Origin of the sequence: Streptomyces sp. NPDC051636, from assembly GCF_044453765.1 — a bacterium.
Classification (GTDB): domain Bacteria; phylum Actinomycetota; class Actinomycetes; order Streptomycetales; family Streptomycetaceae; genus Streptomyces.
Genome location: NZ_JBITDA010000004.1, coordinates 187,844 through 405,764, shown reverse-complemented (window position 1 = coordinate 405,764; position 217,921 = coordinate 187,844). Strand labels below are relative to the sequence as shown.

Annotated in this window: 202 protein-coding genes, 1 tRNA gene and 14 pseudogenes (1 of these 217 only partly in view); 126 read left to right on the top strand and 91 right to left on the bottom strand. The window is 71.9% G+C overall.

Going from position 1 to position 217,921, the window contains the following annotated elements:
* Window positions 1-91: 91 nt before the first annotated feature.
* Window positions 92-928: a response regulator transcription factor gene (locus tag ACIBBH_RS11545; protein WP_399404023.1), complete on the bottom strand. Its 837-nt coding sequence runs from the start codon at window positions 926-928 to the stop codon at window positions 92-94.
* 137 nt (window positions 929-1,065) lie between these two features.
* On the opposite strand from ACIBBH_RS11545, the gene ACIBBH_RS11540 reads away from it, so the two are divergent.
* Together ACIBBH_RS11540 and ACIBBH_RS11535 are read left to right on the top strand one after the other, a co-directional pair.
* Window positions 1,066-2,739: an AMP-binding protein gene (locus ACIBBH_RS11540; protein ID WP_399404022.1), complete on the top strand. Its 1,674-nt coding sequence runs from the start codon at window positions 1,066-1,068 to the stop codon at window positions 2,737-2,739.
* 5 nt (window positions 2,740-2,744) lie between these two features.
* On the top strand, window positions 2,745-4,343 hold the full coding sequence (locus ACIBBH_RS11535; protein WP_399404043.1) for an AMP-binding protein: 1,599 nt from the start codon (window positions 2,745-2,747) through the stop codon (window positions 4,341-4,343).
* A gap of 201 nt (window positions 4,344-4,544) precedes the next feature.
* Here the strand turns inward: ACIBBH_RS11535 and ACIBBH_RS11530 are convergent, their stop codons facing one another.
* Complete coding sequence (locus ACIBBH_RS11530) at window positions 4,545-5,228, bottom strand: hypothetical protein (protein ID WP_399404021.1); 684 nt, start codon at window positions 5,226-5,228, stop codon at window positions 4,545-4,547.
* A 180-nt stretch (window positions 5,229-5,408) separates the two neighbouring features.
* Between ACIBBH_RS11530 and ACIBBH_RS11525 the strand changes: the two are divergent.
* A pseudogene (locus ACIBBH_RS11525) lies at window positions 5,409-5,616 on the top strand (glyoxylate carboligase); the annotation flags it as partial.
* 106 nt (window positions 5,617-5,722) lie between these two features.
* On the top strand, window positions 5,723-6,553 hold the full coding sequence (locus ACIBBH_RS11520) for an alpha/beta fold hydrolase (RefSeq protein WP_399404020.1): 831 nt from the start codon (window positions 5,723-5,725) through the stop codon (window positions 6,551-6,553).
* Between the two features lie 457 nt (window positions 6,554-7,010).
* On the opposite strand, the gene ACIBBH_RS11515 is transcribed toward ACIBBH_RS11520, so the two are convergent.
* The 4 genes from ACIBBH_RS11515 to ACIBBH_RS11500 form a co-directional block, all read right to left on the bottom strand.
* Window positions 7,011-7,250: a hypothetical protein gene (locus tag ACIBBH_RS11515; protein WP_399404019.1), complete on the bottom strand. Its 240-nt coding sequence runs from the start codon at window positions 7,248-7,250 to the stop codon at window positions 7,011-7,013.
* A gap of 25 nt (window positions 7,251-7,275) precedes the next feature.
* On the bottom strand, window positions 7,276-7,674 hold the full coding sequence (locus ACIBBH_RS11510) for a hypothetical protein (protein ID WP_399404018.1): 399 nt from the start codon (window positions 7,672-7,674) through the stop codon (window positions 7,276-7,278).
* Window positions 7,671-7,934: a hypothetical protein gene (locus tag ACIBBH_RS11505; RefSeq protein WP_399404017.1), complete on the bottom strand. Its 264-nt coding sequence runs from the start codon at window positions 7,932-7,934 to the stop codon at window positions 7,671-7,673. The genes ACIBBH_RS11510 and ACIBBH_RS11505 overlap by 4 nt, the downstream gene beginning before the upstream one ends.
* 127 nt (window positions 7,935-8,061) lie before the next feature.
* A complete protein-coding gene (locus tag ACIBBH_RS11500; protein ID WP_399404016.1) occupies window positions 8,062-8,808 on the bottom strand; it encodes a FadR/GntR family transcriptional regulator in 747 nt (248 codons plus the stop codon).
* A 236-nt stretch (window positions 8,809-9,044) separates the two neighbouring features.
* On the opposite strand from ACIBBH_RS11500, the gene ACIBBH_RS11495 reads away from it, so the two are divergent.
* The 5 genes from ACIBBH_RS11495 to ACIBBH_RS11475 are packed head-to-tail and all read left to right on the top strand — an operon-like array spanning window position 9,045 to window position 14,295.
* On the top strand, window positions 9,045-10,775 hold the full coding sequence (locus ACIBBH_RS11495; RefSeq protein WP_399404015.1) for an L-lactate permease: 1,731 nt from the start codon (window positions 9,045-9,047) through the stop codon (window positions 10,773-10,775).
* A 32-nt stretch (window positions 10,776-10,807) separates the two neighbouring features.
* Window positions 10,808-11,632 (top strand): (Fe-S)-binding protein, encoded by an 825-nt coding sequence (locus ACIBBH_RS11490; protein WP_399404014.1) that lies wholly within the window; start codon window positions 10,808-10,810, stop codon window positions 11,630-11,632.
* Window positions 11,629-13,074, top strand: a complete 1,446-nt coding sequence (locus ACIBBH_RS11485; RefSeq protein WP_399404013.1) for a LutB/LldF family L-lactate oxidation iron-sulfur protein — start codon at window positions 11,629-11,631, stop codon at window positions 13,072-13,074. Before ACIBBH_RS11490 ends, ACIBBH_RS11485 begins: the two co-directional genes overlap by 4 nt.
* A complete protein-coding gene (locus ACIBBH_RS11480; protein WP_399404012.1) occupies window positions 13,071-13,715 on the top strand; it encodes a lactate utilization protein C in 645 nt (214 codons plus the stop codon). The genes ACIBBH_RS11485 and ACIBBH_RS11480 overlap by 4 nt, the downstream gene beginning before the upstream one ends.
* A gap of 28 nt (window positions 13,716-13,743) precedes the next feature.
* Entirely contained in the window at window positions 13,744-14,295 is a 552-nt protein-coding gene (locus ACIBBH_RS11475) for an ATP-binding protein (protein WP_399404011.1), read from the top strand.
* Window positions 14,296-14,431: 136 nt separating this feature from the next.
* Here ACIBBH_RS11475 and ACIBBH_RS11470 read toward each other — a convergent pair whose 3' ends face one another.
* From ACIBBH_RS11470 to ACIBBH_RS11410, 13 genes are all read right to left on the bottom strand, one after another.
* Entirely contained in the window at window positions 14,432-15,205 is a 774-nt protein-coding gene (locus ACIBBH_RS11470; protein ID WP_399404010.1) for a hypothetical protein, read from the bottom strand.
* A gap of 29 nt (window positions 15,206-15,234) precedes the next feature.
* A complete protein-coding gene (locus ACIBBH_RS11465) occupies window positions 15,235-15,738 on the bottom strand; it encodes a hypothetical protein (RefSeq protein WP_399404009.1) in 504 nt (167 codons plus the stop codon).
* Window positions 15,711-16,985 carry an MCE family protein gene (locus ACIBBH_RS11460; protein WP_399404008.1) on the bottom strand — a complete coding sequence of 425 codons (1,275 nt, stop codon included), beginning with the start codon at window positions 16,983-16,985 and terminating at the stop codon, window positions 15,711-15,713. Before ACIBBH_RS11460 ends, ACIBBH_RS11465 begins: the two co-directional genes overlap by 28 nt.
* Complete coding sequence (locus ACIBBH_RS11455) at window positions 16,982-18,271, bottom strand: MCE family protein (protein WP_399404007.1); 1,290 nt, start codon at window positions 18,269-18,271, stop codon at window positions 16,982-16,984. Before ACIBBH_RS11455 ends, ACIBBH_RS11460 begins: the two co-directional genes overlap by 4 nt.
* Window positions 18,268-19,371: an MCE family protein gene (locus ACIBBH_RS11450; protein WP_399404042.1), complete on the bottom strand. Its 1,104-nt coding sequence runs from the start codon at window positions 19,369-19,371 to the stop codon at window positions 18,268-18,270. Before ACIBBH_RS11450 ends, ACIBBH_RS11455 begins: the two co-directional genes overlap by 4 nt.
* A gap of 17 nt (window positions 19,372-19,388) precedes the next feature.
* Window positions 19,389-20,369, bottom strand: coding sequence for an MCE family protein (locus ACIBBH_RS11445; protein WP_399404041.1), 981 nt, complete (start codon window positions 20,367-20,369; stop codon window positions 19,389-19,391).
* 176 nt (window positions 20,370-20,545) lie between these two features.
* Window positions 20,546-21,583 (bottom strand): MCE family protein, encoded by a 1,038-nt coding sequence (locus tag ACIBBH_RS11440; RefSeq protein ID WP_399404006.1) that lies wholly within the window; start codon window positions 21,581-21,583, stop codon window positions 20,546-20,548.
* On the bottom strand, window positions 21,580-22,815 hold the full coding sequence (locus ACIBBH_RS11435) for an MCE family protein (protein WP_399404005.1): 1,236 nt from the start codon (window positions 22,813-22,815) through the stop codon (window positions 21,580-21,582). Before ACIBBH_RS11435 ends, ACIBBH_RS11440 begins: the two co-directional genes overlap by 4 nt.
* A 5-nt stretch (window positions 22,816-22,820) precedes the next feature.
* Complete coding sequence (locus tag ACIBBH_RS11430) at window positions 22,821-23,624, bottom strand: MlaE family ABC transporter permease (protein WP_399404004.1); 804 nt, start codon at window positions 23,622-23,624, stop codon at window positions 22,821-22,823.
* Window positions 23,625-23,627: 3 nt separating this feature from the next.
* A complete protein-coding gene (locus ACIBBH_RS11425) occupies window positions 23,628-24,398 on the bottom strand; it encodes an MlaE family ABC transporter permease (RefSeq protein WP_399404003.1) in 771 nt (256 codons plus the stop codon).
* Window positions 24,395-25,327 carry an ABC transporter ATP-binding protein gene (locus tag ACIBBH_RS11420; protein WP_399404002.1) on the bottom strand — a complete coding sequence of 311 codons (933 nt, stop codon included), beginning with the start codon at window positions 25,325-25,327 and terminating at the stop codon, window positions 24,395-24,397. The genes ACIBBH_RS11425 and ACIBBH_RS11420 overlap by 4 nt, the downstream gene beginning before the upstream one ends.
* Before the next feature lie 109 nt (window positions 25,328-25,436).
* On the bottom strand, window positions 25,437-26,462 hold the full coding sequence (locus ACIBBH_RS11415) for a sigma-70 family RNA polymerase sigma factor (RefSeq protein ID WP_399404001.1): 1,026 nt from the start codon (window positions 26,460-26,462) through the stop codon (window positions 25,437-25,439).
* Window positions 26,463-26,516: 54 nt separating this feature from the next.
* Window positions 26,517-27,575, bottom strand: coding sequence for a lytic transglycosylase domain-containing protein (locus ACIBBH_RS11410; RefSeq protein ID WP_399404000.1), 1,059 nt, complete (start codon window positions 27,573-27,575; stop codon window positions 26,517-26,519).
* Window positions 27,576-27,660: 85 nt separating this feature from the next.
* Here ACIBBH_RS11410 and polX point away from each other — a divergent pair, with 85 nt between their 5' ends.
* The 9 genes from polX to ACIBBH_RS11365 all read left to right on the top strand — a co-directional run bounded on the left by polX (window position 27,661) and on the right by ACIBBH_RS11365 (window position 34,329).
* Window positions 27,661-29,403, top strand: coding sequence for a DNA polymerase/3'-5' exonuclease PolX (gene polX, locus ACIBBH_RS11405; RefSeq protein ID WP_399403999.1), 1,743 nt, complete (start codon window positions 27,661-27,663; stop codon window positions 29,401-29,403).
* A gap of 46 nt (window positions 29,404-29,449) precedes the next feature.
* On the top strand, window positions 29,450-29,701 hold the full coding sequence (locus ACIBBH_RS11400) for a hypothetical protein (RefSeq protein WP_399403998.1): 252 nt from the start codon (window positions 29,450-29,452) through the stop codon (window positions 29,699-29,701).
* A complete protein-coding gene (locus ACIBBH_RS11395; RefSeq protein WP_399403997.1) occupies window positions 29,698-30,060 on the top strand; it encodes a helix-turn-helix domain-containing protein in 363 nt (120 codons plus the stop codon). Before ACIBBH_RS11400 ends, ACIBBH_RS11395 begins: the two co-directional genes overlap by 4 nt.
* Window positions 30,061-30,175: 115 nt before the next feature.
* Entirely contained in the window at window positions 30,176-30,688 is a 513-nt protein-coding gene (uraD, locus tag ACIBBH_RS11390; protein WP_399403996.1) for a 2-oxo-4-hydroxy-4-carboxy-5-ureidoimidazoline decarboxylase, read from the top strand.
* A gap of 2 nt (window positions 30,689-30,690) precedes the next feature.
* The gene (uraH, locus tag ACIBBH_RS11385; RefSeq protein WP_399403995.1) at window positions 30,691-31,092 is read left to right on the top strand and encodes a hydroxyisourate hydrolase; all 402 of its coding nucleotides are present in this window, start codon (window positions 30,691-30,693) and stop codon (window positions 31,090-31,092) included.
* A 7-nt stretch (window positions 31,093-31,099) separates the two neighbouring features.
* Entirely contained in the window at window positions 31,100-32,002 is a 903-nt protein-coding gene (pucL, locus tag ACIBBH_RS11380) for a factor-independent urate hydroxylase (RefSeq protein ID WP_399403994.1), read from the top strand.
* Between the two features lie 43 nt (window positions 32,003-32,045).
* Window positions 32,046-33,419, top strand: a complete 1,374-nt coding sequence (locus ACIBBH_RS11375; protein ID WP_399403993.1) for an 8-oxoguanine deaminase — start codon at window positions 32,046-32,048, stop codon at window positions 33,417-33,419.
* A gap of 105 nt (window positions 33,420-33,524) precedes the next feature.
* Window positions 33,525-34,145: a TMEM175 family protein gene (locus ACIBBH_RS11370; RefSeq protein WP_399403992.1), complete on the top strand. Its 621-nt coding sequence runs from the start codon at window positions 33,525-33,527 to the stop codon at window positions 34,143-34,145.
* Window positions 34,146-34,170: 25 nt separating this feature from the next.
* Window positions 34,171-34,329 (top strand): hypothetical protein, encoded by a 159-nt coding sequence (locus tag ACIBBH_RS11365; protein ID WP_399403991.1) that lies wholly within the window; start codon window positions 34,171-34,173, stop codon window positions 34,327-34,329.
* 88 nt (window positions 34,330-34,417) lie between these two features.
* Here the strand turns inward: ACIBBH_RS11365 and ACIBBH_RS11360 are convergent, their stop codons facing one another.
* From ACIBBH_RS11360 to ACIBBH_RS11350, 3 genes are all read right to left on the bottom strand, one after another.
* The gene (locus tag ACIBBH_RS11360; RefSeq protein ID WP_399403990.1) at window positions 34,418-34,840 is read right to left on the bottom strand and encodes an acyl-CoA thioesterase; all 423 of its coding nucleotides are present in this window, start codon (window positions 34,838-34,840) and stop codon (window positions 34,418-34,420) included.
* Window positions 34,841-34,892: 52 nt separating this feature from the next.
* On the bottom strand, window positions 34,893-35,519 hold the full coding sequence (locus ACIBBH_RS11355; protein WP_399403989.1) for a hypothetical protein: 627 nt from the start codon (window positions 35,517-35,519) through the stop codon (window positions 34,893-34,895).
* Window positions 35,520-35,596: 77 nt separating this feature from the next.
* Window positions 35,597-36,190 carry a histidine phosphatase family protein gene (locus tag ACIBBH_RS11350; RefSeq protein ID WP_399403988.1) on the bottom strand — a complete coding sequence of 198 codons (594 nt, stop codon included), beginning with the start codon at window positions 36,188-36,190 and terminating at the stop codon, window positions 35,597-35,599.
* 105 nt (window positions 36,191-36,295) lie between these two features.
* On the opposite strand from ACIBBH_RS11350, the gene ACIBBH_RS11345 reads away from it, so the two are divergent.
* Window positions 36,296-36,775, top strand: a complete 480-nt coding sequence (locus ACIBBH_RS11345) for an HIT family protein (RefSeq protein ID WP_399403987.1) — start codon at window positions 36,296-36,298, stop codon at window positions 36,773-36,775.
* Window positions 36,776-36,880: 105 nt separating this feature from the next.
* Here the strand turns inward: ACIBBH_RS11345 and ACIBBH_RS11340 are convergent, their stop codons facing one another.
* The 3 genes and pseudogenes from ACIBBH_RS11340 to ACIBBH_RS11330 all read right to left on the bottom strand — a co-directional run bounded on the left by ACIBBH_RS11340 (window position 36,881) and on the right by ACIBBH_RS11330 (window position 38,761).
* Window positions 36,881-37,087, bottom strand: coding sequence for a DUF397 domain-containing protein (locus ACIBBH_RS11340; protein ID WP_399403986.1), 207 nt, complete (start codon window positions 37,085-37,087; stop codon window positions 36,881-36,883).
* Window positions 37,084-37,490: pseudogene (locus ACIBBH_RS11335) on the bottom strand (DUF5753 domain-containing protein); the annotation flags it as partial. The gene ACIBBH_RS11340 and the pseudogene ACIBBH_RS11335, both read right to left, overlap by 4 nt.
* Window positions 37,491-37,552: 62 nt before the next feature.
* A complete protein-coding gene (locus tag ACIBBH_RS11330) occupies window positions 37,553-38,761 on the bottom strand; it encodes a pyridoxal phosphate-dependent aminotransferase (protein WP_399403985.1) in 1,209 nt (402 codons plus the stop codon).
* Window positions 38,762-38,848: 87 nt separating this feature from the next.
* Between ACIBBH_RS11330 and ACIBBH_RS11325 the strand changes: the two genes are divergently transcribed.
* Entirely contained in the window at window positions 38,849-39,475 is a 627-nt protein-coding gene (locus ACIBBH_RS11325) for a winged helix-turn-helix transcriptional regulator (RefSeq protein ID WP_399403984.1), read from the top strand.
* 53 nt (window positions 39,476-39,528) lie between these two features.
* On the opposite strand, the gene ACIBBH_RS11320 is transcribed toward ACIBBH_RS11325, so the two are convergent.
* Genes ACIBBH_RS11320 through ACIBBH_RS11310 form a run of 3 tightly spaced genes read right to left on the bottom strand, consistent with a single transcriptional unit; the run spans window position 39,529 to window position 43,181 of the window.
* Window positions 39,529-40,344, bottom strand: coding sequence for a hypothetical protein (locus tag ACIBBH_RS11320; protein WP_399403983.1), 816 nt, complete (start codon window positions 40,342-40,344; stop codon window positions 39,529-39,531).
* Window positions 40,344-41,609, bottom strand: a complete 1,266-nt coding sequence (locus tag ACIBBH_RS11315) for a VWA domain-containing protein (RefSeq protein WP_399403982.1) — start codon at window positions 41,607-41,609, stop codon at window positions 40,344-40,346. The genes ACIBBH_RS11320 and ACIBBH_RS11315 overlap by 1 nt, the downstream gene beginning before the upstream one ends.
* 18 nt (window positions 41,610-41,627) lie before the next feature.
* Window positions 41,628-43,181, bottom strand: coding sequence for an IucA/IucC family protein (locus ACIBBH_RS11310; protein ID WP_399403981.1), 1,554 nt, complete (start codon window positions 43,179-43,181; stop codon window positions 41,628-41,630).
* 106 nt (window positions 43,182-43,287) lie between these two features.
* Here ACIBBH_RS11310 and ACIBBH_RS11305 point away from each other — a divergent pair, with 106 nt between their 5' ends.
* The 3 genes from ACIBBH_RS11305 to ACIBBH_RS11295 are packed head-to-tail and all read left to right on the top strand — an operon-like array spanning window position 43,288 to window position 46,038.
* Window positions 43,288-44,820, top strand: a complete 1,533-nt coding sequence (locus ACIBBH_RS11305; RefSeq protein WP_399403980.1) for an IucA/IucC family protein — start codon at window positions 43,288-43,290, stop codon at window positions 44,818-44,820.
* A gap of 31 nt (window positions 44,821-44,851) precedes the next feature.
* Entirely contained in the window at window positions 44,852-45,766 is a 915-nt protein-coding gene (locus ACIBBH_RS11300) for a HipA family kinase (RefSeq protein ID WP_399403979.1), read from the top strand.
* Window positions 45,763-46,038, top strand: a complete 276-nt coding sequence (locus tag ACIBBH_RS11295) for a SelT/SelW/SelH family protein (protein WP_399403978.1) — start codon at window positions 45,763-45,765, stop codon at window positions 46,036-46,038. The genes ACIBBH_RS11300 and ACIBBH_RS11295 overlap by 4 nt, the downstream gene beginning before the upstream one ends.
* A 13-nt stretch (window positions 46,039-46,051) precedes the next feature.
* Here ACIBBH_RS11295 and aceB read toward each other — a convergent pair whose 3' ends face one another.
* Together aceB and ACIBBH_RS11285 are read right to left on the bottom strand one after the other, a co-directional pair.
* The gene (gene aceB / locus ACIBBH_RS11290) at window positions 46,052-47,677 is read right to left on the bottom strand and encodes a malate synthase A (protein WP_399403977.1); all 1,626 of its coding nucleotides are present in this window, start codon (window positions 47,675-47,677) and stop codon (window positions 46,052-46,054) included.
* A gap of 183 nt (window positions 47,678-47,860) precedes the next feature.
* Entirely contained in the window at window positions 47,861-48,460 is a 600-nt protein-coding gene (locus ACIBBH_RS11285; RefSeq protein ID WP_399403976.1) for an NTP transferase domain-containing protein, read from the bottom strand.
* A gap of 189 nt (window positions 48,461-48,649) precedes the next feature.
* Between ACIBBH_RS11285 and ACIBBH_RS11280 the strand changes: the two genes are divergently transcribed.
* Window positions 48,650-48,964 carry a DUF5955 family protein gene (locus tag ACIBBH_RS11280; RefSeq protein ID WP_399403975.1) on the top strand — a complete coding sequence of 105 codons (315 nt, stop codon included), beginning with the start codon at window positions 48,650-48,652 and terminating at the stop codon, window positions 48,962-48,964.
* 75 nt (window positions 48,965-49,039) lie between these two features.
* On the opposite strand, the gene ACIBBH_RS11275 is transcribed toward ACIBBH_RS11280, so the two are convergent.
* A complete protein-coding gene (locus tag ACIBBH_RS11275) occupies window positions 49,040-49,834 on the bottom strand; it encodes an IclR family transcriptional regulator (protein ID WP_399403974.1) in 795 nt (264 codons plus the stop codon).
* A 287-nt stretch (window positions 49,835-50,121) separates the two neighbouring features.
* On the opposite strand from ACIBBH_RS11275, the gene allB reads away from it, so the two are divergent.
* From allB to ACIBBH_RS11245, 6 genes and pseudogenes are all read left to right on the top strand, one after another.
* On the top strand, window positions 50,122-51,459 hold the full coding sequence (gene allB / locus ACIBBH_RS11270; RefSeq protein ID WP_399403973.1) for an allantoinase AllB: 1,338 nt from the start codon (window positions 50,122-50,124) through the stop codon (window positions 51,457-51,459).
* A 52-nt stretch (window positions 51,460-51,511) separates the two neighbouring features.
* Complete coding sequence (alc, locus tag ACIBBH_RS11265; RefSeq protein ID WP_399403972.1) at window positions 51,512-52,627, top strand: allantoicase; 1,116 nt, start codon at window positions 51,512-51,514, stop codon at window positions 52,625-52,627.
* A pseudogene (locus ACIBBH_RS11260) lies at window positions 52,579-52,962 on the top strand (AIM24 family protein); the annotation flags it as partial. The gene alc and the pseudogene ACIBBH_RS11260, both read left to right, overlap by 49 nt.
* Before the next feature lie 74 nt (window positions 52,963-53,036).
* Window positions 53,037-53,666 carry a dihydrofolate reductase family protein gene (locus tag ACIBBH_RS11255; RefSeq protein WP_399403971.1) on the top strand — a complete coding sequence of 210 codons (630 nt, stop codon included), beginning with the start codon at window positions 53,037-53,039 and terminating at the stop codon, window positions 53,664-53,666.
* 91 nt (window positions 53,667-53,757) lie between these two features.
* A complete protein-coding gene (locus ACIBBH_RS11250; RefSeq protein ID WP_399403970.1) occupies window positions 53,758-54,663 on the top strand; it encodes a DMT family transporter in 906 nt (301 codons plus the stop codon).
* Window positions 54,664-54,749: 86 nt separating this feature from the next.
* Window positions 54,750-55,145: a ribonuclease domain-containing protein gene (locus tag ACIBBH_RS11245; RefSeq protein ID WP_399403969.1), complete on the top strand. Its 396-nt coding sequence runs from the start codon at window positions 54,750-54,752 to the stop codon at window positions 55,143-55,145.
* Window positions 55,146-55,199: 54 nt separating this feature from the next.
* On the opposite strand, the gene ACIBBH_RS11240 is transcribed toward ACIBBH_RS11245, so the two are convergent.
* Entirely contained in the window at window positions 55,200-55,400 is a 201-nt protein-coding gene (locus ACIBBH_RS11240; protein ID WP_399403968.1) for a hypothetical protein, read from the bottom strand.
* Window positions 55,401-55,581: 181 nt separating this feature from the next.
* Between ACIBBH_RS11240 and ACIBBH_RS11235 the strand changes: the two genes are divergently transcribed.
* The 3 genes from ACIBBH_RS11235 to ACIBBH_RS11225 all read left to right on the top strand — a co-directional run bounded on the left by ACIBBH_RS11235 (window position 55,582) and on the right by ACIBBH_RS11225 (window position 58,838).
* Window positions 55,582-56,853, top strand: coding sequence for a sensor histidine kinase (locus tag ACIBBH_RS11235; protein WP_399403967.1), 1,272 nt, complete (start codon window positions 55,582-55,584; stop codon window positions 56,851-56,853).
* Window positions 56,854-56,866: 13 nt separating this feature from the next.
* The gene (locus tag ACIBBH_RS11230) at window positions 56,867-57,535 is read left to right on the top strand and encodes a response regulator (RefSeq protein ID WP_399403966.1); all 669 of its coding nucleotides are present in this window, start codon (window positions 56,867-56,869) and stop codon (window positions 57,533-57,535) included.
* Between the two features lie 118 nt (window positions 57,536-57,653).
* Window positions 57,654-58,838: a cytochrome P450 gene (locus ACIBBH_RS11225; RefSeq protein WP_399403965.1), complete on the top strand. Its 1,185-nt coding sequence runs from the start codon at window positions 57,654-57,656 to the stop codon at window positions 58,836-58,838.
* Between the two features lie 18 nt (window positions 58,839-58,856).
* Here the strand turns inward: ACIBBH_RS11225 and ACIBBH_RS11220 are convergent, their stop codons facing one another.
* The gene (locus ACIBBH_RS11220) at window positions 58,857-59,879 is read right to left on the bottom strand and encodes a Gfo/Idh/MocA family oxidoreductase (protein ID WP_399403964.1); all 1,023 of its coding nucleotides are present in this window, start codon (window positions 59,877-59,879) and stop codon (window positions 58,857-58,859) included.
* A 129-nt stretch (window positions 59,880-60,008) separates the two neighbouring features.
* Here ACIBBH_RS11220 and ACIBBH_RS11215 point away from each other — a divergent pair, with 129 nt between their 5' ends.
* From ACIBBH_RS11215 to ACIBBH_RS11195, 5 genes are all read left to right on the top strand, one after another.
* Window positions 60,009-60,746: a GntR family transcriptional regulator gene (locus tag ACIBBH_RS11215; protein WP_399404040.1), complete on the top strand. Its 738-nt coding sequence runs from the start codon at window positions 60,009-60,011 to the stop codon at window positions 60,744-60,746.
* A gap of 177 nt (window positions 60,747-60,923) precedes the next feature.
* The gene (locus tag ACIBBH_RS11210; protein ID WP_399403963.1) at window positions 60,924-62,069 is read left to right on the top strand and encodes an ROK family glucokinase; all 1,146 of its coding nucleotides are present in this window, start codon (window positions 60,924-60,926) and stop codon (window positions 62,067-62,069) included.
* Window positions 62,066-62,647 carry a sugar kinase gene (locus ACIBBH_RS11205; protein WP_399403962.1) on the top strand — a complete coding sequence of 194 codons (582 nt, stop codon included), beginning with the start codon at window positions 62,066-62,068 and terminating at the stop codon, window positions 62,645-62,647. The genes ACIBBH_RS11210 and ACIBBH_RS11205 overlap by 4 nt, the downstream gene beginning before the upstream one ends.
* 97 nt (window positions 62,648-62,744) lie before the next feature.
* Window positions 62,745-65,618: a DEAD/DEAH box helicase gene (locus tag ACIBBH_RS11200; protein ID WP_399403961.1), complete on the top strand. Its 2,874-nt coding sequence runs from the start codon at window positions 62,745-62,747 to the stop codon at window positions 65,616-65,618.
* Window positions 65,619-65,740: 122 nt separating this feature from the next.
* Window positions 65,741-68,053 (top strand): SWIM zinc finger family protein, encoded by a 2,313-nt coding sequence (locus ACIBBH_RS11195; RefSeq protein WP_399403960.1) that lies wholly within the window; start codon window positions 65,741-65,743, stop codon window positions 68,051-68,053.
* A 105-nt stretch (window positions 68,054-68,158) separates the two neighbouring features.
* On the opposite strand, the pseudogene ACIBBH_RS11190 reads toward ACIBBH_RS11195, so the two are convergent.
* Window positions 68,159-68,646 (bottom strand): annotated as a pseudogene (locus ACIBBH_RS11190) (erythromycin esterase family protein).
* A 712-nt stretch (window positions 68,647-69,358) separates the two neighbouring features.
* Between ACIBBH_RS11190 and ACIBBH_RS11185 the strand changes: the two are divergent.
* Window positions 69,359-69,448 (top strand): annotated as a pseudogene (locus tag ACIBBH_RS11185) (GlsB/YeaQ/YmgE family stress response membrane protein); the annotation flags it as partial.
* On the opposite strand, the pseudogene ACIBBH_RS11180 reads toward ACIBBH_RS11185, so the two are convergent.
* Window positions 69,448-69,666: pseudogene (locus ACIBBH_RS11180) on the bottom strand (hypothetical protein); the annotation flags it as partial. The pseudogenes ACIBBH_RS11185 and ACIBBH_RS11180 overlap by 1 nt on opposite strands.
* A gap of 396 nt (window positions 69,667-70,062) precedes the next feature.
* On the opposite strand from ACIBBH_RS11180, the gene ACIBBH_RS11175 reads away from it, so the two are divergent.
* On the top strand, window positions 70,063-70,266 hold the full coding sequence (locus ACIBBH_RS11175; RefSeq protein WP_030052720.1) for a cold-shock protein: 204 nt from the start codon (window positions 70,063-70,065) through the stop codon (window positions 70,264-70,266).
* 267 nt (window positions 70,267-70,533) lie between these two features.
* Here the strand turns inward: ACIBBH_RS11175 and ACIBBH_RS11170 are convergent, their stop codons facing one another.
* A complete protein-coding gene (locus ACIBBH_RS11170) occupies window positions 70,534-71,094 on the bottom strand; it encodes a hypothetical protein (protein WP_399403959.1) in 561 nt (186 codons plus the stop codon).
* 467 nt (window positions 71,095-71,561) lie between these two features.
* Complete coding sequence (locus ACIBBH_RS11165; RefSeq protein WP_399403958.1) at window positions 71,562-73,247, bottom strand: ribonuclease J; 1,686 nt, start codon at window positions 73,245-73,247, stop codon at window positions 71,562-71,564.
* Between the two features lie 128 nt (window positions 73,248-73,375).
* Here ACIBBH_RS11165 and ACIBBH_RS11160 point away from each other — a divergent pair, with 128 nt between their 5' ends.
* From ACIBBH_RS11160 to ACIBBH_RS11130, 7 genes are all read left to right on the top strand, one after another.
* The gene (locus ACIBBH_RS11160; protein WP_399403957.1) at window positions 73,376-73,864 is read left to right on the top strand and encodes a GNAT family N-acetyltransferase; all 489 of its coding nucleotides are present in this window, start codon (window positions 73,376-73,378) and stop codon (window positions 73,862-73,864) included.
* Between the two features lie 1,023 nt (window positions 73,865-74,887).
* Window positions 74,888-75,379: a hypothetical protein gene (locus ACIBBH_RS11155; RefSeq protein WP_399403956.1), complete on the top strand. Its 492-nt coding sequence runs from the start codon at window positions 74,888-74,890 to the stop codon at window positions 75,377-75,379.
* A gap of 5 nt (window positions 75,380-75,384) precedes the next feature.
* Window positions 75,385-75,696, top strand: a complete 312-nt coding sequence (locus tag ACIBBH_RS11150) for a transposase (RefSeq protein WP_399403955.1) — start codon at window positions 75,385-75,387, stop codon at window positions 75,694-75,696.
* A gap of 32 nt (window positions 75,697-75,728) precedes the next feature.
* Complete coding sequence (gene pcaC / locus ACIBBH_RS11145) at window positions 75,729-77,027, top strand: 4-carboxymuconolactone decarboxylase (RefSeq protein ID WP_399403954.1); 1,299 nt, start codon at window positions 75,729-75,731, stop codon at window positions 77,025-77,027.
* Window positions 77,028-77,066: 39 nt separating this feature from the next.
* Window positions 77,067-77,702 carry an MBL fold metallo-hydrolase gene (locus ACIBBH_RS11140; RefSeq protein WP_399403953.1) on the top strand — a complete coding sequence of 212 codons (636 nt, stop codon included), beginning with the start codon at window positions 77,067-77,069 and terminating at the stop codon, window positions 77,700-77,702.
* 52 nt (window positions 77,703-77,754) lie between these two features.
* Entirely contained in the window at window positions 77,755-78,534 is a 780-nt protein-coding gene (locus tag ACIBBH_RS11135) for an exodeoxyribonuclease III (RefSeq protein WP_399403952.1), read from the top strand.
* Between the two features lie 60 nt (window positions 78,535-78,594).
* Window positions 78,595-79,011, top strand: a complete 417-nt coding sequence (locus ACIBBH_RS11130; RefSeq protein WP_399403951.1) for a DUF6278 family protein — start codon at window positions 78,595-78,597, stop codon at window positions 79,009-79,011.
* Between the two features lie 138 nt (window positions 79,012-79,149).
* Here the strand turns inward: ACIBBH_RS11130 and ACIBBH_RS11125 are convergent, their stop codons facing one another.
* Window positions 79,150-80,718: a CocE/NonD family hydrolase gene (locus ACIBBH_RS11125; RefSeq protein ID WP_399403950.1), complete on the bottom strand. Its 1,569-nt coding sequence runs from the start codon at window positions 80,716-80,718 to the stop codon at window positions 79,150-79,152.
* Between the two features lie 115 nt (window positions 80,719-80,833).
* A complete protein-coding gene (locus ACIBBH_RS11120) occupies window positions 80,834-81,592 on the bottom strand; it encodes a hypothetical protein (protein ID WP_399403949.1) in 759 nt (252 codons plus the stop codon).
* Window positions 81,593-81,696: 104 nt separating this feature from the next.
* Between ACIBBH_RS11120 and ggt the strand changes: the two genes are divergently transcribed.
* A complete protein-coding gene (gene ggt, locus ACIBBH_RS11115; protein ID WP_399403948.1) occupies window positions 81,697-83,496 on the top strand; it encodes a gamma-glutamyltransferase in 1,800 nt (599 codons plus the stop codon).
* Between the two features lie 7 nt (window positions 83,497-83,503).
* On the opposite strand, the gene ACIBBH_RS11110 is transcribed toward ggt, so the two are convergent.
* Window positions 83,504-86,059 (bottom strand): ATP-dependent Clp protease ATP-binding subunit, encoded by a 2,556-nt coding sequence (locus ACIBBH_RS11110; RefSeq protein WP_399403947.1) that lies wholly within the window; start codon window positions 86,057-86,059, stop codon window positions 83,504-83,506.
* A 214-nt stretch (window positions 86,060-86,273) separates the two neighbouring features.
* Window positions 86,274-87,041: a type I methionyl aminopeptidase gene (gene map / locus ACIBBH_RS11105; RefSeq protein ID WP_399403946.1), complete on the bottom strand. Its 768-nt coding sequence runs from the start codon at window positions 87,039-87,041 to the stop codon at window positions 86,274-86,276.
* Between the two features lie 32 nt (window positions 87,042-87,073).
* Between map and ACIBBH_RS11100 the strand changes: the two genes are divergently transcribed.
* The 9 genes from ACIBBH_RS11100 (at window position 87,074) to ACIBBH_RS11060 (ending at window position 98,310) form a co-directional block, all read left to right on the top strand.
* Window positions 87,074-87,325: a helix-turn-helix domain-containing protein gene (locus ACIBBH_RS11100; RefSeq protein ID WP_399403945.1), complete on the top strand. Its 252-nt coding sequence runs from the start codon at window positions 87,074-87,076 to the stop codon at window positions 87,323-87,325.
* 126 nt (window positions 87,326-87,451) lie between these two features.
* Window positions 87,452-89,179: a hypothetical protein gene (locus ACIBBH_RS11095; protein WP_399403944.1), complete on the top strand. Its 1,728-nt coding sequence runs from the start codon at window positions 87,452-87,454 to the stop codon at window positions 89,177-89,179.
* A gap of 171 nt (window positions 89,180-89,350) precedes the next feature.
* The gene (locus ACIBBH_RS11090) at window positions 89,351-90,193 is read left to right on the top strand and encodes a nitrilase-related carbon-nitrogen hydrolase (protein WP_399403943.1); all 843 of its coding nucleotides are present in this window, start codon (window positions 89,351-89,353) and stop codon (window positions 90,191-90,193) included.
* Entirely contained in the window at window positions 90,190-91,476 is a 1,287-nt protein-coding gene (locus ACIBBH_RS11085) for an aspartate aminotransferase family protein (protein ID WP_399403942.1), read from the top strand. The genes ACIBBH_RS11090 and ACIBBH_RS11085 overlap by 4 nt, the downstream gene beginning before the upstream one ends.
* Window positions 91,477-91,523: 47 nt before the next feature.
* Window positions 91,524-93,101 carry a PucR family transcriptional regulator gene (locus ACIBBH_RS11080; protein ID WP_399403941.1) on the top strand — a complete coding sequence of 526 codons (1,578 nt, stop codon included), beginning with the start codon at window positions 91,524-91,526 and terminating at the stop codon, window positions 93,099-93,101.
* A 155-nt stretch (window positions 93,102-93,256) separates the two neighbouring features.
* Entirely contained in the window at window positions 93,257-94,099 is an 843-nt protein-coding gene (locus tag ACIBBH_RS11075) for a nitrilase-related carbon-nitrogen hydrolase (protein ID WP_399403940.1), read from the top strand.
* A gap of 97 nt (window positions 94,100-94,196) precedes the next feature.
* The gene (gene hydA / locus ACIBBH_RS11070; protein WP_399403939.1) at window positions 94,197-95,636 is read left to right on the top strand and encodes a dihydropyrimidinase; all 1,440 of its coding nucleotides are present in this window, start codon (window positions 94,197-94,199) and stop codon (window positions 95,634-95,636) included.
* A 10-nt stretch (window positions 95,637-95,646) separates the two neighbouring features.
* Entirely contained in the window at window positions 95,647-96,666 is a 1,020-nt protein-coding gene (locus ACIBBH_RS11065; RefSeq protein WP_399403938.1) for a TIGR03842 family LLM class F420-dependent oxidoreductase, read from the top strand.
* A gap of 117 nt (window positions 96,667-96,783) precedes the next feature.
* The gene (locus ACIBBH_RS11060; protein ID WP_399403937.1) at window positions 96,784-98,310 is read left to right on the top strand and encodes an NCS1 family nucleobase:cation symporter-1; all 1,527 of its coding nucleotides are present in this window, start codon (window positions 96,784-96,786) and stop codon (window positions 98,308-98,310) included.
* A 29-nt stretch (window positions 98,311-98,339) separates the two neighbouring features.
* Here the strand turns inward: ACIBBH_RS11060 and ACIBBH_RS11055 are convergent, their stop codons facing one another.
* Complete coding sequence (locus tag ACIBBH_RS11055) at window positions 98,340-99,005, bottom strand: hypothetical protein (RefSeq protein WP_399403936.1); 666 nt, start codon at window positions 99,003-99,005, stop codon at window positions 98,340-98,342.
* A gap of 340 nt (window positions 99,006-99,345) precedes the next feature.
* Here ACIBBH_RS11055 and ACIBBH_RS11050 point away from each other — a divergent pair.
* A pseudogene (locus ACIBBH_RS11050) lies at window positions 99,346-99,846 on the top strand (class I SAM-dependent methyltransferase); the annotation flags it as partial.
* On the opposite strand, the pseudogene ACIBBH_RS11045 reads toward ACIBBH_RS11050, so the two are convergent.
* A pseudogene (locus tag ACIBBH_RS11045) lies at window positions 99,809-100,047 on the bottom strand (hypothetical protein); the annotation flags it as partial. The pseudogenes ACIBBH_RS11050 and ACIBBH_RS11045 sit on opposite strands and share 38 nt — an antisense overlap.
* Window positions 100,048-100,246: 199 nt before the next feature.
* Here ACIBBH_RS11045 and ACIBBH_RS11040 point away from each other — a divergent pair.
* From ACIBBH_RS11040 to ACIBBH_RS10995, 10 genes and pseudogenes are all read left to right on the top strand, one after another.
* Complete coding sequence (locus ACIBBH_RS11040) at window positions 100,247-102,058, top strand: gamma-glutamyltransferase family protein (RefSeq protein ID WP_399403935.1); 1,812 nt, start codon at window positions 100,247-100,249, stop codon at window positions 102,056-102,058.
* Window positions 102,059-102,251: 193 nt separating this feature from the next.
* Entirely contained in the window at window positions 102,252-103,109 is an 858-nt protein-coding gene (locus ACIBBH_RS11035; RefSeq protein ID WP_399403934.1) for an inositol monophosphatase family protein, read from the top strand.
* A 153-nt stretch (window positions 103,110-103,262) separates the two neighbouring features.
* The gene (locus ACIBBH_RS11030) at window positions 103,263-104,672 is read left to right on the top strand and encodes a phytoene desaturase family protein (protein WP_399403933.1); all 1,410 of its coding nucleotides are present in this window, start codon (window positions 103,263-103,265) and stop codon (window positions 104,670-104,672) included.
* Window positions 104,669-105,178: an O-acetyl-ADP-ribose deacetylase gene (locus ACIBBH_RS11025; protein WP_399403932.1), complete on the top strand. Its 510-nt coding sequence runs from the start codon at window positions 104,669-104,671 to the stop codon at window positions 105,176-105,178. The genes ACIBBH_RS11030 and ACIBBH_RS11025 overlap by 4 nt, the downstream gene beginning before the upstream one ends.
* Before the next feature lie 148 nt (window positions 105,179-105,326).
* Window positions 105,327-105,839, top strand: a pseudogene (locus ACIBBH_RS11020) (ATP-binding protein); the annotation flags it as partial.
* A gap of 111 nt (window positions 105,840-105,950) precedes the next feature.
* Window positions 105,951-108,167 (top strand): tetratricopeptide repeat protein, encoded by a 2,217-nt coding sequence (locus tag ACIBBH_RS11015; protein ID WP_399404039.1) that lies wholly within the window; start codon window positions 105,951-105,953, stop codon window positions 108,165-108,167.
* Window positions 108,109-108,741, top strand: coding sequence for an NUDIX domain-containing protein (locus tag ACIBBH_RS11010; protein WP_399403931.1), 633 nt, complete (start codon window positions 108,109-108,111; stop codon window positions 108,739-108,741). Before ACIBBH_RS11015 ends, ACIBBH_RS11010 begins: the two co-directional genes overlap by 59 nt.
* A gap of 15 nt (window positions 108,742-108,756) precedes the next feature.
* Entirely contained in the window at window positions 108,757-109,710 is a 954-nt protein-coding gene (locus ACIBBH_RS11005; RefSeq protein ID WP_399403930.1) for a carbohydrate kinase family protein, read from the top strand.
* Window positions 109,707-110,921, top strand: coding sequence for a 4Fe-4S binding protein (locus ACIBBH_RS11000; RefSeq protein ID WP_399403929.1), 1,215 nt, complete (start codon window positions 109,707-109,709; stop codon window positions 110,919-110,921). Before ACIBBH_RS11005 ends, ACIBBH_RS11000 begins: the two co-directional genes overlap by 4 nt.
* Window positions 110,914-111,225 carry a hypothetical protein gene (locus ACIBBH_RS10995; RefSeq protein WP_399403928.1) on the top strand — a complete coding sequence of 104 codons (312 nt, stop codon included), beginning with the start codon at window positions 110,914-110,916 and terminating at the stop codon, window positions 111,223-111,225. Before ACIBBH_RS11000 ends, ACIBBH_RS10995 begins: the two co-directional genes overlap by 8 nt.
* Before the next feature lie 651 nt (window positions 111,226-111,876).
* Here the strand turns inward: ACIBBH_RS10995 and ACIBBH_RS10990 are convergent.
* Window positions 111,877-113,031 (bottom strand): MFS transporter, encoded by a 1,155-nt coding sequence (locus ACIBBH_RS10990; RefSeq protein ID WP_399403927.1) that lies wholly within the window; start codon window positions 113,029-113,031, stop codon window positions 111,877-111,879.
* A gap of 143 nt (window positions 113,032-113,174) precedes the next feature.
* Between ACIBBH_RS10990 and ACIBBH_RS10985 the strand changes: the two genes are divergently transcribed.
* Together ACIBBH_RS10985 and ACIBBH_RS10980 are read left to right on the top strand one after the other, a co-directional pair.
* Window positions 113,175-114,647, top strand: coding sequence for a DNA-3-methyladenine glycosylase 2 family protein (locus tag ACIBBH_RS10985; RefSeq protein WP_399404038.1), 1,473 nt, complete (start codon window positions 113,175-113,177; stop codon window positions 114,645-114,647).
* A 38-nt stretch (window positions 114,648-114,685) separates the two neighbouring features.
* Window positions 114,686-115,171 (top strand): methylated-DNA--[protein]-cysteine S-methyltransferase, encoded by a 486-nt coding sequence (locus ACIBBH_RS10980; protein WP_399403926.1) that lies wholly within the window; start codon window positions 114,686-114,688, stop codon window positions 115,169-115,171.
* A 301-nt stretch (window positions 115,172-115,472) separates the two neighbouring features.
* On the opposite strand, the gene ACIBBH_RS10975 is transcribed toward ACIBBH_RS10980, so the two are convergent.
* Window positions 115,473-116,207 (bottom strand): SIR2 family NAD-dependent protein deacylase, encoded by a 735-nt coding sequence (locus ACIBBH_RS10975; RefSeq protein WP_399403925.1) that lies wholly within the window; start codon window positions 116,205-116,207, stop codon window positions 115,473-115,475.
* A 77-nt stretch (window positions 116,208-116,284) separates the two neighbouring features.
* Between ACIBBH_RS10975 and ACIBBH_RS10970 the strand changes: the two genes are divergently transcribed.
* Window positions 116,285-116,485, top strand: a complete 201-nt coding sequence (locus ACIBBH_RS10970) for a type II toxin-antitoxin system VapB family antitoxin (protein WP_399403924.1) — start codon at window positions 116,285-116,287, stop codon at window positions 116,483-116,485.
* A gap of 17 nt (window positions 116,486-116,502) precedes the next feature.
* Here ACIBBH_RS10970 and ACIBBH_RS10965 read toward each other — a convergent pair whose 3' ends face one another.
* Together ACIBBH_RS10965 and ACIBBH_RS10960 are read right to left on the bottom strand one after the other, a co-directional pair.
* Complete coding sequence (locus tag ACIBBH_RS10965; RefSeq protein ID WP_399403923.1) at window positions 116,503-116,997, bottom strand: NUDIX domain-containing protein; 495 nt, start codon at window positions 116,995-116,997, stop codon at window positions 116,503-116,505.
* Window positions 116,998-118,098 carry an ADP-ribosylglycohydrolase family protein gene (locus tag ACIBBH_RS10960; RefSeq protein WP_399403922.1) on the bottom strand — a complete coding sequence of 367 codons (1,101 nt, stop codon included), beginning with the start codon at window positions 118,096-118,098 and terminating at the stop codon, window positions 116,998-117,000.
* A 184-nt stretch (window positions 118,099-118,282) separates the two neighbouring features.
* Here ACIBBH_RS10960 and ACIBBH_RS10955 point away from each other — a divergent pair, with 184 nt between their 5' ends.
* Window positions 118,283-119,401, top strand: coding sequence for a glycerate kinase (locus ACIBBH_RS10955; protein WP_399404037.1), 1,119 nt, complete (start codon window positions 118,283-118,285; stop codon window positions 119,399-119,401).
* Between the two features lie 191 nt (window positions 119,402-119,592).
* Here ACIBBH_RS10955 and pssA read toward each other — a convergent pair whose 3' ends face one another.
* From pssA to ACIBBH_RS10910, 9 genes are all read right to left on the bottom strand, one after another.
* Window positions 119,593-120,411 carry a CDP-diacylglycerol--serine O-phosphatidyltransferase gene (gene pssA, locus ACIBBH_RS10950; RefSeq protein ID WP_399404036.1) on the bottom strand — a complete coding sequence of 273 codons (819 nt, stop codon included), beginning with the start codon at window positions 120,409-120,411 and terminating at the stop codon, window positions 119,593-119,595.
* A 22-nt stretch (window positions 120,412-120,433) separates the two neighbouring features.
* A complete protein-coding gene (locus ACIBBH_RS10945) occupies window positions 120,434-121,090 on the bottom strand; it encodes a phosphatidylserine decarboxylase (protein ID WP_399403921.1) in 657 nt (218 codons plus the stop codon).
* A gap of 170 nt (window positions 121,091-121,260) precedes the next feature.
* Window positions 121,261-122,466, bottom strand: a complete 1,206-nt coding sequence (locus ACIBBH_RS10940) for an acyl-CoA dehydrogenase family protein (protein WP_103783615.1) — start codon at window positions 122,464-122,466, stop codon at window positions 121,261-121,263.
* On the bottom strand, window positions 122,466-122,978 hold the full coding sequence (locus ACIBBH_RS10935; RefSeq protein WP_019757884.1) for a MaoC family dehydratase: 513 nt from the start codon (window positions 122,976-122,978) through the stop codon (window positions 122,466-122,468). The genes ACIBBH_RS10940 and ACIBBH_RS10935 overlap by 1 nt, the downstream gene beginning before the upstream one ends.
* A 5-nt stretch (window positions 122,979-122,983) precedes the next feature.
* Entirely contained in the window at window positions 122,984-123,946 is a 963-nt protein-coding gene (locus ACIBBH_RS10930; RefSeq protein ID WP_399403920.1) for an HpcH/HpaI aldolase/citrate lyase family protein, read from the bottom strand.
* A complete protein-coding gene (locus ACIBBH_RS10925) occupies window positions 123,943-125,970 on the bottom strand; it encodes a protein meaA (protein ID WP_399403919.1) in 2,028 nt (675 codons plus the stop codon). Before ACIBBH_RS10925 ends, ACIBBH_RS10930 begins: the two co-directional genes overlap by 4 nt.
* A gap of 10 nt (window positions 125,971-125,980) precedes the next feature.
* Complete coding sequence (gene ccrA, locus ACIBBH_RS10920; RefSeq protein ID WP_399404035.1) at window positions 125,981-127,318, bottom strand: crotonyl-CoA carboxylase/reductase; 1,338 nt, start codon at window positions 127,316-127,318, stop codon at window positions 125,981-125,983.
* Between the two features lie 423 nt (window positions 127,319-127,741).
* Window positions 127,742-128,575: a TetR family transcriptional regulator gene (locus ACIBBH_RS10915; protein WP_399403918.1), complete on the bottom strand. Its 834-nt coding sequence runs from the start codon at window positions 128,573-128,575 to the stop codon at window positions 127,742-127,744.
* Window positions 128,576-128,672: 97 nt separating this feature from the next.
* Window positions 128,673-130,478, bottom strand: a complete 1,806-nt coding sequence (locus ACIBBH_RS10910) for a 3-hydroxyacyl-CoA dehydrogenase family protein (RefSeq protein ID WP_399403917.1) — start codon at window positions 130,476-130,478, stop codon at window positions 128,673-128,675.
* Between the two features lie 375 nt (window positions 130,479-130,853).
* On the opposite strand from ACIBBH_RS10910, the gene ACIBBH_RS10905 reads away from it, so the two are divergent.
* A complete protein-coding gene (locus ACIBBH_RS10905) occupies window positions 130,854-131,429 on the top strand; it encodes an adenylosuccinate lyase (protein WP_399403916.1) in 576 nt (191 codons plus the stop codon).
* A gap of 4 nt (window positions 131,430-131,433) precedes the next feature.
* Here ACIBBH_RS10905 and ACIBBH_RS10900 read toward each other — a convergent pair whose 3' ends face one another.
* The 4 genes from ACIBBH_RS10900 to ACIBBH_RS10885 all read right to left on the bottom strand — a co-directional run bounded on the left by ACIBBH_RS10900 (window position 131,434) and on the right by ACIBBH_RS10885 (window position 135,199).
* Window positions 131,434-131,964: a GNAT family N-acetyltransferase gene (locus ACIBBH_RS10900; RefSeq protein WP_399403915.1), complete on the bottom strand. Its 531-nt coding sequence runs from the start codon at window positions 131,962-131,964 to the stop codon at window positions 131,434-131,436.
* Between the two features lie 39 nt (window positions 131,965-132,003).
* A complete protein-coding gene (locus ACIBBH_RS10895) occupies window positions 132,004-132,372 on the bottom strand; it encodes a Rid family hydrolase (RefSeq protein WP_399403914.1) in 369 nt (122 codons plus the stop codon).
* Between the two features lie 59 nt (window positions 132,373-132,431).
* Complete coding sequence (locus tag ACIBBH_RS10890) at window positions 132,432-134,012, bottom strand: alpha/beta hydrolase (RefSeq protein ID WP_399403913.1); 1,581 nt, start codon at window positions 134,010-134,012, stop codon at window positions 132,432-132,434.
* Between the two features lie 134 nt (window positions 134,013-134,146).
* Complete coding sequence (locus tag ACIBBH_RS10885; protein WP_399403912.1) at window positions 134,147-135,199, bottom strand: Rv2578c family radical SAM protein; 1,053 nt, start codon at window positions 135,197-135,199, stop codon at window positions 134,147-134,149.
* 181 nt (window positions 135,200-135,380) lie between these two features.
* Between ACIBBH_RS10885 and ACIBBH_RS10880 the strand changes: the two genes are divergently transcribed.
* The 9 genes and pseudogenes from ACIBBH_RS10880 to ACIBBH_RS10840 all read left to right on the top strand — a co-directional run bounded on the left by ACIBBH_RS10880 (window position 135,381) and on the right by ACIBBH_RS10840 (window position 146,926).
* The gene (locus ACIBBH_RS10880) at window positions 135,381-135,824 is read left to right on the top strand and encodes an SRPBCC family protein (RefSeq protein ID WP_399403911.1); all 444 of its coding nucleotides are present in this window, start codon (window positions 135,381-135,383) and stop codon (window positions 135,822-135,824) included.
* Between the two features lie 160 nt (window positions 135,825-135,984).
* Window positions 135,985-137,153: pseudogene (locus ACIBBH_RS10875) on the top strand (MFS transporter).
* Between the two features lie 161 nt (window positions 137,154-137,314).
* Window positions 137,315-139,816: a SpoIIE family protein phosphatase gene (locus ACIBBH_RS10870; protein ID WP_399403910.1), complete on the top strand. Its 2,502-nt coding sequence runs from the start codon at window positions 137,315-137,317 to the stop codon at window positions 139,814-139,816.
* A 145-nt stretch (window positions 139,817-139,961) separates the two neighbouring features.
* Window positions 139,962-140,693: a class I SAM-dependent methyltransferase gene (locus ACIBBH_RS10865; protein WP_399403909.1), complete on the top strand. Its 732-nt coding sequence runs from the start codon at window positions 139,962-139,964 to the stop codon at window positions 140,691-140,693.
* Between the two features lie 605 nt (window positions 140,694-141,298).
* Window positions 141,299-142,132, top strand: coding sequence for a M55 family metallopeptidase (locus ACIBBH_RS10860; protein WP_399403908.1), 834 nt, complete (start codon window positions 141,299-141,301; stop codon window positions 142,130-142,132).
* Window positions 142,125-143,429: a M20/M25/M40 family metallo-hydrolase gene (locus ACIBBH_RS10855; protein WP_399403907.1), complete on the top strand. Its 1,305-nt coding sequence runs from the start codon at window positions 142,125-142,127 to the stop codon at window positions 143,427-143,429. Before ACIBBH_RS10860 ends, ACIBBH_RS10855 begins: the two co-directional genes overlap by 8 nt.
* Window positions 143,430-143,432: 3 nt before the next feature.
* Entirely contained in the window at window positions 143,433-145,397 is a 1,965-nt protein-coding gene (locus ACIBBH_RS10850) for a prolyl oligopeptidase family serine peptidase (RefSeq protein ID WP_399403906.1), read from the top strand.
* The gene (locus tag ACIBBH_RS10845) at window positions 145,394-146,320 is read left to right on the top strand and encodes an LD-carboxypeptidase (RefSeq protein ID WP_399403905.1); all 927 of its coding nucleotides are present in this window, start codon (window positions 145,394-145,396) and stop codon (window positions 146,318-146,320) included. Before ACIBBH_RS10850 ends, ACIBBH_RS10845 begins: the two co-directional genes overlap by 4 nt.
* A 60-nt stretch (window positions 146,321-146,380) precedes the next feature.
* A complete protein-coding gene (locus tag ACIBBH_RS10840; RefSeq protein WP_399403904.1) occupies window positions 146,381-146,926 on the top strand; it encodes a GNAT family N-acetyltransferase in 546 nt (181 codons plus the stop codon).
* A 100-nt stretch (window positions 146,927-147,026) separates the two neighbouring features.
* Here the strand turns inward: ACIBBH_RS10840 and ACIBBH_RS10835 are convergent, their stop codons facing one another.
* The gene (locus ACIBBH_RS10835; RefSeq protein ID WP_399403903.1) at window positions 147,027-147,374 is read right to left on the bottom strand and encodes a VOC family protein; all 348 of its coding nucleotides are present in this window, start codon (window positions 147,372-147,374) and stop codon (window positions 147,027-147,029) included.
* Between the two features lie 83 nt (window positions 147,375-147,457).
* On the bottom strand, window positions 147,458-148,009 hold the full coding sequence (locus tag ACIBBH_RS10830; RefSeq protein WP_399403902.1) for a hemerythrin domain-containing protein: 552 nt from the start codon (window positions 148,007-148,009) through the stop codon (window positions 147,458-147,460).
* A gap of 127 nt (window positions 148,010-148,136) precedes the next feature.
* Here ACIBBH_RS10830 and ACIBBH_RS10825 point away from each other — a divergent pair, with 127 nt between their 5' ends.
* Window positions 148,137-148,619 (top strand): phage holin family protein, encoded by a 483-nt coding sequence (locus ACIBBH_RS10825; RefSeq protein ID WP_399403901.1) that lies wholly within the window; start codon window positions 148,137-148,139, stop codon window positions 148,617-148,619.
* An 88-nt stretch (window positions 148,620-148,707) separates the two neighbouring features.
* Here the strand turns inward: ACIBBH_RS10825 and ACIBBH_RS10820 are convergent, their stop codons facing one another.
* Window positions 148,708-149,073, bottom strand: coding sequence for an LLM class flavin-dependent oxidoreductase (locus ACIBBH_RS10820; RefSeq protein ID WP_399404034.1), 366 nt, complete (start codon window positions 149,071-149,073; stop codon window positions 148,708-148,710).
* Between the two features lie 234 nt (window positions 149,074-149,307).
* Between ACIBBH_RS10820 and ACIBBH_RS10815 the strand changes: the two genes are divergently transcribed.
* The 13 genes from ACIBBH_RS10815 (at window position 149,308) to ACIBBH_RS10755 (ending at window position 159,128) form a co-directional block, all read left to right on the top strand.
* Entirely contained in the window at window positions 149,308-150,930 is a 1,623-nt protein-coding gene (locus ACIBBH_RS10815) for an NAD(P)/FAD-dependent oxidoreductase (RefSeq protein WP_399403900.1), read from the top strand.
* Complete coding sequence (locus ACIBBH_RS10810) at window positions 150,927-152,774, top strand: transketolase (protein WP_399403899.1); 1,848 nt, start codon at window positions 150,927-150,929, stop codon at window positions 152,772-152,774. The genes ACIBBH_RS10815 and ACIBBH_RS10810 overlap by 4 nt, the downstream gene beginning before the upstream one ends.
* Window positions 152,771-153,688 (top strand): non-homologous end-joining DNA ligase, encoded by a 918-nt coding sequence (gene ligD / locus ACIBBH_RS10805; RefSeq protein ID WP_399403898.1) that lies wholly within the window; start codon window positions 152,771-152,773, stop codon window positions 153,686-153,688. The genes ACIBBH_RS10810 and ligD overlap by 4 nt, the downstream gene beginning before the upstream one ends.
* A gap of 104 nt (window positions 153,689-153,792) precedes the next feature.
* Window positions 153,793-154,185 carry a gas vesicle protein gene (locus ACIBBH_RS10800; RefSeq protein ID WP_399403897.1) on the top strand — a complete coding sequence of 131 codons (393 nt, stop codon included), beginning with the start codon at window positions 153,793-153,795 and terminating at the stop codon, window positions 154,183-154,185.
* 61 nt (window positions 154,186-154,246) lie between these two features.
* Complete coding sequence (locus tag ACIBBH_RS10795; protein ID WP_399403896.1) at window positions 154,247-154,672, top strand: gas vesicle structural protein GvpA; 426 nt, start codon at window positions 154,247-154,249, stop codon at window positions 154,670-154,672.
* Window positions 154,669-155,439 carry a GvpL/GvpF family gas vesicle protein gene (locus tag ACIBBH_RS10790; protein WP_399403895.1) on the top strand — a complete coding sequence of 257 codons (771 nt, stop codon included), beginning with the start codon at window positions 154,669-154,671 and terminating at the stop codon, window positions 155,437-155,439. Before ACIBBH_RS10795 ends, ACIBBH_RS10790 begins: the two co-directional genes overlap by 4 nt.
* A 29-nt stretch (window positions 155,440-155,468) precedes the next feature.
* Window positions 155,469-155,732: a gas vesicle protein GvpG gene (locus ACIBBH_RS10785; protein WP_399403894.1), complete on the top strand. Its 264-nt coding sequence runs from the start codon at window positions 155,469-155,471 to the stop codon at window positions 155,730-155,732.
* Window positions 155,729-156,400 carry a DNA primase gene (locus ACIBBH_RS10780; RefSeq protein WP_399403893.1) on the top strand — a complete coding sequence of 224 codons (672 nt, stop codon included), beginning with the start codon at window positions 155,729-155,731 and terminating at the stop codon, window positions 156,398-156,400. Before ACIBBH_RS10785 ends, ACIBBH_RS10780 begins: the two co-directional genes overlap by 4 nt.
* Window positions 156,397-157,542 carry an SRPBCC family protein gene (locus tag ACIBBH_RS10775; RefSeq protein ID WP_399403892.1) on the top strand — a complete coding sequence of 382 codons (1,146 nt, stop codon included), beginning with the start codon at window positions 156,397-156,399 and terminating at the stop codon, window positions 157,540-157,542. Before ACIBBH_RS10780 ends, ACIBBH_RS10775 begins: the two co-directional genes overlap by 4 nt.
* On the top strand, window positions 157,539-157,874 hold the full coding sequence (locus ACIBBH_RS10770; RefSeq protein ID WP_399403891.1) for a gas vesicle protein: 336 nt from the start codon (window positions 157,539-157,541) through the stop codon (window positions 157,872-157,874). Before ACIBBH_RS10775 ends, ACIBBH_RS10770 begins: the two co-directional genes overlap by 4 nt.
* The gene (locus ACIBBH_RS10765; protein ID WP_399403890.1) at window positions 157,871-158,665 is read left to right on the top strand and encodes a GvpL/GvpF family gas vesicle protein; all 795 of its coding nucleotides are present in this window, start codon (window positions 157,871-157,873) and stop codon (window positions 158,663-158,665) included. The genes ACIBBH_RS10770 and ACIBBH_RS10765 overlap by 4 nt, the downstream gene beginning before the upstream one ends.
* The gene (locus ACIBBH_RS10760) at window positions 158,662-158,850 is read left to right on the top strand and encodes a gas vesicle protein (protein ID WP_361439278.1); all 189 of its coding nucleotides are present in this window, start codon (window positions 158,662-158,664) and stop codon (window positions 158,848-158,850) included. Before ACIBBH_RS10765 ends, ACIBBH_RS10760 begins: the two co-directional genes overlap by 4 nt.
* On the top strand, window positions 158,847-159,128 hold the full coding sequence (locus tag ACIBBH_RS10755; RefSeq protein WP_399403889.1) for a gas vesicle protein K: 282 nt from the start codon (window positions 158,847-158,849) through the stop codon (window positions 159,126-159,128). The genes ACIBBH_RS10760 and ACIBBH_RS10755 overlap by 4 nt, the downstream gene beginning before the upstream one ends.
* 30 nt (window positions 159,129-159,158) lie before the next feature.
* Here the strand turns inward: ACIBBH_RS10755 and ACIBBH_RS10750 are convergent, their stop codons facing one another.
* The 3 genes from ACIBBH_RS10750 to ACIBBH_RS10740 all read right to left on the bottom strand — a co-directional run bounded on the left by ACIBBH_RS10750 (window position 159,159) and on the right by ACIBBH_RS10740 (window position 161,819).
* Window positions 159,159-159,329, bottom strand: a complete 171-nt coding sequence (locus ACIBBH_RS10750) for a hydrophobic protein (RefSeq protein WP_388796148.1) — start codon at window positions 159,327-159,329, stop codon at window positions 159,159-159,161.
* A gap of 48 nt (window positions 159,330-159,377) precedes the next feature.
* Complete coding sequence (locus ACIBBH_RS10745) at window positions 159,378-160,193, bottom strand: class I SAM-dependent methyltransferase (protein WP_399403888.1); 816 nt, start codon at window positions 160,191-160,193, stop codon at window positions 159,378-159,380.
* A gap of 132 nt (window positions 160,194-160,325) precedes the next feature.
* Window positions 160,326-161,819, bottom strand: coding sequence for a bifunctional phosphatase PAP2/diacylglycerol kinase family protein (locus ACIBBH_RS10740; RefSeq protein WP_399403887.1), 1,494 nt, complete (start codon window positions 161,817-161,819; stop codon window positions 160,326-160,328).
* A gap of 82 nt (window positions 161,820-161,901) precedes the next feature.
* Between ACIBBH_RS10740 and ACIBBH_RS10735 the strand changes: the two genes are divergently transcribed.
* Window positions 161,902-162,558 carry a histidine phosphatase family protein gene (locus ACIBBH_RS10735; protein WP_399403886.1) on the top strand — a complete coding sequence of 219 codons (657 nt, stop codon included), beginning with the start codon at window positions 161,902-161,904 and terminating at the stop codon, window positions 162,556-162,558.
* Between the two features lie 42 nt (window positions 162,559-162,600).
* Window positions 162,601-164,220, top strand: coding sequence for an ABC-F family ATP-binding cassette domain-containing protein (locus tag ACIBBH_RS10730; protein ID WP_399403885.1), 1,620 nt, complete (start codon window positions 162,601-162,603; stop codon window positions 164,218-164,220).
* Window positions 164,221-164,251: 31 nt separating this feature from the next.
* Here ACIBBH_RS10730 and ACIBBH_RS10725 read toward each other — a convergent pair whose 3' ends face one another.
* Window positions 164,252-165,367: a Vms1/Ankzf1 family peptidyl-tRNA hydrolase gene (locus ACIBBH_RS10725; protein ID WP_399403884.1), complete on the bottom strand. Its 1,116-nt coding sequence runs from the start codon at window positions 165,365-165,367 to the stop codon at window positions 164,252-164,254.
* A 57-nt stretch (window positions 165,368-165,424) separates the two neighbouring features.
* On the opposite strand from ACIBBH_RS10725, the gene ACIBBH_RS10720 reads away from it, so the two are divergent.
* Window positions 165,425-165,712, top strand: coding sequence for a DUF6158 family protein (locus ACIBBH_RS10720; RefSeq protein ID WP_399403883.1), 288 nt, complete (start codon window positions 165,425-165,427; stop codon window positions 165,710-165,712).
* Window positions 165,713-165,798: 86 nt separating this feature from the next.
* On the opposite strand, the gene ACIBBH_RS10715 is transcribed toward ACIBBH_RS10720, so the two are convergent.
* The 5 genes from ACIBBH_RS10715 to ACIBBH_RS10695 all read right to left on the bottom strand — a co-directional run bounded on the left by ACIBBH_RS10715 (window position 165,799) and on the right by ACIBBH_RS10695 (window position 171,469).
* Window positions 165,799-167,904, bottom strand: coding sequence for a catalase (locus ACIBBH_RS10715; protein ID WP_399403882.1), 2,106 nt, complete (start codon window positions 167,902-167,904; stop codon window positions 165,799-165,801).
* Window positions 167,904-168,446 (bottom strand): type 1 glutamine amidotransferase domain-containing protein, encoded by a 543-nt coding sequence (locus ACIBBH_RS10710; RefSeq protein WP_399403881.1) that lies wholly within the window; start codon window positions 168,444-168,446, stop codon window positions 167,904-167,906. Before ACIBBH_RS10710 ends, ACIBBH_RS10715 begins: the two co-directional genes overlap by 1 nt.
* An 86-nt stretch (window positions 168,447-168,532) precedes the next feature.
* A complete protein-coding gene (locus ACIBBH_RS10705) occupies window positions 168,533-169,186 on the bottom strand; it encodes a diguanylate cyclase (RefSeq protein ID WP_399403880.1) in 654 nt (217 codons plus the stop codon).
* A complete protein-coding gene (locus ACIBBH_RS10700; RefSeq protein WP_399403879.1) occupies window positions 169,183-169,560 on the bottom strand; it encodes a DUF2795 domain-containing protein in 378 nt (125 codons plus the stop codon). The genes ACIBBH_RS10705 and ACIBBH_RS10700 overlap by 4 nt, the downstream gene beginning before the upstream one ends.
* A 100-nt stretch (window positions 169,561-169,660) precedes the next feature.
* Window positions 169,661-171,469, bottom strand: coding sequence for a thiamine pyrophosphate-requiring protein (locus tag ACIBBH_RS10695; RefSeq protein WP_399403878.1), 1,809 nt, complete (start codon window positions 171,467-171,469; stop codon window positions 169,661-169,663).
* 296 nt (window positions 171,470-171,765) lie between these two features.
* On the opposite strand from ACIBBH_RS10695, the gene ACIBBH_RS10690 reads away from it, so the two are divergent.
* The 4 genes from ACIBBH_RS10690 (at window position 171,766) to ACIBBH_RS10675 (ending at window position 176,290) form a co-directional block, all read left to right on the top strand.
* Window positions 171,766-172,560, top strand: coding sequence for an RNA polymerase sigma factor SigF (locus ACIBBH_RS10690; protein WP_399403877.1), 795 nt, complete (start codon window positions 171,766-171,768; stop codon window positions 172,558-172,560).
* A gap of 172 nt (window positions 172,561-172,732) precedes the next feature.
* A complete protein-coding gene (locus ACIBBH_RS10685) occupies window positions 172,733-173,824 on the top strand; it encodes a hypothetical protein (protein ID WP_399403876.1) in 1,092 nt (363 codons plus the stop codon).
* Window positions 173,825-173,900: 76 nt separating this feature from the next.
* Window positions 173,901-175,238 carry an aminotransferase class I/II-fold pyridoxal phosphate-dependent enzyme gene (locus tag ACIBBH_RS10680; protein WP_399403875.1) on the top strand — a complete coding sequence of 446 codons (1,338 nt, stop codon included), beginning with the start codon at window positions 173,901-173,903 and terminating at the stop codon, window positions 175,236-175,238.
* On the top strand, window positions 175,235-176,290 hold the full coding sequence (locus ACIBBH_RS10675; protein WP_399403874.1) for an MBL fold metallo-hydrolase: 1,056 nt from the start codon (window positions 175,235-175,237) through the stop codon (window positions 176,288-176,290). Before ACIBBH_RS10680 ends, ACIBBH_RS10675 begins: the two co-directional genes overlap by 4 nt.
* Before the next feature lie 62 nt (window positions 176,291-176,352).
* Here the strand turns inward: ACIBBH_RS10675 and ACIBBH_RS10670 are convergent, their stop codons facing one another.
* A complete protein-coding gene (locus ACIBBH_RS10670) occupies window positions 176,353-176,976 on the bottom strand; it encodes a DedA family protein (RefSeq protein WP_399403873.1) in 624 nt (207 codons plus the stop codon).
* Entirely contained in the window at window positions 176,973-177,746 is a 774-nt protein-coding gene (locus ACIBBH_RS10665; protein WP_399403872.1) for an MBL fold metallo-hydrolase, read from the bottom strand. The genes ACIBBH_RS10670 and ACIBBH_RS10665 overlap by 4 nt, the downstream gene beginning before the upstream one ends.
* Before the next feature lie 82 nt (window positions 177,747-177,828).
* Between ACIBBH_RS10665 and ACIBBH_RS10660 the strand changes: the two genes are divergently transcribed.
* The 4 genes from ACIBBH_RS10660 (at window position 177,829) to dnaK (ending at window position 183,092) form a co-directional block, all read left to right on the top strand.
* Complete coding sequence (locus ACIBBH_RS10660) at window positions 177,829-178,260, top strand: hypothetical protein (protein ID WP_399403871.1); 432 nt, start codon at window positions 177,829-177,831, stop codon at window positions 178,258-178,260.
* Window positions 178,261-178,350: 90 nt separating this feature from the next.
* Entirely contained in the window at window positions 178,351-180,480 is a 2,130-nt protein-coding gene (locus ACIBBH_RS10655; protein WP_399403870.1) for a phage holin family protein, read from the top strand.
* 115 nt (window positions 180,481-180,595) lie between these two features.
* Window positions 180,596-181,021 (top strand): OsmC family protein, encoded by a 426-nt coding sequence (locus tag ACIBBH_RS10650; RefSeq protein WP_132850135.1) that lies wholly within the window; start codon window positions 180,596-180,598, stop codon window positions 181,019-181,021.
* Between the two features lie 169 nt (window positions 181,022-181,190).
* Window positions 181,191-183,092 (top strand): molecular chaperone DnaK, encoded by a 1,902-nt coding sequence (gene dnaK, locus ACIBBH_RS10645; RefSeq protein WP_399403869.1) that lies wholly within the window; start codon window positions 181,191-181,193, stop codon window positions 183,090-183,092.
* 156 nt (window positions 183,093-183,248) lie between these two features.
* On the opposite strand, the gene ACIBBH_RS10640 is transcribed toward dnaK, so the two are convergent.
* Entirely contained in the window at window positions 183,249-184,112 is an 864-nt protein-coding gene (locus ACIBBH_RS10640; protein ID WP_399403868.1) for a helix-turn-helix domain-containing protein, read from the bottom strand.
* 97 nt (window positions 184,113-184,209) lie between these two features.
* The gene (locus ACIBBH_RS10635) at window positions 184,210-185,076 is read right to left on the bottom strand and encodes a helix-turn-helix domain-containing protein (RefSeq protein ID WP_399403867.1); all 867 of its coding nucleotides are present in this window, start codon (window positions 185,074-185,076) and stop codon (window positions 184,210-184,212) included.
* A 29-nt stretch (window positions 185,077-185,105) separates the two neighbouring features.
* Between ACIBBH_RS10635 and ACIBBH_RS10630 the strand changes: the two genes are divergently transcribed.
* The 3 genes from ACIBBH_RS10630 (at window position 185,106) to ACIBBH_RS10620 (ending at window position 187,371) form a co-directional block, all read left to right on the top strand.
* The gene (locus tag ACIBBH_RS10630) at window positions 185,106-186,209 is read left to right on the top strand and encodes an ADP-ribosylglycohydrolase family protein (RefSeq protein ID WP_399403866.1); all 1,104 of its coding nucleotides are present in this window, start codon (window positions 185,106-185,108) and stop codon (window positions 186,207-186,209) included.
* A 101-nt stretch (window positions 186,210-186,310) separates the two neighbouring features.
* On the top strand, window positions 186,311-186,616 hold the full coding sequence (locus ACIBBH_RS10625; protein WP_399403865.1) for a 4a-hydroxytetrahydrobiopterin dehydratase: 306 nt from the start codon (window positions 186,311-186,313) through the stop codon (window positions 186,614-186,616).
* A 5-nt stretch (window positions 186,617-186,621) separates the two neighbouring features.
* Window positions 186,622-187,371 carry a class I SAM-dependent methyltransferase gene (locus ACIBBH_RS10620; RefSeq protein WP_399403864.1) on the top strand — a complete coding sequence of 250 codons (750 nt, stop codon included), beginning with the start codon at window positions 186,622-186,624 and terminating at the stop codon, window positions 187,369-187,371.
* A gap of 76 nt (window positions 187,372-187,447) precedes the next feature.
* Here ACIBBH_RS10620 and ACIBBH_RS10615 read toward each other — a convergent pair.
* Window positions 187,448-187,765: pseudogene (locus tag ACIBBH_RS10615) on the bottom strand (cellulose binding domain-containing protein); the annotation flags it as partial.
* An 86-nt stretch (window positions 187,766-187,851) separates the two neighbouring features.
* Entirely contained in the window at window positions 187,852-188,658 is an 807-nt protein-coding gene (locus ACIBBH_RS10610) for a phytanoyl-CoA dioxygenase family protein (protein ID WP_399403863.1), read from the bottom strand.
* A gap of 87 nt (window positions 188,659-188,745) precedes the next feature.
* Between ACIBBH_RS10610 and ACIBBH_RS10605 the strand changes: the two genes are divergently transcribed.
* Entirely contained in the window at window positions 188,746-189,624 is an 879-nt protein-coding gene (locus tag ACIBBH_RS10605; protein ID WP_399403862.1) for a class I SAM-dependent methyltransferase, read from the top strand.
* Window positions 189,625-189,800: 176 nt separating this feature from the next.
* On the opposite strand, the gene ACIBBH_RS10600 is transcribed toward ACIBBH_RS10605, so the two are convergent.
* Window positions 189,801-190,358 carry a hypothetical protein gene (locus ACIBBH_RS10600; protein WP_399403861.1) on the bottom strand — a complete coding sequence of 186 codons (558 nt, stop codon included), beginning with the start codon at window positions 190,356-190,358 and terminating at the stop codon, window positions 189,801-189,803.
* 22 nt (window positions 190,359-190,380) lie between these two features.
* Between ACIBBH_RS10600 and ACIBBH_RS10595 the strand changes: the two genes are divergently transcribed.
* Complete coding sequence (locus tag ACIBBH_RS10595) at window positions 190,381-190,743, top strand: hypothetical protein (RefSeq protein WP_399403860.1); 363 nt, start codon at window positions 190,381-190,383, stop codon at window positions 190,741-190,743.
* 82 nt (window positions 190,744-190,825) lie between these two features.
* On the top strand, window positions 190,826-191,527 hold the full coding sequence (locus ACIBBH_RS10590; RefSeq protein WP_399403859.1) for an SDR family oxidoreductase: 702 nt from the start codon (window positions 190,826-190,828) through the stop codon (window positions 191,525-191,527).
* A 62-nt stretch (window positions 191,528-191,589) separates the two neighbouring features.
* On the opposite strand, the gene ACIBBH_RS10585 is transcribed toward ACIBBH_RS10590, so the two are convergent.
* Window positions 191,590-192,288 (bottom strand): glycoside hydrolase family 75 protein, encoded by a 699-nt coding sequence (locus ACIBBH_RS10585; protein WP_399403858.1) that lies wholly within the window; start codon window positions 192,286-192,288, stop codon window positions 191,590-191,592.
* A gap of 191 nt (window positions 192,289-192,479) precedes the next feature.
* Between ACIBBH_RS10585 and ACIBBH_RS10580 the strand changes: the two genes are divergently transcribed.
* The gene (locus ACIBBH_RS10580; protein WP_399403857.1) at window positions 192,480-193,091 is read left to right on the top strand and encodes a hypothetical protein; all 612 of its coding nucleotides are present in this window, start codon (window positions 192,480-192,482) and stop codon (window positions 193,089-193,091) included.
* A 226-nt stretch (window positions 193,092-193,317) separates the two neighbouring features.
* On the opposite strand, the gene ACIBBH_RS10575 is transcribed toward ACIBBH_RS10580, so the two are convergent.
* Window positions 193,318-194,154 (bottom strand): aldo/keto reductase, encoded by an 837-nt coding sequence (locus ACIBBH_RS10575; protein WP_399403856.1) that lies wholly within the window; start codon window positions 194,152-194,154, stop codon window positions 193,318-193,320.
* Window positions 194,155-194,558: 404 nt separating this feature from the next.
* Here ACIBBH_RS10575 and ACIBBH_RS10570 point away from each other — a divergent pair.
* The 3 genes and pseudogenes from ACIBBH_RS10570 to ACIBBH_RS10560 form a co-directional block, all read left to right on the top strand.
* Window positions 194,559-195,733 (top strand): annotated as a pseudogene (locus ACIBBH_RS10570) (glycoside hydrolase family 105 protein).
* A 4-nt stretch (window positions 195,734-195,737) separates the two neighbouring features.
* Window positions 195,738-196,526 (top strand): Tat pathway signal sequence domain protein, encoded by a 789-nt coding sequence (locus ACIBBH_RS10565; protein WP_399403855.1) that lies wholly within the window; start codon window positions 195,738-195,740, stop codon window positions 196,524-196,526.
* 51 nt (window positions 196,527-196,577) lie between these two features.
* Window positions 196,578-196,784: pseudogene (locus ACIBBH_RS10560) on the top strand (glycosyl hydrolase family 28-related protein); the annotation flags it as partial.
* Between the two features lie 612 nt (window positions 196,785-197,396).
* On the opposite strand, the gene ACIBBH_RS10555 reads toward ACIBBH_RS10560, so the two are convergent.
* Window positions 197,397-199,223 (bottom strand): AMP-dependent synthetase/ligase, encoded by a 1,827-nt coding sequence (locus tag ACIBBH_RS10555; RefSeq protein ID WP_399403854.1) that lies wholly within the window; start codon window positions 199,221-199,223, stop codon window positions 197,397-197,399.
* Window positions 199,224-199,581: 358 nt separating this feature from the next.
* Window positions 199,582-201,066, bottom strand: a complete 1,485-nt coding sequence (locus ACIBBH_RS10550; protein WP_399403853.1) for an MFS transporter — start codon at window positions 201,064-201,066, stop codon at window positions 199,582-199,584.
* Between the two features lie 116 nt (window positions 201,067-201,182).
* Here ACIBBH_RS10550 and ACIBBH_RS10545 point away from each other — a divergent pair, with 116 nt between their 5' ends.
* The gene (locus ACIBBH_RS10545; RefSeq protein WP_399403852.1) at window positions 201,183-202,163 is read left to right on the top strand and encodes an Lrp/AsnC family transcriptional regulator; all 981 of its coding nucleotides are present in this window, start codon (window positions 201,183-201,185) and stop codon (window positions 202,161-202,163) included.
* Window positions 202,164-202,299: 136 nt separating this feature from the next.
* Here the strand turns inward: ACIBBH_RS10545 and ACIBBH_RS10540 are convergent, their stop codons facing one another.
* Window positions 202,300-203,169, bottom strand: coding sequence for a LysR substrate-binding domain-containing protein (locus ACIBBH_RS10540; RefSeq protein WP_399403851.1), 870 nt, complete (start codon window positions 203,167-203,169; stop codon window positions 202,300-202,302).
* A 168-nt stretch (window positions 203,170-203,337) separates the two neighbouring features.
* Between ACIBBH_RS10540 and ACIBBH_RS10535 the strand changes: the two genes are divergently transcribed.
* Window positions 203,338-204,354, top strand: coding sequence for a bile acid:sodium symporter family protein (locus ACIBBH_RS10535; protein WP_399403850.1), 1,017 nt, complete (start codon window positions 203,338-203,340; stop codon window positions 204,352-204,354).
* Here ACIBBH_RS10535 and ACIBBH_RS10530 read toward each other — a convergent pair.
* Both ACIBBH_RS10530 and ACIBBH_RS10525 read right to left on the bottom strand, forming a co-directional pair.
* A complete protein-coding gene (locus ACIBBH_RS10530; RefSeq protein ID WP_399403849.1) occupies window positions 204,322-206,202 on the bottom strand; it encodes an exo-alpha-sialidase in 1,881 nt (626 codons plus the stop codon). The two genes, ACIBBH_RS10535 and ACIBBH_RS10530, sit on opposite strands and share 33 nt — an antisense overlap.
* A gap of 168 nt (window positions 206,203-206,370) precedes the next feature.
* A complete protein-coding gene (locus ACIBBH_RS10525; RefSeq protein ID WP_399403848.1) occupies window positions 206,371-207,288 on the bottom strand; it encodes a zinc-binding alcohol dehydrogenase family protein in 918 nt (305 codons plus the stop codon).
* Between the two features lie 127 nt (window positions 207,289-207,415).
* Here ACIBBH_RS10525 and ACIBBH_RS10520 point away from each other — a divergent pair, with 127 nt between their 5' ends.
* Window positions 207,416-207,853, top strand: coding sequence for a MarR family winged helix-turn-helix transcriptional regulator (locus ACIBBH_RS10520; RefSeq protein WP_399403847.1), 438 nt, complete (start codon window positions 207,416-207,418; stop codon window positions 207,851-207,853).
* A 19-nt stretch (window positions 207,854-207,872) separates the two neighbouring features.
* Window positions 207,873-208,400, top strand: a complete 528-nt coding sequence (locus ACIBBH_RS10515) for an isochorismatase family protein (protein ID WP_399403846.1) — start codon at window positions 207,873-207,875, stop codon at window positions 208,398-208,400.
* Between the two features lie 58 nt (window positions 208,401-208,458).
* On the opposite strand, the gene fdhD is transcribed toward ACIBBH_RS10515, so the two are convergent.
* Together fdhD and ACIBBH_RS10505 are read right to left on the bottom strand one after the other, a co-directional pair.
* Window positions 208,459-209,319, bottom strand: a complete 861-nt coding sequence (gene fdhD / locus ACIBBH_RS10510) for a formate dehydrogenase accessory sulfurtransferase FdhD (protein ID WP_399403845.1) — start codon at window positions 209,317-209,319, stop codon at window positions 208,459-208,461.
* A 7-nt stretch (window positions 209,320-209,326) separates the two neighbouring features.
* A pseudogene (locus tag ACIBBH_RS10505) lies at window positions 209,327-209,469 on the bottom strand (Fe-S-binding domain-containing protein); the annotation flags it as partial.
* A 379-nt stretch (window positions 209,470-209,848) separates the two neighbouring features.
* Between ACIBBH_RS10505 and ACIBBH_RS10500 the strand changes: the two are divergent.
* From ACIBBH_RS10500 to ACIBBH_RS10485, 4 genes are all read left to right on the top strand, one after another.
* A complete protein-coding gene (locus tag ACIBBH_RS10500; RefSeq protein WP_399403844.1) occupies window positions 209,849-210,796 on the top strand; it encodes a beta-ketoacyl-ACP synthase III in 948 nt (315 codons plus the stop codon).
* 145 nt (window positions 210,797-210,941) lie between these two features.
* Window positions 210,942-211,619, top strand: a complete 678-nt coding sequence (locus ACIBBH_RS10495; protein ID WP_399403843.1) for a GntR family transcriptional regulator — start codon at window positions 210,942-210,944, stop codon at window positions 211,617-211,619.
* Window positions 211,620-211,913: 294 nt separating this feature from the next.
* Complete coding sequence (locus ACIBBH_RS10490; protein ID WP_399403842.1) at window positions 211,914-212,291, top strand: hypothetical protein; 378 nt, start codon at window positions 211,914-211,916, stop codon at window positions 212,289-212,291.
* Between the two features lie 188 nt (window positions 212,292-212,479).
* Window positions 212,480-212,564 (top strand) — tRNA-Leu (locus ACIBBH_RS10485).
* A gap of 81 nt (window positions 212,565-212,645) precedes the next feature.
* Here the strand turns inward: ACIBBH_RS10485 and ACIBBH_RS10480 are convergent.
* Window positions 212,646-213,902, bottom strand: coding sequence for an MFS transporter (locus tag ACIBBH_RS10480; protein ID WP_399403841.1), 1,257 nt, complete (start codon window positions 213,900-213,902; stop codon window positions 212,646-212,648).
* A gap of 290 nt (window positions 213,903-214,192) precedes the next feature.
* Entirely contained in the window at window positions 214,193-214,714 is a 522-nt protein-coding gene (locus ACIBBH_RS10475; protein WP_399403840.1) for a hypothetical protein, read from the bottom strand.
* Window positions 214,715-214,869: 155 nt separating this feature from the next.
* Here ACIBBH_RS10475 and ACIBBH_RS10470 point away from each other — a divergent pair, with 155 nt between their 5' ends.
* Window positions 214,870-217,014, top strand: coding sequence for an elongation factor G (locus ACIBBH_RS10470; protein WP_399403839.1), 2,145 nt, complete (start codon window positions 214,870-214,872; stop codon window positions 217,012-217,014).
* Window positions 217,015-217,076: 62 nt separating this feature from the next.
* On the opposite strand, the gene ACIBBH_RS10465 is transcribed toward ACIBBH_RS10470, so the two are convergent.
* On the bottom strand, window positions 217,077-217,921 hold the 3' portion of the coding sequence (locus tag ACIBBH_RS10465) for a coagulation factor 5/8 type domain-containing protein (protein WP_399403838.1). It continues 952 nt past the right edge of the window; the window shows 845 of its 1,797 coding nt (coding positions 953-1,797); its start codon lies off the right edge, out of view; it ends in the stop codon at window positions 217,077-217,079.

The window sequence follows — 217,921 nt, the reverse complement described above, 5'->3', positions numbered from 1 at the left end:
GTCTCGCCGACCCACTCACCCATCGCCACACAACGAGTCTGGCCCTACCGCTCACGCGGCAGGGCCAGAACCCAACATCTTCATCCGCCTTCTAGGGAAGCAGGCCCGCGCGCCGGGCCGTGGACACCGCCTCCCCGCGCGTGTGGGCGCCCAGTTTCCGCATCGCCGAGCGCAGATATCCCTTGACGGTCTCCGGGCGCAGGCCGAGCCGTTCCGCCACCGTCGCGTTGGTCGCGCCGTCCGCCACGCAGGTCAGGATGTCCAGTTCGCGGGGGGTCAGACTCGGGCCGGCCGCCGGACCTGGGGCGGTCAGCAGGCCGCAGGCCGCCAGCAGTTCGGACCTCAGGTCCGGGTCGGTGATCCGCGGGGCCAGCGCGCGCAGCGCCGCGTGCGCCTCGCGCACCTGCTCCCAGGCCGCGCCCGCGGCCGTCGCGCCGGGGGCGGGCTCCGGCCGGGCCGCGGTCAGCAGCACCCGCGCCTCGTCCCGGACGACCAGCGCCTGTTCCACGTCCCGGGCCGCCGCCACCGCCGCGCCCAGCGTGCGGTCGCCCAGCGGCTGGGCCGTGCGCAGGGCTCCGTACAGCACGCCCCGCACCCGGCGCCGTACCACCACCGGCACGGCCAGCACCGAGCGCAGGCCCTCGGCGGCCACCGGCACGTCGTACTCGTGGCTGATCTGCCGGGAGGCGGAGTAGTCCGTCACCGCGCACGGGCGGGCCAGCGCCACCGCCTTGCCGCCCAACCCGTTGCCGGCGGTCACCGCGAGCGAGCGCAGGGCCATGGTGGCCGTGCCGCTCAGCTCGCTGATCCGCATCCGCGGCCGGCCGGAATCGACCAGGCCGCCGAAGGCGACCGGCAGGCCGGTCGTGCGCCGCAGCCGGGCCAGCGCACTGCGTATCTCCACCGCCCCCGCGGCGTCTGCTGTCACCTCTTCGCCCCTTCATCGCGGCTTTCGCGCAGTCCACACCCCCGTTCGGGGGTAGTGAGACCTGCATCACGGATTACACGATGCCAGAGTGCCGCCCGGCAATGGTCCGGCACCGAGCGGCCGGAGGAGGAGGACGGATGACGACGGCGACGGAGCTCTTCCGCAGTGCGCGGGACTTCCTGCTGGAACACCGCGAGGACTACGCCACGGCGTACGAGGGCTTCGCCTGGCCCCGGCCCGGGCACTTCAACTGGGCGCTGGACTGGTTCGACGCCATCGCGTACGGCAACGACCGCACCGCCCTGCACATCGTCGAGGAGGACGGCACCGAGACCCGGCTGTCCTTCGCCGAACTGGCCGAACGCTCCAACCGGGCCGCGAACTGGCTCCGGGCGCGCGGCGTCGAGCCCGAGGACCGGGTGCTGGTGATGCTCGGCAACCAGGCCGAGCTGTGGGAGACGGCGCTGGCCGCGATGAAGCTGCGCGCGGTCGTCATCCCCGCCACCCCGCTGCTCGGCCCCGCCGACCTGCGCGACCGCGTCGAGCGGGGCCGGGTCAAGCACGTGATCGTGCGCGCGGAGGACACCGCCAAGTTCGCCGACGTGCCCGGCGCCTACACCCGTATCGCGGTCGGCGGTCTGCCCGAGGAGGGCTGGGAGCCGTACGAGGACGCGTACACCGCCGCCGCCGAGTTCCTCCCGGACGGCCCCACCCTCGCCGACGACCCGCTGATGCTCTACTTCACCTCGGGCACGACCGCCCGCCCCAAGCTGGTCGAGCACACCCACACCTCGTACCCGATCGGGCACCTGGCCACCATGTACTGGATCGGCCTCATGCCCGGCGACGTGCACCTGAACATCTCCTCGCCCGGCTGGGCCAAGCACGCCTGGTCCAACCTCTTCGCCCCGTGGAACGCCGAGGCGACCGTGTTCCTCTACAACTACACGCGCTTCGACGCGACCCGCCTCATGGCCGAGATGGACCGCGCCGGGGTGACCACCTTCTGCGCCCCGCCGACCGTGTGGCGCATGCTCATCCAGGCCGACCTCAACCGGCTCGCCACCCCGCCCCGCGAGGCCGTCGCCGCCGGTGAGCCGCTCAATCCGGAGGTCATCGAGCAGGTACGGCACGCCTGGGGCGTCACCGTCCGGGACGGCTTCGGACAGACCGAGACCGCCGTGCAGGTCTCCAACAGCCCCGGCCAGCCCCTGAAGACCGGTTCCATGGGCCGGCCCAGCCCCGGCTACACGGTGGACCTGCTCGACCCGGTCTCCGGCGCCCCCGGCGCGGCCGAGGGCGAGATCGCGCTCGACCTGTCGGCGCGGCCGGTGGGCCTGATGGCCGGGTACCACGGCGACGCGGACCGCACGGCCCAGGCGATGGCGGGCGGCTACTACCGGACGGGCGACGTCGCGGCAAGGGACGAAGACGGATATCTCACGTATGTCGGGCGCTCCGACGACGTCTTCAAGGCCTCCGACTACAAGATCAGCCCCTTCGAGCTGGAGAGCGCCCTGCTGGAGCACGAGGCGGTGGCCGAGGCGGCCGTCGTGCCCGCGCCCGACGAGCTGCGCCTGGCCGTGCCCAAGGCGTACATCGTGCTCGCCGAGGGCTGGCAGCCCGGCCCCGACACCGCCAAGGTGCTCTTCGAGCACTCCCGCGAGGTTCTCGCCCCCTACAAGCGCGTCCGCCGGCTGGAGTTCGGCGAGCTGCCCAAGACCGTCTCCGGCAAGATCCGCCGGATCGAGCTGCGCGAGGCCACGGCCGCGGGCTCGGACAAGGAGTACCGCGAGGAGGACTTCCGGTGACCGAACTGTCGTACACGCACGGAACCGGCGGCACCGCCCTGCTCGGTGAGACCATCGGGGCCAACCTGAACCGGTCGGTCGCCGCCTGGCCGGACCGTGAGGCGCTGGTCGACGTGGTGTCCGGGCGGCGCTGGACGTACGCCGAATTCGCCGCCGACGTCGACCGGTTGGCGTACGCGTTGCTGGCGAGCGGGATCGCCAAGGGCGACCGGGTCGGCATCTGGGCGGTCAACTGCGCCGAGTGGGTGCTGGTCCAGTACGCGACCGCCCGCGTCGGCGCGGTCATGGTGAACATCAACCCGGCCTACCGCACGCACGAGGTGGAGTACGTCCTGGGCCAGGCCGGGATCTCGCTGTTGTTCGCCTCGGTCGGCCACAAGACGAGCGACTACCGGGCGATGGTCGAGGAAGTGCGGGGGAGATGCCCGCGGCTGCGGGAGACCGTGTACATCGGGGACCCGAGCTGGGACGCGATGATCGGGCGGGGGACGCCGGACCGGCGTGCCGAACTGCTCGCCCGGGCGGGGGAGCTGTCGTGCGACGACCCCATCAACATCCAGTACACGTCGGGGACGACGGGCTTCCCCAAGGGGGCCACCCTCTCCCACCACAACATCCTCAACAACGGGTACTTCGTGGGGGAGTTGATCGCCTACAGCGAACGGGACCGGATCTGCATTCCGGTACCCTTTTATCACTGTTTCGGCATGGTAATGGCCAATGTGGCCGCAACTTCGCACGGCGCCTGCATGGTCATCCCGGCGCCGGCCTTCGATCCGAAGGCCACGCTGGAGGCGGTCCAGCGGGAGCGGTGCACCTCGCTGTACGGCGTACCGACCATGTTCATCGCGGAGCTGAACCTCCCGGACTTCGCCACGTTCGACCTCTCCACCCTGCGCACCGGCATCATGGCGGGTTCCCCCTGCCCGGTGGAGGTGATGAAGCGGGTGGTCGCCGAGATGCACATGGAGGAGGTCTCCATCTGCTACGGCATGACCGAGACCTCGCCGGTGTCGCTGCAGACGCGCATCGACGACGACCTGGAACACCGCACGGGCACGGTCGGCCGGGTGCTGCCCCACCTGGAGGTGAAGATCGTCGACCCGGTGAGCGGGGTGACCCGACCGCGCGGCAGCGCGGGGGAGTTGTGCACCCGCGGCTACAGCGTGATGCTCGGCTACTGGAACGAGCCGGAGAAGACCGCCGAGGTGATCGACGCCGGGCGCTGGATGCACACCGGGGATCTCGCGGTGATGCGCGAGGACGGGTACGTCGAGATCGTCGGCCGCATCAAGGACATGATCATCCGGGGCGGCGAGAACATCTACCCGCGTGAGATCGAGGAGTTCCTCTATGCCCACCCCGGGATCCGGGACGTCCAGGTCGTGGGGGTTCCGCACGAGACGTACGGCGAGGAGGTCCTGGCCTGTGTCATTCCGCGCGACCCGGCCGACCCGCCGACACTGGACGACATCCGCGCCTTCTGCGCGGGACGGCTCGCGCACTACAAGGTGCCGAGCCGGGTGGAGGTCCTCGACGCCTTCCCGATGACGGTGTCCGGGAAGGTCCGCAAGGTGGAACTGCGGGAGAAATACGGGGAGTAAGCGCAGGCGGCCGCAAGAGCCTGCCCACACCGCCGGCCTGCTGGAGAGCGCCGGCACCCGGCGCTGACCGTCACCGGCCTCGAATCGCGGGGCGACAACGGCGTCGTCGTCACCTCGGCAACCATTCACGGCCGGCGCGGCGAGCCGGTGCGGTCCGGGCAGCACGAGTACCCGCTGCGACGTCAGTAGCCCCGTCGGTGCTCACGCGCCCGTGGCGTCCAGGTCGTCGGCGACGGCGTTGACCGGCTGCGGGGTGCCCGTGAGGTCCAGGACGAACAGCGGGACGCCGAGGGTGTCGGCGCGGGCGCGGGCGTCGTCGGCGTACCCGGCGAGGGAGAAGTAGACGCAGCCGGCGGTCTCCGTCATGGCCGTCAGCCACAGGCACTCCACGTCCCGCAGCGAGGCCGGCCGCACGGTGGGGTCGACCTGGGCCAGCAGTCCGCGGGCGGCCAGGCCGATGCCGGAGGGGGGCCGCTGGTCGGCGCGGCGGATGTCCCGGTAGCCGAGCCAGCGCAGGTAGAGCGCGGCGGCGGTGACCGCGTCGCGCGCGGTGCGGATGGTCACCGGCTGGAAGGGCGGGCGGCGTGCCGGACGGGGGGCCGGGCCGGGGCGGGCCGCCGGGGTCGCCCCGGAGACCGGGAGGCGCAGCACGGTCCCGCACGGGCAGCCCAGCTCCGGGTGCGGCCACTGGTCGCGGCGACCGCAGGACAGGCAGCGCACGGTGACCCAGTCCTCGTCCCAGGCCCGGTGCGCGACGGCCGTGGGCGCGGCCCGCCGGTCCAGCGGCGGGCTGACGGGGGCGCCGCAGGCGCAGGGATACGACGGCGCGGTGTAGACGTGCTCGCGCCGACAGGCCGGGCAGCGCACCGGCACGCTCTCGGACATGGCCGCATCGTCCTCCGGGCGGGCCCCGCTTGTCCCTCACTTGCCCCTGTCTTGACGGCTTTCGCGTACCCACCTGCATTGCTTCCAGATAGTAGAAAACAATTTCTGCTATACGGAATTTGCTGCTCACCGCGGGGCGCGACGGGAGTGCGAATCCGACAGCCGAAGACAGCCGAGGCAGAGCTCGCCGCCGCCTTCGAGCAGGCCCAGAAGCTCGCCGCCGAGTTCCGGGTGCCGGTCGTGGTCGAGGCGACCTCGAGCGCGTCACCAACATCTCGATGTCCGCCACCAACGCCATCGCGGCGTCGTCGAGTTCGAGGAACCGGCCACCGAGCCGGGTCACGCGCCGACGGCCATCAGGACGCTGAAGGTCCGACGGGGACGGTGACAGCGGGGGCCGGTGGGGACGGGGCCGGGTGCCGGCGTGAGACCCCGGCCAGAGGCCACGCCCCCTTTGCCTCTCCCGGAGCGTCCGGCATGCTCGCCCCGTGCGGATGACGGTTTCCACAGCGGTCGGTGATGTCGTCGTGCGGTGCGCCGGTCCGGTGGGAGCGCCCGCGCTGTTGGTGCTGCACGCCAACCCCGGGGACGGCCGGGACTACGACGCGGTGCTGCCCGCCCTCAGCGACCGGTACCGCACCCATGTGGTCGACTGGCCGGGGTACGGCGAGTCGAGTGTGGCCGAGCCGTCGCTGGTCACGCCGGAGCGGCTGGTGGAGGTGGCGGAGCGGGTCCTGGACGCGCTGGACGACACGGGCGCGGTGACCGTGGTCGGCAACAGCGTCGGCGGGTACGTGGCCTGCCGGCTCGCCCGGGGGCGGCACGCGGCGCGGATCGCGGGACTGGTCCTGGTCGACCCGGCCGGCTTCACCCGGCAAGGGGCGCTCACCCGCTGGTTCTGCCGGGAGGCGATGGGCCGCCCGGCCGTGGCACGCCGGCTCGTCGTCCCACTGGCCCGGGCCTATCTGGGACGGCTCCGTACGCCCAGTGCCCGCGCCGCCTTCCGGCGCGCCCGCCGGCTGCCGTACCAGCCGGAGAGGCTGGCCGTGCACTGCGCGATCTGGCGCGGTTTCGCGGACCCGGAGTTCGGGCTGGAGGACCCCGGCGGCATCGACGTACCCGTGCTGTTGTTGTGGGGCCGCCGAGACCCCGTCGTGCCCGCCTTCCTGGACGGCCGCCGGGCCCGGCGCGCGCTGCCGGGCCACACCGTGAGTGTCCTGCTGCCCACCGCCCACGAGCCGTACAACGAGCGCCCCGACCTGTTCCTGCGGCACACGCTGGCGTTCCTGCGGAACCCGGGGGCCTTCACACCGTCCCGCAGCTGAAACCGTCCCAAGGACTGAGTCGCGTGGTACGCCCCGCCGGTCCGGCAACCGCCGTATCCCCGCGGGCCGGCAGAGCGCGCCCTGTACGGCCTTGGGGAAGGGCGGCAGGGGCGGGAGGTCCGCACCCTCCGCCGGGCCCGAGGCGCGCATGGTGCCCGCCCCGGCCGCTCCGCCGCCCCCAGCAGATGCAGGGCCGGCACGGCGACCGCCACCGCGGCGCGAGAACCGCCCGGACCAGCGCGATCTCGTGCGGTTCGAGCGGGATCGCCGTCGTGCTGCCCATGCCACATCCCCGTGCGGGGCCCGCCGCCCCCGTGAACGACGGGCCCCGCGTGAAAGGAGTGTGCCCGCCGCCGGGGGCGGTCGAAGCCTCCGCGGCGCTGTTCAGAGCTTGATTTGAGGATTGCGCAGCCGGGCTGCGCCCGGCGCCGTACGCGCGCTCCCGTCCTCCCGGTTGTCACGGCTCCTCGTGCTCCGACAGCCCCGGCCAGTCGTCCGGTCCGCCGCCCTGCCACTCGATGAGGTCGCTCTCCTCGACCTCGATCCGGTCCAGGTCGGCCAGCCGCAGGATCTCGACCACGTCGTCCAGGTGGGAGGCGATCCCCAGGGTCACGTCCCCCTCGGTGACCCGCCGCGAGCCGTCCAGGGCCGGGGCGTGCACCACGATGTGCGGAAACTCCGTCGGTGGATGTGTCATGCCTTCAGGCTGCTGCGGGGCGGATCTATCCGCACGCCGGGCGGATCGGCGGCCCCGCCCCCGCGACGAGAAGTGCCACACCGTCCGGCAGGCGCCGCGGACCGTACTCGGACAGCGACTCCACGCCGATGTCGACGCCGGTGCCGTGCCGGACGGCGGCGGGGGCGGGGAGCGGTCCCATCGCCAGAGGGGCCGCCATGGCCTCTTCCCGGCTCTCCAGCCACTCCTCGCCGCTCATACCGGTGTCCCGGACGGCCTGTTCCTCGCTCTCCAGGTCCGCCGCCGTGCCGCGGACGTACCCGAACAACGCGATGGCCGTGTGCAGCCTGATGTTGTCGTCGAGTCCGTGCCCGTCCAGGGCGCGGAGCGCGAGGTCGATGTGCCGCATGCCGCCCAGCGCCGGCAGGGGCCTGCTCAGGCTCATGGTCCGGGCCGGCCAGGGATGGACGCGGTCCAGCGTCCACTGGTCCGGGCGGAGCGTTCCAGCTGCTCCCGCCGGCTTCCGCCCGGCCGGGGCGGGGGCCCCTCGCCGAAGGCGGCGCCGGCCATCGGCGCGACGAGTTCCTGCTTGTTCCGCACGTGCCGGCAGAGGGACATGGTGGCCACGTCCGGCTCGGTGGCGACCCGCCGCAGGGTCAGCGCCGTCAGGCGCTCGGCGTCGTCGGTCCGGATCGCCGTCCGCACGACGCGTGCCCGGGCGGGGTCGTCCGTGGGCGTCCTGCCCCGCCGCGCGGGGGCGCGGCCGGGCCGGCTCGGTCGGGCCGGGCGGACAACCGCGTCCTCCGTACACGCTACGGCCGGGGCCACGGCACTAGGCCGGCTCCGTCCCCGTCCCGGTCGCCGCGGCGCCGGTCGTTCCCGGGGCTTCGGCCTCCGGCATGTTCAGGGCCTTGCGGACGACATCGTCGTGGAAGCCGCGGATGTGCTGCTCCACCAGATCACCGGCGCGCTCCACGTCGCCCGTCGCGATGGCGTTGTAGATCGCGTGGTGGTCCGCCCGCAGCCGGACGGCGATCGGCTCCCAGTCGGCGATCTTGTGGAACACGGTGAGCAGGGTGCGCCGTACGGCGTTGCGGACGGCGACGGTCATGTCCGCCATCAGCCGGTTGCCTCCGGCCTCGGCGATGGCGACGTGGAATGCGGTGTCGTAGTCGTTGAACAGCTCGCGGCCCAGGGCCTTGTCGTCCATACGGACGAGCGGCTCCCGGATCCGGGACAGGTCTTCCTGGCTGGCGTGGCCCGCGGCGAGGCGGGCGCTGGCGCGTTCGAGCGTGGCGCGTGCCTCGACCACGTCGTCGAGAGGGAAGTTCGCCAGCGCCATGTGCAGGCGCAGCAATTGGGTCAGGCCGTTGCTGGGCATGGCGGAGATCACGCTGCCCGAACCCGGCCCGGTGCCCACGCGGGAGCGCAGTACCCCCTGTGCCTCCAGGACCCGCAGGGCTTCCCGGACGGCCGCTCGGCTGACTCCGAGGAGCTCGACCAGCTCGCGCTCCGGCGGTAGCCGGTCACCGACACCGAGATTGCCCGCCAGGATCTGGTCCTCGATACGCGCCAGCACGAGCTCGAAAGTACGGGAACGCGGTACCGGCTCCCAAGACGCGCTCGACTCCGCCATGGAAAGCCCTTTCATCCTGGTGGTGCAATGCCTGCCCTTCTGATCATAGCTTGAGGCGCCCGCTCTTTGGTCTGACCAAAGCGAATTTGCTGCGTCCTACCTCTGGACAGAGACAACGGAGAGGTGTCAGCGTGGAAGAGCCAAATCATGGTCTGACCAAGCTCCGCTGTGAGGGTTGCATGTACCAGCCGAACCTCTCCCCACTCATGGACAGCCTGGCGTTCTCCGCTCTCGTCGCCGCCCTGCCCCTGCTCTCCTTGTTCCTGCTCCTCGGCGGACTGCGGCTCAAGGCCCACTGGGCCGGGCTCGCCGCGCTGGCCGTGGCGATCACCGTCGCCGTGGCGTGCTACGGCATGCCCGTCAAGCTCGCCCTGCTGGCGACGAGCGAAGGCGCGTGCTTCGGCCTCTTCCCGATCATGTGGATCGTGGTCACCGCGATCTGGGTCTACCAACTCACGGTCGTCACCGGCCGTTTCGAGGACCTGCGCCGCGCCTTCGGTCTGATCAGCGACGATCCTCGGGTCCAGGCCGTCATCATCGCGTTCTGCTTCGGCGCCCTGCTGGAGGCCCTGGCCGGATTCGGCGCTCCCGTGGCGATCACCGGCGTCATGCTCATGGCTCTCGGCTTCGCTCCCGTACGGGCCGCGCTCACCGTGCTGGTCGCCAACACCGCGCCCGTCGCCTTCGGTGCGATCGCGATCCCCATCATCACCGCGGGCAACCTCACGAAGATCCCCTACACGGACATCGGTGCCTACGTCGGCCGTCAGACACCCATCATCGCCCTTTTCGTGCCGCTGCTGCTCGTCGTGCTCGTCGACGGCCGACGCGGACTGCGTGAGACCTGGCCGGTGGCGCTCGTGTGCGGCGCGGTCTTCTCCGTCGCCCAGTTCGTCAGCTCCAACTACATCTCGGTGGAGCTCACCGACATCATCGCCTCGCTCGCGGCCCTGGCGGCGGTCGTCCTCTTCCTCCGCGTGTGGCAGCCCAGCGGTGGGGAGCAAGCCAGGGCCACCCTGCTGCGGGAGCGGGAGGCGGAGAGCGGCGGTGGCTCCGGCGCGGGCCCCAACCATGGCGTGCCGTCGGGCGCCCCGGGGGAGGCCGGCGCGGCCACCGCCACGCGTCCGGCGCCCGCCGGCACCGCGACCGCCAGGGAGCCGGAGGGCGGAACCGGGGTGGTCATGGCCTTCTTGCCCTACCTGATCGTGATCGCGGTCTTCTCCCTGGCGAAGCTGTGGACCCCCGCCAAGGAGTTCCTGGCCACGACCGATCTCAAGCTCGGCTGGCCGGGGCTGGACGGGCACATCCTCACGGCGGCGGGGCAGCCCTCCACCGCCACCGTCTACACCCTTCCCTGGCTGTCCTCCCCGGGCACGCTGCTGCTGCTGTCCGGCGTGCTGGTCGCCGCGGTGTACCGGGTGAACCCGCTCACCGCGGTCCGGGAGTTCGGCGCCACCGTGGTCAGGCTGCGCTGGGCCCTGCTCACCGTCGCCTCGGTGCTGGCCCTCGCCTACGTGATGAACCTGTCCGGTCAGACCATCACGATCGGCACCTGGATCGCCGGTGCGGGCACCGCCTTCGCCTTCCTCTCGCCGATCCTGGGCTGGCTGGGCACCGCGGTCACCGGCTCGGACACCTCGGCCAACGCGCTGTTCGCCACGCTCCAGCAGGCCGCCGGACACAAGGCCGGGCTCGACCCGACCCTGCTCGTCGCGGCCAACACCTCCGGCGGGGTCGTCGGCAAGATGATCAGCCCGCAGAACCTCACCATCGCGGCCACCGCGGTCGGCCTGGTCGGCCGGGAGTCGGTGCTGTTCCGGGCCGCCGTCAAGTGGAGCCTGCTGCTCCTGCTGGCCATGTGCGTCCTCGTCCTGCTGCAGTCGAGCCTGCTCGCCCGGATGCTCCCGTGAGCGCCGCCGCGCCCTCGTCGACCGGAGGAATCATGCGGATCGCCCTGTTCGTCACGTGCCTGACCGACACGCTCTACCCCGAGACCGGCCGGGCGGTGGTGAGGCTGCTGGAGCGCCTGGGCTGCGCGGTGGAGTTCCCCGCCGGCCAGACCTGCTGCGGCCAGATGCACTTCAACACCGGATACCAGCGGGAGTGCGTGCCGCTCGTGCGCCGCTTCGCCGAAACCTTCGCCGGCTACGACGCGGTCGTCACCCCCTCGGGCTCCTGCGCGGCCATGGTGCGCGAGTACCACGGGCGGGTGGCCGAAGTGGCCGGGGACGCACGGCTGTCGGCGGCGGTGCGGGACACGCCGGCCGTCTACGAGCTGTCGGAGTTCATCGTCGACGTCCTCGGCGTCACCGACGTCGGCGCCTGCTTCCCGCACCGGGTCACCTACCACCCGACGTGCCACGCACAGCGCATGCTCGGCGTGGGCGACAAGCCGCTCAGCCTGCTGCGGGCGGTACGCGGCATCGACCTGGTCGAACTGCCGGCCGCCGACCAGTGCTGCGGCTTCGGGGGCACCTTCGCGCTGAAGAACCACGACACCTCGGTGGCCATGTGCGCGGACAAGACGCGGCATGTGCTGGGCACCGGAGCCGAGGTGCTGTGCGCGGGCGACAACTCCTGCCTCATGCACATCGGCGGCGTCCTGTCCCGGCTGCGTACCGGAGTGCGCACCCTGCACCTGGCCGAGATCCTCGCCGCCACCGAGGAGGACCAGGCACCGGCCGCCCCGCCGCTGCCGCGGTCCGTCCCGCACCCCGGGAAGCCGCAGCCGTCCCCTCGCGCCACGGAAAGGAGCAGTACCCCATGAGCGGCCCCACGTTCCTGGGCGTTCCCGCGTTCCCGTCAGCGGCACGCACCGCCCTCGCCGACACCCGGCTGCGGCACAACCTCGCCCACGCCACCACCACCATCCGCCACAAGCGCGCGGAGGCGGTGGCCGAATTGGACGACTGGGAGGCGCTGCGCGAGGCCGGACGGGCCGTCAAGGAGCGCACGCTGCGCCACCTGGACCACTACCTGCTGCGGCTCGAGGAGCGGGTCACCGCGGCGGGCGGCCGGGTGCACTGGGCGCGCGACGGCCAGGAGGCGGCACGGATCGTCGTCGACCTCGTCCAGGCGACCGGCGAGCGGGAGGTGGTCAAGGTCAAGTCGATGGCCACACAGGAGATCGGCCTGAACGAGGCGCTGGCCGACGCGGGCATCGCCGCGTACGAGACCGACCTGGCCGAATTGGTCGTCCAGCTCGGCGAGGACCAGCCCTCGCACATCCTGGTGCCGGCCATCCACCGCAACCGGGCGGAGATCAGGGACATCTTCCTGCGCACCATGGGCGACCACGGCAGTCCGGCGCCGGCCGATCTGGGCGACGATCCACGGGAGTTGGCCGAGGCAGCCCGCCGGCATCTGCGGGAGAAGTTCCTGCGGGCCAAGGTCGGGATCTCCGGAGCGAACTTCCTGGTGGCCGACACCGGCACCGCGGTCGTCGTGGAGTCCGAGGGCAACGGGCGGATGTGTCTCACCCTGCCCGAAACCCTCATCTCCGTCGTCGGCATCGAGAAGGTCGTCCCCACCTGGCAGGACCTGGAGGTCTTCCTCCAACTGCTGCCCCGCTCCTCCACCGGCGAGCGGATGAACCCCTACACCTCGTCCTGGACCGGCACCACCGCCGACGACGGGCCGCGCGCCTTCCACCTGGTGCTCCTGGACGGCGGCCGCACCGACACGCTCGCCGACCCCGTCGGACGCCAGACGCTCAACTGCATCCGCTGCTCGGCCTGTCTGAACGTCTGCCCGGTCTACGAGCGCGTCGGCGGACACGCCTACGGCTCGGTCTACCCCGGCCCGATCGGCGCCATCCTCACCCCCCAACTGCGCGGCACGGCGGCGAAGGCCGACCGCTCGCTGCCGTACGCCTCGACGCTGTGCGGAGCCTGCTACGAGGTCTGCCCCGTCAAGATCAACATTCCGGAGGTCCTGGTCCATCTGCGGGCCCGGGTGGTCGACGAGGCCCGCACGCGCAGGGTGCCGAGTCCCGAGCGGCTGGCCATGGCGGCGGCGCGCTCGGTGCTCTCCAGCCCGTCCCGGCTGGCGGCGGCGCAGCGCGCCGCGGCCGCGGCCGGCCGGCTGGTGGGCCGCGACGGCCGGATCGGCCGGCTGCCCGGCCCGCCCTCGGCGTGGACCGAGGCACGTGACATACCGGCCCCGGCCCGGGAGAGCTTCCGGGCCTGGTGGAGGAGGACACACCAGTGAACGCACGGACAGAAGTGCTCAGCCGCATCCGGCGGGCGCTCACGGACGTCCCCGAAGACGAGCGCCCCGAGGACGTGCCGGTCACCCGTGCCTACGCGCGGAGCGGTACGGCGGCTGCCGGATCCACGGAGGCGGTGGAACTGCTCATGAACCGGCTCGCCGACTACGGCGCCTCGGTGCGGCTGGTGGCCGAAGGGGCGGTCCCCACGGCCATCGCGCAGACCCTGACCGCCCGCGGTGCCGCGTGCGTCGTGGTGCCGCAGGGCTTTCCCCCCTCCTGGCAGACCGCGCTGGACCCGCTCCGGGTGCTGGACGACCGTCCACGGGTGCCCGTGCGCGAACTGGACCGGGTCGACAGCGTGGTCACGACCGCCGCCGTCGCGATCGCCGAGACCGGCACCCTCGTCCTGGACGGCGGTCCGGGACAGGGACGACGCGCCCTGACCCTGGTGCCCGACCACCATGTGTGCGTGCTGCGGGCCGAACAGGTCGTGGCCCGCGTTCCCGAGGCGCTGGCCCGCCTGGATCCCGTACGGCCGCTGACGTTCGTCTCCGGACCCTCGGCGACCAGCGACATCGAACTCGACCGGGTGGAAGGCGTGCACGGACCGCGCACGCTCCACGCCCTCGTCGTCGTGTGACCCTACGTCTGTCATGACAGGAGTTGTCATGCCTGCCCGAGACCGAGAACCACGCCACCACGGGGCAGCGGCGCCCGATGCCAGGGAGCCGCGCCCGCAGCACCCCAGCGCACTCGCCGTCTGCGCGCTGCCGGCCGAAGAGGGGGCGGTGTCGCAGGCCAGAGCCTTCGCCGGGGCACAGCTGACGGCATGGCGGATCGGCGAGGAGGTGGTCGACGCGGCACGCGTCGTCGTCTCCGAATTCGTGACCAACACGGTCCGGCACAGCGGCTCCGCCGACGTCAGCCTCCGGCTCACGCGTTCCCGGGCGGACGTGTGGATCGAGGTCTTCGACAGCGGCACGTGGCACCCTCCCGCCACCGGTACCCCGTACGACGACCTCGCGGAGGGCGGCCGGGGACTGATGATGGTGGAGGCGCTGAGCCGGCAGTGCGGTGTGCACCGCACGGCGTACGGCACCTGTTCCTGGGCGACCCTGTCGGAGCATCCGCCCGGTGGACGGCGGGCCGGTACAAAAATGCGCCGCGCTCCGCGAGCCGGACCGGCACCGTCACCGCCCCGGACGGCCGCCCGGCCGTGACGGCCGCGCCATGGTCACGCTGCTCACCGTTCGCGCCGCCGGTTCGGGGTGGCATCCCCTTCCCTGTGATTCCGTAAGAGCGGCACAAAAAGGCGCCCCCGCGCCGAGGGCGCGAGGGCGTATCGGAAGAGGTGGTTCACAGCGCGTCGACGGCACTCACCTTCCAGCCGTCCGACGTGCGGGTCATCGTCATCCGCACCCGGTTCAGGTCCAGGCGGGAGCCGGAGACCTGGGTGCTCTGCGTGACCTGGTTGACGAAGAGCAGCACCACGGCCCTGTCCGGTGAGGCCGACACGACGGAGGCCGCTGGAGCGCCGCTGTCCGTGGGCTCGGCGACCGTCGCCTTCACCACCCCGTGGTACTTCCTGGCCGTCGGCCCGACCACACGCGACGTGGTCTTCCGGTACTCGTCACGGAAGTGCCCGGTCAGCCGGTCACGGGCCCGGGCGAAGTCCCGGTCCAGATGCCGGTAGTCGTACGACAGCACGACCGGTGCCGCCTTCCGCGCGGCCGTGAGCGCCTCACCGCGGGCGGCCTCCGCGCGCCGCCCCTGCCGGTACTGCCATCCGAGGACGGCCGCCGCGACCAGGGCCGCCACGAGGACGATGCCGAGCAGCGCGGTGAGCAGCCGCCGCCGCGACCGCCGTGACGGCTCGTCGTCCGGCGTGCCGTCCTCCTGTGCGTCCTCCTCGAAGGACTCCGGCGACGGCTCGGGCGGGTCGTCCCAGCCGCCCGGGGGCTCGATCAGGACCGTGCCTCCGGCCGTCCGGAGCGGAGGCTCCTCGGCGGCGGCCGGGCCCGGCTCGCGGTGACCGCGCTCGGCGCGCTTGGCCGCCGCGCGGGCGGCGGCGGTCATGGTCCGGCGGCCGGTGGTGCCGGCACCGCGGCCCCGGGTGGTCGTGTTCGCCATGATTGTGCTCCTCACTGGTGGGTGCCGGGTCAGCCCACGAACTCGACGTCGGAGGTCAGCCAGCGCCCGCCCCGGTGCACCAGGTCGAGCTGCAGCCGATACGTGCGCGCCTCGCCCTGGGGCACGGCGGTGTTGGTCACCTTGCTGTCGGCGACCACCAGGACGCGGGCCCAGCCGGCGTCCGACCGGACGATGCCGGCGTCGAGGACCTGGCCCTCGGACACGGATTTGTTCGCGGCGACGAGCTTGGTCAGCTCCGCCGTCTGCGCGGTGAACTGCTTCTTGAAGTCGCCGGTGGCGCCCTTGAGCACGTTCGCGCTGTCCCGTTCGTAGTGCCGGTAGTCGAGCGAGGTGAAGTTGAGCGCCGACTGGCGGGCCGCGGCCAGGATGTCCTGGTGCCGCCGCTCCGTCCCGTGCTGCTGGTGCAGGCGCAGACCCAGCCAGCCGGTGACCGCGGTGGTGAGGACGATCGCCACGACGAGGCCGACCGTGAGCGCCCTCCCGTTCATTCCATGGGGCCGACGAGCAGCCATTGCCACGACTCCTTTCCGAACACCGTCTGCTGGCCACCCGTCGAGCCGATCTCGACGGGCCTTCCGTCCGGGCCGGTGGCGGTGCCGGTCTCCGGGTCGTACGGCGTGACGTACGCCGCCTGGTTCGTGCCGGACGCGGCCCGCGCACCCGGGGCGTTCTGGGAGCCCCGCACCGACGTCCGCCCGCCGCGCGGGGCCGTGCAGCCCGCGTCGGTGTTCGCCTCGCGCGTGCTGGTGTCCGAGGGGTCGCGCCGCGCCGTGCCGTATCCCTGGGTGCACGCCGGTGGGTCGTCGGCGTTCACCACCAGCCCGAAGTGGGTGGTGCCGTCGCCGGGGACGACCGTGTAGCTGCCCGAGACCAGCGCCGGGAAGGTGACGAGGGACTGCTCCACGCCGGGCAGGTGCGCCAGAGTGACCTGGCCGCCGCTGATCAGGTTGGCCAGCAGGACCGACAGCCGGGGCCCGGTCGACTTCAGCAGCGAATTGATCTGCTGCGCGGCAGGTGTGGCGTTGCCGATCAGCTTGCGCAGGTCACCGTCGCTCGACTTCAACTGCGCGCTGAACGCCGCCAGATCGTGCGCGAACGACTTGATGGACGAGCCCTGGTCGGCCTGTGTCTTGAGGACCGTGCGCGAGTCCTCGATCAGCGAGATCGTCTCGGGCAGCGACTCGGACGCCGACTCGACGAGCGCGTTGCCCGAGTCCACCAGCCGGCTCAGGTCCGGCCCGGTGCCGGAGAACGCCTTGCCCAACTCGTCGACGGTGACCCGCAGATCGTCCTTGCCGACCGAGTTCACCAGCCGGTCCAGGCTGAGCACCAGGTCGGTGGGGGGCAGCGGCACACGGGTGCTGCCGCGCGGAATGGTGCTGCCGTCGAGGAGGTAGGGGCCCGTGGACGTACGCGGCTGCAGGTCGACGTACTGCTCGCCCACCGCCGAACGGTTCGCCACCACGGCGAGGGTGTCCGCCGGGATGCGCGGCGCCCCGTCGTCGATGTCCAGGGCGACCGAGACGCCGTCGGCGCCGGTCAGCCTCAGCGCGCCGACGCGGCCCACGGGCACCCCGCGGTAGGTGACCTCGGCGCCGGGGAAGATGCCCCCGGAGTCGGCGAAGTCGGCCCGCACGGTGTAGCCGCGGTCCAGGACGTCGTCCACCAGACCGGTGTACTCGGCGCCGACGTACGACACCCCCAGGGCGGTGACCGTGGCGAAGGCGAGCAGCTGGGCCTTGACCGTACGAGTGATCACGGCTGGATCCCCTTCAGCATCAGCTCGGCGAGCGCGAGGTCGATCCCCTCGGGCGGCTTAGCGCCGGTGGCGTAGCCGCTGGTGCACACCGGCGGGCACAGCGGCCCGCCGCCGCCCGAGGGGGCCGAGGGATCCGACGGCACCGAGGGCGACGCCGGCAGGCCCGGTGTGCTCGGCAGCGCGGTCGGTGTCGGCACGCTCGGCAGGTCCGGGACATCCGGGAGATCCGGTACGCCGGGGGTGCCGGGCTTGTGGGAATCGCCGTCGCCCTTGCCGGAGCTGCCGCCCGTCATGTTCCCGTAGAGGTCCGCCAGGTCGAGATCGGCGGTGATGTGGAGGTTGACGTAGTCGCCCTTGACGGCGTCCGTGGCGTTGCGCGGGAACGGGTAGGTCGTCAGCAGTTCCAGGGAGTTGGGCAGGTCGTCGCCCGACTTGTTCAGCTGTTGGAGGATCGGCCGGAGCTTCTCGAGGTTCGCGACGGTGTCGTCGTGCGAGGCGGTGACCACCTTGGTGCCCGTCGTGCCGAGCTTCGACAGGGCGGTGAGCATCTTCGTCAGATCGCGCCGCTGGCCGGCCAGGACCTTCAGTGCGGGCGGCATCGTGTCGACGGCCTTGGCGATGGTCTTCTTCTCCTTCCCGAGCCGTCCCGCGAGCCGGTCGACGGCCTTGATCGCGTGGACGATGTCCTTGCGCTGGTCGTCCAGACCGCCGATGAACGTGTCCAGCTCCTTGAGCAGGGAGCGGACCCGGTTCTCCCGGCCGTCCAGGGCCTTGTTCAGCTCCACGGTGATCGTCTTGAGCTGGGCCACTCCTCCGCCGTTGAGCAGGGCGGACAGCGCGGACAGCACCTCCTCGACCTCCGGGTTGCGGCCGCTGCGGGACAACGGGACGCGGTCGCCGTCGCGGAGCCGGCCCACGGCCGCGGTGCCGGTCGGGGCGGCGAGCGCCACGTACTTCTCGCCGAGCAGGCTGGTCTGCCGCAGCTCGGCGACCGCGTTGGCGGGCAGCTTCACCGAGTCGGCGATCCGCAGCCGTACACGCGCGTGCCAGCCGTCCAGCTCCACCTTCTCCACCGCGCCCACGGTGACGTCGTCGACCTTCACCGCCGACTGCGGCACCAGGTCGAGGACGTCGCGGAACTCGACGGTGACGTGGTAGGCGTGGCCGTCCCCGGCGGCGCCGCCGGGGAGCTGGACGTCGTACCAGCCGTTGAACTCGCAGCCGGTCAGCAGCAGCGAACCGACCGCCGCCCAGGCGACCGCCCCGCCCTTGCGCCGTGCGTTCATGCGCTCGCCCCCAGGATTCCGCCGAGCGTCCGGTCGACCGTGCCCGTCACCGCGGAGCCCTGCGGCACCTTCGGCAGGGAGTCGAACAGCTCCTTCAGCTCCTTGCAGTCGGGGTTCTTGCCGCCCTCGTCGCCGGTCGTCTTCAGCACGGAGCACAGCAGCGAGGCCGGGTCCTGTGGCTGCTGGGCGTTGTTGCGGGTGTCGAGGGTGCCCGCGGACGGGTTGTAGGCGTTGTTCAGGTTCGACAGGCCCGTGGGGGCCACCCGCAACAGCTCGTCCAGCGCGGCCCGTTCGGTGACGAGCACCTTGGTCACCTTGCTGAGGCCCTTCACGTTCGAGGTCAGGGACTTCTTGTTGTTCTTCACGAACTCCGACACGTCGCCGAGCGCCGTCCCCAGGTTCGTGAGTGCGTCCGCGAGGTCCTTGCGTTCGCCGGCGAGCTGCTTCGCGACGCCCGCGAGGCTGGTGTTGAACGACCGCACGCTCTTGTCGTCGGCCGCGAGGGCCGCCGTGAACACCTGCAGGTTCCGCACCGTGCCGAACAGGTCGGTGCGGCCGTCGGACAGCGTGGTGACCGCCTGCGACAGGTCGTGGACCGTCTGGTGGAGGTTCTCTCCCTGGCCGCCGAGGTTGTCGGCGCTCACCCCGAGCAGCCGCGACAGGGAGCCGTCCTTGTTGGCGCCCTTGGGGCCGAGCGCGTCGGCCGTGGTGTGCAGGCCGTCGAAGATGCGGTCCAGCTCGACGGGTACGGCCGTGCGCGACTCGGGGATGACGGCACCGTTCCGCAGCACCGGGCCCCTCCGGTACACCGGCAGCAGTTGTACGTAACGGTCGCTGACCACCGAGGAGTTGATGATCGCCGCCTTGGCGTCGGCGGGGACCTTGCGCCCCTCGTCGTACTCCAGCTCCACCCGCACCCGGCCGCCCTCCGGCGTGATCTTCCTGACCTCGCCGATCCGCACGCCGAGCACGCGGACGTCCGAGCCGGGGTAGATGCCGACGGTGCGCGGGAAGTACGCGGTGACGCGCACCGGCTCGGGGCGCGGCCACAGCACGTAGGCGAGGGCGGCGACGAGGGCCAGTGCGGTGATCAGGGCCAGGCGCTTCTTCGGGCTCCTCACTGCGTGCCTCCCGTCCGCGGCGCGACCGGAGCGGCGACCATGTTCTGCACGTAGGAGTCGAACCAGCGGCCGTTGCCGAGGGTGTTGGTGAAGAGCCGCACGTAGGGCGCGAGCAGCTTGACGCTGCGGTCGAGGCTGGACTGGTTGCGTTCGAGCATCTGCACCACATGCTTCAGGCCCTTCAGCGCGGGCCCGATCTCCTTGTCGTTGTCCTCGACCAGGCCGGAGAGCTCGATGCCGAGCGCGGCGGAGGTCTTCAGCAGCTTGTGGATCGCCTTGCGGCGCTTGCTGATCTCCTTGAACAGCTTGTCGCCGTCCTTGACCAGGGCGGTGAAGTCCCCGGAGCGTTCGGCGAGCACGCCCGTGGTGCCGTTCGCGTGGTCGAGGAGTTCGCCCAGGGCCTTGTCGCGCGAGGCCACCGTCCGGGAGATCCTCGACAGGCCCTTGATGGACGCCTGTGCTTCGGCGGGCGAGTCCTGGAAAGTGGTGGAGATGGTGTCCAGGGCCTTCGCCAGCCGGTCGGTGTCCACCTTCTCCGAGGTGGTGGTCAGGTCGCTGAAGGCCTGCACGACGTCGTACGCCGCGACCGTCCGCCTGAGCGGGATCTCGCTGCCGGACTTCAACTGCCCCGGTCCCTTGGGGTGCAGCGCGAGGTACTTGGCGCCGAGGATCGTCTTGACCCGGATCGACGCGCCGGTCTCGGTGCCGAACCGCGGATCGCCCTTGACCTTGAAGGTGACCTTGACGTGGTCGCCGTCCAGGTCGACGTCCTCGACCTTGCCGACCTTGACCCCGGCGATGCGCACCTCGTCGCCGGGCTTGAGACCGCCCGCCTCCGAGAAGGCCGCGCTGTACGTCCGGCCGTCGCCGATGAACGGCAGGCTGTCGACGTTGAACGCGGCCAAGGTCAGCAGCGCGAGGACGGTGAGGCCGGCGGCTCCGATGACGACGGGGTTGCGCTCGCGGAACGGAATCAGGCGGGGGCGGCGGATGCGCGGGAGTCTTATCCGCGGCGGCTCGATGCGCACCTTCACCAGCGGCTCCGGCCCGCGGGGGCGGGGCGCCCGACGCGGGAGCCGTATCCGCGGCAGCTTCGGCGGATCGACGCGTACCTTGACCAGCGGTTCAGTCCGGTTCACGCGGGATGTACGGGTCATGATCCGCACCTCGCCCTCGCCACGTGCAGGTCGGGGCTGAGCACCTGCTTCGTCTTCGGCAGCACGATCCGGCCGTCGAAGTCGCAGAGGTAGAAGTTGAACCACGAGCCGTAGGACGCGGTCCCCGTCAGTGCGTTGAGCTTGTTCGGCAGCCGCTTCAGCACGCCCTCCACGGTCTTGTCGTTGTCGTTCAGCGTTCCGGTGAGATCGGTCAGCTGGGCGATGTCGTCCTTCAGCGGCGGCCGCGCGTCCTTCAGCAGCCCCGAGGTGGCGTCCGTCAGGCCGCCGATGTTCACCAGCGACTCCCCGATGGGCTTGCGGTCGGCGGACAGACCGGAGATCACCCGCCGCAGCTGCTTGATGAGCCCGGAGAAGCGGGCACCGCGCTTGTCCAGCGTCCCCAGCACGGTGTTGAGGTTGTCGATCACCGAGCCGATCAGCTTGTCGCGATCGGCCAGCGTCGTGGTGAGCGAGGCCGTGTGCACGAGCAGGCTGTTGACGGTGCCGCCCTCGCCCTGCAGTGTCTTGATGATCTCGGTGGCGAGCTGGTTGACGTCCTGCGGGCTGATCGCGGCGAACAGCGGTTTGAAGCCGTTCAGCAGCGCGTTGAGGTCCAGCGCGGGCCGCGTGCGCCGCAGCGGGATGGTGGCGCCGGGCTTCAGCCGGGTGCCGTCGCCCGCGCCCTCGGTCAGGGCGACGTACCGCTGCCCGACCAGGTTCCGGTAACGGATGACCGCGTGCGTGCTGGTGAGCAGCGGCCGGTCCGCGCCGACGCTGAAGGTGATCTCCGCCAGCGTCCGGTCCTTGATCCGGATGTCCTCGACCTCGCCGACCCGCACCCCGGCGACCCGGATGTCGTCGCCCTTCTCCAGGCCGGTGACATCGCTGAACACCGCGCGGTAGGTGTGCTCGGGGGTGAAGGAGATGTTGACGATGGTGGCGGCGAGCAGTGCCGTCGCCAGGATCGTCACCAGTGCGAAGAGGCTGAACTTGATCAGCGGCCCGGCGGTCTGCCGGGCTCCTGACGTCCTCATGCGACGCTCACCGCCGTCCCGCGCGCCATCGGCCCGAACAGCAGCGTCGCGACCGGCGGCACCTCGTCGGCGGACACGCCCATCACGGGCGACACCAGCGAGCCGACGGCCCGCTGCTCGGCCCGGGTGGCGGACACCCCGGCCGGACCGGACGAACCCGGCTTCTTCGAACCGTCGTTGAGGTGGACCCCGGGTGCGGGCACCGAAGGATGCGGCAGGTCGCGGCAGTCCGGCCCCGACCGGTCGGCGTACCGGGGCTCCTCACCGGGCTCGTACGCCCCCTGGTCGTGCACCACCTCCAGCGTGATGTGCATCTTGCCGCCCCGGAACGCCTGCTCGGAGGCCTGCTCCTCGTGGACCAGGCCGGCGAGGAGGCAGGGGTACTCGGGCGAGTAGCGGGCGAAGAGGTCCAGCGTCGGGCGGGAGACCCGGCCGAGGGTGATCAGCCGGTCGCCGTTCGCGTCGAGGAAGTCGTCCGCGGTGCCCGCCACACCGGCCGTGGTGGTGAGCGCGGACGCGATGCGGTCCCGCTGCTCGATCACGGTACGGCTGGTGGTGACGGTGTTGCGCAGGATCTCCATCAGGTCCGGTGCCGCGTCGCCGTACACCTCGGCCACGTCGGCCAGACGGGCGAAGTCCTCGGTGAGGGACGGCAGATGAGGATTCAGGCGGTGCAGATAGGCCTCCACGCGTGTGAGGTTGTCGCCGATCCGGTCGCCGCGCCCTTCCAGGGCGGTGGCGAAGGCGGAGAGCGTGGCGTTGAGCTTGCCGGGCTGCACGGTGCGCAGCAGCGGCAGCAGGTCGTTCATCAGCTGCTGCAGCTCGATGCCGACGCGGGTGCGGTCCTGGCTGATGACGTCACCGGCCCGGATCGGGCGGGCCGCGGAGTGCGCGGGCGCGACCAGGTCGACGTACTTCTCGCCGAACAGCGTCTTGGGCAGCAGCCGCGCGTGCACGTCGGAAGGGATGTCCGCGACGTACTCCGGCTTGAGCGCGATGTCGAGCGTCGCCTTCCTCCCGTCGGCGTGCACCGCGCGCACCTCGCCGACCAGCACCCCGCGCAGCTTGACGTCGGCCCGCGCGTCGAGCTGGTTGCCGATGCTGCCGGCCTCCAGCCTGATCCGTACGGCCGGGGTGAACGCCTGCCGGTACACGGCGACCGACAGCGACAGCAGCAGGGCGAGCACGGCGAGGAACACCACGCCGTACAACCGCAATCTCAGCACCCTCATCCGGCTCACCCCGCGATCCGTACGGTCGTGTTGGCGCCCCAGATTGCGAGCGACAGGAAGAAGTCGAGGACGTTGATCGCCACGATCGAGGTCCGCACCGCGCGGCCCACCGCGACGCCGACGCCCGCCGGGCCGCCGCTCGCGTAGTAGCCGTAGAAGCAGTGCACCAGGATGATCAGGACGGCGAAGACCAGCACCTTCCCGAACGACCACAGCACGTCGACCGGTGGCAGGTACTGCTGGAAGTAGTGGTCGTAGGTGCCCGCCGACTGCCCGTAGTAGCCGGTGGTGATGGTGCGGGCGGCGAGGTACGAGGACAGCAGCCCGACCACGTACAGCGGGATCACGGCGACGAAACCGGCGATCATCCGGGTGGTCACCAGGAACGGCAGCGAGGGCACGCCCATCACCTCGAGGGCGTCGGTCTCCTCGCTGATCCGCATCGCGCCGAGCTGGGCGGTGAACCCGGCGCCGACGGTCGCGGACAGCGCGAGACCCGCCACGAGGGGCGCGATCTCTCGCGTATTGAAGTACGCCGACAGGAACGCCACGAAGTTCGAGGTGCCGAGCTGGTTCAGCGCGGCGTACCCCTGCAGGCCCACCTCCGTGCCGGTGAAGAACGACAGGAAGGCGATCACACCGACCGTGCCGCCCACGACGGCGAGGGCGCCGCGCCCGAAGCTGACCTCGGCGAGCAGCCGCAGGACCTCCTTCTTGTAGCGGCGTACGGTGCGGCCGGTCCACGCCAGGGACCGCCCGTAGAAGGAGAGTTGGCTGCCCAGCCCCTCCAGACTTCTCAACAGCGCCATGCCTCAGCCCCTCTGCGGGACGACCTGGAAGTACACCGCGGTCATCACGAAGTTCGTCACGAACAGCAACATGAAGGTGATCACCACCGACTGGTTCACGGCGTCGCCCACACCCTTCGGGCCGCCCTGCGCCGTCAGTCCCTTGTACGAGGCGACGATGGCCGCGATCGCCCCGAACACCAATGCCTTGATCTCCGCCGCCCACAGGTCGGACAGCTGGGCGAGGGTGGTGAAGGACGCCAGGTAGGCGCCGGGCGTGCCGTTCTGCAGGACGACGTTGAAGAAATAGCCGCCTGCCACGCCGACCACCGACACCAGGCCGTTGAGCAGCACCGCCACCACCATCGACGCCAGCACGCGCGGCACGACCAGCCGGTGGATCGGGTCGATGCCCAGCACCTGCATGGCGTCGATCTCCTCACGGATCTTCCGCGCCCCGAGGTCCGCGCAGATCGCCGTGCCGCCCGCGCCCGCGATCAGCAGCGCGGTCACGATCGGCGACGCCTCCCGCAGCACCGCCAGCACCGAGGCGGCCCCGGCGAAGGACTGGGCGCCGAGCTGCCGGGTCAGGCTGCCGATCTGCAGCGCGATCACCGCCCCGAACGGGATGGACACGAGCGCCGTGGGGAGGATGGTGACGCTCGCGACGAACCACGCCTGCTGGATGAACTCCCGCGCCTGGAACGGCCGTCGGGGTATCGTCCGCACGACGTCGAGCGCCATCGCGAACAGGTTTCCCGAGTGCCTGAGCGCCCCGGTCGGTGACAGCCTCATACGTCCGCCACCGCCTTCCGGCGGCGCAGCTCGGCCTCGCGCCGCGCGATCGCCTCCCAGCGGGGCGGCCGGGTGATGCCCGGCCCCGGCAGCAGGCGGGGAGTCAGAGCCTGGACGGGCGCCCCGTCGACGAGCTCGGCCAGCTCCTGCTGGACCTGGGCGGCGTCCTTCTCCTCCGCCATGCCGATCGGCCCCTGCATCCGGCCGTTCAGGAACTGCCGGACCACGGGCTCGTCGCTGGTCAGCAGTTCCTCGCGCGGCCCGAACATGACCAGCTCGCGCCGGAACAGCAGCCCGATGTTGTCGGGGACCTGGCGGGCGGAGGCGATGTCGTGCGTGACGATCAGGAAGGTCGCGTCGATCTGCGCGTTGAGGTCGACGATGAGCTGGTTGAGATAGGCGACGCGCACCGGGTCGAGACCCGAGTCGGGTTCGTCGAAGAGGATGATCTCGGGGTCGAGGACGAGGGCGCGGGCGAGACCGGCCCGCTTGCGCATTCCGCCGGAAATCTCGCCGGGCAGCTTCCCCTCCGAGCCGATCAGCCCGACCATGTCCATCTTCTCCAGCACGATGCGCCGGATCTCGCTCTCGGACTTGCGGGTGTGCTCCCGCAGCGGGAAGGCGATGTTGTCGTACAGGTTCATCGAGCCGAACAGGGCGCCGTCCTGGAACAGCACGCCGAAGAGCTTCCGCACCTCGTACAGCTCGTGCTCGCGGAGCCTGGTGATGTCACGCCCCGCGATCCGGATCGAGCCCCGGTCCGGCTTCAGCAGTCCCACGAGCGTCTTGAGGAAGACCGACTTGCCCGTGCCCGAGGGGCCGAGCATGACCGAGACCTCCCCAGCGGGCAGCGTGAGCGACACGTCCTGCCAGATGACCTGGTGACCGAAGGACTTGGTCAGCCCTTCCACACAGATCTCGACACCCATCCGGTCCACCTCTCGGCCCATGGAGCAGTTCCGACACCTGCTCTACGGGGAGGGGCGGGGCGTCCGTCGCGGAGAAGGCGGATTTTTTTCCGGACGGGGTGCGGCGGGTCTACGGGAGGGCGGTCGGGGTCGGTACGGCGACCGGGACGGAGGGCGTGGCGGGAGCCTTCGGCACGGCCGGCAGTGCCGTCGGGCCCGTGGAGGCCTTCGGCAGCTCGGGCAGGCCGGGCATGCTCGGCAGGTTCGACACGCTCGGGACCGCGGGGACGGTCGGCACCGGTGACAGGGAGGCCTGGGGCAGGGGCGGCACGGACAGCGGCAGCAGCGACCGGTCGTGGGCGCGGTCCGACGGCGCCGCCCCGGCAGCCCTCGAGGGGGCCGACAGCTCGTGGACGTTCGGGGCGGGCGTCCGGCCGGTACCGGGCCGTACGGTCCCGGCGGTGGTCCGGGACACGGGGGACGCGGCGGGCAGGGGAGTGGTGTCCGGCCGGCCCCCGTCCAGCGCGTACGGCAGCACGAACCCCGCCACCACCAGCGTCGCCGCCGTCGACGCCGCCGCCGCCACCTGCGCCTTGCCGCCCGCCCGCAGCCGCCCCCGCCCGACCAGGAACAGCGCGAACCCGAGCGTCGCGGCCAGCGAGTTCCGCAGCGTCCGCCGGGCCCGGGCGAGGAGCGACTCGACGGTCCGGTAGCTCAGCCCCATCCGGACGGCGACCTGGCTGACGTCCAGGTCCTCGGACTTAAGCCGCAGCGCCTCCGCCTGGCGGGCGGGCAGCTCCCCGCTGCGCACGGCCAGCCATCTGGCCTCGGCCCGGTCGCAGACGGCCTCTTCGACCGGGACCGGTCCGGGCGCGACCAGCGTCGGGCTGGTGCGGACCTGGGCCTCACGGTTGACCTGCCGGTAGCGGTCCACGCACAGCCGCATGGTCACCGTGGTCAGCCATGCGGCGAGCCGCTCGTCGTCCAGATCGGGCCGCTCCGCCGCGCGCAGCATCGCCTCGTGCACCGCGTCCTCGGCGTCCTCCTGGCTCATCGACCGGCGCCGGGCCACCTTGAGCAGCTGCTCGCGGTGGCTCCACATGCGCTGCCAACGGTCGTTGGCGGCTCGTATCTCCGCAGGCATGTCCGTCGCCATGAGGGCCCCTTCGCTCTCACCCGCCGGTGTCGTCCCGTCCGGCGGGTGGCGACATTACCCTCCGGTAGCCGCGGTTGTGGAGGGGGTGGAGGTCATCGAGTCTCCGCTGTTACTGGTCAGCGGACCGCCGCTGGGCAGCAGGTCGCCGCTGGGCAGACCGGCCGTGGGGTCGGGTACGGGGACCAGGGGTTTCGTTGTTTTCCCGCTCGCCGGACGGGAGTTGGCGGGGGTCGGCGAGGCCGGGGCGGACGGTGCCGGGGACGGGGTGGCGCTCGGGCGAGGGGACGGGTTCGGCTTCGGTGCGGGTTTCGGCCGCGAGTCGTCGGGGCGGGCCGAGGGCCGCGCCTGCGCCGTGGCGGGGCCGTCCGGAACCACCCGGTGACCTTCCAGGAAGTACGCGTACCAGGCCCTGACCGTGCGCAGATACGCCGCCGAGTGGTTGTAGCCGAGAATCGCCCGGTCCAGGCCGGCGGGCTCGGACAGGTCCCCCCCGGCCGCGCACAGATAGCGCCCGGCGGCGAGTGCCGCGTCGAACACGTTGTCCGGGTCGGCCCGCCCGTCGCCGTTCCCGTCCGCGCCCCAGCGGGCCCAGGTCGACGGGATGAACTGCATCGGCCCGACCGCGCGGTCGTACACCGCGTCCCCGTCGTACGCGCCGCCGTCCGTGTCCCGTACGACGGCGAAGGCGCCGCCGTCCAGGCGCGGACCCAGGATCGGGGTCACCGTCGTGCCGTCGCCGGTCACCCGGCCGCCCTCCGCCTGCCCCGACTCCACCTGGCCGATCGCGGCCAGCAGCTGCCACCTGAGCCGGCAACCGGGCGCGGTGCGCGCGAGTTCCGCCTCGGCGTGCCGGTAGGCGGCGAAGACGGTCGCGGGCACCGCGCCACCGCCCACCGAAGCCTTCCTGCCCTGCCCGGCCCGCTTCAGCGGCGGAAGCTCCGTGCGGTACGGAGTGTCGCCGGACATGCTCGGACCCTGCCCGGCGGCGGGCCGCTCCACCGGTGCGGCGGCCCGCGCCGGGGCCGCCCCCGGCGCCTGTGACGCGGTCAGCGCCGCCATCGCCGCCGCCGCGACCGCCGTACCCCTGGCGCCCCTGAACCTGTGCCCTGCCACGTTGCGATTCCCTCCCTGTGGACTGCTGTCATCTGCTCTACGGGGGAGGGCGGCGCGTCCGTCGCGATCTGCCTACCCTGAAGGTGTGGCCCGGTCCAACGACGAGGTCGCCGCACTGCTCCAGGAGTACGCGGACCTGATCTCGATCACCGGAGGAGACGCGTTCAAGGCACGTGTCTACGAGAAGGCTGCCAGGGCGGTCGGCGGCCACCACGCCGACGTCTCCACGCTCGACCTCAAGGGCCTTCAGGAGATTCCGAACGTCGGAAAGTCGATCGCCCGGAAAGTCCTCGAATACTTCGACAGCGGCAGCGTGTCCGCCGTCGAGGAGCTGCGGGCGAGGATCCCCGCCGGGGTCCGCCGTCTGACGGCCATCCCCACGCTCGGCCCGAAGAAGGCGCTGACGGTGTACGAGGAGCTGGGCATCTCCTCGGTGGACGAACTGGCCGAGGCCATCCACGCCGAACGGCTGCGCGACCTGAAGGGCTTCGGGCCCAGGACCGAGGAGAACATCCTCCACGGCATCGAGCTCCTGCAGTCCGCCGGGAACCGCGTCCAGCTCGACGTCGCCATGGACGTCGCCGACGACATCGTCGCCGGGCTGTCCCGGGTCACGGGCTGCCGGCGGTGCGCGTACGCCGGGTCACTGCGCAGGCTCCGCGAGACGATCGGCGACATCGACGTCCTCGCCGCGGCTCACCGGCCGGCGCCGATCATGCGGGCGTTCACCGAGCTGCCCTACGTGACGGAGGTGATCGCGCGGGGCGAGAAGAAGACGTCCGTGCGCACCTCCAAGGGCCTGGCCGTCGATCTGCGCGTCGTGCCGCCGGACTCCTGGGGAGCGGCACTGCAGTACTTCACCGGCTCCAAGGCCCACAACATCCGCACCCGGGAGCTGGCCGTGCACCAGGGGCTGAAGCTCTCCGAGTACGGGCTCTTCGACGTCGAGAGCGGCGAGAGGACCGTCTCCGAGACGGAGGACGAGGTGTACGCCCGGCTCGGCCTGCCGTGGATCCCGCCCACGCTGCGCGAGGACCGCGGGGAGATCGAGGCCGGGCTGCGCGGCGAGCTGCCCGACCTGGTGACGGAGGCGGACCTGCGGGGCGATCTGCACACCCACACCGATCTCACCGACGGCCTCGCCCCGCTTCCGGAGATGGTCGAGGCGGCGGCCGGACGCGGCTACGCCTACTACGCGATCACCGACCACGGGCCGGACATGGCCATGCAGCGCATGACCGACGAGCGGATGCTGGCCCAGCGCGAGCAGGTGCGCGAGCTCGACGGCGCGTACACCCCCCGGGGCGGACGCGCCGGCATGCGGCTGCTGCACGGCGCCGAACTGAACATCGGCCCCGACGGCGAGGTGGACTGGCCCGAAGAGTTCCTCGCCGGTTTCGACCTGTGCGTGGCCTCGGTGCACTCGTACTTCAACCAGGGGCGCGAGGCGCTGACCCGCCGGCTCGTACGGGCCTGTGAGAACCCGTACGTCAACATCATCGGCCACCCCACCACCCGGATCATCGGCAAGCGGCCCGGCGTCGACGCCGACCTCGACGCGGTCTTCGCCGCCTGCGCCCGCACCGGCACGGCCCTGGAGATCAACGCCCACCCGGACCGGCTGGACCTGCGCGACGAGGACATCCTGCGGGCCAGGCGGTACGGGGTGAGGTTCGCCGTCGACAGCGACGCCCACGCCGTCGTCCACCTGGCCAACATGCGCTACGGCGTGGGGACCGCGCAGCGCGGCTGGCTCACCAAAGACGACGTGATCAACACCTGGCCGTTGACACGGCTGCGGCGGTTCCTGCGCAAGGGGACCCGGTGACCGGGAGGGCTGCCCGGAGAACCGTGCCGCGCGTTAGGTTGAGCGCGTGCGATTGAGAGTGGAGTTCACGACCGAACCCTTCGACCTGGACGAGGCGCCCGCCCACGCCCTGGTGGCGCGGCAGGTCGTCCGGACGGCAGAACTGGACGCCGTGGACGTCGGCCCGTTCGGCAACACGGCGGAAGGCGGCGCCGACGCCGTCCTCACCGCCGTGGACGCGTTGCTGCGCAAGACCCTGGAGGCCGGCGCCACCCGGATCTCGCTCCAGGTCAACGTGATCCCGGAGGGTGAGAGGTGACCGGGGACGAGCCCTTCATCACGGCCGTGAAACCGCTGGTCGACGCCATGGGCGGGGAGATGCTCCCGCCGGACGAGGCCGGCCCGGACGACGTCGTGCTCGCCTGGGAGGGCGTCGACGTGGTCGCCGTACGCCTGCCCCAGCTCGCCGACTCCCTGGACCACATCCTGGCCGCCATGGAGCGCAAGCGGGGCAAGCCGCTGGCCGAGCTGGACCGCAAGGCCAAGCAGGAGGTCGTACGGGTCCTGGAGGCGCGTGGCGCGTTCTCCGTACGGCACGGCGTGGAGACCGTCGCGGGCGCGCTCGGCGTCAGCCGCTTCACCGTCTACAACTACCTGAACCGCGAGAAGCACCCCTGAGCGCCGCTCTCGCCGACCCCAATTTTCAACAAAGTGTTGACGTTCTGGTGTCGGAGGGCGTTAGCTGGCGGCAGCCCGTTCAGTACGACGGCCGCTCGCGGCCACGGAGGCTCCCGTGACTTCGACTTCCACGCCACCGGGCCTGGCCCGGTTCAACGCTCTGGAGGAGCACGCCGCCTTCGCCGCCCTCCACGAAGCGTGCACCGCCACGGCGTGGGCCGGGCGCCTGCTCGCCGCCCGCCCCTACGCCACCCCCGAGGACCTCTACGCCGCCAGTGACGCCGCCATGGCCGAGCTGACCGCCGCGGACCTTCAGGAGGCGATGGCCGGGCACCCGCCGATCGGCCGCCCCGAGCCGGGCGAGACGGCCTCCGCCCGTGAGCAGAGCGGCATGGCCGGCGCCTCCGAGGAACTCAAGGCGGAGATGCTGGAACTGAACCTGGCCTACCAGGAGAAGTTCGGCCACGTCTTCCTGATCTGCGCCACCGGCCGGACCGGCGAGCAGATGCGGGACGCGGTCAAGGAGCGGCTCGGGAACTCGCCGGAGCAGGAGCGGGAGATCGTCCGCACCGAGCTGGGCAGGATCAACCGCATCCGACTGGCCCGACTCGTCGAAGAGGACGCCTGACCATGAGCACCAGCACCACCGCCTCCGTGTCCACGCACATCCTGGACACGTCCGTCGGCCGCCCCGCCGAGGGCGTCGCGGTGCGGCTCTCCGCCCGCCGCGGGCGCCGGGCGGACTGGCAGGCGCTCGGCGGCTCCGCGACCGACGCCGACGGCCGGTGCAAGGACCTTCCGGACCTGCCGGAAGGGACGACACACGTACGGCTCGACTTCGCCGTCGAGGCGTATTTCCTGAAGTCCGAGAAGAAGCAAGCCGATGCGCAGCAGGACGCCCCCGCGAACCGGGACAGCGGTGCCGTGTTCTTCCCCGAGGTGGCGATCACCTTCGCCGTGCAGCCCGGGGAGCACTACCACGTACCGCTGCTGCTCAACCCGTTCGGCTACTCCGTTTACCGAGGGAGCTAGCAGACACATGCCCATCCTGGGACAGAACCAGTACGGCAAGGCCGGGAACCGAGTCGTCAAGATCACGCGGGACGGCGCCACCCACCACATCAGGGACCTGAACGTCTCGGTGTCGCTCTCCGGCGACATGGACGACGTCCACTACTCCGGCTCGAACGCCAACGTCCTGCCGACCGACACCACCAAGAACACGGTGTACGCGTTCGCCAAGGAGTACGGCATCGAGTCGGCCGAGCAGTTCGGCATCCACCTCGCCCGGCACTTCGTGACCTCCCAGGAGCCGATCCACCGGGCCCGTATCCGCGTCGAGGAGTACGCCTGGGAGCGGATCGAGCACTCCGGGAAGGGCGCGCACTCCTTCGTCCGCAAGGGCCAGGAGACCCGGCTGACCCAGATCACGTACGACGGCGCGACCTGGGAGGTCGTCTCCGGGCTCAAGGACCTCGTCGTGATGAACTCGACGGACTCGGAGTTCTGGGGCTACGTCAAGGACAAGTACACGACGCTGAAGGAGGCCCACGACCGCATCCTGGCCACCGAGGTCTCCGGCCGCTGGCGGTTCGGCTGGAGCGACGACGGGCAGCCGATGCCCGACTGGGAGGAGTCCTACGCGCAGACGAAGCGGCACCTGCTCCAGGCCTTCGCCGAGACGTACTCGCTCTCGCTGCAGCAGACGCTGTACGCGATGGGCGCCCGCATCATCGACAACCGCGGCGAGATCGACGAGGTCCGCTTCTCCCTGCCGAACAAGCACCATTTCCTCGTCGACCTGGAGCCGTTCGGGCTGAAGAACGACACCGCCGGCGGAGCGGTGTACTTCGCCGCCGACCGCCCCTACGGGCTGATCGAGGCCACCGTCCTCCGGGACGGCTGCGAGCCGCGGATCCCGGTGGACCTCACCAACCTCTGACGCGGACACGGACATCGAACTCATCGAAAGCAGAGGACGAACGATGGCACAGCGCATCGTCATCGAGAACTGTTCGATCGCGACCGTGGACGCCGACGACACGGAGTACGCCTCCGGGCACGTCGTCATCGCCGGCAACCGCATCGAGGCGGTCGGCGCGGGCAGGACCCCCGAGGGCCTGGAGAACGTCGTACGCCGTATCGACGCCTCCGGGCACCTGGTCACCCCCGGCCTGGTCAACACCCACCACCACTTCTACCAGTGGATCACCCGGGGCCTGGCCACGGACCACAACCTCTTCAACTGGCTGGTCGCGCTGTACCCGACATGGGCCCGCATCGACGAGCCGATGGTGTACGCGGCGGCCCGGGGCTCGCTGGCGATGATGGCCCGCGGCGGGGTGACCACCGCCATGGACCACCACTACGTCTTCCCGCAGGGCTCCGGCGACCTGTCCCGCGCGATCATCCGCGCCGCCCGCGAGACGGGCGTCCGCTTCACCCTGGCCCGCGGCTCCATGGACCGCAGCGAGAAGGACGGCGGCCTGCCCCCGGACTTCGCCGTCGAGACCCTTGAGGGCGCCCTCGCCGCGACCGAGGAGACCGTCAAGGAGCACCACGACGCCTCCTTCGACGCGATGACCCAGGTCGCCGTCGCCCCCTGCTCGCCTTTCTCCGTCTCCACCGAACTGCTCCGGCAGGGCGCCGAGCTGGCCCGTCGGCTCGGGGTGCGGCTGCACACCCACGGCTCGGAGACCGTGGAGGAGGAGAAGTTCTGCCACGAGATGTTCGGCATGGGCCCGACCGACTACTTCGAGTCCACCGGCTGGCTCGGCGAGGACGTGTGGATGGCGCACTGCGTCCACATGAACGACTCCGACATCGCCGCCTTCGCCCGGACGAAGACCGGTGTCGCCCACTGCCCCTCCTCCAACGCCCGCCTGGCCGCCGGTATCGCCCGCGTCCCCGACATGCTCGCGGCCGGCGTCCCGGTCGGCCTCGGCGTCGACGGCACCGCCTCCAACGAGTCGGGCGAGCTGCACACCGAGCTGCGCAACGCCCTCCTCATCAACCGCCTCGGCGCGCACCGGGAAGCGGCACTGAACGCCCGGCAGGCGCTGCGCCTCGGAACGTACGGCGGCGCCCAGGTGCTGGGCCGGGCCACGGAGACCGGCTCCCTGGAGCCCGGCAAGCTCGCCGACCTGGTGCTGTGGAAGCTCGACACCCTCGCCCACGCCTCCATCGCCGACCCGGTGACCGCGCTGGTCTTCGGCGCGGCGGCCCCCGTCACCGCGTCGTTCGTGAACGGCCGGCAGATCGTCGGGGACGGGCGCCTGCTCACCGTCGACGAGGACGCGATCGCCCGCTCGACGCGGGACGAGGCCCGGCGCCTGGCGCGGATCGCCGCCCAGGGCTGAGCACGTGAAGGACTCCGGCCGGGACGGCCGGCTCCCGGTCGGCGGCCGTCCCCGGGGCGCGCGCGGACGCGCGCCCTCCGGGCCGATGGTGCCACCCTGTGCGCCATGAACGAGTCCAGCCGCGTCGAGGCCTTCAGCGACGGTGTCTTCGCCATCGCCATCACCCTGCTCATCCTGGAGATCAAGGTTCCCGAGACCGGTGAACACGGCGGACTGTGGCACGCGCTCGGCGCGCAGTGGCCGTCGTACGCCGCCTATGTGGTGAGCTTCCTGGTCATCGGCATCATGTGGGTCAACCACCACCAGCTCTTCAGCTACGTCGCCCGCGTCGACCGCACGCTGGTGTTCCTGAACCTGCTGGTGCTGATGGTGGTGGCCGCGGTGCCCTGGCCCACGGCGTTGCTCGCGGAGTACCTGCGCGAGGAGCGGGCCTCCCATGTGGCGGCGGCCGTCTACAGCCTGGTGATGGTCGCGATGGCGCTCACCTTCCAGGCCCTGTGGTGGCACCTCACCCGCACCGGGCACCTCTTCGACGCCCGGGTCGACGTCCCGGCGGCCAGGGCGACCCGTGTGCGGTTCGCGCTGGGGTCCCTGGCCTACCCGGTGACGGTCGGCCTCGCCTTCGTCTCGGCGCCCCTGACCCTGGCCGCGCACGGGCTGATCGCCCTGTACTACGGCTTCAACCAGGTACCGGTGCCGACCCGCCCGATGACGGCCGCGTCATGACGGGCGCCGCGGCATCATGCAGGGCGTGGCCTCGGGCAGCCGGCCGGTGAAGGCCGCCGCCCGGTTCATAGAGGAGGGCGGCAACGCCGTGGTCACCGAGGACCTGCGGGAGGCGCTGGGGCGCCCGGCGCGGACGTACCGGCAGTGGGCCGAGGACCACAGGCCGGCGTTCGTACCGGCCTGACCTCGGGGGGCGGCGGGCCACCTGGCCCGACGCCCCGACCCGCGCTCACGGTCTGCTCCGGAGCGATCCGCTTGGGGCCCGGTGCGGCCTACAGTCCGAACAGGCTCAGGTCCGCGGCCAGTTCCTTGAAGAGCTCCGCCGGGTCCGCGACCAGTTTTCTGGCCTTAAGGTCCATCATCCCGCCCACCGCCGTGATCTCGGCGGCCACCGTGCCCTCGGTCCTGCGGACCTCCTGCCGGATCCTGAAGGTCTTCCCGCCGCTCCACTCGAACTCGCACGTCACGTCGACCTCGTCACCGGCGAGCAGTTCGCTCCGGTAGCGGATGGTGGTCTCCAGCGCCACCGGGCCCACGCCCCGGCCGATCAGCTCGGCCTGGCTGATTCCGGCCGCCTTCAGCAGTGTCCAGCGGGCGTGTTCCGCGTAGTTGAGGTACACCGCCTGGTTGAGGTGACCCTGTACGTCGGTCTCGTAGCCGCGGACGGTCACACGGACGGAAAACGGTTCGGCCACTGCTTTCCCTTCTCGCGCTCGGACTTCCGGTCGACCGATCTTGGCACGCGCGTCATGCCCGACGCGGCGATGCCAGCAGATACCGCACTCTCGTCCTGGGCTCCGTGTACTCCCCGGCCTGCCAGCCCGCCCGCTCCAGCGTGCCCGCACAGGCCCGCAGCGCCTCGCCGTCCGGCGCGTACACGGCGACCGCCTCCGGCTGCGGGGTCGCGCGCACCCGGTAGCCGTCGGTGTCCCGGCCCGCCGGACGGTGCCCGGCCGCCTCCAGCGCGAGGGCGGCGGCCCGCACCAGATGCGTACGCTCCCAGGAGCACGGCCGGTCCACGGCACCGTCCGGGTTGGTCATCCGGCGCAGCTCCAGCAGCCCCTGCCAGGCGCTGTGCACCTCGCGCGCCCGGGACGGCCCGGCGGCTTCCTCGTCGTCCCCTCCGACGCGCGCCGCGAAGACCCCACCGCCCGCGGGCTGCACCACCGGCTCGGCGGCCACCTCCGGCACCGCCTCCCGTACGCGGTGCCCGGTCGGCGTCAGGAAGTGGTCGTGCGGCGGCCGCGGATGCCGGAAGGCCAGCCCCCGCTCGACCAGCGCCGCGAGCTGCGCCTCCGTCCCCTTCAGCCGCCCGGTGACGGGGTCGGCGGCGTCGATCAACCGCCGCTGCGCGGCGGTCGGCGAACGGCTCACGGCGTGCTCCTCCCCGGCGGTCGGCCCACTTCGAAGCTTACGACCGCCCACTGACAGCCGGCCCGGCTCTGCGCCCCCTACACGCCCGGCCGGACGTTCCACCCCGCGATCACCGGCCGCCCGTGCTCCGTGCCCAGTCGGCACAGTGTCCCGGTCGCCAGCTGGAACAGCGCCCCGTCCCGCGGCGGCAGCCCCAGCCGGCGGGCGGTGAGCACCCGCAGGAAGTGACCGTGCCCCACGAGCAGTACGTCGCCCTCGGTGTCGACGGCGTCCACCTCGGCCAGCATCCGGTCGGCGCGCTCCCCGACCTCTTCCGGGGTCTCCCCGGGGCGTTCCGGCGGCCCCGGCGCCACCCCGTCGGTGAACAGGAACCAGCCGGGCCGCGTGCGCTGGATCTCCGCGGTGGTCACACCCTCATAACCGCCGTAGTCCCATTCCCGCAGATCGGCGTCGACACCCGCATCGCGCACCCCGATGAGTTCGGCGGTCTCCCGCGCCCGCCGCAGCGGGCTGACGAACGCCGCCGCGATCCGGTGCTCACGGATCAACGGCGCCAGCCGCCGCGCCTCCTCCCGTCCCTGCTCGGTGAGGGGCACGTCCGTCCATCCCGTGTGCCGCCCGGACCGAGACCACTCGGTCTGACCGTGCCGGACGAGAAGAAGATCACCCACGTCCGCGCCCTTCCCGCTCGCCTGTCAGCACGGTGCCACAGGCCCCCGCGGCCCGCAGGACCGACTCGGCCAGACAGCCGTCCCGGCCCGGTAAAGTCGCAGGTCATGAGCGACGACTGGCGCAACGACCGGATCGGCGGTGCCCTTCGCGGGGAAAACCCCACGGTGCTGCGGCGCCTGGACGCGGGCTTCGCGGTGATCGGGGACGTCCAGTTCCTGCCCGGGTACGCGGTGCTGCTGGCGGACGACCCGGCGGTGCGGCGGCTGTCGGACCTGCCCAGGCACCGGCGCCTGGGCTTCCTGGCCGACATGGACCGTCTCGGCGAGGCCGTCGAGCGGGCCTGCCGGCGACTGGACCCCGCCTTCCGGCGCGTGAACCTGGAGATCCTCGGCAACACCGACGACTTCCTGCACGCTCACGTGTGGCCGCGCTACGACTGGGAGCCGGCCGACCTCGTGGGGCTTCCCGTGTGGCTGTACCCACGCGAGAGGTGGAGCGACGAGCGCCACCGGCTCGGTCCCCGCCACGACACGCTGCGCGCGGCCATCGGCGAGGAGCTGGACCGGTGCGCCCACGGGGCCTGATGCGCCGCCGCGTTCGGGGTCGCCCGCCTGCAACACTGGCCGGATGCCAGAAGTCGTCTTCAGCCGGGTCGCCCCCGTCGTCCCTGTCCGGAACCTTGATGCTGCTCAGTGATCGGCGGCGTACGAGACGAAGGCGGACCACACCCGCGGCCCGAAGGCGAGTCGGGGGCCGTGCCTGTGCTTGGAGTCCCGTACGTGGATGGTGCCGGGGGTGGTCGCGACCTCGACGCACTCCGGGCCGTCGTTCGTGCTGTAGCTGCTCTTGAACCAATCCAGCGCGGAACCGTTCCCCGTCGAGGGGTTGGTCATCATGTCTCTCCCAGCAATTTTTCGATGAAGGCCAGCGACTCACGGGGCGTGAGAGCCTGGGCGCGGATGATGCCATAGCGGATCTCAAGGACCTGGATCTCCTTGGGTTGGGAGATCAGTCGGCTGGTGAGCTGGACCTCGTTGTGCCCCACCGTGTCTCCCTCCTTCAGCCGCAGTAGTTGGAGTGACCCCGCGAGACCGGCATGGTCCTCGCGGTCGGTGGCATCACCTGGATCTCCACGTTCCGCCGCTGGCCGAACTCCAACAGGCGTTCGAGCTGCGTCCGCAGCACCATTCTGCCTCCGATGGGGCGGCGCAGTGTGACTTCCTCCTGGACGAAGCTGAAAACGGGTGCGGGCTTCCGATCGAAGACGTCTTGCCGTGCCATGCGCGCGGCGACAAACTGCTGGCTGTCCACCCCGACGACCGCCGAGGAACACCGGGCAGTGGGAGCGGCAGTCGTTCCGGCTACTGCCGGTACCCGCTCAGGAACCGTCCGATCCGCCCGATCGCCGCCTCCAGGTCATCCGCGTACGGCAGCGTCAGGATCCGGAAGTGGTCGGGCGTCGGCCAGTTGAAGCCGGTGCCCTGGACGACCTGGATCTTCTCCCGCAGCAGCAGGTCCAGGACGAACTTCTCGTCGTCGTGGATGCGGTGGACCTTGGGATCGATGCGCGGGAACGCGTACAGCGCGCCCTTCGGCTTCACGCAGGACACGCCGGGGATCTCGTTGAGCTTCTCCCAGGCCACGTCCCGCTGGTCGCGCAACCGCCCGCCCGGGGCGGTCAGTTCACGGATGGACTGGCGGCCGCCGAGCGCGGCCTGGATGGCGTACTGCGCGGGCGCGTTGGCGCACAGCCGCATGGAGGCCAGCATGGTCAGGCCCTCCAGGTAGTCCTTAGCGTGCTGCTTCGGACCGGTGACGACCAGCCAGCCCGAGCGGAAGCCCGCCACCCGGTACGTCTTCGACAGGCCGCAGAAGGTGAGGACGACCAGGTCGGGGGCGAGTGCGGCGGCCGAGTGGTGCACGGCGTCGTCGTACAGGATCTGGTCGTAGATCTCGTCGGCGAACACCATCAGGCCGTGGCGGCGGGCGAGGTCGAGGACACCCTCGACGATCTCCTTCGGGTAGACCGCGCCGGTGGGGTTGTTGGGGTTGATGATGACGACGGCCTTGGTGCGGTCGGTGATCTTCGCCGCCATGTCGTCCAGGTCGGGGTACCAGTCGGCCTGTTCGTCGCAGAGGTAGTGCACCGCCTTGCCGCCGGCGAGGGTCGTCACCGCCGTCCAGAGGGGGAAGTCCGGGGCCGGGATCAGGATCTCGTCGCCGTCCTCCACCAGCGCCTGTACCGCCATCGACACCAGTTCGGAGACGCCGTTGCCGAGGAACACGTCGTCGACGCCGACCTCCAGGCCCAGCGTCTGGTAGCGCTGGGCGACCGCCCGGCGGGCGGAGAGGACGCCCCGCGAGTCCGTGTAGCCGTGCGCCTGCGGCAGCATCCGGATCATGTCCTGGAGGATCTCCTCCGGCGCCTCGAAGCCGAACACCGCGGGGTTGCCGGTGTTCAGGCGCAGCACGCTGTGGCCCGCCGCCTCCAACGCGTCGGCCTGCTCGATCACCGGGCCGCGGATCTCGTAACAGACCTCACTGAGCTTGTTCGACTGCCGGAACTCCATGCGCGCTCGCCCCTCCGGTTCGGTGTGTTGCTTGGTTTTACCAAGTTCCGGCTTGGAAAGTCCAACGGCATGTCTAGACTGCGGGACATGTCACCTCGCCGAAGCTACGACCAGTACTGCTCCGCCGCCCGCGCCCTCGACCTCGTCGGCGACCGCTGGACCCTGCTGATCGTCCGGGAGCTGCTCGCCGGTCCCCGCCGCTACACGGACCTGCATGCCGACCTGCCCGGCGTGAGCACGGACGTACTCGCCTCGCGGCTGAGGGACATGGAGCGGGACGGGTTGACGACACGGCGCCGGCTGCCTCCGCCGGGCGCCGCCTACGTGTACGAACTGACCGCACACGGGCGGCGGTTGCTGCCCGTGCTGCAGGCGCTCGGCGAGTGGGGCCGGGCCGAGCTGGGGGAGCGGCGGCCCACCGACGCGGTGCGCGCGCACTGGTTCGCGCTGCCGCTGCTGCGTGAGCTGGAGGGGGCCGGCCTCGTCGAAGTCCGGTTGGACGAGGGCGTCTTCCACCTGTACATCGGTGCCGAGGACGGACCCGTGTACGGCGATGGGCGCGCCCCCGCCGAACCCGACGCCCGGTTCGTCATGGACACCGGCACGTGTACGGCGGTCGCCCGCGGTGAGCTGAGCGTCCCGGACGCGGTGCGCGAGGGGCGGATCGAGGTGTCCGGGGACGGTGCGGTGGCCAAGGCGCTGCGGGAGGCGTGAAAGGAGAGAAGGCCCGCCGGGCGACCGGCGGGCCTTCTTCCGGGTGAGGTGACTCAGGCGCCCGGCGGCACCCGCGACGGCCGTCCCGGCCCGCGCGTCAGCGCGTACCCGCCGATGCCGGCCAGGGCGGCCAGCACGCCGCCCACCGCGGTCCACACCCAGCGGTCGGTCCACCAACCGGAGGACCAGCCGTCGTCCGGCTCGACGGCGGACAGCACGGCCGGCTTCGACGAACCGTCGTCCTCGCTCGCCGGCTTGGCGGCGATCCCGGGGACCAGCGGCTCGGCCAGTGAGCCGTCCACCGCGGCCGACCCGCCGACGTCCTTGGAGTCGACGCGGACCTGGGCGTCGACGGGCTGGCCGAGATCGGAGGAGCGCAGGTCCACGACGGTCAGCCGGATGTAGTACGTGCCCGGCAGCGGGTCGTCGGCCCACGGCTCCGACCAGGCGCGGACCGTGCGCAGGACGCAGGTCAGGTCCACGGAGGAGACGCCCTGGCCGGCGGTGCGGGTCTGGGCGCCGTACTGGCAGGCCTGGCGGCGCCGCAGGCCGTCGTACACGTCGATCTGCCAGGTCTCGGCGGTGTGCGTGCCGGGCAGCTTCACCGTCGCCCTGACGGTGGGGCGCTGCCCGGAGTCCGCCGGGAACGACCAGTACAGGTAGTCGCCGGTGGAACCGCCGGCGGTGGCCTGCTGCCCCTGGTCGATCTCGGTCGCCGTACGGAAGGAGGTGCCCGCCTCGGTGGGCGCCTTGCCGTCGCCGGAGGGACCGGCGGAGGGGGAGGAGCCGGCGGCGGCCGGCCCCGCGGCGAGTGCGAGCGTCGCCCCGAACGCCAGCAGCGCGGCGCCCAACACACGAGTGATACGCATCAGTTCGTCCTCCAGACCGCGACCCGCCAGCGCGACACCCAGCCCCACAGCAGACCCGCGACGAAGCCGGTGAGCACCAGCGCGCCGAGCAGCCACCAGCCGCGGCCCAGGCCGAAGGAGGCCACGTCGCTCGCCTTGTCCGGGCCGTCCACGACGTCCACGGTCAGCTCCAGCGGCAGCCCGGGCGTGGTCTTCACACCGGAGGCCGCCGAGAAGGAGTTGGTGACCTGCAGGCACACGGTCTCGGCGGTGGCGTCTTCGTCGTCGCTCCCGGCCCTCGGGTAGCGCAGGCCCGTCGAGATCACGTCCGTACGGCCGTCACCCGCGGCCTCGCCGCGCACGATCTCCCGGCCGTGCACGGTCACGGCCCGCAGCAGCACCCCGTAGTCGGGGCCCACGGCCCGGTCGGCCGCCACGCTCACCGAGGCGCGCACCTCCTGGCCGGGGCCGACGTCCACCCGGTACCAGCGCTGCTGCCCGAACTCCTCACGGTCGGTGTACAGCCCCGACTTCAGCGCGGGCGCCTTCGCGCACTCGCGCGCGCCCTCGGTGGCCACCGGGGTCACCACCGGATCGGCCGCCTGGTCCACCAACTGGCCCACGCGGTCGCTGAGTTCTTCCTTGTGCCGCACGTCGGTGTAGGTGCCGCCGGTGGCGTCCGCGATGCAGCTGAGCTGGTCGCGGGTCTTGGCGTCCGGGACCAGGCCGAGGGTGTCGATGGTCAGCCCGATGCCCTTGGCGGCGATCTCGCGGGCCACCTCGCACGGGTCCAGCGGCTGGCAGGTGTCCTCGCCGTCGCTGATCAGGACGATCCGGCGGGTGCCGTCACCGCCGTCGAGGTCGGTGGCCGCCTTCTGCAGCGCCGGACCGATCGGCGTCCAGCCGGTCGGCGCCAGCGTGGCGACCGCCGTCTTCGCCTCGGTCCGGTCAAGCGGGCCGACCGGGTAGAGCTGCTCGGTGTCCTTGCAGCCCGTCCTGCGGTCGTCACCACGGTAGTTGGCGCCGAGCGTGCGTATCCCGAGCCGGACCTCCTCGGGTGTCGCGTCGAGCACCTCGTTGAACGCCTGCTTCGCCGCGGCCATCCGCGACCCGCCGTCCATGTCCCGCGTGCGCATGGAACCGCTGACGTCCAGTACGAGTTCCACCTTGGGAGCGGCCTGGTCGTCCGTCTCGTCGGCGACCGCTCCGGCGGGGAACGCCAGCCCTGCCGTCAGCGCGGCGAGCAGGGCACAGACCCCCGCCGCCAGCCGTTGTCTTCTGATCATCGGCGGATCCTATTGATCTCAGGTGCCGTGCTCCAAAACGAGCGGGCTGGGCAGGGCCGTCCACAGGTCACCGGGCGTCTCGGGTGACAGCCGCATCAGCGTCAACGCCTTGGCGGGCAGTGGTGCTTCGCGCAGGGCCGCGAGGTCCGGGGTGGGCGGCAGATCCCGTACGGCCGTCTGCAGGGCCGCGCCCAGGGCCGGGCCGGAACCGGCCGTCCCGGCCAGGGCACCGGCCACCAGGGAGCCGAACAGCTTGCGGCGCAGGGCCGCTTCGTCGTCGGTGACCAGGCGGCCGGTCAGCTCCGGGGGCGTGATGCCCTGGCGGGTCAGCCGGGCGGGGCTGACGCGGATGTCGGCGAGGTCGCGGTAGACCAGGCGGAGGGGAGCGCCGGAGGGGGACAGGACGACGAGGAGGTTCTGGCCGTGCGCCTCCAGCGCCACACCCAGCTCCAGCAGGCGCAGGCCCACCGTGAGGGCTAGGCGGGCGAAGTCCGCGAGCCAGGAAGGGGAGTTCGGCAGATCGGTGGCGGCGAGGGCGGCCACCGGCAGGACGTGCTCGCCCGGCGCCGCGTACACCTGCGGCGACTCGCGCAACACGGCCGCCAGATCGGGGGTGCTGGCCGTCACCGCGCCCAGGGTGCGCGTGACGTGCAGCAGGCCGTCCGTGCGGGCCGCGAGATCCTCCGCGAACGCCGACAACGTGGCCGCCACGCCCACCGAGTACACCGAGATGTCCCGCACCGAGGACGTCAGCCGGGCGCTCAGCGCCGTCTTCACGTGCGGCCCGCCCGGCAGGGCGAGGGTGCGCAGCGACATCAGGGGATGGGCGCCCGACCAGCCGTCGTACGGGCGCTCGAGGACATGCGCCGCCTGCCAGGGGTGCACCGGCACCAGCAGCCGCTCCCCGTCCCGCAGTTCGTCCGGCCACGCCCCGGTCACCAGGCACTCCCGCGCCGGGACCGGGACCGTCCCCAGCTCCACCACCGGCCCGTGCTCCGGCCCGTAGGCGAGCTGCTCGGCCACCGAGAAGCCGGGCCGGGAACGGCAGTTCGGATGGAAGGGGTGCCCGTCGACCACTCGCTGCTCCCATTCCCAGCCCCGCTCCGGCCACTCCTTCGGATGTTCCGGCCGACCGGCCCGCGACAGCGCCAGCGACGCGACGCTGTGCCCGAGCTCGGCGGCGAAGGCGGCGGCGTGCGGCACCGCGAGGTCCGTCATCAGGCGCGCCGGATCGTCGTACGCCACACCGTCGAGGTGGACGACGGTGACGTACGCGTCGGTCGCGTACGGATCCGCGCGCGGGCCGCGCAGCCGGCGTCCGTCCGCCAGCCGCACGGTCAGGTCACGGGCCCCGTGCACCCGGCGGGTGATCCAGGGCAGCGGTTCATGGGCGAGCGCCCGCCACAGGCGGGTCAGCACGGCCGCCCGCGCGCCGGGCAGCCCGGCCGTGTACCGGGGCACCAGGTCGGGCCGGACGACGGCCAGCTCCTCGGCGACCTCGGCCTCGGAGGTGGGGGGGCCCGAAGGGCCTTCCTCGGGAGGGTGGTGGTGGGAGAGGGGCGGGCGGTACACGGTCGGCTCCTCGGGTACGACAGCGGGACGGGCACGGCTTCCGTGGACGGCAGCATGCAGGGACGACAGACATACTGATCGCGATCGGACCCCGGACGAAGTACGAATGGATCGCGTGGACCACATGCCCCCCAGCGACGACGTCGTGGATCACCTGCCCGCCGTCGACGACGTCGCGGAGCGCGCCGACGCGTACGCGGCCGCGCCCCTGCTCAACTGCCTGCTGCGGGAGGTCGCCGAGCCGCTGCCCGCGACCGGGGAACGGCGGACGTACCGGCTGCCCGGGACCGGCCGCCTGCTGCGGGTGCGCGGTGCGCGGCGGCCCGCCGCGCCCGAGGTGCACGCGGCGGGCGCCTGGCGGCGCATCGGCCACACCGAGCTGGTCAAACTGGTCGCCGAGGAACTGCGCCGGCACACGGGACTGTCCAGCGACGACCTGCCCACCGAGATGATCGACAGCCGGGACGCGGTCGCCGCGCTGCTCGCCGCGCGCGCCCGTACGACGGCGCCCGACGACCCGTACCTGCGCTCCGAACAGTCCCTCATCACCGGCCATCCTCACCACCCCGCGCCCAAGGCGCGCGGCGGCGGCCCCGTCGCGGCCTGGCTGCCGTACGCCCCCGAGGCCCATGCCCGCTTCCCGCTGGTGCTGCTCGGCGTGCGCGAGGACGAGGTGGCCGAGGAGGGCGACACCTGCGCGCTCGACGCCCTCGGCGCGGCCCCGCCCGGCTACCGGCTGCTGCCCGCCCACCCCTGGCAGCTCGGCCTCGTCGGCCCCGACCTTGCCCCGGCCTTCGCCGACGGCCGCCTGGTCCACCTCGGCACGACCCCGTTCCCGGCCTGGCCGACCGCCGCCGTGCGCACCCTGTACGAGCCCCGCCGCGACCTGTACCTGAAGTTCAGCCTGGACGTGCGGATCACCAACGACATCCGCCGCCTGTGGCGCCACGACCTACGGAGACTGCGCCGCACCGACACGGCCGCGAGCCACGCCCTCGCCGCGTCCGCCGGCCCGGCCGCCTGGCTGAGCGACCGCGGCTACCGCACCGCCGCGTTCGCCTTCGAGGAACTGGCCGTGCTGGTCCGCGACGGCCTGCGCGGCCACCTGCTGCCCGGCGCGACCCCGCTGCTCGCCGCCGGGCTGGTCGAGGGCTTCGAGGGCAATCCCCTCGCCGCCGCCCCCGACCCGGCGGCCTGGTGGGAGGCGTACCTGCGCCAGGTCGTCCCCCCGGCCCTGACCGCCTTCGCCGGCCACGGCGTCGTCCTCGAGGCACACCTGCAGAACACGCTGATCGCCGTCGACGCCTCCGGTACGCCCGTCCAGGCGCTGTTCCGGGACGCCGAGGGCGTCAAGCTGCTGCCGGACGTCTCCCGCGCGGCCGGCTGGGAGCGGCTGGTGTACTGCCTGGTCGTCAACCACCTCACCGAGATCGCCGCCGCCCTGGCCGAACACCACCCGGGCCTCGACCCCTGGCCCGCCGCCCGCCGCGCCCTCGCCGCCCACGACCTCCCGGAGATCCCCGCCCTGCTCGCCTCGCCCACCCTGCCCGGCAAGACGAACCTGCTGCTGCGCTGGACCGGCGCGGACGGCGCCGCCGCCCGTTACCTGCCGCTGCCCAACCCGCTGGCCAACGGGTAGGGCCAGTCCGGCCTGCCTTACGCTGGCCGGTGTGCTGCGCGACGTGACTGCTGTTCGATACGTGACCCCGCTGCGATCCGGCGGCTCCGTCCCCGGAGTCGTCGAGGCCGACGACCTGGGCACGTACGTCGTGAAGTTCACCGGCTCCGCGCAGGGCCGCAAGGCGCTGGTCGCCGAGGTGATCGTGGGTGAACTGGCCCGCGCGCTGGGGCTGCGCTTCCCCGAACTGGTCCTCGTCCACTTCGACCCGGCGATCGCCGCCCACGAGCCCCACCAGGAGGTACGGGAGCTGCACGGCGCCAGCGCCGGGACCAACCTCGGCATGGACTACCTGCCGGGCGCGAAGGACTTCACCCCTCGGGTCGCCCAGGCCTTCCCGGTGGACCCGCTGGAGGCGGGCCGGATCGTCTGGCTCGACGCCCTGACCGTCAACGTCGACCGTACGGTCCACAGCTCCAACCTGATGGTCTGGCCGACGTTCGGCACCGCGCCCCCGCGCCTGTGGCTCATCGATCATGGCGCCGCCCTCGTCTTCCACCACCGCTGGGACGCCTCCGACCCCACGAAGGCCTACGACTTCCGGCACCACGCCCTCGGCCACTACGGGCCCGACGTACGGGCGGCCGACGCGGAGCTGGCGCCGAAGGTGACGCGGGAGCTGCTGCGGGAGATCGCGGCGGAGGTCCCCGAGGCCTGGCTGAGGGGCGAGGAGGGATTCGCGGCGCCGGACGACGTCCGTACGGCGTACGTGGACTACCTCCACGCGCGCGTGGAGGCCTCCGCGGCCTGGCTGCCCACGGACTTCCCCACCCGGGAGGAACTCGCCGCCGAGGAGGCCCGGCGCGCGGCGAGAACACAGGAGGGCCGCCCGGACTGGCTCAAGCGGGTCCCCGACCTGCACGGCAAGCCGGCGGCGGAACAGGATTGGCCGGTGCACCCGGGATGACGGATGTTCAGCGGGTCGAGATCGAGTACTGCACCCAGTGCCGCTGGCTGCCGCGTGCCGCCTGGCTCGCGCAGGAGCTGCTGACGACCTTCGAAGCCGAGCTGACGGAGCTGTCGCTGAAGCCCGGCACCGGCGGTGTCTTCGTCGTCCGGGTGAACGACGAGGTGGTGTGGGACCGCCGCGCACAGGGCTTTCCGGAGCCCACGGCCGTGAAGCAGGCCGTGCGCGACCGAGTGGCCCCGGGAAGGTCCCTGGGCCACTCGGACAAGTGAGCTTTTCCGGGTCTCAGCCGGCCAGTTGCCCGTACGCGGGCAGCGTCAGGAAGTCCGCGTAGTCCTCGTCGAGGGCGACCTGCAGCAGCAGGTCGTGGGCCTGCTGCCAGTGCCCGGCCGCGAAGGCCTCCTCGCCGATCTCCGTGCGGATGCCGTCCAGTTCCTCGGCGGCGACCTTGCGGGCCAGCTCCGGCGTGGCCTTCTCGCCGTTCTCGAACTCGACGCCCGCGTTGATCCACTGCCAGATCTGCGAGCGGGAGATCTCCGCGGTGGCCGCGTCCTCCATCAGGTTGAAGATGGCGACCGCGCCGAGACCGCGCAGCCAGGCCTCGATGTAACGGATGCCGACCTGGACGGCGTTGACGAAACCGTGGTACGTCGGCCTGGCGTCCAGCGAGTCGATCGCGATCAGGTCGGCCGCCTCGACGCGGACGTCCTCGCGCAGGCGGTCCTTCTGGTTCGGCTTGTCGCCGAGAACCCGGTCGAAGGACTCCATGGCGATCGGGACCAGGTCGGGGTGGGCGACCCAGGAGCCGTCGAAACCGTCGTTCGCCTCGCGGTCCTTGTCGGCGCGGACCTTCTCGAACGCGACCTCGTTGACCGCGGCGTCCTTGCGGGACGGGATGAACGCCGCCATGCCGCCGATCGCGTGCGCGCCGCGCTTGTGGCAGGTGCGGACGAGGAGTTCGGTGTAGGCCCGCATGAACGGGGCGGTCATCGTGACAGCGTTGCGGTCCGGCAGGACGAACCGGGCGCCGCCGTCACGGAAGTTCTTGACGATGGAGAACAGGTAGTCCCAGCGGCCGGCGTTCAATCCGGAGGCGTGGTCGCGCAGTTCGTAGAGGATCTCCTCCATCTCGTACGCGGCCGTGATCGTCTCGATGAGCACGGTGGCGCGGATGGTGCCCTGCGGGATGCCGACGTAGTCCTGCGCGAAGACGAACACGTCGTTCCAGAGGCGGGCCTCCAGGTGCGACTCGGTCTTCGGGAGGTAGAAGTACGGGCCCTTGCCGAGGTCGATCAGACGCTGGGCGTTGTGGAAGAAGTAGAGGCCGAAGTCGACGAAGGCGCCCGGGACCTGGGCGCCGTCGGCGTCGACGAGGTGCCGCTCGTGGAGGTGCCAGCCGCGCGGGCGCATGACGACGGTGGCGAGTTCCTCGTCGGGACGCAGGGCGTACGACTTGCCCGACTCCGGGTCCGTGAAGTCGATGTTCCGGGTGTACGCGTCGATCAGGTTGACCTGACCGAGGACGACGTTCTCCCAGGTGGGCGCCGAGGCGTCCTCGAAGTCCGCGAGCCACACCTTCGCGCCCGAGTTGAGGGCGTTGATGGTCATCTTGCGGTCGGTGGGGCCGGTGATCTCGACCCGGCGGTCGTTCAGGGCCTCCGGCGAGGGCGCCACCTTCCAGGACTCGTCCGCGCGGATCCCGGCGGTCTCCGGCAGGAAGTCGAGCCTGGAGGTGCGGGCGATCTCGGCGCGGCGCTCCGCGCGGCGGGCGAGGAGTTCGTCACGGCGTGGCGTGAACCGCCGGTGCAGCTCGGCCACGAAGGCGAGCGCCGCGTCGGTGAGGACCTCCTCCTGCCGGGGCAGGGGCGCGGCGTCGACGATGGCCAGCGGGGACGGCGCTGGTGCGGACATGAGCTGTCACTTCCTTCAGCGGTGGCACCGGGTGCCAGTCGAACCGGGTACGGCGTGAGACGCCCGGGTAGGTCCTGGGCGCTTCTGATAGGTGGATAATAGTTTCCTCATCGTGGAACTTCAATCGTCTGTTGATGTCGAGATTCTCCGGGTCGAGGGAAGCGGCGCGCGGTGCCACCCTTCTCACTCGAGGTGGACGAGGTCGGCCTCGGTGTCGATGTCGTACGGCCGCGCCACGTCCCCGCACTCGACGAGCGTGACCGCCCCGGAGTGCTCCTTCAGGTACACGCGTGCCCCCCGGTCGCCGGTCGCCCTCGCCGCGATGCCCGCCCAGTGCGTCGCGCCGAGCAGGACGGGGTGGCCCCGCACGCCGTCGTACGCCGCCGAGACCAGTGACCGCTCGTCCCGGTACGCGGCGAGCACGCGGGCCACCGCCTGCGGCCCGATGCCCGGCTGGTCGACGAGCGAGACCAGCGCGGCCCGCGCGCCGGTGCCGGCCAGCGAGTCCAGCCCCGCCCGCAGCGAGGTGCCCATGCCCCGCTCCCACTCCGGGTTGTCGACGAGCACGCAACCGGCCAGCCGGGCCCGCTCCCGTACGGCCTCCGCGCGGGCCCCCAGGACCACGTGCACGCGTTCGCAGCCGGCCGCGCGCAGCACCCCCACCGCGTGCTCCACCAGGGGCCGTCCCCGGTGCTCGAGCAGTGCCTTGGGCCGTCCGCCGAGCCGTCTTCCGCCGCCCGCGGCGAGGAGCAGCCCGGCGATCTGGTGGTGGTTGTCCGTCATGCGTCCTGCATACCTGACGCCGAGGGGAGCGGCCGGTTTCCGAGTACTGAATTTCGGTCCGCACGCTGGCGCACCCGCACCGGGTGGCGTTTACTGGCCCGCGTCTCAGGCGCCCGACCAGTGCCGGGGAGGCGTGCGCCGGGGGGATCGGGAAGCGCGGGCGCACCGCGGAGTGCGAGGGGGAGGGCTGTGTTGCGGAGCTTGGGGCAGAGGCCGGTGACCGGCAGCGACGAGGATCCGAGAATGGCGGAACTGCGGACCGCGGTGTCCCGCCTGCGCCGTGAACTCGCCGCGCACCCGGCGGAGTTCCCGGACCGGGCGACAGCCGAGGACGAGTTGGCCGCGCTGGCCGCGATGACGTCCGACGGAATCCCCGAGATACCGCGGCTGCGCCGCTCCCTGTTACTGATCGCGGGTGCGATCGGCTCCGTCAGTGCCCTCGCCCGGGGCCTGTCGGACGTCCGCGACGCGGTGGATCTGTTCGGGGAGCCGCCGCGGGGCTGAGGCGGTGGGCGGCATGCCGTCGGCCGCAGCCGGTCCGCCCGCCGGCGCCCCCCGGGCGGTCACCCGGCGGCCCGCTCAGCCGCCCGAGCTCGCCAGCGCCTGCGACAGTTCCGCCGCCACCTGCTGCAGCACCGGCACGATCCGCTCCGTGGCCGTCTCCGTGACGCGGCCGGCCGGGCCGGAGATCGAGATGGCGGCGGCGGTGGGGGAGCCGGGCACGGAGACCGCCAGGCAGCGGACTCCTACCTCCTGCTCGTTGTCGTCGACCGCGTAGCCCTGGCGGCGCACCTCCGCCAGCGCCGCGAGGAAGCCCTCGGGCGTGGTGATCGTCTTGTCCGTGGCCGCGGGCATGCCGGTGCGGGCCAGCAGGGCGCGCACCTCGTCGTCCGGGGTGTTGGCGAGCAGCGCCTTGCCCACGCCCGTGGAGTGCGGCAGGACGCGCCGGCCGACCTCGGTGAACATGCGCATCGAGTGCCTGGACGGCACCTGTGCCACGTACACGATCTCGTCCCCGTCGAGCAGCGCCATGTTCGCCGTCTCGCCGGTCTCCTCGACCAGGCGGGCGAGGTAGGGCCGGGCCCAGGTGCCGAGCAGCCGGGAGGCCGACTCGCCCAGGCGGATCAGGCGCGGGCCGAGGGCGTAGCGCCGGTTGGGCTGCTGGCGTACGTATCCGCAGACGACCAGCGTGCGCATCAGGCGGTGGATGGTGGGCAGCGGCAGCCCGCTGCTCGCCGAGAGCTCGCTGAGGCCGACCTCGCCGCCCGCGTCCGCCATCCGCTCGAGCAGGTCGAAGGCGCGCTCGAGGGACTGGACCCCGCCGCCGTTGGCGGACTTGGCGGACTCGGTGGTGCTGGCGCTGGACGTCGGCACGGCACATTCCTTTCGGGACTGGCAGGAAGGGCCTGACAGGAAGGGCCAAAGCCTACCCGGGAGCTGGTTGACTCCCTGCTTGTACGTCACTACGTTCTGCTTACCGGAATTCTAATTCCGTCTTATGGAAACGTCCAGAGCGGCCGGCCTCGGAGTGCCGCGGAGAAGTGTGCCCTTGACGGCCGGGGAGCGGGAGTGGAGACTCCTTCAACAGAACGTTGAATTCCCTTACATGGGTGTACATCCCGTTTCGTGGAAGTAAAACGGCGGCAGAGAGAGGGGTCCGGGTGTCCGACGCTGAACTGGTGCTGCGCTCGACGCGGGTCATCACTCCGGAAGGGACGCGCGCCGCCTCGGTCGTGGTGTCCGCCGGGACGATCACGGCCGTGCTGCCGCACGACGCGCCCGTGCCCCAGGGCGCCCGCCTGGAGGACCTCGGCGACCACGTGCTGCTGCCCGGCCTGGTCGACACCCACGTGCACGTCAACGATCCCGGCCGCACCGAGTGGGAGGGGTTCTGGACCGCCACGCGCGCGGCGGCGGCCGGCGGTGTCACCACCCTCGTCGACATGCCGCTCAACTCCCTCCCGCCGACCACGACGGTCGACCACCTCCGTACGAAGCAGCAGGTCGCCGCGGACAAGGCGCACATCGACGTCGGTTTCTGGGGCGGCGCCCTGCCCGGCAACGTCAAGGACCTGCGACCGCTGCACGACGCCGGAGTCTTCGGCTTCAAGGCGTTCCTGTCCCCCTCCGGCGTGGACGAGTTCCCGCACCTCGACCAGGAGCAGCTCGCCCGGTCGCTGGCGGAGATCGCCGGGTTCGGCGGCCTGCTGATCGTGCACGCCGAGGATCCCCGCCACCTCGACGCGGCCCCGCAGCAGGGCGGCCCCAGGTACGCCGACTTCCTCGCCTCCCGCCCGCGCGACGCCGAGGACACGGCGATCGCGAACCTCATCGCGCAGGCCCGGCGCCTCCAGGCGCGCGTGCACGTGCTGCACCTGTCCTCCGGCGACGCGCTGCCGCTGATCGCCGCAGCGAAGGCGGAGGGCGTCCGCATCACGGTGGAGACCTGCCCGCACTACCTCACCCTGACGGCCGAGGAAGTCCCCGACGGCGCCAGCGAGTTCAAGTGCTGCCCGCCCATCCGCGAGGCCGCCAACCAGGACCTGCTGTGGCAGGCGCTGGCCGACGGCACCATCGACTGCGTGGTGACCGACCACTCACCGTCCACCGCCGACCTGAAGACCGACGACTTCGCCACCGCCTGGGGCGGCATCTCCGGACTCCAGCTCAGCCTGGCCGCCGTGTGGACCGAGGCCCGCAGGCGCGGCCACGGCCTTCAGGACGTCGTCCGCTGGATGTCGACGCGCACGGCGGAACTGGCCGGCCTCGACCGCAAGGGCGCCATCGCACCGGGCCGCGACGCCGACTTCGCCGTCCTCGCGCCCGATGAGACGTTCACCGTGGACCCGGCCGCCCTCCAGCACCGCAACCGCGTCACGGCGTACGCGGGCCGCACCCTCACCGGCGTGGTGAAGTCCACCTGGCTGCGCGGCGAGCGCATCGTCGCGGACGGCGAGTTCACCGCACCGAAGGGCCGCCTGCTCACCCGCAGCCCCTGATCCGCCCTCCCGCACCCGCGGTGGCCGACCCCGAAAGGAACCCCTGATCAACGTGACGGCGATCGTGACCTTCACCGGCGACGCGAACCCCTACGGAGGCGGCGACCCGTACGCGGACTACCGCACCGCCGACTTTCCCTTCACCCAGCACGCCAACCTCGCCGACCGGCGGCTCGGCGCCGGTGTCATCGCCGCCAACGACGAGTTCTTCGCCCAGCGCGAGAACCTGCTGGTGCCCGGGCGGGCCGAGTTCGACCCCGGGCACTTCGGGCACAAGGGCAAGATCATGGACGGCTGGGAAACCCGCCGCCGCCGCGGCGCCTGCGCAGAGCACCCCTGGCCCACCGCCGAGGACCACGACTGGGCGCTTGTCCGCCTCGGCGCGCCGGGCGTGATCCGGGGCATCGTCGTGGACACCGCCCACTTCCGCGGAAACCACCCGCAGGCCGTGTCGGTCGAGGGCACGTCCGTGCCCGGCTCCCCGTCCCCGGAGGAGCTCCTGTCCGGCGACGTGAAGTGGACGACGCTGGTCCCCCGGACCCCGGTGGGCGGCCACGCGGCGAACGGTTTCTCCGTGTCCGTGGAGCAGCGCTTCACGCACCTGCGGGTCAACCAGCACCCCGACGGCGGCATCGCGCGCCTGCGCGTGTACGGAGAGGTCGTCCCCGACCCGAGGTGGCTGGCGGTCCTCGGCACCTTCGACGTGGTCGCCCTGGAGAACGGCGGCCGGGTCGAGGACGCCTCCGACCTCTTCTACTCACCGGCCACCAACACCATCCAGCCGGGCCGCTCCCGCACGATGGACGAGGGCTGGGAGACCCGCCGCCGCCGCGACCGGGGCAACGACTGGATCCGCTACCGCCTGGCCGAACAGGCCCAGGTCCGGGCCCTGGAGATCGACACGGCCTGTCTGAAGGGCAACAGCGCGGGCTGGGCGTCGGTGTCCTTCAAGGACGGCGAGGACGGCGAGTGGCGCGAGGTCCTGCCCCGCACCCGCCTCCAGCCCGACACCAACCACCGCTTCGTGCTCCCGGCCCCGGCCGTCGGCACGCACGCGCGCGTGGACATCTTTCCGGACGGAGGCATCTCCCGCCTGCGGTTGTTCGGCTCGCTGACGGAGCAGGGCGCGGCGGAGCTGGCGGCGCGTCATCGGGAGCTGGGCGGCTGACGCGGGGAGCTTCGGTGATCATCGCGGGCGCGGGCAACTTCATCGACCTCGACCCGGCCGGCTTCGGCGGCCGCATCGAGGTCGGCACCGGCTGCGCCGTCGCCTTCGAGGAGGGCATCCAGTACGGCGTCCAGCGCGTCGGCGGCCTCGACCGCCGGGGACTGACGGACATGGTCTTCGGCGGCGAGGGCCTGTCCCTGGCCACCCTGGAGGGCAACGGCCGCGGCATCCGGAAGTCCCTCACCATCGAGAGCCTCACGGGCGCCCTGAAGAAGGCCCCGGGCGGTGACAAGCAGGGCCCGGCGGGCGGTCTCCTCTCGATCCACGCCGGATGAGGCGATGAGTTGCGGGGCCCGGCGGGGTCTGAGGTGATGACAGCAGAACCCGCACCAGGAAGCAGGTGTCCGCCATGGGCAAGCTCGTCTCCACGGTCTTCGTCACCCTCGACGGCGTCTACCAGGCACCCGGCGGCCCCCGGGAGGACCCCAGCGGCGGTTTCGACCAGGGCGGCTGGAGCGTTCCGTACGGCGACGACGACTTCGGCCGGTTCGTCACCGAGGTCTTCGACCGGGTGGGAGCCTTCCTCCTCGGCCGCCGCACCTACGAGATCTTCGCCTCCTACTGGCCGAAGATGACCGATCCGGGTGACCCCGTCGCGGGCAAGCTGAACGGCCTGCCGAAGTACGTCGTCTCCTCGACGGGCCTGGACACGTCCGGCTGGTCCCGCACCACCGTGCTCACCGCCGACCTCGCCAAGGAGGTCACCGCCCTGAAGGAGCGCACCGAGGGCGAGCTCCAGGTCCACGGCAGCGGCGCCCTCGTCCGGTCCCTCCTGGCCCTCGACCTCGTCGACACCCTCCACCTGCTGACCTTCCCGGTCGTGCTGGGCGCCGGCCGCCGCCTGTTCCCGGAAGGCGCCGTCCCGACCGCGTTCCGGCACGCCGGAGGGCGGGTCACCGCCGCGGGCGTCTCCATCCAGTCGTACGACTTCGCCGGGCGCCCCGAGTACGGCTCGTACGAGCTCCCCGAAAACGTCTAGCCGAAGATCACCTCCGCCGGTACGGTGATCGCCCACCGTGGGAGCCGCCGATGTCTCCGCACATCCCAGGGAGACAGGAAGAGCCGCCCCCATGTCCTCGATCGCCGTACCGCACGCCCTCGCGCCCCGCCGCGCCTGGCTCACCGACCTGCCCGTGCTGCTCGTGGCGGTGGTGTGGGGCGCCAGCTATCTCGCCGCCAAGGACATCACCACCGCGCGGACGGTGATCGCCGTCCTGGTGCTGCGCTTCGCCCTCGTGCTGCCGGTGCTGGCCGTCGTGGGACGGCGGTCGCTGCGCGCCCTGACCGCCGCCCAGTGGCGCGGTGCCGCGCTGCTGGGGCTGATCCTCAGCGGGATCTTCCTGCTGGAGACGTACGGCGTCGTGCACACCTCGGCGACCAACGCGGGCCTCATCATCAGCCTCACCATGATCTTCACGCCGCTCGCGGAGGCCGCCGTCACCCGCACCCGGCCCGCGCGCGCCTTCCTCGGTGCCGCGGCCCTCTCCGTGCTCGGCGTCGTCCTGCTGACCCAGGGCGGCGGCTTCACCAGCCCCTCCGCCGGCGACCTGTTGATGCTGCTCGCCGCCCTCGCCCGCACCCTGCACGTACTGGCGATGTCCCGCGTCCGGGCCGTGCAGGGCGCCGACGCGCTGCCGCTCACCGCCGTCCAGCTGGGCACCGCGGTCGCCGTGTTCGCGGCGCTGTCGGCCGGCACCGGGCCCGCCCCCTGGGTGACGGCCGCGGACTTCGGCGCCCGGGAGTGGGCCGGACTGCTGTTCCTGTCCGCCCTGTGCACGCTGTTCGCCTTCTTCGTCCAGATGTGGGCCGTCCGCCGCACCTCCCCGTCCCGGGTCAGCCTGCTGCTGGGCACGGAGCCGCTGTGGGCCGCCGGGGCCGGCATCGCGCTCGGCGGGGAGCGGCTCGGCGCTCTCGGCCTGGTGGGTGGTGCGCTGGTGCTCGTGGGGACGGCGTGGGGACGGCGGGCCACAGGTTAACTTCCCGAAAACTCATCCGACTTGACGGGAAAATCCACGAGCTTGTCATTGACATGCCATCGTCTACGCGCGTCATCATAGGGGCCATGAGATTCCCCCCACGCGCCACTCGGATCGGCGCCGCAGCCGCTCTCCTGTCCGCCCTCCTCGTGGGCGGCACCGTCTCCGCCACCACGGCGGACGCCGCTGCCACGTCAGTCGGCAGCATCTGCCACAGCGACCTGCCGTCGCAGGCGTACGACACCCTGGACCTCATCGACCAGGGCGGTCCGTTCCCGTACTCGCAGGACGGGGTCGTCTTCCAGAACCGGGAAGGCGTCCTGCCCAAGCAGTCGACCGGCTACTACCACGAGTACACGGTGATCACGCCCGGTTCCTCCACGCGCGGTGCACGGCGCATCGTCACCGGTGAGGAGTACCAGGAGGACTACTACACCGCGGACCACTACGCGATGTTCGACCTGATCGACTTCGGCTGCTGAGCCGCCGGGCCCGGTCGGAGGGAACCGTGCGACCCGCCGGGGCCCGCCCGGCGCTCAGCCGGACCCCCGGCTCTCCGCGGCGGCGAACAGCGCGAACGCGAGCACCACGAGCGCGACGCTCACGTAGATCTCGTAGCCGTCGAGGAAGCCGAGCCGCTGGACGAGACCCACGTGCCAGTGGGTGAACTCGTGCACCAGGCCCAGCACGCCCTGCACCAGGGCGAGGAATCCGATCAGCTCCAGCACCTGCTTCATGACCCGACCCTCGCCCCGCGGCCTCCCCCCACGGAATCGGCCGCGGGGCGAGTCGTGTCCGCCGGAGGACTGCCCTGCCGCCCGCACGGGCCACCGAAAGTCCACCTGTGCCGCGACTTTGGTCGCCGATCCCCGCACGAGGCGGTCGCACGACGCGTCGCACCCCATAGATTTGCCGACCGTGAAGTCGTCGATCGCGCAGGGTGTGCAGCCGGCCCGGACGCCGCAGGCGTTCGCGGGGCGCCGGTGGCTGTTCCCGTCCGCCCTCATCCACGAGCTGGACCCGGACCCCGGTAACACCGGGCGGCGGCCGCGGCGCACCGCGCGCGACTGGGCCGTCGACTTCAGCTGCTTCCTGCTCGCCGTCGCCCTGGGCCTGGCCGCGGCGGACACCCTGCGGCACGATCCGCACACCCCGCACGCCCTCGCCGTGGTCGACCAGCTGCTCGGCGCGCTCGCCTGCGCGGCGCTCTGGCCGCGCCGCCGGTGGCCGGTCGGGCTGGCCGTCGCCATGATCCCCGTCAGCTTCCTGTCGAACACCGCGGGCGGCGCCGCCATGGTCGTCCTGTTCACCCTCACCGTGCACCGGCCCCTTCGGTACGTGGCCTGGATCGGCGGCATCGATCTCGCGCTGATCCCGCTGTTCTTCTGGCTGCGTCCCGACCCGGACCTGCCCTACGCGGGCGTCGTCGCGTTCACCGCACTGCTCACCGTCTCGGTCATCGGCTGGGGCATGTTCGTCCGCTCCAAACGGCAGCTGGTGCTGAGCCTGCGCGACCGTGCCCGCCGCGCGGAGACCGAGGCGCGGCTGCGGGCCGAGCAGGCCCAGCGGCTCGCCCGGGAGGCCATCGCCCGCGAGATGCACGACGTGCTGGCCCACCGGCTCACGCTGCTCAGCGTGCACGCGGGCGCCCTGGAGTTCCGGCCGGACGCACCCGCCGGGGAGGTCGCCCGGGCCGCCGGTGTGATCCGCGAGAGCGCGCACGAGGCCCTGCAGGACCTGCGGGAGATCATCGGTGTGCTGCGGGCGGGGGAGCGGGACGACACGGGCCGCCCCCAGCCGACGCTCGGCGCGCTGGACGCCCTCGTCGCCGAGTCCCGTGCGGCGGGCATGAAGGTCACCCTCGACTCCCGCGTCACCGAGCCCGCCGCCGTCCCCGCCTCCGTCGGCCGCACCGCCTACCGCATCGCCCAGGAGTGCCTGACCAACGCCCGCAAACACGCCCCCGGCACGGAGGTCGCGCTCACCGTCACGGGCGCCCCGGGCGACGGCCTGACGGTCACGGTGCGCAACCCGCTCCCCGGGGCCGAGGTCCCGCGCGTCCCCGGCTCGGGGCAGGGCCTGATCGGCCTGACCGAGCGGGCGACCCTGGCCGGGGGACGGCTGGAGCACGGAGCCACGGGGGACGGCGGTTTCGAGGTACGGGCGTGGTTGCCGTGGGCCGGGGCGTGATTACGTAACGGCCATGACTGCGATCAGACTGCTGCTCGTCGACGACGATCCTCTGGTGCGGGCGGGCCTGTCCCTCATGATGGGGGGCGCCGACGACATCGAGATCGTGGGGGAGGCCGCCGACGGCGGCGAGGCCGAGGCGCTGGTCGACCGCACCCGCCCGGACGTGGTCCTGATGGACATCCGCATGCCCTCGGTGGACGGACTGACCGCCACGGAGCGGCTGCGTGGCCGCGAGGACGCCCCGCAGGTCGTCGTCCTCACCACCTTCCACGCCGACGAACAGGTGCTGCGGGCGCTGCGCGCGGGTGCCGCCGGGTTCGTCCTCAAGGACACCCCGCCCGCCGGGATCGTCGAAGCGGTCCGCCGGGTCGCGTCCGGCGACCCGGTGCTGTCGCCCACCGTCACCCGCCAGTTGATGGCGCACGCGGCCGGCACCGCCGCCGACACCAGGCGCGCACGCGCGCGTGAGCGGCTCACCGCCCTCAACGACCGCGAGCGCGAGGTCGCCGCAGCGGTCGGCCGCGGCCTCGCCAACGCCCAGATCGCCGCCGGGCTCTTCATGAGCGTCGCCACCGTCAAGACCCACGTCTCCCGCATCCTGGCCAGGCTCGAGCTCAACAACCGCGTGCAGATCGCCCTGCTGGCCTACGACGCGGGGCTCCTGGAGGACGGGGAGTAGGCCCCGCGTACCCGGACCCGGGTATGCCGGACCGGTGCGAGGGGCGGGCACCAATCACGCCCGCCGGGCGTTGCCGGGGTACCGGGAGACCTCGGGGTGTTGTCCGGAAGGGGAGGCCATGACGAGGGTGATCGATCTGGCGGAGTTCGGGGACGCGTTCCGCAGCGACCCGCACCCGGTGTACGCGCGGCTGCGGGAGCTCGGCCCCGTGCACCGCGTGCGGTTACCGGCGCCCGACGAGCACCACGAGACCTGGCTCGTCGTGGGGTACGAGGAGGCACGTTCGGCGCTCGCGGACCCGCGGCTGTCCAAGGACGGCAGCAGGATCGGGATGATGTTCGTCGACGAGGAACTGGCCGGCAAGTACCTGCTGGCCACCGACCCGCCGCAGCACACGCGCCTGCGCGGGCTCATCACCCGCGCGTTCACCGTGCGCCGGGTGGAGGAGCTGCGGCCGAGAATCCAGGAGATCACCGACGGACTGCTCGACGCGATGCTGCCGCGTGGCCGGGCCGACCTCGTGGACTGCCTCGCGTACCCGCTGCCCATCACCGTGATCTGCGAACTGCTCGGCGTCCCCGAGATGGACCGCACGGAGTTCCGGAAGCTGTCGACCGAAGTCGTCGCGCCCACCAGCGCGGAGAGCGAGCACGACGCCTTCGTCCGGCTCGCCGAGTACCTCACCGAACTGATCGAGGACAAGCGGTGCGCCGGACCGGGCGGTGACCTGCTCAGCGATCTGATCCGTACGACGGCCGAGGACGGCGACCGGCTGTCCCCGCGGGAACTGCGGGGCATGGCCTTCATCCTGCTGATCGCCGGCCACGAGACCACCGTCAACCTCATCACCAACGGGGTCCTGGCCCTGCTCACCCACCCCGGCCAGCTCGCCGCCCTGCGCGCCGACATGACCCTCCTGGACGGCGCCGTCGAGGAGATGCTGCGCTACGAGGGACCGGTGGAGAACGCGACCTTCAGATACGCCGCCGAGCCCATGGAGATCGGCGGCACCCCCGTCGGGCAGGGCGAGCCGGTGATGATCGGCCTCACCGCGGCCGACCGGGACGCGGCCCGCTTCCCGGACCCGGACCGCTTCGACATCCGCCGCGGCACCCGCGGCCACCTCGCCTTCGGCCACGGCATCCACTACTGCCTGGGCGCACCCCTGGCCCGTCTGGAGGCCCGCACGGCGGTCCGTTCCCTGCTGGAGCGCGCCCCCGGCCTCGCGCTGGACGGCTCACCCGGCGACTGGCTGCCGGGCCCCCTGATGCGAGGGGTGCGCAGTCTGCCGGTGCGCTGGTAGCGGGGCTGCTCCGGCCCGTCACCCGAACGCCGGCTCCGCCCCGCCCGCGATCTCCGCCAGCCGCACCGGCCTCCGCTCCCGGCGGGACAGTTCGCACGCCTCGGCCACGCGCAGGGCCTGCAGGGCCTCCCGCCCGTCGCACGGGTTGGCCCGCTCCCCGCGGACGACCTCGACGAAGGCGCACAGTTCGGCCTCGTAGGCGGGCCCGAAGCGTTCCAGGAAACCGGTCCAGGGCTTGTCCGCGGCCGGCGGCCCGGTCGGCTCGGTGGACGCGATCGGCGTACGGTCGTCCAGGCCCACCACGATCTGGTCCAGTTCCCCGGCGAGCTCCATGCGGACGTCGTAGCCCGCGCCGTTCAGCCGCGTCGCCGTCACCGTCGCCAGCGTGCCGTCGTCCAGGGTGAGGACGGCCGCGCCCGTGTCGATGTCACCGGCCTCCCGGAACATCGCGGGCCCGGCGTCCGACCCGGTCGCGTACACGTCGAGGACCTCCCGGCCCGCCACCCAGCGCAGCGCGTCGAAGTCGTGGATGAGTGTGTCCCGGTACAGCCCGCCGGACAGCGGCAGCCAGGCCGCCGGGGGAGGGGACTGGTCGGAGGTCAGCGCCCGTACGGTGTGCAGCCGCCCGAGCCGCCCCGAGCGGACCGCCTCGCGGGCGCCGGCGTAGCCCGTGTCGAAGCGCCGCTGGAAACCCATCTGCAGGACGGTGCCGGCCGCCTCCACCTCGGCCAGCGCGTGCAGTGTGCCCGGCAGGTCCAGGGCGATCGGCTTCTCGCAGAAGACCGGCAGGCCGGAGCGTGCTGCCCGGCCGATCAGTTCGGCGTGGGCCGAAGTCGCCGTCGTGATCACCACGGCGTCCACGCCCCACCTGAAGATCTCGTCCACCCCGGGCGCCGCCGTCTCCCCGAGGCGGTGCGCGAGCTCCTGGGCCCGCGCCGGGTCCGCGTCCGTGAGGATCAGGGAACCGACCTCACGGTGGCGGCTGAGCGTGTTCGCATGAATGGTGCCTATGCGGCCCGTACCGATGACCCCGATGCGCATGGAAACAAACTGAGGGCCGACCCCGTGCGCTGTCAATGCGCATGTCCGGACAATCAGACTTCACAACTTCCCGTCAACCAGCCACGGAGCTACGCTCGGGCCGTGCCGAAACCAGATGTGGACCCCACCGTGTCGCTCGACCTCAGTGTGGACCGGAGTTCGCCGGTGCCGTTGTACTTCCAGCTGTCCCAGCAGCTGGAGGCCGCGATCGAGCACGGCGCGCTCACCCCCGGCAGCCTGCTGGGCAACGAGATCGAGCTCGCCGCACGGCTCGGCCTGTCCCGGCCCACCGTCCGCCAGGCCATCCAGTCCCTCGTCGACAAGGGCCTCCTCGTCCGCCGCCGAGGCGTCGGTACCCAGGTCGTGCACAGCCAGGTCAAGCGCCCCCTGGAACTCAGCAGCCTCTACGACGACCTGGAGGCGGCCGGCCAGCGTCCCGCGACCAAGGTGCTGGTCAACACCGTCGTCCCGGCCTCCGCCGAGGTCGCCGCCGCGCTCGGTGTCGCCGAGGACAGCGACGTGCACCGCATCGAGCGGCTGCGGCTCGCGCACGGCGAGCCGATGGCGTACCTGATCAACCACCTTCCGCCCGGCCTGCTCGACCTGGACACGGCGCAACTGGAGGCGACCGGCCTGTACCGCCTGATGCGCTCCGCCGGGATCACCCTGCACAGCGCCCGGCAGTCCATCGGCGCCCGCGGCGCCACGGCCGCCGAGGCCGAACGGCTGGCCGAGGCGGAGGGCGCCCCGCTGCTCACCATGCGGCGCACCACCTTCGACGACACCGGCCGCGCGGTCGAGTTCGGCGACCACACCTACCGGCCCACGCGCTACTCCTTCGAGTTCCAGCTGCTCGTGCGGCCTTGACGCCGGACGGTCCCATGCGTCGCTATGTCCGGACAATGTGATGGTGTGGCGGGGTCGGCGCGCGGCTCCGCCGCGTGCGCGACCAGCCCCGTCGCACCCGCACCCGGCAACGACCGCGCACCCCCCGCAGCTCCCCCGCGCGACACTCAGCGTGAGCGTGCGGCAGAATCGGCGGCGATGAGCACCTACCGCGACCTCACCGCCCCCATCGGCTCCCGCCGGGCCACCGTCCTGCGCACGGCCGGTACGCGGGAACGCCGGTCACACCTGACCGCACCCCGCGTGCCGACGGTCGGCATCGACATCGGCGGCACCAAGGTCATGGCGGGCGTCGTGGACGCCGACGGCAACATCCTGGAGAAGGTCCGCGCGGAGACCCCGGACAAGTCCAAGAGCCCGAAGGTCGTCGAGGACACCATCGTCGAACTGGTCCTGGACCTGTCCGACCGGCACGACGTGCACGCGGTCGGCATCGGCGCGGCCGGCTGGGTCGACGCCGACCGCAACCGCGTGCTGTTCGCGCCGCACCTGTCCTGGCGCAACGAGCCGCTCAGGGACCGCATCTCCGGCCGCCTGTCCGTGCCCGTCCTGGTGGACAACGACGCCAACACCGCCGCCTGGGCGGAGTGGCGCTTCGGCGCCGGCCGCGGCGAGGACCACCTCGTCATGATCACGCTGGGCACCGGCATCGGCGGCGCGATCCTGGAGGACGGCCAGGTCAAGCGCGGCAAGTACGGCGTCGCCGGGGAGTTCGGGCACATGCAGGTCGTGCCCGGCGGCCACCGCTGCCCGTGCGGCAACCGCGGCTGCTGGGAGCAGTACAGCTCCGGCAACGCGCTGGTCCGGGAGGCGCGGGAGCTGGCCGCCGCCGACTCGCCGGTGGCGTACGGGATCATCGAGCACGTCAAGGGCAACATCGGCGACATCACCGGCCCGATGATCACCGAGCTGGCCCGCGAGGGCGACGCGATGTGCGTCGAACTGCTCCAGGACATCGGCCAGTGGCTCGGCGTCGGCATCGCCAACCTGGCCGCCGCCCTCGACCCGTCCTGCTTCGTCATCGGCGGTGGCGTGTCGGCCGCCGACGACCTGCTGATCGGCCCCGCGCGGGACGCCTTCAAGCGCCACCTCACCGGCCGCGGCTACCGCCCCGAGGCCCGCATCACCCGCGCCCAGCTCGGCCCCGAGGCCGGCATGGTCGGCGCCGCCGACCTCGCCCGCCTCGTCGCCCGCCGCTTCCGGCGTGCCAAGCGGCGCAGAGTGGAGCGGTACGAGCGCTACGAGCGGTACGCGCAGACCCGCCGCGCCCAGGACACGGCATGACCGCGTCGCTGCCCCGCCAGGCCGCGCCCCCGGACGAGCCGCACCGCCCGCCCGAGGACCCGCGCCACAAGGCCAAGCGCAGGGCGCTCACCTTGCTGATCATCGTGCTGCTCATCGGCGTCCCGGCCGGCTACCTGGTCATCTCGGCCAACCAGAGCCGCAACAGCGGCAAGGACAAGGAGCAGAAGTACTCGGCGACCGGCCTCACCGCGGGCTGGCCGTCGAAGGTGCAGCGCCGCCTCTACCAGGTGCCCGTCCCGCACCCGGCCGACCAGATCGCCTACTACGAGACGAACAACTGGAAGACCAGCCGCCTCTACGTGCAGTTCCGGACCAACAGCGCCGGCCTGGACAGCTTCCTGGAGGGGATGGAGGTGAGCCGGGACGACCTGAAGAAGGGCGACATCAGCATCAGCGCTCGCGACCGGAAGATCACCGGCTGGACCTTCACGGGCCCCGGACCCTGGTGGGGCCTCACCCACGAGCAGAAGAACCCGGCACCCACCCAGGACGTGGTCGTGAACCTGTCCGACCCGAACTTCCCGATGGTGTACGTCGTCTCGCGCACCGTCCCCTGACGAGGCGGCCCGGCCGGTCGCCGGAGCCGATTGTCAGACCCCGCCCGTAGAGTCGAAGACGTCTGATCCGGCACACGGGCGGGAGGTGGCAGGACGTATGAGCGGCAGGGCTGCGCCGGCCGGGCGCACGGGAGGATCCCCGGGGACCGGGGAGGCCGTCCCGCTGCGACTCGCGGCCGTCTACCTGCCCGCACCCCTGCCGCGCGAGGGCCGCATCGTCTTCTGGGACCCCCAGGACGGGCCGCCCCCGTCCGCCGGGAGCGAGGAGCCGGCGGTGGTACGACGGGAGGAGCTGACGGTCGTACGGCGGCACGGCGCGGGCGTGCGCCGCAGGCAGGTGCCCACCCTCTCGATGCCGCTCGACCAGGCCCTCCCGCTGCTGGTGCGGGCCCGCCACGACCCGGCCGCCCACCCGGCCACGGCCTGCTGGGGCGCCGCCGCCCTGCACGCCCTGCGGCTCGCCGCCCGGGGCCGCCTGCTGCCCGGCCTGACCCCCACCGGGCACGACGCCTGGCGCGCGGGGCCCCTGGAGCCCGACGACATCGCCCACCTGCGCGCGGTGGCCGCCGCCCTGCCCGCCGAGGGCCACGCCGTGCCCCTGCCCGGTCCGGGAGCGCTGCGGTTGCCCGAGCCGGAGGCGCTGATGCGCTCCTTCCTGGACGCGGTCGCGGACACCCTGCCCCGCACCCCGGCCGCGCCCCACACCTCCGGCAAGCCCTTCGCCGCCCGCGAACCCCAGCCACTGCCCGACGCCCACGAGTGGGCCGCCGAGGTCGCCGCCGGCATGGACGCGGGCGTGCGGATCTCCCTGCGCCTGGACCTGTCGGCGTACGACCTCTTCGACGGCGGCGACGGCGACGGCGGAGACGGAGCGCGTGCTGCCGGGGCGGCGATCGTCCAGGTGCACAGCCTGGCCGACCCCACGCTGGTGGCCGACGCGGCGGTCCTGTGGGCGGGGGAGGCGGACGCCGCGTTCGGGCCACGCGCGCGTGTGGACGCGGCTCTCGCGGTGCGCCGCGCGGCCCGTGTGTGGCCGCCGCTGGACCGGCTCGCCGAGCGGGAGGTGCCCGACGTCCTGGCCCTGTCCGAGGACGAGCTCGGCGAACTGCTCGGCGTGGCGGCGACCAGGCTCGCGGCGGCCGGGGTCGCCGTGCACTGGCCCAGGGACCTGGCGCAGGACCTGAGTGCCGCCGCCGTGGTCCGGCCCGCTCCCGGCTCGGCGACCGACGGCACCGGCTTCTTCGAGAGCGAGGAACTGCTCCGGTTCCGCTGGCAGTTGGCACTGGGCGGCGACCCGCTCACCGAGGCCGAGATGGACGCCCTCGCGGAGGCCCACCGCCCGGTCGTCCGGCTCCGCGACCGCTGGGTGCTCGTCGACCCGGCCCTCGTTCGCAAGGCCCGCAAGCGTGAACTCGGCCTGCTCGACCCGGTCGACGCGCTGTCCGTCGCGCTCACCGGCAGCGCCGAGGTCGACGGCGAGACCGTCGAGGCGGTCCCGGCCGGCGCGCTGGCCGCCCTGCGCGACCGCCTGACAGCCGGCATCCGCCCCGCCGAGCCACCGCCCGGCCTGCACGCCACCCTGCGCGACTACCAACTCCGCGGCCTGGCCTGGCTCGACCTGATGACCTCCCTCGGGCTGGGCGGCTGCCTCGCCGACGACATGGGCCTGGGCAAGACGATCACGCTGATCGCCCTGCACCTGAAGCGCGCCCGCACCGAACCGACCCTCGTGGTCTGCCCGGCCTCCCTGCTCGGCAACTGGCAGCGCGAGATCGCCCGCTTCGCGCCCGGCGTCCCCGTCCGCCGCTTCCACGGCCCCGACCGCACCCTGGACGGGCTCGACACAGGCTTCGTCCTCACGACGTACGGCACCATGCGCTCGACGGCATCCCGCCTGGCCGACCAGCCGTGGGGCATGGTCGTCGCGGACGAGGCCCAGCACGTGAAGAACCCGTACTCGGCCACCGCCAAGGCGCTGCGCACGATCCCGTCCCCCGCGCGCGTGGCGCTCACCGGCACCCCCGTGGAGAACAACCTTTCCGAGCTCTGGGCCCTGCTCGACTGGACCACCCCCGGACTCCTCGGCCCCTTGAAGTCCTTCCGCGCCCGGCACGCGCGCGCGGTGGAGAACGGCGAGGACGAGGAGGCGGTGACGAGGCTGGCCCGCCTCGTGCGCCCCTTCCTTCTGCGCCGCAAGAAGTCCGACCCGGGAATCGTCCCCGAACTGCCGCCCAAGACCGAGACGGACCACCCCGTCCCGCTCACCCGCGAACAGGCCGCGCTGTACGAGGCGGTGGTGCGCGAGTCGATGCTGGCGATCGAGACCGCCGAGGGCATCGCGCGCCGGGGGCTGGTGCTGAAGCTGCTGGGCGCCCTCAAACAGATCTGCGACCACCCCGCGCTGTACCTGAAGGAGGAGGCACGGGCCGACCGCCTCGCCGCCCGCTCCGGCAAACTCGCCCTGCTCGACGAGCTGCTGGACACCCTGCTCGCCGAGGACGGCTCGGCCCTGGTCTTCACGCAGTACGTCGGCATGGCCCGCCTCATCACCGCCCACCTCGACGCCCGCGCGGTGCCGGTCGACCTCCTGCACGGCGGAACGCCGGTCCCCGAGCGCGAGCGCATGGTGGACCGCTTCCAGAGCGGGGAGACGCCGATCCTCGTCCTCTCCCTCAAGGCCGCCGGAACCGGCCTGAACCTCACCCGCGCGGGCCACGTCGTCCACTTCGACCGCTGGTGGAACCCGGCCGTCGAGGAACAGGCCACCGACCGCGCCTACCGCATCGGCCAGACCCAGCCCGTCCAGGTCCACCGCCTCGTCACCGAGGGCACCGTCGAGGACCGCATCGCCGACATGCTCGCCTCCAAGCGCGCCCTGGCCGACGCCATCCTCGGCTCCGGCGAGTCGGCCCTGACCGAACTGACCGACCGCGAGCTGTCCGACCTGGTGTCCCTGAGGAGGCCGTCGTGACGGGCGAAGCACAGCGACCGGCTGACGCAGCACGCCGGGCCTTGCGGGAGGCACGGGGCGCGCGGGAGCAGGGGAGTGGTCCGCGGCGGGGGGAGGGGGAGACCGGAGGACGGTCGTCCGCGGTGACAGCCGCAACCACGGCGACGGGCACGGGGACGCCCGAGGGCACCGACGCGCCGGAGTGGGAACGGCCCGAGGGCGCGGCCGGGGCGGCGCGCGAGAGCGGGGGCGGGACGGCGAGGCCCGTAGGCGCGCTCGGGGACGAGAAGGCGAGGTCCGAAGACACGCCCGCAGGAGAGTCCGAGGCACCCGAGGGCCGTGCCGGGAAAGAACCCGAGGGCCGGGCCGGGAAAGAAGAGGAAGGGGCCGGGAGCGCGGCCGGGCACGAGAGGCAGAGGCCCAGGGGAACCGCCCGGGACGAGGAGCAGACGCCGAAGGGCGCGGCCAAGCAGGCGGCCGAGGCCGCGGCTCCCGAAGAGGGGCGGACGTCCGGGGCCACGGCCCCGGAGGGGAAGCAGGCGCCGGACGGCACAGCCGAGCGTGCGGTCGCGGCGCCCGGGCGCGACGCGTCGCGGCCCGGCGATGCCGCCCGTGCGGCACTCCGGTCGGCCGTGGCAGCCCGGCGGGGCGCGTGGGCGGTTGCCGAGGACGGCGCCGGACCGGCAGAACGTGCTGCCGTGGCAGGGCCCGTGCGGGACACGGCACAGGAAGCCGGTGACCGCCCGGCTCCGGAGACCGCACCGGAGAGTCGTGATCCCCTCGGGCCGGGACAACGCCCCGGTGACGTCGCCCGCGAGGCACTGCGAGCGGCCCGCCGGGCCGCCGCACGGTCCCAGGCGGGCCCCGAGACGGGGGAGGCGGAACCGCTGACCGGCCTGCCGTCCCCGGGCGGCCCGCCGGCACCCTCGGGCCGGCCGGGGACGGCCCGCCGTGAGGCGCCCCAGCGCGTCGAGCGGAGCAGGGTGGCCCGTGACATGCGGGAGTTCCTCGCGGGTGCCTTCCGGATGCCGTCGCTGTCCGACGTGGACGATCCGGCCGATCCGGCCGATGCCGGTGACCCGGTGGTGCGGGCGAATGCGGCCGGCCTGCCGGACCGCTCACCCACCGGACCCTCGAAAACCCGGGCACCGTCGGCCACACCCTCCTCGAACCCACCCGTCCCCCCCACCATGGCCACCCCCCACCGCGACCACGACCTCCGCCGCACCTTCCCGGCCTTCCCGCCCCGCCCGTCGGAAGAAGGCGCCCGCTTCGCCGCGACCTGGTGGGGCAACGCCTGGGTTGAGGCGCTGGAGCAGGGCGCGCTGGACGGCAAGCGGCTGGCGCGGGGGCGGGGATACGCCGAGCAGGGGCACGTGGACGCGATCACCGTGACGCCGGGGCTCGTGCTGGCGTACGTGCGCGGCAGCCGCCCCCGGCCGTACCGCGTGCAGGTGCGGCTGCGCACGCTGGAGGAAGCCGACTGGGCGCGGTTCCTGGACGCGGCCGCCGACCGGCCGGGCCACATCGCCGCGCTGCTCGACAAGGAACTGCCCCACTCCCTCGCCGACTGCGGTGTCCCCCTGCTGCCCGGCCCCGGTGACCTGGCCCCCCGCTGCAGCTGCCCCGACTCCGGCCACCCCTGCAAGCACGCGGCGGCACTGTGCTACCAGACGGCACGCCTGCTCGACGCCGACCCCTTCGTACTGCTCCTGCTGCGCGGCAGGGGCGAGCGTGACCTGCTCGACGCGCTGTCCCGCCGCAACGCCGCCCGCGCGGCCCGCGCCGCACAGGAACGGCAGCCGGCGTCCTTCCCCGGCGTCCGCGCCACCGACGCTCTCGCCCCGCGCGAACTCCCGGCCCTGCCACCGCCGTTGCCCGCACCTCCGCACCCGCAGCAGCCCCCGGTGTACCCGGCCGCCCCGGGCGGCCCCGATCCCTTCGCGCTGGACCAGCTGGCGACCGACGCCGCCGCCCGCGCCCACGCCCTGCTGACGACCGGCCGCGACCCGGTCGGCGAACTCACCCTCTGGCAGGACGCGGTGCGCCAGGCCGCGGCCCGCCCCGGTTCCGGGCTGACCGCCGCCACCCGCGCGCTCTACTCCTCGCTGGCCTCCGCGGCGGGCCGCACTCCGGCCGAGCTGGCGCGCGCGGTCGCCGCCTGGCGGCAGGGCGGGCTGGAGGGACTCACCGTCCTCGAGGAACCCTGGGACCCGCCGGCGGGCCGCTTCGACCGGGCCCGCCCGCTCCTGCTCGCCGCCGGCCTCCCGGCCTTCCGGCCCTGGCGCAACCGCCTCACCCACCCCCGGGGCCATGTCCAGCTCCGGCTCGGCCGGGACGGGTTGTGGTACGCGTACGAATCGGAACCGGGCCGTGACGACTGGTGGCCGCGCGGAACACCCGACCTGGATCCCGTGGGCGCGCTGACGGGGCTCGGCGGCCCCGGCGAGACATGAGTCCCGGCGACCGCGGGGACCCGGTCCGCCGGCCCCGCCGTTTCCCCACCGCCGGCCGTCCCCGGGCCCGGTGTGGAGTGCGGGGCCCGCGACGGTGAAGACCGCTCAGCTCAGCGGAACCGAGGGCGTCGAGCGGGCCACGTACGCCAATCCGTCGTACTCACGCATGAGCACCGTTCGAGTCATGGAGAAGCGGTACGTCACGCGTGGCACGCCGGCGCCGAAGGACCGCATGAAGTGCGGGCTCTTCAGCCACCGGGCGACGGCGGCCCGGGTCCGGCCGGCGCGGAGGTCGATCAAGTGGTCCCCGGAGGTGACCGAGGCCAGCTGGGCCTCGACGGAGCGCGGACCCGCCGCGCTGATGGTGTGCCTTCTGGGCGGTCGCGTCGGGAGTTTCCGGGGCGGGCGCGGAAGGCGCCCTCGCCGAACAGCAGGCCCAGTGCGTAGTACCGCTCACCGTGGTGATCCCTTAAGTGATGCCCCATGGCGGGTATGTCTCGTGCGTAACGGCCGGTGCAGACATGGCCGTTGTGGGCCAAGACGGCCACCTTTCCGGCGGTCCCCTCCTCCAGGGAGATCACTTCCTGGGCCATGCGGCGGTCCCGGGCGGTCAACGCGCCCGTCTCCTCACCTTCGCCGCGCGCGGCCGGGAGGCCACGTCGGCCGCGGCCACACGCGCCGCGACGGGTCCCGGCGCCAGGTTCGCCCCGGCGATGTGAGATCTCGTGATGCATGAGAGGGTCGGGCGGGTGAGCGAGACACCACCGAACACCCTGCAATACCGCTTTGACGGGCCAGAAGACGCACCTGTCCTGATCCTGGGTCCCTCACTGGGTACCACATGGCACATGTGGTAGAAACCGTCCACGGGCGTCCAGTTGGTTCAGGGTGGGCGCGTAAGTCCAGGTCAGGGCCTTGTGCCGCGACAGCGTCCGCGGGGTTGGTGACATGCCTGTGACGTGACACGTGAGGACCCCCGTCGGCTTGCATGCGCGCATGGTCTCGTCCTGTGGACTCCAGGAAGGAACCGGTATCCCGAGACGAGGGTGCTCTTTCGGAGGGGGACAGCGGCTCAGAAGAGAACGCTGGAACTGCCGGGCGATCTCATTTGGCTGGGCAGGGTGACCACGCCGACCACGGCCGCGCCCACGCCGGTCACCGTTCGCCGCCTGACGTCGCCGCGCCGACGGCGGGAGATGGTGTCAGGAGCTGGCACGGCCGGGTCCGGAGAAGACGTTTGTTCGGGCGTGATTGGTGCAGACGATGAGCTGACACAGCCTTTATGCGACGAAGTGGAGAGGCGCCATGGGCATCATCGCGTGGATCATCTTGGGCCTGCTCGCAGGCGCCATCGCCAAGGCTTTGATGCCGGGCAAGGACCCGGGCGGCATCATCCGTCCTCCTTCACGGGGGCGTCGAAGACGGCGGGCGAACTCGCCCAAGTAGGCGGAATCCCTCAGCACAGGCGACACCCTCTGCCTCCACAGCGCTCCGGCAGCCAGCCGACCGGTGATGACAGCGCCACCGGTGGCCACGGCCAGGGACATCTGGTTGCTCCGGCCGGACTCCACCAGGGCGGCAACGTCAACCAGCAACTCGTCGGGCTGCGGCATGAGGCGGGACCATGTTCGCCGGCCATCGGGCTGCTTGAGCGGTGACGCTACCGGGCAAGGAAGGCGCTCACGGTCTTGCCGCCGGAGGCCCGGCGGGTGACCGCCGTGGCGTGGGCGAGGCCGGTGACCATGGGCCAGCCGAAGCCCCGGTACCGCCGTTCAGGTCAGGGGTGCGCATACGCACCGCACGCACGGTCTGCCGTGCGGTGTGATCGTTTCCTGTGGTGACGCGGCGTGTGGGCGTGTAGCGTCTGCGTCAGCTGTCGTGGTTCGGAATTCCCTCTTGCCCACGCCTTCGGTGTGGGCGTTTTGCTGTGCTGTGCCGCAGGGACCAGGGCGATCACCTCTGCCTTCCACATGGAGTGGTAGGCGTTCATCGACTGGAAGGCATCAGACATGGCAACGGGAACTGTGAAGTGGTTCAACGCGGAGAAGGGCTTCGGTTTCATCGCCCAGGACGGCGGCGGCCCGGATGTCTTCGCGCACTACTCCGCGATCAACTCCACGGGATTTCGTGAGCTCCAGGAGGGCCAGGCCGTGACGTTCGACGTCACCCAGGGCCAGAAGGGTCCGCAGGCCGAGAACATCAACCTGGCCTGACCTCGCAGACCTGCCCGGGGGACCGCGCACACTGCGTCCGGTGAGCGCCGCCCGTGCGGGCTTTGCCGCCTTACCGGGCGAAGCGCCTGCTCTCGTGCCGGGCGTGCACAGGATCAGGGGCCGCGCAGCCATTGCTGCGCGGCCCCTGATCTGTTGAGGCGGGTGCGACCTCGGCCGAACTTCCTGACCTCAGTTGCTTCGAGCGTCGTCCGGTTCGGGTGCCGCATGCCCGGCGCCGATGTTCGCGCAGTTTGGAGCAGTAGACGGTCAGGTGTCCGTCCAGGCGGCGAGGAAGGCTTGCCGTCCATCCGGATCGTCCCATCTGCGGTCCGCATGCAGAACGCGCCAGGCGGTGAGCTCGAGATCTCGGAGCCACAACTCGCCGATGACCTGCGTCTTGAGGTCAGGCAAATGGTCGGACTCGGCGAGGGCTTGACCGATCACCTCCCCGGCCGCTGCGCGCTGGGGCGGAGTCATCTCATCGACGGCCGAGAGGATCTGCCTGGCCAGGGCGGTTCCCTCTCCTTCCAAAGAACGCAGCACCTGAGCCTTCATGTTGACGGGTAGCAGGTACGCAGTGCCCGACGACCTCCACAGGTCCGACCAAAAGCGTTCTCCTGCCTTGGTGGGGGCAGGCAGCGCGGCCAGCAGCCCGAGGAGACGGCCGGTGGCCGCATAGCCATCGGAATGGGCGGCTGCGACGACTGCGATGCCGGCGACGCCCTCCACATCGAGCCGGCCGGCCTCGAGATGCGGAGCCAGGTCCAGTTGGTGTTCCAACTGGTCTGCGAGGGCGGTGGATACGTGGAGGCGGACCTCAGGAAGCATCGGCGATCCTTACGCGTAGGCGAGCGGAGATGCCCGTTCGGAAGCCCTGATCTTTCCCATGGCCGGCCGATGTACTCGGCTTGGACAGGCCCAATTGGCGGGAGGGTCAACGGGGCTGGAGTTCACGCGGTGGCGAGCCGGCCCGGGCCCGGCGATGGCCCTGGGGTCCTGGACCGACCTTCCATGAATGCTGCCGGAGTGAGGTCTTTCAGCATGACCGCATTGCTGCCAGTGACGCCCAGTCGCCCGAGGGAGAACGAGAAGCTGTGTCCCTGATGCCGCTGAACTCGAACACGGCCACGTCGCCTCAGCGCGTGGCGAGCGCCGTGAAGACGGGCTACCCGACGGATCGCGAGGCGGACATGCAGATCGGGCCGCTGCAGGTGGGTGGCTGCCGACTCCCGTGCCCGGCCGCGATGCCGGCAAGACTGCGACCGGAACCGCGGGCCGTGCTGCCGGGCCGTGGCTCAGGCGTCGATGATGACGGGGATGATGAGAGGCTTGCGGCGGTGGGTGCGGAAGGCCCAGTTCGCCACGGCGCGGGCGACGAGCTGTTCGAGCTGGCGGGCGTCCCCGACGCCTTCCTCGGCCGCGGTGGCCAGGGTCTTCTCGATGACGGGGATGACCGGCTCGAAGGTGGTGTCGTCGTGGACGAAGCCCCGGGCCAGGAAGTCGGGGGCCTCGGCGAGGGCGCCGGTGTCCGCGTCGACGATCGCCACCACCGTGACCACGCCTTCCTCCGCGAGGGTGAGGCGGTCCTTCAGGGACGCCTCGGTGGCGCCGCCGACTTCCATGCCGTCCACGTAGACGTTGCCGGCGGGGACCTTGCCGGTGATGGACGCGCGCCCGTCGACGAGGTCGACGACGACGCCGTCCTCGGCGATGACGACGCGGTCGGGGGCGACGCCGGTACGGATGGCGAGGTCGCCGTTGGCTCGCAGATGGCGCCATTCGCCGTGCACGGGCATGACGTTGCGGGGCTTGACGATGTTGTAGCAGTAGACGAGTTCCCCGGCGCTGGCGTGCCCGGAGACGTGCACCTTGGCGTTGCCCTTGTGGACCACGTGGGCGCCCCACCGGGTGAGTCCGTTGATCACCCGGTAGATGGCGTTCTCGTTGCCGGGGATGAGGGAGCTGGCGAGCAGGACGGTGTCGCCCTTGCCGATGCGGATGACGTGGTCGCGGTTGGCCATCCGCGACAGCGCGGCCATCGGTTCGCCCTGGGATCCGGTGCACACCAGGGTGATCTTGTGGTCCGGGAGCTTCTCCAGCTCCTTCGTGCTCACGAGCAGACCGGACGGGACCTTCAGATAGCCCAGGTCACGGGCGATGCCCATGTTGCGGACCATCGACCGGCCGACGAAGGCGACCTTGCGGCCGTGCTGGTGGGCGGCGTCCAGTACCTGCTGGATGCGGTGCACATGGCTGGCGAAGCTGGAGACGATGACCCGGCGCGGAGCGGTGCGCATCACCTGCTCGATCGCCGGGTTCAGCTCCCGCTCGGAGGTGGTGAAGCCGGGCACTTCGGCGTTGGTGGAGTCGGTGAGGAACAGGTCCACGCCCTCCTCGCCGAGGCGGGCGAAGGCGCGCAGGTCGGTGATGCGGTCGTCGAGGGGGAACTGGTCCATCTTGAAGTCGCCGGTGTGCAGCACCATCCCGCCGCTGGTGCGGATCGCGACCGCGAGGCTGTCCGGGATGGAGTGGTTGACGGCCACGAACTCGCAGTCGAAGGGTCCGAAGCGCCGCCGGTCGCCTTCCCGTACCCGCACCGTGCGTGGCCGGATGCCGTGTTCCTTGAGCTTGGCCTCCAGGAACGCCAGCGTCAGCTTGGAACCGACGACGGGGATGTCGGACCGCTCGCGCAGCAGGTACGGCACGCCGCCGATGTGGTCCTCGTGGCCGTGGGTGAGGACGATGGCCACGATGTCGTCCAGCCGGTCCCGGATCGAGGTGAAGTCCGGCAGGATCACGTCCACGCCGGGCTGGGTCTCCTCGGGGAACAGCACACCGCAGTCGACGATGAGCAGTTTGCCGGCGTGCTCGAAGACGGTCATGTTGCGGCCGATCTCACCCAGGCCGCCCAGGGCGATGACTCGCAGCCCTCCTTCGGGAAGGGGAGGGGCGGCTTTTAGTTCGGGGTGCGGGTGACTCATACCCTGACGTTACCCGGAGTGCGGGACGGCATGATCCGTTGCCTGTGTGATCTCTGTGGCAGCGGGTGAGACGGCGAGGCCGCGCCCAGGAACATCCCGACGGGACCTCGGTCCGACATACTTTCCCGATGAGTTCACGCACTTCCCCGATCAGCCAGCCGGTCACGATACGGAGGGCCGTCGCGCGGGATGCCAAACGGCTCACGCGCCTCGTGCGCGGCTCAGGCGCCTACGAGGGTAAGTACGCAGCCGCAGTCGAGGGCTACCGGGTCGGTCCTGATTACATCGAGGCCCACCGCGTCTTCGTAGCCATCCGCGCCGACGAGCATGGAGGCCGGGTCCTCGGGTTCTACTCGCTCGTCCTCGCTCCACCGGAGCTCGATCTGCTGTTCGTCGCCGACGAAGCGCAAGGACGGGGTATCGGACGACTGCTCGTTGCGCACATGCAGTCCGAGGCCCGTGCCGCCGGGCTCGACCGTGTCAAGGTCGTGTCGCATCTTCCCGCCGAGGACTTCTACCACCGCGTCGGTGCAGTGCGGACCGGGACCGCGCTCGCATACCCGCCCGCCGTGCCGTGGGACCGTCCCGAATTCGAGTTTCGCGTTCCTTCGGCATGACGCGGTGTGCCGGTTCGCAGAACACCGGCCTCTCCTGCACGCCTGCCAGAGCTCGGCACGCGGCTGCGGACCGTCATGACGACACTGCCGAAGACGCGGTCGCCGGCCTGCCACGCGGTGCGGCAGAGGAGCTCGTCGCTACGTCGGAGAGCCCGCACCGTTTCTCGGGCCTTGGCGTTACAGCCCGCCCGGCGCCGAACGCTGCCCTGGCACGCGATGTGACTTGGGAGGTCCCGGGCCTCATGGCATGATGCCGTCCGCCACAGGACTTGTCGCCAGCCGCGTCTATAAAGAGAGACTTCGAGGCCGTCCGTGCGATGGTCGAGGAAGGACTGCTGGTAAGGCGGGTAAGGCGGGCCACACGGCTGTCCTGCTGTCCGTCAGTGCCGGTCACGAGTGGACGAAGAGTCAACTCATTGTCAGCCCATCCAGGCCAGGTTGAGTGCCGGTTCGGACGAAGCCATCCGGCAGTGATCGGATCATGCCGTTGAGCCGGAATCAATGGGACGGTGGCGCATTGCTGTCCCGGGCGGGGGTCTGACTCATGAGATCTGTGACCGATGTGTCCAGTCACGGGCTTGTCGACTGTCGTTGCGGGATGGTCTCTGCTATCACCGAGCCACAGGGCGTGTCCCCATAGGGGCCTTGCCGACGATCAGGCACCATCACGGTTCAGACCGCCCGACCAGGCCGGTGCCAGCCACCCAGCACGTCACCACGCGGGAGGCGAACCACCATGACAACCAGACAGCGCAGCACCTCCTCCAGCACGGATCCTCCCGTTCCGGGCGAGGTCGTCCTGGGCGTGGACACGCACGGGAGGTTCATGTCGCCGCCGTGGTCTCCCCGCTGGGGAAGGTCCTGGGCACCGAGTCCTTTCCGGCGACGGCGGCCGGCTACCGTCGGCTGCTCGGCTGGGCCCGCAAGCTGGGGACGGTGCGCCGGGCCGGTGTTTAGGGCACCGGCACCTTCGGAACGGGCCTGTCCCGCTACCTGCTGGCTCAGCACGTCCAGGTGTACGAAGTGAACCGGCCCGACCGTACTGCCCGCCGTCTGCTCGGGAAGTCGGACCCGCTCGATGCGCAGGCTGCTGCGCTGACCGTGCTCAGCGGCCGCGCCCGGGCCCGGGCCAAAACCGGCGACGGTCCGGTGCACAGCGCCCGGATGTTCAAACTCGCAAAGGACTCCGCGGTCAAGGCCCGCACCCAGGCGATCAACCAGCTCAAGGCCGCCCTGGTCATAGCCGACCCCGCTCTACGGGAACGCTTGTCTGGTCTGGGCAACCGCGAGCTGTTCCGCACCTGCGCGCGCCTTGGCCTGCGCGACGGCGGGGGCGACGAGGACGCGGTGGCCCAGGCCACCCATATGACCCTGAGCATGCTCGCCGAGCGCATCGAGCAGCTCACCGGGCAGATCGACGAGCTGAACCGGCGCCTGACCCGGCTCGTCGAGCGCCACGCCCGCAACTGCTCGTACCGGTGGGCATCGGCCCGGACAGTGCCGTCACTCTGCTGATCACCATGGGAGGCAATCCAGAGCGGCTGAGTACTGAGGCGTCCTTCGCCGCTTTGTGCGGGGTCAGTCCCATCGAGTACTCCTCGGGCCGCCGGACCTCGCGTCGCCTCAATCATGGCGGCGACCGGCAGGCGAACGCCGCCCTGCACCGCATCGTGTTCACCCGGCTGCGCTTCGATCCCCGCACCCAGGCGTACTACGAACGCCGCACCCAGGAGGGCAAGACCCGACGTGAGATCATTCGATGCCTCAAGCGATATGCCGCCCGCGAGGTCTTCAACCTGGTCAGGACGGTATCCACCAAACCCCCGTTATAGGGGCGTCCGTGAGACGTGAGAGGGTCTGGGGCGTGAGTGAGACACCCCCGAACACCCTGCAATACCGCTTTGACGGGCCAGAAGACGCTCCGGTCCTGATCCTGGGTCCCTCACTGGGTACCACATGGCACATGTGGGACCGGCAGGTCCCGGAGCTGGCGCAGCAGTGGCGGGTCCTCCGGTTCGACCTGCCCGGGCACGGCGGCGCCCCCGCGTACCCGGCCGGTTCCGTCTCCGAGCTGAGCGCGCGGCTGCTGGCCACGCTGGACGGGCTCGGCGTGCACCGCTTCGGCTACGCGGGCTGCGCGCTCGGCGGCGCGGTCGGTATCGAGCTGGCGCTGCGCCACCCGGAGCGGCTGGCCTCGCTGGCGGTGGTGGCGGCCTCGCCGCGGTTCGGCACGGCCGACGAGTTCCGCCAGCGCGGGGTCATAGTGCGCACCAACGGGCTCGACCCCATCGCCCGGACGTCCCCCGACCGCTGGTTCACCGGCGGGTTCGCCGCCGCCCAGCCCGCGATCACCGAGTGGGCCGTGCAGATGGTGCGCACCACCGACCCCGGCTGCTACATCGCCGCCTGCGAGGCGCTCGCCGGGTTCGACGTGCGGCCGGAACTGGGCCGCGTCGGCGTGCCCACCCTGGTCCTGGTCGGCTCCGAGGACCAGGTCACCGGCCCGGCCGAGGCCCGCACCCTGGTCGCCGGCATCCCGGACGCCCGCCTCGCGGTCGTCCCCGGCGCCTCCCACCTGGTCCCCGTCGAGCAGCCCGCGGCCGTCACCGACCTGCTGGTGCGGCACTTCTCCACCGCCTGGCAGCCCGCCCACGAGCCCGCCACCGGCCAGACGGCCATCGCGGCGGCCCCCGTCAAGCCGGTCCTGTCCGCGCCGCCGCAGGCCGCGCCCATCGCCGAGATCGCCCCGGCCGTCGTACCGCCGCAGCAGCTCCCCGGGCGGCCCGACCCCTACGACGCGGGCCTGAAGGTCCGCCGGGAGGTCCTCGGCGACGCGCACGTCGAGCGCGCGCTGGCCCAGGCCGACGAGTTCTCCGGGGACTTCCAGGAGTTCGTCACCCGCTACGCCTGGGGCGAGATATGGGACCGCCCCGGCCTCGACCGCCGCACCCGCAGCTGCGTCACGCTCACCGCGCTGGTCGCCGGCGGCCACCTGGAGGAGCTCGCCTTCCACACCCGGGCGGCCCTGCGCAACGGGCTGACCCCGGCCGAGATCAAGGAGGTGCTGCTCCAGGCGGCCGTCTACTGCGGCGTACCCGCGGCGAACAGCGCCTTCCGGGTGGCCCAGCAGGTCATCCGCGAGGAGACCACGCCCGAGGCCTGAGACAAGCCCCGGCGGCACCCGGGAGACAGGATGGAGACCATGAAGCTCACGAAGATGTCCCACGCCTGCGTCCGGCTCGAGAAGGCCGGGCGGACGCTCGTCATCGACCCCGGCGGCTTCAGCGAGCAGGACGCCGCCGCCGGCGCGGATGCCGTCCTGGTCACGCACGAGCACCCGGACCACTTCGACGAGGGCCGGCTGCGGGCCGTCCTGGAGGCCGACCCGGCCACCGAGGTCTGGACCCTGAAGTCGGTGGCCGACCAGATCGCGGCGGCCTTCCCGGGCCGGGTGCACACCGTCGGCCACGGCGACACCTTCACCGCCGCCGGCTTCGACGTCCAGGTCCACGGCGAACTGCACGCGGTGATCCACCCGGACATCCCGCGCATCACGAACGTCGGCTACCTCGTCGACGACGGCAAGGTCTTCCACCCCGGCGACGCGCTCACCGTCCCCGGCCGGCCGGTCGAGACGCTGCTGCTGCCGGTCATGGCCCCCTGGAACAAGATTTCCGAGGTCATCGACTACGTCCGCGAGGTACGCCCGCGGCGCGCGTACGACGTCCACGACGCCCTGCTCACCGACCTCGCCCGCCCGATCTACGACCGCCAGATCGGCGCCCTGGGCGGCTCGGAGCACCTGCGGCTGGCACCGAGGGAATCGGCGGAGCTCTGAGCGCTGTACCGGGCGGGCCGCGTTGTCGGACCCGCCCGGTAGGTTGTGGGACATGCGCATCGCGACCTGGAACGTGAACTCGATCACCGCCCGCCTTCCGAGGCTGCTGGCCTGGCTGGAGAGCAGCGGCACCGACGTGCTCTGCCTGCAGGAAGCCAAGATCGCCGAGGAGCAGTTCCCGTTCGACCAGCTGCGCGAGCTGGGCTACGAGGCGGCGGTGCACGCGACCGGCCGGTGGAACGGCGTGGCGGTGCTCTCCCGCGTCGGCATCGAGGACGTCGTCAAGGGTCTGCCCGGCGACCCCGGCTACGACGGCGCGGTGGAACCCCGCGCGATCTCCGCGACCTGCGGCCCGGTCCGCGTCTGGTCGGTGTACGTGCCCAACGGCCGCGAGGTGGACCACCCGCACTACGCCTACAAGCTCCAGTGGTTCGAGGCCCTGAAGGCCGCCGTGGCCGGCGACGCGGGCGGCAGCCGCCCGTTCGCGGTGCTGGGCGACTACAACGTGGCGCCGACCGACGACGACGTCTTCGACGTGGCCGCCTTCGCGGGCAGCACCCACGTCACCCCCGCCGAGCGCGCCGCTCTGGCCTCCCTGCGCGAGGCGGGCCTGTCCGACGTCGTCCCGCGCCCCCTGAAGTACGAGCAGCCCTTCACGTACTGGGACTACCGCCAGCTCTGCTTCCCCAAGAACCGCGGCATGCGCATCGACCTGGTGTACGGCAACGCGCCGTTCGCGAAGGCGGTCAAGGACGCCTACGTGGACCGGGAGGAGCGCAAGGGCAAGGGCGCCTCGGACCACGCGCCGGTGGTCGTCGACCTGGACATCTAGACCGCGACATCCGCACCCGCCCTGTGGTGCGCACGGCGCTGCGAGTGCCACGCTGGGCGTATGAACATCCCTTTCCTGGGCCACCGGCACCCCAAGACCGGGGAGGCGGTGCTCCCCGCCGATCCCGAGGGCGTCGCCGATCTTCTCTCCGAGTGCGAGCTGCTGCGCTCCCAGGCGGCCGAGGCGGGGGTCCGACTCGACGACTCCCCGGCCTCGTTGGAGGCGCTCGACCAGATGGTCCCGCGCTGGCGCGACGACGAGGAGATCCTGCCCTGGCTGGGCAACGACGCCGGCTTCTACCTGGGCACGGTGATCGTGCGCACCGTACCCGGCGCGGCCTGGGACATCCGGCCCGGCGGCCCCGTCGTACGGCTGGCGTCCGGCCGTGAGTTCGACGTCGTCGCCTCCGGCCTGGAGTGGGCCGCGAGCGGGGTTCCGGAGCTGTCGCAGCTCTACGCCGAGGTCGCCGAATCCTAGCGCCGGCACGGGCATTGGGACGCCCCGGGAGCCGAGCGGCGACCCCGGCCGGGCGCCCGGCCGGTGGTCGTCGCATAGGATGTGCCCTTCATGGGGTGGCGGTTCACGGAGCCAGGCCCGGCCGGCGGCAGCCGGCGATCACTGCTCGCGCAGCGGAACGGACACGTACGACGGGTCGTCCGCCGGTGAGGAGAAGGTCAGCTGCGCGCCGGACGGGTTGTGCTCGATGTAGAGCGGGTCGACCGTGTCGACGACCAGCGCGAGGCGGTGCCCGGCCGGAACGTCGTAGGCCGTGGAGAACAGGTCCAGGTCCACGTCGAACGACTGGCCGGGCGTCCGTCCGTGCCAGGTGTACGGCGCGTTGGTGACCAGCTTGCCGACGCCGAGCGGACCCACGTCGTAAAGGTAGGCGACGAGGGTTCCGCTCTCCTTGGCCGGGGTGAGCGTGGTGTGCAAGGTCGCGGTGCCGCGCACCTGTTGCGCGGAGGCGTACTTCTCCGACTGCCAGGCCGCTGCCCAGCGGCGGGGGAGCAGCGGGATCGAGGCGACGGGCGGCAGCTGGGCCACCTGGTCGAGGATGCTGGAGAGGAAGACGACCCCGCCGTCCGCGCCCGAGTCGACGTTCGCGTGGATGGTGGTGGAGCCCGCGAGGGCGATCTTCCTGCGGGTCGCGGCGACCGACTTCCAGTCCGGGTAGCCCTCGTAGCCGCCGCTGGTACGGGACTTGAGCTGGACCGGCTGCTCGCGGTCGATGCCGTTGTCCGCGGCCTTGAGGTAGTGGTCGAACCAGCGCTCGGTGTCGGTCCACACGTCGTTGGGCAGCCCGAACAGGCCGGTCAGCTCGGCGGTCGCGTGGTCACCGGGGCGCAGCTCCAGCCGCTTCGGGCCGGTCAGCTTCTCGTAGAAGTCGGCGTACTGGTTGGCGGGAAAGACGGTGTCGCCCCAGGCGTTGGCGAGCATGACGGCGGCGCCGTTGGCGTTGAGCTGATCCAGGTAGGTTGCAGCGGAACGTTTCCGCCCCCAGTCGATCATCTGCTGTTCTTTGGACAGGTTGGAGGCGTACAGGTTGTCGAAGATCTCGCGGAGTTCGGCACTCTCCCGGCCGGTGAGGGTGGCGGCGCCATCCAGTACGGCCGCCGCCTGGACGTGCTGGGTGCGGCCGGAGTAGATCGAGCCGATGAGGTCCGCCCAGCCGCTCAGCGCGGCGACGGCCTTGATCCGCTTGTCGTGCGCGGCGGCCAGCAGGCTGATGCCGGCGCCGTAGGAGACGCCGGCCATGCCGACGTGCCTGGGATCGGCGGGGGTGTGGGCGAGCGCCCAGTCGATCACCTTGGAGGCGTCGGCCCAGTCGGGCGGCCCCGCGACTTCTATCTCGCCGCCGGACTGCCAGAAACCGCGCACGTTGTACGTCAGCACGATGTACCCCGAGTCGGCGAGCTTCTGCGCCTGGGCGAGGTACTCGACCTGGGGCAGGCTCCAGCTCGTGGGCAGCACGATCAGCGGGTAGCTGCGGGAGCCGTCGGCGCCCGCGGGCGTGACGACGTTCGCCTTGAGCACCGTGCCGCCGTCACCGGTGATGTCGACGAAGCGCACGTCGTTCGAGGCGGCCTGAGCGGCGGGGGCGAGTCCGAAGACGCCGCCGGCGATCAGGGTCGCGGAAACGGCGCCCACGGCGGTCGTACGCAGGGCCTTGCGATGCTGTCCCACGGTCACTCCTCACTCGTGTCAGTGCAAAGTGACCCGACGGTAACCGCGCCCTCTTACCGTAAGTAACCCGTCGGTAAGTTACGTGAAAGTAAAGAAAGTTGAATCGTGTCGAAACCTAGGAGGCTCGGTGTGAGGGGCGTGAAGCCTCCGCCGCCGGCAGGGGTGCCAGCGCCGCCCGCGTCACGTCCGCGACCAGCTCGACCACGTCCGGCCCGTACGCCTGCGAGTTGACCACCTTCAGCAGCAGCACGAAGGAGGCGTTGCCGTGCTTGCGGGCCAGCCGCTCGTGGTTGCGGGCGAGATAGCGGGTCGCCGCCTGGTTGGTGATCGCGCGCTGCCCGCAGAAGAGGAACACCGGACGCGCCTCGCGCCGCTCCCCGGCGGTGAGCCGGGCGAGGAGCACGTACTCGCTGTGCCCCGGCTCCATCCGGTACCGCTCGCTGCCGACCTGGAACGCGCCCCGGTCCGGGCCAGGTTCGCCCTCGACGTTCACGCGGACGCCGGGCAGCAGGGAGGAGAGGTGGGCGGCCATACGGCGGTTCGAGGCCGGCCCGCCGACGCAGAACTCGGTGCGCTCGCCGAAGCCCTGCTGGGCCGTGTCCTGGGTGACCATCTGGATGTGGGCGCCGCAGTCCTTGATGAGCGCGGAGAGCTCCAGGAGCGCGAACACGTCGAAGCGGTGGACCGCGGGCTCGGCGGTGGCCGGGTCGCGGTTGACGACGAGCAGCGACTCCGAGTTCTCCGGGAGCCCGAAGAAGGCCTGCTTGCGGCGGAGCTTCCGCTTCCACAGGTATGTACGGGCCAGCCAGCCCAGCGAGGCGCTGATTCCGGCGGCCACGACACCCAGGACGATGTTGCGCACGTCGTCGTTCATGGCCGCGCATGCTAGCGGTTCGGACGGACCCCTGTTCGAGACGGTCCTGACGGGATCATGGCGATACACTAAGCTGCGCGGACGGTCTCTGGCTGGAGGTGCGGATGCGTCGCCCTGTCGCACGGAAACTGTCGGTTCTCGCGGTCTCGGCCGCCGTGGTGTCGGTGGGAGCGGCGGGGCCACCCTCCACCGCGGGCGCGGCCCCGGCGAAGGTCCCGGTCGCCGTCGGCTACGGCGGTGCCGTCGCCAGCGTCGACGCGGACGCCTCCGCCGCCGGCATCGAGGTGCTGAGGAAGGGCGGCAACGCCGTCGACGCCGCCGTCGCCACGGCCGCCGCGCTCGGCGTCACCGAGCCCTACTCCGCCGGCATCGGCGGAGGCGGCTACTTCGTCTACTACGACGCCAAGTCCCGCACGGTGCACACGATCGACGGCCGCGAGACCGCGCCGCTGACCGCTGACTCCCACCTGTTCGTCGAGAACGGCAAGCCCCTGGCCTTCGCCGACGCCGTCAGCAGCGGCCTGAGCGTGGGTACGCCCGGCACCCCCGCGACCTGGCAGACGGCACTGGACGAGTGGGGCAGCAAGAAGCTCGGCACGGTCCTGGGGCCCGCCGAGCGGATCGCCCGCGACGGTTTCACCGTCGACGACACCTTCCGCTCGCAGACGGCGTCCAACGAGACCCGCTTCCGCTACTTCCCGGCCACCGCCGAGCTGTTCCTGCCGAACGGAAAGCTCCCGGTCGTCGGCTCCACCTTCAAGAACCCCGATCTCGCCCGCACCTACGAGGAGCTGGCGAAGAAGGGCGTCGGCGCGATCTACCACGGCGACCTCGGCGAGGACATCGTCCACACCGTCAACAACCCGCCGGCCGACAGGGGTTCGGGCTGGAACGCCCGCCCCGGCAAACTGTCCGCCAAGGATCTCGCGGCCTACCGCGCCAAGCTGCAGGCGCCCACGAAGACCTCGTACCACGGCCTGAAGGTGTACTCCATCGCCCCCTCCTCCTCGGGCGGCACCACGGTCGGCGAGGCCCTCAACATCCTGGAGGACACGGACCTCACGAAGGCGAGCGAGGTGCAGTACCTGCACCACTTCACCGAGGCGAGCCGCATCGCCTTCGCCGACCGCGGGCGCTGGGTCGGCGACCCCGCCTTCGAGGACGTGCCGACCAAGCAGCTGCTGTCGCAGAAGTACGCCGACTCGCGTGCCTGCCTGATCGCGGACGACGCGGTCCTCACCAGCCCGCTCGCCCCGGGTGACCCGCGCCACCCGGCCGCCTGCGGCTCCGGCGGGACGGCGGCCCCGACCACGTACGAGGGGGAGAACACCACCCACCTCACCGTCGCCGACAAGTGGGGCAACGTCGTCTCCTACACGCTCACCATCGAGCAGACCGGCGGCAGCGCCATCACCGTGCCCGGCCGCGGGTTCATCCTCAACAACGAGCTGACCGACTTCTCCTTCGCCCCGGCCAACCCGGCCGTGCACGACCCGAACCTCCCGGGCCCCGGCAAGCGGCCCCGGTCCTCGATCTCGCCCACCATCGTGCTCGACAGGCACAACAAGCCGGTGGTGGCGCTGGGTTCACCCGGCGGCGCGACCATCATCACCACCGTGCTGCAGACCCTGACGGAGTTCCTCGACCGGCACCTTCCCCTGGTCGACGCCATCGCCGCACCCCGCGCCAGCCAGCGCAACGCGGCCAAGACCGAACTCGAACCAGCCCTCTACAACAGCGAGTTGCGCGGCAAGCTGGAGGCCATCGGGCACTCCTTCTCGCTCAACCCCGAGATCGGCGCGGCCACCGGCGTGCAGCGACTGCCGAACGGGGAGTGGCTGGCCGCCGCCGAGAAGGTACGGCGCGGCGGCGGCTCGGCGATGGTGGTGGCCCCGGCGCCGTAGGCCGGGCTCACAGCTCGGGGGCGGGCGGCCTCTCGGCCAGGTCCGCGGTACGGAACGCGAGCCGCCCGTCCTCCACGTCCACTGTCACGCGGCTGCCCTCCCCGATCCGGCTGTCGAGCAGCAGCCGCGAGAGCTGGTTGTCGACCTCGCGCTGGATGGTGCGGCGCAGCGGCCGGGCGCCGTACTCCGGCTCGTAGCCGCGCTCGGCGAGCCAGCCCACGGCCGCGTCGGTGAACTCGACCGTGACGCCCTGCGCGTGCAGGAGCCGGCGGGTCTTCTCCAGCAGCAGGTCGGTGATCCGCCGCAACTGGTCGGCGGTGAGCCGGCGGAAGACGACGATCTCGTCGATGCGGTTGAGGAACTCCGGCCGGAAGTGTTCGCGCAGCGGCCTGAGGATCCGCTCCCGCCGCGCCTCCTCGTCGGCCTCCTCGCCCGGCGGCCCGAACCCGACCCCGGCAGCGCGCCGGGTGATCGCCTCCGAGCCGAGGTTGCTGGTCATCACGATGACCGTGTTGGTGAAGTCCACCGTGCGGCCCTGCGAGTCGGTCAGCCGCCCGTCGTCCAGGACCTGCAGCAGGATGTTGAAGACGTCCGGGTGCGCCTTCTCCACCTCGTCGAGCAGCAGCAGCGAATACGGGTGCCGGCGCACCACCTCGGTGAGCTGGCCGGCCTCCTCGTGGCCGACGTACCCGGGCGGGGCGCCGACCAGGCGGGAGACGGTGTGCCGCTCCTGGTACTCGCTCATGTCCAGCCGGACCATCCGGTCCTCGCTGCCGAACAGCGCCTCCGCCAGCGCCCGGGCCAGCTCGGTCTTCCCGACACCGGTCGGGCCCAGGAACAGGAAGCTGCCGATCGGCCGGTCGGGGCTGGCCAGCCCGGCACGCGAGCGCAGCACCGCCTCGGCGACCACGCTCACCGCCTCGTCCTGGCCGACCACCCGCTGGTGCAGGTGCTCCTCCAGGCCCAGCAGCCGCTCCTTCTCCTCCTGCGTGAGACGGCTGACCGGGATGCCGGTCTGCCGGGACACCACCGCGGCGATGGCCTCGGCCGTCACCTCCAGGTGCTGGCCCTCGTCGGCCTCGTCGGTGCCGGTGGACTCCTCGATCCGCCGCTTCAGTTCGGTGATCCGGTCGCGCAGCTGCGTGGCCTGCTCGTACTGCTCGTCCGCGACGGCCTGGTCCTTGTCCCGTGTCAGCTGCTCGACCTCGCGCTCCATGGCGCGTACGTCCGTGCCCTTCGTCCGGGCACCCAGCCGCACCCGGGCGCCCGCCTGGTCGATCAGGTCGATCGCCTTGTCCGGCAGACGGCGGTCGGCGAGATAGCGGTCGGACAGCTCCACGGCGGCCACCAGCGCCTCGTCGGTGTAGCGGACCTGGTGGTGGGCCTCGTACCGGTCGCGCAGGCCGCGCAGGATCTCGATCGCGTCCGCGACCGTCGGCTCGGGCACCAGGATCGGCTGGAACCGGCGGGCCAGCGCCGCGTCCTTCTCGATGCGCCGGTACTCCTCCAGCGTGGTCGCGCCGACGACGTGCAGCTCGCCGCGGGCCAGCGCGGGCTTGAGGATGTTGGCCGCGTCCATCGCCCCGCCCTCGCCGCCACCACCGGCGCCGACGACGGTGTGCAGCTCGTCGATGAAGACGATCAGCCGGTCGGAGTGGGCGCGGATCTCGCCGACGATGTTGTTCAGCCGCTCCTCGAAGTCGCCGCGGAAGCGGGTGCCCGCGACCACCCCGGTCAGGTCCAGGGCGACGACGCGGCGTCCGAGGAGGACGTCGGGCACGTCCCCGTCGGCGATCCGCTGGGCCAGCCCCTCGACGACCGCGGTCTTGCCGACGCCCGCGTCACCGATCAGCACCGGGTTGTTCTTGCCGCGCCGGGAGAGCACCTCGATGGTCTGCTCGATCTCGTCGTCCCGCCCGATCACGGGGTCGATGCGTCCCTGCCGGGCCAGGTCGGTCAGGTCGCGGCCGTACTTGTCCAGCGTCGGCGTCGACGTGGGCCGCCGCCGCTCGGCGCGGGTCTGGGTGGCCTCCGGCGCCTCGGGCGGCATGCCGGAGGAGGAGGCGAACCGGGCCGCGTTCAGGATGTGCCCGGCGGCCGAGTCCGGGTTCGCGGCCAGCGCGCTGAGCACATGCTCCGGGCCGATGTAACCGGCACCGCGCGACCGGGCCAGGTCGTGCGCGTCCAGCAGGGCCCGCTTGGCGGCCGGGGTCAGGGACAGCGACGTCGGCGGCGGCGCCTCGCCCGGCGGATGCTGCACCGGGCCGGACCGCTCGTCGATCTCCGTGGCGAGCGAGTCCGGGTCCGCGCCCGCCCGGCTGAGCAGGCTCCGGGTGGGCTCGGCGGCGAGTGCCGCGCGCAACAGGTGCTGCGTGTCCAGGTCCCGGCTGCCGTGCTCGGCGGCGTACTGGGCGGCGCCGCGCACCATCTCCCTGGCCGGTTGGCTCAGCAGCCGGCCGATGTCGATCTGGCGGGGGCCCGGGTGGGGGCCGGCTCCGCCGAAGAAGCGGGCGAGGAATTCGCCGAAGGGGTCGCCCTCCGGGCCGATGAAGCCGCTGGTCATCGTTTCCGTTTCCTTCGCTGACGACTGGCTCCCGCCGGGTAACCGGGTTGGGGTGCGCTCATGCCACGATGACATGTTCTGTTTGGGGCGGCATGTTCGGAGTGTCTGCGGTTTGGGGGCGCCTGGTCGATTCGCGGGTGCTGCTTGACGGGGCTTGCCGGGTCCACGCGGCGGGGCCGCATATCGGTACGGCCCCGCGCCCTCGGAGGCTGTTCTACCGTTGCGTGAGAATGCGCGGGCCCGTCCGTGTGACGGCCACCGTGTGCTCCGCGTGGGCCGCGCGGGAGCCGTCGTTCGTGCGGAGGGTCCAGCCGTCGGGGGCCTCGTGGTAGCCGTCCGTTCCGCCTCCGATCAGCATGGGCTCGATGGCGAGGACCATGCCGTGGCGCAGGGGGAGGCCGCGGCCCGGGCGGCCCTCGTTCGGGACCGGCGGATCCTCGTGCATGCGGCGGCCGATACCGTGGCCGCCGAAGCCCTCGGGAATGCCGTAACCCGCCGCCCGGCACACCGTGCCGACGGCGTGGGCGATGTCGCCGATGCGGTTGCCGACGACCGCCGCCCCGATGCCCGCCGCCAGGGCGCGCTCGGCGGTCTCGATGAGGCGCAGGTCCGCCGGGCGCGGGCGGCCCACGGTGAAGCTGATCGCCGAGTCGCCGGCCCAGCCGTCCAGTTGGGCGCCGCAGTCGATGGAGACCAGGTCGCCGTCGCGCAGACGGTAGCGGTTCGGGATGCCGTGCACGATCGCGTCGTTGACCGAGGCGCAGATGACCGCGGGGAAGGGTGTCGGGGCGAAGGAGGGGCGGTAGCCGAGGAACGGCGACGAGGCACCCGCCTCGCGCAGCACCTCGCGGGCCACCTCGTCCAGTTCCAGCAGAGTGACACCGACGTCCGCGGCCTCCCGTACGGCCGTCAGGGCCCGCCCGACGACCTGGCCCGCCGCGTGCATCGCGTCGATCGACGTGTCTGTCTTCAGCTCCACCATGCCAATTACTATACCGGTATTAGAATGACGGCATGGTGCGCACCCCTCTCACTCCTGAAGAACGCGAACGCGGCGAGCGGCTCGGGCGGTTGCTCCGCGAGGCGCGCGGCGCCCGGAGCATGACGGACGTCGCCGCCGTGGCGGGCGTCTCGGCCGAGACCCTCCGCAAGATCGAGACCGGCCGGGCCCCGACCCCGGCGTTCTTCACGGTGGCCGCGCTGGCCCGGGCGCTCGGGCTGTCGATGGACACGCTGGCCGAGCTGTGCACGCCGGCCGTGGTGTGACGCGCAACGGTCAAGATCGCGTAATGAGGCACTCGCACTCCCGTGGAAAACTGTGCGTAGCACCCCTGTAACACACCTGGTGTTGCCTACGGAACCGGAGCGCTCCGGTCTGGCGGGAGTTGGGCGATGGCTGTTGATCAACTCCCTGGGAGCATGCGGGAGTTCGCGAACTACCTGGACGGTCTGCTGGCACACCTGGATCAGGGCGGCGGCTGGTGCGGGGTGTTCTGGCAGCGCGATCCCGACGGCATGCGGGCCTGCCTCGACGGGCGGGAGGTGCCGCCGTGGGACGTGGTGGAGGCGCTCCTGCAGGACCTCGCGGTGGCGTACGGTGCCGCGGCGGCGGGCGCAGAGAAGGAACGGGCCCGCGTTCTGCACGCGGCCGCCCTCGCCGCCTGCGACGCCCGGCCCGGCGCCCGGGACGCACTGGGCGACCGGCTCGACGTGATGCTGCGCGAGCAGCGGTACGCCGCCGAGCGGCTGGCCGGACTGGGCCGGCTGCTCGAGTCGGCCACCACCCGCGAGGAGGCCGACGCCCTCCGCCGCGACCTCGCCTGGGCCCGCGACGACCACGAACGCGCCACCGCGCGGTGCGCGGAACTCCGGTCCCGGATAACCGGCCTGGAGCAGCGGGCGATGCGCGGTACGGCGGCCGACCGGCGGGGCACCGAGGGCGGTGTGCTCCGGGTGGGGGACGGGTTCCGGCAGGGGCGGTCCGAGGGGCCCTCGGCCGGGCCGGGAGGCACCGGGCCGGCCGCGAGCGGCCATGCGTCCGGTGGACCGCTGCGCATGCCGTCGGCACGGACCGGGTCGGGCCCCACCACCTCCGACCGTTCCGAGGACGGGCCCTCTCGCGTCCCGGGCGATGCCCCGCAGTCCGGCGCCCCGGACGGCACCCTCCACGACCACGGCACACCGGTCCCCACTCCCCGTACTCCCGGGGCCGCCCCGCGGGCCGCCGCCGACCCCGCCGCGCGAGCCTCCGCCTTCGACCCCTTCCGGGGCGCTGCCCAGGCGCCGCCCGCCGGTCACGAGCACCCCGCGCGGCCCCGGCCCACCGGGACCGACGGCCCGCCCCCCGCACCGGCCGCGCAGCCCGCCCCCGCGCCCGAACCCACCAGGCAACGCAAGCGCCGCCGAGGCAGTGCCCGCTTCGCCGGGATGGCCGAGGACGAGGTCCCGCCGACCGCCGTACCGCAGGCCCCGGCGCCACCGCCGGCCGCCGAGCCGGGGCCCGCCGGCCGTCGTACCCCGCGCGGTGCCCGGTTCGCCCGAGCCGCCGAGGACGTTCCGTCGCACGAACCGCGGGCCGAGCCGGTGGACGCGGAGGCGGGGCGGGCCGTCGCGGGGGCCGTGGAGGCGCTCGTACGGCTGCGCGCCGAGGGGCGCAGCGGCGAGGCGCACGCGCTGCTGATCGAGGTGGCGTACTGGCCCGCCACCCGTTTCCCGCTGCTCGCGGACGGGCTCCAGCGTGCCGGGCTGGGCGCCGACTGGGCGACCCTGCTGTGGGAGGCCGCCTCGCTGCCCGCCGACCGGCTGGTCGCCGCGGCCGACGCGCTGGATGCGGCGGGACGGTCCGCCGACGGGGAGCAGATCCTGCGGCAGGGCGTCGCCCGGCCGGCCGCCGAGATCGGCGAGGCGGTGCTCGCGCTGGACACCGAGGGCCGCGGGCGCGAGGTGCGGGCCCTGCTGGACGCCTACGTGCGCGTCCGCACCCCGGAGGAGGCCGCCCGCAGTGTCGCCGCCGACCCCCGGCGTCTCGTACCGTTGCTGCTGGAGGCCGCGCGGGGCGTCTCGGAGGAGCGCCACTGGGACCTGCTCCACGCCGTCCGCGTCGCCGGTTTCACCGCCTGACCGTCATCCCCGCCCGCCGGTGCCGATCACCCACTGGAGTGCGAAACGCGATCGACTCAGCGGGTTGACGACGATGGTCTTGGCAAGGCCGTCCGGCAGGCTTACGTTCGTCCCTCTACGGCCTGCGTCTACGGGCGTAGAGGGATGAACGTCCCGTCGAAGGAGCAGCTCATGGCGAACGTCGTCCGCGCCGCACTGGTCCAGGCCACCTGGACCGGGGACACCGCGTCCATGGTGGCGAAACACGAGGAGCACGCCCGCGAGGCGGCCCGGCAGGGCGCCAAGGTGATCGGGTTCCAGGAAGTCTTCAACACCCCCTACTTCTGCCAGGTCCAGGAGCCGGAGCACTACCACTGGGCCGAGCCGGTCCCCGACGGGCCGACCGTCAGTCGTATGCGGGAACTGGCCCGCGAGACCGGCATGGTGATGGTCGTCCCGGTGTTCGAGATCGAGCAGTCCGGGTTCTATTACAACACCGCGGCCGTGATCGACGCCGACGGCTCCTACCTCGGCAAGTACCGCAAGCACCACATCCCGCAGGTCAAGGGCTTCTGGGAGAAGTACTACTTCAAGCCGGGCAACCTCGGCTGGCCCGTCTTCGACACCGCCGTCGGCAAGGTCGGCGTCTACATCTGCTACGACCGGCACTTCCCGGAGGGCTGGCGGCAACTCGGCCTGAACGGCGCCCAGCTCGTGTACAACCCGTCCGCCACCCACCGCGGGCTCTCCTCCCACCTGTGGCGGCTGGAACAGCCGGCGGCGGCCGTCGCCAACGAGTACTTCGTCGCCGCGATCAACCGGGTCGGCGTCGAGGAGTACGGCGACAACGACTTCTACGGCACGAGCTACTTCGTCGACCCGCGCGGCCAGTTCGTCGGCGCGACCGCCGGCGACAGCAAGGAGGAACTCCTCGTCCGCGACCTCGACTTCGATCTCATCGAAGAGGTGCGGCAGACGTGGGCGTTCTACCGCGACCGCCGCCCCGACGCCTACGAAGGGCTGGTGCGGCCGTGACCAAGGACCTGCTGGGCCGCCACCGGGCCGTCCTCCCGGACTGGCTCGCCCTCTACTACGAGGACCCGATCGAGATCACGCACGGCGAGGGCCGGTACGTCTGGGACGCCGACGGCAACCGGTACCTCGACTTCTTCGGCGGCATCCTCACCACGATGACCGCGCACGCGCTGCCCGAGGTGACGAAGGCGGTGAGCGAGCAGGCCGGGCGGATCATCCACTCCTCCACCCTCTACCTCAACCGGCCGATGGTCGAACTCGCCGAGCGGATCGCCCAGTTGAGCGGCATCCCGGACGCCCGCGTCTTCTTCACCACCTCCGGCACCGAGGCCAACGACACCGCCCTGCTGCTCGCCACCGCCTACCGGCGCAGCAACACGATCCTGGCGATGCGCAACAGCTACCACGGCCGCTCCTTCAGCGCGGTCGGCATCACCGGCAACCGCGGCTGGTCCCCGACCTCGCTGTCCCCGCTGCAGACCCTGTACGTCCACGGCGGTGTCCGCACCCGCGGCCCGTACGCCGGGCTGAGCGACGCCGACTTCATCGCCGCCTGCGTCGAGGACCTGCAAGACCTCCTCGGCCACACCCGCCCGCCCGCCGCGCTGATCGCCGAGCCCGTCCAGGGCGTCGGCGGCTTCACCTCCCCGCCCGACGGCCTGTACGCCGCCTTCAGTGAGGTCCTGCGCGAGCGGGACGTCCTCTGGATCGCCGACGAGGTGCAGACCGGCTGGGGCCGCACCGGCGACCACTTCTGGGGCTGGCAGGCGCACGGCCAGAGCGGACCGCCCGACATCCTCACCTTCGCCAAGGGCATCGGCAACGGCATGTCCATCGGCGGTGTCGTCGCCCGCGCCGAGATCATGAACTGCCTGGACGCCAACAGCATCTCGACGTTCGGCGGCACCCAGATCACCATGGCGGCGGGGCTCGCCAACCTCGCGTACCTCCTCGAACACGACCTCCAGGGCAACGCCCGGCGCGTCGGCGGGCTGCTCATCGAGCGGCTGCGGGCCGTCGCCGCCCAGCTGCCCGGCGTACGGGAGGTACGCGGGCGCGGACTGATGATCGGCGTCGAGCTCGTCAGGCCCGGCACCGACCGGGCCGACCCCGAGGCCGCCGCCGCGGTGCTGGAGGCGGCCCGCGCGGACGGGCTGCTCCTCGGCAAGGGCGGCGGCCACAACACCAGCGCCCTGCGCATCGCACCACCGCTGTCCCTGACCGTCGCGGAGGCGGAGGAGGGCGCCGCGATCCTCGAACGCGCTCTGAGGAGCACCCGGTAGCACGGACCCGGCCGCGCCCAGCGGCACTTGAGCAAGGGAACAAGGCCATGGCCACCACCACCTTCGAGACCCTTCAGGCCCTGGAACCCGCCCTGTCGGTCCGCCAGGTCCTCACCCTGGAGCGGGTGCTCGCCGGGGAGCCGGAGGTGGTGGCCGGCGCCGGCCAGCTCGACCGGCCCGTGCGCTGGGTGCACGTCGCCGAGGCCCCCGACGTCGGCGTCATGCTCAGCGGCGGCGAGATGGTGCTCACCACCGGCGTGCTGCTCGCCGGTGACGAGGGCAAGCAGGCCGAGTACATCCAGTCGCTGCACCGCGCGGAGGCCGCGGCCGTCGTGCTGGGCCTGGGCCGAGCCTTCCCGGCCCCGCCGGACGTGATGCGCCGGGCCGCCGAGCGGTGCGGGCTGCCCCTGGTCGTCCTGCACCGGCCGTTCCCGTTCGCCGAGCTGACCGAGGAGGTGCAGTCCAGGCTCGTGCGGCGGAAGTTCGCCGCCGTGAGCCTGTCGGAGGCCGTACGCACCGCCTTCACCGGGCTGATCACCGCGGGCGCCCCGCTGCAACGGCTGCTCGACGAGGTGGCCCAGCACAGCGGCTGCCCCGTCGTGGTCACCAACCTCGCCCACCGCGTCCTGGCCACGGCGGGGGAGCGGTCCGCGGTGGACGACGTGCTGCGCGACTGGGAGCGCATCGCCCGGCAGGCCGGCGGCAGCGAGGGCGACGGCTGGATCCGCGCCGACCTGGCCGGGCGCGGGGAGCGGTGGGGCTGGATCATGCTGTGCGGATACCGGGGGGACACCGCCACCGGGCGGCTGCTCGCCGACCGCGCCGCCGAGGCCCTCGTCCTGCACCGCATGCTCGGCGGCGGCTCCGCCCACACCTGGGAGGAACAGTCCGCGCAGAGCCTGCTGACCGACCTGGTCTCCGGCGTCGTACCCGCGCGACAGCTGCTGCCCCGGGCGCGCGCGGCCGGGCTGCCGGTCAACCGGCGCACCTTCGTGCCGCTGGTCGTCCGGGACGCGGAGCCGGCCCAACTCGACCGTTTCCTGAGGCTGCTGGGCCTTCCCGGACTCGTCGCCGAGCTCGCCGACGGTGCCACCGCCGTCCTGCTCAGCCTCGCCCGGGACCAGGACGCCGAGGCGCTCACGGCGCACTTCGCGGCCCGGCTGCGCACCGAGTCCGGGGTGGCCCCCGCCGTGGTCGCCGCCGCCGACCCGCGGACCGTCTGGGACGACGTACCCGCCGGCCTGCGCGAGGCCCAGCACGTCGCCGACGCCGTGGCCGACGCCTCGGCCGTCCTCGACCTCCCGGCCGTCGTCCGCCTCAGGGACGTCCACCTGCGCGGCCTGATCCGGCTGCTGCGCGACGACCCGCACGTGCAGTCCTTCGCCGAGCGGGAGCTGGACGGGCTGTTGTGCGGCGCCGGCCAGGACCTGCTGAACGTCCTGCGCACCTACCTCGCCACCGGCCGCAACAAGTCCCGCACCGCCCAGCTCCACCACGTCTCCCGGCCCGCGCTCTACCGCCGCCTGGAGGCGATACAGACGCGGCTCGGCGTCGACCTGGACGACTTCGAGCAGGCGGCCTCGGTGCACATCGCGCTCCTCGCGCACGACGCGCAACAGGGGTGAAACATGGAACGACCTGGGAAAACGGCGGTGAAACATGGGCCGGGCAACACGTGACACGGTGGCACGCCGCCCGCCCGCAGACGTGACACGCTGCCACTCAATCCAGCTCTTGAGGCTTTCTAGGCTCGCCGCACACCGAGCGACCGGAGGTCCCGATGAGCAGAGTGATCCGTGCCGCCCTCTTCCAGACCGCCTGGACCGGCGACAAGGAATCGATGATCCAGGTACACGAGCAGGCGGCCCGCGACGCGGCCGCGCAGGGTGCTCAGGTCCTGTGCTTCCAGGAACTGTTCTACGGGCCCTACTTCTGCCAGGTGCAGGACAAGGCGTTCTACGAGTACGCCGAGCAGATCCCCGAGGGTCCGATCGTGCGGCGCTTCCAGGCCCTCGCCAGGGAACTCGGCCTGGTCCTCATCCTGCCGATGTACGAGGAGGAGCAGCCCGGCGTCCTCTACAACACGGCGGCCGTGCTCGACGCCGACGGCTCCTACCTCGGCAAGTACCGCAAGCACCACATCCCCCAAGTCCCCGGGTTCTGGGAGAAGTTCTACTTCCGCCCCGGCAACGCCGGCTGGCCCGTCTTCGACACCGCCGTCGGGAGGATCGGCGTCTACATCTGCTACGACCGGCACTTCCCGGAGGGCTGGCGCGCCCTGGGCCTGGAGGGCGCCGAGATCGTCTTCAACCCGTCGGCGACCTCGCGCGGCCTGTCCCGCTACCTGTGGCAGCTGGAGCAGCCGGCGGCGGCCGTCGCCAACGAGTACTTCGTCGGCGCGATCAACCGGGTCGGCGTGGAAGACCTGGGCGACAACGACTTCTACGGCACGAGCTACTTCGTCGACCCGGAGGCCCAGTTCGTCGGCGAGGTGGCGAGCGACAAGGAGACCGAACTCGTCGTCCGCGACCTGGACCTGGCCGAGCTGCGCGATGTCCGCGACCGCTGGCAGTTCTACCGGGACCGCCGTCCCGAGGCGTACTCCCCGCTGACCGCTCCGTAGCCGACCGGAACACCCGCCGGTCCGGAGCACGAGGGCCGGACCGGCGGTACCCACCGACCCGCAGGAGCCCAGCCTTGACCACGGTAGGAGAGGGAGCATGAGCCGTACCGTCATCCGCGGTGGCCTCGTCATCACCGCGTCCGACGAGATCCATGCCGACGTCCTGATCGAGGACGGCCGCATCGCCGCCCTCGCCGCATCCGGCACCCCGGCCGCCGAGGCCTTCACCGCCGGGCGAAGCGAGACGGGGGCACCCCCGCCCGGAGGGTGGGGGAGGGTCATCGACGCCACCGGGAAGTACGTCATCCCGGGCGGGGTCGACGGCCACACCCACATGGAACTGCCGTTCGGCGGCACCTTCGCCTCCGACACCTTCGAGACCGGCACCCGGGCCGCCGCCTGGGGCGGCACCACCACCATCATCGACTTCGCGGTGCAGAGCGTCGGCCACTCCCTGCGCGAGGGCCTGGACGCCTGGCACGCCAAGGCCGAGGGCAACTGCGCCGTCGACTACGGCTTCCACATGATCGTCTCCGACGTGAACCAGGACACGCTGAAGGAGATGGACCTGCTGGTGGAGGAGGGCGTCACCTCCTTCAAGCAGTTCATGGCCTACCCGGGCGTCTTCTACAGCGACGACGGCCAGATCCTGCGCGCCATGCAGCGCTCCGCCGAGAACGGCGGGCTGATCATGATGCACGCCGAGAACGGCATCGCCATCGACGTGCTGGTGGAGCAGGCACTGGCGCGCGGGGAGACGGATCCGAGGTATCACGGGGAGGTCCGCAAGGCCCTGCTGGAGGCCGAGGCCACCCACCGCGCCATCAGGCTCGCCCAGGTCGCGGGCGCCCCGCTGTACGTCGTGCACGTCTCGGCGACGGAGGCGGTCGCCGAGCTGGCCCGGGCGCGCGACGAGGGGCTGAACGTCTTCGGCGAGACCTGCCCGCAGTACCTGTTCCTGTCCACCGACAACCTCGCCGAGCCGGACTTCGAGGGCGCGAAGTACGTGTGCTCGACGCCCCTGCGCCCCAAGGAGCACCAGGCCCAGCTGTGGAAGGGCCTGCGCACCAACGACCTCCAGGTCGTCTCCACCGACCACTGCCCCTTCTGCTTCACGGGCCAGAAGGAACTCGGCCGCGGCGACTTCTCCAAGATCCCCAACGGTCTGCCGGGCGTCGAGAACCGCATGGACCTGCTCCACCAGGCCGTGCTGGACGGGAACATCTCCCGCCGCCGCTGGATCGAGATCGCCTGCGCCACCCCGGCGCGGATGTTCGGCCTGTACCCGAAGAAGGGCACCATCGCCCCGGGCGCCGACGCCGATGTCGTCATCTACGACCCGCACGCCGAGCAGGTGATGTCCGCCGAGACGCACCACATGAACGTCGACTACTCGGCGTACGAGGGCAAGCGCGTCACCGGCCGCGTCGAGACCGTGCTCTCGCGCGGCGAACTCGTCATCACCGAGCGGGAGTACACCGGACGTGCCGGCCACGGCGTCTACACCCCGCGCTCCACCTGCCAGTACCTCCACTAGGAAGGGCGCCATGGACTTCGGACTCGTCCTGCAGACCGACCCGCCGGCCTCGCGCGTCATCAGCCTGATGCAGCGGGCCGAGCGCAACGGCTTCACCCACGGCTGGACCTTCGACTCCGCCGTGCTGTGGCAGGAGCCGTTCGTGATCTACAGCCAGATCCTGTCGAACACCTCGACGCTGAAGGTCGGCCCGATGGTCACCAACCCGGGCACCCGCACCTGGGAGGTCACCGCCTCCACCTTCGCCACCCTCAACGACATGTTCGGCAACCGCACCGTCTGCGGTATCGGCCGCGGCGACTCCGCCATGCGCGTCGCCGGCCGCAAGCCCAACACCCTTGCCCGCATCAGCGAGGCCATGAAGGTCATCCGGGCGCTCGGCCGGGGCGAGGAGGCCGACCTCGGCGGCACGGTGATCAGGTTCCCGTGGATCAAGCCGGGCGCCGAACTGCCCGTGTGGATGGCCGCGTACGGCCCCAAGGCGCTGAAGATGACCGGCGAGGAGGCCGACGGGTTCATCCTTCAGCTCGCCGACCTGTATCTGACCGAGTACATGGTGAAGGCCGTCAAGGACGCGGCGGTCGCCGCCGGGCGTGACCCGTCCGAGGTGCGGATCTGCGTCGCCGCCCCGGCGTACGTCACCGAGGACGACTCGCCCGAGGCGCTCGCCCACGCGCGCGAGCAGTGCCGGTGGTTCGGCGGCATGGTCGGCAACCACGTCGCCGACCTGGTCACCAAGTACGGCGAGCACTCCGCGGCCGTACCCGACGAACTCACCGACTACATCAAGGCCCGCCAGGGCTACGACTACGCCCACCACGGGCGCAGCGGCAACCCCGACACCCAGTTCGTCCCCGACGAGATCGTCGACCGGTTCTGCCTCATCGGCCCGGTCGAGAAGCACATCGAGAAGCTGAACGCCCTGCGCGAGCTGGGCGTCGACCAGTTCGCGGTGTACGACATGCACGACGCGCAGGAAGCGGTCATCGACGCCTACGGGGCGACGGTGATTCCCACGGTCAACTCCTGACCCCGCCCCGTTCCCTCCCCGAGCCCCCCACTCCTGGTCACCCCTCCCCGCCGTCCCCGGGGAGGGGCGAATGCCCGCACGGCCTCTCCCGTCCCACCTCATTCGATTGGCCTGCCCATGACCGACACCGCTCCCACGGCCATACCGCCGACCTCTCAAGTCACCCTCGCCGACGGCCGGGTGGAGATCGCCCCCGGTGCGCCGCGGCCCAGCGGCCCCTACGCCAACGAGGACCTGCTCCCGGTCCCGGTGGCGAGGCGCACCTGGACCACGTACAACTTCTCCGCGCTGTGGGTCGGCATGGCCCACAACACGGCCTCCTGGACCCTCGCCTCCGGGCTGATCGCGGTGGGCATGGACTGGAAGCAGGCGGTGTTCACCATCGCCCTGGCCAACCTGATCGTGCTCGTGCCGATGCTGCTCACCGGGCACGCGGGACCGAAGTACGGCATCCCCTTCCCGGTCTTCGCCCGCGCCTCCTTCGGCGTGCGCGGCGCCAACCTGCCCGCCGTCGTAAGGGCGTTGGTGGCGTGCGGCTGGTTCGGCATCCAGACCTGGATCGGCGGCGAGGCCATCTACTTCCTCGCCGGGAAGCTGATCGGGGACAGCTGGTCGAACGCCTCGCACATCGGCGGCTACGCCTGGACCATGTGGCTGTCGTTCGCGATCTTCTGGGCGATCCAGGTGGCGATCATCTACCGGGGCATGGAGACGATCCGCCGCTTCGAGAACTGGGCGGCACCGTTCGTGCTGGTCGGCGCCTTCGTGATGCTGTGGTGGATGAGCAGCAGGGCCGGCGGTCTCGGCCCGCTCTTCGACCAGCCGTCCAAGCTCGGCTGGGGCGGCAGCTTCTGGAAGCTGTTCTGGCCCTCCCTCATGGGCATGATCGGCTTCTGGTCCACGCTGTCGCTGAACATCCCGGACTTCACCCGCTACGGCAGGAGCCAGAAGGCGCAGACCTGGGGCCAGGCGCTCGGCCTGCCGACCACGATGACGCTCTTCGCCTTCCTCTCCGTGCTGGTGACCTCCGGCTCGCAGGCGGTGTACGGCAAGCCGATCTGGGACCCGGTCCAGCTGGCCGCCCGGACCGACAGCGTGGTGGGCCTGCTGTACGCGCTGGTGACCGTGCTGGTGGCGACCCTGTCGGTGAACATCGCGGCCAACCTGGTCTCGCCGGCCTTCGACTTCTCCAACATCGCGCCGCGGAAGATCAGTTTCCGCACCGGCGCCCTCGCCACCTGCGTGCTCGGCGTGCTGATCTTCCCCTGGAAGCTGTACTCCGACCCGCAGGGCTACATCTTCACCTGGCTCGGCCTGGTCGGCGGCCTGCTCGGCACGGTCGCCGGCATCCTCGTCGCCGACTACTGGATCCTGCGCCGCACCCGCCTGGACCTGACCGACCTGTACCGCACCGGCGGCCGGTACTGGTACGACGGCGGCTGGAACTGGCGGGCGGTCGTCGCCTTCGTGGCCGGCGGCGTGCTGGCCGTCGGCGGCGCCGGCTTCAAACCACTGATCGACGGCCGGCCCATCCCGGCGCTGTCCTCGCTGGCCGACTACGGCTGGGCCGTGGGCCTGGGCACGTCGCTGGTGCTGTATCTGGGGCTGACGCTGCTGACCGGGCGGAAGGAGACCGGGCGCTGACGGAACGGTCCTGCCGGGCCTGGGGGCGGTCAGCTCTTGCCGCCCTCCAGGGCCGCCACCGCGTCCTTGGCCGCCTTGATGGCACCCGTGTTGATGACGTCCGTACTGGGCGCCTTCCTCGTCTCGAAGTCGCTGCCGTTGTACGTGACCATCACCAGCGCGTTGGAGACCCGCACCAGCACCGTGCCCTCGCGCGTCTGCTGCTTGTCCTCGGTGGTGAGGTTCACCACGGAGTACCCGGCGTCACCGACGCCCGAAACATCCCCTCCGCCGCTTTTCTCCGCGATGCGCTCCTTGTACTCCTTCTGTGCCGCCTGGTCCGATTCCGTGATCTCGAAGGAGACGTCGAGCCAGCGGTAGTCGTACCCCTTGAGCGCGTTCCAGGAGCAGGTGCGGCGCAGCTTGCTGTCGGTGGACGGGATCTCCTTCCCGGCCGTCTTGGCCCCGGGCACCAGCGACCTCACGGTCTTCTCGGCCACGCTCGCGCAGGGCGCGGGCGCGGCGGCGTACGTCTTCGGCACCGCCGTCGACGAGGGCGCGGAGGGCGACTGGCCGGCCGTCTTCTGGACCGGCTGATGCCCGGCGGCCGGCGCCGGTGCGAACGGACCGGACGCCAGCGCCCAGCCGGCCGTGGCCAGTACGGCCACCGGCGACAGGCGCGCGGTCAGGGCGAGCGGCAGAGGAAGAGAACGCACGGCGCACTTCTCGTGGGGAAGGGTTGTGCGGAGGGGGTCCGCACCGCGGACGGGACGACAGTGTCACACGACTCCCTGTGAGGCGGAAGTGCGAACTCGTTCCGTGCCTGCGCAGTGACGTTGGAGCGCTGTTGACGAGCTGTGACTCTTACGGACATACAGCTGCTTTGCGGACGTACGGCCGTCACCGGCCAGGTGCGCCCGGGAGCGCGGGAGCGCACGGACAACGCCGGGAAACCGCTTGCTCCGGTGGGGTGCCGTTCGGCACGCCGGCCGCACGACCTCCTCATCATCCGTGACCGGCCTCGACGGGCTCGGGCGCCCCGCCGTCCGCGACGACATCCTCGCCTACTGCGCGCAGGGCAAGGAGGACGCCCGGATCCGGCAGGGCGGCGGGCGGCTGGAGTTCTGGCGGACCCAGGACGTGCTGCGACGTCTGCTGCCCGCTGCCCCCGCCCGCGTACTGGACGTGGGCGGGGGCGGCGGGGCGCACGCGGAGTGGCTGGCGCGGGACGGGTACACCGTCGAACTCGTCGGTCCCGTACCGCTCCATCCGGAGCAGGCCGCACGGCTGCCCGGTGTCGCGGTCCGCGCCGGGGACGCCCGCGCGCTGCCCGCCGACGACACGTCCCACGACGTGGTGCCGCTGCTCGGCCCGCTGTACCACCTGCCCGAACGGGCGGACCGCATACGGGCCCTCTTCACCACCGCCTAGCTGGCCCAACCCGCCGAAGAGCCGCAGGAGTTCATCGAGGCGGTCCTCACCCCAGAGGGCCAGTACGGGGTGGAGGACGTCGCCTGGCTCATGGGCGGTGCCGAGGACTGGCGCGACGACCCGGAATGGTGACGCCCCAGTTGTTGCCGTTGCCGTTGGGCTGGGCGGTCAGTACCCGGGCGCTGGGGTAGGTGGCGCTGATGTTCCAGGTGGGGCGATGATCTTCCCGGGGCCGGGGACGTTCATCGTGACGGTCCAGTTGCTGGAGCCGGTGACGGCGATGTTGAGTTTGTACCGGTCGCTCCACTGCTGGCCCGATCCGCCGCCGTCGGTCGAGACGAGTAGAAGTAGCCGTTGTTCGTGCCGGTCCGGTTAGACGTGATCACCGTGTCGGCACGGGCGGGGCCCGCACGGACCAGCGCGGCCACGACGGCCGGCGCGAGGGCTCAGGCCCTCCTGAGCGGGCTGAGTGTGCGCATACGTGCTTCCTCCTCTCCGACAACGGCGACTCGATAGCCTGCGCCATATGTTCACCACTCGCCCCACTCTCCAGGGCACCTTCGGGATGGTCTCCTCCACCCACTGGCTGGCGTCCCAGTCGGCGATGGCGGTCCTGGAGGACGGCGGCAACGCCTACGACGCCGCCGTCGCGGGCGCGTTCGTGCTGCATGTGGTGGAACCGCACCTGAACGGTCCCGCCGGCGAGGTGCCCATCCTGCTCGCCCCGGCGGACGGCGAGGTCCGCGTGCTGTGCGGGCAGGGCGTGGCGCCGGCCGGCGCGACGGTCGCGCACTACCGGGGACTCGGCCTCGACCTCGTACCCGGCACCGGCCCCCTCGCCGCCGCCGTCCCGGGCGCCTTCGACGCCTGGCTGCTCCTGCTGCGCGACCACGGCACCAAGACCCTCGACGACGTCCTGAAGTACGCCATCGGGTACGCCGAGCACGGGCACGCGCCCGTGGAGAACGTCGGCGCGACCGTGGAGAGCGTACGGGAGCTGTTCGAGACGGAGTGGACCTCGTCGGCGGAGGTCTACCTGCCCGGCGGGCAGCCGCCCCGGCCCGGCGCGCTGCTGCGCAACCCCGCCCTCGCCGCCACCTGGAAGCGGCTGCTGGCCGAGACCGCAGGGCCCGGGAACCGGGAGGCCCGCATCGAGGCCGCGCGAGAGGTGTGGCGCTCCGGCTTCATCGCCGAGGCGCTGGTACGGCAGGCCGCCCGGCCCACCCCGGACACCAGCGGCGAACGGCACACCGGCACCCTCACCGGCGCCGACCTCGCCGCCTGGTCCGCGACCTACGAGACCCCCGCGACCTACGACTGGCACGGCTGGACCCTGTGCAAGGCCGGCCCCTGGAGCCAGGGCCCCGCCCTCCTCCAGCAGCTCGCCCTGCTCCCGCCCGAGCTGCCCCCGTACGGCTCCGCCGACTACGTCCACCTGCTGATCGAGGGCTGCAAGCTCGCCATGGCCGACCGGGAGGCCTGGTACGGGGACGCGGCCGAGGTGCCGCTCGACGACCTGCTGTCGGACGCCTACAACGCCGAGCGGCGGACGCTCATCGGCCCGGAGGCATCCCACGACCTGCGCCCCGGCAGCCCCGGCGGACGTGTCCCCCGGCTGCCCGCGCGGGCGGGCGCGGTGGCCGCCGGAGAGCCCGGCTTCCACCCCAGGGGGGCGGGCGAGCCGACCGTCCTTAAAATGCCGGGCGAGCCCGAGGTCACCACGCACGGCGGCACCCGCGGCGACACCTGCCACCTCGACGTCGTCGACCGCTGGGGCAACATGATCGCCGCCACGCCCAGCGGCGGCTGGCTCCAGTCCAACCCGGTCGTGCCCGAACTCGGCTTCCCGCTCGGCACCCGGCTGCAGATGACCTGGCTGGAGGAGGGCCTGCCGAACTCCCTCACCCCCGGCCGCCGCCCCCGCACCACCCTCACCCCCTCGATCGCCCTGCGCGACGGGGTGCCGGTCATGGCCTTCGGCACCCCCGGCGGCGACCAGCAGGACCAGTGGCAGCTGCACTTCCTCCTGGCCGTCGCCCTGCGCGCCCCGGTCCGCGGCGGCCTCGACCTCCAGGGCGCCATCGACGCCCCGAACTGGCACAACGACAGCTTCCCCAGCTCCTTCCACCCGCGCGGCAGGCGTCCCGGCAGCGTGACCGTCGAGTCCCGCCTCGACCCGGGGGTCATCGAGGAACTCCGGCGCCGGGGGCACGACGTCACGGTCGGTCCGGGCTGGTCGGAGGGGCGGCTGTGCGCGGTGGCGCGGGATCCGGACAGCGGGATCCTGTCGGCAGGAGCCAATCCTCGGGGGATGCAGGGGTATGCGGTGGGCCGCTGACCGTCAAATTGTCGACGGTATCTCGTCGACAGTCAGCAGTCAGCAGTCAGCAGTCAGCAGTCAGCAGTCAGCAGTCAGCAGTCGGCAACCGACAGCCGGCAGTCGTCTGTCGCGCCCCGCTTCTTCATCCCGATTCCACCCGGTGTCCACCACCCGGGCGGGGATTGTCAGCGCCACGTGCTCTCATGGAGGCATGATCGAAGACACGGAAACCACCGACGAGTTTCTCGACGCGTTCGTCACCCGCCACTCCGCCGACGTCGAGGAAGCCGTCCGCAAGGCGGCCGCCGCCGAGATCCTGCCCCGCTTCCGCCGGCTCGCCGCGCACGAGGTCGACCAGAAGAGCGGACCGCACGACCTGGTGACCGACGCCGACCGCCTGGCGGAGCTGTACCTGACCGAGAAGCTCGGCGCCCTCCTGCCCGGCTCCGTCGTGATCGGCGAGGAGGCGGTGCACGCCAACCCGGCGGCGTACGAGGCGATCCAGGGCGACGCGCCGGTCTGGATCGTCGATCCGGTCGACGGCACACGGCAGTTCGTGCACGGCGACGACGGCTTCTGCACGCTGGTCGCGCTCGCCCGGCACGGCGTCACGGTCGCCTCCTGGACGTACGCGCCGTACCGCGACCAACTGGCCACGGCCGTACGGGGCAAGGGCGCCTTCCTGGACGGCGAGCCGCTGCAGGCCGGCGCCCCCGCCCCCGGCCGGGACCTGCGCGTCGCCACCTCCCACCCGGACTTCACCACGGACGAGCAGAAGCGCGCCCTGCTCGGCCTGTGGACGCAGGGCGTCGCACCGCGCTCCTGCGGTTCGGCGGGGCTGGAGTATCTGGCCGTCGCCCGGGGCGAGCTGGACGCCACCGCGTTCTCCTGGGAGGCGGCCTGGGACCACGCCGCAGGCCTGCTGCTGGTCGAGGAGGCGGGCGGCGCCCACCGCACGCTTGCGGGCGAGCCGTTCCGTATCACGGGCGGCAACGCCCTGCCGTTCACCGCGGCCCGGGACGCGGCCACGGCCCGCCGGGTGATGCGGCTGCTGCACAGCTCCGTCTGACAGCCGGCCCGGTGGTGGAGCTGCCGCGCACCCCGGCCCGACGGGCGCCCGCGTCACCCGGCCGACCCCACCCGCGCCGGGCACCGCCGGTGTCCCGGCATATGCTGAAGCCGAGTGGCCATCGGCTGACGAAGGGGTCCGAAGGTGCCGTCGATGCTCGATGCGGTCGTGGTGGGTGCGGGACCGAACGGCCTGACGGCCGCCGTGGAGCTGGCCCGCCGCGGCTTCTCCGTCGCCCTCTTCGAGGCTCGCGACACCGTCGGCGGGGGAGCCCGCACGGAAGAGCTCACCCTGCCCGGCTTCCACCACGACCCCTGCTCGGCGGCCCACCCCCTCGCCATCAACTCGCCCGCCTTCCGAGCGATGCCGCTGGAGCGGTACGGCCTGGAGTGGCTGCACGCCGACCTGCCCATGGCGCACCCCTTCCCGGACGGCACGGCCGCCGTGCTCGCCCGGTCCGTCGCCCAGACAGCCGCCTCCTTCGGGCCGCACGACGCGGGGGCGTACCGCAGGCTCGTCGCGCCCTTCCTCACCCGGTGGGACACCCTGGCCCGCGACTTCATGTCCCTGCCGCTCACCTCGCTGCCGCGCGACCCGGTCACCCTCGCCCGGTTCGGACTGGCCGGGCTGCCGCCCTCGACCTGGCTGATGCGCCGCTTCCGCGACGAGCGCGCCAGGACGCTCTTCGCCGGCCTCGTCGCCCACGTCATGGCCCCGCTCGGCGGCTTCGCCACCGGCGCCATCGGCCTGGTCTTCGCGCTGTCCGCGCACGCCCGCGGCTGGCCCGTGGCCCGCGGCGGCTCCCAGTCGATCTCCGACGCCCTCGCCGCCTACCTGACGGACCTCGGCGGCAGTGTGCACACCGACTACGAGGTCAAGCGCCTGGACGACCTGCCGCCCGCGCGCGCGTACGTCTTCGACACCTCACCCACCGCCCTGGCCCGCATCGCCGGTTTCGGCCGCTACTACGAGGGCTACCGCTACGGCCCCGGCGTCTTCAAGATCGACTATGCGCTGGACGGCCCGGTGCCGTGGACCGCCCCCGAGGCCCGCCGCGCCGGCACCGTGCAGATCGGCGCGGACAGCGCGGAGATCGGTTCCGCCCTGCGCGCGGTGTTCCGGGAGGGCCGCGCACCCGACCCGCCCTTCCTCATCACGGTGCAGCCCAGCATCGTCGACCCCACCCGGGCACCCGAGGGCAAGCAGGTCTTCTGGGCGTACGGCCACGTGCCGCACGGCTGGACGGGTGACCTCACCGACGCCATCGAGGGCCAGCTGGAGCGCTTCGCCCCCGGCTTCCGCGACCGCGTCCTGGCCCGCGCCACCGCCGGCCCGCCCGAACTGGCCGCCCGCAACGCCAACTACGTCGGCGGCGACATCGCCTCCGGCGCGGTCTCCGGCCTGCAGCTCCTGCTGCGACCCAAGCTGTCCCTGTACCCGTACAACACCCCGCACCCGGCCGTCTTCATCTGCTCGTCGGCCACCCCGCCGGGACCCGGCGTGCACGGCATGCCGGGGCACAACGCGGCCAAGGCCGTGTGGAGGAGGCTGCGGCAGACATGACCGCCATCACGCTCGTGCGGGGCGACATCACCCGGCAGACCGCCGACGCGATCGTCAACGCCGCCAACTCCTCCCTCCTCGGCGGCGGAGGCGTCGACGGCGCGATCCACCGCCGCGGCGGGCCCGCGATCCTCGAGGAGTGCCGCAAGCTCCGCGCCTCCCACTACGGCAGGGGCCTGCCCACCGGCAAGGCCGTCGCCACCACCGCCGGCGACCTGGACGCCCGCTGGGTGATCCACACCGTCGGCCCGGTCTGGTCCTCCTCCGAGGACCGCTCGGCGCAGCTGGCGTCCTGCTACCGGGAATCCCTCAGGGTGGCCGACGCACTCGGCGCCCGCACGGTCGCCTTCCCGGCCGTCTCCACCGGCATCTACGGCTGGCCGATGCACGACGGCGCCCGGATCGCGGTGGAGACGGTCCGTGCCACGGCCACGTCCGTCGAGGAGGTCCGGTTCGTCCTCTTCGACGACCGGGCGTACGAGGCGTTCGCCGGGCGACTCCGCTGACGGAACCTCGCCGTAGCGGGTCCCGGTTGCGGCCGCAAAACCGACGCACACACAGACACGGGACCCTGCGCAACGCTAACCTGACCCGGTGTCAGCGGCTCGGTGGCGGCGTCCACCCCACACCGTGTATGTGCGTCGCCAGCGTGAGATGACCCTCCTGCGTCGAAGCCTGGAGGGAGGCGCGAAGATCACGAACGTGCACGGAATCGCTGGTTCCGGCAAAACAAGGCTTCTGGAAAGCCTGATCGAGGAGCTGGATCGCGCTGGGCACCCGGTCGCCGTGGTCGACTTCCGTCACCTGACCCGCTGGGACCCCGTCACGTTCATGATGGATGTCGCCGAGCAGCTGAAACTCCCGCAGATCGAGGAGTTACGGAAAGTCGCCGACGAGACCTCCGTTCGTCTGCTCTCCTCGCTCCATTTCGAACCGCACGGGGCGGACGCTTCATGCATCAACGTGGAGGTCGAGAACAACACCTTCCACGGGAGTGTCGGGGACATCGTGGGCATCAAACTGGAAAACGTCCAGATGGCCCTTCCGGCCTCCGAACTCCAGCGGATCCACGACGAGCGGATCACGCGGGTCACCCGGACCTTCGGTGCGGCGCTCGAGTCCTGTTGCCGGGACAGGCCTCCGGTTCTGGTCCTCGACTCCTGCGAACTGCTGAAGGACCCGGAGGCCGGCGACGGCAGGGCGCAGTTCACGTCCTGGCTGTGGACGCGATTCATCACCCTCGCCGTCGGCCCCCACGACAACCCGCCCCAGTACGTGATGGCCGGCAGAAGCCGTCTGAACCAGGAGGACCTGCCGGCACGCGCGTACGACTCCGTGCACCACGTCTCCCTGGACGGGTTCACGCAGGACGAGGCGCGCCGGTTCCTGGAGCTGTCGTGCGGCGCGTCCCTCACCGGGGAGGCCGCGGCGTCCGCCCTCAGGCTCAGTCAGCTCAACCCTCTCTGTCTCAGCCTGATCGCTTCCGTCGTCACGGCCGCTCCCGAGGGGGCGGACGAGGTCGGTCAGGAGGTCTACCGCGAGGCCGCGACCACGCTCGTCACGGAGTTCCTGGTCAGGCGGATCCTCGACCGGCTCGACGAGCCGATGGTGGCAGCGCTGCGCATGTTCGCCGTCCCGCGAAGGAACAACGAGAACATCTTCCGGACCACCATGGCCGAGTGGGGAAGGGAAGCCGGCTCGCTCTGGCGGAGAATTCTCGGCTTCGGCTTCGTTTCCCCCGCCCGCGGCGGAGGATGGGAGATGCACGCCCTGGTGCGCTCACTGATCCTCTCGGATTTCCTCGCCAGTTCCCCGCGTGATCTGCGGGCGGCGCACGCACGCCTCTACCGGCTTTACGCCGAAGAGGTCGGCGAGCAGAACTGGATGTTCGTCCCGGAGTTCCCGGACATGGTCTACCACCTCGCCAGGGCGGACCACCGCAACGTCCGTATCATCGCGGAGACGTACGTGCGCACGGCCATGCGAACGCGAAACGTTCGCCTGACCGCTGTCATCTGGGACTCGCTCAAGGAGATCGAGGCCACCGCGGAGCCGGCCGGCTGGCTCACCTACATCGGTGCTGTGGCAAGGCTTTTCGCCTGTCCGGACGAGAAGGCCGCGGACCGGCTCAAGGCCATCTGCGGGAACGCCATTCATCCCCCGGTTCTGCGCCTCCTGGCAGCGTCGTCGCTCGCGATCTCCGAACAGCGCCAAGGCCGGCTCTCCCATGCCGCCGACTGGGCCGAGAAGGCGCTTCCGCTGAGTCGGCTGGCTCAGGAGGACGCCGGCGATCCCACTGAGGCGGCCGCTCTCAGCATCGCGGCCTGCCTCAACGATCTGGGCACTGTCCTGCGTACACAGATCCGGCTCGACGCGGCCCTCACGGTGTACCAGCGCGCCTGGCAGACCGGCCGGACCGGCAACCTGGCCGGCTCCCGGTGGGAAGCGGCGTACGCACTCCTCTATCAAGGGGTCATCTACACCGGCGGCCTGAGTGACTACGCTGCCGCGGCCGCGCACTTCTCGGCTGCCGAAAGCGAGTTCGGCAGACTGGGTGACCCCGTGGGCGTGGTGATGGCCATCCAGCGTCAGGGATGGCTCGCCCGCATGCGAGGTCACCTTCCGAAGGCCCTCGAAGAACACGAGCGAGCCGGGCGCTGCCTTGCGGAGATGTCCGAAGTGGAGCCCCTGCTCGCGGGAGAGGTCGCCCACAGCACCGGAAACGTGCTGCGGCAGATGGAGCGCTGGGAGGATGCCAGAGAGCAGTACCAGTCCGCTCTCGCGTCGTTCACCGCCGTCGGCGCTGAACGGCACCTGAGACTCCTGGAGAAGGATCTGGGCGAACTACTGGTCCGGATCGGGAAAATCCGCAGGGACCGGGCGGTGCTGGCCGAAGGAGTCACGCGCCTCGAGGCGGTGCTCAGCCAGAACCGGGCAGCCGGACAGGAGCGCGAAACCAGTCCGATCCTCTCGCTCCTGGGCGAGGCACTGACCGAACTCGGAAACCATCGGTCCGCCGGGGAATACCTGGAAGAATCCCTGAGGATAGCGCGGGAGACCAGGGTTCCGATCAACGAGTCACGCGCTCTCGCCAAGAAGGCCGTGCTGGCGCTCCACAGCCGCAGCTTCAGCGATGAGGAAATAAGGGTTCTGGCGGAGGAATGTGTCGATCTCTCCAGCACGCAGAAATTCTGGCACTACCGGGCGGAAGGGCTGATGGTGCTGGCCGTTCTTGCGGCGCGCGCCGGAAGTGCGGCGGAGACGGTCGCTCTGCTCAGGGACGGCATGGCATCCGCCGCGCGATACAACGAGAAGAAAACGGCCGAGATCGTATCGGCGTTCGAGAGGTGCGGCGGCGCCGCGGTGGGCGCGGCAGAGGCGCGGCAGCTGGTCCAGGACAGTCTGGCATCTACTCAGGTGGAAAATCATGGTGAACGTGGAGATTCTCGACCCCAACACCTTCCGGCCCAGCGGAAGAGTGATCGACATTCGTGACGCATGGCGGGAAGGCTCCTGGATCGGCACGTTCAATCTCTGGATCGCGCAGGAAGTCGCCGGCCGACGGTTCCTGCTCTACCAGCAGCGCGCCCATGACGCTTCCTGGGCGCCTTCCTGCCTGGACGTGGCGGCGGGCGGCCACTACGAGGTGGGCGAGTCGCTCTACGACGGCTTGCGGGAGGCGAAGGAGGAGCTGGGCAAGACGTACCAGCGAGAAGAGGTCCGCTTTCTCGGCAGGAAGCTGTACCTCTCGGACAGAAATGGCTACCGGATCCGCAACGTCGTGGATGTCTGCATCGTTCGGGACGATTCTCAGCTGACGAGTTTCAAACTGCAGGAGGACGAACTCGCCGGGCTGTTCCGATGCCCCCTCGATGAGCTCGTCCGAGTGCATGAGGAAGAGGACCATTCGTTCGTCGCCGAGGGAATCCTGGTACATCAGGGCGTTCAGCGGGAGGCCTCGCTCACCGTGACACGGGACAGTTTTCCCCACAACTGGGACGCCTATCACCAGAAAATGGCTCACTTGGCCAAGAGGTTTCTCGACGGGGAGAGCCACCTGTTCTACTGAAAGTAGCGGTCGGATATGAGTTTTCGCATATTATGCGTGGGTTCGGTCTGTCTCGACACCGTGGTGCGTCTCGGGGCCGGATCGTTTCCCGGACCCGAGGAACTTGTCCGGGTGCCGTCGCTGATCAATGCGGTAGGGGGGTGCTGCGGTAACTCGGCCACCGCTCTGGCCAGGCTCGGCGCGGCAGAGGTGTGCATGGCTGCCCTGGTCGGCGACGACGCGGCGGGCTTCCTGGCTCTTTCGTCGCTGGCGAAGGCCGATGTGACAGGTGCGATGGTCCGTCCCGGCGGGGCCACGGCCCACAGTGTCGTTCTGGTGGGACCCGACGAGAGGTCCTTCCTCTACCGTCCGGGGGTGAACGAAGACCTGCGGCTGGACGAATGCCTGTCCGTGCTGCGGAGTCGCCCGTTCGACGCCTTGCTGGTAACGGATCCGTTTCTGACGCACGTCGGTCGGACGGGGCTGGCCGAACTGCTGTCGGAGGCCCGCGGCAGAGGTGCCGTGACCGCCCTCGATCTCTGCTGGGATCCCGCCGGGCGCTGGGCCGAGTTCACAGACGGTTGCTGGCCCCATGTCGACCTCGCCCTCGCCAACCTGGAGGAGGCGCGGATGGTCACGGGTGCCGGGGACGCCGGTCAGTGCGCGTCGTCCCTCTGCCGGGCAGGGGCCTCGACGGCGGTCATCAAGATGGGTGCCGACGGCCTCCTCGTCCGATCCCACGGGGAGGTGTGGCACGTGGCGGCGCAGAAGGTGGAATGCCAGGACCCGACAGGCGCCGGCGACTGGTGCAACGCGGGTGTCGTCATGGGCTACCTCGCCACCGGTTCCGCGCATGCCGCGGCCCGGTTGGGCTCGCTGGCGGGTGCCTCGGCCGTCGGAACACTGGGCGGGAGCACGGCGACTCCGCTTCCGGAGCTCAGAACATCCCTGGCTCGGTATCTGATCGCGTTCGAGGAGGGCTCTCTTTGAAAGGCGGGCTGCGGTCCAGTTTCATGGGCATCCCTCTGAAGAACCCCTTCGTGCTGGCTTCCGCACCCCCGACCGGATCGGCGAGGGGGATAGGCCGATCCGCTGCTTCGGGCTGGGCGGGAGCGGTGACCAAGACCCTCACCCGCATGCCGCAGTACGCCCGCAACCTGACGCCCAGTCTGCTCCCGGCCCGCAACCTGGGATGGCAGCGCATCGGCATGCTGAACAACGAACTGCGGACGCCGATGACGCTGGCCGAATGGTGCGCGTCGGAAATACCCCGGGCCAGACAATCCGCAGGTGCCGATTTCTGCCTCGGAGTGAGCATCATGGAGGGACCGTCGCCCCGCGACTGGGAGATCAGCGCCCGCGACTGCAGTGAGGCGGGGGCCTCGTACCTGGAGCTGAACGTCTCCTGCCCGCACGGTGCTCCCGAGAAGTTTCGCGGGACGTTCATCGGCGACGATCCGGGCCTGCTCGGCGAAGTGGTGAGGGCTGCCTGTTCCGGCTCCGCCGTCCCCGTGGCGGTCAAGTTGAATGCCTCGTCCCACTGCCTTGTCGAGGCGGCGACCGCAGCGATCGCGAACGGGGCGGGCGGTCTCGTCTGTACGAACACGCTTCCCGGTCTTCCGCCGTTCGACCACCTGCTGGGACGACCGGAGGGCGTACCGGTGACGCCGATGGGGCTCTCCGGATCCTCCCTCCTGCCGATGAACCGCCTCGCGGTCGCCCGGTTGTCGGGCGAACTCGGGGCCGACGTCATGGCGGTGGGCGGGGTTTCGGGTGCGGCGGACGTGATCGACTACGCCATGCTCGGGGCAAGGGCTGTCCAAGTGGCCACCGCCGTCATGAGCCGCGGCCTGAAGCTCATCACATCTCTTGAGCGGAACGTGACCTCCCGTTTGGCGGCTGCCGAGGACGCGTCCTTCGGCTCGATCGTCGGTTCCGGGTTGCGATGGGTGACCAGCGCGAGTCAATGTCCCGACGAATGGTTCACCCGGACGGCTGAAGTCGACATGATGCGCTGCACGCTGTGCCGCGCGTGTGTTCCTGTGTGTGCCGAGTCAGCGGCCTCCTGCATCTCTGTGGCCGATGACGCTTTGAAGATCGACGAAGACCGTTGCACAGGTTGTGGGCTCTGCCTCATGGCATGCCCTGTGGACGCTCTTCACCTGCGAAATCTTTCCGACACGGAGGGCTTCGATGTCTAGCTCGACCACCATGCTCCTGTTGACTGTCGCGGCGGGCCTGGTCCTGATGGTCGTCGCGGCTCTCCTCGCCAGGAAGCTCGGTCTGCGCCGGCTGAAGTTCTGGTCCATCGAAGTGGAATCCGACAGCCCGGCTTCCCGGGACGGTGATGACGAAAGCGGGCGACCCTCGACGTCCGGCACCGTGAAGGTGCAGGACAGCCGCTTCAGCGGAGACGTCGGCGACATCTCCGGCGTGAAGATCGTGGGTTCCGATGCCGACCCCGCGAGCAGGCCGGGAAGGACCGGCACGGGAGAGTCGGCTTGACCGGTGGGACGGGTCGGTCCCGAGCCGACCCGATAAGGCGCTCCTCGAACCCACGGATGCGCCGCCCAGTGCTGGACGCCCCGGAGTGCGGCGGCTGGTGGGCTGTGCCGCCCGGTTCGGTGCCGGCCCCAGCGACACGGCGGGCCCCGACTGCTTCCTGACCGCGCCGGCCCGGGAGTACGGCCCCGGGCGCCCACGGCGAGCTGAAGAAGCACGACCTCGGCCACGACCGCTACTTCGACACCTCCAGGGACATCTGCCGTACCGGCGGTCCCCTCCCGGGCGACCGCGGCGAGCACCGCGACCGCGCGGCGACCAGCAGCGGATGCCCGACCAGCCGGGTCTGCACGCCCCCCGAACGGGTCGGCGGACGGCACGTTCGCCCGCTGAAGCGTCCAGGACACCGGGCCGACGCCCGCCACGAGCATCCGGAACGCCGGATAGAACGCACAACGAGGAACTGGTCCCGGACCCCGCCACCGTCTACCGGCAGGTCTGGGGCCGGGGCCGCCGGAGTGGACGACAAGAACCTCGCCGATACGTCGGTTACCCCGGCGCAAGCTCGCCGGCGCCGGCCCCCCACCTGATCCACACCGCACGCGGCGTGGGCTACGCGGTCCGCCGGCCATGAGCCTGCGCTCCCGTCTCGCCTCAGCCGCCGCGCTCCACCCGCCACCCCACGGCCGCCAGCACCGGCCCCACCGCCAGCACCGCCGCCAGCACCCCGTACCCGTACGTCAGCGTCGCCGCCGACGCGACGCCCGCCACCAGCAACGGACCGCCCGCGTCCCCCAGTTCGCGCCCCAGTTCCGCGGCGCCCATGGTCTGGCCCAGCCGCTCCCGGGGCGTGGCCGAGGCCAGGGCGGCGAAGCCCAGAGGGGTGATCAGGCCGGTGCCGACGCCGATCAGGGCCGCAGCGAGGAGGACACCGGCCGGGCCGGGCAGCATCGCCGATGCCAGGCCCGCCGCCGCGAGCAGCAGCCCGCAGGCCAGACCGGCGGGCGTCGCGAGCCGCCCCGCGTCCAGCGCCCGCCCGGCACGCGGCTGGACGACGGCCGCGCAGGCCGCCAGCACCGACACCGCCGCGCCGGTCGCCACCGTGCCGAGCCCCGCGGCCGCCCCCGACACGGGCAGGAAGCCCACCCCGGCCGACAGCGCGGCGGTCGCCCCCGCGAGCGCGGCCGTCGGCACGAGGAACGCCGGCTCCGCCAGCCGCCGCCCGAGGTCCAGCAGCGTCTGCCGGGCCCGGGGGAGCGGCGGCACGTGCGGTACGGCGGCCAGCGCCCACCCCGCCACCACCGCGCCCAGCACCGCCAGCACCGTGAACAGCAGCCGCAGCCCGCCCACCCACACCAGCACCCCGCCCAGCAGCGGACCCAGCGTGTACCCGACGGACTTGAAGAAGCCGTAAGTCCCGAACGCCCGGCCCTGCCCGCCGACCGGGTGCAGCCGGGCCACCAGCGCCGAGGCCGCCGGGGAGAACGCGGAGGCCGCCGCGCCCTGGCCGAGACGGGCGGCCCACAGCCGGCCCGGGCTGCCCGCGACCGCATACAGCGCGGACGCGGCGGCGAAGGCGGCGAGCCCGCCCAGCAGCACCGGACGCGCCCCCACCCGGTCGGCCAGCGTGCCGAACACCGGCTTGAGAAGCACCTCGGCGCCGTCGTACAGGGCGAGCAGGCCGCCCAGGACCCACAGGGAGGTGACCGCGTCACCGGAGCGGGCGCCCAGGCTCGCGGCGACGCCGTGCGCTCCGAACGCGGTCGTGAAACCGGCGGCGTACAACGGCCACACGCGGCCTCGGTCCATGACGAGCAGCCTACCGACGTATCCGCACAAGTGATCCGGACACGATCCGCGATCCGGGCAGCCCCAGGGCACACGAGGCTGATGTCGGATTCCCGCCAGCCCGCCCCCGCCGGGTGGGCGATCCTGGACGCATGCAGACAGGGATGCACGCCGACCGGGACCGCTGCGTGCGCGCCGTCCAGTCGAAGGACGCCCGCTTCGACGGCTGGTTCTTCACCGCCGTCCTGACCACCCGCGTCTACTGCCGGCCCAGCTGCCCGGTCGTGCCGCCCAAGCCCGAGAACATGACCTTCTACCCGAGCGCCGCCGCCTGCCAGCAGGCCGGCTTCCGGGCCTGCAAGCGCTGCCGCCCCGACACCAGCCCCGGCTCCCCGGAATGGAACCGGCGCGCCGACCTGGTGGCCCGCGCCATGCGGCTGATCGCCGACGGGGTCGTGGACCGCGACGGCGTGCCCGGGCTCGCCGCCCGCCTCGGCTACAGCACCCGGCAGGTCGAGCGCCAGCTCCTCGCCGAACTGGGCGCGGGCCCCCTCGCGCTCGCCCGCGCCCAACGAGCCCGGACCGCCCGCCTGCTTATCGAGACCACCCCGCTGCCCATGGCGGAGATCGCCTTCGCGGCCGGCTTCTCCTCGATCCGCACCTTCAACGACACCGTCCGCGAGGTCTTCGCCCTCTCCCCGAGCGCACTGCGCGCCCGGGTGCCGAAGAAGAACGCTCCCGGCACCACACCGGGCGCTCTCTCGCTGCGCCTGCCCTTCCGCACCCCGCTCAACCCCGACAACCTCTTCGGTCACCTCGCGGCGACCGCCGTACCGGGTGTGGAGGAGTGGCGGGACGGCGCCTACCGGCGCACGCTCCGGCTGCCGTACGGACACGGCATCGTGGCACTGACCCCCCGGCCGGACCACATCGCCTGCCGCCTCACCCTCAGCGACCTGCGCGACCTGACCGTCGCCATCAGCCGCTGCCGCCGCCTGCTCGACCTGGACGCCGACCCCGTCGCCGTCGACGACCAGCTGCGCACGGACCCGCTCCTCGCGCCCCTGGTCGACAAGGCCCCCGGCCGGCGGGTGCCGCGGACCGTCGACGAGGCCGAGTTCGCCGTACGGGCCGTGCTGGGCCAGCAGGTCTCCACGGCCGCCGCCCGCACCCACGCCGCCCGGCTGGTCACCGCGCACGGCAAGACCGTCGACGACCCCGAGGGCGGCCTCACCCACCTGTTCCCCACGCCCGACGCGCTCGCCGCGGTCGACCCGGAGTCACTGGCGATGCCCCGCACCCGGCGCGGCACCTTCACCACCCTGGTCGGCCGGCTCGCCGACGGCTCACTCCACCTGGGCGTCGAGAGCGACTGGGCCGAGGCCCGCGCCCGGCTGCTCGCCCTCCCCGGCTTCGGCCCCTGGACGGTCGACGTCATCACGATGCGCGCCCTCGGCGACCCCGACACCTTCCTCCCCACCGACCTCGGCATCCGGCGCGCCGCCCAGGAGCTGGGCCTGCCCTCCACCCCGGCCGCGCTCACCGCCCGCGCGGCGGCCTGGCGGCCCTGGCGGGCGTACGCCGTGCAGTACCTGTGGGCGACCGACAGTCACCCCATCAACTTCCTGCCCGTATGAGCCCTTCCAAGGCATCCAAGGCATCCAAGGGACGTCCCGTGAAGCAGCACACCGTCATCGACAGCCCCTACGGCCCCCTCACCCTCGTCGCCGACGACGACGGCGTGCTGCGCGGCCTCTACATGACCGACCAGCGCCACCGCCCGCCCGAGGAGACCTTCGGCGACCGCGACGACACGCCCTTCGCCGAGGCGCGGGAACAACTCGCCGCCTACTTCGCCGGGGAACTGAAGGAGTTCAGCCTCGAACTGCGCCTGCACGGCACCCCGTTCCAGCGCGGCGTGTGGAACCAGCTGCGCCGCATCCCCTACGGCGAGACCCGCTCCTACGGCGAACTCGCCGACGCCCTCGGCAACCCCGGCGCCTCCCGGGCCGTGGGCCTCGCCAACGGCCGGAACCCGATCGGCATCATCGTCCCCTGCCACCGCGTGATCGGCGCGAGCGGCGGCCTCACCGGCTACGGCGGCGGCCTGGACCGCAAACAGCGGCTGCTGGACTTCGAACGGGGCACGGCGCTGTTCTGACGCCGTGTCAGCCCCGTACTCCTCTCAGCGAGGACAGCAGCCGTGGCAGCGCCGTGCCGATCGGCTCCCCTACGACCTCTTCGGCGGGGTCGTCGTACGGCGTCGGCTCGGCGTCGACACTGCCGGCTGCCTTCGCTCTTCCCCTGGGTGTGCTTCTCGGCCCACTCGGCGGACGGACCGACCGCCACGAGCATGCCGTGCAGGCGCTTGAACCCGAAGCTGCTGAGATCATGGGGGAACTCCATGCGATCTCCATGCATGCCCCGGGGCGTCGCGGCCCTTCCGGGAGCAAGCAGGCGCCTTACGTCCTCTCGCTGCTCAGCCGGTGGAGAAACTCAGGCAGGCCGGTACCGATGGGCTCGCGGATTACCTCGTCCGCGCGGTCGTCGTAAGGCGTCGGCTCGGCGTTGACGATGATCAGCCGTGCACCGTGGTCGCCGGCGACGCCGGCGAGGCCCGCCGCCGGCTGGACCTGGAGGGTGGTGCCGACGGCGATGAACACCTGGCAGGCCTTGGCGATGGCCACAGCCTCGCCCAGCACCATCGGGTCGAGGCGCTCGCCGAACATCACGGTCGCCGACTTCAGGATCCCACCGCACTCCAGGCACGGCGGATCCTCCTCGCCGGTCTCGACGCGGGCGAGGGCATCCTCCATCGGTCCTCGGGCGTGGCAGTTGGTGCAGACGACCTCCCGTGCCGTGCCGTGGAGTTCGAGGACCTTGCGGGCGGGCAGGCCGGCGAGCTGGTGCAGTCCGTCCACGTTCTGTGTGAGGACCCGCAGCGGTACGCCGGAACGCTCCAGGTCGACGATCGCCCGGTGCGCGACGTTCGGCTCGGCCTTCAGCGTCCGGTTCTCGCGCCGCATCTGCCACGACCGCCGCCGGATCTCCGGGTCGCCCATGTAGTACTCGTACGTCACGAGCTTCTCGGCCTCGGGGTCCCGCCGCCACAGTCCGTTGGGCCCGCGGTAGTCCGGGATGCCGGAGTCGGTCGAGATACCGGCGCCGCTGAGGATCGCGACGAGGGGCTTGGTCATGTCACCGAGGGTAGGACGGCCGGTGCGGGGGCGGCGAACGGATATCGCCGCGCCCCGGCCGGTGCTAGCGTCCCCGCATGGCCAAGGTCACCGTGTCGTTGGACGCCGAACTCGTCGTGGAAGTCATGGTTCTCGCGGGCGTGGGCAGCCCCCAGGACGCCGTGGAACTCGTCGTCCGCGACTACATCGAACGCGGGCACCGTACGGAGGCCCGGGTCGTCGAGCGGGACGAGGCGCTGCGCGAGGTGGACGTCAAGCCCCACGACCCCCAGGGCTGAGCCCCCGGAGCGCCGGATCAGGCCACGCGGTGCCCGTTCTCCAGCTCGGCCGTTCCCGAGCCCTCCGCCAGGACGTCCAGCGCGGCCAGGACGCGGCGGCCCAGGGAGCCCAGCAGGTAATCGGGGAGCTCCTCACGCGGGACGAGACGCCAGGACAGCAGTTCCTCCTCCTGGAGGCGGATCGCCTTGAAGTCGGCCTCGGCGAGGACGCCGCCGTCGTACAGATACGCCACCAGCGGCGGCCGGCCCGTGCCGTGCACCCAGTCCACCGCGAGCAGCCGGCCCGGTTCGCGGTCCAGGCCGATCTCCTCGAGCGTCTCGCGGCGCGCGCCCTGGCGCGGGGTCTCGCCCTCGTCGGACTCCACGGTGCCGCCCGGCAGCGCCCAGCCCTCACGGTAGTTGGGCTCCACGAGCAGCACCCGCCCCTCGGCGTCCCGGAAGAGGGCGGCGGCACCGGCGAGGACGCGGGGCAGGCCCGCGATGTACGTGGCGAAGTCTTCAGTCGTGGTCATTCAGGAAGGGTAACCAGGTGCCATCGGCTGGAACTCCGCCGTCGCCAGGCGCAGGGTGCGTTCCGCCAGCGCGCTGATGCGGACGCCGTCGAAGCCGAACACCGCGCTGCGGACCGTGTCCTGCAGGGGGTCCTTCCACTGCGGCGGGATGGCCGCCGCACCGTTCAGGACCCCGGCCACCGAGCCCGCCGTGGCTCCGTTGGAGTCGGTGTCCAGGCCGCCGCGCACGGTGAGGGTGATGGTGCGGGTGAAGTCGCCGTCTCCGTAGAGAAGACCGGCGGTGAGGACGGCCGCGTTGGGGATCGTGTGGATCCAGCCGAGCCCGGCGGTCTCCTCGGACACCGTGGCCAGGGTGTCCTCCCAGGTCATCCGGGTCTCGTGGAGGGAGGCGACCCGGCGTACCGTACGGGCCAGACGGCTGCTCGCCGGGACGACGGTGAGCGCCGTGTCGAGGGCGTGTCGCACGGTCGGGGCGGTGAACGCGGCCGAGATCAGGGCCGCCGCGAACATCGCCCCGTACACGCCGTTGCCGGTGTGCGACAGCACCGCGTCCCGGCGGGCCAGCGCGGCGGCGCGGCGCGGGTCGCCCGGACAGGTCCAGCCGTAGACGTCGGCGCGGATCAGGGCGCCGATCCACTCCTGGTACGGATTGTCGTACGTGGCCGTGAGCGGTGGCTTCAGACCGCTCGCGAGATTGCGGTAGGCCGCCCGCTCCGCCATGAACGTCTGCAGGTACGGCAGCCGCAGCAGCCACAGGTCGCCGACCTGCTCGGTGCTGAAGGCGAAGCCGTACGTCTCCAGCAGGTGCAGGCCGAGGATCGCGTAGTCGACGTCGTCGTCGCGGCAGCTGCCGTGGATGCGGCCGCGCACGCACACGCGCCACTCCGGGCGCAGCTCGCGTCCGTCGCTCTCGTCGGCCGGCTCGGGGAGGTAGTCGGTGAGCGGCAGGGCGGCGGCCTGGCGCAGGTAGCGGTCGATGCGGTCGCGCGTCCACACCTCGCCCTGCTCGACCGGCTTGCCGAGCATGTTGCCGGCGATCCGGCCCAGCCAGCCGCCGAGGATGCGGTCGGCGAGTTCCGGTTCGGTGCGCACGGGGGTCATGGCTGGGATGTACCCACTTTCCAAAGGGGGCTCCCAGCGGCTTCCCAGGGTTCCGGCCGGGGCATGACGGCGGGGGCGCCCGCCGGTTAAGGTCGCAGCGGCGCGACTGGCCCTGACGTGCGACGGGCCCGGAGAGCAAGGGGAACGCAAGGTGGCGGACGCTGCAGTGGACGGGACCCGACGGGTGCTCGTCGCCGCGGACAAGTTCAAGGGCTCGCTGACGGCCGTGCGGGTCGCCGAGCGGGTGACGGCCGGACTGCGCCGGGTCGTGCCGGGTCTCGAGGTGGAGGCGCTGCCCGTCGCCGACGGCGGCGACGGGACCGTGGACGCGGCGGTCGCCGCCGGGTTCGAACGGCGGGAGACACGGGTCGCGGGGCCGCTGGGGCAGGAGGTGACCGCCGCGTTCGCGCTGCGCGGCGGTACCGCGGTGGTGGAGATGGCTCAGGCGAGCGGCCTGCAGCGGCTGCCGGCCGGTGTCTTCGCCCCGCTGACGGCGTCCACGTACGGCTCCGGGGAACTGCTGCGGGCCGCGCTGGACGCGGGCGCGCGGACGATCGTGTTCGGCGTCGGCGGCAGCGCGACCACGGACGGCGGTGCCGGGATGCTCTCGGCGCTGGGGGCGCGGTTCCTGGACGAGGACGGGGAGCCGGTGTCGCCGGGCGGGGGCGGGCTCGCCGGCCTCGCGCGCGCGGACCTGTCGGGTCTCGACCCGCGTCTGTCCTCGGTCGAACTTGTGCTCGCCAGCGACGTCGACAATCCGCTGACCGGGCCGAAGGGCGCGCCCGCGGTGTACGGGCCGCAGAAGGGCGCCTCGCCGGACGACGTGCAGACCCTGGAAAGGGCGCTGGCGCACTACGCGAAGGTGCTGGAGGCGGCGGTGGGGCCGCGGGCGGCGGAGTACGCGGCGGCTCCGGGCGCGGGCGCGGCCGGCGGCGTCGGATACGGCGCGCTGCTCCTCGGCGCCGCCTTCCGGCCCGGCATCGAGGTGATGCTCGACGTCCTCGGCTTCGCGCCGGCGTTGGCGCGTGCGGATCTGGTGATCACCGGTGAGGGCTCCCTGGACGAGCAGACACTGCACGGCAAGGCCCCCGCGGGCGTGGCCGCCGCGGCACGCGCCGCCGGCAAGGAGGTCGTCGCGGTGTGCGGCCGGCTCGCACTGCCGCCGGACGCGCTGGGCCGGGCCGGCATCCGACGGGCCTACCCCCTGACGGCGGCGGAACCGGACGTCGCGAAGTGCGTCACGGACGCGGGCCCGATCCTGGAGCGGGTGGCCGAGGCAATCGCCCGGGACTTCCTGACCTGAGACCGGAGTCTTTCGACCCTGCCGGACCGCAGGGGTGCGTGCGCCTCTTGACCGGCCGAGACGGGGAGGGGTGGCACAGGACCGGGGGTCCGGGGGCGGAGCCTTCAGCAGGCGGGTGCACCGGGCGCCGGGGCCCGAAAAGCGAACGGCCCCGAACCGAAACCGGTCCGGGGCCCACGCCGGCGCGAGCGTCACGGCAGCTGGGCCGCGCGCGCCTCACGTCGGTTGTCGCGGAAGTTGTTCACCCGGCGAGCCGTGGCGAACAGGGGAATCACCGCGCCCATGACGAGCTGCAGGGCGCAGCCGGTCTGGAGGAGGAGCTGGCCGCTGGGCGCGTCGAAGGCCCAGGCGGCGAGGAGCCCCATCGACAGGACGATCCAGGAGAGCATCGCCACGGCGAGGCGGCCCCGCGGCTTGGGGTACTCCACGCGGCTCACCATCAGCCAGGCTGTCCCCAGGATGGCGAGGAGCGTCGCCACGAAGGGCAGCTCCAGCAGCACGATCGACACCACCGTCAGCGCGCCGAACGGCGAAGGCATGCCCTGGAACGTGCCGTCCTTCACCGTCACGCACGAGAACCGTGCCAGGCGGAGCACGACGGCCAGGAGCACCACGATTGCCCCGAGCGCCGCCACTCTCTGGTGCGCGTCGTCCGCGACCATGCCGTAGACGAGGACGAAGTACGCGGGGGCCAGGCCGAAGCTGATCAGGTCGGAGAGGTTGTCCAGCTCCGCGCCCATCGGCGACGACCGCAGCTTGCGCGCCACCAGGCCGTCGAACAGGTCGAAGACCGCCGCGCACAGCATCAGGATGACCGCCGTGGCCGCGCTGTGGCGGCCCATGCCGGACTCCTGGCTGCCGGTGAGGTGCGGGATGAGGATCCCGGTGGTGGTGAAGTACACCGCCATGAACCCGCACGTGGCGTTGCCGAGGGTGAGTGTGTCCGCTATTGAGAGACGGAGAGAAAGAGGCATCTCCTCCTCGTCGTCCATCTCGTCGGCCTCGGGCACCCAGCCCGCCTGGGTCTCCGGATCAATCACGGTCAATGCGAGTCACCCCAGCCACGGTCTTCTGTCCGACCTCGACCGCGACCTCCACGCCCTCGGGCAGGTAGAGGTCGACACGCGAGCCGAAGCGGATCAGACCGATACGGTCGCCCTGCTCGACCTTCGTCCCCTGGGGGATGTACGGCACGATGCGGCGGGCCACCGCGCCGGCGATCTGGATCATCTCGATGTCGCCGAGTTCGGTGTCGAAATGCCAGACTACGCGCTCGTTGTTCTCGCTCTCCTTGTTGAACGCGGGAACGAAGCCGCCCGGCACGTGCTCGACCGACGTGACCGTGCCCGACAGGGGGGCCCGGTTGACGTGGACGTTGAGCGGACTCATGAAGATCGCGACGCGGGTACGCCCGTCCTTCCACGGCATGATGCTCTGCACCACACCGTCGGCGGGCGAGATGACCCGGCCCGGGGCGATCTCGCGCTCGGGGTCGCGGAAGAACCACAGCATGCCCGCCGCGAGCGCGGTGGCGGGCACGGCGACGGCCTTGGCGGCGCCGGAGCGGCGTGCGCGGGCCAGGCTGAGGGCTGCGGTGGCGACGGTCGGGAGAAGCCACGGCGATGCTCCGCGCGCGAGGCGTACGCCGACCTGGCGGTCGCGAGGTGCAGAGGTTTGGCTGTGGGGCATGGATGACCTTCGTAGCGGATGATGCCGCGCTGCAACGGGGGACGGCGGCTTTCCCGGGATCGTACCGGTCGCGGGCCGCAACTGGGCAAGCCAGGAAGCCGAGTCGGCGGCCGAAGCGCGTTGGCGGGGTGTGATCTTCTTCTCGAAGAAAACACCCCGAACTACGACATCTAACCCTGGAACCGATACTCTTCGAGCAACCTGCGACCGATGATCATTTTCTGGATCTCGGCGGTACCTTCACCGATGAGCAGCATCGGAGCCTCGCGGTAGAGGCGCTCGATCTCGTACTCCTTGGAGAAGCCGTAGCCGCCGTGGATCCGGAAGGCGTCCTCCACGACCTCCTTGCAGTACTCGGAGGCGAGGTACTTCGCCATCCCTGCTTCGAGGTCGTTTCGTTCTCCCGAGTCCTTTTTGCGGGCCGCGTTCACCATCATGGCATGCGCGGCCTCGACCTTGGTGGCCATCTCCGCCAGTTTGAACTGGATGGCCTGGTGCTGGGCGATCGGCTTGCCGAAAGTGTGACGCTGCTGGGCGTACTGGACACCCAGCTCGAACGCACGCTGAGCGACGCCACAGCCACGCGCCGCCACGTTGACGCGGCCGACCTCCACGCCGTCCATCATTTGGTAAAAACCTCGACCCGTGACGCCGCCGAGTACCCGATCGGCCGGAATGCGCAGGCCGTCCATGATGAGCTCGGTGGTGTCGACGCCCTTGTAGCCCATCTTGTCGATCTTGCCGGGGATGGTGAGCCCGGGGCGGACCTCGCCGAAGCCGGGCTCCTTCTCCACCAGGAAGGTCGTCATCGACTTGTGGGGGGCCGTGCCCTCGGGGTGTCCTTCGTCACTTCGGACCAGGACGGCCACCAGGGACGACGTGCCGCCGTTCGTCAGCCACATCTTCTGGCCGTTCAGGACGTACTCGTCGCCGTCCTTGACCGCCTTCGACGTGATCGCCGACACATCGGAGCCCAGGCCCGGCTCCGACATCGAGAAGGCGCCGCGGATGTCGCCGGCCGCCATGCGGGGCAGGAAGTGGTCCTTCTGCTCCTGCGTGCCGTGCTGCTTGAGCATGTACGCGACGATGAAGTGGGTGTTGATGATGCCGGACACCGACATCCAGCCACGGGCGATCTCCTCCACGCACAGCGCGTAGGTGAGGAGCGACTCGCCCAGACCCCCGTACTCCTCGGGGATCATCAGACCGAACAGGCCGAGTTCCTTCAGGCCGTCCACGATCTGCTGCGGGTACTCGTCGCGGTGCTCGAGCTCGGTGGCGACCGGGATGATCTCCTTGTCGACAAAGTCCCGGACGGTGGAGAGGATCTCCTGCTGGACGTCGGTCAGACCGGCGGTCTGGGCGAGGCGTGCCATTACTTCTCCTGCTGCTTCAGCTCCGGGCGGCCGGGCTGCTCGCCGCCGCGCTCCTTGATGTACGTCTCGGTCGGCACCATGACCTTGCGGCGGAACACGCACACGAGCGTGCCGTCCTGCTTGTAGCCCTTGGTCTCGACGTAGACGATGCCGCGGTCGTTCTTCGACTTCGACGGCCACTTGTCGAGCACGGTCGTCTCGCCGTAGATCGTGTCGCCGTGGAAGGTCGGCGCCACGTGCTTGAGCGACTCGATCTCCAGGTTGGCGATCGCCTTGCCGGAGATGTCCGGCACGGACATGCCGAGCAGCAGCGAGTAGATGTAGTTCCCGACGACGACGTTCTTGCCGAAGTCCGTCGTCTTCTCCGCATAGTTGGTGTCCATGTGGAGCGGGTGGTGGTTCATGGTGAGGAGACAGAACAGGTGGTCGTCGTACTCCGTGACCGTCTTGCCCGGCCAGTGCTTGTACGTCGCCCCGACCTCGAACTCCTCGTAGGTGCGTCCGAACTGCATCGCGCTCAGGCCTCCGGGATTTCGAACTTCGACGTGCGCTGCATGCCGGCGGCGCGTCCCTTGCCGGAGATGACCAGCGCCATCTTGCGGCTGGCCTCGTCGATCATCTCGTCGCCGAGCATCGCCGAGCCCTTCTTGCCGCCCGCCTCGGACGTGTAGTACTCGTACGCGTCCAGGATCAGCTCGGCGTGGTCGTAGTCCTCCTGGGAGGGGGAGAAGACCTCGTTGGCGGCCTCGACCTGGCCCGGGTGCAGCACCCACTTGCCGTCGAAGCCGAGGGCGGCGGCGCGCTGGGCGACCTCGCGGTAGCCGTCGATGTTACGGATCTGCAGGTAGGGGCCGTCGATCGCCTGGAGGTTGTTGGCGCGGGCGGCCATAAGGATCTTCATCAGGATGTAGTGGTAGGCGTCCGCCGGGTAGCCGGGCGGCTGCTCGCCCACGACGAGCGACTTCATGTTGATGGAGGCCATGAAGTCGGCCGGGCCGAAGATGATCGTCTCGACGCGCGGGGAGGCCTGCGCGATCGCGTTGACGTTGTTCAGACCCTGCGCGTTCTCGATCTGCGCCTCGATGCCGATCCGGCCGACCTCGAAGCCCATGGTCTTCTCGATCTGGGTCAGCAGGAGGTCCAGGGCGACGACCTGCTCGGCGTTCTGCACCTTCGGCAGCATGATGCAGTCGAGGTTGGGGCCCGCGCCCTCGACGACGGTCACGACGTCGCGGTACGTCCACTCGGTCGTCCAGTCGTTGACGCGCACGACCCTGGTCTTGCCCGTCCAGTCGCCCTCGTTGAGGAACTTGACGATGGTGTGCCGCGCCTCGGGCTTGGCGAGCGGGGCGCACGCGTCCTCCAGGTCCAGGAAGACCTGGTCCGCGGGGAGGCCCTGCGCCTTCTCGAGGAAGCGCGGGTTCGAGCCCGGCACGGCCAGGCAGGAGCGCCGCGGGCGAAGGCGGTTGACGGTCGTCATGCGGGGACCTCCAGGGGGTCGAGCTTGTTCGCTTTGCGGATCTCGTCGACGATGCGGCCGATGATCCCGGTGATGTCGAAGTCCTTCGGGGTGAAGACCGCGGCGACTCCGGCTGCCCGGAGCTGTTCGGCGTCCCCGTTCGGGATGATGCCACCTGCGATCACCGGTATATCTGTGGCACCGGCCACACGCAGCCGCTCCAGCACGTCCGGCACCAGCTGAGCATGAGAGCCGGAGAGGATCGACAGGCCCACCGCGTGCACGTCCTCCGCGAGGGCCGCGTCCACGATCTGCTCCGGGGTGAGCCGGATGCCCTGGTAGACCACCTCGAACCCGGCGTCGCGGGCCCGCACGGCGATCTGCTCGGCGCCGTTGGAGTGCCCGTCCAGGCCCGGCTTGCCGACCAGGAAGCGCAGCTTGCCGACGCCCAGATCGCGGGCGGTGGCGTCCACCTTGGCGCGGACCTCGGCCAGCGCCGAGCCCGCCTCGGCGGCGACGGCCACCGGCGCGGAGGAGACCCCGGTCGGCGCCCGGAACTCCCCGAACACCTCGCGCAGCGCGCCCGCCCACTCGCCGGTCGTGACGCCGGCGCGGGCGCACTCCAGGGTGGCCTCCATGAGGTTGCCGGTGCCCTTGGCGGCCTCCTTCAGCCTCTCCAGCGCCTTGCAGGGGCGGGGGTGGTTGAAGGGCGGCTGGTATCGCGTGTCGCGCCAGCGCTGGAGGGACTCGATCACGCGGGCCTCGACCGCCGGGTCGACCGTCTGGATCGCGGTGTCCAGGTCCGCCGTCAGCGGGTTCGGCTCGGTCGTCTCGAAGATGTTGACGCCGACGATCTTCTCCTGCCCGGACTCGATCCGGGCCCGGCGCTCGGCGTGCGAGGCGACCAGCTGCGACTTGAGGTAGCCGGACTCGACGGCGGCCATCGCGCCGCCCATCTCCTGGATCCGCTCGATCTCGGCGAGGGACTCCTCGACGAGCTCGCTCACCTTCGCCTCGATGACCTTCGAGCCCTCGAAGATGTCGTCGTACTCCAGAAGGTCGCTCTCGTGGGCGAGCACCTGCTGGATGCGCAGCGACCACTGCTGGTCCCACGGCCGGGGCAGACCGAGGGCCTCGTTCCAGGCGGGCAGCTGCACGGCACGCGCGCGTGCGTCCTTGGAGAGGGTCACGGCCAGCATCTCGAGCACGATCCGCTGGACGTTGTTCTCCGGCTGCGCCTCGGTCAGACCGAGGGAGTTGACCTGGACGCCGTAGCGGAAGCGCCGGTGCTTGGGGTTCTCGATGCCGTAGCGCTCGCGCGTGATCCTGTCCCAGATCCGCCCGAACGCCCGCATCTTGCACATCTCCTCGACGAAGCGGACGCCCGCGTTCACGAAGAAGGAGATACGGCCGACGACGTCTCCCATGCGCTCCTGCGGCACCTGCCCGCTGTCGCGGACGGCGTCCAGGACGGCTGTCGCCGTGGACATCGCGTACGCGATCTCCTGGACCGGCGTGGCGCCCGCCTCCTGCAGGTGGTAGCTGCAGATGTTGATCGGGTTCCACTTCGGCATGTGGGAGACCGTGTACGCGATCATGTCCGTCGTCAGGCGGAGCGACGGCCCCGGCGGGAACACGTGCGTGCCCCGGGACAGGTACTCCTTGACGATGTCGTTCTGGGTCGTGCCCTGGAGCTTGGTGATGTCCGCACCCTGCTCCTCCGCGACGACCTGGTAGAGCGCCAGCAGCCACATGGCCGTGGCGTTGATCGTCATCGAGGTGTTCATCTGCTCCAGGGGGATGTCCTGGAACAGCCGGCGCATGTCACCGAGGTGCGCGACCGGCACGCCGACCCGGCCGACCTCGCCGCGGGCGAGGATGTGGTCGGAGTCGTAGCCGGTCTGCGTCGGCAGGTCGAACGCGACCGACAGGCCGGTCTGGCCCTTGGCGAGGTTGCGCCGGTACAGCTCGTTCGACGCCTCGGCCGTGGAGTGACCGGCGTAGGTCCGCATCAGCCACGGCCGGTCCTTCTGACGCTCACTCATGTGACGCCTCTCAGATGTTCCGGAAGCGGTTGATGGCGTCGATGTGCTTGGCGCGCTTCTCCTCGTCGCGCACGCCCAGGCCCTCCTCGGGCGCCATGCACAGGACGCCGACCTTGCCCTGGTGGAGGTTGCGGTGCACGTCGTAGGCGGCCTGGCCGGTCTCCTCCAGGGAGTACACCTTCGACAGCGTCGGGTGGATCTTGCCCTTGGCGATGAGCCGGTTGGCCTCCCAGGCCTCGCGGTAGTTCGCGAAGTGGGAGCCGATGATCCGCTTCAGGGACATCCACAGGTAGCGGTTGTCGTACTCGTGCATGTAGCCCGAGGTCGAGGCGCAGGTGGTGATGGTGCCGCCCTTGCGGGTGACGTAGACGGAGGCGCCGAAGGTCTCGCGGCCGGGGTGCTCGAAGACGATGTCGATGTCCTCGCCGCCGGTCAGCTCGCGGATGCGCTTGCCGAAGCGCTTCCACTCCTTGGGGTCCTGGGTGTTCTCGTCCTTCCAGAACTTGTAGCCCTCGGCGTTGCGGTCGATGATCGCCTCGGCGCCCATCGAGCGGCAGATCTCCGCCTTCTGCGGGCTGGAGACGACACAGATGGGGTTGGCACCGCCGGCCAGCGCGAACTGGGTCGCGTACGAGCCGAGACCGCCGCTCGCGCCCCAGATGAGCACGTTGTCGCCCTGCTTCATGCCGGCGCCGTTGCGGGAGACCAGCTGCCGGTACGCGGTGGAGTTGACCAGGCCGGGGGCGGCGGCCTCCTCCCAGCTCAGGTGGTCCGGCTTGGGCATCAGCTGGTTCGACTTGACGAGTGCGATCTCCGCCAGGCCGCCGAAGTTGGTCTCGAAGCCCCAGATGCGCTGCTCGGGGTCGAGCATGGTGTCGTTGTGGCCGTCGCTCGACTCCAGCTCCACGCTCAGGCAGTGCGCGACGACCTCGTCACCGGGCTTCCAGGCGTTGACGCCGGGCCCGGTGCGCAGGACGACGCCCGCGAGGTCGGAGCCGATGATGTGGTACGGCAGGTCGTGGCGCTTGGTGAGCTCGCTGAGCCTGCCGTAGCGCTCCAGGAAGCCGAACGTGGACAGCGGCTCGAAGATCGAGGTCCACACCGAGTTGTAGTTGACGGAGGAGGCCATGACGGCCACCAGGGCCTCGCCCGGGCCGAGCTCGGGCAGCGGCACCTCGTCGAGGTGGATCGACTTGCGCGGGTCCTTGTCGCGGGTCGCGAGGCCCGCGAACATCTCCGTCTCGTCCTTGTGCACGGTGATCGCGCGGTACGACTCGGGGAGCGGCAGGGCGGCGAAGTCGGCGGACGTGGCGTCCTTCGACTGGATCGCGTCGAGGATGTCCTTCACGGTCACGGTATTGCCTCCGGCGGTGAGCGCCCTGAGGGAGGGGCGCTGGGGATTCGTCGGTGCTGCTGAGGGTTGAGGGTTGCCGTCGGTTCGGCGGTGGTACTTCGGCAGCGCTTTGTGGCGCGGGAGGTTGCCTGTGACGCAGGCGTCCGGGCGCGCAGGCCGTCGGCTTGCGGGGACAGCCGACGCACGAATGGTCTCTGCGCGCCGGCCGCCCGGACACCTTCAACGTATGACACGGCGTGTCACCTCGCAAGGCACTGAGTGCCATGACTTTCTCTCAGGTGAAATCTTTACGTAACAAGTGAGCGATGATCGATCGAACGGGCTCTGAAATCCGCGAGAAAAGGTGCCCTGACATGCCAAAACGGCCACCCCGTGGGGTGGCCGTCGTCACATCGGCGAGGGGCGCCGTAGGCGCGCTCAGCGGTCCTTGAGGGCCTCCTCGATGGTCCGCATCACCTCGTCCAGCGGGGCGTCGGTGCGGGCGACCGTCACCAGCACCTCACCGTGCGCGGAGACCGTGGCGGGGGCCGCCACCGGCTTCGGGGCGGTGGCGCGCCCGGCGCCGATGCCGGTGCCGAAGGTCTTCCGCACGATCGCGAACGCGTGGTCGAGCTGCGCCTCGACGTCGCCCTGCCCCCCGGCCCTGAGCCAGCGGCGCAGGACGTGGTTGTGGGCGGTGACCACGGCGGACGCGGCGACCTCGGCGAGCAGCGGGTCGTCGTTGGCGTCGTCGTCGTGGGCGTGCTCGTCGAAGTGGCCGAGGAGGTAGCGGGTGAACAGGCGCTCGTAGCGGGCCACCGACGCGATCTCCGCCTCGCGCAGGGTGGGCACCTCGCGGGTCAGTTTGTAGCGGGCGACGGAAATCTCCGGCCGGCCCGCGTACATCTTCATGACTTCCTTGATGCCGCGGCACACGGTGTCGAGCGGATGCTCGTGCGCGGGGGCGGCGTTGAGGACCGCCTCGGCGCGGATCAGTGTGTCGTCGTGGTCGGGGAAGATCGCCTCTTCCTTGGAACGGAAGTGGCGGAAGAAGGTGCGGCGCGCGACCCCGGCCGCGGCCGCGATCTCGTCGACGGTGGTCGCCTCGTACCCCTTGGTCGCGAACAACTCCATCGCGGCTGCCGCCAGTTCCCGGCGCATCTTGAGGCGCTGGGCGGCGGCACGGCCGCCTGCGGCACTTTCCGACGCGTCGGGCGCAGCTGGTGTACGGGAGGACTTGGCGGGCTGGGACATGCCCCGAACGTACTGCATGCGCGCAGCTCGATGCGCAGGTCCGGGGTTTCCCCCGCCCTGGAAGGGCGGGGGTCCTCCGGCCGGGTCGAGCAGTCCGCCCCACTCCGCGGGACGCTCAGCGGCGGGCATATTCGCGGAAGCCGCGGCCGGTCTTGCGGCCGAGGCAGCCCGCGGCCACCAGGTGCTCCAGGAGCGGCGCCGGAGCCAGCCCCGGGTCGCGGAACTCGCGGTGCAGCACCTTCTCGATCGCCAGGGAGACGTCGAGCCCGACCACGTCCAGGAGCTCGAAGGGGCCCATCGGGTAGCCGCCGCCCAGCTTCATCGCCGCGTCGATGTCGTCCAGGGACGCGTAGTGCTCCTGGACCATCTTGACCGCGTTGTTGAGGTACGGGAACAGCAGCGCGTTCACGATGAAGCCGGCCCGGTCCCCGCAGTCGACCGCGTGCTTCTTGATCCGCGCGCAGACCTCGCGGACCGTCGCGTGGACGTCGTCCGCGGTCAGCACCGTACGGACGACCTCGACCAGCTTCATCGCCGGCGCGGGGTTGAAGAAGTGCATGCCGATCACGTCCTGCGGACGTGAGGTGGCGCGGGCGCAGGCGACGACCGGCAGCGAGGAGGTCGTGGTCGCCAGGACCGCGCCCGGCTTGCACACCTTGTCCAGCGTCGTGAACAGCTGCCGCTTCACCTCCAGGTCCTCGGCGACCGCCTCGACGGCCAGGTCGACGTCGGCGAAGGCGTCGTAGGAGCCAGCCGGGGTGATCCGGTCCAGGGTCTGCGCGGCGGCCTCGGCGGTCAGCCGGCCCTTGTCGACCGAGCGCGCCAGCGACTTGCCGATGCGGGCCTTGGCGGCCTGCGCCTTCTCCTCGCTTCGGGCGGCCAGGACGACGTCGTACCCGGCCTTGGCGAAGACCTCGGCGATGCCGGAGGCCATGGTGCCGGACCCGGCGACACCGACCGAGCGGACCGGGCGGCCGGAGGTCCCGGGGCCGCCCGTGCCGGGCGTCAGGGCGTCCGGCACGACGGTGGCGCTGCCGGGGGCCTCGTACGTGTAGAAGCCGCGGCCCGACTTGCGGCCGGTCAGGCCCGCCTCGCTGAGCTGCTTCAGGATCGGCGCGGGGGCGTGCAGCCGGTCGCCGGACTCGGAGTACATGGCGTCGAGGACCGTCCGCGCGGTGTCGATGCCGATCAGGTCCAGCAGGGCGAGGGGGCCCATCGGCAGGCCGCAGCCGAGCCGCATCGCGGCGTCGATGTCCTCGCGGGAGGCGTACTTCGCCTCGTACATCGCGGCGGCCTGGTTGAGGTAGCCGAACAGCAGGCCGTCCGCGACGAACCCGGGGCGATCGCCGACCGCGACCGGCTCCTTGCCGAGCTCGACGGCGAGGTCGGTGACCGCGGCGACGGCCTGGGGCGCGGTCAGCACGGAGGAGACGACCTCGACGAGCCGCATCGCGGGGGCCGGGTTGAAGAAGTGCAGGCCCAGCACCCGCTCGGGGCGGGCGGAGTCGGCGGCGAGGCGGGTGACCGACAGGGCGTTGGTGCCGGTCGCGAGGATCGTCTCCGGACGCACGATGCCGTCGAGTTCGCGGAAGATCTGATGCTTGATCTCGTACGACTCCGGGGCGACCTCGATGACCAGGTCGGCGTCGGCGGCGGCCCCGAGGTCGGTGGAGGTGCGGACCCGGGCCAGGAGGTCCGCTCGCTCCTGCTCGGTGAGCTTCTCGCGGGCCACGGCACGAGCGGTGGAGGATTCCAGCGCGGCGACGGACCTCGCGGCCTGGGCCTCGCTGATGTCGATGCCGATCACCTCGCGGCCGGCCTTGGCGAGGACCTCGGCGATGCCGGTGCCCATGGTGCCGAGGCCGACGACGGCAATGGTCTTGAGCGGGGACAGAGGGGTGTCGGACAGGGGAGTGGCCATCGCGGACTCCAGGAATGAGGGTGACGACGAGAGCGCGCCGGGTGCGCCGAGGGGCGCACACCGGGGCGTGCAGGAGTGCTGAGTGCGGGTGTTCGCCGGGCTGCAAGCGCACACGCCCGGTGCCGTCGCATCGGGCGCACACGCCCGGGGAACGGCAAAGACCGACCGGCTCTGTCCCGAAGCCGAGTCGTACTGCGGTACACGACGTACCGAACCGACCAGCGCTCACGACGGCCGCGTCACCAAACCGTCGCAAGTGGATGTGCGAGTGGGTAACTCGCTCGTCTGAGCTTAACCGGCGGGTAACGAGCACGCCAGCCCCGGAGTTTGTGATGTAGGTCCCCTTCGGCCCGCCACGCCCCTACGCTGGGCTTCGTGGACGAAGAGTTGCGATCGCTCACGGAGCGTCTACGGCAGGAGTCCGGCGGCTCGGCGGCGTACGAGCGCCTCGCGGTGACCGGCGACCTCGACGAACTCGCGGAGGTGCTCACCGCGGCCGGGCAGCCGCTGTGGGCGAGGGAACTGGCCGCGTTCCGGCTGGGGGTGGCGGGCGACCGGCGCGCCTTCGAATCCCTCGTCCTGCTGCTCAACCACCGCGACCCGCCGCGCTGCGCATCCGCCGCGTACGCCCTGGCCCGCCTGCGGGACCCCCGCACCGCCCGCGCGGCCGCCGCCCTCGCCACGAACGAACTGCGCGTCGCCTACGCCCTGCACCCCGTGCGGCTCCTGGTCGAACTGCGCGCCCCCGAGTCCGTGCCCGCGCTGATCACCACCCTGGAACGGCGGCTGCGCCCGCACGACCCCTACCGCCGGGTCGCCCTCGCCTGCGTGGAGGGCCTGGGCGCACTGGGGGACGCCCGCGCCCGGCGCGTACTGAACGAGGCCCTCGCCCACCCGGCGCTGGCCGAGGCGGCGGTGCACGCGCTGGCGCGGATCCCGGCGCAGCGCTGACCCGTCAGCGGGTCAGCTCCTTCACGTACCGCACCTCGGGCACGGCCACCCCGTCCACCTCGAAGGGCTCCTCGGCCCCGTCCGCGCGGAAGCCCGCCCGCTCGTAGAAACGCCGGGCGGGCGCGTTCTCCTTCAGCACCCACAGGAACATGCGCGCGTGGGCGGGGGCGCACTGCCGCACCGACTTCTCCAGCAACGCTCTTCCCGCCCCGCTCCCGTGATGCGCGGAGTCCACGTAGACCGCGTACAGCTCGCAGTCCCCGGTGCGTGTTCCGCCCGCACGGTGGGGGCCGTGCGCCGCCCAGCCGACGATCTCACCGTCCCGCTCGGCGACCAGGTTCACCACACCGTCCCTGGCGTGGGCAGAGAAGCGGGCGCGCCGCCGCTCGGCGTCCTGCGTCACGCTGAGCGCGTCGAGGTACGACTGCGGCATGAGTCCCTGGTAGGCGCTCTGCCAGCCGCGGACGCGTATCTCGGAGACGCGGTCGCAGTCGGCGAGGGTCATCGGGCGGACGGGAGGGGGCCGGTGGTCCATGACGGCACCTTAGGCAGCGCCCGGGCATGGTGCCCGGGATTATCCGGGCACCACGGCGAACGCCTCGACCTCCATCAGGAACTCCGGAGCGACCAGCGCGGCCACCTGCACCGCCGAGGCCGCCGGCAGCCGGTCGTCGGGTATGTGCGCGGCGCGGGCCGCACGGATCGCGGGCACGTGCGCCATGTCCGTGACGAAGTGGGTGAGTTGGCCGACGTCCTCGAACGTCGCCCCGGCGGGGGCCGGGCAGCGCCTCAGGTTCCCGAAGACCTGACGGGCCTGCGCCGCCGGGTCGCCCGCGCCGACGGTCTCGCCGTCCTCGTCGACGGCGAGCCGGCCGGAGGCGGCGACGAACTGGGCGGCGGGGGCGACCCCGTCGGGGGCGGCGATCCTGGTCGGCTCACTCATGCGTCCGTGGTGGACCATGGGTCCGACAACGCCCCCGACGGGCCGCCGGCCCGCCCTGCTCAGCCCCGGAAGCGCAGCAGCCCGTGCAGGCCCGCGCCGCGGGACGAGGTGGACGACGTATCGGCGGCGAGCGGTCCGGGGTCGGGCAGGGCCTGGCACACCGCGTCGGCCTCGCCGCCGGCGCGCGGGACCTCGCCATTGGTCAGATAGGTGGCCAGGTACGTGTCCAGGCAGGTGTTGCCGCTCAGTGTGATGCCGTGGTTGCCGCCGCCCCGCTCGAGAACCAGGCTGGAGCCGGCGAGCAGGTGATGGACCGTCACCCCGCCCTGGTAGGGGGTGGCCGCGTCGTTCGTCGCCTGGAACAGCAGGGCCGGCGGCAGCTTGCCGTTGGCGATGTTCACCCGGGGCAGGGAGCTGGTCGGCCAGAAGGCGCACGGCGCGTTGTACCAGGCGTTGTTCCACGCCATGAAGGGTGCCCGGTCGTACACCTCCCGGGTGTCCTTGTGCCACTGCTCGAAGTCGCGCGGCCAGGAGGCGTCACGGCACTGCACCGAGGCGTAGACACTGAAGCCGTTGTCGCCCGAGCCGTCCACGGCGGCGAAGTCCTCGTACGCCTCGACCAGGGGAGCGGGGTTTTTGTCGTTCACGTAGGCCGTGAACGCCTCGGCGAGGTAGGGCCAGTAGCCGTTGTAGTAGCCGCCGGGGATGAAGGTGTCCTCCAGCTCGGAGGCGCCGACCTTGCCGCCCGCGGGCTTCTTCGCGAGTGCCGCCCGCATCGCGTACCACCTGGCCTCGACCTTCTCCGGGTCGGTGCCGAGCCTGTACGTCGAGTCGTACTTGGCGATCCAGGCCATCAGGGCGCGGTGGCGGTCGTTGAAGGCGTAGTCCTGGCGGATGTTGTCGTCGTACCAGACGCCGGTCGGGTCGACGACGGAGTCCAGGACCAGGCGGCGCACCCGCTCGGGGTAGAGCTTGGCGTAGACGGCGCCGAGGTAGGTGCCGTACGAGTAGCCGAAGTAGCTGACCTTCCCGGCGCCGAGGGCCCGCCGGACGGCGTCCACGTCCCGGGCGGCGCTGACGGTGTCGATGTACGGCAGCACGTTCGCGTACTTCCTGCCGCAGGCGGCGGCGAAGGCCTTCGCGCGCGTGACGCCGGCCTTCTCCCGCGCGGGCGTGGCGGGGACGGTGTCGGGGCGCACGGGGTCGAAGTAGCCGGGCTCGCAGTCCAGCGCCGGGGTGCTCTTGCCGACGCCGCGCGGGTCGAAGCCGATCACGTCGTACTGGGCGGCCACCGCCTTGGGCAGCGCGGACGCGACGAAGCCGGCCAGCGTCAGGCCGCTGCCGCCGGGGCCGCCGGGGTTGACCAGCAGCGGGCCCTGGTAGGTCCGGGCGGTGTGCCGGACCCGGGAGAGGGCCAGCGTGATCTGCCGGCCGGAGGGCCTCGCGTGGTCGAGCGGCACCTTCAGGGACGCGCACTGCAGCGTCGGATAGTCGGTGGTGCCGCACTTCTTCCAGGTGAGCCCGGAGGCCTGGGCGGCGGCGGGCGCGGGCCGCGGGCCGCTCGCGTCGGCGGGGACGGCCGTGACCGACCCGGCCACGATGAGGGCGGCGCCGCACAGCACGGCTGCGCGTGTTCTCACGGGTCCTCCCGGAACGGCGGGGGGCGGACCGCGAGGGTCACGGTCCTCGCCGCATCGTCCCGGAAAGCGGACCTGTAAGAACGTGTTGTGCCGATACTTGACCCGATTGGGCCGTGGGATGCCCTCGAACGCGCTCAGATCAGCGTGAGCTGGACCGGTTCCGGCATGTCCGGCCCGGAGGCGTGGGGTTCGGCCGGTTCCGGCGGGCGGATCCGCCGGTGCGTGCCCGCGCGCGTGGGGCCGATGCCGTACTCCCGCGCCAGCTCGTGCACCTGACGGGTGATCCGGCGCTGGTACCACTTCGGCGCGTAGGCGCCCTCCGCGTACAGCCGCTCGTAACGGCGCACCAGATGCGGGTGGTGGGCGGCCAGCCAGGCCATGAACCACTCGCGGGCCCCGGGCCGCAGATGCAGCACCAGCGGGGTGACGGACGTCGCCCCGGCGGCCGCGATGGCTCGTACGGTGGCCCGTAGCCGGTCCGGGTGGTCGCCGAGGAACGGGATCACCGGCGCCATCAGCACCCCGCAGCCGATGCCGTGCTCGCCGAGGGTCCGTACGACCTCCAGCCGGCGCTCGGGGGCGGGCGTGCCCGGCTCAACGGTGCGCCACAGGTCCTGATCGGTGAAGCCGACGGAGACCGAGATGCCGACGTCCGTGACCCGCGCGGCCTGCTTGAGCAGCTCGAGGTCGCGCAGGATCAGCGTGCCCTTGGTCAGGATCGAGAAGGGGTTCGCGTGGTCGGTGAGGGCGGAGATGATGCCCGGCATCAGGCGGTAGCGGCCCTCGGCGCGCTGGTAGCAGTCGACGTTCGTGCCCATCGCGATGTGCTCCCCCTGCCAGCGGGGCGAGGCCAGCCGGCGGCGCAGCAGTTCTGGCGCGTTCACCTTGACCACGATCTGGGTGTCGAAGCCGATGCCCGTGTCGAGGTCCAGGTAGCTGTGCGTCCTGCGCGCGAAGCAGTACACGCACGCGTGCGTGCAACCCCGGTACGGGTTGACCGTCCACTCGAACGGCACGCGCGAGGCGCCCGGCACCCGGTTGAGGATCGAGCGGGCCCGCACCTCGTGGAAGGTGATCCCGCGGAATTCGGGTGTGTCGAACGTGCGCGTCGTGACCGCGTCCGCGTCGAACAGCGCGGTGTCGGCCCGGCCGTGCTCGGACCCGGCTGTGAGGTTCTCCCAGCGCATCAGGCCTCCTCGGTAGCGCTGAGCACAGAATAGAACATACGTTCGCATGATCGCGCAAGGCCGGTTTCCGACCGCATCGGACAGGCGTGGGGCACCCCGATTTGGGCGGCCGGGGACCGGGGTGGTTGGCTTGCCTCCCACCCTGAGAAACCCCGAGCACAGCAGGTCCTGGAGGAATGCAATGGCGCAGGTCGAGGCCACTACGGAGCGGGTCGTCGCGGCGGACGCGGAGAAGGTGTTCGACGCCCTCGCCGACTACACCGGCACGCGCGCGAAGCTGCTGCCCGAACACTTCAGCGAGTATGAGGTGCGCGAGGGCGGCGACGGCGAGGGCACCCTCGTCCACTGGAAGCTCCAGGCCACCAGCAAGCGCGTCCGCGACTGCCTCCTGGAGGTCAGTGAGCCCACCGACGGCGAGCTCGTCGAGAAGGACCGCAACTCCTCCATGGTCACCACCTGGCGCGTCACCCCGGCCGGCGAGGGGAAGTCCCGGGTCGTCGTCACCACCACCTGGAAGGGCGCCGGCGGCATCGGCGGCTTCTTCGAGAGGACCTTCGCCCCCAAGGGCCTCGCCCGGATCTACGACGCCGTCCTCGCCAAGCTCGCCGCCGAGGTCGAGGAGTAGCCCGAAGAGCAGCGCGTTCAGGGGGTGTTGACACCCCTCACCGGTTCGAGTGGATCTCCACGCGCCCCGGCGCAGTGCCGTAACTCGTCACGCTTGCCCGTAGTTGTCGCATTAAGCGTTTTCGCAGGAATTCTCGGGCAAAGCGACGAGGGAGCGGTACGTGGGTGGGACGACTCTGGTGCGGAACGAGCCGGCCGTGGCACCCGGGCAGGCGCCCGTCCCGCCGCCCGCACCGGCCGCCGGACCGAGCCCGCGCCGGGTGCGGCCGGTCTTCGCCGGGCTGCTGCTCGCCCTGCTCCTCGCCGCCCTGGAGCAGATGATCGTCGCCACCGCGCTGCCGAATATCGTCGGTGAGCTGCACGGTCTGGACCGCATGTCCTGGGTGATCACCGCCTACCTGCTCACCTCCACCGTGGCCCTGCCCGTCTACGGCAAGCTCGGCGACCTCGTCGGCCGCAAGGGCGTCTTCCAGTTCGCGATCCTCGTCTTCGTCGTCGGCTCCGCGCTCGCCGGGCGGGCGCGAAGCATGGACCAGCTGATCGCCTTCCGCGCGGTGCAGGGCGTCGGCGCGGGCGGGCTCATGACCGGCGTGCAGACGATCATCGCCGACATCGTGCCGCCCCGCCGGCGCGGCCGCTTCCTCGGACTGACCGGTGCCGCCTTCGGCCTCGCCTCCGTCGCAGGGCCCCTCCTCGGCGGCTACTTCACCGACCACCTCTCCTGGCGGTGGTGCTTCTACGTCGACGTGCCCTTCGGCCTGCTCAGCCTGGCCGTCGTCACCGCCGTGCTGAAGCTCCCCAAGCCGCCCTCCCGGGGCCGCTTCGACCTGCTCGGCGCGCTGCTGCTCGCGGCGGTCTCCATACCCCCGTGCGGGACGCCACCGTCACCCTCACCGACGTCCACGGCGAGGTCGTCGCCAGCACCCGCACCGGCCGCGAGGGCGGCTACGTCATCACCGAGCTCGTGGCCGGCGAGTACACGCTCGCCGCCAGCGCGCCCGCCTTCCGCCCCGCCGCGCTCCCTGTCACCGTCCAGGCCTCCCGGGAGACCCGCCAGGACGTCGAACTCGCGGGCGGCGCCGTGCTGCGCGGCACCGTCAGAGCCGGCGGCGGACGGCCCGTCGAGGACGCCCGCGTCACCCTGCTCGACGCGGCCGGCAACGTCGTCGACACCCTCACCACCGGCACGGACGGCACGTTCCGGTTCGTCGACCTCTCCTCCGGCGAGTACACCGTCATCGCCGCCGGATACCCGCCCGTGGCCACCGTGCTCCAGGTGGCGGGGGGCGGCAGGACGGAACGGGATCTGCAACTGGGGCACGCAGACTAGCCCTTGGCGTGCGCCGGAGCGTCGGGACACGGGAATTCACCGGTTGCCGCACACGCGACGTGACACACCCGTACCGTGGAGTAGGCGGCGCAGATCATGACGTGGATCGTGCGGTGCCGACAGGGAGCCCGCGCATTCGAGGGGGAGAAAGGGGCGGGGCCATGGACCGTGGCACGGAAGTGGGCGTAGAGCCCGGGGACGACGCCGCGCCGTGGAATGCCGGGGCCGGCCGGATTCCGCTCGCCGTGGTCGTCGTCGACCGCGACGGCCTGGTGTCGCACTGGAGCACGGGCGCGCGGCGGCTGTTCGGCGTCGCGCGGGAGGACGCCGTGGGGCACGCCGCCGCCGATCTGCTGCCGGTCTCCGGCGCCCTGCCCGACAGCCTCGACACCGAACCGCTGCTGGACGCCTACGGACCCTACGAGGCCTACGAGGGGCTCGGCCCCGACCTCGAGGCCTCGCTCGGCGGCCGTACCGCCTACCCGACGGCGGGCCGGGCCCGGATCTCCGGACAGCAGGCGGAACCGCCCGAGCAGACGGAGCCCGATTCCGGATCCGGCGGCGAGCGCCTCGACGTCCTGTGGTGGGCCTACCCGCTCGTCGGCCCGGGACCCGCCCGGCTCCTGGTGCTCGCCGCCGACGCCACCCGGCTGCACCTCGAACGCGGCCACGCCGAGGAGACCGCCGAGCGCATCTCACCCGGATTCGCCCGCCACACCGAACTCCCCGCCTCCGGCGAACTCGCCCGGCGGCTGCCCGAGATCCTGCCCAACATGGGCCCCGGCCTCAGCGGCCGCATCGTCTCCCAGATCCTCGAACTCGGCTATCCGGTCCTGGAGTTCAGCCAGTACGACCGGGTGCCGGTGACGCCCGACTGGGGGGTGCCGCGCCGCGCGGGACGCCGCCCCGTCGACGTCGCCCCGCGGGAGCGGACGGTGGCCTTCGTCCCCGTCGGCGCCGAGCAGGACCTGGAGTACGCGGCCGTCCGCGAGCGGCTGGAGTTCCTCAACGAGGTCAGCTCGCGCATCGGCTCCTCACTGGACCTGGACGAGACCATCCGCGAGGTCACCAGCGCCGCCGTACCCCGGTTCGCGGACTTCGCGGGCACCCACCTGCGCGCCGCGGTCCTCGCGGGAGAGGGCTTCCCGGACGGCCCTCCGGACGCGAGTACGGTGATGCACCGCGTCTGGGTCGAGCACAACGACGAACCGGGCCGCTGGGACGACACCGTGCCGGTCGGCGAGGCCTTCGCCTTCCCCGAACACACCCCGTTCTTCAAGTGCATGGCCACGGGCGAGCCGGTTCTCATCCCGCGGATCAGTGAGGAGCTGGGCGAGCGTATCTCCGGCGAGTTCGAGAAGCGTGACCTCAGGCCGCTCATCAACGGCCGCTCCCTGCTGATCGTCCCGCTCAAGGCGCGCAACGTCGTCCTCGGCTTCATGGTGCTGATGCGCCGCCCGGACCGCCAGCCGTTCGACGACATGGACCGCACCACCGGCGCCGAACTCGCCGCCCGCGCCGGCCTCGTACTCGACAACGCCCGCATGTACACGTACCAGGAGAACGTCGCCGACACCCTCCAGGACAGCATGCTGCCGCAGGTCGCCCCGCGCATGGCCGGCTGCGACGTCGCCACCCGCTATCTGCCCGGCACCCGGCTCGGCCGGATAGGCGGCGACTGGTTCGACACCATCAAGCTGCCCGGCTCGCGCACCGCCCTCGTCGTCGGCGACGTGATGGGCCACGGCCTCAACTCCGCCGCGATGATGGGCCAATTGCGTACGGCCGTACAGACCATGGCCGCCATGGAGACCCCGCCCGCCCAACTGCTGCGCAACCTCGACGACCTGGCCCGCCGGCTCGGCGAGAACTACCTCGCCACCTGCCTGTACGCCGTCTACGACCCGATCCGCGGCGAACTGCAGCTGTCCAACGCCGGCCACATCCCGCCCGTCCTGGTGCGCGCCGAGGACGGCCGCAGTGAACTGCTCGACCTGCCGACCGGCGCCCCCATCGGCGTGGGCGGCGTCCCCTTCGAGGCCGCCGTCGTCCGGGTCCTGCCCGGCGACCGGCTGGTGCTGTGCACGGACGGTCTGGTCGAGGTGCGCGGAGCCGACATCGGCGAGGGCCTCGCCGCGCTCTGCGAGTCCGCCGCCCACCCCGCGGCCTCCATGGACGACGCCTGCGACACCATCATCCGGGCCCTCAACACCCGCGGCGGACGCAAGGACGACGTCGCCCTGCTGATGGCCCGGCTCAACGGCATCCCCGCCGACCACGTCGCCGAATGGCAACTCGCCCGCGAAGCACGCGAAGTGGCCCGCGCCCGCGGCCTCGTGCACGCCCAGCTACTTCAGTGGGGCCTCACCGACGCCGTCGACACAGCGGAGCTGCTGGTCAGCGAGGTCGTCACCAACGCCGTACGGCACGGCGACGGCCACCGGATCGGGTTGCGGCTGGTCCGCACCGATGCGCTGCTGTGCGAGGTCACCGATGACGAACCGGCCCTGCCCGCCCTGCTCAGCACGGGCACGTACGACGAGTCGGGGCGCGGTCTGCGGGTGGTCAGCCGACTGGCCCGCGAATGGGGTGCCAACGCCGCCGGACACCGCAAGACGGTGTGGTTCGAGCAGCCCCTGACACCGCGTCGGCACCGAGGCTGAGGCTCCGCCGGCGGCGCACGTTCCGCCCGCGTGCACCCCGGGTGTGCGCGGGCTCGAACATCTCGTGAAAGGTGGGCACCCGCCCCTTGCCGGGCTCCCGGTGACCGCGATACTCCGATCACGGAACCGATCCTGGGGAGCCCGCATGAAGGTCTCGGAGAACTACCGCGACAACTGGGAGAGTTACTGGCGGGAGACGTCGGACGCACGGGGCGAGGCCATCTGGGACGCCGATCCGTCGCTGACCGCCGCACCCCACAGCGAACTCCTCCTGCCGTACGCGGACACCGCGCGCCCCATCGTCGACCTCGGCTGCGGCAACGGCACCCAGACCCGCTATCTCGCCACCCGGTTCGCGCGCGCCGTCGGCGTCGACCTCTCGCACGCCGCCATCGAGCACGCCCGCCGCGCCGCGCACGGCGACGCCGTCGAGTTCCAGCAGCTCGACCTCACCGACACCGAGGCCGTGCGCGCCCTGCACACCCGGCTCGGTGACAGCAACGTGTACATGCGCGCCGTCATCCATCAGAGCGAGCCGGCAGCACGCCCCCTTGTCGCCGACGCGGTCGCCGAGATCATCGGCTCCCGGGGACGGGCGTTCGTCGTGGAACTCACCTCCGGTTCCCGGCAGGTACTGGGCCGCGCCGCGGCCGACCCGAACGGTCCGCCGCCCAAGCTGCGCCGGGTGTTCCAGCACGGGCTCAAGCCCGCCGACGCGGCCGATGAGGAGATCCCCGTGCTGCTGCGCGAGGCCGGGCTGGAGATCCTCACCAGCGGCGAGACGGCCCTGGCGCAGACCGAGTACATGGCGGACGGCACCCGGATCGACCTCCCCGCACGCTGGTTCGTCCTCGCGGGCCGCGGCGCGGCCGGCTGAGCACCGGAGCCGCGCGGCGTGCGCGGTCGTGGCCCGGGGATCGCGCACCGCGTGGCGTCACAGGTTGCGGGCTGTCACAGTCTGCGGGCTGTCACGGGAGGGGCAGAGCCGGGTGAGCATCCGTCAAGTTCCTGCTCTCACTTGAGGAGATCGTCAAAGCACAACCGACCTTTTTTCATGCTCGGTGTGCTGAATTCAGCAACACCAGCGCCACTTGTCCGCGGAATGTCTGCCAGAAGTTGGTGTACGCTCCATCGGCACCAGTCGGGGCACGACGGCGTATCAAGCGTGACGTGCTCAAGCGGAGGCATGGGACCAGCGGCGTCCAGACTGCGGATCAGGTCTGCAATGTACTCTTTATCCGCTGTCCCGGCAGCGTGAGCCGCACTGCTCCCGGTGGACGTCTGTGTTGCCTCCCAAACCCGACCGGGGTGCAGACAGGACGGTGCATGTCCGGATCGCTGCCTCCACCATGGTTCAGCTCATCGGCGAAGCCGGCGCGTGACGTGACACGGCATGAAGATCCCCGTCACCGCGGCATGCTGTCGCACACTGCTCTCACCAGCCGGACGACAAGCCTCCGACCCGCGACGGGATGGGCCCGCATGAAGATCCTCATCAGTGCCGACATGGAGGGTGCCACGGGCGTCACCTGGCCGGCCGACGTGCTGCCGGGGACGCCGCAGTGGGAGCGGTGCCGCGCGATGTTCACCTCGGACGTCAACGCCGCCGCCCTGGGCTTCTTCGACGGCGGCGCCGACGAGGTGCTCGTCAACGAGGCCCACTGGACCATGCGCAACCTGCTGCTCGAACAATTGGACGACCGGGTGCAGATGCTCACCGGGCGGCACAAGTCGCTGTCCATGGTGGAGGGCGTGCAGCACGGCGACGTGGACGGCATCGCGTTCGTCGGCTACCACGCGGGCGCCGGGATGGAGGGCGTCCTCGCGCACACCTACCTGGCCAACTCCATCACCGGGGTGTGGCTGAACGGCGTACGGGCGAGCGAGGGCCTGCTCAACGCGCACGTCGTGGCCGAGTACGGGGTGCCCGTCGTCCTCGTCACCGGCGACGACGTGGCCTGCGAGGACGCGCTCGAGTACGCGCCCGAGGCGCTCAAGGTCGCCGTCAAGGACCATGTGTCGCGGTACGCGGCCGTCTGCCGTACGCCGGCCAGGACGGCCGCGGACATCCGCGCCGCGGCCAAGGAAGCTGCCGGCCTGGCGGTGCGTCAGGATCCGGTCCGCGGCGGGCCTTTCACGGTCACACTCGAGTTCGACGCCGAACACCTCGCCCCGGCCGCGACCGTCGTGCCGGGCGTGGACCGGATCGGGGAGCGGAAGGTGGCGTACACCAGCGACACCATGTATGAGGGGATCCGTACCTTCAAGGCGGTCACCACGATCGTCTCGGCCGCGGTTGAGGAGCAGTATGGCTGACGAGCAGGCGCTGGACGAGGTCGTGCGGTTCACCTCCGACCTGATCCGGATCGACACCACCAACCGGGGCGGCGGCGACTGCCGGGAACGCCCGGCCGCCGAATACGCCGCGGAGCAGCTCGCCGGGGCGGGGCTGGAACCGGTGCTGCTGGAGCGGACCCCGGGGCGTACGAATGTCGTCGCCCGGATCGAGGGCACCGACCCGTCCGCCGACGCGCTGCTCGTGCACGGTCACCTGGACGTGGTGCCCGCCGAGGCCCGCGACTGGAGCGTCCACCCCTTCTCCGGCGAGGTGCGGGACGGCGTCGTGTGGGGGCGCGGGGCCGTCGACATGAAGAACATGGACGCGATGATCCTCGCCGTGGTGCGGTCCTGGGCGCGGACGGGCGGGCGGCCCCGCCGGGACGTCGTCGTGGCCTTCACCGCCGACGAGGAGGCCAGCGCCGAGGACGGCTCCGGGTTCCTCGCCGACCGGCACCACGGGCTGTTCGAGGGATGCACGGAAGGCATCAGCGAGTCGGGAGCGTACACATTCCACGACGGCGCCGGGCGGCAGCTGTATCCCATCGCCGCCGGCGAACGCGGCACCGCCTGGCTGAAACTCACCGCGCACGGACGCGCCGGCCACGGCTCCAAGGTCAACGGGGAGAACGCGGTGACCCGGCTCGCCGCCGCGATCACCCGGATCGGCGAGCACGCGTGGCCGCCGAGGCTCACCCCGACCGTACGCGCCGCCCTCACCGAACTCGCCGCCCTGTACGGCATCGACGCGAACCTGAGAGACGTGGACCGGCTGCTGGAGAAGCTCGGCCCGGCGGCGAAGCTCGTGGAGGCCACCGTCCGCAACAGCGCCAACCCGACGATGCTGGAGGCGGGTTACAAGGTCAACGTGATTCCGGGCGAGGCGGTCGCCTACGTCGACGGGCGGTATCTGCCCGGCGGCGAGGAGGAGTTCCGCACCACCCTCGACCGGCTGACCGGGCCGGACGTGGACTGGGAGTTCCACCACCGGGAGGTCGCCCTCCAGGCGCCGGTGGACTCGCCGACGTACGCCAAAATGCGGGCCGCCGTCGAGGAGTTCGCGCCCGAGGGGCACGTGGTGCCGTACTGCATGTCCGGCGGCACGGACGCCAAGCAGTTCTCCCGCCTGGGCGTCACCGGCTACGGGTTCGCGCCGCTGAAGCTCCCCGAGGGCTTCGACTACCAGGCGCTCTTCCACGGCGTCGACGAGCGGGTACCCGTCGAGGCACTCCGCTTCGGCGTCCGCGTCCTCGACCGCTTCCTGCGGTCGGCCTAGGCGATGGGGGACGGCGTGCGGACGCTCGCGTACGGTTCGTGGCCCTCGCCCATCGACGCGGCGCTCGCCGCCGCGCACGACGGGCACCCCGAATGGGTGGGCTTCGTCGGCGACGAGACGTGGTGGACGGAGCCCCGGCCCGCCGAGGGCGGGCGCCGCACACTGGTGCGGCGGCGCGCGGACGGAACCGAGGAGTCGGTGCTGCCCGCGCCGTGGAACGTGCGCAGCCGGGTCATCGAGTACGGCGGGCAGCCGTGGGCCGGGGTGGTCCAGGGCGGCCGGCCCCTCGTGGTGTTCACGCACTTCGCCGACCAGCGGCTGTACCGGTACGAGCCGGGCGGCGTGCCGGAACCGCTGACCCCGGTGTCGGAGGTGGGCGGCGGACTGCGCTGGGCGGAACCGCTGATGCTCCCGGAGCGGGGCGAAGTCTGGTGCGTACTCGAGGAGTTCACCGGGGAGCGGCCCGGTGAGGTGCGCCGGGTCCTGGCCGCCGTACCGCTGGACGGGTCCGCCACCTCCGGCCGGGACGCGGTCCGCGAACTCACCGACGACCGGCACCGGTTCGTGACCGGGCCGCGTCTGTCGCCCGACGGGCGCAGTGCCGCCTGGCTGGCGTGGGACCATCCGCGGATGCCATGGGACGGTACGGAGCTGGTGCGGGCCGAGGTGAGTGACGACGGCAGACTGCATACCGCACGCACGGTGGCCGGGGGACCGGAGGAGTCCGTCGCGCAGTGCGAATGGTCGACGGACGGCGGTCTGCTGTATGCAAGCGACCGCAGCGGCTGGTGGAACGTATACCGCGACGGTGTACCGCTGTGCCCGCGCGAGGAGGAGTTCGGCGGCCCGCTGTGGAAGCTCGGACACCGCTGGTTCGCGCCGCTGACGAGCGGACTCATCGCCGTCGTCCACGGTCGCGGGGCGAGCGCACTCGGCATACTGGATCCGGAATCCGGCGAGGTCGTCGACGCGGCCGGCCCCTGGACCGAGTTCGCGCCCACCCTCGCCGTCCACGGGGAGCGGGTGGTGGCCGTCGGGGCCGGCCCGCGCAGCGCGTACGAGGTCGTCGAGCTGGACGCCGTCACCGGTCACGCCCGGGTGATCGGCGCCCGGCACGCCGACCCGGTCGACCCCGGGTACTACCCCGAGCCGCAGATTCGCACCTTCACCGGCCCCGAGGGCCGCGAGGTGTACGCCCGCGTCTACCCGCCCCACCACCCCGGCTGCGTCGCACCCGGCGGCGAGCTCCCGCCGTACGTCGTCCGGGCGCACGGCGGCCCCACCAGCCGGGCGCCCCTGGTGCTGGACCTGGGCATCGCCTACTTCACCTCGCGCGGCATCGGCGTCGCCGAGGTGGACTACGGCGGCTCGACCGGGTACGGCCGCGCGTACCGGGACCGGCTGCGCGAGCAGTGGGGCGTGGTCGACGTCGAGGACTGCGAGGCCGTGGCGCTCGCCCTCGCCGACGAGGGCACCGCCGACCGCGCCCGGCTCGCGATCCGGGGCGCCAGCGCGGGCGGCTGGACCGCCGCCGCCTCGCTCACCACGACCGATGTCTACGCCTGCGCAACGATCGTCTACCCCGTCCTGGACCTCACGACCTGGGCGTCGGGGGAGACCCACGACTTCGAGTCGCGTTACCTGGAGACCCTCGTCGGGCCGCTCGCCGAGGTGCCCGGACGGTACGCCGAGCGGTCGCCGGCCGAGCACGCCGACCGGATCACCGCCCCGTTCCTGCTGCTCCAGGGCATGGACGACGTCATCTGCCCGCCCGCGCAGTGCGAACGCCTCCTCGCCCGGATCCAGGGACGGGGCGTGCCGCACGCCTACCTCGCCTTCGAGGGGGAGGGGCACGGCTTCCGGCGGACCGAGACGCTGGTCAGGGCGCTGGAGGCGGAGCTGTCTCTGTACGCTCAGGTGTTCGGCCTGCACCCGGCCGGTGTCCCCACCCTGGAGCTCCTCCCATGAAGCCGCTGGTCCGCCCCGCCCGCCTCGCCCCCGGCGCCCGCGTGGCCGTCGTCGCCCCCAGCGGGCCGGTGCCCGAGGAGCGGCTGCAGGCCGGCCTCGACGTGCTGCGCGGCTGGGACCTCGACCCGGTGGTCGCGCCCCACGTGCTCGGCCGGCACCCGGAGTTCGGCTACCTGGCCGGGACCGACGCGGACCGCGCCGCCGACCTGCTCAGCGCCTGGTGCGACCCGTCCGTGGACGCGGTGCTGTGCGCCCGGGGCGGCTACGGCGTGCAGCGGATCGCCGATCTGCTCGACTGGGAGGCGATGCGGGCGGCCGGACCGAAGGTGTTCGTCGGCTTCAGCGACATCACCTCGCTGCACGAGGCCTTCGCCACCCGGCTGGGGCTCGCCACCCTGCACGGGCCGATGGCGGCCGGCGCCGACTTCATCAAGAACGCGCGCGCCCAGGAACACCTGAAGGCCACCCTCTTCGCCCCGGAGACCGTCCGCACGATCGCCTCCGGCGGCCGAGCACTGGTCCCCGGCCGGGCCCGGGGCGTCACCCTCGGCGGCTGCCTGTGTCTGCTCGCCGCCGAGTGCGGCACCCCCCTCGCCCGGCCCTCGGCGCGCGGCGGGCTGCTGTGCCTGGAGGACGTGGGCGAGGAGACGTACCGTCTGGACCGCTACCTCACCCAACTCCTGCGCGCCGGCTGGCTCGACGGGGTGCGCGGCGTGCTGCTCGGATCGTGGGAAGGGTGTGAGGCCTACGACCGGGTGCGCGCCCTGCTCGCCGACCGGCTCGGCGGTCTCGGCGGGATCCCCGTCGTCGAGGAGTTCGGATTCGGCCACTGCGAGGGCGCGTTGACGATCCCCTTCGGACTCGCCGCCGAACTCGACGCGGACGCGGGCACCTTGACGCTCGACGAACCCGCCCTGAGGTGACCGCGCGCAACGTCCGGCGCCCGTGAGGCGCCGGTACCGTCAGCGTCGTAGGCTGGCGGGATGCCCCATTCCGCGTCCCTTTATCTCGCCGAAGGCCCCCGCGTGGGGATACGGCACTTCACCTACGAGGACGGCCCGGAGTTCGCCGCCCGTGCCCGGGAGAGCAAGGACCTGCACCATCCGTGGCTGTTCCCGCCGACCACCGAAGAAGCGTATGCGGTATACGCGGGCCGGCTGATCGAGGACCCCACGAAGGCCGGCTTCATGGTCGTGGAGAAGGACGGCGGGGCCATCGCCGGGTTCATCAACATCAACAACATCGTCGGCGGCGGCTTCCAGTGCGGCGCCCTGGGCTACGGCGCCTTCGCGCACGCGGCCGGGCGCGGACTGATGCGCGAGGGCCTCGACCTCGTGGTGGGCCACGCGTTCGGGCCGATGCGGCTGCACCGGCTGGAGATCAACGCGCAGCCCGGCAACGCCGCGTCCATCGCCCTCGCCCGCGGCGCCGGCTTCCGCCTGGAGGGCTTCTCGCCGAACATGATCTACGTGGACGGAGCCTGGCGGGACCACGAGCGGTGGGCGATCACCGCCGAGATGCGGGCTTGAAGCCGGCCTCCGTGGCGTCGAGGTCCCTGATGGTCGAGCACGGACCGCGCACACCGTAGCCGAGACCGCGCGACGCCGGCCTCGGCCCGGTCCTCGCCGCTCAGCCCGCCTGATCCACGTACTCGAACACGGATCCGTCCGGATGCATCGCGATCAGATTGTGTCCCACCGGCGTCGCGACCGGGCCCGCGATGATCCGGGCGCCGAGGCCGGTGAGGACCCGGAGCGCCTCCTCGACGTCCTTCACGGCGATCGTCGCGGTCACCTTGCGCAGCAGTTCCAGCTGGGACTCGGGGCCGCTCATCAGCAGGAAGGGACCGACCGCGGCGACCTGGACGCCGCCGCGGGCGAAACGCATCGCTCTGCCGCCGGTCAGCTGTTCGTAGAAGGGGATCGCGGTCTCGAGGTCGTCGACGTAGATGCGCAGTGCGGCGCCCTGAATCTCCATGCCGTGGAGCCTAGTTGGCGGCGGCCGGGGAGGGGATCGCTTCACGCGATCCCCTCCCCGGCCGCGCGGTCCGTCGTACCGGCTCAGCCGATGGCCTTGCGCACGGCGTCCCGGGTCCGGTCGATCACGGCCGCGACCGGGCCCACCACCGCGTTCTTCAGGGCGGTGTCCGTGCCCGGGTGCGGGCGGGTCGGCGCGAGCGCCTCGGCCGCCTGCACCGCGCGGGCCAGGGTCTCCAGCCTGCCGCGGTCGGCGACCCGGGCGAAGTGCGCGAACTCGTACCGCTCCTCGTTCTCGGCGTGTGCCAGCACGTCCTGGCGCAGGACCGCGAACCGGTCGAGGAACTCCGGCGAGTCCGGGTCCATGTCGTCCAGGCGGGACAGGGCCTGCTTGGCCTGCTCCTCCTCCTCGACGCGATCCTTGACGACCAGCTCCCCGCCGTCGATGTTCGTGCGGGCGAACGGGTGGACGACCTCCTCCTCGGCGGTCTCGTGCACCGCGAGGAGGCGGACGAGGTCATGGAAGTTCTGCTTCCGCTCCTCGCCCCTGGTGTTCACCACCTCGTCGAACAGGTGCCGGATCCGTGCATGCTGCTCCTTGAGCAGCTCCACGACATCGGTGTGTTCGGTGGTCATCCTCTTTTCTTCCTCCTGGTAGAGGGATGCGGACGGGGCGGGTACCCGGGGCACGCCGCCCTTACTCGCCGGTACGGCGGCGTCACGGACCGCGTTATCCGCACGTGCGTGCGGGTACCCGGGGTGCATGGACCCCTTGGATCATCTGGAGCATCTGGACAAGCATCTGGTCGACGAGCTGGCGCAGGTGGCGCGCGAGACCGTGCGCGACGAACTGCGCGAGCAGACCCGCAAGCAGCGCCGCACGGCCATGCTGTACGGCGCGTCCGGGGCCGTGGCGCTGTACGCCGGCGGCGCGCTCGCGCTCGCCCTGGGGCTGGCCCTGTCCATCGGCCTGCCCGGCTGGGCGGCCGCGCTGATCACCGCGGCGATCCTGGGCGTCGTGGCCTACGCGCTGCGCGGCGCGGCCCGTCCGAAGCACGCGCACCACTCCGCGGCTGCGGGTCACGTGGTCGGCGGCACCGCGCCCGCCGGACCTCCCGGCGGCCTCGGCATGCAGTACCCGCCCATGCCGTCCACGGCACCCGGCGGTCCGGCCCCGGGTATGCGTGGACCGGAGGCACCGCGCCCGAACAACATCGACCCCGAGGGCCCGCACCACCGGGCCTGATCCCCCAGGACATCGACCCCGTCGGCATTCCAGGGGCGCCGACGGGGTCGATGCTGCTCGGACGCGCTCGCATCCGGTCAACGTCCGGTCAGCTGCGGCAGCACCTTCGTACGGTAGAAGTCGAAGAAGCCGCGCTGGTCGGGGCCGATCTGGTTGACGTAGACGCGGTCGAAGTCGGCGTCGGCGAAGGCCGCTCGTTCAGGGCCTCGCCGGTGCCGACGCCGAGCCGGAAGCGTCCCCCGGTCATCACCGCGCTGGTCGCCGCGGCCTGCGCCACCACCGCCGGGTGGATCCGCACGGTGGGACAGGCCACCGCCGTCTCGATCGGCAGTGACACCGCCTCCGACAGCGCGCCGATGACCGACCAGACGAACGCCGCTCTGGCCCTGCGCGTCGTTCCACGGGTGGTAGTGGTCCGAGATCCACAGCGCTTGGAATCCGTCCTGTTCGCCATGCGGGCCTGCTCCACGAGGTCGGCGGGGCCGTGTTCCTCGGTGGACAGGAAATAGCCGTATGCGGGCATGGGGACCTCCGCGACACGGGCGCCGTGTCGGACGGGGTCGGCCGGGGTCGCGGCCCGGGCAACCGGCCGGGTCGTGGGCGAAACGCCCCGCCGCCCCGGAGTTTGGGTGCCCTGCCCAGGGGGACGCGGAAGGCCTCGGACGAGCCGCACCGCCGGAGGCACACCGTGAGTCGACCCCGCATCGTGATCGTCGGCGCCGGCTTCGCCGGGTACCGGGCCGCCCGCACCCTCGCCCGGCTGACCCGGCACCGGGCCCACATCACCCTGCTGAACCCGACCGACTACTTCCTGTACCTGCCGCTGCTGCCCCAGGTCTCCGCCGGGATCCTGGAGCCGCGCCGGGTCACCGTCTCCCTCTCCGGCACCCTGCCCGGGGTGCGCCTGGTACTCGGCGAGGCCGACGGCGTCGACCTGGACGGGCGCACCGTGCACTACACCGACCCCGAGGGGGGCACCGGCACGCTGCCGTACGACCGCCTCGTCCTGGCCGTCGGCAGCGTCAACAAGCTGTTGCCCATCCCCGGCGTCGCCGAGCACGCGCACGGCTTCCGCGGACTGCCCGAGGCGCTGTACCTGCGCGACCACGTCACCCGGCAGGTGGAGCTCGCCGCCGGGTCCGACAATCCGAAGGTCCGCACCGCCCGGTGCACCTTCGTGGTGGTCGGCGCGGGGTACACCGGCACCGAAGTGGCCGCGCACATGCAGATGCTCACCGACGACCTGGCACGCCGGCAGCCGCGGCGGCTGGGGACGCGGCCGCGCTGGATGCTGCTGGACGTCGCGCCGCGCGTACTGCCGGAGATGGACGAACGTCTGTCGCATACAGCCGACGGTGTACTGCGTGCGCGCGGTGTCGACGTGCGGATGGGAACCTCCGTGAAGGAGGCGACCCACGACGGCGTCCTGCTCACCGACGGCGACTTCGTCGAGACCCGCACCCTCGTCTGGTGCGTCGGCGTCCGCCCCGACCCGCTCGTGGAGAGCACCGGGCAGCCCCTGGAGCGGGGGCGCCTCATCGTCGATCCGTACCTCCAGGTGCCGGGCCGGCCCGAGGTGTTCGCGTGCGGCGACGCGGCCGCCGTACCCGATCTGGACCACCCGGGGAAGTTCACGCCGATGACGGCCCAGCACGCCTGGCGGCACGGCAAGGCCGCCGCGCACAACGTGGCCGCGTCGCTCGGCCTCGGTGAGCGCCGCCCCTACCGCCACCGTGACCTGGGCTTCGTCGTCGACCTGGGCGGCGTCAAGGCCGCCGCCAACCCGCTCGGCGTACCGCTGTCCGGCCCTCCCGCCGGAGTGGTCACCCGCGCCTACCACCTCGCGGCGATGCCCGGCAACCGCGTCCGGGTCGCCGCAGACTGGCTCCTGGACGCCGTACTGCCGCGCCAGGCCGTCCAGTTGGGCCTCGTACGGTCCTGGTCGGTACCGCTGGACACGGCCTCCCCGGAACTCGCCCGCGTACCCGACGGACGCGACCACCCGATCGGCACAGGACCGGGCGCGGCCCTTGCCGAGGAGACCGGCGGGGAGCCTGCGAAGAACCAGCCGGGTGGGGAGCCTGCGAAGAACGAGCCCGGTGGGGAGCCTGCTAAGAACGAGCCGGGTGGGGAGCCTGCGAAGAACCAGCCGGGTGGGGAGCCTGCGAAGAACCAGCCGGGTGGGGAGCCCGCGAAGAACCAGCCCGGCCCGGAGCCGCCGGATGACCGTCCCCGCCCCAGGCCCCCGGGCGACCACCCCGCCCCCGGCCCCGTCAAGCGCCCGGACACCCCTGCGGAAGGAGACTCATGAACACGGCCGAACTCGTCGAACTCGGGCAGCAGTTGCGCGTGGACAGCGTGCGGGCCGCCGCGGCGGCGGGGTCCGGGCATCCGACCTCGTCGATGTCCGCCGCGGACCTGATGGCGGTGCTGCTCGCCAACCACCTCCGCTACGACTTCGAGCGCCCCGACCACCCCGGCAACGACCGCTTCGTGCTGTCCAAGGGCCACGCGTCGCCCCTGCTGTACGCCGCCTACAAGGCGGCCGACGCGATCGAGGACGGCGAACTGCTGACCTTCCGCAAGCTCGGCAGCAGGCTCGAAGGACACCCGACCCCGCGCCGGCTGCCGTGGGTGGAGACGGCCACCGGCTCCCTCGGCCAGGGCCTGCCGGTCGGCGTCGGCATCGCGCTGGCCGGCAAGCGGCTGGACCGCACCGGCTACCGGGTGTGGGTGCTGTGCGGCGACAGCGAGCTCGCCGAGGGCTCCGTCTGGGAGGCCGCCGAGCACGCCGCGTACGAGCACCTCGACAACCTCACGGCGATCGTGGACGTCAACCGCCTCGGCCAGCGCGGTCCCACCCGGCACGGCCACGACCTCGACGCCTACGCCCGCCGCTTCCAGGCGTTCGGCTGGCACACCGTGGAGATCGACGGCCACGACGTGGACGCCATCGACCGCGCCTACGGCGAGGCGGCCTCGACGACCGGCCAGCCGACCGTGATCCTCGCCCGCACCCTCAAGGGCAAGGGCGTCGCCGCCGTCCAGGACCGCGAGGGCCTGCACGGCAAGCCGCTGCCCGAGGCGGAGGAGGCCATCGCCGAACTGGGCGGGCCGCGTGACCTGACCGTACGGGTGCAGGAGCCGCAGGCCGCCCGCATGCTGCACGTGGTCCGCGACGGATCCCTCGAGCTGCCGACGTACGACCGGGGCGAGAAGGTGGCCACCCGCAACGCCTTCGGCGAGGCCCTGGCCGCGCTCGGCACCGCCCGCGGCGAGGTCGTCGCGCTGGACGGTGAGGTCGGGGATTCCACCCGTACCGAGTACTTCGCCAAGGAGCACCCGGACCGCTTCTTCGAGTGCTACATCGCCGAGCAGCAGCTGCTCGCCTCGGCCGTCGGCATGGCGGCGCGCGGCTACGTGCCGTACGCCGCGACCTTCGCGGCCTTCCTCACGCGCGCCCACGACTTCGTGCGCATGGCCTCGATCAGCGGCTCCGGAATCAACCTCGTCGGCTCCCACGCGGGGGTGGCCATCGGCCAGGACGGGCCCTCCCAGATGGGCCTGGAGGACCTGGCGATGTTCCGGGCGGTGTACGGCTCGACCGTGCTGTACCCGTGCGACGCCAACCAGACCGCCAGGCTGGTCGCGGCCATGGCCGACCTGGACGGCATCCGCTACCTGCGCACCTCGCGTGGCGAGAGCCCCGTCATCTACGGCCCCGACGAGGACTTCCCCGTCGGCGGCAGCAAGGTGCTGCGCTCCTCCGGCGAGGACCGGCTCACGGTCGTGGCGGCCGGGGTGACCGTGCACGAGGCGCTGGCCGCCGCCGACGCCCTGGAGAGCGAGGGCATCCGGGTCCGGGTCGTCGACCTGTACTCGGTCAAGCCCGTCGACACCGAGACGCTCCGGCGGGCCGCCGAGGAGACCGGCTGCCTGCTCACCGTCGAGGACCACCACGAGGAGGGCGGCCTCGGCGACGCCGTCCTCGACGCCTTCACCGACGGCAGGCCCGTACCCCGCCTGGTCCGGCTCGCCGTGCGGACCATGCCGGGCTCGGCCGCGCCCGACGAGCAACTGCACGCCGCCGGCATCGACCGGACGGCCATCGCGGCGGCCGGACGGCTGCTGGTGGGGGAGGCGGTCGTGCGATGAGCGACGACGTGCGGACGGTACGGGCGGGCCGCCGCACGATCCAGGTGCACCGGCCCGGCAAGGTGCTCCTGCCCGGGGACGGGGACGCGAAGGAGTACACCAAGGGCGACCTCGTCGACTACTACCGGTCCGTCGCGCCGTTCATGCTGCCGCACCTGCGCGGCCGCCCGCTGATGCTGGAGCGGTACCCGGACGGCCTCGACGGCCCGAGGTTCATGCAGAAGAACACCCCGGACCACTATCCGGACTGGATCACACGGGCCGAGGTCGCCAAGGAGGACGGCACGGTCACGCACGTCGTCTGCGAGGACACCGCCACCCTGGTCTTCCTCGCCGACCAGGCGTGCCTCACCCTGCACCGCTGGCTCTCCCGCACCGACCGGACCGACCGCCCGGACCGGATGGTCTTCGACCTCGACCCCTCCGGCGACGACTTCTCGGCGGTGCGCGAGGCGGCCCGGCTGCTGGGCGGGCTGCTCGACGACCTGCGGCTGCCCTCGGCGCTGATGACCACCGGCTCGCGCGGCCTGCACGTCGTCGTCCCCCTCAACGGCCACCACGGCTTCGACGAGGTCCGCGCCTTCGCCCGGGACGTCGCCGAACTGCTGGCCGCCGAGCACCCCGACCGGCTCACCACCGCCGCCCGCAAGAAGGACCGCGGAGAGCGGCTCTACCTCGACGTGCAGCGCAACGCCTACGCCCAGACCGCCGTCGCCCCCTTCACCGTCCGCCCCCGGCCCGGCGCCCCGGTCGCCGTCCCCGTCTCCTGGGACCAGCTCGACGACCCGGACCTCGGCCCGCGCCGCTGGACCATCGAGGACGCCGTCGACCAGGCCCGCACCGACCCGTGGGCGGGCATGCGCGGCCGCGCCCTGGGCCCGGCCCGACACCGGCTCAAGACACTGGGTGGCTGATGCACATACCGTTTCTGCGCAGGCCGGACGGCCCGCGCCGCCGAAGCACGAGCTCCAAAGGTTTGGTCCACGTCCTTCCGGCCACACGGAGGGGAGAGGTGGCCATGTCGAACACAAAGAACACACCTGATTCCCAGGGTTCACAGCAAACCCAGGAATCACAAGAAACCAACAACTCGCACGACTCACAGGAGCCACACAAGGACAGCGACCGGCACACGGCGGACGAGCACCGGCCGAGCCCCATGGAGGTGCTGCGCCAGGCGCGCGCCCAGCTCACGGAGCTCACCGGCCTCGCTCCCGAGCAGGTCTCGTCCTTCGAACAGACCGAGGACGGCTGGTCGTTGGAGGTGGAGGTCCTCGAACTGGCCCGGGTCCCCGACACGATGAGCCTGATGGCGAGCTACCAGGTCGAACTCGACGCGGAGGGCCAGCTCACCGGCTACCGGCGCGTCCGCCGTTACGAACGCGGGCGGGCCGACGCACGCGGCCGCTAGGCCGCCGTCAGCGACCACGTCCGCACACCAACCATCACACAGACAAGGAGGCGCGGTCGGCATGACCGTAGTCCCGGCACAGCAGACCGGCGGCGGAGGCGGCAGCAGCGGCCTCTACGACGTACTGGAACTCGTCCTCGACCGAGGTCTCGTCATCGACGCGTTCGTACGGGTGTCCCTGGTCGGCATAGAGATCCTGAAGATCGACGTCCGGGTCGTCGTCGCCAGCGTCGACACGTACCTGCGCTTCGCCGAAGCGTGCAACCGGCTCGACCTGGAGGCCGGCCCGCGCAAGAGCCCGGGCCTGCCCGACATGGTCGGCGAGCTCACCGAGTCCGGTGCCCGCGGCAAGTCCAAGGGGGCGCTGTCCGGCGCCGCCGAGACCATCTCGGACGCCTTCAAACAGGCGCGCGAGGAGGGTGAGCACGAGTCCAGGCCGCGGCCCCGCAAGACCACGGCCGCGCGCAGGAAGGAGGAGCAGGAGTGAGCACGTACGTTTACGCCATCGCCGCGAGCTCTCACCCCGCGCTCCCCGACGGCATGGGCGGCGTCGGCGAACCGCCGCAGCCCGTGCGGGTCCTGAAGGAGGGCGATCTGGCCGCCATCGTCAGCGACGCCCCCGAGGGGCTGCGTCCCAAGCGCAGGGATCTGCTCGCCCACCAGAACGTGCTCGCCGAGGCGGGCGCCGCCGGCTGCGTGCTGCCCATGCGGTTCGGCAGTGTCGCCCCGGACGACGCCGCCGTCACCGGCGTGCTCGCCGAGCGCGCCGACCACTACCGCGAGCGCCTGCGGGCGCTGGACGGCAAGGTCGAGTACAACGTCAAGGCCAGCCACGTGGAGGAGGCCGTCCTGCACCGCGTGATGGCCGAGAGCCCGGAGCTGCGCGCCCTGGCCGAGGCCAACCGGAAAGCGGGCGGCGGCAGTTACGACGACAAGATCCGCCTCGGCGAGATGGTGGCCGCCGCGGTCAAGGCCAAGGAGGCCGAGGACGCCGCCGAGGTGCAGCGCGCGCTGGCGCCGGTCGCCGACGCGGTCAGCGTGGGCCCCGAGTCCACGGGCTGGCTGGTCAACGTCTCGTTCCTGGTGGACCGCGGCTCGGCCGAGGACTTCCTGGCCGCCGTCGAACAGGCCCGCAAGTCCCTCGCCCACCTCGAACTGCGGATCAACGGTCCGCTGCCGCCGTACAGCTTCGTCGAGCCCGGCCCCGCCGAGCCCGCGGGCACCACGGCCGGCGCGGACGCGGGAGCCGAGTAGCGCCCCGCATGAAGCGGAGGGAATAGCAGATGGGACTGATCGGTGAGGTGCTGCTGCTGCCGTTCGCGCCGGTGCGCGGCAGCGCGTGGGTGATCGGACAGGTGCTCCGTGAGGCGGAGCGGATCTACTACGACCCCGCCACCGTACGGGCCGAACTCGCCCGCCTCGAGGAACAGCTGGAGGCGGGCGAGATCACCGAGGACGAGTTCGACCGGCGCGAGGACGAACTCCTCGACCGGCTGGAGACCGGCATGGGCTCCGGCGAGACGACAGGCAACGGGACGAGACCATGAACCGAACGGCACTGGGCCTCGCGGTAGGGGCCGGGTATTTCCTCGGACGTACCAAGAAGCTGAAAATGGCCCTCGCGGTCGGCTCCCTGGTGGCCGGCAAGAAGCTGAACCTGAGCCCGCGGGCGCTCGCTGACCTGGTGAACCAGCAGCTGCGCGACAACCCGCAGTTCAAGGAGATCGGCGACCAGCTGCGCGAGGACCTGCGGGGCGTCGGCAAGGCCGCGTCGGGCGCCATGGCCGAGCGGCAGATGAACGCGCTGGCCGACCGGCTGCACGGCCGCACGGCCCAGGTCCGCGACCGGCTCTCGGACGTGGTGCCCGGCACCGGCTCCGAGGACGCCGAGGACTCCGGCGGCTCTCAGGACAGGGAGCCGCGGGGGGACGCCGAGGAGGCGTCCGAGGAGCGGGACGAGCCGCAGGAACCGGAGGACCGGCAGGCGGACGGGGAGGCGGAGAGCGAGGAGGAGTCCCGGGAGACCAGGAAGCCGGCGGCCAAGAAGGCCCCCGCCAAGAAGGCCCCAGGGAAGAAGGCGCCCGCCAAGAAGGCTCCCGCCAGGAAGACGGCGCAGAAGACCCAGGGCGCGGCCGGGAGGCCGGCCGCGAAGAAGACGGCCGCGGCCGGCAACGCCGCCCGGTCCCGGCAGTCGAAGGGCGGCGATGAAGGATGACCGAGACCCTAGGATCCGCGAAGTCCGCGGCGGGCAAGGCCGCGGGCGCGGCGAAGGACAACCCCCTCACCGGCCTGGCCCACAGCGAGGCGGCCGACCGCCTCAAGGAGGAGGCCCAGGAGTACCTCGCGGCACAGGCCCAGCGCATGCTGACCGGCTTCGGCCGCAAGCTCGGCGAGACCACGGTCAAGCTGAACGACATCGCCGAGGGCAACAGCCCGGGCTTCGCCAAACTGGCCCTCGAAGGCGGCCGCAAGCTCGCCCAGGGCAAGGGCCCGCTGCGGTCCGCGCTGGAGCTGGGCGCCTCGCGCGCCAAGGAGAACGTGATGGACGCCGTGAAGAACCTCGGCGGCGGCAAGGGCAAGCGCAAGGGCAGGGCAGGTGCCAAGCCGACCGTCATCATCGAGCACATCGACGTCGGCGTGCCGCTGCGCACCGCCTACGACCAGTGGACCCAGTACCAGGACTTCAGCACCTTCGCCAAGGGCGTCAAGAGCGCGAGCCGCGCCGACGACACGCACTCCGACTGGCAGGCGAAGGTCTTCTGGTCCAATCGCACCTGGAAGGCCACCACCACCGAGCAGATCCCCGACTACCGCATCCAGTGGACATCGGAGGGCGCCAAGGGCAGCACCAAGGGCGTGGTCTCCTTCCACGAGCTGGAGGAGAACCTCACGCGCGTGCTGCTGGTCATGGAGTACTACCCCTCGGGCCTGTTCGAGAAGACCGGCAACATCTGGCGCGCCCAGGGCCGCCGGGCCCGGCTCGACCTGAAGAACTACGCCCGCTTCATCACCCTCAAGGGCGAGGCGGAGGACGGCTGGCGCGGCGAGATCCGCGACAGCGAGGTCGTCCGCAGCCACGAGGACGCCGTGGCGGAGGAGTCCGAGGAGGCCGAGGACCAGGGTCAGGAGCCGTCGGCCGAGGAGGAGTCCGAGGAGCCGTACGAGGACGAGGCGGCCGGGGAAGAGGAGCCGTACGAGGAGGAAGAGGAAGAGGAAGAGGAAGAGGAACCGTACGAGGCCGAGGAGGAGGGCCCGTACGAGGCCGAGGACGAACTCGAAGAAGGCGAAGAAGCCGAGGAAGGCGAGGAAGAGGAAGAAGGGGAGCCCGAGTACGCGGAGGGCGGGAGCCGTCGATGACGACGCCCAGCCGGCTCCCCGAGCCCTACGGCCAGGGCGGGGGCTCCAACCTCGCCGACATCCTCGAGCGCGTGCTCGACAAGGGTGTCGTCATCGCGGGCGACATCAGGATCAACCTGCTCGACATCGAACTGCTCACCGTGAAACTGCGGCTCATCGTCTGTTCCGTCGACAAGGCGAAGGAGATGGGCATCGACTGGTGGGAGAGCGACCCCGCCCTGTCCTCCAGCGCCCGCCGGGACGAACTCGCCCGCGAGAACGCGGAGTTGCGTGAACGGCTGGCACGTCTGGAGGAACTGGAGCCAGCCCGCGTGCCGAAGGAGGAACGATGACCGGACTGCGGTACGTCTACGCCGTCTGCCGCCCCTTCGGCGCGCCTCTGCAGGCCCAGTTGACGGGCGTCGGAGGTGCCCCGCCCGCACTGCTGCACCACCACGGGCTGGTCGCGGTCGTCAGCACGGTCCCCGAGGCCGACTTCGCCGAGGACGCCCTGCGCGCCCACCTGGAGGACCTGGACTGGCTGACCGCGACCGCCCGCGCCCATCAGGGCGTGATCGACGCGCTCACCACCGTCACCACCCCGCTGCCGCTGCGCCTGGCCACCGTCTTCCGCGACGACAGCGGCGTGCGGACCATGATCGAGGCCCGCGAGGAGGAGCTGAGGCGCACCCTCGACCGGATCGAGGGCCGGGTGGAATGGGGCGTGAAGGTGTACGCGGACCCCGCACCGGAGCCGCCGGAAGACCCCGCGTCCAGGCCCGCCTCGGGCCGGGACTATCTGCGCCGGCGGCGCGCCCAGACCCGCTCGCACGAGGACATGTGGCAGAAGGCCGAGGCGTTCGCGGAACGCCTGCACCACACGCTTTCCGAGCGGGCGGAGGATTCCCGGCTGCACGCCCCGCAGAATCCCGAGCTTTCCGGAGTGCAGGCGCGGAACGTGCTCAACGCGGCCTATCTCGTGCCGCGTGCGCATTCCGAGGAATTCGTGGAAATCGTGGACCTGGCGAAAGACGAAACGCAAACGCCCGGGCTGCGGGTGGAACTCACCGGCCCCTGGGCTCCCTACTCCTTCGCCGGTGACGTTCGGGGAGAGGCACCACGAGAGGGTGGGGAAGGCGCATGACCGTCATAGAACGCCGCGAGGTCGCCCTGGTGGACCTGCTCGACCGGCTGCTGGCCGGCGGGGTGGTGATCACCGGGGACGTCACGCTGCGCATCGCGGACGTCGACCTGGTCCGTATCGACCTGAACGCGCTGATCAGCTCGGTGAACGCGCAGGTGCCGTCACCGTTCGAGGAGCTGTCATGACCACCCGCAAGCGGCTGGACCTCGAGCCCGACACCGTCGAGCGCGACCTGGTCAAGCTCGTCCTGACCGTCGTGGAGCTGCTGCGCCAGCTGATGGAGCGGCAGGCGCTGCGCCGCTTCGACACCGGCGACCTCACCGAGGAGCAGGAGGAGCGGATCGGCCTCACCCTGATGCTCCTGGAGGAGCGCATGGCCGAACTGCGCGAGCGCTACGGACTGCGGCCCGAGGACCTGAATCTGGACCTCGGGCCGCTGGGACCTCTGCTGCCCCGGGAATGACGCCGTAAAGGGCTTTCCCGGGGTATCAATTCACCACCTGTACCAGCGGCTCCTGCCGCCTCCCGCGGCGGTTCCGCGGACCAGGAAGCCCAGCAGCCACACGACGAGAACTGCGAGGGCGATCCACCAGAGCAACTTCACCGCGAATCCGGCGCCGAAGAGAATGAGCACCAGAAGCAGTACCAGCAGGATGGGAACCATAATGTGAACCTCCTGCATTCCGGGTTTCCCGAAATTCGCGGATCAGGCTCACTTACGGCACAGAATTTCTCCGTGCAGGACGGCGAACCAGCCGTCCTCCCGCGCGCCCCACTCCCGCCACGCCCGGGCCAGCTCCGCCAGCTGCCGCGCGGTCGCGTGACCACCCTGCGTGGCGCGTTCGGCGTAGGAGGAGGCGACGGTGCGGTCCGCCCACAGCCCGCTCCACCAGGCCCGCTCCTCGGCCGTGGCGAAGGTCCAGGTGCTGGAGGTGGCGGTGACGTCGCCGAGCCCGGCGGCCAGCGCCCAGGACCTCAGCCGGCGCCCGGCGTCCGGCTCGCCGCCGTTGGCCCGGGCCACCCGCAGGTACAGCTGTTGCCAGTCGTCCAGGCCCGGCACCGCCGGATACCAGGTCATCGCCGAGTAGTCCGAGTCGCGGACGGCGATGAAACCGCCCGGCTCGGTGACCCGGCGCATCTCGCGCAGCGCCTGCACGGGGTCGCCGACGTGCTGCAGCACCTGGTGGGCGTGGACGACGCAGAAGGTGTCGTCCGGGTAGTCCAGGGCGTGCACGTCGGCGACGGCGAAGTCGATGTTCGTCAGCCCGCGCCCCGCGGCCGTGGCGCGGGCCTGGTCCAGGATGCCCGGCGCGTGGTCGACACCGGTGACGTGCCCGTCGGGGACCAGTGCCGCCAGGTCGGCGGTGATGGTCCCCGGGCCGCAGCCGATGTCCAGGATCCGCATGTGGGGCCTGATCGAGCCGAGCAGGTACGCCGCGGAGTTGGTGGCGGTCCGCCAGGTGTGCGAACGCAGCACCGACTCGTGGTGCCCGTGCGTGTAGACAGCGGTCTCCTGCGGCTTCGGCATGGCCGTACCCCCTTGTCGTCGGTAGGCCTCACCGTACGCGCGCGGGCCGCATGATGAGATACGTGTTTTACGATATGGACTGACGGGTCGTCAATTCCAGGCGGGCGCTGAGTCGGTCCCAGGTGCGCCGCGTCAGTTCCGGGGCAGCGGGCGGTAGACCGTCAGCGCCTCGGCCAGCTTCTCCAGCGTCACCTCGCCCGCCACCTCGGTGACCTCGCCGTCGTACGCCAGCGGTGTCCCCGGCTCCACGCCGGCCAGGCGCAGCCGGCCCACCTGGACCGCAGCGTGCGCCGGGGAGCGGGTCAGCGGGCCCGCCGCGGCGGCGGCGAGCAGCCGCAGCGCGGGCCTGCGGCTGCCGTGCACCGCCCGTACGTCCAGCAGCCCGTCCGCCAGGTCGGCGCGGCGGCCGGGCCCCAGACCCATGCGGTGATAGACGCCGTTGCCGACGAACAGCAGCCACAGCGGGCGGGTCTCGCCGCCGACCTCCACCGCCAGCGGGTGCCGGTCGGCGCGCAGCACCCGCAGCGCGCCGAGCACCCCCGCCGGCCAGCCGCCGATCCGGCCCGCCCAGCGCTCCCGCTCGCGCACCAGCTCCGGGTAGACGCCCAGACTGAGGGTGTTGAGGAAGATGCCCTCGCGGCCGTCGCAGACGAACCGGCCGACGTCCACCCGCACGGCCTCGCCCTGCCGGACGGCCCCGGCGAGGTCCCGTACGTCCTCCACGCCCAGGTCGTAGGCGAAGTGGTTGAGCGTCCCGCCGGGCAGCACCGCGAGCGGCAGGCCGTGGCGCAGGGCGGCCGCGGCGGCCGCGTTCACCGTGCCGTCGCCCCCGCACACCCCCAGCACCCGCGCCCGCGCGGCCGCCTTGTCGAGCTCGGCCCCCACCTCGTCCGGCGGGCACTCCACGACCTCCGCCTTCGACAGAGCGTCCCGCAGCGCGCCCACCCGGTCGGCGGTGCCCGAGGCGGTGTTGGCGACCACCACCAGACCTTCGCCGTCCCCCAGCGCCGGCGCCTCGGTGCGGGGCCGGGCCGGCGGGCTGACCTGTGCGCGGGTCGGTACCAGACCCCGGACCGCGTAGGCGGCGCCCACGCCCAGCGCGGCGCCCGCGAGGACGTCGCTGGGGAAGTGCACGCCGGTGTAGACGCGGGACATGGCGACCGAGAACGCCACCGGCGCGATCGCCGCGCCCCAGGCCGGGGACTCCAGGGCGACCCCGGCGGCGAAGGCGGCGGCCGACGCCGAGTGACCCGAGGGAAACGACGTGGTGATCGGCTGCCGCTTCAGCTGCCGCACCAGCGGAACCGGGTCCAGTACGGGACGGGGGCGGCGCACCGAGCGCTTGCCGAGGGTGTTGATGGTCAGTGAGGCCAGGCTCAGCGAGGCCAGGCCGCGGGCGGCGGCCCGCCGGGCGCGCGGAGTCCGGGCCACCGCCATGGCGGCGGCGGTCGCGAACCACAGCACCCCGTGGTTCGCGCTCCGGCTCAGCCGTGGCAGCACCCGCTCGGCACCGGGCCAGTGCCGCTCGGCGGCCACCTCGAACAGCCGGCAGTCCAGCGCGAGCAGCCGGTCGCGCACGGCGTGCCGGCCGGGCAGGGGGACGGTGAGGTCGACGTCTGGGCTCATGTGGGTGCGGATACCCTGAAGTGGCCGTTTCTTGTCGGCCGACGGTGTGCCCGACGCTGTCCGAACGCGGAAGGACTCCCGTATGCGCCTGCTCCTCATCCGGCACGGCCAGACCCCGTCCAACGTCCACTTCCTGCTGGACACCGCCGTACCCGGCCCGGGTCTGACCGAGCTCGGCGAGCGGCAGGCCGCCGCCCTCCCCGAGGCCCTCGCGGGCGAGGACATCGAGGCCGTCTACGCCTCCACCCTGATCCGCACCCAGCTCACGGCCGCCCCGCTCGCCGCCGCCCGCGGCCTGGACGTCATCGTCCGCGACGGCATCCGCGAGCTGTCCGCGGGCGACCTGGAGATGCTCCCCGGCGACTCGGAACGGGGCCGCCTGTACATGCGCACGGCGTTCGCGTGGGCGGCCGGGGACACCGCGCCGCGCATACCCGGCGGGGAGAACGGCGCCGAGGCACTGGCCCGGTACGACGCGGTCGTCGCCGAGGCCGCCGGCAGCGGCGCCGGCACCGTCGCCCTGGTCAGCCACGGCGCCGCCATCCGCGTGTGGACCGCCGCCCGCGCCGACAACGTCGACGTGCCCTTCGCCGCCGCCCGCGCCCTCGACAACACCGGCGTGGTGGTTCTGGAGGGCTCCCCGTCCGACGGCTGGAAGGCACTCACCTGGCAGGGCACGGTCGTGGCCCCGGCCGGGGACAGCGGGCCCGCCGGGCAACCGGTGGACGCGACCGGATAAGCGTTTGCCCCAGGTCGGGGGCGCCCCTGAGAATGCCTCCCCATGGGACATCTGGAAGCCGCGCACCTCGAGTACCACCTCCCCGACGGGAGGACCCTGCTCGGTGACGTGTCCTTCCGGGTCGGCGAAGGCGCCGCCGTCGCCCTGGTCGGCCCCAACGGCGCCGGCAAGACCACCCTGCTCCGCCTGATCGCCGGCGAGCTCAAGCCGCACGGCGGCACCGTCACCGTCAGCGGCGGCCTCGGTGTGATGCGCCAGTTCGTGGGCTCCGTACGGGACGAGACGACCGTACGCGACCTGCTGGTGTCCGTCGCGCCGCCCCGCATCCGGGAGGCCGCGAAGGCGGTCGACGAGGCGGAGCACGCCGTCATGACCGTCGACGACGAGGCCGCCCAGCTCGCCTACGCGCAGGCCCTCGCCGACTGGGCGGAGGCGCGCGGCTATGAGGCCGAGACACTGTGGGACATGTGCACCACGGCCGCCCTCGGCGTCCCCTACGAGCGGGCCCAGTGGCGGCAGGTACGGACTCTCTCCGGCGGCGAGCAGAAGCGGCTGGTCCTGGAGGCGCTGCTGCGCGGCACCGACGAGGTGCTGCTGCTCGACGAGCCGGACAACTACCTGGACGTGCCCGGCAAGCGCTGGCTGGAGGAGCGGCTGAAGGAAACCCGCAAGACGGTCCTGTTCGTCTCCCACGACCGCGAACTCCTCGCCCGCGCCGCCGAGAAGGTCGTCTCCGTCGAGCCCGGGCCGGCCGGCGCCGACGCCTGGGTGCACGGCGGCGGCTTCGCCACCTACCACGAGGCCCGCCGCGAACGCTTCGCCCGCTTCGAGGAGCTGCGCCGCCGCTGGGACGAGAAGCACGCGCAGCTGAAGAAGCTCGTCCTCAGCCTGCGTCAGGCGGCCAGTATCAGCCACGAGCTGGCCTCCCGCTACCAGGCGGCACAGACCCGGCTGCGAAAGTTCGAGGAGGCCGGACCGCCGCCCGAGCCGCCCCGCGAGCAGGAGATCACCATGCGCCTGAAGGGCGGCCGGACGGGTGTAAGGGCCGTCACCTGCAAGGGGCTTGAGCTGACAGGCCTGATGAAGCCGTTCGACCTGGAGGTCTTCTACGGCGAACGGGTCGCCGTCCTCGGCTCCAACGGCTCCGGCAAGTCGCACTTCCTGCGCCTGCTCGCCGGTGACGACGTGGCGCACACGGGGGAGTGGAAGCTCGGGGCGCGGGTCGTCCCCGGGCACTTCGCACAGACCCACGCCCACCCCGAGCTCGAAGGCCGCACCCTCCTCGACATCCTGTGGAAGGAGCACGCCCAGGACCGGGGCGCGGCCATGTCACGCCTGCGCCGCTACGAGCTGACCCAGCAGGCCGAGCGGTCCTTCGAGAAACTCTCCGGCGGCCAGCAGGCCCGCTTCCAGATCCTCCTGCTCGAACTGGCCGGCGCCACCGCGCTCCTCCTGGACGAGCCGACCGACAACCTCGACCTGGAGTCCGCCGAAGCCCTCCAGGAAGGTCTGGAGGCCTTCGAGGGCACGGTCCTCGCCGTCACCCACGACCGCTGGTTCGCCCGCTCCTTCGACCGCTACCTGGTCTTCGGCAGCGACGGCCGGGTCCGCGAGACGACCGAGCCGGTGTGGGACGAGCGCAGGGTGGAGCGGGCCCGGTAGCCGCACCGGGCCCGAACCGGTTCTCCAGCTGTCACTTCCAGCGCAGCAGCGCGCCCAGGCCGCCCGCCGGAATGTCGTCCTGAGTGCCCTCCAGCACCGGCGCCAGCGACAGCACGGCGGCGTCCGTGGCCACCGCCGAGCGGATCAGGGCGTCGTCGGCGCGCGCGGACCAGGAGTGCTGCTCGCCGAGGATCTTCAGATCCGTACGGCGCACCGCCAGCTGGTCCGGATCCTCCCCGATCCACACCTCGCGGTGCGTGTCGGGCCCGTCGGGCCGGACCAGCAGCTCCTCGAGGCGGTGCTCCCGGGCGGCCTCCACCAGCGCGGGCACGCCCTCCGCGGCGCCCGCCCGGCCCCCGTCGTCCGGGGTGCGCGCGGCCCGGAAACGGTCCAGCTCCGCCGCGATCCGGCCGCGCACGTGCTCGGCGCGCACCTGCTCCACCTCGTCGTCCAGCAGCCGGCTGCCGGTGCCGTGCGCGGAATCCACCACGCGGTCGTGCAGGCGCTTGGGCAGCCGCTCGCGCACCTCGCGCCGCTCCCGGTCGTCACCGACCAGGACCAGCAGGTCCGCCCGCGTCTCGTCCTGGCAGACGGCGAGCGCGTCGGCGATCTCCGCCGCGTTGTGTTCCCAGGTGTTCTCCACCTTCAGCTGGAAGTGCCGCTCCGACCAGTCGACGCTGCTGGTGCGGTGGACCGGATACTGCCGGCCGACGACCGCGCCCGCCTTCTGCCGCCCCAGGGCGCTGCGCAGCTCGAAGTCGGCGCCGCGGCGGTCCACGTAGGCCACGATCGCCACCGGGTCCTCACCGGCCAGGTCCAGCAGCGGGGCCACGCGCGGCAGCGGCGCCCACACGGCCCGGCTGCCCTGCGGCCGGTGCGCCAGCACCGGGTCGAGGACGACCTCGCCGGCCCGCGCGAACAGGGCCCGGCCGTGCGGGTCGGGGGAGTGGCGCAGCTCCTCGATCGCTTCCCGGACCGCCCGGCACGTGGCGTCGTCCGCGCCCTGCTCGCCCAGGTCGCGGGCCATCGCCTGGGCCGTCAGGTGCAGCTCGTGCGGTGTGTCCTCCGCGTGCCGGGAGGTGTCGACGTACACGGAGGCCCAGGGGCCGGAATGTTCGTAGAGTGGATGCAGAAAAGCGAGATCCATGGCTCCCTCCCGGATGTCGCTCGGGGGTATTGCGTCCCGGGCGGGTACCCGTACCGCATGAACGAACACGACGAGCGGGACATCACGATGACCGGAGTCGAGCCCAGCCGCCTGGACGACCAGCAGCTCATGAAGGAGCTGGAGACGATCCACCGCACACGCCACGACACCTTGCTGTACGGCTCGAACGACGCGCTGCGGGCCCACAACGAGCGCATGGCCCAGCTGGAGGGCGAGTACCTGCGCCGCAACCCGCGCCGCCTGGTCGCCGCGGGCCGCACCCGGGAGGGCGCCCGCGAACGGACCTGCGCGGAGACGGCGACGCCCGAGGGCTCCGGTACGTGAAACGGGGCTCCCCGGACGGGGAGCCCCGAAGGGTGCCGGGTGCCGGTCGTCCGTATGCCATCAGCGATGCGGTCGCCGGTATGCCGTCAGCAGCGCAGCGGTGGCCGGCCCCAGTGCCGGTGGGCGGCGATCGCGGCCACGAACGCGTGGACGAAGTCCGGGTGCGCGGCGCCCGGTGCGGTGTCCGTGACCACACCCCGGTCGCTGATCATGTGGTGGAACTCCGTCGACAGCCTGAGGCCCTCCGGCTCCAGCGCCGACAGGATCCCGACGCCCGAACCCAGCGCCGCGACCGGCTTGCCGTGCCGGTAGGCGGAGCGTACGAAGCGCATCGCGTCCGGGTCGCCGGTGACCGCGGGGGTAGCGGTGGGGCCGCCCGGGAGCAGGACGGCGTCATACAGGACGGAGGCGACCGTAGGCAATGCGCGGTCGACCGTATACGAGCGACCGTCGATCCCCGTCACCGGTTCCTCCGTCGCCGCCAGCGCCTCCACGATCGCCCCCTCGGCCGCCAGCGCCTCCCTCACCGACCCCAGCTGCTCGGCGTCCACCCCGCCGGTGACCAGCACGGCGATCCGCCGGGTCCGGATCGAACCGTCGCCGCGCAGCGACTGAAAGCTCAGCGCGGGCGAGACCTGCTTGGCCGGTACCGCCTCCTCGCCCGACGGTTCGGGCACACCGATGCCGCGCGCCACCTGCGCCGCCAGATCGCCGTCCACCCGGGCCAGCTGCTCGACCGTGCGCGCCCGCACCGTTCGCGCGTCGACCTTGCCCAGCTCGAACCGGAAGGCGGCGACGATGTGCTGCTGCTCCCAGTCGGACATGCTGTGCCAGAACAGCGCGGCCTGGCTGTAGTGATCCTGGAAGCTCGGGCTGCGCCGGCGGATCGTCGCGCCGTCCACGCGCTCGGTGTAGTGCGTGAACGCCGATCCGCCGGCCCCCGCGTGCGCGGGGCAGCCGCCGCCGAGGGAGTTCGGGAAGTAGTTCGTGCCCCGGTGGATCGTGCTCTGGTGATAGCCGTCGCGGTGGTTGGTGCGCACCGGCGCCACCGGCCGGTTCACCGGGAGCTGCGTGAAGTTGGGGCCGCCCAGCCGGATCAGCTGCGTGTCCAGGTAGGAGAAGTTCCGTGCCTGCAGCAGCGGGTCATTGGTGAAGTCGATGCCGGGCACCACGTTCGCCGTGTGGAAGGCGACCTGCTCGGTCTCGGCGAAGAAGTTCTCCGGGTTGCGGTCGAGCACCATGCGGCCGATCGGCCGTACCGGCACCTGCTCCTCCGGGATGATCTTCGTGGCGTCCAGCAGATCGAAGTCGAACGCGAACTCGTCCTCCTCCGGCACCAGTTGGACACCCAGCTCCCACTCCGGGTACTCGCCCGCCTCGATCGCGTCCCACAGGTCCCGCCGGTTGAAGTCCGGGTCCCGGCCCTGGCACTCCTGCGCCTCGTCCCACACCAGCGAGTGCACGCCCAGCTTCGGCTTCCAGTGGAACTTCACGAACGTGCCGCGCCCCTCGGCGTTCACGAACCGGAACGTGTGCACGCCGAAGCCCTGCATCATCCGGTAACTGCGCGGGATCGCCCGGTCCGACATCAGCCACATGATCGCGTGCAGCGTCTCCGGCTGCAGCGACACGAAGTCCCACAGGGTGTCGTGCGCGGACGCGCCGGTGGGGATGTCGTTGTGCGGCTCCGGCTTCACCGCGTGCACGAAGTCCGGGAACTTGACGCCGTCCTGGATGAAGAAGACCGGGAAGTTGTTCCCCACCAGGTCGTAATTTCCCTCGGACGTATAGAACTTGGTGGCGAAACCCCGCACGTCCCGCACCGTGTCCGCCGACCCCTTGGGGCCCTGCACGGTGGAGAACCGCACGAACACCGGCGTCCGCACGGACGGGTCCTGCAGGAACGCCGCCCGCGTGAACTCCGCGCAGGACTCGTACGGTTCGAAGAACCCGTACGCGCCCGCGCCCCGCGCGTGCACCACCCGCTCCGGGATCCGCTCATGGTCGAAGTGGGTGAGCTTCTCCCGGAAGTGGAAGTCCTCCATCAGCGTCGGCCCGCGCTCGCCGGCCGTCAGCGAGTCGTCGGTGTGGTCGACGTCGACGCCCTGGTCGGTGGTGAGCGGACCCGACGCCGGGTCGTCGGCGTGGAAGGCCTCGCGCTGTTGCTGCTTGCGGTCGGCCGGGGAGCCCATCAGCCGGCCTCCCCGGCGAACACGTGGAGGAACGCCTCGCAGAACGCCTTCAGGTCGTCCGGCTTGCGGCTGGTGACCAGCTGGTTGGAGCCGTGGTCGCAGATCTTCACCTGCTCGTCCACCCAGGTGCCGCCCGCGTTGCGGATGTCGGTCCTGAGACTCGGCCAGGAGGTCAGCACCCGGCCCCGTACTACGTCCGCCTCGACCAGCGTCCACGGCGCGTGGCAGATCGCCGCGACCGGGCGGCCCTGGTCGAAGAAGCCCTTCACGAACGCGACGGCCTTCTCGTCCATCCTCAGGAAGTCCGGATTGGCCACCCCGCCCGGCAGGACCAGCCCGCCGAACGAGCCGGCCGACGTCTCGCCCACCACCTCGTCCACGTCGAACGTGTCCGCCTTGTCCAGATGGTCGAAGGCCTGGATCTTCCCCGGCTTCGTCGACACCAGCACCGGTTCGTGCCCGGCGTCCGAGGCCGCCTTCCACGGCTCGGTCAGCTCGACCTGCTCGACGCCCTCGGGTGCCGTCAGAAACGCGATACGCATGATGGTCAGCGTCCTTTCACCTGTAGAACGTATGCAGCGGCCAGGCCGCAGCACGTATGCAATCTCTGCGGAACGTATGCAACGTCTCAACGTCCGTCCGTCGCACGCCACCGGGCGCTGTCCCGGGCGCGCTTCTTCCTCGCCCTGGCCGCCCGCCGGCAGCGCAGCAGCTCCTCGCCGTACGGCAGGAGCACGCACGCGCCGATCGCCACGCCGATGCCCGCCAGATACCCGGGCGACAGCGGCCGCCGGCGCGGCACCAGACGCCACGCATTCGGGTCCCCCCGGCCGCCGCGCAGCAACGACCGCACCTGGTCGGCATGCAGGCACATCAATGCGCTCAGTCCGCCGAACGGCAGCGACTCCAGGAAGCTGTGGATGTGCTGCTCGACCGGCTTGACCTCGCGGTCGCTGTCCACGGCCGTCCGCACGTCCCACAGCGCCGTCGCCTCGTGCACGGCGGCCGCGCCCAGCTGCACCGTCAGCAGCAGCGGATTGACCTCGTAACGCAGGGTCAGCGCGATGGGCAGGCCCACCTCGGCCATCATCAGGGAGTGGATCAGGGACTCCTTCGTCCCGGCCGTGTCCTCGATGCGGGTGCGCCGGTGCATCAGCCAGTCCGCCAGACCCGGTACGAACCAGCCGGGCAGCAGCCCGTACAGCAGGTACCGGGTGGTGGCGTCACCGACGTCGACGGTGACGCCCGTCGCGGCGATCTCCGCGGCCTGGTCCCGCCTCATCCGCGGCCCACCAGCGCCTCGGCCAGCTCCTGCACGGTGGTGTAGCGGGCCTGGCGCGGCAGTCGCGCCACCGCCTCGATCATGGCGTCCGGCGCGTTCTTGCGGCGCAGGGCCCGCGCCAGGTCGGGCGGCCCCGCCGGGAAGGCGCTGCGCCCCAGGGTCCGGGCCAGCTCGAAGCGGACGGTCTCCAGCGTCGCCCCGGCGCGTCCCGGCGCCACCGGACCGCCCCAGACCTCCGGGTCGTCCTCGGCGCTCGGCTCGGGGTCGTGCCACTCCTCGGTACGCGTGGGGTGTCCGGACCTGAGCAGGCCCTGCAGTTCGTGTTTCATCTCGTCGTCCCGGTGGACGCTCAGCCGGTCACTGCCTCGCTGCATGTCTCCCTCCAGATCTTCGGGGGTCCGCACCGCGTACCCGGGGACCGCATGCCGACACGGGATCCACTGGGTGAAAACGCGCCGGAAAAGCGGCCTGCGTCTACTTCCGGCCGTGCCCCGGCAGGAACTCCTGCACCTTCGCCTTGAAGCCCTGTTTGACCATCGAACCGCGGTCCGCGTCGCCCTTGAGGATCGACGCGGCCGTCGCCTCCATCTGCTCCCAGGTGGCGTGCGGCGGAATCGGCGGTACCGCCGGGTCGGTGAGGAACTCCACCACCGCGGGCCCGTCCGCCTCCAGCGCCGCCCGCCAGCCCGCCTCCACGTCCTCGGGCTTCTCCACCCGGATCCCGGTCAGCCCGAGCGAACGCGCGAACGCCGCGTACTGCACGTCCGGCAGCTGCTGTGAGGGCAGGAAGGACGGAGCGCCCTCCATCGCGCGCATCTCCCAGGTGACCTGGTTGAGGTCCTGGTTGTTCCACACCGCGAACACCAGCCGCGGATCCGTCCACCGGTCCTGGTACTTCGCCGCGGTGATCACCTCCGCCAGTCCGTTCATCTGCATCGCACCATCACCGACCAGCGCGACCACCGGCCGGTCCGGATGCGCGAACTTCGCACCGATCGCGTACGGCACCCCGGCACCCATCGTCGCCAGCGTCCCGGACAGCGAGCCGCGCATGCCCGGCCGCATGGTGATGTGCCGCGCGTACCAGTTGGCCACCGAACCGGAGTCGGACGTGATGATCGCGTTCCGCGGAAGCAGCGGATCCAGCGCCCGCGCCACGTACTCGGGGTTGATCGGGTCGGCCGACAGGTGCGCCCGCCGCTCCATCGTCTTGTGCCAGCGCCGCACGTTCGCACAGACCGTGTCGAACCACTCCCGGTCCGTGGGGCGGCCCCCGCGGTCCGTCTCCAGCAGGGGGATCAGCCGCTGCAGGGTCGCCTTCGCGTCGCCGACGAGATTCACCTCGTACGGGTAACGCATCCCGACCATGTGCGGATCGATGTCGATCTGCACACCGCGGGCCTTGCCGAACTCCGGCATGAACTGCGTGTACGGGAAGGAGGAGCCGATGGTCAGCAGCGTGTCGCAGTCCCGCATCAGCTCGTAGGACGGACGCGTGCCCAGCAGGCCGATGGAACCCGTGACGAACGGCAGTTCGTCGCTGAGTACGTCCTTGCCGAGCAGCGCCTTGGCGACGCCCGCGCCGAGCAGCTCCGCGAGGTGCTGCACCTCCTCCACCGCACCGGCGGCGCCCTGGCCGATCAGGATGGCCGGTTTGTCACCGGCGTTCAGGATCTCCACCGCCTTGCGCAGCGCGTCGTCGGTCGGGGTGGCGGTCGACTCGCTCATGCCGAGGCTGGAGGGCACCATCTTGAACTCGTGCGTGGGCGCCGAGTAGTCGAGCTCCTGCACGTCACCCGGGATGATGATCGCAGTGGGGCAGCGGCGGGCGTACGCGGTGCGGATCGCCCGGTCCAGCACGTTCGGCAGCTGCTCGGGGACGGTCACCGTCTCCAGGAAGTCCGAGGCGACGTCCTTGAACAGCGTGTGCAGGTCCACCTCCTGCTGGTAGGAGCCGCCCATCGCGGTCCGGTGCGTCTGGCCGACGATCGCCAGCACCGGCACGTGGTCCAGCTTGGCGTCGTACAGGCCGTTGAGCAGGTGGATCGCGCCGGGGCCCGAGGTCGCCGCGCACACCCCGAGACGGCCCGAGAACTTGGCGTAGCCGACCGCCTGGAAGGCGGACATCTCCTCGTGCCGGGACTGGATGAACCTCGGCTGGTCCTCGGCCCGGCCCCAGGCCGCGAGCAGGCCGTTGATGCCGTCGCCGGGATAGCCGAAGACCTGCTCCACGCCCCATTCACGCAGCCGCGCAAGGACGTGGTCGGACACCTTGGTGCTCATGGAGGCAACCTCCCGGTGGTGGTGGACGTGAGGATCAAGGCAGACGATTCGCTCAGCACGTCCCGAGTCACCCCCGGGGCATGCGGAAAACCTGTGCGCCGCCCCGGGAGACCGGCGGGCGGCAGGCCGGTGTTTGCCCCCGGGAGTCGGGGGCAGGCGCACGGGCACAGTGCTTCGGACAGGAGGCACACCCTCCGTGGGAGCGGCGAGTCGTCGCCACGGGTGCGTCTGTCCGGACCGGATGCGCTCCCACGGTGACCGTCGAACCCAGCACTCCAGGGGAGTTGCGACGCACCATGCCGAACCGAGCGAGCACGAAGCACCACCCCCACGACGACGCCCCCGACACCGCGGAAGCCTTCCGCCGCCTCGCCGCCCTCCCGCCCGGAGCCGAGCGCGACGCCCTGCGCGACGAGATCGTCGAGGCCTGGCTGCCCATGGCCGAACGGCTCGCGGGACGCTTCCGCAGCCGCGGCGAGAGCTACGAGGACCTGCGCCAGGTCGCCGCCCTCGGCCTGGTCAAGGCCGTCGACCGGTACGACCCCGAACGCGGCAACGCCTTCGAGAGTTACGCCGTGCCCACCGTCACCGGCGAGATCAAGCGGCACTTCCGCGACCACATGTGGACCCTGCACGTGCCCCGTCGCGTCCAGGATCTGCGCAACCGGGTGCGGTTCGCCTCCCAGGACCTCTCACAGACCACGCCCGGCCGCCGTCCCACGATCGCGGAGATCGCCGCACACGCGAACATGAGCGAGGAGGACGTCCGGGTCGGCCTGGAGGCGCTGGAGAGCTTCACCGCGCTCTCGCTGGACGCGGAGATGCCGGGCAGCGACGACGGCTACTCGCTCAGCGACGCGCTCGGCGCCCCCGACCCCGCGCTCGACACCGTCGTCGACCGCGAGGCCGTCAGGCCCCGGCTGGCCGCCCTGCCCGAACGCGAACGGGCCATCCTCTACATGCGTTTCTTCGACGACATGACCCAGAGCCGGATCGCCGAGCAGATGGGCATCTCGCAGATGCACGTCTCCCGGCTGATCAGCCGCTGCTGCGACCGGCTGCGGGAGCAGGTGATGAGGGACGTGGCGTGACCGGCCGTCCCGTGGCGTGAAACCCGGCCGGCCGTCGGATCACCCGATAGGCCGCGGGATGTCCCGCCAATGGGGTCCGGCCGCGCGCGGCGCGCGGTGCGGCGGGCTGTGATGGCAGGCGAGGGCACGCACGCCGCGCCCGCCACAGCCGCCGTCCCGAGGAGCCCGTCCCATGCGCCGCACCGCACGCGCCCTGTCCGTCGCCGCCCTGTCCGCGGCCGCGTTCGCCCCCGCGCCGGTCGCCTACGCGGACCCCGCCGCACAGGTCAGCCCGGGCACCGTCCAGCCCGGCGGCACCGTCACCGTCTCCGTGTCCTGCGGCGCCGTCGGCGGCACCGTCCCCGAGACCATAGACGCCTCGTCCCAGGCCTTCGAGGAGGGCACCGTGCACCTGAGCAGGGTCACCGGCACGGCCGCCCCTTCGGCCGGGCCCGCCTACCGCGGCACCGCCCGCGTCACCTCCGGGGACGCGGCGGGCGTGCCGGACGGCACCGGCACCGGCGCCGACGCCGCCGTCCCCGGCACTACCGGCACCGGCGCTGCCGGTTCCGACGCCGCCTGGACCGTCGACGGAGCCTGCCCCGCGGCCGCCGGCGGCAGGGGCGAGCCGTGGAGCGCGACGTTCACGGTGCCCGGCGCGGGCGGTGTGAAGGCCGAGGGAGGGAAGGCGGAAACCGGGCGGGACGAGGAGGGCGGCCGGGATTGCGCCGGGGGACAGCCTTGTGAAGGTGGGAAGGACGAGGGCGCATTGGGGGAGACGGGCCGGGGCGAGACCGGCCGGGAGTGTGCCGGGCTCCAGCCCTGCGAGGGCGCGCAGAACAGCGGAGGTCGGGATGAGGGCGCGCAGAGTAGCGGCGGGTGGGATGAGGGCGCGCAGAACAGCGGAGGTCGGGACGAGGGCGCGCAGAACAGCGGAGGTCGGGACGAGGGCGCGCAGAACAGCGGAGGTCGGGACGAGGGCACGCAGAACAGCGGCGGACGGGAGGAGAGCGCGCAGGAGATCGGCGGATGGGGTGAGAACGCGCAGGGCGTCGGCGGACGGGATGAGGGCGGTCAGGGCGTCGGCGGCCACACCTGCACCGAACCCCACGGCGACCCCTCCTGCGCCCCGCCCACCGTCCAGCGCGGCGCACACGCCGGGCAGGGCGGCGCCTTCAACGGATCCGTCCCCGCCCTGGTCGCGGGCGGAGTGCTGATCGCGACGGCGGGCGCGGGCGCGGTGTACCGGATGCGCCGGCGCACCTCCGGGTACCTGGGGTCCTAGAAAGCCCCCCGGAGAGTCACCGGACACGGCCCGGACGGGGACAGGACACGGCACCACGGACTGCGCGGAGGCGGACATGCGACGGACGGACCCGGAAGGCCGCGGCTCCGTCCGTCACGGCCACGAAGGCCATCACCCCGAAGGCCACTACCCGGCCGGCCACCACGCCGAGGGCCATCACCCCGAGGGCCACGGCCCCGTCCGCTACGGCCCCTCCCTGCCCGGCGACGGACTGCCCGTCCTGCCCGAACTGTCCGCCGTGCTCGCCGCCGCCGCGGGCCGCGCCGAGGCCCAGCCGGTCGGTGGCGGCCGGGCGCTGCTGGACGCGGCGTGCGGCTACTGGTCGCGCCGCGGACTGCCCACCCGGCCCGGCCACGTGGCCGCCGGCCCCGGCGCGCCGCCCCTGCTGCTCGCCCTGACCGCCGCCCTCGACGGCGACGTCCTGGTGCCCCGCCCCTGCGCCGCCTGGTGGGCGCCGTACGCGCGCCTGCTGGGCAGACCGGCGTTCCACGTCGCCACCCCCGCCGAATCCGGCGGCGTCCCCGACCCCTACGCTCTCCTGGAGACCGTACGCCGCGTCCGCGCCGAGGGCGGCGACCCGCGGCTGCTCGTGCTCTCCGTCGCCGACGACCCGACCGCCACCGTCGCCCCGCCCGAACTGCTGCACGAGACCGTCGAGGCCGCCGCCGGTGAGGGACTGCACCTGGTCAGCGACGAGACCTGGCGCGACACCCTGCACGCCCCGCACGACACGGTGCTGCTCAGCCCGGCCGAGATGCTGCCCGAGCACGTCACCGTCGTCACCGACCTCGCCGGTTGCCTGCTGCCGCCCGGCTGGCCCGCCGCCGTCGCCCGCTTCCCCGACTCCGGCCCCGCCAAAGGGCTCCACGCGCGCGTGCTGGACATCCTCACCGCGCTGGGCGCGAGCGTCGCCGGACCGGTCGCGGCCGCCGCCGGGTACGCGCTCGGCGAGCCCGAGCCCGTCACCGTACGCCGCGAGGCCGCCGTACGCCTGCACGCGCGCGTGGCCGCCGCCGCGCACGCCGCCGTCACCGCCGCGGGCTGCCTGGCCCGGCCGCCGCAGGCCGGCCGGCACCTGTACGCCGACCTGGAACCGCTGCGCACCGCCCTCGGCGCGCACGGTGTCGGTGACGCGCAGGAACTGGAGGACTTCCTCACCACCCGGCTCGGCCTGCCCGCGCCCGGTGGGCACCGCTTCGGCGACGACCTGGGAGCGCTGCGCGTACGGCTCGCCACCGGTTCCCTGCTGGGCGGCACGGACGAGCAACGCACGGAATGCCTCACCTCACCCGCACCGTTGGAACTGCCACACGTGCAACGCGCGTTGATCTCCTTGAGGTCGGTCTTCGACGATCTCCGCGACGACGCTCAGCGATGGGAGCCTCCTCGATGACGCAGCAGTCCGAGTCGACCACCACCCAGACCACCACGGAAGCCGACGATCCGACGGCCACGTCACCCCTCGCGCCCCCCTGCCCGCCACTCGCCGCCCCCCGCCCCCTGGGCGAGACGCGGGTGTGGCCGCGGACCTTCCACGACCGCCTGACCGCCCCGCTGCCCGGCCTCAAGGCCATCGCCCGCTTCGCCCGCGAAGGCGCCGTACGCCCCGGCAAGGAAGGCCTCGCCGACATCCCCCGCCTGCCCTACGCCCCCGCCCCGCTGCCCCGCGTCGGCGCCCGCACCGTCGCCGTCACCTGGGCGGGCCACGCCAGCTGGGTGCTGCGCATCGGCGGGCTCACCGTCCTGACCGACCCGGTCTGGTCCCGCCGCATCCTCGGCACCCCCGCCCGCATCACCCCCGTAGGCGTCGACTGGGACGCGCTGCCCCGCGTCGACGCGGTCGTCATCAGCCACAACCACTACGACCACCTGGACGCCCCCACCCTGCGCCGACTCCCGCGCGACACCCCGGTGTTCGTACCCGCCGGCCTCGGCAGCTGGTTCCGCCGCCGCCGGTTCACCACCATCACCGAACTGGACTGGTGGGAGGCGACCGAACTGTCCGGCGTCCGCTTCGACTTCGTGCCCGCCCACCACTGGTCCAAGCGCACCCTCACCGACACCTGCCACAGCCTCTGGGGCGGCTGGGTCCTCACCGCCCCGGACGGACAGCGCGTCTACTTCGCCGGCGACACCGGATACGGCCACTGGTTCTCCAGCATCGGCGGCCGCTACCCCGGCATCGACCTCGCCCTGCTGCCCATCGGCGCCTACGACCCGCGCTGGTGGCTCAGCGACGTCCACTGCGACCCGGAGGAGGCCGTCCGGGCCGCCCTGGACCTGGGCGCGCGGCGCATGGCCCCCATGCACTGGGGCACGTTCGTCCTGTCGGCGGAGCCGGTCCTGGAACCGCTCACGCGCGTACGTGCCGCCTGGCAGCGGGCGGGCCTGAACCGCGAGGACCTGTGGGACCTGCCGGTGGGAGGCTCACGGATCCTGACCTAGTGCCCCAACTGGCAGCGGTCGCCGCTCCTTTGACGGACGGACGCTGCCTGCCGGGGCACTGGCTATGCCCCGACGCGGCGCACCCGCCGCCACACACTCGGCGTCGCGCTGACCAGCACGGTCAGCGCGACCGCCGCGACCACGCCCTCCCACGGGCGGGGGAACAGCGAGCCGCCGAGGATCCCGATCACCTGGTACGTCGCCGCCCACGCCAGGCACGCCGGCAGGTTGCCCCGCGCGAACCGGCGCAGCGGCCACTCGGCCATCAGACAGGCCAGCATCACCGGTATCCGCCCCGCCGGCACCAGCCGGGACAGCACCAGCACCGCCACATTGTGCTCGGCGAGCTTCTCCTGCGCCTGCGCCAGCCGGTCCTCCGGCGCCCGCGCCCGGATCGCCGCCAGCCACCGCGACCCGTTCCTCGACCTCATCCCGCGCCGCCCCAGCCAGTACAGCGCCACGTCCCCGAGGAACGCGGCCGGCGACGCCGCCGCGAACACCAGCGCCAGCGAGAAAGGCGTCGTCTGATGGAACGCCACCACTGCCGCCGAACTCACCACCGCCCCGGTCGGCACCACCGGCACCAACGCCCCGATCAGTACCAGCAGGAACAGCGACGGATACCCGATCGCCTGCTGGGTCGACTCGGTCGGCACGGCCGTCACCACGGCGGCGAGCCGTATCACCGCGCGACCTCCGGGCGCACGCTCTCCCCGTGCCCGAGCCGGTGCACCACCACCCCCGGCGCGTACGCCGCCGCCAGCCGCACGAACTCGTCCCCCGGCGCGTGGAACTCGTGCGGGCGCACCGCGTCCATGCCGATCGGCCAGTACGTCCCGTAGTGGACCGGCACCGCACTGCGCGGCTCCAGCAGAGCCAGCGCCCGCGCCGCCCGCCCCGCGTCCAGATGCCCCTCCCCGAGGTACGGCCCCCAGCCGCCCACCGGCAGCAGCGCCACGTCCACCGGCCCGACCTCCTCGGCCATCGCCTCGAACAGGCCCGTGTCGCCGGCGAAATACGTCCGCGCCTCACCCTCGACGACGTACCCGAGCGCGGGGGAGCGGTGCGGACCCACCGGCAGCCGCCGCCCGTCGTGCCGCGCGCTGACCGCCCGCACCACCAGCGGGCCCACCTCGATGCGGTCCCCGGGGACCACCTCGGTGATCCGCAACCGGTCGAGCCGGCGCAGTCCCGGCACCACCCGGCGTGCGCCCCGGGGCACGAGCAGGCGCGTGCCCGGGACGAGCCGCGCCAGCGACGGCACGTGCAGATGGTCTGCGTGCAGATGCGACACCAGCGCCACATCCGCGTGCCACGCCCCGGGCGGGGGCAGTGCGCCCCGGCGGCGCCGCAGATGCGCGAGCCGGCGGGCGAACAGGGGATCGGTGAGCACCCGTGTGTCCGAGTCCTCGACCGTGCAGGTGGCGTGACCCCACCAGGTGATCTCCACCGGCACCTCTTTGCCTCCTTCGCGCGACTCCCCGAAGCCTACGGGCAGGAGTAGGGTCGGCGACGAAACCCGGAGGTGAGGGGACGCCATGGGACAGGTACAGGGTGCCTTTGGCAGGCCCGCGCTGGTACGGGTCACCGCGATCGCCAGCCTGACTCCCCTGGAGGAGCTGGAGATCGACCCCTTTCTGGTGGACTCCCGCAGCCAGCACGCCATGTGCGCCCGCTGGGCCGCCGAGCACGGCTACGTCGTCGCCCGCGAACTCCTCGTACGACGGCTGCGCCCCGACCACTGCGCACTGTGGGACGGCGTCCGCCCCGGGCTCGACGTGTTCGTCGCCCCCAGCCGCCGCGTCCTGGAGTCCGCGCTGTCCTCCGTCGAGGAGTTCACCGCCGAGTGCGCGCGGCGCGGCGTCCGCGTGGAGACGGTCGGCCGGGCCGAGCCCCGCTACGACGCGCAGATGAAGGCACGCGTGCACCGCAGACTGTCGATGCCCACCGCCGGGTACGACGGTCGCTAGCCGGCCGTACAAGCCGCAGTGGTCGCGCGGCCCGTGTGACAGGGTGGGGCGAGAACGCCCGCGGCGGCCGCGGGCCGGGACGGCGAAGGGATGCGGGGCGTGCGTGGCGGGCGGTGGCGGCGGATCGCCAGTCAGATCGGGCGGAGCGTCGCGGTGTGGGCCGTCTCCACGGTCACCGTGCTCGTCCTCGCCGGTCTCCTGCCCGACTTCCAACTGCAGTCCGCCGACGGGGACAGCGCCACCCGCATCGCCGTCACCGCAGCCCTCGGCGCCGGCGCCTTCGGCCTCCTCTCGGCCGTCGTGTGGCCCCTCCTCGTACGGCTGCTGCTGCTCGTGCCCGCCCTCGTCCTCGGCCTGCTGGTGTTCTTCCTCAACGGCTCGCTGCTGCTGCTCGCCCTGCGCATCAACCCCTCCGGCGACAGCGAGGCCGCCCCCGAGACCGCCGTCATCGTGGCCGCCGTGATGTCCGCCGTCGCCTCCGCCACCGGCGCCGCCCTCGCCGTCCGCGACGACGACGCCTACCGGCGCCGCCTCTACCGGCTCGCCGACCGCCGCCGCAGAGCCCAGCCGCCCTGCCCGACCGCCCCCGGCACCGTCTTCGTCCAACTCGACGGCGTCGGCCACGAGGTGCTCACCGACGCCGTCACGGCAGGCCTGATGCCCACCGTCGGGCGCTGGCTCGCCGCCGGTGACGGCGCGCGGCCCACCCACCGGCTCACGCCCTGGCGCACCGACTGGTCCAGCCAGACCGGCGCCAGCCAACTCGGCATCCTGCACGGGAGTACCTTCGACGTGCCCGCCTTCCGCTGGTACGAGAAGGACAGGGGCGAGGTGATGGTATGCAATCGACCGACCAGTGCCGCCGAACTGCAGCGCCGCGCGACATCGCATACAGGCGACGGCGGCCTGCTCGCCGCCGACGGCGCCAGCCGCGGCAACCTCTTCAGCGGCGGCGCCGACGAACAGGCCCTCGTCCTGTCCATCGCGACCCGCCGCCGCGGCCGTGAGAACCGTTCCCGGGCCGGTTACTTCGCCTACTTCTCCGACCCCGCCAACGCCGTCCGCACAGCCCTGTCCTTCACCGCCGAGGTGGCCCGCGAGATCGGCCAGTCCACCCGCGCCCGGATCCGCAAAGAGCGCCCCCGCGTGGGGCGCGGCGGCCTCTACCCCTTCGTCCGCGCCTTCGCGACCGTCGTCGAACGGGACGTCGTCGTCGCCGCCGTCATGGGCGACATGCTCGCCGGACGCACCGCCGTCTACGCCGACCTGGTCGCCTACGACGAGGTCGCCCACCACTCGGGACCGCGCAGCCGGGACGCACAGCAGGTCCTCGCCCGTCTGGACCGCTCCCTCGGCCTGATCGAGAAGGTCGCGGAACACGCTCCCCGCCCCTACCGGATCGTCGTCCTGTCCGACCACGGACAGAGCCCCGGCGAAACCTTCCGCTCCCGCTACGGCCTCACCCTCGCCGACCTGGTCCGCGCCGGCTGCGGACTGCCCGTCCCGCGCAGGGCCGAACGCACCCGCAGCGGCGCCGAGGCCCGCGCCGCCGTACGCGCCGCCCTGCGCCGCCCCGTCGAGGAACGCGGCGAACAGCACCGCCCCGCCCGCCACAGGGAACCGATCGTGCTCGCCTCCGGCAACCTCGGCCTGATCTCCTTCCCGGACGTCTCCCACCGCATGACCAAGGAGGAGATCGACGCCCGCCACCCCGCCCTGCTCGCCACCCTCGCCAACCACCCCGGCATCGGCTTCCTGCTGGTGCGCAGCGCCGAACACGACGGTGTGGTGCTCGGCGCGTACGGAGCCGAGATTCCCCTCGACCGACTCGACGGCGAACCCGGCCCGCTCGCCGTCTTCGGCCCCGGCGCCGCCGACGCCGTCCGCCGCACCCACTCCTTCCCGCACACCGCCGACATCATGGTCAACTCCTTCCACGACCCGGCCGACGGTGAAGTCCTCGCCTTCGAGGAACAGATCGGCTCCCACGGCGGTCTCGGCGGCGCCCAGGCCCGCCCGTTCCTGCTGTCCCCCCTCACCCTGTCCCCGCCCGTCGACGACGGGGAGGACCTGGCCGGCGCCGAACACGTGCACCGCGTCCTGCGCCGCTGGCTGCGCGAGTCCGACGGACCCGAAGTGCCGGTGACGGACGCGGAGGCGGAGGCGGAGACCGAGGCGGGGACGGAGACGGAGGCGGAGCGGGACGGAAGGGCCGCCTGAGCGCCGCTCGCCGTTCACCCGGGGTCGACCGGGTCCTGCGGGTACAGCGGGCCGGAATGTGATCGGATGGGAGCGACGCAACCCGGACCCGGGATCACACGCGAAAGGACACACCGTGGCAACCACGCGCACCGCACACACCGTCTGGGAAGGCAACCTGCTCGAGGGCAACGGCGTCGTCACCTTCGACTCCTCCGGCATCGGCCAGCAGCCGGTGTCGTGGCCGTCGCGCGCCGAGCAGGCCAACGGCAAGACCAGCCCCGAGGAGCTGATCGCCGCCGCCCACTCCAGCTGCTTCTCCATGGCGCTGTCGCACGGCCTGGCCGGCGCCGGCACCCCGCCCACCAAGCTCGTCACCTCGGCCGACGTCACCTTCCAGCCGGGTGAGGGCATCACGGGTATCCACCTGACCGTCGAGGGCACCGTCCCCGGCCTCGACAACGACGCGTTCGTCGCCGCGGCCGAGGACGCCAAGAAGAACTGCCCGGTCAGCCAGGCCCTCACCGGCACCACGATCACCCTGTCGGCGAAGCTCGCCTGACCTTCGTACGTCCGACCGTCGTACCTACCCGGTGCCGCGCCCTTCGGTCACGAGGGCGCGGCACCGTCTCGTCCGGCGTCCCGGGGGTACCCGCCATTGACAACGGCCCACTCAGGTTTTGTGCTGGGAATGCGGGAGGCGCCGGCGCCCTGACGGAAGGGGACGACAGATGGCACGCGCGGTCGGGATCGATCTCGGGACGACGAACTCGGTGGTGGCCGTTCTGGAAGGCGGCGAGCCCACCGTCGTCGCCAACGCCGAGGGAGCGAGGACCACACCGTCGGTCGTCGCCTTCGCCAAGAACGGCGAGGTGCTGGTCGGCGAGGTCGCCAAACGGCAGGCCGTCACCAACGTCGAGCGCACCGCCCGCTCGGTGAAACGGCACATGGGGGACGCGAACTGGCGCTTCCCCGAACAGGGCTCCGTCGACGGCACCCGCTACCGCGCCCAGGAACTGTCGGCGCGGGTGCTGCAGAAGCTGAAGCGGGACGCGGAGGCCTACCTCGGCGAGGACGTCACCGACGCGGTGATCACCGTACCGGCGTACTTCGACGACGCCCAGCGGCAGGCCACCAAGGAGGCCGGCGAGATCGCGGGCCTGAAGGTCCTCAGGATCATCAACGAGCCGACGGCCGCCGCCCTCGCCTACGGCCTCGACCGCGGCGAGGAGCAGACCGTCCTCGTCTTCGACCTCGGCGGCGGCACCTTCGACGTCTCTCTCCTGGAGATCGGCGACGGCGTCATCGAGGTGAAGGCCACCAACGGCGACACCCACCTCGGCGGCGACGACTGGGACCAGCGGATCGTCGACCACCTCGCCCAGCGCTTCAAGGGGCAGTACGGCATCGACCTCACCGGCGACAAGATGGCCGTACAGCGACTGCGCGAGGCCGCCGAGAAAGCCAAGATCGAACTGTCCTCCTCGACCGAGACCAGCATCAACCTGCCCTACATCACCGCCTCCGCCGAGGGTCCGCTGCACCTGGAGGAGAAGCTGACGCGGGCTCAGTTCCAGGAGCTCACCGCCGCCCTGCTGGACCGCTGCAGGACCCCTTTCCACCAGGCGGTCAGGGACGCCGGCATCCAGCTCTCCGCGATCGACCACGTCATCCTCGTCGGCGGCTCCACCCGCATGCCCGCCGTCACCGACCTCGTGAAGGAACTCACCGGCAAGGACCCGCACAAGGGCGTCAACCCGGACGAGGTCGTCGCGGTCGGCGCCGCCCTCCAGGCGGGCGTCATCCGCGGCGACGTCAAGGACGTCCTTCTCCTCGACGTCACCCCGCTGTCCCTGGGCATCGAGACCAAGGGCGGCATCATGACCAAGCTGATCGAACGCAACACCACGATCCCCACCCGCCGTTCGGAGATCTTCACCACGGCCACCGACAACCAGCCCTCGGTCGGCATCCAGGTCTACCAGGGCGAACGCGAGATCGCCGCCTACAACAAGAAGCTGGGCGTCTTCGACCTCACGGGGCTCCCGCCCGCCCCGCGCGGCGTCCCGCAGATCGAGGTCGCCTTCGACATCGACGCCAACGGCATCATGCACGTCTCCGCGAAGGACCTCGCCACCGGCCGCGAACAGAAGATGACCGTCACCGGCGGCTCGGCCCTGCCCAAGGAGGACATCGACCGCATGATGCGGGAGGCCGAACAGTACGCCGAGGAGGACCGCAAACGCCGCGAGGGAGCCGAGACCCGCAACCAGGCCGAACAACTCGTCTACCAGACCGAGAAGTTCCTCCGCGAGAACAAGGAGCGGGTGCCGGCCGACACCAGGACCGAGGTCGAGACGGCCGCCGCGGAACTGAAGACCCTGCTGGAGCAGAACGCCGACACGGCGGCCCTGCGCACGGGCGTGGAGAAACTCGCCTCCGTCAGCCAGAGAATGGGGCAGGCGATGTACGCCCGGGCTCAGGCCCAGGACGGGGGCCAGTCCCAGGACACCGCCGCCGGCGGCGGCTCGGCCGGGGAACACGAACGCGGGGCGTCCGACTCCTCCGACGAGGGCGTGGTGGACGCGGAGATCGTCGACGATGAGCGGGATACGAAGGGAGGGGCGGCTTAGGAAGCCGGCGGCGGGCGACGATTGCATACGGTGGATTGCATACGGATTCCGCATACGGATGTGTATGCGGATGACTGCGCCGACGTCTACGCGCATGTGTATGCGCTTGTGTATGCGGACGGTGTATACGATCGGCGGCGCTGTGCATACCGCATGTCACAGACTCTCGCGGTACTCCAGCAACACCTTCCGCGTGCGCTGAGCCGACGCCGCCCGCGCCGTCATATGGTCCAGCACCTCCAGATGCGCCGACACCTCCCGCCGGGAGTCCAGGTACAGCGCACCGGTCAGATACTCGGTGAACACCATGTCCGGCAGCTCCGGCTCGGCGAACCGGAACAGCGTGAACGGCGCGTACGTCCCCGGATGCGGGCCCCGGGCGAACTCCGCCAGCTGCAGCGTGACCCGGTCCCGCTCCGCGTACTCCAGCAGCCTGTCCAACTGGCCGCACATCACCTCGGGGCGCGTGCTCACCGGCCGCCGCAGCGCCGTCTCATCCATGATCACCCACAGGTGCGGCGGATCCTTCCGCTCCAGCAGCCGCTGCCGGGCCATCCGCAGGGACACATGGCGCTCGATCGTCTCCGGACCCGTCTGCCCGATCGTCCCCGCCTCCATCACCGCCCGCGCGTACTCCTCCGTCTGCAGCAGACCGGGCACGAAGTGCGGCTCGTAGGAGCGGATGAGCCGGGCGGCGCCCTCCAGGCTCACGTACAGACTGAACCAGTCCGGCAGCACGTCGTGGAACCGCTGCCACCAGCCCGGCTCGTTGGCCTCCTCGGCCAGCGCCACGAACGCGGCCGCCTCCTCCTCGGGCACCCCGTACGTCGCCAGCAGCACCTGCACGTAGGGGATCTTCAACGAGACCTCGGCCATCTCCATCCGCCGCACGGTCGCGGGCGCCACCCGCAGCACCCGGGCGGCCTCGTCACGTCCCAGCCCGGCCGCCTCCCGCAGCTCCTGCAGCCGCTTGCCGAGCACCACCTGGCCCACAGTGGGCGCAGGCCGCCGCTCACTCACGCCACGCCCTCCCCTACGCGCCGAAGTACGCGAGCAGTGTGACACGCGAGACCGTCTCGCACAGCTGGGCGAGATGACGCGGGTGTCACCCGTCCGGTCAGCCCACCAGTGAGTGCAGGTACTTGGCCGTCGCCGGATCCGCCGGCAGGAACGTCTCGATCGCCAGCTCGGCGACCGTCACGTCGATCGGGGTGTTGAAGGTGGAGATCGAGGACACGAACGACAGGGTCCGGCCCTCGTGCTCGATCCGCATCGGCAGCGCGAAGTACGCGACCGGCCCCGCCGGTTCCTCCTCCGGTGCCTCCTGCGGGACCGGATAAGCGGCCACCTCCTCGTAAAGGGCGCGCAGCGCGTCCGAGCGGTGCAGCGCGATCTGCCGCTCCATCTGCGCCAGCAGATGCCCGCGCCACTCCCGCAGGTTGCGGATGCGCGGCGCCAGTCCCTCCGGGTGCAGCGTCAGCCGCATCGCGTTCGGCGCGGGGGCCATGAGCGACTCCGGCACGCCCTCCAGCAGCATCGCGATACCCCGGTTCGCGGCGACGACCGTGTACGTGGCGTCGACCACCAGCGCCGGATACGGCTCGTAGCCCTGGATCAGCCGCTCCATGCCGTCGCGCAGCGCGTCCAACGCCGGGTCGTCCAACGGGGTTTCGGGGTAGTGCGGGGCGTAACCGGCCGCCAGCAGCAGCGCGTTGCGCTCCCGCACCGGCACCTCCAGGTGCTCGGCCAGCCGCAGCACCATCTCCTCGCTCGGCCGCGACCGGCCCGTCTCGATGAAACTGATGTGCCGGGCGGAGGAGTCGGCACGCAGCGCCAGCTCCAGCTGACTGATCCGCCGCCGCTCCCGCCAGGCGCGCAGCAGCGGGCCGACACCCTTGTCGGAGGAGGCCGCGGCGGCAGTCCGGGCGGCGGACACGGCAGGGGCCCCGGCCGCCGTGGCGGGACCAGAGGACACAATGGTCATACGTACGACCGTAGTCGAGGAGTGTGCGCATGAACGAGTCGCGGCAGCTGTCCTGGGAGGCCACGGCGGTGTACCGGGCCAGAGTCCGCGGCTGCCTGCTCGGCGGAGCACTCGGCGACGCCCTCGGCTACCCCGTCGAGTTCAGCTCCCTCGGCGCCATCCGCGCCGCCCACGGCCCGCGCGGTGTGACCGGGCCCATCCCCGACGCCGCCGGCGTCACCGGCCGCATCAGCGACGACACCCAGATGACCCTCTTCACCGTCGAGGGCATCCGGCAGGCCGTCGAACGCGAGCGGCTAAAGGGCATCGGTGACGGGTGGCCCCGCCTGCTGCGCCGGGCCTACCAACGCTGGCTCGAGACGCAGTTGCGGCCGGGCCCCGAGGTCGGCGAACTGACCCAGGCCACGGGCGGCTCGTACGACGGTCCGCGCGGCGGTCTGATCAACGAACCCTGGCTGTACGCGCGCCGCGCCCCCGGCAACGCCTGCCTGTCCGGACTCGCCCAGGACTTCCTGCCCGAGCCCTGGTCCGAACTCGGCCCGCCGGGTCCCGTCAACCCCGACTCCAAGGGCTGCGGCGCCGTCATGCGCTCGGCGCCCTTCGGGCTCGCCCGCGTCGACGCCGACAGCGCCTTCGGCCTCGCCGCCCGCTGTGCCCAGATGACCCACGGCCACCCCACCGGCTACTACGCGGCCGGTGCGCTCGCCGCGATCGTCTCCCACATCGTGGCCGGGGACTCCGTCGAAGGCGCCGTCCTGCGCACCCTGCGCCTGCTGGCCCGCCACCCCGGCCACGAGGAGACCACCGCCGCCCTGACCCAGGCCCTCGACCTGGCCGCCGACGGCCAGGGCACCCCCGAGATGCTGGAGAAACTCGGCGCCGGCTGGATCGCCGAGGAAGCCCTCGCCATCGGCGTCTACAGCGCCCTCGCCACACACCGTGTCGAGGACGCCCTGCTGCTCGCCGTCAACCACTCGGGCGACAGCGACTCCACCGGCTCCATCTGCGGCAACATCCTCGGCGCCCGCCACGGCGACCACGGGCTGCCGCATACATGGCTGGAGCAGGTGGAGGGACGGGCGCGGATCGGGGCGCTGGCGGACGATCTGGCGGCGGAGTGCGTGCGGGGCTGACTTCGGCGCTCCCGTCACGGCGGTCACTTCCCGACCAGCGCCCCGGCAGCCTGCCTGTGGCAGGCTGAACAGGTACCCCCCACCCAGGAAGGGAGCGAGGCATGGCCGTCGAACCGCTGTCGCAGAAGGAGATCGAGGACCGGCTGGCGGAGCTGCCCGGCTGGTCCCTCGACGGCGACCGCATCGCCCGCTCCTACCGGCTCGGCTCACACTTCGCGGCGACGGCGATGGTCGTGCACATCGCCCAGGTCCAGGAGGAACTCGACCACCACTCCGACCTCACCCTCGGCTACAACACGGTCTCCCTCACCGTGAACACCCACAGCGCCGGCAGCGTCGTCACCGAGAAGGACTTCGAGCTCGCCCGCCGGGTGGAGGATCTCGCCGCAGGTCACGGGGCACACTGAGTGAGGTGCTCGACTACGAGAAGGAAGCCGACGCCTACGACGCGACGCGCGGCGGCGAGGCCCGTGCCGCGGCGGCCGCCGCCGCCGTCCTCGGCCTGATACCCGATGGTGCCCGTCGCCTGCTCGACGTCGCCTGCGGCACGGGCCTCGTCACCAGGCGGCTGGCCGCGGCCCGGCCCGGCACGCGGGTCGCCGGCGTGGACCTGGCCCGGGGCATGACCCGGATGGCCGCTGCCCGGCTGCCCGGTTCGGTCGTCCGGGCCGACAGCCGCCGACTGCCGTTCCCCGGCCACACGTTCGACGCAGTGACGAGCGTGTGGCTGCTGCACCTGGTCGACGACTCCGCCGACGCCGACCGTGTCGTCGCCGAGTGCGCCCGTGTCCTCAGGCCGGGCGGCGTCTACGTCACCACCGTCGACAAGGCCGCCGCCCACGACGTCGGCAGCGACATCGACGCCGTGCTCGCCCCGCGCCCCCGCCGCCCCGCCCGGGACGCCGCCGACGCGGTCGCGGCGCACGCCGCACGCCACGGCCTGAGCCCCGCCGGACGGGCATCGTTCGTCGGCCGTGGACAGGGCCGCAGTCCTCGCAGCACCATCGCCGACCTGCGGCGCGGCTGGTTCACCGTACTGCCGCCCGGCGACCCGCTGACCGAACGGTTCGCCGAGCGGCTGGCGGCCCTCCCGGACCAGGACCGGCCGCGCCCCGACCCCCGTTTCAGTCTGCGGTCGTTCCGCAAGCCGCCGGCCGGGTGAACTGGGTGGCCCGGTTGGCCACCCAGGTCTCGGACCCCACGAACCGCACCCGACCCCCGGCTGGGGCGCGAACGCACGACGTCGGTTTCGTGTTGGCACCCGACCAGCTCCCGGTGAAGCCGAAGCCCACCGACGAACCCGCCGCCACCGTGCCGTTCCAGTTCACGTTCCTCGCGGTCACCGCCGCACCCGACTGGGTGTAATAGTCGGCGTTCCACACCTGCGTGACCTTCTGCCCGTCGGCGAAGGACCAGCCAAGCGACCAGCCGTTCAAGCCGGTTGAGCCACTGTTGGTCAACCGGACGTCGGCCTGGAAGCCGCCCGACCACTGGTTCGTGACCGCCGTCGTACGGACCGCCCCTGTCGCTGTATGCGATGTACAAGTAGCCGTTCCGGTTCCAGCAGCTGATGCAGAACGCCTACCCGCCGCTGTCCTGACCCGGTGATCCGCTCACAGGCCCCACCGGAGATCCGCCGGGGTCAGCCCGCACGGGCCAGGCCCCGGCGGATCGCGAACTCCACCGCCGAGTAGTCCCCGTCCAGCCGGTCGAGCTCGTACGGCACGGCCGGATCCAGCGGCGGCTGCGCCATGAAACGGGGACGCGTCCCATGGTGCGGCTGGGCGGCGTGCACCAGGAACGGATGGCAGAGGTAGACGTCGCCGGGACGACCCGTGGCGTACGCGAGCGGTCGGTGCGCCGATGCCTCGACCAGCCGCGGGGCGATCTCGAGACCGGACACGCCGTCCTCGCCGTACGGCTCCAGCAGCGGCGGCACGTCGAGGTGCGAGCCGACGCGGATACGGGTCGGAGCGTCCTCCTCGGTCACCTCACTGAACAGGAACAGCATCAGCAGCGCCCGGTCCCGCGAGCGCACATTGGCGAAGTGCCAGGTCGCCCCCTCGGGTAGGTAGCTGCCCTCGATGTGCCAGCCAGCGTCCTCCGGCTCCTCGTCATGCGGGAACCGCAGCGGAAAACTGCCCAGGGAATAGCGCGGCCGCCAGCGGCCTTCCCCCACGAGCAGGTCGAACGCCTGATGCAGAGCGGGCGAGTTGGCAGCGGCCGCGAACGGACCCTGCGCCATGCCGCCCACCCAGACCACCGGGTCCTTCCAGGTGCCGGGATCGTCCGGGTCGTACCCCGTCTCCTTCCACAGCAGTCGCGTGCAGTCCTCCGCGACACGCGGGGGAAAGGCGCCCTCGATCTTCACGAACCCGTCCTCGAGGAAGCGCTCCACCAGTTCGTCGTCCACCGGGCCATCGTCGGCGATCCGCCGCCCGCGCCGCATCCCGTTTTTGCCGCCGCGGCAACATCACTGGCCCGGGGGCGGTGCGTCGGCGCAGGCTGGCCTCATCCGGACGAGAGGCTGACCACCATGGCGCACCACCACCACGATCACGGCCGTGAGAACACCGACATCGACTGGGCCGAGATGGCCCAGCTGCTGGAGACCCAGGCGGAACTGTTCACCCCCCTCTACGAGCGGGCCATGGCCTGGCTGGCTCAAGAGGTGACCGAACCAGGCCTGATCGTCGACGCCGGCAGCGGTCCCGGCGTCGTGTCGTGCCTGTTCGCCGAGACGTTCCCGGGCGCACGGGTCCTCGCGGTGGACGCCACCGAGCCGCTCCTGGAACGCGCCCGCACCCGCGCCGCCCGGCAGGGCGTCGCCGACCGCTTCGCCAGCCTCGCCGGAGAACTCCCCGGTGTCCTGGGCGAGTTGGACTACCCCGCCGACCTGCTGTGGGCGAGCCGCAGCCTGCACCACCTCGGCGACCAGCGGGCCGCCCTCACCGCGTTCGCGGACCGGGTGGCCCCCGGTGGCACCCTGGCCCTGCTCGAAGGCGGCCTGCCCTCCCGCTACCTGCCCCGGGACATCGGCATCGGGCGGCCGGGACTGCAGGCGCGCCTCGACGTCGTGGAGGAGGAATGGTTCACGCGCATGCGCGCCGACCTGCCCGATTCCGTCGCCGAGACCGAGGACTGGCCGGCCCTGCTGACCGCCGCGGGCCTGAAGCACACCCGCACCCGCAGCTTCCTGCTCGACCTGCCCGCACCGGCCTCCGACCGGACCCGCGCCTACGTCGCCGCGTCCCTCTCCCGCCTCCGCGACGCGGCCGCCGACGACCTCGACGCCGACGACCGCGCGACGCTGGACCGCCTCCTCGACCCGGCGGACCCGGCGAGCGTGCACCGGCGGCCGGATGTGTTCGTACTGGCGGCGTACACGGTGCATACGGCTGTACGGGCCGTGTAGCCGATCGCACGGCGATCGCATACAGCACTGGATACTGTGTCCGGGCAGATGTCGCGGTGTATGCGGTGTGCGGTCGTCCTGACGTGCGGTCGTTGCACCCCGCGGCGGCCTCGGTCGAGCACATTTCATACGCGGACATGGCATACGCGCCCCGGCCCACGGCCCGCCGCACCCGCTCAACACCACCCGGGCCGCGCGTACACACTCACCCGCGCCCCCCGCACCGTCCGCGTCCCGCACTCCTCGAAGCGTTCGGCGAGCACCCGCAACTTCATCCGCTCCTGCCCGGTGTCGTCCAGCGGCTGCCCCGCCGGGTCCCGCAGGACGACGACCCGCCGGGCCGCGAGGACGCGCGCGCGGATGACGTCCGGGCGGGCCTCGGTGCCGTACAGGGTGCGGGAGTCCGCCGGAGCTCGGTCCAGGGCGAGGTCGCGCAGCCCGTGGACGGCCCCGGGGTCGACCGCCGACCACACACGGCGCCGCGAGGGCATGTACAGGATCCCGTCGGCACGCTCACCCGCGGTACGCACGGCCGCGGCGACCGCGGTGACGTCGTCGATCCGGCTCTGCGGGGTGCGCAGGTACAGGGTGACCGGCAGCAGCGCGAGGACGGCGGCGCCGGCGGCGAGCACCGCACCGGCCCGGGCCCGGCCGCCGGCCCGGGCGAGCCGGTCCAGGGCGGCACCGACCAGCAGGGCGGTGCCCGCCTGGCCGTAGAGGACGTAGCGGTCCACGGACGCGCGCACCTGGCGCCGGGTGGCCGTGCTGCGGGCCGTCGGCGCCACGACGCAGCGGACGGCCTTGGCCTTCTCCGCCGATGGTTCGCTGCTCGCGGCCGGGGCCCCCGACGGGTTCGTCGAGGTGTGGGAGACGGCGTCGCCCCGCCTGCCGGCGGCCAGGCTGCCGGTGGGGGACGGGCCGGTACTCGCTCTCGGTCTCCCCGCGAGCGGAAGCGATTTGTACCTGGCAACTCCTCATCTCGCCGACCGCACAAGCCCGTTGAAGCCACGCCGGGCCGCGGCCACGGTGTGCGCACGGGCCCGGGCCGGCCTGACCGAGGCGGAATGGCACCGCTATCTCCCGTCGGTGCCGTACCGCCGCACCTGCTCAGGAAGGTGACGTCCCGCTTGACGCCGCTTGACTTCGAGAGCGCTCCACGTGATGGACTCCTCGGCGTTCATCCGACACACAGGGGGTAACCATGACCGACTCTCCGGTCGCGCTCATCACCGGCGGCGGCAGCGGCATCGGCGCCGCCGTCGCCCGGCAACTGCTGGCCGCCGGACACCGGGTCGCCGTCACCGGGCGCGGCGAGCGGAGGCTGAAGGAGTTCGCCGAGAGCCTCGGCAACCCGGAGGGCCTGCTGACGTTCACCGGCAACGCGGCCGTGTACGAAGACATACAGTCGGCGGTCGACCGTACACTCACATCGTATGGACGATTGGATACAGTCGTCGCCAACGCCGGCCACGCCACCCACGACTCCGTTGCCGACGGCGACCCGGCCGGCTGGACCGACATGGTGCTCACCAACGTCCTCGGCCCCGCCCTGCTCATCCGCGCCTCCATCGACGCGCTGAAGGAGACCCGCGGCCGGATCGTCCTCGTCGGCAGCGTCGCCGGGTTCGTGCACACGCCCGGCAACATCTACGGGGCGACCAAGTGGGCGGTGACCGGGCTCGCCGAGAACACCCGCCGCCAGGTCACGGAGTTCGGTGTCGGTGTCACCCTGATTGCTCCCGGCCGGGTGGAGACGCCATTCTGGGACGGCTACGGCAGCCTGCCGCCGGGCCACCTCCTCACCGCCGACCAGATCGCCGACTCCGTGGTCTGGGCGATCCGGCAGCCGGCCGGCGTCGACGTCAACACCGTGGTCGTGCGGCCGATCGGGCAGCCCAACTGACGTCCGGCAGAGGCCCGGTGCCGCGCCCTGGCCGCGGCACCGGGCCCGCCTCCCTCCCGGGCTCAGTTGTTCGCGAGGAACTCCTTCGCCAGCCGATCCCCGAGAGTCACCGCCGCGCTGTGGCTCTCGATGGGGGAGACCTTGGAGTTCTTGAACAGGATGTACGTCACCCCGGAGTCGGTGCCGCCGGTCTCCGGGTCGGGGTCGATGCCCAGGGCCTTGGCGGTGGCGTACGAGGCCTCGCCGATGATCTTCGTGGGGCCGGTGTCGCCGACGACCGCGTACTCGACCTTGTTGTTGTAGATGACGGCGACCACGCCGCCGCCCTTGATACCGGCGCTGGAGTAGTTCCAGATGCTGCTGGAGCTGGGCACGACGACGTACGGCAGGGTCTCGGCCTTGAGCGGCTTGCCGTCGGACTGGTGGAACGCGGTGTCGTCCTGGTACCAGGGGTCGCGGTTCTCGTTGCAGTTGGTGGTGCGCTGGCCGTCGCAGTCGATGTCCATGTCGGCCTTCCAGAACACCGCCCCGTTCTTGCCGCACACGGGAATCGTGGCCGAGGTCTCGTCATCGGTCTTGTACTTGCCGTTGGAGATCTGCGAACAGAACGTCACCTTGGCGAGCAGGTCGGCCGCGCTGACCGAGCCCTCCTGGGCGGACCTCGGGGTGGTGGGGGCGCCGGAGGCGTTCGCGGGGAGCACTCCGGCGGCCAGCAGGGCGGCTCCGGAGGCCGCGGCGAGGGTCAGTGTTCGAAGACGCACTGTGGGACCCTTCTGTTAGGAAAGTTTCCTTACCAAGTCCGTACAAGGTGGACCCGCCTGCATGTCCCCGTCAAGCCCCGGGATGGGAAGTCGGACGTGGCGCCCTGATTGCGGCCCGGTGCGGCCGGGAGAAGACTGGCATTGTCCGGAATTTCCGGACACTTGTACCTCTTCCGGGAGGTGAGGCGCCCATGTTCGTACGCAGCATCTACGCGACCGGGGACCCCACGAGGATCGACACGGCGATCAGAGCACTGAACACCGAGGGCAGGGACCTGCTCGAAGAGCGCCCGGGATACCGCGGGGCGGGGGTCTTCGTGGACCGGGAGCTCGGCAAGCTGCTCGCGGTGAGCTGGTGGGAGTCCGAGCAGGCCCGGCGCAACAGCGACGAGGTGATGCGCGAGCGGCGTGGTGCGCTCCTGGGGTCGTTCGCCGGGACGCTCGCGGTCGAGAACTTCGAGGTGGCCGTCTTCGACGCGGTAAGGCAGCCGCGGGTGGGCGGCGGACTGCGCATCACCAGGCTGGAGTTCGACCCCGCCGACACGGACCTGCTGGCCGACACCTTCCGGGCGTCGGTGCTGCCCCGGCTGGAGACCCTGGCGGGGCTGGCCAGGACGTCCCTCTTCGTCGACCGGGAACGGGGACGCGGAATGGTCGGCACCCTGTTCACCGACCGCGAGTCCCTGGTGGCCTCGCGTGCCGTCCAGGCGGCCGCCCGGCACGAGGGAGCGGCCAAGGCCCATGTGACCGTGACCGCCCTGGAGGAGTTCGAGGTCGTCCACGCGGACGCCCGCGCCGACTGAGGCGCCCCGCAAGGAAGTTGACCACTCGGACCGTCCGACTCACCTCTCCCGCACAGGGCTTGATCCGCCGACCTTGATCCGCCGAGCTTGGTCCGGCCGGCTTGACCGCCGGGCTTGATCCGTCGCTCGTCCCGCCGGACGACCCACACCGCGCTCGGCCTTGGGTGACGGCCGACGCAAGTCCGCCCCGCCGGACGGCGGGGCGGACGGTCGTACGGGGCGGGCGTCAGCCCAGGTCGAAGGTGGCCGGGTCGGGGCCCAGGCGCCGGTCCTCGTTCAACGCGCTGATCGCCGCGAGATCCTCGGTGTCCAGGGTGAAGTCGAACACCTCGATGTTCTCCTTGATCCTGGACGGCGTCACGGACTTGGGGATCACGACGTTGCCGAGCTGAAGGTGCCAGCGCAGCACGATCTGGGCCGGGGTGCGGTCGTGCTTCCGGGCGATGGCCACGATCGCCGGAACCTCCAGCAGGCCCTTGCCCGAACCCAGCGGCGACCAGGCCTCGGTGGCGATGCCCTGCTCCGCGTGGTACTCGCGGACCGCGTGCTGCTGCAGGTGCGGGTGCAGCTCGATCTGGTTGACGGCCGGGACGACGGACGTCTCGGCGATCAGACGATCGAGGTGCTCCGGCAGGAAGTTGGAGACGCCGATGGCGCGGACACGGCCGTCGGCGAGCAGCTTCTCGAACGCCTTGTACGTGTCCACATACGTGCCGCGGGCCGGCAGTGGCCAGTGGATCAGGTACAGGTCGATGTACTCCAGGCCCAGCTTGGCCAGAGAGACGTCGAAGGCGCGGAGGGTGGAGTCGTACCCCTGGTCGCTGTTCCAGAGCTTGGTGGTGACGAAGACGTCCTCACGGGGCAGGCCGGACGCGGCGATGGCCTTGCCGGTGCCCTCTTCGTTGCCGTAGATCGCCGCTGTGTCGATGCTGCGGTACCCGGCCTCGAGTGCCGTGGCGACGGCCCGCTCGGCCTCGTCGTCCGGCACCTGCCAGACGCCGAAACCCAGCTGGGGCATCTCGACGCCGTTGTTGAGGATGATCGGGGGGACCTTGCTGCTCACGAGCTCTTGATCCTTCGGTTGTCGACAGGTGGTACTCCCATGGTCAACGATCACGGGCCGCGATGTATTCCTGACCGCCGAATCCGCCGGAACTGACCGACGAGTCAGGCGCGGCGACCGGAGAATGGCCGGAAATGCATCCGACCTCATCGGTCCGGACCATTGACCGCAACCTGTCATCCCGGGAATCTGGATCGCGCCAACGAACGCGTGGATGAACTTGGTGCATGCATGTGAACACCCGTTTCCCGCCTGGTCTCCTCGCGCTCTGAGAACCCCCTCGGAAAGCAGGTACGCAACCTCGCCTACGCGCACAGGGAGAACGCACACAGGGAGGACACGTACGGACGGAACACGCACCGGGCGATCGCATACAGGCGGAACGTATACCGAGAGGGAGGGACATGAGACGCCGACATCTGCGGGCGGTGCTGACGGACTTCGCGGTCGCCACCGCCGGCCTGGACGCACTGCCCGCGGCCGCTCCGGCCCCCGCGGCGGCCGCGAGCCGCCCGGCCGCCGCGTACGACTGGTCCGCCGCCGTCGTCGACGCCACCATGGCCCGCTACACGCCGAGCACCATCGGCGGCTGGACCTATCGCGTCGGCCTCTGCCTCTACGGCCAGTACCTCGCCTACCGGCGCACACACGACGCCCGCTACCTCACCTGCATCAAGGACTACACCGACCGCTTCGTGAACAGCGACGGCTCGATCACCCAGTCGTTCAACAACCTGGACAGCATGCAGGCGGGCCGCCTGCTGGTGATCCTGCACCACGAGACCGGCCAGGACCGCTACCGCAAGGCCGCCCGCAAGATCCGCGACCGCCTGAGCACCTACCCGCGCACCGGCGACGGCGGCTTCTGGCCCGCCGACAACTCCTCCCGCGCACCAACCTTGGGCGGACGGCGTCTACATGGTGAGCCCGTTCCTCGTCGAGTACGGCAAGGAGTTCGGCGACAGCACGTACACGAACGACGAGGCAGCCAGGCAGCTGTACGTCTACGGCAGCCACCTGCGGCCGCGAACGGACTGCTCGGACACGCCTACGAGGAGTCGAAGAGCGCGACTTGGGCGGACGCGCAGTCCGGGCTCGCTCCCGAGCACTGGTGCCGCGCGGTCGGCTGGTACTCGATGGCGATCGTCAACGTGCTGGACGCGATCCCCGTGAACCACCCGCGCCGGGCCCGACTCCCACGAGTCTTCAAGCGGTTGGCGGCCGGCCTGGAGAAGTACCAGGACCCGGCGACCGGGCGCTGGTTCCAGGTGATCGACAAGGGGACCGCAACGACAACTGGACCGAGACATCCTGCTCCGGCATGTTCACCTACGCCCTCTCGCGCGGCGCCCAGCAGGGGTACATCGATCCGCACTACATCACCGTGGCGCGGCGCGGTTACGAGGGGGTGCTGGCGAAGATGTCGGCCGGAGCCGACGGCCGGACGAATCTCGCCGGCATCTCCGTCGGCACGAACGTCGGCGACTACCCGTACTACGTCGCCCGCACCCGGGCCGCCAACGACTTCCACGGCCTCGGTGTCTTTCTGATCCCGAACGAACAACTGCGAGGTGATTAGTGTCATGAGCACATCCAGAAGAGCGCTGCTCGGTGCCGCTCTCGGCGGAGCGGCCGGAGCGGCCCTGGGCCTCCCCGTCGCGGGCACCGCACACGCCGTCTCCTGGCAGCAGAGGTGGGCACCCTCGGCGAGCCGCGACGGACTCGGCGCCTTCGAGACCGTCGAGGACGACCGGGCGAACTCCCACCCCGGCGGGCAGCCGCACATTTACGCCACCGTCGACAACTGGCGCTTCAACATGCATACAGTCGACCGGGACACGTCGACCGACCGCCAGCGGCAGGAGGTCACCGGTCTGCGCACCGGCAGCAGCAGCTACCTGAAGTGGACCGAGGGACAGACCTGGCGGATCACGTACTCGATGTACATCCCCGCCTCCCTGAAGGCGACCACCACCTTCACCCACATCATGCAGATGAAGCAGCCCGGTACCGGCACCTTGCCGATCGTCGTGCAGTCCCTGCGCCGGGTGAACGGCGTGCAGACGATCGAGCTGAAGCTGGCGATCGACGACATCCTGGTCGGCCGCACCGACCTGGAACCGCTGCACGACAAGTGGACGGACGTCGACTTCCAGATCAAGGTCGGCAACGGCTCCGCCGGCTCGGTCCGCTGGATCCTCAAGTCCGGCTCCGCCACCGTCGTCGACAAGTCGAAGACCGGCGTCGACACCTTCCTCGCCGACCGCGTGCGCCCCAAGTGGGGCATCTACCGCTCCCTCGGCGACACCTCCGGCTCCCTGCAGGACACCTACCTCCTGCTCAAGAACCTGCGCGGCTACCAACTCGTCTGAGGGGCCCTCACATGCCATCCCCACCGCACACCAAAGGGGGCGGCGGCGATCGTGCTCTTCGTCCTCGCCGTCGTCCTCGGACTGACCCACCCCCCGGCTGTCGCGGCCGGGCCGTCCGCGCCGCACGCGGCGGCCGTCTTCGACGTGCGCGACTACGGCGCCAGGGCAGACGGATCCACCAACGACACCCCGGCCATCGACAAGGCCATCACGGCAGCGAACGCGGCAGGCGGCGGCACCGTCCGCTTTCCGGCCGGCAACTACAAGTCCAAGAACACCATCCATATGAAGAGCGACGTGACGCTCCAGGTCGACAAGGGCGCCACGATCCAGGGCTCCAGCGCCGACACCTACGACAGGGCCGAGCCCAACCCGTACGACGACTACCAGGACTACGGGCACAGCCACTTCCACGACGCGATGATCTACGGCGACAAGCTGACCGACATCGGCTTCACCGGAGAGGGCGTCATCGACGGCCTCGGCAACCTCATCACCGGCAACCCCGGACCCGGCGTGGCCGACAAGATCATCTCGCTCACCCGTTGCGACGGACTCAGGACCGGTGACGGCCTCACCCTGCGCCACGGCGGCCACTTCGCCGCCCTCGTCAACGGCTGCAAGAACGTCACCTCCGACCACCTGGCCATCGACAGCGCGAGCGACCGCGACGGCTGGAACATCATGGGTGGTCGACGCCCTGAAGACGGTCAAGGCCAACAATCCGGGCCTGAAGACCGTCATCACCTTCGGTACGACCACCAGCGGTCCCGACTTCACCGGTGTCGACATGGCCGCCCCCGGCAACCCGTTCGGCAAACACAGGTTCTGTATGCAGCCGACCTGCAGCAGGCCGTCGCCCGCCCGGGCTCACGCCCGGTACAACGCCTCCACCTCGTTGGCGTACGCGGTCTCGATCGCCTTCCGCTTCAGCTTCAGCGACGGCGTCAGCAGCCCGTGCTCCTCGGTGAAGGGCTGGGCGAGGATACGGAAGGTACGGATCGACTCGGCCTGGGAGACGAGGGTGTTGGCGGCGACCACCGCCCGCCGCACCTCCGTCTCCAGGTCGGGGTCGCGCACCAGTTCGGCGGGCGACATCTTCGGTTTGCCGCGCATCTGCAGCCAGTGTTCGACGGCCTCCTGGTCGAGGGTGATGAGGGCGGCGATGTACGGGCGGTCGTTGCCGACCGCGATGCACTGGCTGACCAGCGGGTGGTCGCGGACCCGCTCCTCCAGCACGCCGGGCGACACGCTCTTGCCGCCGGAGGTCACCAGGATCTCCTTCTTGCGGCCGGTGATGGTGAGGTAGCCGTCCTCGTCGAGAGTGCCCAGGTCGCCGGTGGCCAGCCAGCCGTCGTGCAGGGTCTCGTCGGTGGCCTTCTGGTTGTTGAGGTAGCCCTGGAAGATGTTGGGGCCGCGCAGCCAGACCTCGCCGTCGTCGGCGATGTGCACGGTGACGCCGGGGATGGCCTGGCCGACCGTGCCGTAGCGGGTGCGCTCGGGCGGGTTGGCGGTGGCGGCCGCGGTCGACTCGGTCAGGCCGTACCCCTCGTAGATATGCACGCCGGCGCCTGCGAAGAACAGTCCCAGTCGGCGGTCCATCGCCGAACCACCGGACATCGCATTCCGTATGCGACCGCCCATCGCCGCGCGCACTTTGGCATACACGAGCTTGTCGTACAGCTGGTGCTGCACGCGTAGACCCGCCGAAGGACCGGGCCCGATGCCCCAGGCCTTCGCCTCGAGCGCGTCCGCGTACCTCACGGCGACCTCGACGGCCTTCTCGAACGGGCCCGCTCTGCCCTCCTTCTCCGCCTTGCGGCAGGCCGCGTTGAACACCTTCTCGAAGATGTACGGCACCGCCAGGATGAACGTGGGCTTGAAGGCCTGCAGGTCGGGCAGCAGCGCGGCGGCGTTGAGCTGGGGCTGGTGGCCGAAGCGGACCCTGCCGCGGATCGCGGCCACCTCGACCATCCGCCCGAAGACGTGCGCGAGCGGCAGGAACAGCAGGGTCGCCGCCTCGTCACCCTTCTTCGAGTGGAACACCGACTCCCAGCGCTGGATGACGGTGTCCGCCTCGAACATGAAGTTGCCGTGCGAGAGAACACAGCCCTTGGGGCGGCCGGTCGTCCCCGAGGTGTAGATGACCGTGGCGAGCGAGTCGGGGGTGACCGCCTGCCGGTGCCGGTGCACCGTCTCGTCGTCGAGGTGGGCGCCCGCGTCGTACAGCTCCTGCAGGGCGCCCGCGTCCAGCTGCCACAGCTGGTGCAGGTGCGGCAGCCGGTCGATGACGGTGGCGATGGTCATCGCGTGGTCCTCGTGCTCCACGACCGCCGCGGAGACCTCGGCGTCGTACAGCATCCAGAAGCACTGCTCGGCCGACGAGGTGGGGTAGACGGGCACCACCTGGGCGCCGATCGTCCACAGGGCGAAGTCGAAGAGGGTCCACTCGTACCGGGTGCGGGACATGATCGCGACCCGGTCACCGAAGCGGACGCCTCGGGCCAGGAGCCCCTTGGCGAGGGCGAGGACCTCGTCGCGGAACTCGGCGGAGGTCACGTCCCGCCACCGCCCGAGCTCGTCCTTGCGGCCGAGGGCGACGTGCAGCGGGTCCGCGAGGGCATGCTCGAAGACGACGTCGGCCAGACCTCCCACCGGTGGCGCCGACGCCAACGGAGGGTTGGTGAACTCGCGCAAACCCCGCTCCCCGCTCCTTGTGACGCTCGCCCAGCGCCGTGAAAGCTACCCCACCCGCACACCGGGCGGGAGAGGGGCGGAAACCGAGCAAAGCTCACGTTCGCGCAGGCCGGTGACCGGAAAATGCCCGCACATGGGGAAGGGTCGGACAGAGTTCTTACGGTTCAGTATGTTTCGGTGCCGTAATCTCCACCGAATCTGTACGTACCGATTACGGCCCCGCAGCATGCGGACATCGCGATCCGGACGGCACATTCTGCGCCACGCACGGCCCCGTGCCAAGGGCGACGCCGCACCGGGGCCCTGGAATCCCCGGAGCGGCCTCGTCTCCCGACCCGCGTTCGTCCCGCCGCCCGGCTCAGCCGCGCGGCGCCACCGCCTCCTTCGCCGGGCCGGCCGCCGCGTCCGCACCGGCCCGCGGTGCCCGCACCAGCAGCAGTACCAGCCCGCCGGCGACCATTCCCGCCGCGCCCGCGACCAGCAGCGCCGTGTTCAGGCCCGACGCGAACGCCGTGCGCAGGGCGTGCTCGGAGAAGCCGCCGCGCAGCACGTCGGCGCCTCCGCCCGCGAGCGTATGGGCGGCGTCGTCCGGCAGCGTGCCGCGCATCCGCGAGGACAGCACCGTGCCGAACACGGCGACCCCGAGCGCGTACCCCAGCTGCTGGACCGTGTTCACCGCGCCGCCCGCCATGCCGGCCCGCTCCGACGGCACCGACGCCAGCGCCGCCCCGGCGACCGTCGGCGAGACGAACCCGGTCCCCACGCCCACCAGCACGAACCCCGGCAGCAGCGCCGTCCAGCCGGCGCCCGCGTCCAGCACGGCCTGGCAGAAGGTCCCCGAGCCGATCAGCAGCAGACCGCCGCCGATGGTCAGCCGCGCCGGCACCCCGTGCAGCAGCCGACCCACCAGCACCGCGACCACCATGGCGGCGACCGTCAGCGGCAGCAGCGTGAGCCCGCCGCGCACCGGGCTCATTCCCAGCAGCGTCTGCATCCATATGGACAGGTACGGCATCCCGCCGAACGCGGCCCCGTTGAAGGCGAACGCCCCCGCCATCACCCCCACGAACGCCGGCCTGCGCAGCAGTGACAGGTCCAGCAGCGGATGCGCGGCCCGCCGCTCCACCAGTACGAAGCCCGCCAGCGCCAGCGCCGAGACGGCGAACGCCCCGAGCGCCGCGGGCGCCGTCCAGCCGTTCTCCCCGGCGCGCACCACCGCGTACGTCACCGCGCCCGCGAACACGGCGAACGCGACCGTGCCCGCCCCGTCGACGCGCATGCCCCGCGGACCCCGCGACTCCGGCACCACCCGCAGCGTCAGCCACACCTCCGCCACACTCACCGGCACGTTCACGAAGAAGATCCACCGCCAGCCCGGCCCCTGCGCGAGCAGCCCGCCCAGCACCGGCCCGACCGCCGCGGCCCCACCGCTCACCGCGCCCCACACGCCCAGCGCCGCCGACCGCTGCCGGCCCTGGTAGACCGAGCCCAGCAGCGGCAGCGTCGTCGCGAACATCGCGGCGGCGCCCACGCCCTGCAGCGCCCGCGCCGCCACCAGCGTCCCGGACCCCGCAGCCAGCCCGCACAGCAGGCTCGCCCCCGCGAACACCACCACACCCGCCACATGCACCCGGCGCCGCCCCAGCACGTCGGCGGCGGCCCCCGCCCCCAGCAGCAGCGCGGCCAGCGCGAGCGCGTACCCGTCGACCACCCACTGCAGATCGCTCAGCGACGCGTGCAGCGCAGCCGCCATGTCCGGCAGCGCGACCACCACGATCGTCACGTCCAGCAACAGCATGAACGTGCCCAGGCACACCGCCGTCAGCGGTCCCCATGTGCGCATGTCCTCAACTCCCCGACTCCTCGTGCAACGGCTGGCATCGCGCCGTACGATGAGCCCGCCACGGCGGATCGGCACCGAACCGGCCGCATGAGCGGCGGAATCCGATGGGAACGGGCATGCTGGAGATGGAATCCGACACCTTCGACCGGCTCGACCTGCAACTGCTCTCCGCGCTCGAGGTCGACGGCCGGGCCCCCTTCAGCCGGATCGGGCAGGTGCTCGGAGTCTCCGACCAGACAGTCGCCCGCCGCTTCCGCCGGCTGAGCGCCGAGGCCGGGCTCAGGGTCGTCGCGGTCCGGGACGCCGAGGTCCTCGGCCAGGACCAGTGGATGCTGCGCCTGCGCTGCGCCCCGGACAGTGCCGCCGTCATCGCCGACGCCCTTGCCAAACGCCCTGACACCTACTGGATCGGGCTCGCCTCCGGCGGCACCGAGATCGCCTGCATGACCCGCCCCCGCCACCCCGGCGACCACGACGACCTGCTCCTCGGCAAGCTGCCGCGGACCCCGAGCGTGGTGGAGATCCGCGCGCAGCAGGTCCTGCACCGCTTCTACGGCGGCCCGACCGGCTGGCTGCGCAAGTTCCGGGCGCTCACCGACGACCAGATCGCCGCCCTGCGCCCGGCAACCGCGCGACCGGCCGGACCCGCCCGCCTCGAACCGGAGGACGAGCCCCTGCTCGCCGTCCTCGAACGCGACGGCCGCGCCACCTACCCCGAACTGCAACGGGCCACCGGCCGCTCCGAGTCCGCCGTCAAACGCCGCCTCGCCGCCCTGATCGCCTCCGGAGCGGTCTACATCGACGTCGAGTACCACTCGGAGATCCTCGGCCACCCCCGCGCCGCCCTGCTGTGGATCACCACCGCGCCCGCCGCGATGCACTCCGTCGGACAGGCCCTCGCCGCGCACGACGAGGTCGCCTTCGCCTCCGCCACGGCCGGCCCCTCCCACCTCGTCGTCACCGCCGTCACCCGGGACACGGCTGCCCTGTACGCCTACCTGAGCGGACCGCTCGGGCGGCTGGAGGGGGTGAAGCACGTGGAGGCGGCTCCGTTCCTGCGGAGGGTCAAGCAGTTGACGTATCGGATGCCGCGGTGACGAGGTGTCGTACGCAGTGGGTCGGTTGTATGCGATGTGTATGCACTGTTGTACACACACATCGCATACCCACTGCGTTGTACGGCCACTGTGCGCGGCACCCGCGTGCGAGGCCCGGCGTACGTCGCCGGCCCGGTCAGCCGCCCCGCTGGTGCAGCCGCTCCCCGCCCGCCAGGATCGCCGCCGCGAGCGCATCCGCCGCATCCTGCGCCGAGGCCCGCGCCCGCCCGTGCACCAGGACGAAGTCGACCTTGCCGAGCTCCGGGAGTCCGGCCCGCTCGGGCACCCGGAACAGCCCGGGCGGGATCAGGCCCCGGGAGTGCGCCATCACGCCGAGACCGGCCCGCGCCGCCGCGACGAGACCGTTGAGGCTGCCGCTGGTGCATACGATCCGCCACGACCGGCCCTGCCGTTCCAGGGCCTCCAGCGCCAGCGCGCGCGTGATCCCGGGAGGCGGATACACGATGAGCGGCACCGGCCGGTCGAGGTCCAGGCGGAGCCGTTCGGCACCGATCCAGACCAGGTCGTCGTGCCAGACCAGCTTGCCGCGCGGGTCCTGGGGGCGGCGCTTGGCCAGGACGAGGTCCAGTTTTCCGGCGGCCAGTTGCTCATGCAGGGTGCCCGACAGCTCCACCGTCAGCTCGAGATCGACCTCGGGGTGGGCGTACCGGAAGCCCTCGAGGATCTCCGGCAGCCGGGTGAGGACGAAGTCCTCCGACGCGCCGAACCGCAGCCGGCCGCGTACCCGGGTGCCGGTGAAGAACGCCGCCGCCTGCCCGTGCACCGCCAGGATCCGGCGGGCGAAGCCGAGCATGGCCTCGCCGTCCTCGGTCAGCTCCACGGAGTGCGTGTCCCGCAGGAACAGTTGACGTCCGACGGCGTCCTCCAGACGGCGCACATGCTGACTCACGGTGGACTGACGCAGCCCGAGCCGCCGGGCCGCCTGCGTGAAGCTGAGCGTCTGGGCCACGGCCAGGAACGTTCGCAGCTGCGCCGGGTCGTACACCCCGCCAGGCTATCGCGAACCGTGATGACAGTCAGAGTGGTGTGCGAGATTCCCGATCGGCAGGCACAGGGGGACGATGGAGGGGGCTTCCAGCTCTGCGGAACCCCTTGACGCGCAGCGGACGAACGTAGTTGGAGCACTGTGAAACGCCTGCACTGGCCGAGTCGGATGCCGATCGACCCGTACATTCTGCTGCTGCTCGGGACAGTGGGCCTCGCCGCGCTGCTGCCGGCCCGGGGCACGGCCGCCGATATCGCCTCCGGGGCCTCCACGGCCGCGATCGCCTTCCTGTTCTTCCTCTACGGCGCCCGGCTGTCCACCCGCGAGGCGATGGACGGACTGAAGCACTGGCGGCTCCACGTCACCGTCCTGGCCTGCACCTTCGCGGTGTTCCCGGTGCTCGGCCTGGCCGCGCGCGGGCTCGTGCCGGTGCTGCTGACCCAGCAGCTCTACCAGGGCCTGCTCTTCCTGACGCTCGTTCCGTCGACGATCCAGTCGTCGATCGCGTTCACCTCCATCGCCCGCGGAAACGTGCCCGCGGCGATCTGCGCGGGCTCCTTCTCCTCCCTGGTCGGGATCGTCCTCACCCCGCTGCTGGCGGCCGGCCTGCTCAGCAGCAGCGGCGGCGGGTTCTCGGCCGACTCGCTGGTGAAGATCGTGCTGCAGCTGCTCGTGCCGTTCCTCGCCGGACAGGCGCTGCGGCCCCGGATAGGGGACTTCGTCGCCCGGCACAAGAAGGTCCTCGGCCTGGTCGACCGCGGTTCCATCCTGCTGGTCGTCTACACCGCCTTCGGCGAGGGCATGGTGCGGGGCATCTGGCACCGGGTGAGCGCGGCCCGGCTGGCCGGACTGCTCGCGGTCGAGGCCGTCCTGCTGGCCTTGATGCTCGCCCTGACCTGGTACGGCGCCCGGGCGCTGCGGTTCGGCCGTGAGGACCGGATCGCCATCCAGTTCGCCGGGTCGAAGAAGTCCCTGGCCTCCGGGCTGCCCATGGCGAGCGTCCTGTTCGGCGCGCACGCCTCGCTGGCCGTGCTGCCGCTGATGCTCTTCCACCAGATGCAGCTCATGGTGTGCGCGGTCATCGCCAGGCGCCGGGCACGCGATCCGGAGACGGCCACCACGCCGCCGGGGCGGTCGTCGTCCCCGGGCGATTCAGTGACCTCCGGTTACGTGGTCCAGCGGTAGCCACAGAACGGTACCCTCCGGAGGCATCGGTGCCTGCGGATCGGCCAGTTCGTCGTCGGACAGCGCCCGGTGCCAGACGTGGACGTCGTCGATGGCACCGGTGAAGAAAGCCCGGCTGTCCATCCGCTGGCCGATGTGCACGCCGAACGGCGAGTTGCGGCTGACCGAGCCTCGCACATCGGCGACGGAGGAATGTATACCGTCGACAAAGAGCGTCAACCGGCCTTCGCCGCGGCGCAGCGCCAGATGATGCCACTGGTCGTCGTTGTAGGCGCCGACGGAGCTCACGGCCGCCGTGCGGATCGCGGTCGCGCCGTCCCGTACGGTGATCAGCCCGCGCACGCGGTTGCTTTCGGGCTCACCGCGCAGCCAGACCTGGGGCTGGGTGGTGCCGATGCCGCCCATCCACAGCAGCGGCTGCTCGCCGGACGTCGCCGTGTAACGGAACCACAGCGACGCTGTGAAGTCCTCGGTGCCGAGCGGCAGCCGGTCGCGGTACGGCAGTCGTACGGCGTCCTCGAAACCGTCGAACTCCAGGGCGCCGCCCGACACGCCGTCCGTCTCCTCAGCGCCACCGAGTACGGCCGCGCGCGGGGCGTGCCGGGCGAGGTCGGCGGTGGTCGGGTCGGGCCCGCGGCGCGGGGCGAGCCAGTCCTCGGTGAAGCGGGCGAAGCGGATCTCGTCGCGGGCGTCGGCCGCGCCGCCCTCGTACATCAGGCCCACCGTGTCGTGGCCGACGCGTACCAGGTCGGAGTAGCCGGACCAGTCCGTCGTGACGACCGTGCCCCGGTCCACGCTGTCCCAGGTGCGCCCGCCGTCGTAGGAGGAGCGGATCATCATGGTCCGGCGGCGGTCGGGGTCGCCCGGGCAGGCCAGCAGGATGCGATCGCCCAGACGCAGCGTCGAGCCCTGGACCTGGGGAGTGTAGAGGTCCGGGAGGTCACGGAACGGTGCGGCGAAGGTGTCGCCGCCGTCACGGCTGACCGTCTGGGTGCGGTGGCCGAGGTCGGTGCCGTCCTGTTCGCGGCCGCTGACCAGGACCGAGCCGTCGGCGCGCTCGGTGAGGGTCAGTTCGGACGGCTTCTGCCGGAACGTGCCGTCGGCGGCGATCGGCCAGGTGTCGACGGCTCCGGCCCGCCAGTGGTCACCGTCGTCGTCGCTGACGATCAGCGCCGCGTGGTTGGCGGTGACCCGACTGCCGTCCCAGGTCTCGGTGTTGACCGCGAACACCAGCCGTCCGGCATGCCAGCCCCGGGTGAGCTGGATGCCGTGCACCGGGCCGGTCGCGTACCAGGAGTTCCAGTCGGGGGGCAGGATCTCCGGGCTCAGGTCACGTGGCTCGGACCAGGTCAGGCCGTCGTCGTCGCTGTACTGGAGGTGCGGCGTGCGGTCGCAGGGAACTGCACAGCTCCCGCTGTCCGTACGGCCGGTGTTGTAGGTCTCCGCCAGCAGGATGCGGCCGGTCGCCCGGTCCACGACCGGTGCCGGGTTGCCGTGCGTGTCGCCGGCGCCCTCGGTGACGACCCGCAGTGGCCCCCAGGTGCGGCCGCCGTCGGTGGAGCGCTTCACCACGATGTCGATGTCGGCGGCGTCCCCGCAGTTGAGGACCCGTCCCTCGGCGAACGCCAGCAGCGTGTCCTTTGTCGTCCGCACGATCGCGGGGATTCGGAAGCAGGCGTAGCCCGGGTCCTGGGAGGCCTTGAAGAGGACCTGCTGCTCGAAGTCGGCTGCGGCGGCGGCCGGTTGGGCCTGAGCCTGTTTCGGCAGGAGCAGTGCGAGGAGCAACGCGGCCGCCGTGAGGACGGCGGCCAGGATGCGTCTCGGCCGTGCGCGAAGACTTGACGGCATGGTGCGACCTGCCCTTCATCCACCCGGATCCGGAGTCCGGATCTCTGGACATCGGGACATCCCACGTCCAACGTGCGCTCCACCGAAGGTAGTTGGCGTCTCGGTGCCTCACAAGAAGCGTGCAGCCACTTCGCGGGAGCGGCCGGGCGGGCCAGGGGCGCAGCACCGTCAGGGGCGCAGCACCACCTTGCCGAGGTTGCTCCGCGACTCGATGACCTCGTGGGCGCGGGCCGCGTCCTCCAGCGCGAACTCCCGGTGCACGGCGGGTTTCAGCGCACCGTCCGCGAACAGCCGCCACAGTTCGAGGCGCCACCGCTCGTACAGGTCCGGCCGCCCGCGGGCGATCCGCGCCATCTGGAACCCGATCACCGACTTGGCACCCACGAGGAGGTCGTGGGCCTGGATCGTCCCGCCACCCGAGCTGTACGCCACCAGCCGACCGCCGGGGGCGAGCGCGGCTATCGCGGACGTGAGCAGGTCGCCGCCGACTGCATCCAGTATGTAGTCGACGGGATGTCCCCAGCTGTCGTCGGCATACGAAATGACGTCGTCGGCGCCGAGGGAGCGGAGGAAGTCCGCCTTGGCCGGGTCGGACACGGCGCCCACCACCCGGGCCGCGCCCCGCACCCGCGCCAACTGCACGGCGAGATGGCCGACGCCGCTCGCCGCCGAGGTGACCAGAACCGACTCGCCCCGCTCGGGCCGCGCCGCCTCGAGGGCGCCCAGTGCGACCAGGCCGCTGCGGACCAGCGCCACCGCGTCGACGGCGGAGGCGGCCTCGGGCACGGGAGACGCCATCGCCTCGTGCAGGATCGCGAAGTCGGCGTACCCGTGCCCGAAGCACAGCCCCGTCACTCGCTCACCGGCCCCGAACCGGGTGACGCCCTCACCGACGGCCACGACATCCCCGGCGATCTCACCCCCCAGCGGGATCGGTTCGGCGGCCTCGGTGACCTTGCGTACGACCGGCAGGGTGACTCCGACCGCCTCGGCGCACACGAGCAGCTCGCCGTGACCGGGCTCGGGGACGGGGGCGTCCTCGAGGAACAGGGGGCCGCCGGGGAACTCGTACCGGATGCGACGCATCGCAGCACCTCCAGAAGGTTCGAGGGGGTCGCGGCCCCACGTGGGGGAAATCTATGAACTCGTTGGGGAGCCCAACGGTAGTGGAGGTTCATTGGGAAGTCCAATGATCCTTCGGTACGCTGCCACCATGGCCGAAGCCCCCCTCCCCGCCATCCGTTCCCTTCCCAGCTGGCTCCTCGGCCGGGCGGCCGCCCGCGGCCGGGCCCTGGTCGCCGAGGCGCTCGCGGCGCAGGGCATGAAGATGTGGCACCACGTGGTGCTCTCCGCCGTCCGGGACCTCGCCCCCGTCGCCCAGGCCGACCTCGGGCGCGGCATCGGGCTCGACCCCAAGGACCTGGTGGGCGTCCTCAATGACCTGCAGGCCGCGGGCCTCGTCGTTCGCGCACCGGACCCCAGGGACCGCCGCAAGAACGCGGTCTCCCTCACCGACGAGGGCGCTGGGCTGCTCACCCGCTGCGAGAAGGCGGCCCGGGAGGCGAACGACGCGTTGCTCGCCCCGCTGTCAGCGGCCGAACGGGACCAGTTCATGACCTTGTTGATCCGGATTTCCGGTACGGACCGCTGACGGCGGTTAACGTTCCGTCATGACCGCACCCGACGCCCTCGATCCGGCGCGCACCGCCCTCGTCCTCGTCGACCTGATGGACCGCATCGTCGCGCTGCCTCTGGAGCCCCACAAGGGAACCGAAGTCCTCATCGCCGCCGAGCACTTGACGGCCGCCTTCCGCTCGGCCGGCGCAACCGTCGCGCTCGTCCGTGTCGAGCGCCCCGGCGTCACCGAACAGCCGCCCGGCAGCGGACTGGCGGCCGGCCTGCTCCAGGACGGCGACCTGGAGATCGTGAAGCGGACGATCGGTGCCTTCCACGGCACGGACCTCGATGCCCGGCTGCGCCGGCGCGGCGTCACCACCCTGGTGTTCGGCGGCGTCGCCACCAACCTCGGTGTCGAGTCGACCGCCCGCGCCGCCGCCGACCTCGGCTACGACCTCGTCTTCGTCGAGGACGCCATGGCCGCCTTCACCGCCGCCGAGCACGAGGCCTCGGTCACGCTGGACTTTCCGCGGCTGGGGACGGTGGTACGCACGGAGCAGGTGCGGTTCGCGGCCGGCTGAGTCGCCGCCGGGCCGGGCTCCTGTCGACGATGACGGGATACCGACTGCCGGCCGTCGGCTATCCGCCTGCCGACTGCCGGGCGGTCGCGGCCCGCAGAGCTATGCGGTCCTCGCCCGCGTACACGTTCATGGAACTGCCGCGCAGGAATCCCACCAGGGTCAGCCCGGTCTCGGTGGCCAGGTCCACCGCCAGCGAGGACGGCGCCGAGACCGCCGCCAGCACCGGGATGCCGGCCATCACGGCCTTCTGCGCCAGCTCGAAGGATGCCCGGCCGGAAACCAGCAGGATGGTGCGGGGCAGCGGCAGGTCCCCGTTCTGCAGCGCCCGGCCGACCAGCTTGTCGACCGCGTTGTGCCGGCCCACGTCCTCCCGGACGTCCAGCAACTCCCCGTCCTCGGAGAACAGGGCCGCCGCGTGCAGCCCACCGGTGCGGTCGAACACCCGCTGGGCGGCCCGCAGCCGGTCGGGGAGGCTCGCGAGGAGCTCGGGTGCGACGCGGAGCGGGGGAGTGTCGGCGATGGGCCAGCGGGCCGTCGTACGGACCGCGTCCAGGCTCGCCTTGCCGCACAGCCCGCACGAGGAACTGGTGTAGACGTTCCGCTCCAGGGTGAAGTCGGGGAGCACGACGCCCGGTGCGGTCCTGACGTCCACCACGTTGTAGGTGTTGGAACCGTCGACCGCCGCACCCGCGCAGTAGACGATATTCAGCAGATCGCCTGCGGCGGCCAGCACTCCCTCGCTCACCAGGAACCCCGCGGCCAGCGCGAAGTCGTCGCCCGGCGTGCGCATCGTGATCGCGAGCGGTTTGCCGTTGAGCCTGATCTCCAGGGGCTCCTCGGCCACGAGCGTGTCCGGACGGGCAGAGACCGCCCCGTCGCGGATGCGGATCACCTTGCGTCGTTCCGTGACTCGTCCCATGTCCTGATCAGCCCCGGTTCTGTACGTGCTGGTAGCCGAAACGGCCCTTGATGCAGAGGTTGCCGTAGGCAACCGGGTTGTCGTGCGGCGAGGTGACCTCACGATCTCATTGTCCTGCACGCGCAGCGTGCGGGTGCAGGCCACCCGGCAGTGCCGGATTGCTGACGACGAATTGTCTACAGCATGGAGTGCACCTGACGAACGGTCGTGGGCCGGCCGTTCGCCGCATTCGGTATACCGTTCACCGATGCGGTCGCCCCGCACCGTTCACGGCTCCCTGCCCCGGCCTACCGCCCGGGCTCATCGCCTTCGCGTGGCTGTGGGTGGCCGCGCCGCTGGGTACGCGCTCTGCGAGCCCGGTACAGAAGGCGACGCAATTGTTCACCGGGTGAATGCTCCGGCGTCCGAGGGTCTGACGGAAGCCGACAACACGGGCGCCCGATTGCTGTCGCTTCACCTGCCGCCGTACCCGTGAGTCACTGCGCAGACTGGTGCATCCCGCTATCCACGGCAACGAGGGGGATCCCAGTTGAACGGCTCGCGCATCACCGCCATCGGCCACCACCAGCCCGCCAGGGTGCTGACCAACGAGGACCTGGCGGGCATGGTCGACACCAGTGACGAGTGGATCCGCAGTCGCGTGGGCATCCGCACCCGGCACATCGCCGGCCCCGACGAGCCGGTCGACGAACTGGCCGCGCACGCCGCCGCCAAGGCCCTCGCGGCGGCGGGCCTCGCCCCCGGCGACATCGACCTCGTCCTGGTCGCCACCTCCACGGCGATCGACCGCTCCCCGAACACCGCGGCCCGGGTCGCGGCCCGGCTCGGCATCACGGAGCCCGCCGCGATGGACGTCAACGTGGTGTGCGCCGGATTCACCCACGCACTGGCCACCGCCGACCACACGGTCCGCGCCGGCGCGGCGAGCCGCGCCCTGGTGATCGGCGCCGACAAGATGTCCGAGGTGACCGACTGGGCCGACCGCAGCACCTGCGTCCTGGTCGGGGACGGGGCCGGGGCCGTCATCGTCGAGGCGTGCGCGCCGGGGGAGGAGCCCGGGATCGGGCCGGTGCTGTGGGGGTCGGTGCCGGAGATGGGGCACGCGGTGCGGATCGAGGGCACGCCGCCGCGGTTCGCGCAGGAGGGGCAGAGCGTCTACCGCTGGGCCACCACGCGACTGCCGGCCATCGCCCGCCGCGCGTGCGAGCGGGCCGGGATCGCTCCCGAGGAACTCGCCGGTGTCGTCCTTCACCAGGCCAACCTGCGCATCATCGAACCCCTGGCCGAGAAGATCGGCGCCGTCAACGCCGTGGTCGCCCGCGATGTCACCGAATCGGGCAACACCTCCGCCGCCAGCATTCCGCTCGCCCTGTCCAAGCTGGTCGAGCGCGGCGCGCTCTTCAGCGGCGACCCGGTCCTGCTGTTCGGCTTCGGCGGCAACCTCTCGTATGCCGGGCAGGTCGTACGGTGCCCGTGAGATCACCAGTCACGCGCCCGGGCTCACCGTCTACGGCGACTGTGGATCGTAGACTGTAGACGAATGACATCGGTACCGGGCGCCTATTGCATACACGCAACGCATACCGTCCACGGCGGACGGCGTGCCGAGAAGGGGGACCGCGATGCTGTCGACCGGACTGCCGCAGGGAGCAGTGCCCAAGCTCGAACGGCCCGGCCCGCTGCGCGACCGTGTCTACGAGGCGCTGCTCGAACTCATCACCACCCGTGCGCTGCAGCCCGGCCAGCACCTCGTCGAAAGTGAGCTCGCCGGGCATCTCGGGGTCTCCCGGCAGCCGGTGCGCGAGGCGCTGCAGCGGCTGAACACCGAGGGCTGGGTCGATCTGCGGCCCGCCCAGGGCGCCTTCGTGCACGAGCCGACCGAGGAGGAGGCCGACCAGCTCCTGACGGTCCGTACGCTTCTGGAGGCCGAGGCGGCCCGCCTCGCCGCCGCGAACGCGGACGACGAGGCCATCACGGCCTTCGACGAGCTGCTGCTCCGGGGAAGGTCAGCCGTCGCGAACCGGGACATGGCCGGGGCCGTGGCCCTGAACAGCGTCTTCCACGCCAGGATCATGGAGTTGTCGGGCAACGCGGTGCTCGCCGAGCTGGGCCGGCAGGTCGAGCGCCGGGTGCGCTGGCTCTACACGCCGGTGGTCCGCTCGCGCGGCGAGCAGTCCTGGAAGGAGCACGAGGAACTGGTCGAGGCCATCGCCCGCCGTGACGAGGAGCGCGCCACCCGGGTGATGCGCGAGCACACCGAGCACACCCGGCGGTCGTACCACGAGCGCGACAAGTCCTGACGGCCGGCCGTCAGGACCTCATGCCCGCGCCACGTCCCGGACCCCCGGCCCGGCCGCGCACCAGCGGGCCTCCACCGCCGGCTCGCCACCAACACGGCGAGCCTCGCGACGAGTTCGACGGCCGCCGACAGCCGGACGCCGAGCAGCCCGGCGGTGAGGGCGTCCGGTGCGGCGATCGCGCGATGCCGCACCGGACGCAGACGCATCGCCCTCCGGAACGCCACGTCGCCGGCGAGGAACAGTGCGACCCCGCCCGCGAGCGTCGGCGTCAGGAACGCGCCGCCGAAGGGGCCGGTGCGGGGGCAGTTCGCCTATGGCGACGCCGATGGAGATGACCGGCTCACCGAACGCGACGATCAGCAGCAGTCCGCGCCGCTCCACGAGGTGCGCCGGGTCCGGGCAGCCGAGCCGGATCCGCAGGGTCGCGGCCGTACGCTCGTCCCGGTGGCCGGGGCCGTGTTCGGCCAGAAGGGGATCACGAACTGCAGCAGCGGCGCCAGCACCCAGGCCGTCCGCCGCGATGCCGCGGGCCAGGCCGGCGGCGGTGACCGACAGGGCGGCCGGCGCGGGGGTGCCTTCGTCGGCCTCGAGGCCCTGGTCCGCGCGTTCACCCAGGGGCCGCGCGGGGAGCGCCTGCCCGGGAACGTCCCGGACTGCCGGCTCCTGCCGTGACGGGCGGCGCCGTAGGTTACCGGAGGTGAAGCGGTGTTCACTCGGTGTACAAGGGCGGGATCGGGGGTTGGCCCGGCCCCCGCGGTCCCGCCCACACGACGGATACGCAGGTGAAACGCACTCCGAAACCTTGGTATTGTTGTCCATGTCGCCGCCGGGGAGACCCCCGGCAAGGCGGCAGACACCTGGTCCGGGTGGCGGAATGGCAGACGCGCTAGCTTGAGGTGCTAGTGCCCTTTATCGGGCGTGGGGGTTCAAGTCCCCCCTCGGACACTTTCACAAGGGTGCCGACCGGTTGCCGGTCGGCACCCTTCGCGTTGTCCGTCCCACTTCGTTGCCGGCACCTCCGGCCTCTCAGCCCGAGACCTCGCGGATCTCGGCCGGGGACTCGTCGAGGAACGGCTGACCCCGGCGGGCCAGGCCCAGCAGCGCCCACAGGGAGAAGGCCAGCGGGACCGCGCCGGAGAGGATCACCTGGCCGCGGCTGGAGACGAGGCTGTTGGGGGTGCCCAGGACGAAGCCCAGGCCGATGCAGATCCGCGACAGGGCCTGGTAGCAGGCCCAGGCGCTGCCGTGCACCTCGGCCGGCACCTGGCTGTGTACGGCATTCCGTAGACCGACATTGCATACACCATTGCCGAACCCGCCCAGCAGGAACAACGGGAAGATCACCGCGGCCACCGGCAGCAGCCCGGCGGACAGCAGCGCGACGGAGATGCCCAGCACCCCGCCCAGGATGAGCGCCGTGTGCCGCGCAGACCAGTCCGCACGGCCGGCCAGGAGCGCGCCGGGGACGCTGCCGAGTGCCCAGGTCGCCAGGAAGAACCCGAAGAGGGTGTCGTTGCCGTCGGCCACGTCCCTCAGATAGAAGACGCCGGCCACCGTCTCGACGCTGGTGGCCAGCATCGCCGCCGCGAGAGTGGGCAGCAGCAGGCCCACCACCGGGGCGTCGCGCAGGGCGCGGTAGCCGTCCGAGAGTTTCGCGGCGGGCCGGCGTCCGATCACCACGTCCGTACGGCGCGGGACGGCCAGCGCCGTGCACCAGGCCAGCACGAGGAACGACACGGCGTCGGCGCCGAGCAGGAACGCGGTGCCCGACACGGAGTGCAGGAAACCCGCCAGCGGCGGGCCGATCAGCCTGGCCGCCGACAGCCCGGCGGTGAGAAGGCTGTTGGCCCGTCCCGTGTGCTTCTCACCCGCGACCACGGGCAGCATCTTGAAGCCGGCGGTCACCGATGCCACACCGGCCAGTCCCGACAGGGCGATCAGCGCCACCCGCAGGTGGAAGCCGTCCACGGCGGCGGCGACACCAAGGGACAGCGACTGAACCGCCAGTGCCCACAGGCACATCGACCGGGCGCCGAGCCGGTCCACCAGTGCCCCGACGAGGGGGGCGGCAAGGACGGTGGGGATCAGCTCGGCGAGGAAGACCTCCGTGACCCCCCAGCGGATGCCGTGGTCCGCCGCGCTCAGCACCATGCCGAGGGAGGCGAGGGAGTCACCCACCTGGGAGAAGAGCGTTCCAGCGATCAGTACCAGGGTGGGCGCCGGAATCATCGGGCCGCGGCGCAGCGTGGCGAACCTCGTCTTCCTCGTTTTGCGCGTGTCCAATCGAGTCCAATCCATCCGCTTGCCGTGATCACTTCAAGGCTGCCCTGTGCGACAGATTAGGTCTGTTCGCGGAGCGGGACGACGTCGACCGGCCACTCCCGCGCACCGCCTCAAGGGCGGCGACGGCGCCTGGGCCGGGGCGCGGGGATCCCGGCTTCTCGGCCATGTCCGGTACGCGGCGGAGATCGGCACCCGGCGTTCGCCGACCCGGGAACACCGGGCATCGACGGCCGCCCCGGTCACCGCTCTCCGGAGCGTCGTGGCCTAACTGCCGTGTGCCGGGCGTGCGATCACCGCCGTGGTGACCGGGCGACCGGTTTTCCGGTCATCGCCCGCCGGTGTTCTGCGAGCGACGTACGACCATCGCTTTTCGGACAGGCGCGGGTGCGGGGGAGTCCTTCCCGTGCCGCCACCTTCATCCGGTGCGCCCGGTGTGACAACGCGCCGCCGCCGCCCTGAAGTTGCCGGATGCCTGTCGGATGAATGTCCTGAAAATGTCGGGCCGGTGGAAGGAATTCCCGGAAGAGTACGGAGAAACGGTGTGGAAGGGGAATCTCCTGGATTTCTCCCGCCTGTTCGGGAGCTTCGGCGATAACCGGTGCCGAAAAAATCCCGTGCTCCGGACCGGTCGCCTTCCCTACACTCACGATGCGTCGCGCGCCGCCACCGCTGGACGGCGTGCCGTTCGTGACGAGTCGACGAGTGAGGGGAGCCGGGCCGTGCGTGATCACGCCGCCGTCGTCGTTCCCCGTTCCCGGTACGAGGTGATCCTCGTGTCCTCGTCCGCCCGGTGCCCGCAGCGCGGCCGGCACCGGAACTCCGTGGCACACGGCTGACGTTTCCGTTTCCGCACACCCCATCCGTCGCCTCGGCGGCCACCGACGACCTCCTAGTGGCGGTCGGAAGGTTTTCGCCTGCCCGGGAATCGCGCTGCCCCATTCCGTAGCCATGCGAAAGGCATCGGGCCATGCGCACCGCACCCCGTCCTCACTCCGTCACCCCGTCGACCGCCGTCCGCAACCTCGGCATCCTGGCGCACGTCGACGCCGGCAAGACCACCGTCACCGAACGGATCCTGTATGCGACCGGCACCACGCACCGGCGCGGCGAGGTCCACGACGGCACGACCGTCACCGACTTCGACCCCCAGGAGCGCGACCGGGGCATCACCATCTTCGCCGCCGCGGTGAGCTGCGCCTGGGACGGCCACCGGATCAACCTGATCGACACGCCGGGCCACGTCGACTTCGCGGACGAGGTCGAGCGTTCGCTGCGCGTCCTCGACGGCGCGGTCGCGGTGTTCGACGCCGTGGCGGGGGTCGAGCCGCAGAGCGAGTCGGTGTGGCGGCAGGCGGACCGGCACGGCGTACCGCGGATCGCCTTCGTCAACAAGCTGGACCGGGCGGGCGCCGACCTCGACACGGCCGTCGCGTCGATCCGGGACCGTCTGCACCCGGCCCCGCTCGTCGTGCAACTGCCGATCGGCACGGAGGACGCCTTCACCGGGGTCGTCGACCTGGTGCGCATGCGGGCGCTGGTCTGGGCCGACGGCGGCGACACGGTCGAGGAGGGGCCGGTGCCGGAGACGCTGCGGGAGGAGGCGTGGCGGCGGCGCCGGGCGCTGGAGGAGGCAGTGGCCGAACTGCATCCGGCGGCGATGGAGGAATTCTGTATGCAGCCGACCGTCGGCCTGTCGACGATCGACGCATCGGTCGGATCCACGATGGTGCCGACTGTATGCACGCCCCCGTCGACCGTATCCACGCGCACCCTCCTCACCGCCCTCCGCGACCTGACCCGCACCGGCGACGGCCTGGTCGTGCTCTGCGGCTCGGCCTACCGCAACCGCGGGATCGAACCGCTCCTGGACGCGGTCGTGGCGTACCTGCCGTCCCCGCTGGACGTCTCCGCCGTACGCGGGACGTACGACGGTGCCGAGGAGCTCCGCCCCGCCGACCCGCAGGCCCCGCTCGCCGCGCTGGCGTTCAAGGTGAACGCGACCGCCACCGGACGGCTGACGTACGTCCGTGTCTATTCGGGCACGATCGAGAAGGGAGACACCGTGTGGGACCCGGGCACGCGTCGCACTGAGCGGGTCGCGCGGATCCTGCGGGTGACGGCCGACCGGCACGCCCAGCTGGACCGGGCGGTCGCCGGGGACATCGTCGCGGTGGTCGGTCTGAAGTCCGCCCGCGCCGGTACCACCCTGTGCGATCCGGCCGCTCCGCTCGTCCTGGAGCCGCCCGTGGTCGCCGACCCGGTGGTGTCCGTGGCGGTCGAGGCCCGCCGGAGCTGCGACACCGGCCGTCTGGCGTCGGCGCTGGCGCGGCTGGCCGAGGAGGACCCGTCGCTGGTGGTGCGTACGGACCCCGAGACCGGTCAGAGGGTGCTGTCGGGCATGGGTGAACTCCACCTGGAGGTCGCGGTGGAGAAGATCCGCCGCGACGGCGGGCCGGAGGTCACCGTCGGCCGTCCGAGGGTGACGTACCGGGAGACCGTCGTCGGCGGGGTGTCCGGGCTGGTCTTCCGGCACGTCAAACAGGACGGCGGGGCAGGCCAGTTCGCCCATGTCGTGCTCGATGTCGAGCCGCTCGCGGCCGAACCCGGGGCCACCGGTGTCGAGTTCCGGTCGGCCGTGGTCGGCGGCCGGGTGCCGCAGGAGTACGTGCGTGCGGTGGAGGCCGGCTGCCGGGAGGCCCTGGTCGAGGGGCCGCTCGGCGGTCATCCGGTGACCGGGCTGCGGGTGACGCTGACCGACGGGTCGACGCATGTGAAGGACTCCTCGGAGACGGCGTTCCGCACGGCCGGCCGGCTGGGGCTGCGCGAGGCCCTGCGGGCGTGCGCGATGGCCCTGCTGGAACCGGTCGCCGAGGTCACGGTCACCGTGCCCGAGGCGGCCGTCGGCGGTGTGCTCGGCGACCTGGCGGCGCGGCGCGGCCGGGTCACGGGCTCCGAGACGCGCGGCGGCGCGGCGGTTCTCACCGCCACCGTGCCGCTGGCCGAACTGTTCGGCTACGCGACCCGGTTGCGCAGCCGGACGCAGGGCCGGGGCACCTTCACCGCCCGGCCCTCCGGTTACGCCCCCGCCCCGGCGGCGGCCCCGGCGCGGTAGCCGCGACGCCCTCGCGCGGATCGTGCCACGCCTGCGCACAGGCGTGGCACGATCCGGGGCCGTCAGGGGTACGACACCACCGTGGAGGGTGTCGTCGACGTGCCGGACGTCGGCGACCCGGTGTCGTTGATCACGTGCTCGTACTGGCCGCTGCCGCCGAGCGAGACCACGAGCAGGTTGTGGAAGCGCACGCCAGGCCGGTTGGGCGCGGCGAAGCCGCTGTGCTGCACGATGGCCGGGTCGACGTTGTAGTAGCAGTAGCTGCCCAGGCCCCAGCCCTCGTGGGCGGTGACGGCGTCGCCGACCTTGTAGGCGGCGTAGCCCTTCACCGGGCCGTTCTGGACCGCGGCCTGGTTCGGGGCGTCGTACGCCTTCTCGTTCTGGAAGAAGACCGTGCGGCCCCGCTGCCCGTACCACTGCACGTCGTATTTGTTGAAGTGCTCGACGAACAGGCCGGTGCACAGGACGTCGTCGCCGTTCACGACCACGCCGTAGTCGGCGCGGTTGGTCTCCCAGCCGACGCCGGTGCCGTGGTCGGCGCGCCACACCCAGGTGTGGTCGACGATGGTGTGCCGGCTGTTGATCACCATGCTGGTGGTGGCCCGGCCCGCGCCGGCGCCGCCGATGCGGACGAAGACGTCCTGCACGGTGGTCGGGTTGGCGAAGTGGTCCCGCGCCGCGCCGGGCGGACCGATCTCCAGCAGCGTCGGGGAGTTGACCGGGCCCGCGTCGACGAGGAAGCCCGCGAGGCGTACGCCGTCGACGTCGGCGACCTTCAGGGCGGTGACGCCGTTGTCCGGGACGATCGTCGCGTAACCCAGGCCCAGCACCACGGTGTTGGCGCGGTTCACCCGGACCGGCTGGTCCACGTGGTAGATGCCCGGGGTCAGCAGGAGGTGAAGTCCCT

Excerpts from the sequence above, each read along its gene's own strand:
- ACIBBH_RS11540 (WP_399404022.1), top strand. The coding sequence starts at position 1,066 with ATGACGACGGCGACGGAGCTCTTCCGCAGTGCGCGGGACTTCCTGCTG.
- ACIBBH_RS11530 (WP_399404021.1), bottom strand. The coding sequence starts at position 5,228 with ATGTCCGAGAGCGTGCCGGTGCGCTGCCCGGCCTGTCGGCGCGAGCAC.
- ACIBBH_RS11520 (WP_399404020.1), top strand. The coding sequence starts at position 5,723 with ATGACGGTTTCCACAGCGGTCGGTGATGTCGTCGTGCGGTGCGCCGGT.
- ACIBBH_RS11515 (WP_399404019.1), bottom strand. The coding sequence starts at position 7,250 with ATGACACATCCACCGACGGAGTTTCCGCACATCGTGGTGCACGCCCCG.
- ACIBBH_RS11510 (WP_399404018.1), bottom strand. The coding sequence starts at position 7,674 with ATGAGCCTGAGCAGGCCCCTGCCGGCGCTGGGCGGCATGCGGCACATC.
- ACIBBH_RS11495 (WP_399404015.1), top strand. The coding sequence starts at position 9,045 with ATGTACCAGCCGAACCTCTCCCCACTCATGGACAGCCTGGCGTTCTCC.
- ACIBBH_RS11490 (WP_399404014.1), top strand. The coding sequence starts at position 10,808 with ATGCGGATCGCCCTGTTCGTCACGTGCCTGACCGACACGCTCTACCCC.
- ACIBBH_RS11485 (WP_399404013.1), top strand. The coding sequence starts at position 11,629 with ATGAGCGGCCCCACGTTCCTGGGCGTTCCCGCGTTCCCGTCAGCGGCA.
- ACIBBH_RS11475 (WP_399404011.1), top strand. The coding sequence starts at position 13,744 with ATGCCTGCCCGAGACCGAGAACCACGCCACCACGGGGCAGCGGCGCCC.
- ACIBBH_RS11470 (WP_399404010.1), bottom strand. The coding sequence starts at position 15,205 with ATGGCGAACACGACCACCCGGGGCCGCGGTGCCGGCACCACCGGCCGC.
- ACIBBH_RS11465 (WP_399404009.1), bottom strand. The coding sequence starts at position 15,738 with ATGGCTGCTCGTCGGCCCCATGGAATGAACGGGAGGGCGCTCACGGTC.
- ACIBBH_RS11455 (WP_399404007.1), bottom strand. The coding sequence starts at position 18,271 with ATGAACGCACGGCGCAAGGGCGGGGCGGTCGCCTGGGCGGCGGTCGGT.
- ACIBBH_RS11440 (WP_399404006.1), bottom strand. The coding sequence starts at position 21,583 with ATGAGGACGTCAGGAGCCCGGCAGACCGCCGGGCCGCTGATCAAGTTC.
- ACIBBH_RS11435 (WP_399404005.1), bottom strand. The coding sequence starts at position 22,815 with ATGAGGGTGCTGAGATTGCGGTTGTACGGCGTGGTGTTCCTCGCCGTG.
- ACIBBH_RS11430 (WP_399404004.1), bottom strand. The coding sequence starts at position 23,624 with ATGGCGCTGTTGAGAAGTCTGGAGGGGCTGGGCAGCCAACTCTCCTTC.
- ACIBBH_RS11425 (WP_399404003.1), bottom strand. The coding sequence starts at position 24,398 with ATGAGGCTGTCACCGACCGGGGCGCTCAGGCACTCGGGAAACCTGTTC.
- ACIBBH_RS11420 (WP_399404002.1), bottom strand. The coding sequence starts at position 25,327 with ATGGGTGTCGAGATCTGTGTGGAAGGGCTGACCAAGTCCTTCGGTCAC.
- ACIBBH_RS11415 (WP_399404001.1), bottom strand. The coding sequence starts at position 26,462 with ATGGCGACGGACATGCCTGCGGAGATACGAGCCGCCAACGACCGTTGG.
- uraH (WP_399403995.1), top strand. The coding sequence starts at position 30,691 with ATGAGCACCAGCACCACCGCCTCCGTGTCCACGCACATCCTGGACACG.
- pucL (WP_399403994.1), top strand. The coding sequence starts at position 31,100 with ATGCCCATCCTGGGACAGAACCAGTACGGCAAGGCCGGGAACCGAGTC.
- ACIBBH_RS11375 (WP_399403993.1), top strand. The coding sequence starts at position 32,046 with ATGGCACAGCGCATCGTCATCGAGAACTGTTCGATCGCGACCGTGGAC.
- ACIBBH_RS11370 (WP_399403992.1), top strand. The coding sequence starts at position 33,525 with ATGAACGAGTCCAGCCGCGTCGAGGCCTTCAGCGACGGTGTCTTCGCC.
- ACIBBH_RS11345 (WP_399403987.1), top strand. The coding sequence starts at position 36,296 with ATGAGCGACGACTGGCGCAACGACCGGATCGGCGGTGCCCTTCGCGGG.
- ACIBBH_RS11340 (WP_399403986.1), bottom strand. The coding sequence starts at position 37,087 with ATGATGACCAACCCCTCGACGGGGAACGGTTCCGCGCTGGATTGGTTC.
- ACIBBH_RS11330 (WP_399403985.1), bottom strand. The coding sequence starts at position 38,761 with ATGGAGTTCCGGCAGTCGAACAAGCTCAGTGAGGTCTGTTACGAGATC.
- ACIBBH_RS11325 (WP_399403984.1), top strand. The coding sequence starts at position 38,849 with ATGTCACCTCGCCGAAGCTACGACCAGTACTGCTCCGCCGCCCGCGCC.
- ACIBBH_RS11320 (WP_399403983.1), bottom strand. The coding sequence starts at position 40,344 with ATGCGTATCACTCGTGTGTTGGGCGCCGCGCTGCTGGCGTTCGGGGCG.
- ACIBBH_RS11315 (WP_399403982.1), bottom strand. The coding sequence starts at position 41,609 with ATGATCAGAAGACAACGGCTGGCGGCGGGGGTCTGTGCCCTGCTCGCC.
- ACIBBH_RS11305 (WP_399403980.1), top strand. The coding sequence starts at position 43,288 with ATGGATCGCGTGGACCACATGCCCCCCAGCGACGACGTCGTGGATCAC.
- ACIBBH_RS11295 (WP_399403978.1), top strand. The coding sequence starts at position 45,763 with ATGACGGATGTTCAGCGGGTCGAGATCGAGTACTGCACCCAGTGCCGC.
- aceB (WP_399403977.1), bottom strand. The coding sequence starts at position 47,677 with ATGTCCGCACCAGCGCCGTCCCCGCTGGCCATCGTCGACGCCGCGCCC.
- ACIBBH_RS11285 (WP_399403976.1), bottom strand. The coding sequence starts at position 48,460 with ATGACGGACAACCACCACCAGATCGCCGGGCTGCTCCTCGCCGCGGGC.
- ACIBBH_RS11255 (WP_399403971.1), top strand. The coding sequence starts at position 53,037 with ATGGGCAAGCTCGTCTCCACGGTCTTCGTCACCCTCGACGGCGTCTAC.
- ACIBBH_RS11250 (WP_399403970.1), top strand. The coding sequence starts at position 53,758 with ATGTCCTCGATCGCCGTACCGCACGCCCTCGCGCCCCGCCGCGCCTGG.
- ACIBBH_RS11245 (WP_399403969.1), top strand. The coding sequence starts at position 54,750 with ATGAGATTCCCCCCACGCGCCACTCGGATCGGCGCCGCAGCCGCTCTC.
- ACIBBH_RS11240 (WP_399403968.1), bottom strand. The coding sequence starts at position 55,400 with ATGAAGCAGGTGCTGGAGCTGATCGGATTCCTCGCCCTGGTGCAGGGC.
- ACIBBH_RS11230 (WP_399403966.1), top strand. The coding sequence starts at position 56,867 with ATGACTGCGATCAGACTGCTGCTCGTCGACGACGATCCTCTGGTGCGG.
- ACIBBH_RS11225 (WP_399403965.1), top strand. The coding sequence starts at position 57,654 with ATGACGAGGGTGATCGATCTGGCGGAGTTCGGGGACGCGTTCCGCAGC.
- ACIBBH_RS11220 (WP_399403964.1), bottom strand. The coding sequence starts at position 59,879 with ATGCGCATCGGGGTCATCGGTACGGGCCGCATAGGCACCATTCATGCG.
- ACIBBH_RS11210 (WP_399403963.1), top strand. The coding sequence starts at position 60,924 with ATGAGCACCTACCGCGACCTCACCGCCCCCATCGGCTCCCGCCGGGCC.
- ACIBBH_RS11205 (WP_399403962.1), top strand. The coding sequence starts at position 62,066 with ATGACCGCGTCGCTGCCCCGCCAGGCCGCGCCCCCGGACGAGCCGCAC.
- ACIBBH_RS11200 (WP_399403961.1), top strand. The coding sequence starts at position 62,745 with ATGAGCGGCAGGGCTGCGCCGGCCGGGCGCACGGGAGGATCCCCGGGG.
- ACIBBH_RS11175 (WP_030052720.1), top strand. The coding sequence starts at position 70,063 with ATGGCAACGGGAACTGTGAAGTGGTTCAACGCGGAGAAGGGCTTCGGT.
- ACIBBH_RS11170 (WP_399403959.1), bottom strand. The coding sequence starts at position 71,094 with ATGCTTCCTGAGGTCCGCCTCCACGTATCCACCGCCCTCGCAGACCAG.
- ACIBBH_RS11165 (WP_399403958.1), bottom strand. The coding sequence starts at position 73,247 with ATGAGTCACCCGCACCCCGAACTAAAAGCCGCCCCTCCCCTTCCCGAA.
- ACIBBH_RS11160 (WP_399403957.1), top strand. The coding sequence starts at position 73,376 with ATGAGTTCACGCACTTCCCCGATCAGCCAGCCGGTCACGATACGGAGG.
- ACIBBH_RS11150 (WP_399403955.1), top strand. The coding sequence starts at position 75,385 with ATGGGAGGCAATCCAGAGCGGCTGAGTACTGAGGCGTCCTTCGCCGCT.
- ACIBBH_RS11140 (WP_399403953.1), top strand. The coding sequence starts at position 77,067 with ATGAAGCTCACGAAGATGTCCCACGCCTGCGTCCGGCTCGAGAAGGCC.
- ACIBBH_RS11135 (WP_399403952.1), top strand. The coding sequence starts at position 77,755 with ATGCGCATCGCGACCTGGAACGTGAACTCGATCACCGCCCGCCTTCCG.
- ACIBBH_RS11130 (WP_399403951.1), top strand. The coding sequence starts at position 78,595 with ATGAACATCCCTTTCCTGGGCCACCGGCACCCCAAGACCGGGGAGGCG.
- ACIBBH_RS11120 (WP_399403949.1), bottom strand. The coding sequence starts at position 81,592 with ATGAACGACGACGTGCGCAACATCGTCCTGGGTGTCGTGGCCGCCGGA.
- ggt (WP_399403948.1), top strand. The coding sequence starts at position 81,697 with ATGCGTCGCCCTGTCGCACGGAAACTGTCGGTTCTCGCGGTCTCGGCC.
- ACIBBH_RS11110 (WP_399403947.1), bottom strand. The coding sequence starts at position 86,059 with ATGACCAGCGGCTTCATCGGCCCGGAGGGCGACCCCTTCGGCGAATTC.
- map (WP_399403946.1), bottom strand. The coding sequence starts at position 87,041 with ATGGTGGAGCTGAAGACAGACACGTCGATCGACGCGATGCACGCGGCG.
- ACIBBH_RS11100 (WP_399403945.1), top strand. The coding sequence starts at position 87,074 with ATGGTGCGCACCCCTCTCACTCCTGAAGAACGCGAACGCGGCGAGCGG.
- ACIBBH_RS11095 (WP_399403944.1), top strand. The coding sequence starts at position 87,452 with ATGGCTGTTGATCAACTCCCTGGGAGCATGCGGGAGTTCGCGAACTAC.
- ACIBBH_RS11090 (WP_399403943.1), top strand. The coding sequence starts at position 89,351 with ATGGCGAACGTCGTCCGCGCCGCACTGGTCCAGGCCACCTGGACCGGG.
- ACIBBH_RS11080 (WP_399403941.1), top strand. The coding sequence starts at position 91,524 with ATGGCCACCACCACCTTCGAGACCCTTCAGGCCCTGGAACCCGCCCTG.
- ACIBBH_RS11075 (WP_399403940.1), top strand. The coding sequence starts at position 93,257 with ATGAGCAGAGTGATCCGTGCCGCCCTCTTCCAGACCGCCTGGACCGGC.
- hydA (WP_399403939.1), top strand. The coding sequence starts at position 94,197 with ATGAGCCGTACCGTCATCCGCGGTGGCCTCGTCATCACCGCGTCCGAC.
- ACIBBH_RS11065 (WP_399403938.1), top strand. The coding sequence starts at position 95,647 with ATGGACTTCGGACTCGTCCTGCAGACCGACCCGCCGGCCTCGCGCGTC.
- ACIBBH_RS11060 (WP_399403937.1), top strand. The coding sequence starts at position 96,784 with ATGACCGACACCGCTCCCACGGCCATACCGCCGACCTCTCAAGTCACC.
- ACIBBH_RS11040 (WP_399403935.1), top strand. The coding sequence starts at position 100,247 with ATGTTCACCACTCGCCCCACTCTCCAGGGCACCTTCGGGATGGTCTCC.
- ACIBBH_RS11035 (WP_399403934.1), top strand. The coding sequence starts at position 102,252 with ATGATCGAAGACACGGAAACCACCGACGAGTTTCTCGACGCGTTCGTC.
- ACIBBH_RS11030 (WP_399403933.1), top strand. The coding sequence starts at position 103,263 with ATGCTCGATGCGGTCGTGGTGGGTGCGGGACCGAACGGCCTGACGGCC.
- ACIBBH_RS11025 (WP_399403932.1), top strand. The coding sequence starts at position 104,669 with ATGACCGCCATCACGCTCGTGCGGGGCGACATCACCCGGCAGACCGCC.
- ACIBBH_RS11015 (WP_399404039.1), top strand. The coding sequence starts at position 105,951 with ATGGCCGGCAGAAGCCGTCTGAACCAGGAGGACCTGCCGGCACGCGCG.
- ACIBBH_RS11005 (WP_399403930.1), top strand. The coding sequence starts at position 108,757 with ATGAGTTTTCGCATATTATGCGTGGGTTCGGTCTGTCTCGACACCGTG.
- ACIBBH_RS10995 (WP_399403928.1), top strand. The coding sequence starts at position 110,914 with ATGTCTAGCTCGACCACCATGCTCCTGTTGACTGTCGCGGCGGGCCTG.
- ACIBBH_RS10990 (WP_399403927.1), bottom strand. The coding sequence starts at position 113,031 with ATGGACCGAGGCCGCGTGTGGCCGTTGTACGCCGCCGGTTTCACGACC.
- ACIBBH_RS10985 (WP_399404038.1), top strand. The coding sequence starts at position 113,175 with ATGCACGCCGACCGGGACCGCTGCGTGCGCGCCGTCCAGTCGAAGGAC.
- ACIBBH_RS10975 (WP_399403925.1), bottom strand. The coding sequence starts at position 116,207 with ATGACCAAGCCCCTCGTCGCGATCCTCAGCGGCGCCGGTATCTCGACC.
- ACIBBH_RS10970 (WP_399403924.1), top strand. The coding sequence starts at position 116,285 with ATGGCCAAGGTCACCGTGTCGTTGGACGCCGAACTCGTCGTGGAAGTC.
- ACIBBH_RS10965 (WP_399403923.1), bottom strand. The coding sequence starts at position 116,997 with ATGACCACGACTGAAGACTTCGCCACGTACATCGCGGGCCTGCCCCGC.
- ACIBBH_RS10960 (WP_399403922.1), bottom strand. The coding sequence starts at position 118,098 with ATGACCCCCGTGCGCACCGAACCGGAACTCGCCGACCGCATCCTCGGC.
- ACIBBH_RS10945 (WP_399403921.1), bottom strand. The coding sequence starts at position 121,090 with ATGCCCCACAGCCAAACCTCTGCACCTCGCGACCGCCAGGTCGGCGTA.
- ACIBBH_RS10940 (WP_103783615.1), bottom strand. The coding sequence starts at position 122,466 with ATGGCACGCCTCGCCCAGACCGCCGGTCTGACCGACGTCCAGCAGGAG.
- ACIBBH_RS10935 (WP_019757884.1), bottom strand. The coding sequence starts at position 122,978 with ATGCAGTTCGGACGCACCTACGAGGAGTTCGAGGTCGGGGCGACGTAC.
- ACIBBH_RS10930 (WP_399403920.1), bottom strand. The coding sequence starts at position 123,946 with ATGACGACCGTCAACCGCCTTCGCCCGCGGCGCTCCTGCCTGGCCGTG.
- ACIBBH_RS10925 (WP_399403919.1), bottom strand. The coding sequence starts at position 125,970 with ATGAGTGAGCGTCAGAAGGACCGGCCGTGGCTGATGCGGACCTACGCC.
- ACIBBH_RS10915 (WP_399403918.1), bottom strand. The coding sequence starts at position 128,575 with ATGCAGTACGTTCGGGGCATGTCCCAGCCCGCCAAGTCCTCCCGTACA.
- ACIBBH_RS10910 (WP_399403917.1), bottom strand. The coding sequence starts at position 130,478 with ATGGCCACTCCCCTGTCCGACACCCCTCTGTCCCCGCTCAAGACCATT.
- ACIBBH_RS10900 (WP_399403915.1), bottom strand. The coding sequence starts at position 131,964 with ATGGACCACCGGCCCCCTCCCGTCCGCCCGATGACCCTCGCCGACTGC.
- ACIBBH_RS10895 (WP_399403914.1), bottom strand. The coding sequence starts at position 132,372 with ATGAGTGAGCCGACCAGGATCGCCGCCCCCGACGGGGTCGCCCCCGCC.
- ACIBBH_RS10885 (WP_399403912.1), bottom strand. The coding sequence starts at position 135,199 with ATGCGCTGGGAGAACCTCACAGCCGGGTCCGAGCACGGCCGGGCCGAC.
- ACIBBH_RS10880 (WP_399403911.1), top strand. The coding sequence starts at position 135,381 with ATGGCGCAGGTCGAGGCCACTACGGAGCGGGTCGTCGCGGCGGACGCG.
- ACIBBH_RS10870 (WP_399403910.1), top strand. The coding sequence starts at position 137,315 with ATGGACCGTGGCACGGAAGTGGGCGTAGAGCCCGGGGACGACGCCGCG.
- ACIBBH_RS10865 (WP_399403909.1), top strand. The coding sequence starts at position 139,962 with ATGAAGGTCTCGGAGAACTACCGCGACAACTGGGAGAGTTACTGGCGG.
- ACIBBH_RS10860 (WP_399403908.1), top strand. The coding sequence starts at position 141,299 with ATGAAGATCCTCATCAGTGCCGACATGGAGGGTGCCACGGGCGTCACC.
- ACIBBH_RS10855 (WP_399403907.1), top strand. The coding sequence starts at position 142,125 with ATGGCTGACGAGCAGGCGCTGGACGAGGTCGTGCGGTTCACCTCCGAC.
- ACIBBH_RS10850 (WP_399403906.1), top strand. The coding sequence starts at position 143,433 with ATGGGGGACGGCGTGCGGACGCTCGCGTACGGTTCGTGGCCCTCGCCC.
- ACIBBH_RS10845 (WP_399403905.1), top strand. The coding sequence starts at position 145,394 with ATGAAGCCGCTGGTCCGCCCCGCCCGCCTCGCCCCCGGCGCCCGCGTG.
- ACIBBH_RS10840 (WP_399403904.1), top strand. The coding sequence starts at position 146,381 with ATGCCCCATTCCGCGTCCCTTTATCTCGCCGAAGGCCCCCGCGTGGGG.
- ACIBBH_RS10835 (WP_399403903.1), bottom strand. The coding sequence starts at position 147,374 with ATGGAGATTCAGGGCGCCGCACTGCGCATCTACGTCGACGACCTCGAG.
- ACIBBH_RS10830 (WP_399403902.1), bottom strand. The coding sequence starts at position 148,009 with ATGACCACCGAACACACCGATGTCGTGGAGCTGCTCAAGGAGCAGCAT.
- ACIBBH_RS10825 (WP_399403901.1), top strand. The coding sequence starts at position 148,137 with ATGGACCCCTTGGATCATCTGGAGCATCTGGACAAGCATCTGGTCGAC.
- ACIBBH_RS10820 (WP_399404034.1), bottom strand. The coding sequence starts at position 149,073 with ATGGCGAACAGGACGGATTCCAAGCGCTGTGGATCTCGGACCACTACC.
- ACIBBH_RS10810 (WP_399403899.1), top strand. The coding sequence starts at position 150,927 with ATGAACACGGCCGAACTCGTCGAACTCGGGCAGCAGTTGCGCGTGGAC.
- ligD (WP_399403898.1), top strand. The coding sequence starts at position 152,771 with ATGAGCGACGACGTGCGGACGGTACGGGCGGGCCGCCGCACGATCCAG.
- ACIBBH_RS10800 (WP_399403897.1), top strand. The coding sequence starts at position 153,793 with ATGTCGAACACAAAGAACACACCTGATTCCCAGGGTTCACAGCAAACC.
- ACIBBH_RS10795 (WP_399403896.1), top strand. The coding sequence starts at position 154,247 with ATGACCGTAGTCCCGGCACAGCAGACCGGCGGCGGAGGCGGCAGCAGC.
- ACIBBH_RS10785 (WP_399403894.1), top strand. The coding sequence starts at position 155,469 with ATGGGACTGATCGGTGAGGTGCTGCTGCTGCCGTTCGCGCCGGTGCGC.
- ACIBBH_RS10780 (WP_399403893.1), top strand. The coding sequence starts at position 155,729 with ATGAACCGAACGGCACTGGGCCTCGCGGTAGGGGCCGGGTATTTCCTC.
- ACIBBH_RS10775 (WP_399403892.1), top strand. The coding sequence starts at position 156,397 with ATGACCGAGACCCTAGGATCCGCGAAGTCCGCGGCGGGCAAGGCCGCG.
- ACIBBH_RS10770 (WP_399403891.1), top strand. The coding sequence starts at position 157,539 with ATGACGACGCCCAGCCGGCTCCCCGAGCCCTACGGCCAGGGCGGGGGC.
- ACIBBH_RS10765 (WP_399403890.1), top strand. The coding sequence starts at position 157,871 with ATGACCGGACTGCGGTACGTCTACGCCGTCTGCCGCCCCTTCGGCGCG.
- ACIBBH_RS10760 (WP_361439278.1), top strand. The coding sequence starts at position 158,662 with ATGACCGTCATAGAACGCCGCGAGGTCGCCCTGGTGGACCTGCTCGAC.
- ACIBBH_RS10755 (WP_399403889.1), top strand. The coding sequence starts at position 158,847 with ATGACCACCCGCAAGCGGCTGGACCTCGAGCCCGACACCGTCGAGCGC.
- ACIBBH_RS10750 (WP_388796148.1), bottom strand. The coding sequence starts at position 159,329 with ATGGTTCCCATCCTGCTGGTACTGCTTCTGGTGCTCATTCTCTTCGGC.
- ACIBBH_RS10745 (WP_399403888.1), bottom strand. The coding sequence starts at position 160,193 with ATGCCGAAGCCGCAGGAGACCGCTGTCTACACGCACGGGCACCACGAG.
- ACIBBH_RS10740 (WP_399403887.1), bottom strand. The coding sequence starts at position 161,819 with ATGAGCCCAGACGTCGACCTCACCGTCCCCCTGCCCGGCCGGCACGCC.
- ACIBBH_RS10735 (WP_399403886.1), top strand. The coding sequence starts at position 161,902 with ATGCGCCTGCTCCTCATCCGGCACGGCCAGACCCCGTCCAACGTCCAC.
- ACIBBH_RS10730 (WP_399403885.1), top strand. The coding sequence starts at position 162,601 with ATGGGACATCTGGAAGCCGCGCACCTCGAGTACCACCTCCCCGACGGG.
- ACIBBH_RS10725 (WP_399403884.1), bottom strand. The coding sequence starts at position 165,367 with ATGGATCTCGCTTTTCTGCATCCACTCTACGAACATTCCGGCCCCTGG.
- ACIBBH_RS10720 (WP_399403883.1), top strand. The coding sequence starts at position 165,425 with ATGAACGAACACGACGAGCGGGACATCACGATGACCGGAGTCGAGCCC.
- ACIBBH_RS10715 (WP_399403882.1), bottom strand. The coding sequence starts at position 167,904 with ATGGGCTCCCCGGCCGACCGCAAGCAGCAACAGCGCGAGGCCTTCCAC.
- ACIBBH_RS10710 (WP_399403881.1), bottom strand. The coding sequence starts at position 168,446 with ATGCGTATCGCGTTTCTGACGGCACCCGAGGGCGTCGAGCAGGTCGAG.
- ACIBBH_RS10705 (WP_399403880.1), bottom strand. The coding sequence starts at position 169,186 with ATGAGGCGGGACCAGGCCGCGGAGATCGCCGCGACGGGCGTCACCGTC.
- ACIBBH_RS10700 (WP_399403879.1), bottom strand. The coding sequence starts at position 169,560 with ATGCAGCGAGGCAGTGACCGGCTGAGCGTCCACCGGGACGACGAGATG.
- ACIBBH_RS10695 (WP_399403878.1), bottom strand. The coding sequence starts at position 171,469 with ATGAGCACCAAGGTGTCCGACCACGTCCTTGCGCGGCTGCGTGAATGG.
- ACIBBH_RS10690 (WP_399403877.1), top strand. The coding sequence starts at position 171,766 with ATGCCGAACCGAGCGAGCACGAAGCACCACCCCCACGACGACGCCCCC.
- ACIBBH_RS10685 (WP_399403876.1), top strand. The coding sequence starts at position 172,733 with ATGCGCCGCACCGCACGCGCCCTGTCCGTCGCCGCCCTGTCCGCGGCC.
- ACIBBH_RS10680 (WP_399403875.1), top strand. The coding sequence starts at position 173,901 with ATGCGACGGACGGACCCGGAAGGCCGCGGCTCCGTCCGTCACGGCCAC.
- ACIBBH_RS10675 (WP_399403874.1), top strand. The coding sequence starts at position 175,235 with ATGACGCAGCAGTCCGAGTCGACCACCACCCAGACCACCACGGAAGCC.
- ACIBBH_RS10660 (WP_399403871.1), top strand. The coding sequence starts at position 177,829 with ATGGGACAGGTACAGGGTGCCTTTGGCAGGCCCGCGCTGGTACGGGTC.
- ACIBBH_RS10655 (WP_399403870.1), top strand. The coding sequence starts at position 178,351 with ATGCGGGGCGTGCGTGGCGGGCGGTGGCGGCGGATCGCCAGTCAGATC.
- dnaK (WP_399403869.1), top strand. The coding sequence starts at position 181,191 with ATGGCACGCGCGGTCGGGATCGATCTCGGGACGACGAACTCGGTGGTG.
- ACIBBH_RS10635 (WP_399403867.1), bottom strand. The coding sequence starts at position 185,076 with ATGACCATTGTGTCCTCTGGTCCCGCCACGGCGGCCGGGGCCCCTGCC.
- ACIBBH_RS10630 (WP_399403866.1), top strand. The coding sequence starts at position 185,106 with ATGAACGAGTCGCGGCAGCTGTCCTGGGAGGCCACGGCGGTGTACCGG.
- ACIBBH_RS10625 (WP_399403865.1), top strand. The coding sequence starts at position 186,311 with ATGGCCGTCGAACCGCTGTCGCAGAAGGAGATCGAGGACCGGCTGGCG.
- ACIBBH_RS10610 (WP_399403863.1), bottom strand. The coding sequence starts at position 188,658 with ATGCGGCGCGGGCGGCGGATCGCCGACGATGGCCCGGTGGACGACGAA.
- ACIBBH_RS10605 (WP_399403862.1), top strand. The coding sequence starts at position 188,746 with ATGGCGCACCACCACCACGATCACGGCCGTGAGAACACCGACATCGAC.
- ACIBBH_RS10590 (WP_399403859.1), top strand. The coding sequence starts at position 190,826 with ATGACCGACTCTCCGGTCGCGCTCATCACCGGCGGCGGCAGCGGCATC.
- ACIBBH_RS10580 (WP_399403857.1), top strand. The coding sequence starts at position 192,480 with ATGTTCGTACGCAGCATCTACGCGACCGGGGACCCCACGAGGATCGAC.
- ACIBBH_RS10565 (WP_399403855.1), top strand. The coding sequence starts at position 195,738 with ATGAGCACATCCAGAAGAGCGCTGCTCGGTGCCGCTCTCGGCGGAGCG.
- ACIBBH_RS10550 (WP_399403853.1), bottom strand. The coding sequence starts at position 201,066 with ATGCGCACATGGGGACCGCTGACGGCGGTGTGCCTGGGCACGTTCATG.
- ACIBBH_RS10545 (WP_399403852.1), top strand. The coding sequence starts at position 201,183 with ATGCTGGAGATGGAATCCGACACCTTCGACCGGCTCGACCTGCAACTG.
- ACIBBH_RS10535 (WP_399403850.1), top strand. The coding sequence starts at position 203,338 with ATGCCGATCGACCCGTACATTCTGCTGCTGCTCGGGACAGTGGGCCTC.
- ACIBBH_RS10530 (WP_399403849.1), bottom strand. The coding sequence starts at position 206,202 with ATGCCGTCAAGTCTTCGCGCACGGCCGAGACGCATCCTGGCCGCCGTC.
- ACIBBH_RS10525 (WP_399403848.1), bottom strand. The coding sequence starts at position 207,288 with ATGCGTCGCATCCGGTACGAGTTCCCCGGCGGCCCCCTGTTCCTCGAG.
- ACIBBH_RS10520 (WP_399403847.1), top strand. The coding sequence starts at position 207,416 with ATGGCCGAAGCCCCCCTCCCCGCCATCCGTTCCCTTCCCAGCTGGCTC.
- ACIBBH_RS10515 (WP_399403846.1), top strand. The coding sequence starts at position 207,873 with ATGACCGCACCCGACGCCCTCGATCCGGCGCGCACCGCCCTCGTCCTC.
- fdhD (WP_399403845.1), bottom strand. The coding sequence starts at position 209,319 with ATGGGACGAGTCACGGAACGACGCAAGGTGATCCGCATCCGCGACGGG.
- ACIBBH_RS10495 (WP_399403843.1), top strand. The coding sequence starts at position 210,942 with ATGCTGTCGACCGGACTGCCGCAGGGAGCAGTGCCCAAGCTCGAACGG.
- ACIBBH_RS10470 (WP_399403839.1), top strand. The coding sequence starts at position 214,870 with ATGCGCACCGCACCCCGTCCTCACTCCGTCACCCCGTCGACCGCCGTC.